This window comes from Polaribacter sp. KT25b, from assembly GCF_900105145.1.
Taxonomy (GTDB): Bacteria; Bacteroidota; Bacteroidia; order Flavobacteriales; family Flavobacteriaceae; genus Polaribacter.
Genome location: NZ_LT629752.1, coordinates 1,957,402 through 2,188,087, shown reverse-complemented (window position 1 = coordinate 2,188,087; position 230,686 = coordinate 1,957,402). Strand labels below are relative to the sequence as shown.

Genomic DNA, 230,686 nt, shown 5'->3' with positions numbered 1-230,686 from the left:
CTACCTTTAAAGTATTTTAAAACAGGTTCGTAACCAATTGTATCTGTAACTCTTCTTTCTTCATCGATAATAATACCACCACCTTTATTAATTTTCTCTACAATAGTTTTAGTTTCTGTAAGTGCTAATTGTGCTGTATCAATAAATTTAATTAAACCAGCTTTGTCTTTAGTATATTTAGCGTTAACTTCATAATACTTAACTTCAGCATCTCTAATAATTTTTAAGTTATCTACAACAACAGAGAATTTTTCAACTTTGTCTTCATTAAAATTAATAGGTTCCATAATTCCATCATAAATTTTAATTCCTAAATATACTGCCAAAATCATCAGCAAAATAGAAGGAATCCATCTTAATTTTAATGGTAAATATTTAACTACAATAAAGGCAACAGCAACAGCAGCTACTAGAGCTCCTATAATCATTAGTAATAAATTCATTTTTAATTGTTTTTTTAATAGTCCTAACGCAAATCTACACTTTTTTTTTTATGATAAAAACTTTTCTTTGCAAAGAAATGTATCTTTGTTCATTTAATAAATATATGCACAAAATACCTACTGATTTTTATAAGGAATTATTGAAGAAATTTCCTTACACACCAACGCTTAAACAAGGGCAATTATTAAATTTATTAAGCATTTTTATTTTTAACGAAGAAAAAGATGCTTTGTTCTTATTAAAAGGATATGCTGGTACTGGTAAAACAACCATAATAAGTACTTTTGTAAATACACTTAGTAGCGTTGGTAAAAAAGCTGTTTTATTAGCACCAACGGGTAGGGCAGCAAAAGTAATTTCGCTTTACTCTAAAAGACCAGCGTTTACAATTCATAAAAAAATATATTTTCCTAAAAAGCAGTCAAACGGATCTGTAGATTTTGTTTTACAACCAAATAAGCATAAAAATACTGTTTTTATTGTTGATGAAGCTTCGATGATTCCTGATGGTAGGCAAAATCAAAAATTGTTTGAATCTAGTTCTTTGTTAGATGATTTAATTTCTTATGTGTATGCAGGTACAAATTGTAAAATAATTTTTATTGGTGATACAGCACAACTTCCGCCAGTAAAATTAAATGTTAGTCCGGCATTAGAACCATATACTTTAACGTACGATTATCATAAAAGTGTAACAGAAATTGAGTTGGATGAAGTTATGCGTCAACATGAAAATTCTGGAATATTAGCAAATGCAACACATTTAAGATTATTGTTGCAAAATGAAGGAAATAATTTTCAGTTTGATATTGATTTTCCAGACATTAAAAGATTAATTGATGGTTACGATATTGAAGATGCACTTGTTACAGCTTATGATTCTGATGGAGTAGAAGATACCGCTTTTATTGTGCGTTCTAACAAAAGAGCAAATGAATACAACCAACAAATACGAATGAAAATTCGCGGACAAGAAAATGAAATTTCTGCAGGTGATTTTGTAATGATTGTAAAAAATAATTATTATTGGTTAGAAGAAAAATCAGCAGCAGATTTTATTGCCAATGGTGATATTTGCCAAGTTTTAAAAATATTTTCTATTAAAGAATTATATGGTTTTAATTTTGCTGAAGTAGAATTAAAAATGATTGATTATCCAGAAATGCAACCCTTTGAAACCGTATTGTTATTAGATACTTTAACAAGCGAAAGTCCGTCTTTAACGTATGAAGAATCTAACAAATTATATCAAGCTGTAAAAGAAGATTACGCACATGAAAAATCGAAATATAAACAGTTTTTAGCCATTAAAAAGAACAAATACTTTAATTCTTTACAAGTAAAGTTTTCTTATGCAATGACGTGTCATAAATCTCAAGGAGGACAATGGAAAACTGTTTTTATAGAACAACCTTATTTACCAGATGGAGTTTCTAAAGAATATTTTAGATGGTTGTATACTGCAATAACGAGAGCGCAAGAAAAATTGTATTTAATTGGCTTTAAAGATGATTTTTTTATTAATTAATGCATTAAATAATTAACAGAAATTGTGCCGTAAATATTTCCATTATTATATCTTAATTCTTTTGATTTATTAGTACTGTAATGAAATGCATAACAAAAATTAAACTTGTTTGCAGTAAACTTAAAACCAGCTTCTAAATTAAAAACGAAAGGCACTACTTCTTTAGTTACTAAGCTAGACTTGTTTAAGAAGCTACCTTGTAAAGTAGCATCATAAAAAGCATATCTAACCATAGGTTTTATATAAAAAAAAGATTCAATTTCTCTTTTAAAGTTTGTGTTTTCATTATTTAAATTCGTTTTAAACGCAATAGAATTTATCATTTTAGCTAATGGTTTAAAACCAATTCTAGCAAAAAAGCCTGAAGAAATATTTGTATAAACGGTTCCTAATTTGGCGGAGTTTATCCAAGAAACATCATAATAATTTGATGCATCTTTGACTAAAAATTGAGAATATTCTGTGTTAAAATTTAATCCGAAGGCATTTTTTATTTGATATTGCCATCCGGTTGCTTTTCTAAAACCGTAAAGATTATGTATAAAATCTTGTAATTCTTTACCAAAAGCATTTGGTCCAATTATACCAATTTGTAAGCTGGTATTAAAAATTTTAGCATTTTTATAAACACGATTTACGCCAAAACTACCAAATAAATAACTAGCAAAAGGTCTGTCATGGTCATTTATACTTTGCACAATAGCTTTATATGGGCTAAACATTTCGTGACCAATTTGCCATTCTAAAATTCTTTTTTCCTGATTTTCTTTTTTTGTTTTAGAGAGGTATCTGTAACTTAAAAAGATTCCGTTTGTGTAATACCTATCTTTTCTAGTAGAAACATATAAATCGTTTTCTGTAATGAAACTAAATTCTTTAGAGAGTTTTTCTTGAGAAAAAATACAGAAAGAAAAAATGATAAAACAAAAAGAAAGTAAGTATTTCATAGTAAACAAATATAAAATATCTAATTTAAAAGAGTAAATTTTTTATAGATTTTTGAAAAAAAGGTTTTATTTTAGGACTTTTAAATTAAATATATGAATACAAAAAAATCCCTAAGTATAGAGGAGTTTGAGAGCATAAAAAATAATGATGATTTATTATATCTTTTAAATGAAAAGAATATTTCATATACCAAAATAGTAAATACACTTTCTTACAATAGTGAGTTAAGATTATTACAAATCGAATTGGTGAAATTGCAGAATTATATTGCCAAAAAAAGAAAAGAGTTGCCATTATTTTTGAAGGTAGAGATGCTGCAGGGAAAGGTGGTAATATTCGTAGATTTATGGAGCATTTAAACCCAAGATCTAGTAGATTAGTTGCTTTAAATAAACCTACAGATGTAGAAAAAGGGCAATGGTATTTTCAAAGATATATTAAAGAATTACCAAACCCTGGTGAAATTGTTTTTTTTGATAGAAGCTGGTATAACAGAGCGGTTGTAGAACCTGTGATGGGTTTTTGTACAGCAAATCAATATAAACAATTTTTAGTACAAGTTCCTGAGTTTGAACACATGATGTATGAAGACGGAGTTGTAATTATAAAGTTTTGGTTATCAATTACTAAAGAAGAGCAACAAACACGTTTTGAGGCTCGAAAAGAAAATCCTTTAAAGAGATGGAAATTTAGCCCAGTTGATAAACAAGGTCAAATTTTGTGGGATAAATACACACATTATAAATCAGAAATGTTTTCTAAAACGCATACTGCTTACAGTCCTTGGATGATTATTAAAACCAATGATAAAAAAGTAGCAAGATTAGAAGCTATGAGACATGTATTATCTCATTTTGATTATGAAGGAAAAGAGGATGCTGGTACTGTTTTAAATCCAGATCCAAATGTTGCAATGCGCTATTATCGTTCTAATACGCTACAAATAGATTAAAATATTATGGATATAAAATTAACACAATCAGACATAAAAAAGCTAAATTCTAAAAAAGGATATATGGCTTTGCTATCTAAAGAGCCTTTTAATATTGTTAAAGCTCTTAGATATATAGATTATCAGAAAAAATTAGAGAAATTGCAAACCGAGTTAATTAGAATGCAAACTTGGGCAATTAATAATAATGAACGTATAATTGTTGTTTTTCAAGGAAGAGATGCGGCAGGTAAAGGAGGCGCAATTAGAAGAGTTACAGAACGTATTAATCCACGTCATATGCGAATTATTGCATTGCCAAAACCATCCGAAGATGAGCAATCTCAATGGTATTTTCAACGATATGTAGAGCAGTTTCCTAAAGCAGGAGAAATGGTTTTTTTTGATAGAAGTTGGTATAATAGAGCCGTTGTAGAACCTGTAAATGGTTTTTGTACACCAGAAGAATATGATATTTTTATGAATCAAGTAAACGATTTTGAAAGGATGATTTTAGAATCTGGAATACACTTGGTTAAAATTTATATGTCTATTTCTAAAAAAGAACAAGCAAAACGTTTTGAAGACATTAAAAATGATCCTTTAAAACAATGGAAAATGACTAAATTAGACGAAAAAGCACAACTTTTATGGGATCAATACACAGAGTATAAAAATGCAATGTTTGCTAAAACAAACACTAAAATATCTCCTTGGAAAATAATTCGTGCTAATAGAAAAACGGAAGCAAGGGTTAATGTTATTAATCATATATTAAAGAGCATACCGTATGATAAAAAATTAGAAATCTAAGTTTTTACAACAACTCTTTTTTATTTAATTATCAAATCTTCTTTTATTTGTTATGTTAAAGAAACACTATAAAGTATTATTTTTTTTCTTATTAATTACCCATTTTTTGGTTGCACAAACGCCACCTATTGCAAAAGTAGATTATGACACGGCAGAAATTAATACAACTTTAAGTGTTGATGCACCTGGTGTTTTAGCAAATGATACAGATATAGATGTAGATGATATTTTAACTGTTATAACATTTAATGTAAATGGATCTTCCTTTTTAGCAGGTGAAACTGCTAGTTTTTCACAAGGTAGTATTGTAATAAATGCAGACGGGAGTTATACTTTTATTCCCACATTAAATTATACTGGAGATAATGTTCCTACAATTTCTTACACTATTTCTGATGGTACTTTTACAAGTGTTGCCAGTTTATTTTTAACTGTAGAACAAATAGATAATTTATTAGAAATTTCAGGTTTTGGTAGTTGTAATCAAGGCTTTACTGTAAGTGGCGAATATAAAGTAAAGTATAGTTTAACATTTAAAAATATAAGTACTTCAAGAAATTCTCATCCTACAAGCTCTATAAAAAATATAGATTTTATTAATGATTTAGAAGCAGTTTTTGGCAATACTTGTGTAACTGCAGTAAGTGAACTTAATATTGCTACCAATAATAATTCTAGAGTATATGATTATGTTAATAGCACTTATTATCCTTTAGAATTTGGTAATACAGCAATAAATTCTAGTTTTTTAGACAGAACATCAAACTCTGTTTTTAATAATAGTGCAATAAATGATTTAACCTTACATCCTGGCCAAAGTGTTAATGTAAGTTTTTGCGTTAATATTAAACCAGATTGTAACGGCAGACCAAATCCAACTCCTTCTGGTTCTGGTATCGATTTTAATAATGTTGTAAATATTACTTCTGATAGAGGAAGTGATACAGAATCTCTTTTACTTACAGATTTTCATACTACAGAAGCCGTTGTTACTGCAGGTTTATACATACCAGAGTTTTATACACCAAGATTTTTAAATGATGTTCCTCCAGGAGTTATAAATTCTGATGGAACATACGATTATTCTAATACAGTAATTATTACAAATGAAGGAACAACTACCGCTAATAATGTAAATTTTAATATGGGGTTGGGAGCTTTTTTTGCTAATGGAATTTCTTTTAAAGAAATAAAAATCACAAAAGTATCAGGAGGGTCTTCTGTAACTATTAATAATCTTTATGATGGTAATACAGAAAGCTCTTTGTTAATGGCTGGCAGTTCTCTTGCAGCTGGAGAAAAAGTAATATTGAGCATATTTTATATTATAAAACCTATTTATTCAGGTAATTACAGTTATTTTTATCAACTACAGAATTCTCAAACACAAGGAAGTCTTGACGGTCTTGATGAAACTATTTCAAGCATTAAAAACAGGCATTCTTATGTTACATGGTCAGACGGTTTAGGAAATCATTTAGATCGATATTATGAAGCAAGTTCTCCTACTGAAAGTGTTTCGTCAGAATTGCAATGTGCGTGTACAACTTCAAGTATGCGATTTATATTTACTTCTTCATCTAGCACAGATAAAATAATTACATCTGTTAATAAAGCTCCAAACGATATTTTAGAACATGAAGAAGTTACATTTCAAATAAAAATTGAAAATACGAGCGAGTCTGTACAATTAGAAAAATTACAATTAGAAGATGATTTAAACAGTATTTGTGGTGGCAATATTGTCTCTGTAAGCAAACCTTTTATTCAAAATTCTACAGCAACTACAAATCCTACATTAAATTTAAATTTTGATGGTACTTCGGATGCTAATATTTTTGATGGAACATCAGGATTGTTAAAAATAAATGAAACAATTACTGTAGAGTTTACTGTTCTTTATGCTGAATCATGTATTGGCTTGAATTCTGCCGTTTTTACATCAAGAGATCCGTTAAATAATTCTACAGTTTCATCAAAATCAGTAAATGTAAATGCTTCAACAGATACAGATAATGACGGAATTGTAAACACAGATGATCTTGACGATGATAATGATACAATTTTAGATATTGATGAATATAATGGATTAAATCCTTTGGCTGATGACGATTTAGATTTTATACCAAATTATAGAGATACAGATTATGACGCTGATGCAAATGGAGACGGAATTGTAGATGTTTTTGATTTTGATAGCGATGGCATTCCTAATCATTTTGATTTAGATAGCGATAATGATGGAATTTTAGATATTGTTGAAGCCAATAATGCGTCTAAAGACAGCAATAATAATGGTAAAACTAATAATGCTGTTGGGGCAAATGGTTTTGATAATACGCTTGAAACGAATGATTCTGTAAATGCTTCAAGTACATATTCAATTCCAAATACAGATTTAACAGGAAACCCTAATTTTACAGATATTGATGCAGATGGAGATGGAATTGTAGACAATATTGAAGCACAATTAACCGATAGTTATAAAACATTAAATGGTATTTTTTCATCAGAAGGTATTGATACAGCATTTCCAAACGGAATAAATCCAATAGATACAGACAACGATACTATTTTTGATTATGTTGATATTAATTCTGATAATGATATTCGGGATGATATTATTGAAGGTTGGGATATAGATAGCGACGGAATTGCAGAAAAAGTAGCCTCAAATTTAGACGCAGATAATGATGGCCTTGATGATGCTTTTGATACAAATAGAAGTATAGTCAATCCAACAAATGGGCAAGTTCCTACAGATTTTCCAAACGCAGATAATACTGATAATCCAGAAAGAGATTGGAGAGAGATTTTAGCAATTATTGTTCTTATAGATGATATTACTGCAACCGAAGGAGAAGATTTTGTGTTTACAATTAAGTTGGTTACAAAAAATGATAATAGTATTTTAATTGAAAGCGCTTCACCAATTGTTATTAATTTTTCTACCATAAACGGATCAGATACAACAAATGTATATGATGTAGCTACTTCTCCTTTTGATTATAATGGTTTTACAAATTCTTTTTTCACGGTTCCTCCTTTAACAAATACAATTCAGTTTACAGTAAATTCTTTAGATGATAATATTTATGAATTAGTCGAATTATTTTCATTAAACGGATCAATAACATCAAACAATACCATAAATAATTCTATAAAAGGAATTGGTACTCTTTTAGATAATGATGTAGCACCTTCAATTACTATGAATAATTCTAGAGAAGAAGAAGGTATAGATTTAGTACATACAATTACAATTTCTCATCCTTGTTCTACACCAATTTTAATAGAAGTTAACTCGGGTGATATTCTTGCAATAAGTCCAGAAGATTATACTTCATTTTTAGAAAATTTAGAGATTGAAGGAACAATTGATCCAAATAATGCTAACACTCAGGTTTCATTTAATATATCAACTAACATAGATAATTTAAACGAATTAGATGAAGAAACCTTAAATGTAACAGGTATCGTTACATCAACAAATATAGGCGCACAAGATTTAAATAAATCGGGTGTAATTTTAGATATTGATCCAGATCCGTTAGTTGATATAGAAAACGTAACCGTTGTTGAAGGTGAAACTTTAGTATTTACAATTAGACTTTTGAATGAAAATTTAAAACCTATGCAAAATTATAGAGCAATAAATTTTATTTTAGAAACAATAGATGATACTACTTTTGCAAATGATGATTACAAATCAATATCAATATTTACTAATATACCTGCTTTAACATCTTCTATAACTCAAACTGTAGAAACCATAAACGACGTATTAAACGAAGATACAGAAACATTGTTTTTACAGGCAACAACAAACCTGTCTAATGTGTCTAATACTTTTATTCCAACAGGAACAGGTTTTATAAAAGATGATGATTATCCAAATTTATTTTCACCAAATTCTGATGGTAAAAGCGATTTTTTTAAAATTTCTGGTATTGAAGAGTATCCAAATTTTAAACTGATAATAGTAGATCGTTGGGGAAATGAAGTGTATAATTATAGCAATAATGGAAAAGTAAATCCTATTTGGTGGAATGGTTATCGAAATGGAAAACCAGTGCCTGCAGGTGTTTATTTTTATACCTTAGATTTTAATGACGGAGTTACAAAACCAATTAGAAATTTTATAGAATTAATTAGATGATAAGAACTAAAAATCAAATTATCTTTAAAATAAAAAATAGTAAAAAGTATTGGTTAAAAGCTAGTACAGCTTTATTAATTGGTTTTTTAAGTTTGCAAATGAATGCACAGCAATTACCAAATTACACGCAATATTTATACAATATGCAAATTATAAATCCTGCATACGTTGGTGCAAGAGCAGATTTAAGTATGTCTTTATTATCTCGTGAGCAATGGGTAGGTTTAAAAGGTGCTCCAATTACTAGAACTTTTTCTATAAACGGAAGAACAAGTAATGGTTTAGGTTTTGGTACTACAGTTGTAAACGATAAAATAGGTTTATCAGAAAGTACAAATGTAAATATAGATGCTTCTTACACAATTATAACTTCTCAATTTGGTAGAGTATCATTTGGTTTAAAAGGAGGAATGACTTTTTTTAATAACAATTTAGCAAACGGAATTACACCAGATAATGATGTTTATGCTTCAACATCAGGTAATTATCCTAATGTTGGCTTTGGTGCTTTCTTTTTTAATAAAAAGTTTTATGTTGGTTTATCTGTACCTTATATTTTAGAATCTCCACAATTTTATATAGAAGAAAATGTAGATAAAACTAGTTTAACATCAAATGCAAACTACTTTTTTTCAACCGGAGCTTTATTTAAATTAACAGAAAATGTAATGTTTAAACCATCAACAATGGTAAGATATGCATCTAATTTACCAGTTTCAATAGATATTAACTCTAATTTTTTATATAAAGAAATTATAGAAGCTGGTTTGTCTTATCGTCATGAAAATTCTATGAGTGCCTTATTTGCCTTAATTATAAAAAAGAAATATAGAATAGGTTATGCCTATGATCATAAATTTTCTATACTTGGCGGTAATTTAAGTTCTCATGAAATAATCTTCCATTTAGATTTAGATTTAAGAAGAAATTATAGATGGTTACTTCATAATAAATGCTACTTTTAAGAAACTCTTTTAAAGTAGTTTTTTAACTTCAAAAAAAATAAAATAAATTTCACCAGCAATTTGTTTGCTAGTTTCTAGGTATATTTTTTCTTGAGCAGTAGTTCCGTCTGCATATTTTGGATCTACAAAAGGCAAGTGAAATCTGTGACTTGCAGATGGTATAAACGGGCAATTTACATCTGCATTATTACATGTTGTAATTGCCATGTAAGGTTCTTTATTTATAGGATTACTATAAAATTTAGAAAAACCTAAAATATATTTTTTAGTGCCATTAAATGAAATTTGATACGTAGGATTTTGATGCGAAAAATTTTCTAATTGAAAATCAAAACCTGCTTTTTGTAAGGTTTTTACAGTATTTCTGTAGAAAGCTGTAACTTCTGTTCCACCAGAAAAAGCATTGATGTTTAGTTCAAAATAATTAGCAGCATAAAAACTCCAAACTTGGCCTAATTGACTTCTTCTTGAATTATGAGTGCAAATAAAGTTAAGATTAACCTCTTTGTTTTCAGTGTATTCTTTTGCAATTGCTTTAGAAATTTTAAGTAAAAGTGTTTTTCTTTCATCAGAAATAATTGCTTTGTTGTAAGCGTTTTCAAAGAAGTTTTCTAAAGAAAAAGTAGAAGTCTTAAGCATATAGTTATTTTTTTTGCAAGTTAAGTAATTAAAGTACTTTTGTAAATTAAAATAAAGTTAAGAATGCGTTTAGAAATTGGTAATAAAGTTGCTGTTTTAGATGATGTTTTAAAAGGAATTGTTACTAATATTAATGGTAATATTATTTCTGTTGAAACAACAGATGGAATGATTTTTAATTTTTCTGAATCAGAATTGGTTAAAATAGGAAAAGAGCAGCACGAATTAACCAAATTTTCTGATATTAATAATGAGCTTTTAAAAGAGAAAATGGCTTCTAATAAACCTAAAAAAAGCTTCTTTATAAAAGAGAAAAATGAAGTTATTTTAGAAGTAGATTTACATATAAATCAATTAGTAAAATCTGTAAAAGGTTTAGATAATTACGATATGTTAAATCTGCAATTAGATACAGCAAAAAGAAAAGTTGAGTTTGCAATTAATAAAAGAATTTCTAAAATTGTCTTTATTCACGGAGTAGGAGAAGGGGTTTTAAAATCTGAATTGCATTATTTGCTTAATAAATATCCTGTAAAATATTACGATGCTTCGTACAAAAAATATGGTTTAGGAGCTACTGAAGTTTATGTTTATCAAAATGTTATAGAGTAATTAAAAGTTTATAAATCAAGAATCAAGAATCAAGAAAAACTTATGTTTTCTATTTACCTATGTGGTAGTTTTTTTGATTTAAATTTTAGGAAATAGATAATAGGAAACTAATCATCAGAATTAAATATTTTTTTACCAGTATCAGTGAAAATCTTTAAAATCTGTGTCAAAAATATATTTTTTACTTACTTCTTATAACTCAAATTTTTACTGATAAAAGCTTATTTTTGCACTATGAAAGCTATTTATTTAGACAATGCCGCAACTACAAAAATTGATGCTGAGGTTTTAAATTTGATGTATATTTCTATGCAAGAAAATTTTGGAAATCCGTCTTCTACACATCAATTTGGTAGAAAAGCAAAATCAGCAGTAGAAACTGCGAGAAAGAATATTGCTAAACATTTTAATGTAACGGCTCCAGAAATTATTTTTACAGCCGGCGGAACAGAAGCAGATAATCTAATACTAAATAATGCAGTTTTAAATTTAGGAGTTCAAAGAATTATTACTTCCAAAATAGAACATCACGCAGTTTTACATACGTGTAAATTTTTAGAAAAATCTAAAAATATAACCTTAGATTATGTAAATGTTGATGAATTTGGAAGTATAGACTTACTTCATCTAGAAGTGTTATTAGCAGACAGTGAAGCTAAAACTTTAGTGAGTTTAATGTATATAAATAATGAAATTGGTAATATTTTGCCTTTGGATGAAATTGCTGTTTTATGTAAAAAATACAACGCACTTTTTCATTCTGATACAGTTCAGGCAATAGGTCATTATAATTTAGATTTACAAGAGAATTCGATTGATTTTATTGCAGCAAGTGCCCATAAATTTCATGGACCAAAAGGAGTTGGTTTTGCTTTTTTTAAAAAAGGATTTGGAGTTTTGCCAATGTTTTATGGTGGAGATCAAGAAAGAGGAGCAAGATCTAGCACAGAAAATGTACATTCTATTTTAGGAATGGATAAAGCTCTAACGATTGCAATTGATAATCTCTATGCTGATAAAGAATATATAGAAAAACTAAAATTATATTTTATTACGGAATTGCAAAAAATATCTAAAAGCATACAGTTTAACGGACTTTCATCAGACTTTAAAAAAAGTAGTTATACTATTTTAAACGTACGTTTTCCTGTTAAGAATGACATGTTATTGTTTAGTTTAGATATGGCAGGAATTGCAGTTTCTGGAGGTTCTGCTTGCCAAAGCGGCAGCAATAAAGGTTCTCATGTGTTGGCAGAAATATTAAAAGATGAAGAAGCAGATAAAACTTCTGTACGTTTTTCATTCTCTAAATACACCACGAAAGAAGAAATTGATACTACTATTATAAAAATAAAAGAGCTACTGTAAAGTAGCTCTTTTAAAATATAATAAAAACTAAAAATTTTTTAGAATCCTGTTCCTGGAGCTTCAGGAGCAACAGAAGAAGCTTGTGCTTTTTGTGGACTTAAAATCATATACGTACCTAGTGCTGTTAAAGCTGCATATTTACTGTAGTTTCCTATTTTTTTAATAGCATCTTTACGTGTAATATCTTGATTTTTATCTTGTGTGTTTTCTATATTTTTTTTCATGATGTGTCTTAATTTAAAATTATTCTAATACTATTTTCTTGTTTAATTTACCAGTTTCGGTTGTTAATTGTACAAAATAAACACCTGTAGCTAATTGAGGTAAAGAAATTTCTTTTGCACCATTAGTTTTAAATGAAGAATTCATCATTTGTTTTCCAAGCATATTAAATATTTTAACATTTGCATTTCCTTCTTGTAAACCAACGATTTTTAAAGTAGAAGCATCAGCAGTATAAATACTAATGTTTTCTATAGCTATATTAGTAACATTTAAAGTTGATTTTGAAGAAGTATGTAAATAGAATCTTCCTATTCCGTTTAAAGCTTCTTCTAAGGTAACTTTATATTCGCTATTTGCTTCATCTAAACGAGTAAAAGTATTTGCATTTCTATCTTCTAAAAATACTTTTATTCCAGTAGGTAAATTTAAAGCTTCAGCAGAAAAAGTGATTTCAGTATTTAATGCTGCTTTTACTCCAACAGGTATTACCAAAGATTCTAAATCTGTGTTAGGTAAAGCTTGTCTTGCAAATGCAATACCTTTATTGTTTTCAATTAAATGAGTGTAAATTCTTAAATCGGAATCAACACCATCAAACATACCAATATCAAAACCTGCATCTAAACTTGTAGATTTACCACCTAAATAATTAATTTTTGTTCTTTTAGTACTTTTACCATTAGAAAGTAATAAATTAATTGAAGTATCAGTATTTTTATAAAAAGTACCTGTTGTATGACTTTGCATAGCTTCTGTAATATTTGCTGCACCATCAACTTTAGATTTAATAAAAAAGGCTTGTCCTGGTTGAATAAAACCAGTTGTTAATTCATTGTAAGCGCCAGTTCCACCTTCGGTAGGATTCCAAACATATATAGCATCAAATCCATCAGCAATAAAATCATTAGTTGTTGAATTTTCAGTAATAAAAGTTGCAATATTTAAATTAGAAGGATATGGATTTCCTATTAAATTCCAATCGTTTGTATTTGTTGAAATTGCAGGAGTTATTGTTCCATTAGGAAAAGTTCCTGTAAAAGCATAAGTACCAGAACTTGTTCTTTTTAAAGAATATCCTACACCAGAATCAAAAGTTGAACTTGCCCCATCTTGCATATATACCCAAGGACCAGTTGTTCCATCTGGTGTTCCATTTTGATATGTAGAAATTCCTCTATTTGTACCGTTTCCGTCAGCAACTATATTGTCATTAGCCCAAGTATCTCCGTAGACTTGACCAACAACAGGAGAAGAAATCAAATGCCAATTATCATCTGTAACATTTACGTTGTATGAAATGTCTCCTGTTGAAGTTCCATTAACTATTAAAGTTGCACCATTTTCTAAAATAATAGCATTTGAACTATTATTTTCTAAGTTACCAGAAATAGTAAGAGACTTCCCTGCCTTAACAGTAACGGTTGCATTGTTATATAAAACTAATTGAGGAATTGTTAAATCTGTATTTACCTGAAGAGTAGCATTATTATTTACTTGTATGTTACCTGCCATATCCGCATTTATTTCTAAATCACCACTATTAACATTAGTAGCTCCTGTAAATGTATTTTCACCATTAAAAATAACTTTACTATTACCTTTGAGTGATAATCCTCCTGTTCCTGAAAGAACTCCATTAAATGTTAGTGTTTTAGAATTATCTCCATATACATCAATATAATTTGCCGTTAATTCTATGTTTCCACCGAAAGTTAAATCCCCATTAACAGGATTTAATTCTGTAGGATTATTACCTAATTTTATAGGAAAGTTAAGTGTATGTATAGCTACAGAGTTATTTTCAATTTTTGGAACATTACCACCATAATCATAAAAAGTATTTTCTGTAGTACCACCAATTGTTCTAGATGTTGTAGCAGTAGCTTCAAAAAATATTTGATAACGATTTGTAGCTACTAAATCATTAGTCATAGTGGTTTCATGATTGTTGTTAAATCTTAAAATATCTGCACCACTTGGTGTTGAAGCTGATCCATTCCACCAATTGGTAGATTCTTCCCAATTACCTGAAATTGCTTCACCTCTCCAATAATAAGTAGTTTGTGATAGGCTAATTCCTGTGAAACTTAGGAAACAAATTAACATTAAAAAATAATTTTTTTTCATTTTTTTCATTTTTGGATTAATTAATAATTAATTTTTTGGTACTTATTTTGTTATCATTTTCTTTAATCCTAACAAAATAAATTCCCGTATTTAAATCAGTTACTGAAAACGTATTGTTTTTAATTACGCTTTTAGCAAACTGTTTTACTTGTTTTCCTGTAATATCAAACACTTTTACATCTAATGCTTCTTTTGATAAATAAAAAGCTGTAGAGGTAGGGTTTGGGTACATTTGTAAAGTATTGTTTTCTAGAGTTATATCATCAGAAGAAAGTGTTGCAGGGCTATTTGCATACATTTTAAATTCTCCAGGAGCTAAAGAAATATTAGCTGTTGTACTTGTTACATTTATTGTAGCATTGTCTTCTAATAAACTGTACCAAGTACCTGTTTGTTGAAAAAACGGAGAAATACTTTGTGTAGTTACTCCAAAATTTCCAATAATCACAATGTTTTGAATATCTGTTGCAGAAGGGTTTGTTAAATGAATTTTCTTTAACCCGTTTGTATTGGCAACATCTAAAGTAAAATCTGAAGTTTGAAAAATATCATATTTCAATTTTAGCTTAATTAGTTTAGCCCAAGTATTGTATAGATCTTTTCTTGCTTGGATGTCAAAATATTCCCATTTAATAGGTTTATTACCAGTTCTTCCATTTTCATCTATAGAAATATCATATCCTAATTCGCCAAATTGCCAAATCATTTTTGGTCCTGGAACAGTAAAGTAAAAAGCACCTGCTAATTCTTCTCTATCTAAAGCTGTAGTTAGAGTTTTTATATTATAACTTCCGCTAGAATTTCCGAATTGCAGGTTTTTATACATTAAACGTTCTTCATCATGGCTTTCCATATAGCTCACATTTGCTGGTACAGTCCAACCTCTGTTTAAATAAGAAATCCAAGAAAAATCAGAACTAGCACCAAAGCCCATTGTAGCTTGATTGTATGTACTATTATGATTACCCCAAACCATAATTCCTTTTCCTTCATCCAATCTATAGTTTACCCATTGAGTTTCTTCATCATTTGTACCTAAATGTTCGAAAATGATATAAAAGTTTGGATCTATTTCCCACTGATCGTCAGCATATCCTTTTAAAACATCAACTCTATCTTGTTGATATGCATTTGTACAGGCATCGCTACCAGTACAGTTTTGTGTAAATCCTTTTGTTAAATCCCATCTAAAACCATCAATTTTATATTCATCAATCCAATATTGAGAAACTCTTTTTACGTAATCTTTTGTAGCTTGTTTAGAGTGATTAAAATCGTTAAAAACACTGTAAGAATGCCTAGCAATTGGGTTGAAAAAAGGGCTATCTGTACTAGCTTGTCCTCCATAACCACCGTTGTCTGTATTCCACATTCTATAATAAGGATTTTGTCCGCTTGCGTGATTAAAAGCTACATCAATAATAACAGCCATTCCTCTTCTGTGACATTCATCAATAAATTGTTTAAAAGAAGTAGCATTACCATAATATTTATCTAAAGCCATATGAAAAGAAGGGTTGTATCCCCAAGATTCATTGCCATCAAACTCCATTACAGGCATAAACTCTATAGCGTTTATTCCTAAATCTTGTAAATAATCTAATCTAGCTTTCACTGCGTCATAGCTGTGTAAAGCATCAAAATCTCTAATTAAAATTTCATAAATAACCAAATCTGTTTTTGCTGGTTTTTGAAAGTTTGTTGTTTGCCAAGTATATTCTGTGTCACCAGTTCTTAATAATGTTACTGCGTGATTTGTTTTTCCTGATGGATAACTTGGTAAATTAGGATAAGTAGTTGCGTCTATATATTGATCATTATACTCATTTAAAATTATTGTAGAATAAGGATCTGCAACTCTTAAATCTGCATCAATCATGTATTGGTAAGTATAATCTGTTTGAGCAGTTAAGCCTGTAAGTTCTATCCAAAAGCGATCATTAGAGCTATCTTTTTTAAGTAAATAGCTGTCGTCTAATTCCCAGTTATTAAAGTTTCCAATTAAATGAACAAACTCTTTTGTTGGGGCATAAAAAACTAAAGTAGCTTTTGTTGGGTCTGATGAATTTAAGTTAATTCCGTCTTTCATACCAGAAGGAACAGCAGCTTCTGTAACAGTTGGTTTTACTACTGCTTGAAAAGTTGAGCTTTTTGTTTCTCCGTTATTTGTAGCCTCTAAAAGATAAGTTGTATTTTCTGTAACGGTAGGAGAGTAGCTGTAAGTTAATCCAGAATTTTGATTTACGATTGCGCCATTTGCTTTTAAAACAAAACTAGATGTTAATGAAGCGGTAGCATTTATTGATAAACTTTCTCCTGAATTTAAAACTGTTATTGCTGATGAAGGTGAGTTTAATGTTAATTGGAATGAACCCACATTAAAAATAAAATCACTACAACCATTGTCTTTCATTTCTTGAGTACCGGTTGCATTTCTAAAAACAATTCCCATTTTAGTAACACTAGTAGCTTCTGCATCTGTTAAACTAAAATATGTTTTTGGTACAAAGGTTATTTCCCAACGATTATTAGAAGTATTTAGTGTCATTTCTCCAACACCATCATCTAATCCCCAATTTCCAACAACACTTATGTCAAAAGCATTTGTATCTGAACCAACGCCAGAATGCATATACACTTTTGTGGGATTACTTAGTCCGTTACAATCTGTAGCCGTACTATTAGCATCTAAACTTATTGTAATAGATGCACTTATATCAAAAGGGTTTGGAGTAATTGTAACTTGGCTAAAACCAATTGAAGTTATAAATAGAATAAATAAAAAAGTAATTTTTTTCATGAATATAAAATTTTAAAGACAAAGGCTACTTTTAAAAGTAGCCTTTGAAAAGGTTATACAAAATTTAGTTTATTGTATATGTTGGGTTATCAGGATTTGAAAAATCTAAAACAAAAGAATATGTTCCAGCAGTTGCTGGTATGTTTGCTCCTCCGTCTTCTAAAGTTCCATCTACACCATCATCACCATAGCTTAAAGTCCAAGCTTCATTTGATCTAAATTTATACTCACCATCTAAAAGTGTAACATTATTTAAAACCCAAATATCATCATTTGGTTGAGACCAATCTCTAGTAAATAAAGCATCTGGAGTTGCTCCCCAATCATTGTATGCAGAACCTACAAGTCCCCAAATATGATCAATAGGCTCTAAAGAATAAGATAAATCATTTAAATTTACTGTAATAATATATCTACCAGCCGTTGTTGCAATGTTACCACCTGCTGTGTCTAAAAAGCCATCAGCACCAGCTCCATAAGCTGTTCCCCAGTCATTATTCATTCTTAGTTTCATTTCTCCATCTAGTAACTTAACGATACCTCTAAACTGATCTGAATAAGAATCATAAGTAAGCGCGAAATCTGGAGTTACTCCCCAATCATTATATGCAGAACCCACAATACCTAAAGTAAATTCTTCTATTTTGTAAGTATTTGTATTTAGGTTCATTGTTATTTTATAAGAACCTGCACTTACAGCAATATTACTTCCACCAGTATCTAAAGTACCGTCTGCTCCATTATCTCCAAAATCGTTGGTCCATTCATTGTTTTCTCTAAATTTTATTTCACCATCAGTTAAAGTAACATAAGCAACTAAAATACCTGCAGTACTAGTTGTAAAGAATGGTAAGTCTGGAGTTGCACCCCAATCATTTGCTGCAGAACCAACAACTCCCCAGGTAGTAGATAAATCTAAAATACTAGAATATGGAGTTATGTTTACAGTTTTTGAGCTAGAATTAATTAACAATTTACCACCAACAATACCTTGTAATTTTATCATTAAATCTGAAGGCATATCTGCCTCTGCACCTAAACCAAGCGCAATTGAATTTAATTGTAAAGTTTTAAAAGATTTTTCTAAATTGTCTCCAACATCAATTGTTACAGCATTACTAAAATCTCCTGTAGCTAAATCTATAAGTAATTTGTAAGTTGGTGCAGCATCAAACCCAAAGTCTGGTTCTGCCCAATTTGTATTTAAAGCTATTTCATCTTGATTTTCTTCTAAAAGTACAATAGGTGTAGTTTCTAGAATTATAAGCTCTGTTGTAGCTTCTACATCTGAGTTTACTATTACTCTGTCACTAATATCCTCACAACTGGTAAAACCAATTGCTACAATAATTAGAGCGAATAATGAATTTATTATTTTTTTCATGTCTTTATTTATTAGTATCCAGGATTTTGAATTAAATTAGGATTGGTTGTTATAATGTTATTAGGTAAAGGAAATAAGTTTCTATAACTTTGAACACCAACTCCATCTTTAGAGTCTCCTTTAAAAGGCCATAAATAAGTGTCTGATGTAAAATAATTATATCTTATTAAATCTGTTCTTCTTTGACCTTCCCAATATAATTCACGAGATCTTTCGTTTAAAATAAACTCTAAAGTTAAGTCTCCGCTAGTTATATTTCCAGCTGTACTTCCGTAAGATCTTTCTCTTAATTCATTAATTTTTGTAACAGCTAAACCTAAATCTCCACCGCCTCCTCTAAGAGATGCTTCTGCATAGTTTAAATAAATTTCTGCTAATCTAATTAAAGGTAAATCGGTATCAACAAAATCACCTGCTGTATCAGATCCTTGATTACCACTAGAATCAATATTTTTAAATTTAGTAACTGCATATCCGTTTTCGAAAGTAGGTATTTCTTCAATCTCTAAAGTTTGACCATCTTTATGAAACATACCTCTTTTATCTCCAGTATAAGGAGACATAGTGTAAGTAAATGTGTTTAAATCTAAAGTAATAAAGTAAGTACCATTAGAAGGAACAGCAATATTTGATCCACCTGCTTCTAAAGTTCCATCACTATTGTCATCACCATAATTATTACCCCAATCTTCATTAAATCTAAATTTTATTTCACTTCCATTAAGATCTGCATATAATGCATATGTATTTGTACCGGTTTGATACATTTCCATATCTGGACCATTCCATCCATTTACAGTTGCATCTCCTACTAATCCCCAATCAGAAACAGTTCCTAAGCTGTTGTTAAGAGCAGTAACATCTACATTAAATTTATTTACTAAATTTTTTGTAGTTCTTAAGCCTGCCCAGCCACCGTTTACACCAAAATCTGTAGGATTCATATTTCCACCAATAGCAGCATGTACTAAAAATGTAGAACCACCATAAGTTTGAGATCTAAGACCATCAAAATTTAGTGCAAAAATAAATTCACTTTGTGCTCCATTTGTATTATTATCTGCTAAAAATAATTCATCATATGCACTACCGTTTCCGTTAGCATCAATCATATTTATTGAGTAGCTAGATGTCATTACATTATTAGAAAATGTTACCGCATCATTATATCTAGCAGTTCCTGTATAAACTTCTGCATTTAAATATAGTTTAGATAATAATGCCCATGCAGCAACTTTATCTACTCTACCATATTCATTAGCACCACTAGCTTTAAGTTGATCTTGAATTTCTAATAATTCAGTTTCAATAAAGTTAAACAACTCTTTTCTAGTTGCTTGAGTTGGTAAATCTGTTGTAACAGAAGTAACTAAAGGAACACTACCATATAAATCCATTAAGTTGTAATAGGTAAATGCTCTTAAAAAACGAGCTTCTGCAATATAGCTAGCAACTTCTGTATCTGTTAAAGCTGATGCGTTGTCTATAAATGAATTACAGAAAGATACTTCTTGTGCTAATCTATAGTACATAGCTTCAGAAAAATCATTATTTCCAGACCAATATAAACCATGTAAATCTGGTAAACCTGCATCTCCCCAACCAACAACTGCATGGTCTGTTGTTAATTCATTTAAGTTAAATAACATTCTTGAATATTGTGAAAAACCTTCATCAATATCTTCTGGGTCTAAGTCTGGATTACCTGAAGGACCTTGTTGGCCTGTTAGAGCTAAACTTGCATATAACTTAGCTAATGCACTTTGAGCATCTGTAGCGTTAGCAAACACATCTTCTTCTGTAAAACTATCTGGATCAATCGGAGATTGATTTAAGTCTTCGTGACATGATATAACTCCTAAAGAGAATAACATGATTACAATTAAATATTTAAATTTCTGTTGCATTATTTTTTATTTAAAAGTTAACGTTTACACCTAAAACAAATGATCTAGGTCTTGGGTAAAAATTATTATCGATACCTAAACTGATTTCTGGATCTAAACCATCATAATCAGTTATTATTAAAACATTTTGTAAAGATCCATAGAAACGAAACGTTGTATTTTCTAATTGATCTAAAGTATAGCCAATTGATATATTGTCTATTTTAAAGAAAGAAGCATCTTGAACAAAGTGATCACTTAAAGCAGTATCATTGCTAATTACGGTAAAACCACTATTGTAGTAATCTGCATGAAGGTTAGATAAAATATTGTTATTTGTTGCATTCTGTAAAATACCTTTACTAGCAGCAATATCATTATACATATAGTTACCAAAACTAGCTCTTGTTTGTATTGATAAATCCCAATTTTTATAATTAAGATTGGTGTTAAAACCCATTAATACATCTGCAAAAGGATCATTGTCAATGTATTTATCATCATCATTAATGATATTATCAGAATTTCTATCAACAAAAACGCCTTCTAAAGGTTTTCCATTTGCATCATATACTTGTTGATAAACTAAAAAACTATTTGCTGTTTCACCTTCTCTATGAACTTGTACTTGGCCTCCAACACCTGTAGATATACCTCCTTGTGGCTGATCTGTAGATAGTTTGGTGATTTCGTTGTCATTTAATGAGATATTATAATTTAAAGACCATTCAAAATTTTCGGTTCTTATAGGAGTAGCATTAATCATAAACTCTAATCCTCTATTTTCCATGTCACCAATATTTGCTCTAATTCTATTTCCAAAATTTGTAAATGGATCTACAATAGAGCTAGCAATAAGGTCGTTTGTTTCTTTAACATATGCATTTACAGAACCAGAAATTTTTCTGTCTAAAAAAGCAAAGTCTACACCAATATTTAATGTTCTACCTACTTCCCATCGTAAATTTTCATTGATTTCTTCTGGTCTGTATGTTTGATAATATTGATTACCAAATTGATAACTAGCTGTATCTGTACTACCAGTATATCTCGTTAAAAATAGGTAGTCTTCTAAACCATTAATATTTCCAGTTTCTCCATAACCAACACGTAATTTTAATTCGTTAAAGAAAGAATCTTGCATAAAGTCTTCTTTGTGAATGCTCCAAGCGGCTGCAAATGAAGGGAAAAGTCCCCAACGATCATCAGGATTTAATTTAGAAGAAGCATCTGCTCTTAAAGTTGCAGTTAAATAGTATTTACCATTATAATCGTAATTTGCTCTTCCAAAATAAGATAATAATACATTTTTAGATTTATCAATAAATTCATAAGTGTTTCCATCTTCTTGTGCTTCGCTATCGTAACTGTAGTTATCGTATTCAAACGATTGATAAGCATGACCACCAACAACAGTTAAATTATGAGCCTCATTAAATGTTTTCTGATATGTTAAATAAGCATCAAAAACTTTATTGTCTGAGTTTTGGATATAACTCGTTAGTGAACCATTAAATCCAGTTTCTGTTTTAGGAATTAAGCTAGATGTTACAGTTCTACCATGACTATTAGAAGTGTCATAACCTAAGTTAACCGTAGCAGTAAAATCTTCGAAACCATGTATTTTATAATCAAATTTTGCATTTCCTACAAAACGTCTAATTTCTGCAGTATCATCTATTAAGTTTAATAAAGCTACAGGATTTGTTGGTGCCAAACTGTTTTGGTTTCCATTTATATCTAACCAAGCAAAATAACCACCATATTTAGAGGTTGCATCATACACATTTTGTGTTGGATCAAAACTTACTGCACTTCCGATAGCACCTCTGTTAGCAAATTTATTTTCTGTATACATCCCTTTTGCATTTAATTCAATTTTTAAATGCTTATCAAATAAAGTTGGCGATAAGTTAATAGAACCAGTTGTACGTGCTAAATTATCACCTTTTAAAATACCTTCATGTTCAGAATATCCTAAAGAAGCTCTCATAGGCATTCCGTAAAGATTACCTATTGCACTAAAATTATGATCTTGACCAATTGCAGTAGTGTAAATTTCATCTTGCCAATCTGTATCAGAATTACCTAATAATGCAATTTGTGAAGTACTACCTATATCATTTATTAAGCTTGTAAATTGATTAGCAGATAAAACATCAACTTTATCCCTTAAAGTATACACAGTAGTCTGTGAGCTAATATTAAACTTAAACTCTTTATCTTTACCTTTTTTAGTGGTAATTAAAACAACTCCATTTGCAGCTCTAGATCCATAAATAGCAGTAGAAGAAGCGTCTTTTAAAACTACAAATGTTTCTATATCATTTGGGTTTATAAAGTTTAATGGGTTTCTTGAACCTGCAACTCCTCCATTATCTAATGGAATTCCATCTATAACATATAATGGTTGGCTTGTTAAGGATAAAGATCCTGTACCACGAATATTAATAGATTGCCCTTCTCCAGGAGCACCAGAACCAGCAATTACACTTACACCCGCTACTTTACCACTAATAAGTGATTGTGCAGATACAATAGGTCCTTTATTAAAGTCTTTACTGGTTAGTAAATCTGTAGTACCAGTTAAATCTTCTTTTCTAACACTACCATAACCAACAACAACTATTTCATCTAATTGCTCTAAAGATTCTTCAAGTTCAACAGTTAAGTTAAAATTAGAACCAATAACAATTTCTTTATCTGAATAACCCAGATATTTAAAAACTAGAATATCACCAGTTTTTACCTTTTCAATAATAAACATACCGTCAAAGTCTGTTTGAGAGCCTCTAACCGTACCTTTTACTACTACACTAACCCCAGGTAAAGCTGTACCTGTCGATTTTTCTTTTACAACACCTTTTACTGTTTGTTGTGCAAACATTGTAAACGATGTACTTAAAAGAAGTCCAATTAACAATAATTTAATTTTTTTCATGTATAATTTGTTAAATAATAACTGTAAATTTGATTTTCTTAACAATAAACTTACATTCCACTTAGTAAAGATAGAATATAAACCTGATAATATAGAATATAAAAAGTCACGAAATCGGTTTCGTGTTAACAACTTTATTTAAGAAAATATCATTAAATTAGTAAAAATTAACACCTAAAATTATCTTTTTACAAAAAATGAAGCAAAAAATTACTATAAAAACAATAGCAAAAGAATTAGGTGTATCTACATCCACAGTATCAAAAGCATTAAAAGACAGTCATGAAATAAGTAAAGAAACTAAAGAAAAAATACAAGCTTATGCAGATCTTTTTAACTATAAACCCAACAATTTAGCATTACAATTAAGAACTCAAAAAACAAAAGTAATAGGTGTTATCTTGCCAAAAATAGTGCATCATTTTTTCTCAACTGTTATTATGGGTATAGAGGAAGGTGCTGTAGAAAAAGGGTATCATATTATGGTTTGTTTCTCTAATGAATCATACAAAAAAGAAGTAGAAACGTTAAAGGTTTTGTCGAATGGGAGTGTTGATGGTTTAATTGTTTCAATAGCAAATGAAACCCTGCAAAATAAAGACTTTAAACATTTTTTAGATCTAGTAGGTGAAGAAATTCCTTTAGTGCTGTTTGATAGGGTAGTAGATGAAATTTTATGTGATAAAGTTGTGGTAGATGATGTTGGTGCAGGCTATAAAGCTACCACACATTTGTTAGAAAATGGTAGAAAAAAAATTGCTTTAATAACAACACCTAACCATGTTAATGTAGGTGCATTAAGAAGACAAGGTTATGAAAAGGCTCTTATAGAGAATTATATTAAAACTGATGAAAATTTAATTATAGAGGTTGATGAGCAGAAAGATATTTTAAAGCAAATAGAAGAAGTGTTTAAACAAGATATAGATGGTGTGTTTGGAGTGAATGAGATTTATGCTGCAAAAGCAATGAGAATTGCTAAAAGGAAAGGTTTAAAAGTGCCAGAAGATCTATCTGTTATTGGGTTTACAGATGGTCAAATTTCTAGATATTCATCTCCTTCTATTTCTACTGTAGCACAACATGGTTTTACAATGGGTAAACAAGCAGTTGGATTATTAATTGAAAGAATTGAAAACGAATCTGATGCTTATAGCCCTAAAAAAATTGTTATTTCTAGTGACTTAAAAATTCGAGAATCTACGAAACCGTCGTCGTAAATATTTTAGTTACTTTTTATCAATTTATAAGAAAAAACATATATTTGTTGTCATATTAAGGTTTATCAATAAATTACATTCCACAAAATTTATTAATTGATAAGTCTAAAAACTTATCGCAATATTCAATTTTTATAATATTCGATAATGGAAAAGCGTAAATTAAGCTTCTGGCAAATCTGGAATATGAGTTTTGGATTTCTAGGAATACAAATGGGCTTTGCCCTTCAAAATGCAAACGCAAGTAGAATCTTACAAATATTTGGGGCAGATGTTCATGAACTTTCTTGGTTCTGGATTATAGCACCTTTAATGGGGTTAATTGTTCAACCAATAATCGGGCATTACAGCGATAAAACTTGGGGGAAATTTGGAAGAAGAAAACCTTACTTTTTAGTTGGAGCAATTTTAGCTTCTATCGGATTAATTTTAATGCCACAGGCAGATATGTTTATTGCATTTTTACCAGCTCTATGGGTTGGTGCAGGAATGTTAATGATTATGGATGCCTCTTTTAATATTGCTATGGAGCCTTTTAGAGCGCTTGTTGGCGATAATTTAAGAACAGATCAAAGAACTTTAGGATTTAGTGTACAAACTGCATTAATTGGTTTTGGAGCCGTAGTTGGTTCTTGGTTGCCATATGCACTTACAAATTGGTTTGGCGTTTCTAACGAAACTTCATCTGGTGTTGTACCTCAAAATCTTATTTGGTCTTTTGTAATTGGTGCTGTAATTTTAATTATTTCGATTTTAGTTACCATTTTTACAACTAAGGAGTATTCACCAGAAGAATTGGCAAGTTTTGATAAAGATTCAGATACAATTTCTACAAACGAAGAAGAAAACTCTAGTTTGATGGATATTTTTGATGATTTCAAAAAAATGCCAACAACAATGCGTCAATTAAGTTGGGTGCAGTTCTTTTCTTGGTTTGGTCTTTTTGGGATGTGGGTTTTTGCTACACCTGCAATAGCGCAACACATTTATGGGTTGCCTTTTACAGATAGTAGCAGTAAAACCTATCAAAATGCAGGAGATTGGGTTGGTATCCTTTTTGGTATCTACAATTTAGTCTCAGCACTTTATGCATTCGCATTACCATATATCGCTAAGAAAATAGGAAGAAAAAGAACGCATTCTGTTTCCTTAATTATTGGTGGTTTAGGTCTTTTATCAATTTACATTATGCCAAACGAAAACTGGTTAATCCTTTCTATGATTGGTGTAGGTATTGCTTGGGCAAGTATTTTAGCTATGCCTTATGCAATTTTAGCAGGTTCTATATCCGCTAAAAAAATGGGAGTTTATATGGGGATTTTTAATTTCTTTATTGTAATTCCTCAAATTATTAACGCCTTAATTGGTGGTCCATTAGTAAAATACGCTTATAACAATCAGGCAATCTTTGCATTACTTATTAGCGGTATTAGTTTCTTAATCGCAGCAGCGTTAGTCTACAAAGTAAAAGATGTAGATGATGTAATAAAAACAAATTAGATGAAAAAAGGATTTATTTTTGATTTGGATGGTGTAATCGTAGACACCGCCAAATATCATTATTTAGCTTGGAAAAAATTAGCTAACCAATTAGGTTTCGAATTTACAGAAGAACAAAACGAACTCTTTAAAGGAGTTAGTAGAAAACGTTGTTTAGAAATTTTATTAGAAATTGGAAAAAGAGAAGCAACACAAGAAGAGTTTGATAAATGGATGATTGACAAAAATGTCGATTATTTAGAATTTATAAAAAATATGGATGCATCAGAAATACTACCTGATGTACCAAAAGTATTACAGTTTTTAAAAGAAAATAACATACCAATTGCTTTAGGATCTGCAAGTAAAAATGCAAAACCTATTTTAGAAAAAGTTGGTTTGTTACCTTATTTTGATGCAATTGTAGATGGTAATCATGTTACAAAGGCAAAGCCAGATCCAGAAGTATTTTTATTAGCCGCAAAACAATTAGGTGTTCATGCAGATGATTGTGTGGTATTTGAGGATGCAGTTGCTGGTGTACAAGCAGCCAATGCTGCTAAAATGATAAGTATTGGTATTGGTGACAAAAATGTACTTACAGAAGCGCAATTTAATTTTAATGATTTCACAGAAATCAGTACCAATTTTATTAAAGATTTAATAGAAAAATAAAATGAATCAAGTTTATATACAACCAAATGAGTGGTCGATTCTTGAAGAAGGATTCGATGCAGAAATGGTAAAATCTTCAGAAAGTTTATTTAGCATTGGTAATGGTGCTATGGGACAAAGAGCAAATTTTGAAGAAGAATATACAGGTCCAACCTTTCAAGGAAGTTACATTGATGGTGTTTATTATCCTGATAAAACACGTGTTGGATGGTGGAAAAACGGTTATCCAGAGTATTTTGCAAAAGTTTTAAATGCTCCAAATTGGATAGGAATTAACGTTTTAGTAAACGATGAGAAACTAGATTTACATACGTGTAAAGAAGTTTTAAATTTTAAAAGAGAACTAAACATGCAAGAAGGTTGGTTGTCTAGAAGTTTTGAGGCCGTTTTACAAAACGACATCAAAATTAAAGTAGATACCAAACGTTTTTTAAGTTTAGAATTCGATGAAATAGGCGCAATTAATTACAGTATTACGCCTTTAAGTAACGATGTTAGTATAACCTATATTCCTTACTTAGATGCTGGTATTACCAATGAAGATACCAATTGGGATGATCAATTTTGGGATGTTTTAGGAGTTTCTCAAGACAATCATCAGTCTTTTATAGAGGCGAGAACCATGAAGACACATTTTTATACATGTACTTTTATGGAATCTAAATTATTTATTGATAATAATGAGGTAACTACAAATTGTGTTAATGAGCAATCAAGCAATTTTACGGCTAATAAATATCAACAAGAAATTAAGAAAGATCAAACATATACTATCCATAAATTTGGTGGTTATGTTGTAGATCGAAATCACGATAAAGACGAATTAGTTGCTGCAGCAAAAACGGCTTTAGATAAAGCTGTAGGTTTAGGTTTTGATGCTTTGTTAGTAATTCAAAAAGAAGCTTGGGCTAAAATATGGAGCATGTCAGACATCACCATAGAAGGAGATGTAGAAGCACAACAAGGTATCCGTTTTAATATTTTTCAATTAAATCAAACCTATTTAGGTACAGATGCTTCTTTAAACATCGGTCCCAAAGGATTTACTGGAGAAAAATACGGAGGAAGCACCTACTGGGATACAGAAGCATATTGTATTCCTTTTTATATGGCAACCAAAGATCAATCTGTAGCAAGAACTTTGTTAGAGTACAGATATAATCATTTAGAAAAAGCGATCGAAAATGCAGAAAAACTTGGTTTTAAAAACGGAGCTGCATTGTATCCAATGGTTACTATGAATGGTGAAGAATGCCATAACGAATGGGAAATCACTTTCGAAGAAATCCATAGAAATGGTGCTATTGCTTTTGCAATTTATAATTACCATCGTTTTACAGAAGATTATTCTTACATTCCAGAAAAAGGTTTAGAAGTTTTAATTGGTATTGCACGTTTTTGGCATCAAAGAGTCAACTTTTCTACAGATAAAGATAAGTTTGTAATGTTAGGTGTAACAGGGCCAAATGAATATGAGAATAACATCAACAATAATTTCTACACAAATTACATTGCAAAATGGTGTATAGAATATGCCTTAGAGAATATTGATATTGTTAAAAACGATCATATTTCTGATTTTATCAGAATTAAAGAAAAAGTAAATATTACTGATGAAGAATTGGCTTCTTGGAAAAATGTTGCTGATAATATGTATTTCCCTTTTTCTGAAAAACACAATGTATACTTACAACAAGATGGTTTCTTAGACAAAGAATTAATTACTGTTGCAGATTTAGATCAGAGCCAAAGACCAATTAACCAGAAATGGAGTTGGGATAGAATTTTACGTTCTCCTTACATAAAGCAAGCAGATACTTTGCAAGGTTTTTATATGTTCGAAGATCATTTTTCTACAGAAGAATTAGAGCGTCATTTCGATTTTTACGAGCCATTTACAGTGCACGAAAGTTCACTTTCGCCTTGTGTACACAGTATTCAGGCAGCAAAATTAGATAGAATGGAGCAAGCGTATACTTTCTATTTAAGAACGTCTCGTTTAGATTTAGATGATTACAATCACGAAGTAGAAGAAGGTTTACATATTACATCTATGGCTGGTACTTGGATGAGTATTGTAGAAGGTTTTGGAGGAATGAGAGTTGTAGATAATTCACTTTCTTTTTCGCCAAAAATTCCTAAAGGATGGGATTCTTACTCGTTTAAAGTAAACTTTAGACAACAAGTAATTACGGTTAATGTTAGCCAAAATGGAACTCAATTTGAATTAGAAGGAACCAAAGAAATTAACATTTTAGTAAACGGAGAACAAGTAACAGTATCTCCTAAATAAATATATTTAAAAGAAATTATGAAACATTTCAGAAACATTTTTTTAGTCTTATCAGTAATCATTTTTATTTCCTGTAACAATACAGAAACCAAAAAAGATGTTTCTGAAGTTTCAGTTTCTAACACTTTTTTAGAAAGAGTAGAACCTCTTCACTGGTGGGTAAATATGAAAAATACTTCACTCCAGTTATTAGTAAAAGAAGAAAATATTGGGCAATCTAAACCATCAATTTCTTACCCAGGAGTTACTATTAAAAAAGTAAACCAAGCAAAAAGCAATAATTATTTATTTCTTGATTTAGATATTGATGCAACTACAAAATCAGGAAAATTTGACATCACTTTTACTTTTGATGATCAAACCACAAAAAAACACACTTACGAGTTAAAACAAAGACAAAAAACTGCAGATGAATATGAAGGTTTTAACAGTACAGATGCTATTTATTTAATTACTCCAGATCGTTTTACAAATGCTGATGATAGCAATGACATCAACCAAAACTTAAACGAAACTACTATTGATAGAACTAATGGGTACAAACGTCATGGAGGCGATTTACAAGGAATTATCAAAGGAATAGATTACATTTCAGATTTAGGTTTTACAACAGTTTGGCCAACTCCTGTTTTAGAAAATAATATGTACCAGGGTTCGTATCATGGTTATGCAATTACAGATTATTATAAAGTAGATCCTCGTTTTGGAAATTTATCTGACTATAAAAATTTAGCTGATAAATTAAGAGAAAAAGGAATGAAATTAATTATGGATCAGGTTGCAAATCATTGTGGTTTAGAACACTGGTGGATGAAGGATTTACCTTTTGAAGATTGGGTAAATCATCAAAAAAATTACGAAGAGAATATTAAAAATTGGAACAACGAAACCAATATCAATTCAAATCATAGAAGAACAACAAATCAAGATTTATACGCGTCAGAAAGCGATAGAAAAGGAAATAATGAAGGTTGGTTTGTATCTACAATGCCAGATTTAAATCAAAGAAATCCCTTTATGGCGAATTACATAATTCAGAATTCAATTTGGTGGATAGAAACTTTAGGTTTAGGCGGAATTAGACAAGACACTTATCCTTATCCAGACAAAGATTTTATGGCAAATTGGGCAGGTGCTATTATGGAAGAATATCCAAATTTTTCAATTGTTGGTGAAGAATGGAGTTACAATCCTTTATTAGTAGGTTACTGGCAAAAAGGTGCTAAAAACAAAGATGGATATCAATCTAATTTAAAATCTACAATGGATTTCCCAATGCAAAAAGCAATTATTGAGGGAATTAACGAAGAAGAATCTTGGGATAAAGGTTTGGTAAAGTTATACGAAGGTTTAGCAAATGATTTCCATTATGCTACTCCAGAAGATATTATGATTTTCCTTGATAATCATGATGAAAATAGAATGTTTACAGCTTTAGAAGAAGATGTTGTTAAAGCAAAAATGGCGTTGGGTTATATGTTAATGTTACCTAGAATTCCGCAAATTTATTACGGAACAGAAATTTTAATGAATGATACTGCAAATCCTGGAGACCATGGATTGATTAGAACAGATTTTCCTGGTGGATTTAAAGGCGATAAAATAAATGCTTTTACGGGTTTAGGTTTAACTGATGATCAAAAATCGATGCAAAATTTTGTAAGTAAAGTTTTAAATTATCGTAAAAATAGTAAGGCAATTCAAGAAGGAAAAACAATTCATTTTGCACCATTTATGAATACATATTTCTTATTCAGAACTAAAAATGATGAAACTGTAGTGCATATCATCAACAAAAATGAAAAACCAATTACTATTGATTTAAAACGTTATAAAGAAGTTGGTTTAGAAGGTAAAACTTTAAAAAATATAATTACAGGTGAAGCGTTTTTATGGAAAGATGCTATTCAACTATCAGAAAAAGGAAGCGTAATTTTAACGACAAAATTTTAATTAAATTTTCAGTATTGTCAGTTCGAGTGATTTCGATTTTTCTTCGAAATTGTATCGAGAACAGTTTTAAAAATTAATAATTATGAAATATCTATCAATATTATTTTCAATTGTGTTGTTATTTTCTTGCAAACAAGCTAAGCAAGAAAAGGTAAAAGAAGAAATTCAAAAACCAAAAATTACTGCTGTAGTTTTAGATTCGGTCAATTTATTTGCTGGAAAATTAATTAGAATAGATTCTTTTCCAACTAAATACATAACTCCAAGACCAGTAGATGTTTGGTTGCCAGAAGGCTATTCATCAGAAAAAAAATATGCTGTTTTATATATGCACGATGGTCAAATGTTGTTTGATGAAACTACCACTTGGAACAAACAAGAATGGAAAATTGATGAGGTGGCTTCAAAATTAATGAAAGACGGAGTAACCAAAGATTTTATTGTAGTTGGTATTCATAATATTCCTGCAATTAGATGGTTAGATTTATATCCCGAAAAAGCAATGAATTTTTTAACTAAAGAAGAGGTTGAAAGAGTAAAAAGTTTTTCGAATAATGATGTAACTTCAGAAGATTTAACAGGTGACGAATATCTAAAATTTTTAGTCGAAGATTTAAAACCATACATAGACAAAACCTATTCAGTTTACACCAATAAAGAAAACACGTTTGTGGCAGGATCTTCTATGGGCGGTTTAATGTCTATGTATGCCATTTCTCAATATCCAGACGTTTTTGAAGGTGCTGCTTGTATTTCTACACATTGGGTTGGCGCGCAACCAGTAGAAAATAATCCATTACCAAAATCGATATTTACCTATTTAGAACAGAATGTTCCTGATGCAAAAACGCATAAAATCTATTTTGATTATGGTAACAAAACTTTAGATCAATATTATCCGGAATATGCACCAAAAGTGGATTCTATTTTCTTAAATAATGATTATTCTGAAGCAAATTTCAAAAACTTATTTTTTGAAGGAACAGATCATTCAGAAATTTCTTGGCAAAATAGAATTGATATTCCGTTAACTTTTTTGTTGAAAAAATAATTAGGAAAAACGAGCATTCAAAAGTTTTTTAAACCTTTAAGATATAAACTATAACAATTTGTCAGTTAGAATGATTCCGATTTTTCATCAGAATTTTATCTAAAACTTATATAATAACTAAATATGAAGAATTTTAAAATAATTTTTTTCCTACTTTTTATAACACAAATTTCTTTTGCTCAAAATTCAAATAGAATTTTTAAAGATGTAAAGCAAACCGAAAACGGATTAGAAATTAATGTAAATGATGGTAAATACCTTTTAAAATTTTATTCTGATAAAATTGTTGAAACTTCATTTATTCCAAAAGGAGAAGAGTTTTTAAATAGTTCTCACGCAGTTGTTTTAGAGGCTGAAAAAGTTGAAATGATTTCTGTTATTTCAAAAAAAGAAAGTGTTTTTTCTACGAATGGAATTTCAGTCCATATCACTCACAAACCTTTTCAAATAACGTATCAATTTAAAGGGGAAATTGTAACATCAGAAAAACAAGGGTATTACAAATCCAAACACATTCCTTTAGATTTGGTAAAAGGAAATATTGAATATGATAAAACTGAAAAAATCGAATTCAATTTAACCAATGATGAGGTTTTATATGGAACAGGAGCAAGAGCTTTAGGAATGAATAGAAGAGGTTACAGATTGCCTTTGTACAATAGAGCACATTATGGATATGAAACGAAATCTGAGTTGATGAATTTTACAATTCCGTTAGTAATTTCATCAAAAAAATATATGATTCATTTTGATAATGCTCCAATTGGATATTTAGATTTAGACAGTAAAAAAGACAATTCGTTAACTTACGAAACGATTTCTGGACGTAAAACCTATCAAGTTATCGTTGGTGATTCTTGGCAAGATTTAATTGAAAATTATACCAATTTAACAGGGAAACAACCTTTGCCTCCAAGATGGACTTTAGGTAATTTTTCAAGTAGATTTGGATATCATTCTCAACAAGAAACAGAAGCAACCATTGATAAGTTTCAAGAAGAAAATATACCTGTTGATGCGATTATCTTAGACTTGTATTGGTTTGGAAAAACAGTACAAGGAACTATGGGTAATTTAGAAGTAGACAAAGATTCTTTCCCAGATATGAAAGGGATGATTTCTAGATTAAAAGACAAAGGAGTTAAAACCATTTTAATTACAGAACCATTTATTCTATCAAATTCTAAAAAATGGAAGGAAGCAGCAGAAAAGCAAGTTTTAGCAACAGATTCTGTAAATAATCCTGCCAAATACGATTTCTATTTTGGAAATACTGGAATTGTAAATATATACAAAAAAGAAGGTAAAAATTGGTTTTGGAACATTTATAAAGAAATTTTAAATTTTGGTGCAAAAGGACTTTGGGGAGATTTAGGAGAACCAGAAGTATTGCCTTCTTGGGTGAATTTTAGTGATAAAAAAGCAGATGAAATTCATAATTTGTATGGTCATGATTGGGCACGATTAATTTTTGAAGGTTATCAAAAAGAATATCCAACTGAAAGACCTTTTATTTTAATGCGTGCAGGAGCTGCTGGTTCGCAACGATTTGGAATGATTCCTTGGTCTGGAGATGTAAACAGAACTTGGGGTGGTTTGCAGTCTCAACCAGAAATTGCCTTACAAATGGGTATGCAAGGTTTGGGATATATGCACTCAGATTTAGGCGGATTTGCAGGCGCAAATTTAGATGATAATTTATATGTACGTTGGTTGCAATATGGTGTTTTTCAACCAATTTTTAGGCCTCACGCACAAGAAGATGTGGCAAGTGAACCCGTTTTTAGAAGTGATTATGCTAAAAAATATGCAAAAAAAGCCATAGAGTTGCGTTATAAAATGTTGCCTTACAATTACAATTTGGCTTTTGAAAACAATCAAAAAGGAATGCCATTAATGCGTCCTATTTTCTTTGAAGAAGATGATGCTAATTTGATGACAAATTCAACAACTTATTTATGGGGAAAAGATTTTTTAATTACACCAATTTTAAAAGAAGCTGTAAAAACAAAAGAAATTTACTTTCCAAAAAATGCAAATTGGTTTAATTTTTATTACAATGAAGAAAAAATTGAAGGTGGTCAGATAAAAACGGTTAAAGTTAAAGAAAAAGCAATTCCAACTTATGTAAGAGGAGGTTCTTTTATTTTGATGAGTGAGTTAGTAGAATCTACAGATAATTATAAAGCAGATCAATTAGAATTACATTATTATTTAGATAAAAAAGAAAATTCTGAAAGAACTTATTATAATGATGATGGGGTAACAGCAAATGCTTTTGAAAAAGATAAATTTGAAATTTTAGAATTTGAAGCAGAATTCGAAAAAAGATATTTAGAGATTGATTTTGAAGCAGAATTTGGTAAAAATTGGAAAGTTTCAGAAAAAGAAATCAAACTAATTATTCATAACATTAAATACAATCCTAAAAAGATAAAAGTTGATGGTAAAAGAGTTCGAATTTCATCTAAAGAAAATACACTTACAATTCCGTTAAAATGGAATCCCAAAAAAGAATTAAAAATTAAAATATCATTAAAATAAATATCAATTATGAAGAAAATACACCCTTATTCGTTAGCTGTAATTTTATCAATCATAATTGGTTGTACATCAGAAAAAGTATCAGAAAAGAAAATGAAAAATCCTAGTGTAAAGAAAAAAGCAGTTGTTTATCAGGTTTTTACGCGTTTGTTTGGGAATACAAATACCACAAATAAACCTTGGGGAACTATTGAAGAAAATGGCGTTGGTAAGTTTAACGATTTTACAGACAAAGCCTTATCAGAAATTAAAGATTTAGGGGTAACACACATTTGGTATACAGGTGTTCCTCATCATGATGTAATTCGTGATTATACAGAATTTGGGATTTCTAATGATGATCCAGATGTGGTAAAAGGTAGAGCAGGAAGTCCTTATGCTGTTAAAGATTATTACAATGTAAATCCGGATTTGGCTGTAAATGTAGAAAACAGATTAGAAGAATTTGAGGCCTTAATAGCACGTTCTCATAAAAATGGATTGAAAGTAATTATTGATATTGTACCAAATCACGTTGCTAGAAATTATAAAAGTGTTTCTAATCCAGAAGGCGTTGTAGATTTTGGTGCAGACGATGATACATCTGTGGTTTATGATGTTGATAATAACTTTTATTACAATCCGAATAAAGAATTTCAAGTTCCAGATTTTTTAAATAATTACAAACCTTTGGGTGGAGAGAATCATCCTTTGTCTGATGGAATGTTTGATGAAAACCCATCAAAATGGACAGGAAATGGGTCTCGTTCAGTTAAACCAAATTTTTACGATTGGTACGAAACTGTAAAAGTAAATTACGGAATTTCACCAGAAGGAAAAAAAGATTTTGCTGAGTTACCACAAAGTTTTGAAAATGAAGATTACAAAAAACATTTTGAATTTTGGCAAGATAAAAAAATACCAGATTCTTGGATTAAATTTAGAGATATTGCATTGTATTGGTTAGATAAAGGAGTAGATGGTTTTCGTTTTGATATGGCAGAAATGGTGCCTGTTGAGTTTTGGAGTTTTATGAATTCTTCCATCAAAATGAAAAATTCGGATGCGTTTTTATTGGCAGAAGTTTATCAACCACATTTGTACAGAGATTATATCAAAAAAGGAAAAATGGATTATTTATACGACAAAGTTCAGTTGTATGATACCATAAAAAACATAATGCAAGGTCGTGGTTCTACAGATAATATTGCTAAAATTCAAGATGATTTAAAAGATATTGAACACAATATGTTGCATTTCTTAGAAAATCACGATGAACAAAGAATTGCAAGTCCAGAATTTGCAGGTAATGCTTTAAAAGGTAAACCAGCAATGGTAGTTTCTACAACCATTTCTACTGCACCTACAATGGTTTATTTTGGACAAGAATTTGGAGAAGATGGTTCTGAAAATGCAGGGTTTGGAACGCCTTCAAGAACTTCAATTTTTGATTATATTGGCGTACCAACTTTGCAAAGATGGGTAAACAATAAGCAATTTGATGGTGGCCAATCTACCAAAGAAGAATTGGCTTTAAGAGATTTTTACAAGCGTTTATTAAACTTTACAATTCAGAGTGATGCTTTAATGGGCGAGTATGAAGATATTCATCATCATAACAGATACAACACAGAGTGGTACAATGATAAAGTTGTTTCTTTTGTACGTTATAAAGGTGGTGAAAAATTGATTATCGTTGCTAATTTTAATGCAGAAAACACCTACGGATTTGAGTTAGGTTTACCACAAAACATCATTGAAAAATGGAATTTAAAAGAGGGTGAATATCAGTTAGAAGATCAATTGTATCAAACATATACATCAACCTTAAAAGTAAAAAATAATAAGGCTACAGTTAGAGTAGATGTAAAACCATTGCATTCTTTTATTTTAAAGTTAAAAAATAATTAAAAAACATAATTATGAAAAATATCATCTTTATCATCAGTTTAATGGTTTTAATTAGTTGTCAAGAAAAATCGTCAACAAAAACTATTGTAAAAATGGAAACAAAAGAATTTGTTTGGGAAGCAGCCAACATCTATTTCTTGTTAACAGATCGTTTTAATAATGGTGATACCACTAACGATGTTAATTTTGGTAGAACTAAAGAAACTGGAAAATTACGTGGTTTTGAAGGTGGAGATCTTAAAGGAATTACACAAAAAATTAAAGAAGGGTATTTTACAGATTTAGGAATTAATGCCATTTGGATGACTCCAATTGTAGAACAAATTCACGGTTCTACAGACGAGGGTACAGGTAATTCTTATGGTTTTCATGGTTATTGGACAAAAGATTGGACTAAAATTGATCCGAATTTTGGAACCAAAGAAGATTTAAAAGAATTGGTAGCTGTTGCACACAAAAACGGAATTCGTATTTTGTTAGATGCTGTAATTAATCATACAGGTCCTGTAACTGATAAAGATCCTGTTTGGCCAAGTGATTGGGTAAGAACTGGTCCACAATGTGCCTATAACAATTACGAAAATACCATTACATGTACGTTGGTAAAAAACTTACCAGATATTAAAACTGAAAGTAATGAAAATGTTGCATTGCCACCTCAATTAATTGAAAAATGGAAAGCTGAAGGTAGATATGAGCAAGAATTTAAAGAATTAGATGATTTTTTTGCAAGAACTGGGCACCCTAGAGCACCACGTTTTTACATAATGAAATGGTTAACAGATTATATTACAGAATTCGGAATTGATGGTTATAGAGTTGATACTGTAAAACATACAGAAGAGTTTGTTTGGCAAGAGTTTAAACAAGAATGCGATTTTGCATTTGCAGAGTACAAGAAAAATAATGCTGAAAAAGTAGTTGATAACGATGATTTTTATTTAGTTGGTGAAGTTTATAATTATGCTATTTCTCACGGAAAAGCTTTTGATTTTGGTAATAAAACAGTCAATTATTTTGATAAAGCGTTTAATAGTTTAATCAATTTTGAAATAAAATGGAATGCAAAACAAATGGCTGAAGAAGCTGTTTTTGAAAAATACGATAGCATTTTGCAAAATGATTTAAAAGGCTATGGAGTTTTAAATTATATGACTTCTCACGATGATGGTCAACCTTTTGATAAAGAAAGAAAAATGCCATTCAAAACAGCCACAATGTTGTTTTTAACACCAGGAACTGCGCAAGTTTATTATGGTGATGAATCTGCAAGACCTTTAATTATTGAAGGCACTGTTGGTGATGCAACTTTGCGTTCTTTTATGAATTGGGATGCCATTAATACTGATGTAGAAACTCAAAAAATAATGAAACACTGGCAAAAATTAGGTCAGTTTAGAGTAAATCATACAGCAGTTGGTGCAGGAAAACATCAGTTAATTTCTGATGAAAATGGATTGGTTTTTTCTAGAATTCGAAATGCTGATAAAATTGTTGCAGGTATTAATTTATCAAAAGGGAAAAAGGAAATAGATGTAGCCTCAGTTTTTGAAAATGGAGCTGTTTTAAATGACTTTTATTCGAATCAAGAAGTAAATGTTGTTGATGGAAAAGTAACTGTAAATTCTGAGTTTGATATTGTTTTATTAGAATTGAAATAATTATGAAGAATTGTATTTATAGCTTTTTACTGCTTTTTGTAATCACTTTTGTTTCTTGTGATGTTCCTTCTTCAGAGATTGCATCACCAGATCAAAACATTGCAGTAAAATTTCATTTATCAGAAAAAGGCGAGTTTTTTTATACCATAAATTATAAAGAAAAGAATGTGATTGATACTTCTTATGTTGGTTTTGAGTTTACAAATACAGCTCCTTTACACAAAGGATTTATTGCACAAGTTAAAAAACCAAAAGAAGTTGATGAAATTTGGGAAATGCCTTGGGGAGAGCAACTAAATGTAGAAAATCATTACAATGAAGTTAGCATTGCTTTGCAAGAAAAAACCGATTTAAAGCGAAAACTGAATATTGTTTTTCGTGTTCATAATGATGGAGTTGGTTTTCGATATGAATTTCCTGAACAAGATAATTTAAAAGAAGTTTTAATATCCGAAGAAAATACCGAATTCAATTTAACAGAAGATTACAAAACTTTCTGGATTCCTGGTGATTGGGATATTTATGAACATTTGTATAGTACTACAAAATTATCAGAAATTGATACTAGAAATTATAAAGTAAATTCAGCTTTAGCACAAACTAATATTCCAGAAAATGCAGTAAATACACCTGTAACTTTGGTAGGTAAAAATGGAATTCATTTAAGTTTTCACGAAGCTGCTTTGGTAGATTATTCTGGTATGACTTTAAAAGTTGATACAGATAAACTAAGCTTTAAAAGTAGTTTAGTTGGTTCTAATAATACTGACTATAAAGTAAAAAGAACTTTGCCTTTTAAAACTCCTTGGAGAACGATTCAAATTACAGATAATGCTCCAGATTTAATTGCATCTAAGTTGATCCTAAACTTGAACGAACCCAATAAATTAGGTGATGTTTCTTGGTTTACACCAATGAAATATACAGGTGTTTGGTGGGAAATGCATTTGGGTAAATCTTCTTGGGATTATGGAATGGAAATGGTTGATGGAAAATGGACAGACACAGGAAAGTCGCACGGAAAACACGGAGCAACTACAGAAAATGTAAAACGATTTATCGATTTTTCTGCAAAAAATAATATTGGTGGTGTTTTAGTAGAAGGTTGGAATACAGGTTGGGAACGTTGGATTGGTTTTGATGATAGAGAAGGAGTTTTCGATTTTGTAACTCCTTATCCCGATTACAATTTAGAAGAAGTTACTGCGTATGCAAAAGAAAAAGGTGTAGAAATTATTATGCATCACGAAACTTCTGCAGCTACAGAAACCTATGAAAAACAACAAGATGCTGCTTATGCTTTAATGCAGAAATACGGAATGCACGCAGTAAAATCTGGTTATGTGGGTAAAATTTTGCCAAAAGGGGAGTTTCATCATGGTCAATATATGGTAAATCAATATAATAATGCAGCTATCAAAGCAGCAAAATATCAGGTGGCTGTAAATGCTCATGAACCTATTAAAGCTACTGGTTTACGAAGAACATATCCTAATATCATTTCTAGAGAAGGTTTACGAGGGCAAGAGTTTAATGCTTGGTCTCCAGATGGAGGAAATCCTCCAGAACATTTATCAATTGTTGCTTTTACAAGAATGTTGGCTGGTCCAATAGATTTTACACCAGGAATATTTAATATCAAATTTGATGAATATAAAAAAGACAATCAAGTAAATACAACTTTGGCGCATCAATTGGCTTTGTATGTGGTTATTTACAGTCCTGTGCAAATGGCTGCAGATTTGGTAGAACATTATGAGGCAAACCCAAAACCTTTAGAGTTTATTAAAGATGTTGGTGTAGATTGGTCTGAAACCAAGGTTTTAAATGGCGAAGTTGGTGATTATGTTACCATTGCTAGAAAAGAACGTAAAACTAATAATTGGTTTTTAGGAAGTATTACTGATGAAAATGCAAGAGATTTAGAAGTTGATTTTAGTTTTTTGGATGATAATACAACTTATGAAGCAAAAGTTTATAAAGATGGAAAATCAGCACATTTTAACGAGAATCCTTTAGATATTGAATTTGAAACTTTAAGGATAACGAAGAAATCTAAATTAAAAGTACATTTAGCTGAAGGTGGTGGTTTAGCTATTAGTGTTAAAAAGAAATGGAATAATTGATACTTTAAATAATCAATAAATTTGAAAATACACTTTACGTAAGAACTAGAAAAATTATATAAAGATGAATTTAAAACAAAAAAGTTGAATTCAAAAAAAAAGTAAATACAGCATAAAACTTTTTCTTTTGATGAGGTTTTAATCAATTCTTTTTTAATATTAAAAAATCCCAAGTTTTAGCTTGGGATTTTCAATTAATTTAAATTTTTATAATAATAATTATCTTTTTATGGAGCCAGAAGTATTTCCTTCCATTAAGCTAACTACATCTTCCATAGAAACCATATTTACATCTCCAGGAACTGTGTGTTTAAGAGCGCAAGCAGCAGCTGCGAAATTTAAAGCTTGAACATCATTATCATAATGTAATAAGCCATAAATTAAACCAGAAGCAAAAGCATCACCTGTTCCAACTCGATCAATAACATGTGTAATATCTAATGTTTCGGTTTTAATATACTTTTTTCCGTTCCACATTTTACCTAATATTTGCTGATGAGAAGCACTTATAGATGTTCTGTTTTTACCTACAACTTTTTGTATTCTAGGAAATTTTTCCATTAATTCTTTTGCTGAAACTTTAAATTTCCCACCTAACTTTCCTAAGCCAAACATTTCATAAATACCTCGTGTGCTGCTAATTACAATATCGCAATTTTCAACTAATTGAGGCATAACTTCTTGCATAGTTTTTCCATATTTCCACATATTGTTTCTAGAATTTATATCACCAGAAACTTTTATACCCATTTTATTAGCTGTTTTAATGGCTTCTAAACAACACATTGCTGCTCCATCAGAAATGGCAGGTGTAATCCCTGTCCAATGAAACCAATCTGCTCCTGTAAGAACTTTTTCCCAATTAACCATTGAAGGTTTTATTAAAGAAAATGCTGAACCTTCTCTTTCATAAATTACTTCGCTAGACCTGTATGAAGCGCCTTTTTCTAAAAAATATTTACCTAGCATATTATCTCCATAAACAATATGTTCTGTGCTTAACCAATGTTTACGTAAAAATTGAGTTGCTGCTTTACCAAGAGCATTGTCTGGAAATCGTGTAAAATGTGCTGCTTTCATACCAAGATAGCCACAAGAAATTGCTACATTGGCTTCACCACCACCATAAACGAGTTCGAAAGAAGTTGCTTGTGAAAACATAGAATATCCAGGAGGCGATAAACGCATCATAACTTCACCAAATGTTACTAATTTTTTAGGCATATTTTTATTTTATAGAGTTATATGTTTAAATATTTTAAAACTATAAACATAGATAGCTAAGTTATCTTTTTTTAAGTTTAGAAACAAATTAAATTATTTCCTGTTTAAAAAATCAGTATATGTGTTTTGCGTAATTGCTTTTCCTAAAGAATCTAATTTTTTAGTGTTTGTTCCTGTTTCTAAGATTGGTTTTTTACTTGTGTAGTCATATAGAAAAAGACCATTCTTTGTAAGTGTTCCAAATCCTTTGTTAAACGTATAATGAGCAAATTGATCATCCGAAGAATTAAAAATATTTTTGCTAAAAATAAAGTCTTTGTTGTCTGCTTTTAATAAATCTAACAACGTAAAAGGAAAATCTACTTGACTAGCAATTGTATTAATTTCTTTGATATTTTTATTTACAGCACCGCCTAACCACAACATAGGAATTTTAAATTTTTTAGGGGAAGAATATGGTCCTTCGTGTTTTGGAGATGCGTGTCCATGATCTGCCATAATTACAATTAATGTATTTTTATACCAATCTTGTTGCTTTGCAAAGGCAATAAAATCGCCAATTACTTGATCTGTATAATGGTGCGCACTTCTAAACTTATTATCTTCTGTATCATTACCAAAAACATATTTGCCTTTTATTTCATAAGGTTCATGACTCGTTAGCGTAAGTGCAATTTTAAAAAAAGGTTCTTTTTGTTTGGTTGATAAATCTTTTGCAAAACGTTTCATAAAAACATCGTCGTAAGCTCCCCATTTAGAATTCCAGTCTTTTTTGTCAAACTCACTTCCATCAATAAAATCTGTAATTCCTGCGTTTCGTAAATAAGTATTCATATTCCCAAAATTTAAATCACCACCATAATAAAATGAAGTTTTGTAACCTAAATCTATCATTTTATGTGGTAACATTGGTAAACTTCTTGTTTTATTTGGCATACGCATAATTCTTTTAACTGGCATCGGATAATAACCGCTTAAAATAGCAGGAATTCCTTTGTCTGTTCTGTCTCCGTTTGCATAAAAATTGGTAAATAAAAGACCTTCTTTAGACAGTTTGTTTAAATTAGGCGTTACCGTTGGTTCACCTTCTAAAGAACCTACAACTTTTGCAGTTAGACTTTCCCAAAGAATTAAAATAACATTAGGTCTCGAAGTATTTAAAATTGAATCTGTATCGGCAAGTAAAAGTTTGTTTTTTGCTTTGTTAATGATTTTTATAGCCGTTTCATCATCAAAATATTTGTAAGGATTTTTACCATTAGTTTCATGAGTTAGTGTGTTAAAAAAGTTCCAAATAAAATTAACAGATGCATGATTTGCATACATGTTATCAGAAAAATAAACATTACTCTGATTTACTGGTATTGTTTGAAAACCACCTCTTACGGGAATTATTAAAGCGGCTGTAATCAATAAAAATACTGGGATTTCTAACCAACTTCCAAAATTGAGTTTTTCATTATTTTTCTGATGTATTTTGTTGTAAATTTTTATAAAAACATATGTAATAATACACCAAGCTAAGACTCCTAAAACCAACTGCAGTGTAGACGCTGATGAAATCATTAATTGTGGTGTATTAAGATAAGGTAACAGCGAAGTATCTAAGCGAACTCCCCAAGCTTGATACAAACCAGCGTCAATCATTAGCATTAAATTGATAAAAATAAGTACAGTAATTGTATAATATTTTATAAATTTTATAATGATTTTTGGGTTGATAAAAGTTGAAAAAATAATCAGTAAAAAAGGAATAAAAGAAAGATAAGCAGAAAATGAAATATCTAATTGTATGCCATATAAAAATGTTTTTAGAATGGTATTCGTATCAAGTTCTTGTGTTTTATCAAAATAATATGCAAGAAAAAATATACGAGCAAAAATGAAATAGACAATCCAAAAGAGAAAGTAATAAACGTTAAATAATAATCTGTTTTTAAAATATTTCACTGAATTAAAATCTTTTTGATAGTTTATATTTGATTCAATTTTTAACAAAATTATTTGTGATAAAAGCTAAATATGTTTATTCTGTAACTTTTAAACGTGCTTTTGCAGTTACAGAAACATCGGCATAATTATTATTTAAATATTTTAAATATCCAGAAATAGCAATCATTGCGGCGTTATCTGTTGTATATTCAAATTTAGGAACATAAGTTGTCCAACCAAAATGTTTTTCTGCCAATTGTAATCTTTTTCTTATTTCTGAATTTGCAGAAACTCCGCCCGCAATTGCAATTTGTTTAATGTCAGTTAAATTTACCGCTTTTTTTAATTTGTCCATCAAAATTTCTGCGATTGTAAATTGAATTGACGCACAAATATCATTTAAGTTTTCTTGAATAAAGTTTGGGTTTATTCTTACTTGTTTCTGAATAAAATATAAAATTCCTGTTTTTAATCCGCTAAAACTAAACTCTAAATCGCCTACTTTTGGTTTGGTAAATTTAAACGCTTTTTCATTTCCTAATTGTGCATATTTATCAATTAAAGGACCACCAGGATAGGGTAAACCTAAAATTTTAGCAGATTTATCATAAGCTTCACCAACTGCATCATCAATAGTTTCGCCTAAAATTTCCATATCAAAATAATTAGAAACTTTTACAATTTGTGTATGCCCGCCACTTATGGTTAAACAAATAAAAGGAAATGTTGGATTTTTACTTTTGTCATCATCAATAAAATGTGCTAAAATATGTGCTTGCATGTGGTTTACATCAATTAACGGAATTTGTAAACCCAACGCCAACGATTTTGCAAAAGAAGTGCCAACCAATAAAGAACCCATTAAACCAGGACCTTTTGTAAATGCTATTGCAGATAATTGTTTTTTAGTAATGTTTGCTTGTTCTAAAGCTTGTTGCACAACTGGTACAATATTTTGTTGATGGGCTCTCGATGCTAATTCTGGCACAACTCCGCCATATTTAGAGTGTACCTCTTGGTTTGCTACAACGTTACTTAATACTTTTGCATTGCAAATAACAGAAGCGCTTGTATCATCACAAGAAGATTCAATTCCTAAAATATAAACAGGTTTATTCATTAAAAGAAAGTTAAATTTTAGCAAAATTAAGGATAATTTTAAGGATGCCTTATTTTTTTAAGAATAGATATTTAATTCTTTGCTAAATTTGCACGTTCTTTGTAATGAATGGCAACATTTTTGATTAAAATTAACAAGGCTTTATAGCAACTTTAAATACAAATACCATCAAAAAAGTAGGAAAAAAAATAGTAAAATGGTTTGGGTACTTTGTGCTCTTTTTACTGTTGATAAGTATGTTGCTTTCTATACCTGCTTTGCAAACTAAATTAGGTAGTTATGTAACAAATACAATTAACGAAGATTTTGGTACGAACTTAAGTATTGAAAAAGTCGATTTTTCTCTTTTAGGAAGTGTAAAATTAAAAGGCGTTCAAATTAGAGATCATCATAAAGACACTTTAATTTTTGCTAAAAATGTAACTACATCAATTTTAAATGCTAAAAGAATTTTAGATAATGAGGTTAATTTAAAAAATGTTTCTTTAGATGGTGTAGATTTTATTATGAAAACCTACAAAGGAGAAGAAAGTGATAATATGTCTATTTTTATTGATGCTTTTGATAGCGGTAAACCATCAGATTCTCTAAATCCGTTTATTTTAAGAACATCTAATGTATATGTAAATGATTTAAATTTTACATTAATTAATGCCAATAATTTAGATTCTATAAGTTATGCCGTTAAAAATGTTGGTGGAAATCTACAAAAATTATCTATAGTTGGTCCAGATTTTTCATCAAATATTAGAGGTTTATATTTTGTTGATAAAAATGGTTTAGAAGTAAGTAATTTAACAACAGATTTTTCTTATTCTAGAACTGCAATGCATTTTAGAAAAACTACTTTAGAAACTAAAAATACAAGTATTAAAGCTGATATTGATTTTAATTACGATCGAAAAGATTTAGTAAACTTTAATGATAAGGTAAAAATTAAAGCAAAATTTAATGAAAGTAAAGTTGCAATTCAAGATGTTAAGAATTTTTATAATGAATTAAGCGGAAATGACATTCTAGATTTTAGTGGAAATTTTGATGGAACTATTAATATTTTTGACTTAAAAAATTTAAAACTTTACTCTAGAGAAGGTATAAAAGTTATAGGAGATTTAACTTTTGTAAATACTGTAAGTCAAGAAAGAGGTTTTGTTTTTGAAGGAAATTTAAAGAATTTAACAGCTACATATCAGGAGTTAAAAAATATTTTGCCAAACGTTTTAGGAAATAATTTACCTTCAGAATTTCATAAATTGGGCGAGTTTGCTTTAAAGGGGTATGTTAGGGTAACTCCAGATCAAATACAGGCAGAAATTGACGTTAATTCTCAAATAGGTTCTGCAATTTCCGATTTGCAAATTACCAATATTGATAATATAGATTATGCTGGTTATGAGGGGGTAATTCAGTTAAATGAATTTAATATTGGTACTTTTTTTAATGATCCTTTATTTGGTACAGTTTCTTTAAAAGGTAAAGTAAAAGGTAGTGGCTTTAAGTTAGATAATATTAATACTGCTTTTAATGGTTCTGTTTCTAAAATTGAATTTAAGGGATATCCGTATAAAAATATAGTAGCCAATGGGCAATATCAAAATAATAAATTTGATGGTGATATTACGATATCTGATGAAAATTTTAAAATGAATTTTAATGGTTTGGCAGATTTGTCATCCGAAGTTAGAAAGTTTGATTTTAAGACAAATATTGCCTATTTAAATTTAAAAAAAACCAACCTATTTGTAAGAGATAGTATCGCTTTATTAAAAGGAATTATAGAGCTTGATATTGAAGGAAATACTTTTGATGATATTGTTGGAGAAGCAATTTTTAAAGATGTTTTTTATACCAATCAAAAACAAGAATTTCGTTTCGAAGAGTTTAAAGTTTTATCTTCTGTAAAAGATAGTATTAAAAGAATTGATGTAGAATCTAAAGATATTGCAAATGGTTATTTAACAGGTAAATTTATTTTTTCTGAAGTTTCTAAAGTTGCCCAAAATGCGTTGGGTAGTATTTACACCAATTACAAACCTTATAAAGTAACGCCTAATCAGTTTTTAGATTTCAATTTTACTGTTTATAATCAAATTGTAAATGTGTTCTTTCCAGAAATTTCTATTGATGATAATACCAAAATTAAAGGGAAAATAGAGTCTACTAAAAATTTATTAAAACTTACGCTTTCATCACTAAGAATTGATGCGTATGGTAACGAATTAAAAGATATTTTATTGCGTACAGATAACCAAAATCCGTTATACAATTCTCATATTACAGCATCCGAAGTTAATACTAAATATTACAATATTTCCAAGTTAAACTTATTGAATTTAACTCAAAATGATACACTTTTTTTTAAATCAGAATTTAATGGAGGTGTTAATAAAAATGAAAATTTTAATTTAGATTTTTACTATACTATAAATGAAGCATCAAAATCTGTACTTGGTTTCGAAAAATCAACTTTTGTTTTTAAAGATACAGCTTGGGATATTAACCCTAATGAAACCAATACAGATAAAATTACCTTCGATTTAAAAAATGATGAATTTAATTTTAGTCAGTTTGAATTGGTTTCTGGATCTCAAAAAATTAACTTTAATGGAAATTTAAGTGGAGATTCTGAAAAAGTTTTATTAGCTGATTTTACAAAAGTTAAATTACAAAGTTTTATGCCAGAAATAGATAGTTTATCTCTAAAAGGTAGAGTTTCTGGTAATTTAGATTTTGTGCAAAAAGGGAATGTATATAGCCCAGAAGCCGTACTTGTTATTAAAGATTTTCAAGTTAATAAGTTTAAACAAGGAGATTTAGCCATAAATATTAAAGGAGATAATTCTTACAAAAAATACAATGTAGATTTATCAATTGATAATGAAAAAGTAAAAAGTATTGCAGCAATTGGTTCTGTAGATTTTTCTAATTTAAGACCAATTATAGATCTAGAGGTCTTTTTAGAAGATTATGTTTTAGATGCTTTTAGTCCTTTAGGGCAAGATGTAATATCATCTTTAAGAGGTAGTATTTCTGGTAATTTTTATTTATCTGGCTTTTTAGGAAATCCAGATATGGACGGAACTTTATACCTTAAAAATGCAGGTTTAAGAATTCCTTATTTAAATGTTGATTATGATTTTGAAGGTGAATCAACCATTTCATTATTGCAACAATCATTTATTTTGGATGATATTAAGTTGTTAGATACAAAATATAAAACCAGAGGAAAATTATTAGGTAATATTTCTCATCAAAATTTTGATAAATGGTTTTTAGATTTAGAAATAGATACCAGAAATTTGGTAGTTTTAGACACTAAAAATACAGAAGAAGCTGTTTATTATGGAACTGCTTTTATGGATGGAAATGCAATTATTTATGGTTTAACAGATCAACTTACAATTGAAGTAAATGCAAAAACGAAAGCAGGAACTAAATTTGTTGTTCCGTTAAAAGACATTGTAACAGTAGATAATTTTAAGTTAATTCATTTTAAATCTGATGAAACAAAGTTAGAAGATAGGCAAAGAAAATTAGCGCAAGAAGCTATTAAAGGATTGTCTTTAAATATCGATATTGAAGTTACAAAAGATGCCGAAGCACAAGTTGTTATTGATGAAACTTCTGGAAGTCAATTAACAGGAAGAGGTGCTGGAAATCTTCAAATTAGAATTAATACTCGAGGTAAATTTGATATGTTTGGAGATTATACTATTGATAATGGTGTGTATGATTTTAAATACGGAGGTTTTATTAGTAAGCCTTTTTTAATTCAAAAAGGAGGTACAGTTTCTTGGAGCGGAAGCCCTTATGATGCAAATTTAGATGTTACTGCTATTTATAAAGCAAAAGCAAATCCTGCAGTTTTATTAGAAAATTTTAGTTCTAGTAGAAAAGAAGAAATAGATTTAGTAACTAGAATTACAGGAGGATTATTTAGTTCTAAGCAAGAATTAGACATTCAATTAACAAATGTAGATCCAACAATTGCAAGTGAGTTAGAGTTTGTTTTAAACGATAATAATATTAATGAAAAAACAACACAATTTATCTCTTTATTAGCATTTGGTACATTTAGAAACCCTGATAAAGCAAATTTTGATGTAAATAACACACTTACAAATACAGCTACAAGTGCAATTTCGGCAGCTTTTTCTAGTTTATTAAACAGTCCCGATAGTAAGTTTCAATTAGGTGTAGATTATCAACAAGGAGATAGTGGTAATGATATAGAAGCGTTAAATATAGATAATCAAGTAGATTTATCTGTAAGTACACAAGTAAGTGATAGGGTAATTATTAACGGTAAAGTTGGTGTTCCTGTTGGTACACAATCAGAATCTAGTGTTATTGGCGAAGTAAAAGTAGAAATTTTATTAAATAAACAAGGTAATTTAAGAGGTACTATTTTTAATCGTCAAAACGAAATTCAATATTCTACAGAAGAAGAAGGCTATACACAAGGAGTAGGATTGTCGTATCAAGTAAATTTTAATACATTGTCAAATTTATTTTCAAGATCACGTTTAAATAAAAAATTAAAAAAAGAAAGTAAAAAGATAATAAAAAAAGATACTTTAAAAATAAAAAAGACTGAATTTATTAACTTTGAAGGGAATTAATGAATTGAAATTTAGATATTATTTTTTAAAATTTAAAGAAGTGAAAAACCGAAAACGTTTTCAAGAAAAAGAGTTAATTTTCCTTTTAAAAATAAGGGTTTTACTCTAAAACGATTTCGTAATTATTTTATTTTAAACCATTAAAAAGCAGTAAATTTGTATCATTAAAATATGGAAAAAATCAAAAAAATAGGAGTAATGACTTCGGGAGGAGATTCTCCAGGAATGAACGCCGCAATTAGGGCTGTAGTAAGAACTTGTGCTTTTAACAAAATTGAATGTGCAGGTATTTATAGAGGTTATGAAGGTATGATCGAAGGTGATTTTATTGAACTAGATGCGCGTAGTGTAAAAGGAATTATTAATAAAGGTGGAACTTTTTTAAAGTCTGCAAGGTCTAAGGGTTTTAGAACTAAAGAAGGAAGACAAACTGCATACGATCAATTAAAAAAAGCAAACATAGATGCTTTAGTAGTTATTGGTGGAGATGGTAGTTTTACAGGAGCTTTACTTTTTAATCAAGAATTTGGTTTCCCTGTTATGGGAATTCCAGGAACTATAGATAATGATATCGCTGGTACATCTCATACTTTAGGTTATGATACAGCTTTAAATAACGCAGTAGAAGTAATTGATAAAATTAGAGATACTGCATCATCACACAATAGATTGTTTTTTATTGAAGTAATGGGTAGAGATGTTGGTCATATTGCTTTAAACGTTGGTATTGGTGCAGGAGCAGAAGAAATTTTAATTCCTGAAGAAGATTTAGGTTTAGAGCGTTTGTTAGAGTCTCTAAATAGAAGTAAGCAAACGGGTAAATCTTCTAGTATCGTAATTGTTGCTGAAGGAGATAAAACAGGTAAAAATGTCTTTGAATTAAAAGACTACGTAAATGAGCATTTACCAGAATATGATGTTCGAGTTTCTGTTCTTGGTCACATGCAAAGAGGTGGTTCACCTTCTTGTTTTGATAGAGTTTTAGCAAGTAGAATGGGTGTGAAAGCAGTAGAAAGTTTATTAAAAGGAAAATCTAATTTAATGGTAGGTTTAATAAGCGATAGAATTACTGTAACGCCTTTAGAAAGAGCTATAAAAGGACAATCAAAAATCAATAAAGAATTAATAAGAGTTTCAGACATAATGTCTATATAATAAAAAAAATTAAATTAAATTAAGATGATAAAAATAGGAATTAACGGATTTGGTAGAATTGGAAGATTAGCATTCAGATCTACAGTAAATAGAAAAGATGTACAAGTAGTAGGAATTAATGATTTATTAGATGTAGATTATTTAGCTTACATGTTAAAATATGATTCTGTTCACGGAGCATTTGATGGTACTGTTGATGTAAAAGATGGTAAATTAGTTGTAAACGGAAACGAAATTAGAATTACAGCAGAAAGAAACCCAGCAGATTTAAAATGGGATGAAATTGGAGCTGAATATGTAATTGAATCTACAGGATTTTTCTTAACAGAAGAAACTGCAGGAAAACACTTAGAAGCAGGAGCTAAAAAAGTAGTATTATCTGCACCTTCTAAAGATCATACACCAATGTTTGTAATGGGTGTTAACAATACAGAATTAAAAGCAGATCAAAAGATTTTTTCTAATGCATCTTGTACTACTAACTGTTTATCTCCTATTGCAAAAGTATTAAACGATAACTGGGGAATCTCAGAAGGTTTAATGACAACTGTACACGCTGCAACTGCAACTCAAAAAACTGTTGATGGTCCTTCTATGAAAGACTGGAGAGGTGGACGTTCTGCAATTGGTAACGTAATTCCTTCTTCTACAGGTGCTGCAAAAGCAGTAGGAAAAGTAATTCCTGCATTAAACGGTAAATTAACTGGTATGGCTTTTAGAGTTCCTACTATGGATGTTTCTGTTGTAGATTTAACTGTTAAGTTAGAAAAACCAGCTACATACGCAGAAATTTGTGCTGCAATGAAAGCTGCATCAGAAAGCGATACAATGAAAGGTGTTTTAGGATATACTGAAGATATGGTAGTTTCTCAAGACTTTGTTGGTGATACTCGTACTTCTATCTTTGATGCTAAAGCTGGTATCGCATTAAACGATAACTTTGTAAAAGTTGTTTCTTGGTATGATAACGAAATGGGTTATTCAACTAAAATTGTTGACTTAATCGAATATGCTGCTTCTTTATAGTACGTATTTTTTTATATAAATATAAACCTGAAAGTTTAATTACTTTCAGGTTTTTTTAGTTATTTTTATAAAAATTAAATTTAGATTATGGAAATAGCTATAATTGCACATGATGGAATGAAAGCAGAAATGGTTCAGTTTTTAAATGAAAATAAAGAAGCTTTACTTCAAAAAAAGATAACACTAGTTTCTACAGGAACTACAGGTTCAAAAGCAGAAAAAGCAGGTTTTAAAGTAACTAAATTTTTATCTGGTCCAATTGGTGGTGATGCGCAAATTGCGGCTAGAGTTGCAGAAGGTAAATGTAATATGGTTTTATTTTTTAGAGATCCTCATGCTAAACATCCTCACGAACCAGATATTATTATGTTGCTTAGAATTTGTGATGTACACAATGTTCCTTTAGCAACTAATCCTGCAACTGCAAATTTATTGATAAAAGCTATTTAACAGCAATCATACTAATTTCTACATTCACAAATTTTGGAAGATTTGCAACTTCTACAGTTTCTCTTGCAGGTGCAGTTTCTTCATTAAAGTAACTACCGTACACTTTATTTATTTCAGTAAACTGATTCATATTAGAAATAAAAATAGATGTTTTTATAACATTTTCGAAAGTCATGTCTGCAGCAGCTAAAACTTCTTTCATGTTATTCATTACTTGCGTAGTTTCTGCTTGAATAGATTCTAAAACAAGTTCACCAGTTTCTGGATTAATCGCAATTTGACCAGAAGTATATAAAGTATTTCCGCTTAAAATTGCTTGATTATAGGGACCAATAGGAGCAGGTGCTTTCGTAGTTGTTATTATTTTTTTCATTATTATTTAAGTTTCAAAGTTTTAAAAATTAAATTATTTTCATTTTTGCTAACAGCTAAAAAAGAGTTCTATCTGGTGGCTTATTTTTATCCCATTTTAAATCTGATAAAGTTGAAGATTTTACACCAATAAAGAAAGTGTAAGATGAAACAGAACCAAAAGGAACCCAGTTAAAATTAAATTGCCAGCTATCTAAATCTCTAGTGAAATTAAATCTTGAAAATGAAAATGCTCCATTTTTTACATCATAACCAGAAGAATAACCAACTTTCCATTTTGGAGATAATTCTAAATTTCCGCTAAAACCTAAAGTATGTATTCCAATACTTCCTGGATCAACTCCATTATTTGAGTAATTGGCAGAATAAACTAAATTAATTGACCAAGGAATGGTTGATTGATATAATTCGGTTTTTGAAGTTTTATTTTGCTGACTATTTTCTCTTCTCCCTTGCGGATTTGTTGGATCAATATTTGCACCCATTGTATCTGTTGGGTTATTTGCTCCATTTCCGTTTTTATTGTCATTTGGATTGTCTTTTTCGTTTTTACTAAGATCTTTACTAGAAATAGAGTAGTTTGCTGTTAGGTTTGCATTTGTTAACCTAAAAATATTAGGATTAAATTTATCTATTCTTACACCATCATCATTAACTTGATAAGGATCTAAAGAACCATTAAAATTCAAAGCTAATTTATCTTTAAATAAACGTGTTCCGGCAGAAAAACTTACTGTAGACCAACGTAAACTATCCGCAGCAATATTATAAGATGAACTAAAATTTAAATTATTTAAGAGCGTAATTTTTTCATCTTCTTCATCACTATCAGGGTCTTTAGGCGCAACTTTAGCCTCCAAAACATTATTTAAGGAAATACCAATAGAATTACTTAATCCAGATGAAGGAGCACCATAAATACCTTGATCAAAAACCGTATATTCTAATAAATCTGTTGCAAGTGCACTTTGCTGAACTTCTTTAATATATTTATCTTTAAAATCTGGTCTGTAAGAATAAGATATCGAAGGTCTAAATGTATGTCTTATTGCCTTTAATCTTCCTTTTGTAAAATTAAAAGTTCCATAAATATTGGTAGATAAACTTACTCCCATATTATACTCTCTATAGGTTTTAAAACCTCTTAAAGTATCTGTTACAACAACATTATCGGTAACATCATATTCTTTATTTATATAATCAAACTGCCAAGTTTCTTCATAATTTGCACTTGGTGATAATGTAAAGTATTTAAATGCTTTAATGTTTGTATTTGTGCTTGTTTTATGCTGCATTCCCGCTCGGGCAGTTTCAAACATTTTACTCGTAAAAAACTCATCATCTGTAGTATTAATTAAATATTGACCTAACATATTGTAATTAAAACCTAATTTTTGAATTGGTGTCTTTTTAATTCCATCTTTACCTGCAAACGGATACAGTCTGTTCATATTTAATGACACAGAAGGTAAAGTCATTGTAATACTTTCTGTATTTGTGTTTTGTTGATGAGAAGCTGTAATGGCCATGTTAAATGGTGTGTCAACAAAAGTTTTACTGTAATTTATAGAAGAATTAAACGTGTTATTTTGTGATTGTGAAACATTATATTGATTTAAAGATTCTTTAAAGAAACTACTACTACCTAAGTTTACAGAGGCTGTAAATCTTGAATTAGGACTTGCTTTTGCATCTTGATTATGAGACCATCTAATATTAAAATTATTAGCCTTACTGTAATCATCAAAACCTCTAATTCCGGTTATAATATTTTCATAATTAAAACTAAAAGTCCCATTAAATCTGTAACGTTTTTTATAGTTTGATGTAACTCTAGCACCCCAAGTTCCGTTAGAATATACATCACCTAAAACAGTTAAATCTGCATAATCGCTCATGGCAAAATAATATCCACCATTTTGAAAACCAATTCCTCTATCACTACTTCCTGTATCAAAAGAAGGAATTAAAAAACCAGAAACACTAGTTTCTGTCATAGGGAAATAAGCAAAAGGTAAAAACAAAGGTGTTGGTACATCTGCTAAAACCAAGTTACTTACACCAACAATAATTTTTTTACCAGGAACTAATTTTGCTTTATCAGTAGCAATATAATAATCTGGTACTTTTTTATCCGAAGTAGTAAAACGTATATTTCTAATGTAAACTGTTGAGTCATTTACACGTTTTGTTTTTTCACCATAAGTAAACATTTCTCCTTGTTTGGTTTTTAAACCATAAATAAGTGCACGCTTAGTTTTAAAATTATAAATCATAGAATCTTGTTCTGATTCTTCATTACCTTGTTTAAAAACTGGCCTTTGAACATAGCCTGTGCTATCTTTAATTCCTTTCGCAAAAAGCGTGTTTTTTTTGTAATCGATAACTATAATTCCGGCTTTTAAATCAATATCAGTATAAGTTATATTTGCCTCATTATATAATGTTACCGTTTTTTCTTTTGCATTTTGAATTGTATAATCTTTTGCAATATGAGTTATCATATCTTCTATAGTTTCTTTAGGTTTTAAAGAATCCATAGAAATAGTATCTATATTTTTTAAAAGTAAGCTATCTTTTTTTACATTAAATAAAGAATCTTTCTTCTTAAATATTGATGTATCCTTTTTTATTAAAGGAACTTCTGTTTTTTTGGATGTCTTAATATCTTGCGCAAAGCTTATCTTTATAAAAAAGAAGCTGCAAAATAAAAGAATGTATGATAGGTTTGTTTGCAATGCTATAAATAGTATTTTTGTATGGAGGTAAAAGTATGGCTCAATATTTGGAACACCAAATTAAAGTTGCCAAAATTAGTTAAATTTTATTGATGATTATTCTACAAATGCACAAATTTAATATCCTATTGAAAAAGCTATTTTATGTTATATTTTTTATAACATTTTTGAGCACTTCATCAACGATAGTTTTTGCTCAAAAAAACTATACAATCGTTTTAGATGCTGGACATGGAGGTAAAGATCCCGGAAATTTAGGACGAAAAGGTAGTGGTTATAAAGAGAAAAATATAGCTTTAAATGTAGCTTTACTCGTTGGTAAAGAACTGCAAAAACAAAAAGATATAAAAGTTATTTTTACCAGAAATAAAGATGTTTTTATAGATCTTTGGAAAAGAGGAGACATTGCAAACACTGCAAAAGCAGATTTATTTGTGTCAATTCATTGCGATTCTCATACATCTAATGCTTATGGAGCAGGAACTTTTGTTTTGGGTTTAAGAGGAAATAAAAAAAACTTAGAAATAGCAAAAAGAGAAAATGCAGTTATTCTTTTAGAAGATAATTATAAAGAAAAATATGCAGGTTTTGATCCAAACTCAGCAGAATCTGTAATTGGTTTATCACTTTTACAAGAAGAAAACTTAGATAAGAGTTTAGAAATAGCAAGTATAATTCAAAAAAACTTTACTAGTAAATTAAAAAGATTAGATAGAAAAGTAAAACAAGATAATTTTCAGGTTTTAAGAGAAACGATTATGCCAAGTGTTTTAGTTGAGTTAGGTTTTTTAACAAATAAAAAAGAAGGTAGATTTTTAAATTCTAGTTCAGGTCAAAAACAAATGGCAAAGTCTATTGCAGAGGCTATAGAAAGTTATGTAGATCATTTAAAACTAAACACGGTTACAGCATCTGTAAATGAAATTAAAACTGATGTTACATCTAAAAATGATATCGAATTTAAAGTTCAAATTGCATCTGGTAGAAATTTAATTTCTACAAAATCTTACAATTTTAAAGGATTAAGAGAAGTGCAAAGGGTAGAAGTTGGTAATTATTATAAATATTATTACGGTATTACATCTCAATATAAAGAAGTTTTAAAGTCTTTAAAGACTGCAAAACAAAAAGGTTATACTTCTGCATTTGTCGTTGCCTTTAAAAATGGAGAAAAAATCTCAGTTAAAGAAGCTAATAAAATGGAGTAGTTTTGATAGCTTCAACCAAAAATTATCAGTAATTTTGTTGTTAAATTTCTATTTATGTCTAAAGAATTAAAAACAGGTATTGTTCTAATTATAGTTATAATCGCATTTATTTGGGGCTATAATTTTTTGAAAGGACAAGACCTTTTTCAACCTAATAATAGATATTATAAGGTAGAGTATAATAATATTGGCGGTTTAACAAAGGCCAGTTTAGTTACCTTAAACGGATTAAAAGTTGGTAAAGTTGATGAAATTAATTTGAATGAAAGTCCAGAGAAAAGAGGACATTTAATCGTTCAATTTTCTATGCATAATGATTTTAAGTTCTCTAAAAATAGCGTTGTAAAAATCTATTCTCCAAACCCTTTATCTGGTTCTAATTTGGCAATAATACCAAGTTATACTGGTGAAGACGCAGTTTCTGGAGATTTTTTAAAAGGAGAAATAGAATCTAGTTTATTTACGTCAATTGGTGAGAGGTTAGATCCAATTCAATCAAAATTAGAAAAAGTAATTGTAAGTGCAGACACACTTTTTCATAGAGTAAATAATGTTTTAGATAAAAAAACGTCAGAAAGTCTTAGAAATTCTGTGCAAGAATTAGAACTTACTATTGTAGATTTTAGAACAACATTAGGTTCTGTAAATTCTCTAATGAATGAAAGTTCTGCAGATTTTAAAGAAACTTTAAAAAATACAAAATCAATTACAGCAAACTTATCTAAAGTAACAGACACTTTAGCCAATTCTAATATTGGAGAAATAATGAAGAAAGCAGAAATGACTTTAAGTTCTGTAAATTCTTTGTTAGATGGTATGGATAAAGGAAAAGGTACTTTTGGAAAATTAGTAAATGATGAAACTTTATATAATAATTTAGCAACAATGTCTAAAGAATTAGAAGAATTGTTGAAAGAAATGAAGTTGAACCCTAAAAGATTTGTACACTTTTCTTTATTCGGGAAAAAAGCAAAACCTTATAACGAAGAAAATAATAAAGTTAACAAAACAACTCAATAAAAGTTGTTTTAAAATACAATTTAGATATTATGGAATACTTACCAAACCTGTTTTTTGCACTGGCATTAATTGCCGGAATTGGTTTTTTTGTGATAAACATTCGCAAATTATCTAGAAATATCAATTTAGGAAAAGATATAGATAGATCAGATAAAAAACCAGAACGGTTAAAGAATATGATGAAGATTGCTCTTGGGCAATCTAAAATGGTAAGAAGACCACTTTCTGGATTTTTACATATTATAGTTTATGTAGGTTTTATTATCATAAATATAGAAGTTTTAGAAATTATTATTGATGGTTTATTCGGTACTCATAGAATTTTTCAAGGAGTTTTAGGAGATAGTTTCTACGGATTTTTAATTGGCTTTTTCGAGGTTTTAGCAGCCTTAGTCTTTATAGCTGTTGTTATTTTTTGGTTACGAAGAAATGTAGCACAAATCAAGCGTTTTTTAAGTAAAGAAATGAAAGGTTGGCCTAAAAAAGATGGAAATTATATTCTGTATTTCGAAATGGTTTTAATGTCTTTATTTTTGGTGATGAATGCTACAGATTCAGCATTTCAAACAGCAGGAATTGGAAATACAATCAGTCAATTTATTGCACCTTTTTTTGATGGATTTTCTCCAGATGCACTTCATACAATAGAAAGAACTTGTTGGTGGATTCATATTTTAGGAATCTTAGTTTTCTTAAACTATTTATATTATTCAAAACATTTACATATTTTATTAGCATTTCCTAATACTTATTTTGCAAATTTAAATCCGAAGGGGCAATTTACAAATTTAGAATCTGTTACTAACGAAGTTAAATTAATGATGGATCCAGATGCAGATCCTTATGCAACACCAGAAGAAGGAACAGAAGAAGCAGTGCCAGAAAAATTTGGTGCAAGTGATGTTACCGATTTAAATTGGGTTCAATTATTAAACGCATACACATGTACAGAATGTGGTAGATGTACATCTGCTTGTCCTGCAAATCTTACAGGAAAAGAATTATCACCAAGAAAAATCATGATGGATACTCGTGATCGTTTAGAAGAAGTTGGTAGAAATATGGATGCTAACAAAGGTGTTTTTGTTGATGACGGAAAGCAATTATTAAACGATTATATTTCTCCAGAAGAACTTTGGGCGTGTACAAGTTGTAATGCTTGTGTAGAAGAATGTCCTGTAAATATTGATCCTTTATCTATAATTATAGATATGAGAAGATATTTAGTGATGGAAGAAAGTGCAGCTCCACAAGAATTAAATATGATGATGACAAATATCGAAAACAATGGCGCTCCTTGGCAATACAATCAACAAGATAGGTTGAATTGGGCAAATGAAGAGTAAAATTAGGTTATAGTTTTCAGGAGCAGTTGTCAGTTATGTTTTAGAAAAAGTAGCTAAATATTGTCACTTCGAGTGAATTTTTGAGGAACGAGTAAATTTGTATCGAGAAGTTTTAACAATTAAACGTTTCAACGAATAAACAATTTTTTAATTAACAATTATCAATTACGAGTTAATTTAATTCATAATTTATAATTCAAAATTTGTAATTTATGATAGTACCAACAATGGCAGACATGATGGCGCAAGGAAAACAACCAGAAGTGTTGTTTTGGGTTGGCGCAGCAGGAAGTTATGACGATAGAGCAAAAAAAATATCAAGAGCATTTGTTAAAATATTACATCAAGCAAATGTAGATTTTGCAGTTTTAGGAACAGAAGAATCATCTACAGGCGATGCTGCAAAAAGAGCTGGAAATGAGTTTTTATTTCAGATGCAAGCAATGATGAATATTGAAGTTTTGAATGGTTATGAAGTAAAGAAAATTGTTACTTGCGATCCTCATTCTTTTAATACTTTAAAAAATGAATATCCAGGTTTAGGAGGTAAATATGAAGTATTTCATCACACACAATTTATTCAAAATTTAATATCAGAAGGTCGTTTAAAAATTGATGACACTACTTTAAAAGGTAAAAGAGTTACATTTCATGATCCTTGTTATTTAGGAAGAGGAAATGATGTGTATGAATCTCCAAGAGATTTAATTAAAAGGTTAGGTGTAAATTTATCAGAAATGAAACGCCATAAATCTACCGCTTTATGTTGTGGAGCAGGAGGTGCACAAATGTTTAAAGATGCAGAAAAAGGGGATAAAGAAATTAATGTTTTAAGAACAGAAGATGCTTTAGAAACTAAACCTCAAATTATTGCTACAGGTTGTCCTTATTGCAATACAATGATGACAGACGGAATTAAATTTAAAGAAAAAGAAACTGAAGTTGTTGTAAAAGATATAGCAGAATTAATTGCAGAAGCTAATAATTTATAAGTTATGAAATATTTTTATACTTTTATTTTTGGATTTCTTTTTTTAATTTCTTGCGGAAAAAATGAAATTAAAAAAGAAACATTTAAAACCGAAGATCCTATTGTTTTAGATACTATTAAAGAAACTGTACTTGAGGTTGAAGAGATTAAAAAGGTTCCTGAGATTTATTTTACTGTTCAAATAGCTGCATTAAAAAATAATGATATTGTTTTAAAAAATATAGAGAATATTCAAACTTTTGAAGAAGATAATTTAACAAAATATAGATTAGGGCAATTTGAAACTTACGAAGAAGCAAGGAATTTTAGAGCATCAATTTTAAATAGATATGATGATGCTTTTGTACAAGCTTTAAAAAATGGTGTTCCAATAAGTATTAAAGAAGCATTAAAATAATTAATCTTACATGTTTGAAAACGAAACAGTTTCTAACTATCCAAGTATTTCAGAAATAATTTTTAAATCAATTGATTTAAAATATTTAAAAGTTATTTTATTAAATGTGTTGTTGCTTTTTACGGCCATTTTAATAGGGTTATTTTCTGCGGATTATTTTAATCTTTTTGAAGAAATTAATAGTTATGTTTATCTTTTTTATATCGCTTTTGTTGTTGTTTTTATTCTTGTAAATCTATTTATGTTTGTAGGATTCAAAAAAAGAAAATATGCAGTTAGAGAAAAAGATATTTCTTATAAGAGTGGCATTTTCTTACGGAAATTAACAACGGTTCCGTTTTCTAGAATTCAACACATAGAAGTTGATGAAGGTCTGTTTTCTAGATTTTTTAAATTAGCTTCTTTAAGTGTTTTTACAGCAGGAGACAGTAGTGACGACTTGGTAATTAAAGGAATTAGCAAACAAACAGCATTAGAAATTAAGGAATTTATCAGCACAAAAATTAATGAATAATTCTTTTGATTTTTCTAACTTTTCAAGACAATCTTCGAAAGGGATTTTAGTTATATATCTCAACTTAATTTACAAAGTTATTAGAGTAACTTGGATTTTATTATTTTTTGTTGTCAAAGATTTTAATAAGATATCTAGCATTAAACTTACCTATATTTATTTAAGTATTGCAGGAGTTTTAATTTTTTTACTGATAAGAGCTTATTTAATTTATAAAAATTTTCAATTTAAAACAGAAAATGATCATTTTATATTAAAACAAGGAATTTTAAAAAAAACAAATACTTCCATTCCTTTTTATAGAATTCAAAATATCAATTTTAAACAGAATATTATTCAACAAATTATTGGTGTATTTGAAGTAAGTATAGAAACTGCAGGTTCTAAAGATACCGAAATTGCTATTAAAGCGCTGCCATTATCAAAAGCAGAAGCTTTAAAAGAAATTGTTTCAAAGAGTTCTAATTTTGATACAAAAACAAGTATTGATACTGATAAAAAGCCACTTGTAAAAATTGGAATAAAAGAACTTTTTAAAGTAAGTCTTACAGAAAACCATCTTCAAAATTTAATGCTGTTTTTAGCGCTTATTATTGGTTTTTTTCAGCAAATAGAGCAAGTTGTTGATAGTCTAGGAAGAACAGAAGCGTTAGATGGTTTTATTTCAGAAAGTACAGATGCGCTTTCTACAAGTTTTTTTCTGATAACTATTTTGTTGTTTTTATTAACTGTAATAGCTTTGATGAGTTCTTTTGTTAAAATATTTTTGGTACATTTTAATTTAACGGCTTATTTAAAAGAAGATGCTTTTGAAATTAATCAAGGTTTGTTTACAAAAAAATCAATTGTATTAAAAAAACAAAAAGTTCAAAATATTACAATTTCTACAAATCCTTTAAAACGATTAATAGGCATTTCTTTTATCACTTTTAAACAAGCGGTAAGTGGAGAATTAAATAAGAAAAAAGAGAAATTAATTAGAATTGTAGGTTGCAAAAAAGAGCAAATTGAAATTATAAAAACAAGTTTATTTGATGTAACTGAACTTGAAAATGGAGAAAAAAAATATCCAGATAAATATTATAAACGTAGAATATTCTTATTTACTTTTCTGTTTGCAATCATTTTATATGTTGGTTTATATCTAGTTTTTTTGAAAGTAGAAATTTTATATTCAGCAATTTTAGTATTTCCTTTACTTACATTTTTGGTACTCAAAAAAGTAAAGAAACGTTTTTATAAAATTACAGATTCGATGTTATTAGTTGGTAGCGGATTATTAGAAACACACTTAACATATTTAGAAATTTTTAAGGTTCAGAATATAAAAATGAAACAAAATATTTTTCAAAAAAGAAGCAACGTTGCAGATATTATGCTGCAAACCGCTTCTGGAAAAATTAATATTCCGTGTATTCGTTTCGAGGATGCAATTAAAATTTATAATCATACTTTATATAAAGTAGAAACTAGCAAGACTTCATGGATGTAAAAAGTTTTATAAAAGCAGCACGTTTACGAACATTGCCTTTATCAATATCAGGAATTATTGTTGGAAGTTATTTAGGTAATAATGATTTACTACTAACTGAAATTTTTGTAAGACCTCCAATTTGGTTTACTCCAATTTTCTGGCTAGCAATTCTAACCACAATTGGTTTTCAAGTATTATCTAATTTTGCAAACGATTATGGAGACGGAATAAAAGGTTCTGATAAAAATAGAACAGGAGAAGCAAGAATGGTTTCATCAGGTGCAATTACACCAAAACAAATGAAATCTGCAATGATAATTACTACAATTATCACTTTAATTATTGCTTTACTATTGATTTATGTTGCTTTTGGGAGTGACAATTTTGGGTATTCTATCTTGTTTTTAGGATTAGGAATCGCCTCAATTGCAGCTGCAATTAAATATACAGTTGGTAATTCAGCTTATGGTTACAGTGGTTTTGGCGATGTTTTTGTTTTTATTTTCTTCGGATTATTAAGTGTTGTAGGAAGTTATTTTTTGTACACAAAAAACATCAATTTTAAAATATTTTTACCTGCAATTTCTATCGGATTGTTAAGTACAGCGGTTTTAAATTTAAATAATTTAAGAGATCAACTAGAAGATAAAAAGAATAATAAGAATACTTTAGTTGTTAAATTAGGAAATGAAAAAGCGAAAAAATATCATTATTTTTTAATTTTTACTGCATTAATTACTGCATTAGTTTATGTCTTTTTAGATTTTGAATCGGTATATCAACTTATTTTTTTAGTAGCTTTTATTCCGTTAATTAAAAATGTAAAAACAGTAGCTCAAAATAATATTCCTGCTGAATTGGATAGTGAACTTAAAAAAGTAGCATTAAGTACTTTTTTGTTCGCAATTCTTTTTGGAATAGGACAAATTTTTTAAATATCATTTATGAAAACAATAAAAATAATTTTAGGAATCATCACAACTATTGTTGTTATTTTCTTAGCAACTGGTTTATTAGTTAAGGAAACCAATTATTCAACTCAGGTTAGTATAAATAAACCTGTAGAAGAAGTTTTTGAAGCTTTTAGTACATCAGAAAATATTAAAAATTGGATTCCAGAAATAAAATCTTTTGAGGTGATTAACGAAAATATTGGAAAAACTGGAAGCAGTTATAAGATCATTATTGAAAATCAAGGTCAAGAAATTGTAATGACGCAAAAAGTAATTGCCTATGTTAAAAATGAAAAAGTAACCTTGTTTTTCGATGCTGAAAATATGTTAAAACGAGACGATTATATTTTTGAAGAAAAAAACGGAATTACAACAATTACATCAAACTCTAGTTGCCAAAGTGAATCGTATTTAATGGCTTGTATGTTTCCTTATTTTAAAGGAACTTTTAAAGAACAAGACCAAACATATTTAAATAATTTTAAAGCATTTGTAGAAAAATAATAACTCCTGATTTTGATAAAAGCAACCTACAAAAAATACATTCTTAATTTTAAAAATCCAAGTGGAACTTCTCGTGGAATTTTAAAAACAAAAGAAACGTGGTTTATTATTTTAGAAAAAAATGGTAAAAAAGGAATTGGAGAAACGGGTTTGTTTAGAGGGTTAAGTATTGATGATGTTTCAAATTATGAAGAAAAACTAATTTGGGTTTGTGCTAATATAAATCTTGGTTTAGAAAAATTAGTATCAGTAGTTGTAGAATTTCCTTCAATTCAATTCGGATTAGAACAAGCTTTTTTATCACTAAAAAGTAAATCTGAATTTGAGTTATTTCCATCAAAATTTACAAAAGGAAAAGAAGCTATTGCTATAAATGGTTTAATTTGGATGGGAGCGCAGCAATTCATGAAAAATCAAATCAAAGAAAAACTAAAAATGGGTTTTTCTTGTATCAAAATGAAAATTGGAGCCATTGATTTTGATGCAGAAATTGAGTTGTTAAAATCCATCAGAAAAGAATTTTCATCCAAAGAAATTGAATTAAGAGTTGATGCAAATGGCGCTTTTAATCCAAAAAATGCTTTAGAAAAATTACAGCGATTATCAGCATTAGAAATTCATTCAATAGAACAACCTATCAAACAAGGTCAAGTGCAAGAAATGGCAGAATTATGTGCAAAAACACCTTTGCCAATTGCGTTGGATGAAGAATTAATTGGTGTTTTTACATCCGAAGAAAAACAGGAATTATTAGCAACCATAAAACCACAATTTATTATTTTAAAACCAAGTTTGATTGGCGGTTTTGGTGGTAGTAAAGAATGGATTAATTTTGCAGCACAAAATAAGTGCGATTGGTGGATAACTTCTGCGTTAGAAAGTAATATTGGGCTAAATGCAATTGCACAATTCACCTATACTTTACAAAGTAATTTGCCTCAAGGTTTAGGAACTGGAGGTTTGTTTACAAACAATTTTGAAAGTCCTTTAGAGGTTAAAAACGGAACATTAACATACAATCCAACATTAAATTGGAATTTTAATTTAACTTAATTCTGAGTTCAAAATCAGATTCACAGAAAATAAAAATGAATTATATACAACAAGCTTTTAAAGGAAATAACGAATGGTATCATTGGGTACTTACTATTATTTTAGTTTTTATAGGATGGCAAGTTTTAGGCGCAATTCCGTTAACACTTGTAGCTTATTTTCATTCTGCAGATTTGGCAGAATTTGCTGCTGCTGGCGCAGATAATTTTATGACTTTGGACATTAACAAAAATTTATTTTTGTTTTTAATGCTTTTTATGTTTGCAGTTGGTCTTGTTTTTTTAATTATTGGCGTTAAATATATTCATAAAAGAACAATAACATCTTTAGTTACAAGTAGAAAAAAAATTGATTGGAAACGTTTTTGGTTTGCCTTTTTAATTTGGGGAACATTGGTAGTTGTTTTTACCATTTTAGGTATTTTATTAACTCCAGAACATTACACTTTTAACTTTAATGCAAAACCATTTTTCATTTTAGTCGCAATTTCAGTTGTATTTATTCCCTTACAAACAAGTTTAGAAGAGTTGCTATTTAGAGGATATTTTATGCAAGGATTGGGCGTTTTAGCAAAAAACAGGTGGGTTCCTTTATTAATAACTTCTGTTTGTTTTGGTTTGTTACATGGCGCAAATCCTGAGGTTCAAAAATTAGGAATGATTACAATGGTATTTTATATTGGAACTGGTTTTTTCTATGGAATTACTACTTTAATGGACGAAGGAACAGAATTAGCTTTAGGTTTGCATGCAGTAAATAATATGCTTGCAGCTTTTTTAGTAACAACAGATTGGATGGTTTTTCAAACTGATGCGCTTTTTATAGATTCGTCAGAACCTTCTGTAACTTGGGAGATGTTTATCCCCGTTTTTGTTTTATATCCTTTAATTTTATGGCTGTTTTCTAAAAAATATGGTTGGAATAATTGGTTAGAAAAATTGACAGGGAAAATTGTAAAACCAGTAAATTTAAAAGAAAACTATAGAGTTTTAGATGAACTTGGAACAGAATAAATTTCATAAAGATTTTAAATTAAATGGATTTTCATTTACTTCTGTAGATGAAATTTTAATGTATACAAAATCTTTTTCTGATGAAATTTATTCATTTTTAGAAAGTTGGTTTTCTGTAGATGATAGAATTACAGTGCAAACTTCTGGCTCTACAGGAAGACCAAAACCTATTTTATTAAAAAAAGAATTTGTTATAAATTCTGCAATTGCAACAGGTAACTATTTTGATTTACAAAAGAATACAACTGCTTTATTATGTTTGCCTACAGCTTATATTGCTGGTAAATTAATGTTGATTAGAGCTATTACTCTGGGCTGGCATTTAGATGTTGTAGCACCTAATTCTTATCCTTTAGAAAAGGTTGATAAAGAATATGACTTTTCTGCAATGGTGCCTTTGCAATTAGAAAATTCAATTGCTAAAATTTCTAAAATAAAGAAATTAATTGTTGGTGGCGGGGTTGTTTCTAAAGAATTAGAGCGTAAGATTCAAAATGTTTCTACAGCAGTTTTTGCAACTTACGGAATGACAGAAACGATTACACATATTGCTGTTAAAAAATTGAATAACATTGATTTAATTCCTGATTTTTATCAAACGTTACCAAATGTTACAATTTATAAAGATGAAAGAAATTGTTTGGTAATTGATGCTCCAAAAGTTTCTGAAGAACTCATTTTTACAAATGATGTTGTGCAATTAATTTCTGATACTCAGTTTGAATGGTTAGGTCGTTTTGATAATGTTATAAATTCTGGCGGAATTAAATTACATCCAGAGAAAATAGAGGAGAAGCTATCAGAAATAATTATAAACCGTTTTTTTGTAACAGGAATTGCTGATGAAAAATTAGGAGAAAAATTGGTTTTGATTGTTGAGTTAGAAAATTCTAAAATTTTTAATTATCAAAGTTTTTTATCAGAAGAAATAAAAAAAACAGCATCACTTTCAAAATTTGAAATTCCGAAAGAAATTTATTTTATTGCTAATTTTTTAGAAACTGAAACAAAAAAAATCCAACGTAAAAAAACATTGGATTTAATCGCAGGGCGATAAATAAGGATTTAATTCGGCTAAGCTTCTTTTAAATGCAAAATATTTATTTCAGAAATATACCTGGTGCCCTTGTGGCGATGCTTTTTTTAATTAAAATAATAAGATTTAAAGTTTTATTTAAACATTAATTCTAAAGTTAATTCATCTATAAAACCATCGGCTAAAAGATTATTTTTTTCTTCAAAATTTTTAATAGCTTCTAAGGTTTCTGTTCTATAAACACCATCTATTTTAATATTGCTGCCAAGATCATTTAATCGTTTTTGAACTTCAAAAATAATAGCGTTTTTTTCGCCTTTATATAAATTTACTTTTGGATCAAATAAGTTTTTTATAATTTTAAAATTCACTTCTTTTTTATAAGAAGCTAAATCAATTCCGTTTTCTTCAATAAATTTTATTTCATTATTAGAAAGCCCTTTTTCTTTTAATTGTAAAGAATTTTCAAGAATCATTTCGTAATAATTAACTTTTGCTAATTTTTTTGCATAAGTATTTACTGCATTTTTAGTTGCATCATCATCATCTTCTGGCGTTCTAACATCAATATTATTTGCAGACCATTGCAACATTGTAAAGCTATCTAAATTTTCTACAGCTTCATAATATCTTAAAACAAGATCTTGATTATGATAAGAAATATCAAGTTTTTTATCGGTTTTGTAATTAATTTGAGGAGAATTATATCTTTTGTATTGATTATATTTTCCATAACCAATTAAGCCAGCTATAATTATAAGAATAAAAATTATAAGTTGTTTCATATTAAGTTGGGGTTCATTGTTTAAACAAATGTAGTAAAAGTTTACAAACTGATGTTTAATAACGGTAACTAACTAAATAATAAACTTCTATTAATTAACTAGAAACCTTGTGCAATTTTTTCTAGTTCTTTATCGTCTAAAATGGTAATATCTTTACCAACAAAACCAATAATTTTTTTCTTTTTTAATTCTGATAATAGACGAATTGCAGATTCGGTTGCAGTACCAATTATATTTGCAATATCTTCTCTAGAAAGTTGAATATTTATTGCGCCTTTACTATTGGTACTAAATTTTTTTTGCAAAAGTAAAAGCGTATCTGCTAAACGTTGTTTTACACTTTTTTGAGCCATTCCTACCACTAAATTATCGGCATTTTTTAAAGAATTTGCCATTGTTTTTAAAAGGTCTAGCGTAAAATTAGGATTATTTTCAAGATCTCTAATAATTTCTTCTTTAGGTATAAAACAAACAGACATATCGCTTAGCGCAATTGCTGTTAAATTAGATGTTTGATCAGAAATTAAACTTCTTTCACCAAGTATATTTCCTTTTTGTATTAAATTTATAATTTGATTTCTGCCGTTATCACTCATTTTAGAAACTTTACAGACACCATCTTTTATACAAAAAATACCGTTTAAATGATCGCCTTCCTTAAAAATAACGTCACCTTTTTTTATATTTTTAGAACTTTTACAAGCAGTAATTCTAATTAATTCGTCTTTGGTTAGTTCTTTTAAAGAATTAAATTTGCGTACAATACATTGTTCACATTTACTCATTATTTGAAAGTGTTTTACAAGACAAATATATTGAAAAAACTGATAAATATCATATTTTAAAATCGATTCTTATTGGAAATTTGTATAGGCAAAAGAGTAAATATGAAAACTACACATTGTTATCATTGTGGGGATTCTTGTGATGATACCATTATTAAAGTAGGAGATAAATCTTTCTGCTGCAATGGCTGTAAAACAGTTTATGAAATTTTCTCTGAAAATGATTTAACTTGTTATTATGATTTTCAGGATAATCCAGGTGCAATTCCAACAGAAATTATTGGTAAGTATGATTTTCTTGATAACAAAGAAATTATAGAAAAACTGTTAGATTTTAATGACGGAAATACTCAAATAGCGACCTTTTATATTCCTCATATTCATTGTAGTTCTTGTATTTGGGTTTTAGAAAATCTACATAAATTAAACGCCAAAATTAATACATCGCAAGTAGATTTTCCTAATAAAAAAGTTCGAATTACATTTAATGCAGAAACGATTTCACTTAAAGAAATTGTACTGTTGTTAAGTTCAATAGGTTACGAACCTTATATTAGTTTAGAAGATTATGAAACGGGTAAAAAGAAGGTAGATAGAAGTTTAATTTATAAACTTGGTATTGCCGGTTTTGCCTTTGGTAATGTAATGTTTTTGTCGTTTCCAGAATATTTTGAAGTATCAGAATTTTGGTTAGAACAATATAAATTTATCTTTAGATGGTTAATGTTTTTCTTCTCATTGCCTGTTGTTTTTTACGCAGGAAATGATTATTTTATTTCGGCTTATAAAGGTTTACGTTCTAGAATTTTAAATATTGATGTGCCAATTGCACTCGGTATTTCTGTGCTTTTTATAAGAAGTACAGTTGAGATTATTTTTGATTTAGGAACCGGTTTTTTTGATAGTTTAACAGGTTTGGTTTTTTTCTTACTTTTAGGAAGATTTTTTCAGCAAAAAACATACAATTTTTTGTCTTTTGAACGAGATTATAAATCGTATTTTCCAATTGCTGTAACTCGAATTACTTCTAATCAGAAAGAAGAAAATATACAAATTTATGATGTTGAAAAAGGAGATAGATTATTAATAAGAAATCAAGAATTAATACCTGTTGATGGAATTCTTATTAACGGAAACGCACAAATAGATTACAGTTTTGTTACTGGTGAAGCTGTGCCAGTTGCTAAAAAATCTGGCGATAAATTATTTGCAGGAGGAAAACAACTTTCTGGAGTAATAGAAATGGAAGTTTTAGCCTCTGTTTCTCAAAGTTATTTAACCCAACTTTGGAGTAATGATGTTTTTGCAAAAGACAAATCATCATCTTTTAAAACATTAACAGATAAAATTAGTAAAAACTTTACCATATTTGTGTTGTCTGTAGCTTTTTTATCAACCGCATATTGGTTATATTTCGATTCATCAAAAGCATTAAATGTTTTTACAGCGGTATTAATAATTGCTTGTCCTTGTGCAATTGCATTAGCAGCTCCTTTTGCTTTAGGAAATCTGTTAAGAATTTTTGGTAAGAAAAAATTCTATTTAAAAAATGCAACAGTTATAGAGCAATTAGCGAGCATAAATTCAATTATTTTTGATAAAACTGGTACGTTAACAACTAATAAAGAAAACACAGTTTCTTATGTTGGTAAAACTTTAAATAAACAAGAAAAAAGGATTTTAAAAAGTTCTTTAAGAGCATCAAATCATCCTTTAAGTAGAAGTTTATATAACACATTTCCAGAATTAGAAACGTTAACAGTTTCTAATTATAACGAAATTATTGGAAAAGGAATTGAGGTAGATTATAAAGGCGAAAAATTAAAATTAGGTTCTGCTACATTTGTTAAAAAAGATGAAGATATATTTTCTTTTGATACTTCTGTGCATGTAAGCTTTAATGATGATTATAAAGGTAAATTTATCTTTAAAAATTCTTACAGAAAAGGAGTGAGTTCGCTTTTTAATTCGTTAAAAAACGAGTATGATTTGGCAATAGTTTCTGGAGATAACGAAGGAGAAAAAGAATTTTTACAAGAAAACTTACCAAAAGAAACTAAATTAATTTTTAATCAAAAGCCAGAAGATAAATTAGAAGTTGTAGCTAGTTTTCAGAAAGAAAATAAAAAAGTTGCCATGATTGGCGATGGTTTAAATGATGCTGGAGCGCTGGCAAAAAGTGATGTTGGTATTTCCTTATCAGAAGATATTAATGTGTTTTCTCCTGCATGTGATGCTATTTTAGATGCTTCTCAATTTAATAAAATTGATGATTTTTTAAAAGCATCAAAAAAAGGAATTAAAGTAATAAAGCAAAGTTTTTTACTTTCGCTTTGTTATAATATAATTGGTTTGTATTTTGCAGTAAAAGGAGATTTAATGCCAGTAATTGCAGCAATATTAATGCCTTTAAGTTCAATAAGTATTGTGATTTTTACAACAATTTTAACCAATTTAATCGGAAAAAAAATAAAATAATTATGAGTGTACACATCGGAGCAAAAAAAGGAGAAATAGCAGAAACGGTTTTATTACCTGGAGATCCTATGAGAGCAAAATGGATTGCTGATACTTTTCTAAAAGATATTTTTCAATATAATGATGTACGCGGAATGTATGGTTTTACTGGTACTTATAAAGGTAAAAGAATTTCTGTACAAGGAACTGGAATGGGAATTCCGTCTACGCTAATTTATGCTCATGAGCTTATAAATGATTACGGCGTAAAAAACTTAATAAGAGTTGGCTCTGCAGGTTCTTATCAAAAAGAAGTTAAAATTAGAGATATTGTTTTAGCAATGGCAGCTTCAACAAATTCTGGATTAAATACCATTCGTTTTAATGGAGCAGATTATGCGCCAACTGCTAGTTTTAAATTATTTCAAAAAGCAATTGAAGTAGCAAAAGAAAAAAATATTGAGGTAAAAGCTGGAGGTATTTTAAGTTCTGATGAGTTTTATGCAGATGATTTTGACAGTTACAAAAAATGGGCAGATTATGGAGTTTTATGTGTAGAAATGGAAACTTCTGGTTTATATACTGTTGCCGCTAAACACAATGTAAACGCATTGTCGATTTTAACAATTTCTGATAGTTTGGTTACCAAAGAAAGAACCACATCCGAAGAAAGAGAACAAACATTTAAAGAAATGATAGAAATTGCTTTAGAATTGAGTTAGTTTGATAAAAAATAACTACAAATTCACGAATTAGAGTTTTTAAATTGTAAGGGGTATTTAACTAATAAAATATTTCCTTAAAATTTGTGTAATTCTTTTTTAAGTATAAGTTTTATTATTTGTGAATTCTTGGCAAGGTTCAAGTTTAGTTTTCAATAATAAAATACAATTGTAACAAAAATACATGAAATCATTAGTACAAAAATATAATATTCCAGGGCCAAGATATACGAGTTATCCAACGGTACCTTTTTGGGATAATGAAACTTTTACCAAAGAAAAATGGATTGAAACATTTAAACAATCATTTATAGAAAGTAATAGTAAAGAAGGTATAAGTTTATATATTCATTTGCCTTTTTGTGAGAGTTTATGCACGTTTTGCGCGTGTCATAAACACATTACAAAACGTCACGAAGTTGAAGAAGATTATATAGAAACTGTTTTAAAAGAATGGAAATTATATATTAATTTGGTTGATGAAAAACCAATTGTAAAAGAGTTGCATTTAGGAGGAGGAACACCAACTTTTTTTTCTAAAGAAAATTTAAAATATTTAATTGATGGATTGTTTGAGAATGCAATAAAACATCCAGAATCAGAATTTAGTTTTGAAGGTCATCCAAGTAATACCACAAAAGAGCAATTACAAACTTTGTTTGATGTTGGTTTTACAAGAGTTAGTTTTGGGGTACAAGACTATAATGAAAAAGTTCAGCAAGCAATTCATAGAATTCAACCTTTTGAAGAAGTTAAAAACGTTACAAATTGGGCTAGAGAAATTGGTTATACATCAGTAAGTCACGATTTAATTTTTGGTTTACCATTTCAAACCAAAGAGAACGTTTTATATACCATCAAAAAAACAAAAGAATTACAACCAGACAGAATTTCTTTTTACAGTTATGCTCATGTTCCTTGGGTAAAAGGTGTAGGGCAGAGAGGTTTTAATGAAAAAGATTTACCAAAAAATGAAGAAAAAAGAGAGCTTTACGAAATAGGAAAAGAACTTTTTTTTGAATTGGGTTACGAAGAAATAGGTATGGATCATTTTGCTTTAAAAACAGACTCATTATATAAAGCAACAATTAGTAAAACTTTGCATAGAAATTTTATGGGTTATACATCTAATAAAACCCAATTAATGATTGGTTTAGGAATGTCTGCTATTTCTGATTCTTGGTACGGATTTGCACAAAATGTAAAAACTGTAAAAGAATATCAAAAGATTGTAAATTCAGGAGAAATCCCAGTTTTTAGAGGTCATATTTTATCAGAAGAAGATCAAATTATTAGAAAGCATATTTTAAATATTATGTGTAATTTTTCCACTTCGTGGGATGATAAATCTACTAAAATAAAAAATATTGAATCTCATTTAAGCTTGTTGCAAGAAATGCAAAATGATGGTTTGGTTATCATTAAAGAAAATTCATTGTCAGTTCCAGATTCAGCAAGAGCTTATGTAAGAAATATTTGTATGGCTTTTGATAAAAAATTACAAAAGAAACAGCCAGAAACAAAGTTGTTTTCTATGACAATTTAATAAATTTTAATTTTATGAAATTACAAGTTTTGTTTAACTTTTTTATCAGGTATAAAAAAGAATTATATTTTGTTGGTAGTTAAATATGTTTTTCTTACTTTTATCAATATTATTTTAACAACCATAAAATTCATCCCCCAATGAATAATACTTACCAAAACCCTAACGGTTATAGTGAATTCGAAGATTCTAGCGATTATAACGATTTAAGCAAATTAAGTGATTCAAAAATAAATTTTTTAGATATTTGCTCTATAGTGATACTTTTCATTAGCGCAGGTTTCTTATTAGAGTCAATTATTTTTTAAAAACATCAATTTTTTATAAAAATTTAAACTATGATGAATATCATATTTTAATTAATCAATCAAGATTACCTTTATATTGTAAATACTTTATATAAAGTTTTATTTAATAACCATAAAATTCATCCCCCATGAAAAATGTATACCAAACCCCAAGTAGTTATACTGAATTAGAAGATACTAACGATTATAACGATTTAAGTCAATTAACCGATTCAAAAATAAATTTTTTAGACATTTGTTCTATAGTAATCCTTTTTATTAGTGCTGGTTTCCTATTTGAGTCAATTATTTTTTAAGAAGTTATTTTTATAAAAAAATTAAAATATCATGGTTTTAAAATCATGATATTTTTTTTGTTTAATAATTAAAACATGATAAATGTCATGTTTTAATTATTCTATCAATATTATTTTTGTATTTTTAAAAAAATTATCAGGCAAGATATGAGCGTAATATACCTACTACTAACTATTAGTATACTAGTAGCCATCTTATTTTTTATCGCATTTATTTATTCAGTTAAGACTGGGCAATTTGACGATTCTTATACGCCATCTGTTCGTATGTTGTTTGATGATGAATTAATAAAAGATAAAAAAGAAAAACCAACTAAAGATTAAATATTAAATTATGGAAATGCAACAATTTTATTACGATAATAAGATCGTAAAGAAATTTATCTATGCTACATTATTCTGGGGAATAGTAGGGTTTACAGTGGGCTTAATGCTTGCTTTTATGTTTTTATTCCCGTATTATACAGAAGGAATATCATGGTTAAGTTTTGGTCGTTTAAGACCGTTACATACCAATGCAGTAATTTTTGCCTTTGTAGGTAATGCAATTTTTGCTGGGGTTTATTATTCGCTTCAGCGATTGTTAAAAGCAAGAATGGCGAGTAATTTTTTAAGTAATTTTAATTTTTGGGGTTGGCAATTAATTATTGTTGCAGCTGCGATTACCTTACCTTTGGGATATTCTTCTTCTAAAGAATATGCAGAGTTGGAATGGCCTATAGATATTGCTATCGCGTTGGTTTGGGTTGCTTTTGGTGTTAATATGATTTGGACAATCTTACAAAGAAGACAACGTCATTTATACGTAGCAATTTGGTTTTATTTAGCAACATTTGTAACGGTTGCAGTATTGCATATCTTTAATAGTTTAGAGTTGCCTGTTACTATGTTTAAATCGTATTCTGTATATGCAGGTGTACAAGATGCTTTAGTGCAATGGTGGTACGGGCATAATGCAGTTGCTTTTTTCTTAACAACTCCGTTTTTAGGTTTAATGTATTATTTTGTACCTAAAGCAGCAAACAGACCTGTTTACTCATATAGATTATCTATTGTTCACTTTTGGTCTTTAATATTTATCTATATCTGGGCAGGACCTCACCATTTATTATACTCAGCTTTGCCAGAATGGGCTCAAAATTTAGGAGTTGCATTTTCGATAATGTTATTAGCACCTTCTTGGGGAGGTATGATTAACGGTTTATTAACGTTAAGAGGAGCTTGGGATAAAGTAAGAACAGATCCTGTTTTAAAATTTATGGTAGTTGCAATTACTGGTTATGGTATGGCTACTTTTGAAGGACCAATGTTATCTTTAAAAAATGTAAATGCAATTGCACACTTTAGTGATTGGATTATAGCACACGTTCACGTAGGTGCGTTAGCTTGGAACGGATTCTTAACATTTGGTATGTTATATTGGATGATTCCAAAAATGTTTAAAACAAAATTATATTCAGTTGCCTTGGCAAATGTTCACTTTTGGATTGGTACCTTAGGTATTATCATGTATACATTACCAATGTATGTAGCAGGTTTTGTACAAGCTTCTATGTGGAAACAGTTTAACCCAGATGGTTCTTTAACTTATGGTAACTTTTTAGAAACAGTACATGAAATTATACCAATGTATTGGATGCGTGCTATTGGTGGAAGTTTATATATTCTTGGAGCTTTTGTGATGCTTTATAATGTAATTAGAACTATAAAAGCAGGAAGTAAAGTAGAAGATGAGTTAGCAGAAGCAGCTGCATTAACTAAAGTAAGTTCTTATAGAACAAAAGGAGAAGGATGGCATACTTGGTTAGAAAGAAAACCAATTAAATTAACTATTTATGCAACAATTGCTATTTTAATTGGTGGAGCTGTTCAAATTATACCAACATTATTAATAAAATCTAATATTCCTACTATTAGTAGTGTAAAACCATATACGCCATTAGAGTTAGAGGGAAGAGATATTTATATTAGAGAAGGTTGTGTAGGGTGTCACTCTCAAATGATTAGACCTTTTAGAAGTGAAGTAGAACGTTATGGAGAATATTCTAAAGCTGGTGAATACGTTTATGATCATCCATTTTTATGGGGGTCTAAACGAACAGGACCAGATTTACATAGGTTAGGAGCTAAATATTCAGATAGCTGGCATTTAAATCATATGTACGATCCACAAAGTACTTCTCCCGGTTCAATTATGCCTTCTTATAAATGGTTAATTACTGATGAACTTTATAAAGGAGATATAGAAAGTAAGATGAAAGCTATGGTTACTCTTGGAGTTCCTTATTCTGATGAAGAAATAGCAAATGCACAAGAGCATATGTTAGCACAAGGTACCAAAATTGAAGAAAACTTACATTCAGATCCAGATTTTGCAAAAAATTATGAAGCAGACAAAAAGTATGCTAAAGAAAATGGAGAAGAATTTATAGAAATGAAAAATAGAGAGATCGTAGCGGTTATAGCATATTTACAACGTTTAGGTACAGATATAAAAGTTAAAGACGAACAAAAAATTACTAAAAACTAACGCGATGTTAAAATTTATAAAAGGTCATATGGAGAGCATTACAGGTATAGAAATATATCCTTTAATATCGTTAATTATATTCTTTACTTTTTTTATGGTTTTATTTTGGTGGGTTTTTACAGCAAAAAAAGAATATATAAATACGGTAAGTAATTTGCCTTTAGATAACTAAAAAGAAAAAAAAATGAAAAAATATTTTCAATCTACAATATATATAATCTTTGTAATTGTAACGTTTTTAGCGCTTGCAAAGTCGTTTATGGTGTACGAAAACCCATTTGATATTTATGAGAATCCTTTAGTTTGGATAGCTTTAATTGGTTTTGTTTTAGTTGTTGTTTTAAAAGAAATGGTAAATATTATTGCTATTTCTAAGGCTACAGAGTTACAAAATGAAAAATTAGGTATTGTTCCTGAAGACAGTAATGCTTGGATAAAAAAACTTTTACAATCTTGGACTAAATCTAAAGATATAGATAGTGAAGAAGAAATAATTTTAGATCATAATTACGATGGTATTCAAGAGTTAGACAATACATTACCGCCGTGGTGGGTATATATGTTTTATGCATCAATTGTCTTTGCAGTTGTTTATTTGGTAAGATTTCATGTTTTAGATGGTGATAATCAAATTGTAGAGTATAATAAAGCAGTAGCAGAAGCAAAAGCATCATTAGATAAATATAAAGCTACTGCTACAGATTTAATAACAGCAGAAAGTGTTACTTTGTTAACGGATGCTAAAGATTTGGCCAGAGGTAAAGCAATTTTTAAATTAAACTGTGCTTCTTGTCATATAGCTGATGGAGGTGGTTCTATTGGACCAAATTTAACAGATGAATTCTGGATTTTAGGAGGAGGAATCAAAAATGTTTTTACTACAATTTCTAACGGAGGTAGAGATGGTAAAGGTATGATTGCTTGGAATAAGACTTTAAAAGCAGCAGACATGCAAAAAGTAGCTAGTTATGTGCTTTCATTACAAGGAACTACACCTGCTAACCCAAAAGCTCCTCAAGGTGATAAATGGGTTGCTGAATAATTAAATTTAGTAGAATAGATTAATTGTGTATTTATGGAAACTCCAAAAAACGAACAATTTAGAGATAGTATTGGTACCATTGATAAGTCTGGTAAACGTTCTTGGGTTTATCCAAAAAAACCAAGTGGTAAATTCTATAAATATAGATCGTATGTAAGTTACTTTTTATTAATTTTCTTACTATCTGCTCCATTTATAAAAGTTAATGGAAATCAGTTTTTACTTTTTAATGTTTTAGAACGTAAATTTAATATTTTCGGATTTCCGTTTTGGCCGCAAGATTTTCACTTATTGGTTATTTCCATGATCATAGGTGTTGTTTTTATAATTCTATTTACAGTTGTTTTTGGACGAATTTTCTGTGGCTGGATTTGTCCGCAAACTATTTTTCTGGAAATGGTTTTTAGAAAAATAGAATATTGGATTGATGGTGATAGAGGAAAACAAATTCGTCTAGACAAACAACCTTGGAACGCAGAAAAAATTAGAAAAAGACTTTTAAAATGGTTTATTTTCTTTGTAATCTCTTTTATAATTGCTAATGTTTTTTTAGCGTATCTAATTGGTGGAGATACTTTAATAAGCTATATCACAGGAAATCCTTTAGACAATATTAGTACTTTAATTTCTCTATTAATTTTTACAGGTGTTTTCTATTTTATTTTTGCTTGGTTTAGAGAGCAGGTATGTATTATTGCTTGTCCTTATGGAAGATTACAAGGTGTTTTGTTAGATAACAAAACTATAAATGTTGCATACGATTATAAACGAGGAGAAAGAGAAGAAGGTAGATCTAAATTTAAGAAAAATGAGGATAGAGAAGCTTTAGGAAAAGGAGATTGTATAGATTGCAAACAATGTGTTGTTGTTTGTCCTACTAATATAGATATAAGAAATGGTACACAGTTAGAATGTGTAAATTGTACAGCTTGTATAGATGAATGTGATCATATGATGGAAAGCGTAGGTTTACCAAAAGGTTTAATTAGATATGCAAGTGAAGATAATATTGCTAAAAAAGAACCATTTAAATTAAATGCAAGAGTTAAAGGTTATTCTGCTGTATTATTTATTTTAGTTGGTATTTTAATAGGAATGTTGTTTTTAAGAAATGATGTTGAAGCTACCATTTTAAGATTACCAGGACAATTATATCAGCATAAAGAAAATAATATAATTAGTAATGTTTATACTTACAAGGTAATTAATAAAACAACTAAAGATATAGATGATGTTAGTTATAAATTGCTTTCTCATAAAGGAACTATTAAATTAGTATCTAATCATGATTTTACTGTTCCTAAACAAGGATTAGCAGAAGGTACTTTATTTATCGAGTTAAATGCATCAGCATTAAAAAGTGATAAAGAGAAAATTGAAATTGGTGTTTACAGTGGCGATAAATTGATTGAAACAACAATAACCAACTTTTTAGGACCAAGAAGTTATAAATAATTTAGATTATGAAATTTAATTGGGGAACAGGAATTGTTATAGCAATTGTAGCTTTTATTGGCTTTATATTATTTTTTGTAGTCAAGATGAGTACAGACAATTCGTATAGTTATGATTTGGTAACAGAAAAATACTATCAACAAGAATTAGGTTTTCAAGATGAAATTAATGCCGAAAAAAACGCTTTAGAATTAAAAGAAAAAGTAACAATACAAAGATCAGAAGGAGGTTTAAAAATAGAATTTCCAGCAGATTTTTCTCCAAAAGAAATTAAAGGAAAAGTGTTCCTATATAGACCATCTAATAAACAATTAGATTTTGAAATACCTATTTCAATCTCTAAAACATATTTGCTCGTGCCTGAGAAACGTTTGTTAGATGGTCGCTGGAACATTAATATAGCCTTCAAATATAACAATAAAGAATATTTAATTAAAGAAGAAATACAATATTAATGTTTTTATCTGCAATTCTATTTGGTTTATTGGGTAGTTTCCATTGCATAGGTATGTGCGGCCCAATAGCTTTTATGTTGCCGGTAGATAGAGAAAAACCAGTAAAAAAATTCTTTCAAATATTAAGTTATCATTTAGGTAGATTGTTTACCTATAGCTTAATAGGTCTACTTTTTGGTTTTTTAGGCAAAGGTTTTTATTTCTTCGGATTTCAGCAACAATTATCTATAATTGTAGGAGTTAGTATGATTTTAGTTGTTCTATTTCCTAAAATTTTTCAAAAATTGAGTTTCTCTAAAAAGATTAGCAAAATTATTTTTAAAATTAAAAATAGTTTAGGTAATGAACTTAAAAAGAAAGGAAATGATACTTTTTTTACAATTGGTTTTTTAAATGGTTTTTTGCCTTGTGGCTTAGTTTACATGGCTATTTTTGGCGCTTTAGCTACTTCTAATGAATTTGCAGGTGCTTTATATATGTTTTTATTTGGTTTAGGAACAATACCTTTAATGACAGCAGTTGTGTATTTAGGTAGTTTTGCAAAAGGTAATCTTAGAAAAAATATTCAAAAAGCAATTCCTATTATGGTCATTTTTATTGGTTCACTTTTTATTTTAAGAGGTTTAGGTTTAGGAATTCCTTTTGTTTCTCCTTTAGAGCCAATCTTAAATACTGCAGGAGATACTGTAAATGGTTGTCATTAACAGTCCGTTTTCTTTAGTTTAAATTATTTCATCAGTATTAAATAGAATTTCAACTAAAAAAAAAGTGTTTTCATCTATCTGGATTATAAGTTTTTCTTATTTCCTTTATATTTGAATCAGTTTTTTTATTAGATTCAAATGTTGCAAAAAAAAGTAAAAATTTTATTAATTGAAAATGATGAAATGGAAATTTTTAAATTTAAAAGAGCACTCTCTTCTAAGTTTAGTGATTTCACTATTATTTTTGCTAATAATGGCAAAGAAGCACTTTCTATATTAGAAAATTGTTTTCCTGATATTATTTTGTTAGATTTGAATATGCCAGATATAAATGGTTTTGATTTTTTAACAAATGTTAAAAATCTTTCTCAAATAAAGCACATACCAATTATTGTTTTAACCACATCTAATAATATTAATGATATTAAAAAGTGTTATAAATTAGGTATTGCTGGCTATCTTTTAAAATCTTTAAATGATGAAGATTATCTAATAAAGATAAATAAAATAATGAAGTATTGGAGTGTTAATGATTTTATTCGAAAATAATGAAAGGTATAGTTTTTACAGAGTTTTTAGATTTAGTAGAAGATAAGTTTGGTATTGAAATGGTTGATGAAATTATACTTAATTCAACACTAGAATCAGAAGGAGTTTATACTTCTATTGGCACGTATAGTTTTTCTGAAATGCTTCAACTTCTTAAAAATCTAAGTGATAAATCAGGAATATCTATCGATAATTTATTATTAATTTATGGTGAACATTTTTTTAGTGTAATTGAAAGAAGTTATCCAGGTCTTTTAGATACTTATAAAGATCCTATGGAAATGTTATCTTCTATTGAAAACCATATTCATGTAGAAGTTAGAAAAATTTATCCCGATGCAGAATTGCCAACTTTTTTAATAGAAGAAAAGAGTGAGAAAAGGCTAATTATGAACTACAAATCTAGTAGAGCTATGCATCATTTTGGTTTGGGGTTAATGAATAAAACATTTGAATATTTTAACAGTACTGCTGAAATAATTATAGAAAAAATTAAAGAAGATGGAACGGAGGTTAGATTCATTGTAAATAAAAATTAATGAATCAAGACAAAATTGAAATTTTAGAAAGGGCTTTAGATCGACAAAAAAAAGCAAGAAAGCAGGCAGAAAAAATTCTTGAAGAAAAATCTCTTGCCTTATTTAATGCTTCACAAGAGTTAAATAAAGCAAATATTAAATTAGCTGCTCTTTTGGCCGAAAAAACATCGCAATTAAAAGGTGTTTTTGAAAACATTAATGATTCTTATGTTGTTATAGATTTAGAAGGCGAGGTTTTAAAAATGAATGATGTTGCAGAAAAATTCTTTGGATATAATACATCAGAAAAATTAAATGCAGCAAAACTCGTTTATAGCGAAGATTATCAATACGCAATTAATTCTTTTTCGATACTTATTGATAAAGGTTATTTTACTAATTATACAGCAAGAATAATAACAAAAAATAATGATATTAAATGGGTTAATATCAACGGAAGTATTATTTATGATAATTTAAAAAAACCTATTGCTGTACAAGGTATTATTAGAGATATTACTGCAGAAAGAGAGAAGAGATTAATTGTTGATATGATTAATAATATCATGAAATCTATTCTAGGTAAAGAAAATATTTATGAAATTGCGTGGGAAATTTCTAGCAGTATAGCTACTTATTTAGATACAAATGATTGTGTTATTTATCTTGTTAATGAAGCAACAAAAAGTTTAGAACAAATTACAGCTTATCATAGTAAAGCAATACCAAATAAACCAGTATTAAATAAAGTCGTTATTCCGTTTGGTAAAGGTATAGTTGGTAGTGTTGCACAAACAGGTATATCAGAAATTGTAGTAAATACTAATAATGATGAAAGATATATTTTAGACGGTGTAAGAAGATTATCAGAAATAACGGTTCCAATAATAAGCGAAGGTAAAGTTATAGCTGTAATAGATGCAGAACATAAAAAGGAAAACTTTTTTATTAAAGAACAATTAAATACTATAGAAAATATTGCTAGTTTAGTATCTCTTCAATTAAAAAGTGCAATTAATATTAGAGAAAGAAAGAAAACAGAATCTATAAACGCAGAGCTTTTAAACAAACTTAAAAAAAGTAATGAAGAGTTGCATGAATATGCGCATATAGTTTCTCATGATTTAAAATCTCCTTTAAGAAGTTTTGCAGCTTTAACTTCTTGGATAAAAACCGATAATATAGAAGCGTTTGATGAAGCAAGTCTTCAAAATTTTAAAGACATTGATATTACGCTAGAAACTATGGAGAATCTAATTACTGATATTTTACAATACTCGAGTTTAGAGGCAACTGTTTCTGAAGAAGAAATTGTAGATTTAGATTCTTTAGTTAAAAATTTAATACATGTTTTATATGTTCCTGATAGTATTTCTATAAATATTTTAAATACTTTACCTAAAGTAAAAGGAGATAAAACTAAATTTCAACAATTATTTCAGAATTTAATTGGTAATGCAATAAAGTTTAATAATAAAGAAAAAGGAATTATAAATATCGATGTAGAAGATCATAATTCTTTTTATAAATTTTCAATTAGTGATAATGGAATAGGTATTCAAAATAGACATTTTGAAAACATATTTAAAATATTTCAATCCTTAAAAAAAGAAAAAAATTCATCTGGAATAGGATTATCAATTGTTAAAAAAATTGTTGATATTTATAAAGGTGAAGTTTGGGTAGAATCAGAAATTGATAAAGGATCTACTTTTTATTTTACAATAAAAAAATAAAATTTATTACTTTATAATAAAAATGTTTAATTTTATTTAATTACTAATCTTAAAATTACTAATTTACAGCTTTAAAAAAACAATACATATTTTACAAAAATTGTTTCTATGAAGTGCATAATTGTTGATGATGAGAAAATGGCAAGAGTTATAATACAGACACTTGCAAATGAAATTAAAGATTTACATATTATTGAAGAATTTTCTAATGCTATACAAGCAATGAAATTTTTGAATGAAAATAAAGTCGATTTAATTTTTTTAGATATTCATATGCCAGATTTTAATGGCTTAGATTTTATTAAATCACTTAAAAACCCACCAAAAATAATCTTAACAACATCAGATTCTAAATTTGCTTTAGAAGCTTTTGAGTATGATTTTATTATAGATTATTTGTTAAAACCAATTGAATTATCTCGTTTTCAAAAAGCGATTAGCAAGGCAGAAAAAAAGAACATTCAGGTAGCTTCTCCGGTATCAAAAGTAAAAGATGTTTCTAACGATTTTTATGTTAATATAGACAGACGTTTAATTAAAATTGATTTACCAAGTATCTATTTGGTTGAAGCAAAAGGAGATTATATTCATATAAAAACAGACGATAAAAAATATGTTGTTCACTCAACATTAAAGAAAATAGAAGAAAAATTACCGGATTCTTTATTTTTAAAAATACATAGATCTTACATTATCAATATTAAAAAAATAATTGATATCGAAGATAATAGTGTCCTTATAAAAAAGGAAGTAATTCCTGTAAGCAGATCTAAAAGACCCGAACTTATGAAACGTTTAGATTTGCTTTAAATTTTCGTCTAAAGCAATAGTACTTTTTGTCTATAGATAAATTGCAAATAACGAAGGCACATTAAAATAACCCTGATAATTTTATATTTTCGTAGTATAAATACCTAAACGGATTACTAATAAATTTATATATATAGTTTATTTTTAGATTTAAGTAGTAGATAAGTGTTTTAGGTTATACTAACATATAAATTATTAGTTTAATGAATTCGGGAGTAATTATTGTTTTTTCAAATAACGAGAAAGAAATAAGTAATTTTAATACTGAATATTTATCGAATATTAATGCAAGTAAAATCTGTTTTGTAAACAATGCAAGTTCAGATAATACTTTAAACTTGTTAAAAGATATTCAATTTAAATCAGAAAAAAACATTTCTATTTTAGATATCAAACTTAATAAAGGTTTAAAAGCAGCCATAAAGTATGGTGCTAGATTATTATTAAGTGAATCTGAATTTGATTTTATAGTGTATTTAAAACCAAATATGTTAGATTCTTTACCATCACTTACAACATTTCTTAAAAATTTTCAAGAAAATAAACAAGACTATACTTCATTACCAACTAGGTCTAGTAGAAATGTTTTGTTTGATGTTTTTTCTATTCAAGAAATAATGAAAAAGAAATCTGTAGCTTAAATAAAAAAATACAAACTGGAATGTTTTGTCTTTCCAATTCTTCTAATAAAAAATATTGAATATTTTATAATATCAATTTTTTATCTTAAAATTCCTTTTTTGAAAATAATATTTTATTATGCTCTACTAAGATATAGATACAGTTAATTATATATCTTTATTGTTGTATTTATAAAATATTTTTTTTATCCAAAATTAGTACCTATATTTGGTAAACCAATTTGGTAAACCAATAATTTGTTTTTTTTGTTAGTATTTTCATACTCAAATAAAGATAAGGAGCTAGAGCCAGTTGTTATACAGAGACTAATACTTTTTCTAGTGTTATATATTAAAATTTATCTGTTTCACATTAATCAATTATTATAAATTATATGAAGAAATCGTTTCTAATTATCAGTTTAATTTTATTGTTCGTTTCTTGTAATGAGAAAGTTACAAGTAGTATTTTAGTAAGTAATGAATCTGAACTTAATGACGCAATTAAAAATGCAAAACCAGGTGATGATATTGTTTTAAAAAACGGAACATACAAAGACTTAGAAATTAAGTTTTATGGCGAAGGTACCGAAGAAAATCCAATAACTTTAAGTGCAGAAACAGCTGGAGAAGTTTTTATTGAAGGAGTATCAAACTTAGAAATTGGTGGAAAATATTTATCAGTAAAAGGGCTATTTTTTAGAAATGGATATACGCCAACAAAAAATGTAATTGCATTTAGAACTACAGAAGAAAAAGTTGCAAACTATTGTAGTGTAACGAATTGTGTAATTCTAGATTTTAATCAGCTTCAAAGAGACAAAGATGATCTTTGGGTACAATTATTTGGTACACATAATAAATTAGCCAATTGTTATATTGCTGGTAAAACAAATGGCGGACCAACAGTTAGAGTAGACTTAAAAGGAAACCAAAGTATAAGAAATTATCATCAAATTGTAAATAATCATTTTGGTCCAAGACCCAGAAAAGGTGGTGCAAGAGGAGAAACTATTCAATTGGGTAGTAGTTTTACTTCTATGTCGCCAAGTAATACAACGATTGCTAATAATTTATTTGAAGAATGTAACGGTGAGGTTGAAATTATTTCTAGTAAAACAAATTTTAATTTAATTAAAAATAATGTTTTTTATAAAAGTGAAGGTTCTGTTGTAACTCGTCATGGAAATTATGCTACAATCGATGGAAATTATTTTATTGGTGATGGTGTAAATAAACAATTTGGAGGAATTAGAATTGTAAACACTGGTCATTGGATTATTAATAATTATTTTTATAATATTATTGGAGAAAATTTTAGAAGCCCGTTAGCAGTTATGAACGGAATTCCGAAATCTCCATTAAATAGATATAATCAAGTTACAGATGTAGTAGTTGCTTATAATACGTATGTTAATTGTAAATCTCCTTGGCAATTTGGTGTTGGTACAAATATTGCTCAAGCAGCGGTTTTACCAAAATCAGAAATACGTTCTGCAAGAGCTTTAAGATCTGTTGTTGCCAATAATATAATTTATAATAAAGAAGGTGATAAAAACCCTATTATTGAACATGATAAAGCAGATGGAGTAAAGTTTAAAAATAATATTATAAATAATCAAAGTGTAGCATTTAGTAATCCAGAGAGAATTAAAGAAGCAAAATTTGAATTGACAAAAGTGAGTGATAATATTTATATTCCTAATTTAACAAGCGATTTTGATATTTATAACGGCTTTGGTTTTGATACAATAACAGAAGATCTTTTTGGTAATTCTAGAGCAAACTCAAATTCTATTGGTGCAACGATTAAAGGAGAGTTAAATGATCCTAAAATTTTAGATAAAACAAAATATGGTACAGATTGGTATTCAAATGTTGTGGAAGCAAGAGAACCTAAAATTTATACTGTAAAAAAAGCTTCAGAATTACAAGATAAAATTAATGCTGCAACAAATGGAGATATTATAGATTTAGGATTTGGTGTTTTTACGGTTGATGAATCTCTAGTAATAAATAAAACAATTACCATTCAAAGCTCAGGAGATGGAAAAGCACAAATTGTTTTTTCAGGGAAGGAAAATACACCTTTGTTTGAGTTAAATCCGAAAGGAAAATTAACAATTAAACAAGTAATTCTTGAAGGAAACAAGTCTAATTATGCATTTGCAAGTTTAAAAGAAAATATGTCTAATCACTTCGGATTGGCAGTTGAAGGTTGTGAAATAAGTAATTTTGATTATGTACTAAAAGCATATAAGCAAACATTTTCTGAAGAAGTAACTTTTGAAGGTACTTCAATTTCTAATTGTGAAAACGGAATAGAATTATCAGAAGAAACAAATGATAGAGGAGATTATAACACAGAATATTTAACGATTGAAAACTGTAATTTTAAAAACGTAAAACAAAATGTAATTGATTATTATAGAGGTGGTTATGATGAATCTACAATTGGTGGTAATTTATTAGTCTCTAATAGTATTTTTACAAATTGCGGAAGCGATGAAAAAAATAAAATGTTATTAAATCATAGAGGTATTGTAAATGTAAACATTACTAAAAATGTATTTAAAAACAATAAAGTTGATTATGTTTCTATACTTTGGGGAGCAAAAAACAATGTTGAATCTGAAAATACTTTAATTAATTCTGGAAAAATAAAAACAGAAGAAAATTTAGTAATGAAGTTAATGTATTAATAAAATTAAATATTTACAAAAAAAATCCTACAAGGCTTAAAAACTATGTAGGATTTTTTTTACAATATATATTAATCACTTTTTTAATATTAAAGTAGAATATTGTAATTATTTACAAGTGAGAAAAAGATTTTTTTGCAATCAGTTAGTTTTTTTAAGGATTTAAATATCAATTATTAAATAATTTAATAATATTTTGAGAATACCAAAAAAATATGTATTTTTGGAAAACCAGATTGGTTAACCAGTCTAAATCAACAAATATTAATAATATTTAAAACTTTAATTATGAAAAAAACATTACTTATTATTGCATTATTTTCTGCATTTTTGGGATATTCTCAAACATTCGATAATATTCCTACAGGTTCAGGTTATTATATTAATAAACTTATTCCTAGTCCATCAGGTTCAGATTTAACGAACGAGTACATAGAAATTAGAGGTGCAGCTAATGCAGTTGTCCCTTCAGATTTATATCTTATTTCTATTGAAGGAGATGGAAATAGTTCAAGTAGAGGAAAAGTTAGTGAGGCTATTCAATTAGGAGATGGTACATTAACTTTTGGGGCTAATGGTATGTTAGTTGTAATAACTAATTATACAGATACAGATGATAATTCTCTTACAGAAAGCCCTTATAAAAGTGTTATTTCTTCAGACGCAACTGTTATAGAAATAGCTTTGACTGGTACTGATGTAACTAGTAGTAGTTCTTCTGCTGTTGTAACAAAGACGCCAGATATTGGTTATGATGGAAATTTAATTGATGCAACTGCAACTTATATGTTGATTTCTGCGCCTTCAAATCCTAAAGGGGTAAGAATTGATGGTAGTTCTAATTCTGATGATGCAAATGGAGTTATAAATGATACTGGAGATCATACTTCTTGGGTGCTTTATGATTCTGTAGGTTATGGAGATGATGATGATGTTGATGCTTCAGAAAATGGAGAGTTTTTATATGGTCAAATTGTATATGTACAAGATAATGCTTCATTTTCTTCAAAACATTTTATTACAACGAGCGCAACAATTGTAGACTTTGCTACAACTTCAGATGCAAACTATATTTTAAGACAAGGTACTAAAACAGGTTTTACAGCAGATGATTGGATTGTTTCTGCAAATGGAAGTGATTCTAGTGTGCCAAATTGGGTGTTTAGCACTTCTAGTTCAAAAGTGTATCCAGATGAGTTTTTAGGTTGGGAAGGTATTAAAGATGTGTATGGGTTATTAAATCCTACAGCAGCAAGCCTTTCTGTTAACGATGTTTTTTCTTCAAAAATTAGTGTTTACCCTAATCCTGCTACTAGTTTTGTGAAAATTTCAACAAGTGAAAAAATTACAGGTGTAGAAATGTATAATTTAATAGGTAAAAAAGTGTTAAATGTTTCTTCTTTAAGTAACGAAGGGGTAGATGTTTCTAATTTATCTAAAGGAGTTTATGTTTTAAAAGTTACGAGTAATAACCTTGTGGGTACAAGAAAAGTTATTATTGAGTAAGTAAAGCTCCTCAATCAATAGAATATATTACTAAAATTATCCAGAAATACTTGGTTGTTTTAGTAATATGTTTTTTCTGATAATTTAATTTATGAAATAAATATATCCATGAAAATTTTTTATAGACTTTTTTTAATGATTTTAATTTTTGTTTCTTGTTCTGATAAACAAGATAAAGAGACTGAAATAGTATCAGAAACAAAGCATCCAAATTTAATTTTAACAAATAAAAGTGTTGCAGAAATTAAATTACAATTAGGTACAATTCCTGTTTTTGATGAAACTTTAAAATTAGCAAAAGAAGCAGTTGATTTAGAAATTGAAAAAGGAATTGATGTTCCAATTCCTAAAGATATGGCGGGTGGTTATACACATACTCAACATAAATTAAATTATGCAACAATGCAAAAAGCTGGAGTATTATTCCAGTTATTAGGCGACGAAAAATATGCAATCTATATAAGAGATATGTTGTTAACATATGCTAAAATGTTTCCAACATTACCTTTACATCCACAAACTAGAAGTTATTCTAGAGGTAAATTATTTTGGCAATGTTTAAACGATTCCAATTGGTTAGTTTTTACAAGTCAGGCATACGACTGCATTTATAGTTGGTTACCAAAAGAACAATCAGATTATTTAAATAAAACGTTATTTAGACCTTACGCAGATTTTTTATCCATAGAAACGCCACAATTTTTTAACAGAGTACATAATCACTCAACTTGGGGAAATGTAGCTGTTGGAATGATTGGTTTAGTAATGGATGATGAAGAACTTGTAAATAGGGCTTTGTATGGTTTAAAAAAAGAAAATTTAGATCTTAAAGCTAAAGATAATGATGGTGGTTTTATTTTTGATAAAGATGGTAAAGCTGGTTTTTTAGCTAATTTAGATTCTCCTTTTTCTCCTGATGGGTTTTATACAGAAGGGCCTTATTATCAGCGTTATGCAATGTATCCTTTTTTGATTTTTGCAGAAGCACTTCAGAATAAAAAACCAGAGTTAAAGATTTTTGAATATAAAAACGGAGTTTTAATAAAAGCAGTTGATGCATTATTGAACTTAACAGACGATAATGGCGAATTTTTTCCTTTAAATGATGGGCAAAAAGGGATGTCTCATTATACATCTTCTTTAGTTTCTGCAGTTGATATTGCTTTTTATTATGGATCTCAAAATCCAGAATTACTTTCTATTGCTCAGAAGCAAAATGAAGTTCAGTTAGATGCAAGTGGTTTAATGGTTGCAATTGGTTTAAAAGAAAATAAAGAAAAACCATTCATTAAAAAATCGATGGAATTAACAGATGGTTCTAAAGGTGATGAAGGTGGAATTGGTATTCTTAGATATCAAAAAGAAGATGAAAAGTTAGCTTTAGTATTAAAATATACTGGTCAGGGTTTAAGTCATGGTCATTATGATAAATTATCTTTTTCTTTCTATGAAAATGGCGATGAAGTTTTACAAGATTATGGTTTAGCACGTTTTGTAAATGTTGAGCAAAAAAATGGTGGTGGTTATTTAAAAGAAAACAAAACTTTTGCAAAACAAAGTATTGCACATAATACAATTGTACAAAACGAAACTTCACATTTTAATTATGATTTTGGAACAGGAAGTGCACATCATTCAGAAAAATATATTTTTGATGCTTCAAACCCTAATTTTCAAATTGTAAGTGCAAAAGAAGCAAACGCATATCCAGGAACAGAAATTCACAGAACAATGATAATGGTTGTAGATGAGAGTTTAGAAAAACCATTTGTTATTGATATCAATAAAATACAATCAAACAAAAACAATAATTACGATTTACCCTACTATTATTTCGGTCAAATTATTTCTACAAATTTTGATTATAATACACCAAAAACACTATCAATTTTAGGTAAAAAGAATGGTTATAATCATATTTGGAATGAAGGAAGTGGGATTGCAAATCAAGAAAGTATTCAGTTTACTTGGTTAGATAATAGAAGATTTTATACAATTACATCTGCTACTGATAAAAAAGATGAAATTATTTTTGCAAGAATTGGTGCAAATGATCCTGAGTTTAATTTACGAAAAGATCCATCAATAATTATCAGAAAAAAAGGTGTAAAAAATACAGTGTATGCGTCTATTATAGAATCTCATGGAACTTATGATCCTGTAAAAGAGGTTGCAAATAATGCATATAGCAATTTTTCTAAAATTGAAATTTTAAAAGATGATGCTAATTATACTGCAATTAAAATTCAATTTAAAGAAGGTAAAGAAAAAATATTAATACTATCAAATATCGATAATAGTATCGATAAAAAACATTCAGTAAGTATAAATAGTAAGGATTATACATTTACAGGTTCTTATTATTATAATTAAACAAATCATCTAAAAATAGAAAAAATGAAACGAGTAAGTGAAAAGTACGTTATAGCAAAAGATATTAAATGGGAAGAGCTTGGAGGAGGAGTATCAAGAAAGTTCTTAGGTTACGATAATCAAATTATGATGGTAAGCGTGAAATTTGAAGAAGGAGCATTAGGTGCACCACATCAACATTTTCACACACAAGCTACATATTGTGTTTCTGGAAAATTTGAATTTGAAATTGATGGAGTTAAGCAAATTGTAGAAGCAGGAGATGGCGTTTATATAGAACCTAATTTATTGCATAGTGCAGTTTGTTTAGAAGCTGGACAGCTAATTGATACATTTAGCCCGGTAAGAGAAGATTTCTTAACTGGTAATGGACCATCTTATTTTGGAGATAAGGAATAGGTAAAATCATCTAATTTTATAAGTGGTTAAAAACGTTTTATTGGGTAATAAGGATTACATTTTAAGTAATTTATAGAGTAACTTTTATAAAAAAATGAATTAATAAGCGTTTTTAACCCTATTACGAGAAGATTTTATGGAATAATTAACAAATTCTTTTTTTATTTAAATAAATAATCTATATTTGGTAAACCAAATTGGTAAACCAATTATATCGCTTTAAATGTAGTAGCAAGTAAACCTAAATTATATTTAAAGTTCTGTAAAAACCAAAAATTTACAATTAATAGAGGGTCAATTATATTTTTTAAAATAAAATAATATTATGAAATTAAAATTTAGGTTAACATTATTGTTTGTAATGTTAGTAAACATTTGCTTTTATGCGCAAGGAACAACGACCATAACTGGTGTTGTGTCTTCAAAAAGTGATAATACTCCTTTACCAGGAGTTACAATTAGAGTTTTGAATACTACAAGAGGGATTCAAACAGATTTTGATGGTATTTATAGCATAAAAGTATCTGTAGGAGAAGTTTTAGAATTTTCTTATTTAGGTTATGCTTCTAAAAAAGTTATAGTAGCAAATCAAAAAACTATTGATGTAGTATTAGAAGAAAGTGCTAGTCAACTAGATGAAATAGTTGTTATTGGTTATGGTACTCAAAAGAAGAGTCATTTAACTGGTGCTATTTCAAAAGTAAAAAATGATGATCTTGATCAAATTGCAGCCTCTAGGGTAGATGATGCTTTGGTTGGGCAAGTATCTGGTGTTAATATACAAGCTACAGATGGTGAAGCTGGTGCTGCACCAACTATCACAATTAGAGGTGTTGGTTCTATGGCAGGAGATTCTACTCCATTAATTGTTGTTGATGGTGTAATTGTAGATTCAGATTTTTTAGGATCTTTAAACATGAATGATGTAGATTCATTCGAAATATTAAAAGATGCTGCTTCTGCATCTATTTATGGATCAAAAGGATCTAATGGTATTATTATGATTACTATGAAATCTGGTTTAGAAGGTAAGACAAGAATTAACTACAGTACTTATACAGGTATAAAAACAGCTAGAAAAAGTGATGCTTATGGTTATACAACTCAAGGTTGGGCAAATCAACAAATGGCAACAAATGGCGAAGTTTCTATTTATACACAAGCACAATTGCAAACAGGTACAGATCGTTCTTGGCAAGATGTTTTCTTTGATGGAGGAACTATAACAAGTCACTCTTTATCTTTTAGAGGAGGTAGCGAAAGCACTAAATTTGCAGCTAGTTTAAATTATTCTGATGATGGAGGTGTATTATTAGGAGATAACTATACTAAACATGGTGTAAGGTTAAAAGTTGATAATAAAATAAACAAAAACTTTTCTATTGGAGCTAGTTTTAGTCCAACTATGACAAATCGTAAGAGATTTTCAGAATCTATTTACAATGTAGCAAGACACCAACCTTGGTTGCCAATTTATCATACAGAAGAAACTTTACAACATGTAGATTTTTCTAATGCAGCATTTGCAGATCTTCAAGTAGGTGATTATGCTAGACAAAGTCATTTTACAATATTTGATCTTGATGGCGATGGTTTAATAAATGATGAACTTAATAATATTGGAAATAGTAATAACTCTAACCCTTATGCTAGAGTTACTGAAAGAAATAGAGGAGATAAAAAATTCAAATTATTTGGTAGTGTATATGGTAAATACAAGATTATGGATGGTTTAAATTTCAAAACTACCATTTCTGGTTCTATACAAGATACTAAAAGAACAGATTATTTAGGTACATTGGCTAAAGAACAAGTTTCTGATGCTTATATGGTAGAAACTAGTCAAAAAGAACAATATTATATTTTTGATAATTTCTTAAGTTATAATAAAGAAATAGGTAAACATTCTTTAGGTGTTACACTTGGTAATTCAATTGAAACAAGAGATTATTTTTTCTCTACAATTAAAGGTATTGGTTATACTAATGATGTTGTGCAACAAATTACAAATGCAACAGAAATAATTTTAGATGATACAGATGGTTTTGAATGGCAAAAAAGAGGAGTTTCTTTTGTTTCAAGATTTAACTATGCATACAATGATAAATATTTAGTATCTCTTAGTATGCGTAGAGATGGTAGTTCTATCTTCGGATCAGATTATAAATATGGAAACTTTCCGGCAGCTTCTTTTGGTTGGAATATTGATAAAGAAGACTTCTTAAAGGATGCTAATTTTATATCAAAATTAAAAATTAGAGCAAGTTATGGTGTTACTGGTAATGATCGTTTAAATACAGGTAGTGTTAATCCAGATGCACAAGGTAGTAGCTCTGTTTTAAGTACAGGTGATATCTTAACAGATTATTACCCTCACTTATCATTGTTACAATCAACAACTTATGCTTATGCAGGTAGCGTAACAGCTGGTTTTTCTCCTTTAAATATTGCAAATCCAGATTTAAAATGGGAAAGATTAATAGAAATTAATCCTGGTATTGATTTCGGATTCTTTAATAATAGAATTTCTGGTTCTGTAGATTGGTATCAAAGAAATAGTGATCAATTATTACTTAATAACCCAATATCTGCTACTACTGGTTTTACTAGTGCATTAGTTAATTTAGGTAAAGTTAGAAATCAAGGTTTTGAATTTGAATTAAGAACTAAGAATATTAGAAAAGAAAACTTCTCTTGGAGGTCTACTTTTATTGCAACAACAAACAAAAATACGTTAGTTGATTTTGCTGATTCTGATGGACAAATAGTAGCAGACGGAACACCTTCTGTTCAGGCGGAATGGATTAACTCTGAAGGTCTACCAATATCATCTTATTATGGTTATGTAGTAGAAGAAGAAGTACCGGTAGAATATAGAGATAGACCATATAGACATGTTGGTGCTGAGTTTGGTCTAGTAAAAGTAAAAGATTTAAATGGTGATGGAGTTTTAGACGGGGAAGATAGAACTGTTTTAGGAAATCCTTACCCAGAATTAATTTGGAGTTTAACAAATGATTTTACTATTGGTAATGTAGATGTTTCTTTTATGTTTCAAGGATCTCATGGTGCAGAGGTAAGAAATCTTGGAGATCATTATTTATTTAGCCATAATAATAACCAAACTTTAAGTGACCTTGCCATAGCAGATGGTTATGATGGTACTTTTTTAGTGAACAAATACTTTACTAATTCTGTAGTACAAAATGCATCTTATATAGCATTAAGAAATGTTAATATAGGTTATAATTTACCAGAAGATGTAGTTGAAAAATTAGGAGTGTCTAAATTAAGAATTTATGCTACAGGTTCAAATTTATTATATATCACAGCAGATGATTATACAGGATGGAACCCTGAGGCTATAGATAAGTCTGGTCCAACAACTTATGGATTCCAAAAAGGTGGATCTCCAGTATATAGTACAATATCACTAGGATTAAATTTAGATCTTTAATAATTTAAATTAGTTAAAACATAATATTATGAAATTTAGAATATATATAGCGATAATGCTAATTGGAGGTTTAGTTACTTCTTGTAGCGATTTTTTAGAGCCAGACCCATCTTCTGCAATTACATCAGAAAACTATTATACAACTACTGCAGAATTACAAGCAGCTGTAATTGGTGCTTATGATGCAATACAGGGAATTAATAGTTATGATAAACTAGAAAATCATGGAATTCAATACGAATTTTATGTTACAGAAATGAGAAGTGGTAATACTTCTACTAAAATTCCTGATTCAGATGATGCTTCTGATGCTGGTCAATTTGAATCTTTTAATGTGCTAGCTACAAATGGTTTTGTAAAAAACTATTATAACAGTTATTTTCAGGTAATTTATAGAGCAAATGTTGTTTTAGAAAATTTAGGAAATGTAGAAGGTGATACTTCTGCAATAGAGGCAGAAGCTAAATTTATTAGAGCTTATGCGTACTTTAACTTGGTAAGATTATTTGGAGATTTACCATTTATAGATCGTGTTATTTCTCCGACAGAAAAAGAAATTCAATTTACAAGAGTAGATAAAAGTTTAATATACGATTTAATTGTTAGCGATTTAACAACTGCAATTAGTGGTTTAGATAATACTTATAAAACAAGAGGATCTAAAGCAGCAGCTCAAGGATTATTAGCAAAAGTATATCTTACTTTAGATACGCCGAATTATACAGAGGCACAATCTTTATGCGAAAGCATAATAAATAGTAATGAGTTTGACTTGGAACCTAGTTTTTATGATGTTTTTTATACAGAACTAAATGATGAAATTCTTTTTGCAGTTGGTTTTGAATCTGTTTCTGATAGTCAAAATTATTCAGCTCAATTTATGAACGCTGTTGGTCAATCTAGTGGTTTAAATTACGCAACTGATGATTTAGTTACGTCATTAAATGATTTTGGTGGTAATAGAACAGAATATTCTTTTAGAAAAGATCCTGTCCATTTAACTTCAGATAGATATCAATGTGCTAAATATTTTCCTGATGGAGATAATGGTGGATCTAATGGAGTTTTTACAGGAAATCCAGAATTAGCAGGTAATGATTGGGTTGTATTACGTTATTCAGACATTTTATTACTACATGTAGAAGCTATAATGGCTGGCTCGGAAGAAACTTCTTCTTCTTCTGCAATTACTTCTTTTCAAAAAGTAAGAGCAAGAGCTGGTATTACAGATGCAGTATCAAAAATTACTTTGGATGAATTATTGTTAGAAAGAAGAGTTGAATTAGCTTTCGAAAACCATAGATTATTCGATTTAATTCGTCTTGGTAAAGCAGAATCTGTATTATCTGCTTACTCAACTGCAAATGGTTATGGATATACTTCTACAGATTTATTATTACCTATTCCTCAAAATGAAATAAATTTAAGTGATGGTGTAATGAGTCAAAACCCTGGTTATAATTAATAGCAATAAATTAACTCAATAATATAAGACATGAAAAATAATATTAAATTTAAACGACGTGTTTCATTACACATTTTAAGTGCATTTGTACTTATAGGATTCATTTCTCTATCATCTTGTGTTGATGCTTTAGAATATGATTTAGCAGAAGCTGGATCTAAAGAAGATTTAAACCCTCCAGCAGCTAGCTTTAAAGAAACTGTAACATCAGATTATTTAACTTATACATTTGCTAACACTTCTTCTAGTGCTACAGATTATCTTTGGGATTTTGGTTATGATGGTGATGGTGATGGTGTTTCTGATTCATCTACAGAGTTAGATGCAGAGTATACATATCCTTATGAAGGATCATTTACAATATCTTTAACTGTATCTGATAAATTAGGTGCTACAGATACTTATTCTGTAGATATCGAAGTTGTAGAACCAGAAATTCCTGTTTCAATAACACCAGATATTATCAATGGAGATTTTACAGATAAGTTTGATGGATGGAAATTTGATAGCTTTTCAGGTGGAACAACAAGTCCGTTTAACTCTAGTTCAGATGGTAGTTGGTTAAACTACGACGGTACAGATAATGGATCTAAAACGGCTGGTGCAAAATGGACTAGCTCAACATCAACAGGTCCAGCTACATCTAAAACAAGATATGCATATCAAGCAATTACGGTTACACCAAACGTATTATATACAATAGAGTATGAGTATGCTATTAAAACAGACAATAGCGATAGAGATGGAGGAGATAGAGTAGTTGTAGAAATTTTAGATGGTCATTTCTCTACAGGAGCAGAAGGAGTTGCTAGTTCAGATGCAGGAGCTTTAGTACAATCAGTAGGTAACGTTGCAAATGGTAAAGGTAACTTTGAAACTAATAAGGTATCTTTTACTTCTAATGGATCAGGTTTAATATCTATACTTATTTATGCAATTACAAATGATGAATTGTATGTTGATAATGTTAAGGTTTATCCTTTAAACTAAGGTTTATTAATAAAATAAATTCATTGATAAAAATAAATTTAACACACATTATTTATTATTTAAAGTTCAAATAATGTGTGTTAAATTTTAATAGCTCAACTATTAAAATAAATTTTATCTTAGCTATATATAAAAAATATTTTCATGAAATTAGAGACACTTACAAAATCAGATAGTTCTAGCATTCAAAAAGACATTATTTCTAAGATTAGAGATTTAATTAACTTTAAAAATTTAGAACCTGGAGACAAATTACCATCAGAAAGAATGCTTTCTGATAAATTTGAAGTGTCAAGAAGTGCTGTTAGAGAAGCAATACAAAAATTAGAGTTTTATGGTTTATTAAAATCTATCCCGCAAAGCGGAACTTTTGTGGCAGATATTGGTATAGTTGCTTTAAATGGTATGATAGGAGATATTTTAAGGCTTGAAGTACCAGAGTTTAAAGCTTTAGTAGAAACGAGAATATTACTTGAATTAAAAACAGCTCGCTTAGCAGCTATTAGAAGAACAGATGAAGATTTAGTTCAAATTAAAGAAGCATTAGAAGCTTATAATACCAAAGTTTTAAATGGTGAAGATGCAGTTCAAGAAGATTTATTATTTCATTTAGCAATTGCTAAAGCTTGTGGTAATAGTACAATGAATACTTTTATGCTCATTATTACACCCGGAATTATTAACAATTTTAAAAAGCATCATGTTTGTGATGCAGGTTTATCTAAAAGAGGAATAGAAGATCATAAAGCTATTTACGATGCTATAAAAGATCAAAACCCTCAATTAGCAAAACAAAAAATGAAAGAACATTTTAAAGAACTCTATCAGTATTGTTATAATATTGAATAAAAAATAAATAAATTTTAAAGAATTATATTATTATAATTTATAAATAGACATCGAATAATTTTCATGTTCTTATCAATAAAAATAAATTATGAATAGAGTTTTTTGATTTTTTTTTAAATGCCAAAATTATTTACAAATAGTACTAAGTATTTAGTTTTTAGATTATTAAGTACTTTAATTTAACTAAAACAATGAAAGTAAAAGGATTAAGATGGTTTATTATTGGGTTAATATTTTTAGCTACGGTAATCAATTATATCGATAGAAGTGCATTAGCCATTATGTGGGGTAGTAGTGATCAACCCAACTCAATTTCTGGATCATTAGACCTAACCAAAAGTGACTACGGGTTAATATTAAATATTTTTATGGTGTTCTATGCACTTGGTCAATTATTTTCAGGTAAATTATTTGACAAAGTAGGAACAAGAATTGGTTATGTAATTAGTATTGGTGTTTGGGGATTATCTTCTTTCTTACATTCTACAGTTCAAGGAATTGTTGGTCTTACATTTTTTAGAAGTACTTTAGGTATATCCGAAGCTGGTAATTGGCCAGGAGGTGTTAAAAGTAATGCAGAATGGTTTCCTATTAAAGAACGAGCTATTGCACAAGGTCTATTTAATGCAGGTGCATCGATTGGATCTGTTATAGCTCCGCCGTTTATTGCAACATTATTTGTTGCTTTTGGTTGGAGAACCACTTTTATGGTAGTTGGTTCCTTTGGTTTACTTTGGATTATTCCATGGTTATTAATCAATAAAGCAGGACCAAAAAAACATCCTTGGATTACTCCAGAGGAGCAGAAATATATTTCAGAAGGTCAAAGTAAAGCAGATCAAAATGCTACTGCAGATACTAAAGGGAAAAGTTTAAAAGAAATTCTTTCTTACAAAGAATCTTGGGCTATTGTTGTAGGTCGTTTTTTCTTAGAACCAATATGGTGGTTGTTTGTAGGTTGGATGCCTTTATACTTAGCTGATGTTTATGGATTTAACGTAAAAGAAGTTGGTATGTTTGCTTGGGTACCTTATGTTGGTGCAGCTTTAGGAAGTATTGCTGGTGGATATGTTTCAGGACAAATAATTTCTAAAACAAATTCAATTGATAAAGGAAGAAAATTTACCATATTAATTGGTGGTGTTATAATGTTCTTAGGTTTAGTTGCCACAGTATTATTTGGTGATTCTCCAGAACGTTTTGTTGCAATTGTATTTTTTGTATTATTTGGTTTTCAATTTGCTATTGGAAACGTACAAACACTACCAAGTGATTTATTCAGTGGTAAATCAGTAGGTTCATTAGCAGGTTTAGCAGGTATGGTTGGTGTTTTCTCTGTAATTCTTATGAACTTTTTAGTTCCAATAATTCAAGACAAATTTTCTTACACACCAATATTTGTTGCAATTGCTGCATTTGTACCATTAGGTTTAGGAGCAATTTATTATTTCGCAAGAGAAATTAAATCAGTAGAAGAATAAAAATAATAATAATTATAACAATTAAATAAAGTCATGAGCAAATTAGAAAACAAAATAGCTGTAATTACAGGTGCTACAGGAGGAATAGGTTTTGCAGTAGCAAAAAGATTAGGAAAAGATGGTTATACTGTAATTTTAAACGGTATTGAAGATGAAGCAGGTGCTGAAAGAGTTAAAGAATTAACTGCAGAAGGTATTACTGCTGAGTATTATGGATTTGATGTTACTAAAGATGAAGAAGTAACAGCTAATATTACCAAAATTGGTGAAAAATATGGCAAAATTGATGTTTTAGTTAATAATGCAGGTGGTTTAGGTGGTAGATCTAGATTCGAAGAAATGACAACTGAGTTTTACAGGTTTGTGATGGCTTTAAATCTTGATTCAGCATTTTTTGCTTCAAGAGCAGCAATTCCTTTTTTAAAGAAAAGTGATAACGCATCAATTATAAACTATACATCAAATGCAGGATGGAATGCAGGTGGACCTGGTGCTGGTATTTATGGTACTTCAAAAGCTGGTGTTCATGCAATTACTAGAGCATTAGCAAAAGATTTAGCAGAATATGGTATTAGAGTAAATGCTGTATCTCCAGGTACAATAGATACTCCTTTTCATGCTCAAATTAAAGCAACTAAGCCAGAAGTTTTTGCTTCTTGGGCAAACAATATTATGTTAGGTAGATTAGGTCAACCAGAAGATGTAGCTGGTGTTGTATCTTTCTTAGCTAGTAAAGATGCTGCATTTATTACTGCAGAAACTATTCAAGTTGGTGGTGGTCAGGCATTAGGAATTTAAGATTCTAATTTTTACCATTAATTTTATTAAGTTAAAATAATATAAAACCAGTAAATTTAATTTTACTGGTTTTATCTTTTTTATGAATTTTATTTTAACTCTTTAATTTTTAGAGTTTAAAGTGATTATATTTACTTTATATAATTTAAATTTAATCTAAATAATTATTTGTGTAGTTTATTTTACAATGTATATTTGCAGTCAAAATAAATACTATTCATAATTAATCTAAATTAAGTTAACTATTAATGAAAAGGCTTTTAACTTTTGCAATTGCTATTGTTTCTACAATAAGTATTGCAGCACAAAACAATCAAAAAGATTCTATAAACAATCCTAAAAACCAAATAAATGGTGCACAGCGTATTTTAAATGGTAATATAAATACAAAAGGAGTTTCTGTTGGTGGTTATGGAGAATTGATTTACAATAAAGTTTCTGATAATAATGCTGTTTTAGATGTTAAAAGATTAGTCCTTTTTTTTGGATATAAATTTGATGAAAGAACACAATTTATTACAGAAGTTGAATTTGAACATGTAAATGAACTTTTTGTAGAGCAAGCATTTTTACAATATTCATTAAATGATAATGTAAATTTACGCGCAGGTTTAATGTTAATTCCTATGGGAATTGTAAATGAATACCATGAGCCAACAACCTTTAATGGTGTAGAAAGACCAAGTATGGATAATGCTATTGTACCTACTACTTGGCGAGAAATGGGAATTGGAGTTTCTGGAAGATATAATGAAGCTTCTTTACGTTATCAAGCCTATATTTTTAACGGTTTTAAATCAGTAGAATCTAATGAAGCAGGTACTATTACTGCAGGATTAATTGGCGGAAGAGCTGGTTTAAGAGGTGGAAAACAAAAAGGAATTCAATCTACATTTAACAACGCAAATTTTGCTACAAAAATTGATTATTATGGATTACCTGGATTGCGTTTAGGATTATCTGGTTATTTAGGTAGAACGCAATCTCCTGCTGACGTTGAAGATCTTTCTGGTGCAGATGTTGGTATTTCTATGATAGGATTAGATGCGCGTTATGCATACCAACGTTTTACCGCTAGAGGTCAGTTTGTACACGCAAGTTTATCAGATACTAATGCATATAATATAGCTACTGGTAGCGATTTAGGAAGTGCTTTACAAGGATATTATGTAGAAGCAGCTTACAATTTATTACCACAAACAAAGAGACAACAATTATTTGGTTTTGTTAGATATGAAGATTATGATACACATGCATCTGTGGAAGGTAACTTAACTAAAAATAATAGTTTTGACAGACATGAATGGACTTTTGGTTTAAGTTATCAAATTGCATCAGGAGCAGTTATTAAGGGAGATTATCAATTAAAAGACAATGCTGTAATTGGTGGTGCAACAATAAATCAATTAAATTTCGGAATCGGAGTTTGGTTCTAATATAAAAGTAAATAAGGAAAAGTAAATTTAATTTAGAATTTGCTTTTCTTTGTATTCATTCTAATTATTTTTCAAGATGATTTTAAAAAGATTTTTTTCTTTATCCATAATAGCCATAAGCTTTATGTTGGTTTCTTTTTCATTGCCGGATAAACTTTTAAAGAAAGTAAATAAGGAAATAAAAAGTGTTTTTGATATCAAAGATTTTCAATTAAAGCTAGTTAAAATTGAAGATTCTATAAATGATAAATTGCCTAAAAAAATTGGTAACGACAATCTATTTAAAATTGAAAGTAACTCAAAATTAATTGGTTATGCTTTTGTTGATAAATCGCCCAGTAAAACTGACGAATTTGATTATTTAATCTTGTTAGATAAGAATCTAATTATTGCTAAAACAAAAGTATTAGTTTACAGAGAAGATTATGGTGGTGAAATTGGAAGTAAACGTTGGTTAAACCAATTTACAGGAAAATCTTCTGCTGATAAATTAAAATATAGAAAAGATATTATTCCAATTTCTGGAGCAACAATTTCTGCACTTTCTATGACAAAAGCTGTAAATTCGTTCTTATTAGATTTAAATATCTTACATATTAATAAGGTTTTATAATGGTTTTAAAGGGACTTATTTTTCAATTTCCAAAAGAAATAAAACTACTTATTGTTGCTTTTGTTTGTACGTTAAGTATTGGTTTTTATAGCGGAATTTCTTTTGTAAGATCAACAACTAACGCAAATCCTACAGGAATTGAGCATCGCTATTTAGGAAATGAAGAAGATGAAAGTGCCACAAAAATGATGTTTAAGAAATCTGAAGGAGAAATTATGACAACAGTTCACAGTCATATTTTATCACTTTCAGTAATTTTCTTTATTATTTCTTTACTGCTATCAACAACAGATATTTCTCAGAAGTTGAAACTTTTTTTAATGATAGAACCTTTCTTTTCTCTTATTTTTACTTTTGGAGGAATTTACTTATTATGGAAAGATTTATACTTTATGAAGTATGTAATTATGATTTCTGGTTTCTTTATGACAGCAACATATACAGCATCAATTTTTATCATTTTAAAGCAAGCTTTAAAGAAAACTAATTAAGCTTTAAAACAGCTTTATAAATTGCATCAACATCTTTTATTTCTAGTAAATCTTTCTTCGGATTTATAAATTTTTGAGAAACTCGCCCGTTTAAAGAAACTCTAGAATCTACAAAAATAGCAACATCAGTAATGCCTTTCTTTGCATATTTATCCTTTAGAAATTGCGCATATTGCCAAATCATATCTGGCTGAAAACTCATTTGCTTTTCTTGAGTTGTTGTTAAATGGTTTTTAGGATACTCAACCCAACGTTTGCTCGTTTTTTTATCAAATACAGTAAATTCTGCAAATCCATTTTTTTCCATAATCATTACGTGCCAAGCAAAACGAAGCCCGTTTTCTGTCCATAAAACATTGTTTGTTAAAAGATGATATCTTAAAGGAAATAAAAATTGAAATGCAAAGAATGCAGCTAGAAAAGCAAGTACAATCTTATTCGTTTTAAAACTATTATTTTCTTTTTTATCTTCTTCTAAATTTATTTTTTTTCCTAAATAACCTAAAATTGTGTTCCATTCTTGATGTGTAATAAAAACCAAACTGCCAAAAATCATCAACCAAGGAAACATACCGATATTAAATAAAACGTATGTCAATACATGAAAAACAACCACAAAAATATACGCAATTGGTCTTGTTTTTCTGATAAAAAGTAAAAAAGGAATTGTTAAATCGTACAGCATTCCACTCCAACTAAATAGGTAAGGAGTTATATCATATTCAAATAACCAACCAATTAAAGGAACATCTGTTTTTGCTTTTAGCCAAATTTTTAAAGGTTGTGCATTTAGTAACCAATCAGATTTTATTTTAGCAATTCCGCCAAATAAATAAACAACGCACAGTTGCAGTTTAAAAATTAGAATCGTCCAATTATGTACATAATTTAATTTTAAATTTTTAAAGATTTTTGTTTCAACAGAATAGTTTTTGTTTGCAGGCACTAAAATCAATAAAAAAGCGACTAGAGAAACAAAATAATAGTGATTTAAATACCAAGATTTTTCTATCAATTCTAAATATGTAAAGGAGATAAAAAATAGTATTGTTGCAATTCTATACAAAAAACCTAACCCAATTAATAAGGCAGATAATGCACAAATAATTACAACAATATACATTTCATTTACATCAAGAGGTTGAATCCAATCAAAGAATTGATAGGTAAAATGAAACTCAGGATTTGTATAGCATTTTTCAATCCAACCATTAAATATAAAACGAAACATTGAGAAACACATTAAAAAACCAAATGCCATTCTAAAAATGGCAAGTGGTAATATGGATGTTTCTTTTAGTAGATAAGAAGTAATTTTTTTAATCCCCATCATTGTCATTTATGGTAACTGTTGTACCAATTGCGTTAGACATATCTACTTTAATAAGTACTAATAAATCTCTAAAAGCATCTTGTAAATTTTCTACGTTTTCAGGATTATTAATCAATTCTATAGTTAAAGGATTATGAATTGCATCAATTTTTGTTTGACAATTATTAAAAGCTTCAATAATGCTTAAATCCAAATCATCTCTTTCAATTAAACCCAAATAGTTGTCATATCCCCAATTGATTTCATTTTCTAAAAAATCGCCATTATAGCATCTTTTTAAAGCGTTTAAATGTTCTTGAATAATTACCAAAGATGTTATACTTCTCGAAGCTTCTAAATCATCAAGATTGATAATTCCACCAGTATTATTTCCTAAAGGATTTCCTAATTTACTAATAATTACTTCTTCAATTAAAGTAATCATTGCATTTGTTAATTGGTTTTGACTTCCGCTAATTCCGTTTTCTACAGATGAAATAAAGTCTGATTTATCATTTTCCCAAAGACTTAAAAGAGCATTCGCTTTTGTTTTTAAATTATTAGATAAAGACAATAAATAATCTAATCTTCTTTCAAAATTTAATTCAGTTGTAAAAGAATTTAAGATTTCTTGGTTTTCTTCGGATGAAAAAAGTAGATATTCTAAAGCAGAAATTCCTTTGGCAGAAGAACCTTTGGATGCAATAAAAGCTTCATTAATAGTTTCAGTTCCATTAATATGTTCATTGATAGTTTCTGAATTTGTTGGCCACCTATTAATTTCAAAATGGATAAAACTATTTTCTACAGCGCCTAAATTATACAATTCTAATTGTTTCCAAACTTTTAAAGTGGCAAGCCAACTTGCTTGAGTTTTCGTTAAATTTACTAAAGTAGGCGTCGTTTTAAATTCTTGAATACTTGTTTCTAACAAACTAGTTTGCTGAATAAATTCATTTGATAAAACTAATATCTCATTCTCATAAACATTTTCTAACTGTGCAGTTCTTGTATATTGAATTTGATATTCAGATTCTGTAATTCCGTCTGTATTACAACTGATAAAAATTAGCAACGAAGCTAGAATACTTAATGGAAGTATAAAAAAAAGTTTTTTTCTGATTTGAGATTTCATTATAGAGTTTTAATAAAGTCGATGATTTTTGTTCTTTCTTCTGATGTTAAATTGACGAATATATTTTTAGAATTTTCTGCTTCTCCACCATGCCATAAAATAGCTTCTTCAATAGTTCTTGCACGTCCATCATGTAATAAATTTGTGTGGCCATTTACAGTTTCAATTAAACCAATTCCCCATAATGGAGGCGTTCTCCATTCAGTTCCTGTTGCTTTAAAATCTGGCGTATTATCAGCCAAATCAACACCCATATCATGTAATAATAAATCTGTATAAGGTCTAATTGTTTGATTTTCTAACGCAGGAATTTCATGAGAACCCGTTGTCATTTTTGCAATATGACAAGAAGTACATTTACTATCAATAAATAATTTTTTTCCTTCTAAAATGTTTATTTCATCATAATCTCTTCGTCCAGGAACAGCAAGTGTGCTTGAATATAAAGTTACTTTACCAATATTTTCATCAGAAATTTCTGGAGATCCTCCATTAGCAAAACTAGAACAGTCAACTCCTTCAGGACAATTTTCATCAGGAAATAAAGTAGAAGTAATGCCTAAATCACCAGCAAAAGCAGCAGAAATTTGTTGTTTTATAGTTGGCTGATTTGCTTTCCATCCAAAACGTCCAATAGTTGTAGATTGTGTTTCTATGTTCCAAACATAATTTGGTCTTCCAGAAACTCCGTCATTATCAGTGTCAAATTCATCAGCAAAACTTAATAAAGTATTTTCTGTAACGGCTTCTAATAAGCCCAAACCAACCATTTGTTGTGCAACTCTTGGCGAAACTTGTAAGTTACTAGCTAAATTTCCATACGCTAAATCATTAATAATATATTCAGGATTTCTTAAAGTTACAGAAGTTCCATCAGAATAATTAACAATTTTATCTGAATATGAAATTGAAAAAGATGCTTCTGTAGTTGTATTTGTTACAGATTGATCTTGTAATTGACCTCCATAAATTGGATCTGGTTTATTGCCTCCATTTAAATCTGTACCAGGAATACTTAACCTTAATAATAAACCATGATTTAAATCTCCAATAGATTCAGGAGCTTTTCCTCTTCCGTCTTTAAAGTGACAAGTAGAACAAGCTCTCGCATTAAAAAATGGACCTAATCCATCTCTTGCAGTTGTAGATGCTGGCGCAGTTACCCAATTCTGATTAAATAAAGAGTTTCCTGTAAAGAAAAACAACGAATTATCTCCTACTAAATTAGGTGCTTGAAATCCAAATGCATTTACAGAAACATCAAAAATGGTAGTTTCTCCACCAGAAAAAGCTTCATTTTCTTCAGCAACTAAAGGAATATAAATTTCTTCATTATTAGAACAACTAATCATAATTAAGATTAGTAGTATTAAAAATGGTTTTGTTTTATTAGTCATAGTATGTAATACAAAAGTCAGAATTCCAATAAAAATTGAAATTCTGACAAAATAATTAAAAATTTTATAAATTAATCAGGTAATTGAGAAGAAATAGAAATTCCTAAAGCACTTCCACCTTCAACAAATTTATCACCCAAATCTTGTAAAGCATTTACAGAAGCTAATACAAATGGTCTTTCTGATGTATCAGAAATAGCAAAATCAAAAGGAGTAGCAGTAGCATCTATTGCATTTTCTGCAGCAACTAATTGTGCTGTAATTTCTGCTGCTAAAGTTGGGTTTGTTTCTGATATTAAATCCTCTAAAGAATCGCCAGAAATACTTCCATAAGAACCTCTATAAACATTTGCAATTCCTGCTAAGTTTAAACGAATATCTCTATGTGTATTATCAGAAAAACAAGAATGCTCATCTTCTTGATCTTGATTGTCATAAGCTACAAATATTCTTTCTCCACCTAATTCAGATTTTGATAAAGTAGCCAAAGCTGTTAAAATATTTTTGATAGCAGTATCTTCATCCAACGCTAAAAAAGTTGTTCTATAAGCACCACCAACTTGCCATTCAGTAATCATTAATTGTAAATGATCTATTAATAAATCTGCACAAGCTGCTAAATAATCTCTTCTTCTATCTTGATTATCAGCAGTTCCGCCATCAACAAAATCTGTATAAGGTCTTTGTCCTGCTAATTTTTCTGAAGGTACAGTTGTATCTTGTCCCCATAAAAGAAACTCAATTGCATGGTAACCAACACTAATATTTGTTTCGCTACCAACTTCATTTAAACTTTCTAAAGTTGCTTTATCTATTGTTGGATAATCAACAAGATTATTAATGATTCCTGAGTTTGCTTCTCCAACAACATAATCTACATAATTTTCATCCAAAGGCCAAGCATTTAATAAACCTTCAGGTCCATCAGTGTCATCAATTGGGCCACTTGCAAAACGAAACGCTTCTGTTTGTCCATAAGATTCTCTAGCATTTAACCAAGCATCTTTTGCTGCTGTAAAGTTTGCTTCTGTAGGTGTTGTAACAAAAACATTAATTGCTGTTTGTAAACTTTCTGCATCTGTTTTTGCGTCTGAATAATTTGCAAAAACAATTGTAGCATAGTTATCTAGAACAGAAGATTTTTCAATTGTAATTTCTGGTATTGGTTCACTTTCGCTTGTACAAGAAAGTATAGTTGTAATTCCAATTGCAAATATTAATTTGGATAATTTTAAATTCATTTTATTTAGATTGATTAAAAATAATATTGTTTTTCAATGGCAAATATATAAAGTATTATCACTTATGCAAATTTTATTTAGAACAAATAAAAATAAGGTACGTGACTTTATGAATATCATTTACGTATGAGGTAAAATTTAATCTTTAATTAATACTGAGATATAATAAGAGATAGAATTATTAGCATTTAATTCATTAATAAGTTGTAAATTTGCACGCAATTATACCTTAATTGCGACATGATAGCACACAACAACAAAATTTTAGGAGAAGGCTTAACATACGATGATGTATTATTAGTTCCAGCTTTTTCTAAAGTACTTCCAAGAGAAGTAAGTATTCAAACAAAATTTACTAGAAATATTACTATAAATGTACCCATCGTTTCTGCGGCTATGGATACAGTTACAGAATCTGCTTTAGCAATAGCGATAGCTAGAGAAGGTGGTATTGGAGTTTTACATAAAAATATGACTATTGAGCAGCAAGCTCAAGAAGTTAGAAAAGTAAAACGTGCAGAAAGCGGAATGATTTTAGATCCTGTTACTTTACCTTTAACTGCTGTAGTTTCTGATGCCAAACAAAACATGAGAGAACATGGTATTGGTGGAATCCCAATTGTTGATAAAGACGGAATTTTACAAGGAATTGTAACAAACAGAGATTTACGTTTTGAGCATAACAATGCCAGACCAATTGTAGAAGTAATGACAAGTGAAAATTTGGTTACTGCAGATGTTGGAACTTCTTTATCAGATGCAGAAAAAATTCTTCAGAATTATAAAATTGAAAAACTTTTAATTGTTGATAAAGACTACAAATTAAAAGGATTAATAACTTTTAGAGATATTACTAAAGTAACGCAAAAACCAATTGCTAACAAAGACACTTTTGGTAGATTAAGAGTTGCAGCAGCTTTAGGTGTAACTGGAGACGCTGTTGAAAGAGCAGAAGCATTAGTAAATGCAGGTGTAGATGCAGTTGTTGTAGATACAGCTCATGGCCATACAGAAGGTGTGGTAAATGTTTTAAAAGCAATTAAAGAAAAGTTCCCAAATTTAGATGTAGTTGTTGGTAATATAGCAACTCCCGAAGCTGCGCAATTTTTAGTTGCTGCTGGAGCAGATGCTATAAAAGTAGGTATTGGTCCAGGTTCTATTTGTACAACGAGAGTTGTTGCAGGTGTTGGATTTCCTCAGTTTTCTGCAGTTTTAGAAGTTGCAGAAGCTATAAAAGGTAGTGGAGTTCCTGTTATTGCAGATGGTGGAATTCGTTACACAGGTGATATTCCTAAAGCAATTGCTGCCGGTGCAGATACAGTAATGTTAGGTTCGTTATTGGCTGGTACAAAAGAATCGCCAGGAGAAACTATTATTTACGAAGGAAGAAAATTTAAATCTTACAGAGGAATGGGATCAATTGAAGCAATGAAAAAAGGCTCAAAAGATCGTTATTTTCAAGATGTAGAAGATGATATTAAAAAATTAGTTCCAGAAGGAATTGTTGGACGTGTACCTTATAAAGGAGAATTGTTTGAAAGCATTCATCAGTTTATTGGAGGTTTACGTGCAGGAATGGGATATTGTGGAGCAAAAGATATTGAAACACTTAAAGAAAATGGTAAATTTATTAGAATTACCGCAAGCGGAATTAATGAAAGTCATCCTCATGATGTAGCAATTACAAAAGAATCACCAAATTATAGTAGAAGGTAATTTTTTTTATAAAATATAAAACCAAGCAATTTTTGCTTGGTTTTTTTGTGCTTTTTTATCTAGCTTTTTTGAGTCAGATTTTCTTACATGTATTTTACTAAAAAGTGCTTTTTCTTGGATGATAAGTTTCTACAATTTCTTTTAAATAACTAGTATCTAAATGTACATAAACTTCTGTAGTTGTAATACTTTCATGACCTAACATAAGTTGAATTGCTCTTAAATCTGCGCCATTTTTTAATAAATGGGTTGCAAAAGAATGCCTTAAAGTATGCGGACTTATTTTTTTATTCAAGTTGATTTTAACAGCTAAATCTTTTAAAATAGTAAATATCATTTGTCGAGTTAAACCTTTGCCACGTCGGTTTAAAAACAAAGTATCTTCAAAACTTTTTGCTGGTTTTAGATGAATTCTAATTTCATTAATATAAATAGTAATATATTTTTGCGCATTGTAATGAATAGGTACAAAACGTTCTTTATTCCCTTTTCCTGTAACTTTTATAAAGCCTTCATTAAAAAATAAATCAGAAATTTTTAGGGTGATTAATTCGCTAACTCGCAAACCACAACTATATAAGGTTTCTAAAATGGTTCTATTTCTTTCTCCTTGCGGATGACTTAAATCAACAGCAGAAATAAGTTCGTTTATTTCTTCTTCGGATAAAGTATCTGGTAATTTTCTACCAATTTTTGGCGCTTCAATTAAATCTGTAGGATTTGTTTCTCTATAATCTTCAAAAACTAAATAATCAAAAAAACTTCGCAAACCAGAAATTATGCGTGCTTGGCTTCTTGGATTTACTTTCTTTGCAACTTCATAATTAAATTGTTGAATAGTATTATTATCAATAGAAATAGGAGTGAAGCTGATTTCATTTTCAGCCAAAAATAAAATTAGTTTATCTAAATCTCTTGTATAACTATCAATTGTGTTTTTAGATAAACCTCTTTCAATTTTTAAATACAACCGATAATCTCTAATTGCGTTTTGCCATTTCATAATATAAAGATATTAAAACTTAAGTATTCAATTGATAAAAATTAAGAATACAAGAAATTTTTATATCCAAAATTGTAAGAATTTCATTTGAGTTAACTTTTAAAGCAATTAAGTTAATGTAAAAAAGAGTACTCATTTACTTTTGTATAGAACTTAAAAACATAAAAAAAATGAAGAAATTATTATTAGCTGCTTTTGTAGCAATTATAGGTGTAAGTAGTATACATGCACAAGAAGGTGTTTTAAATGGAGGGTTAAACGTAGGAATACCTACAGGAGATACAAATGATTTTTATGGATTAACATTAGGCGCAGAATTAAATTATATGTTTCCTGTGGCAGAAGGTTTTACTTTAGGTCCATCTGTACAATATTCTCACTTTTTTGGGAAAGATCATGATTTTGGAGGTATAACTTTTGAAACTGAAGATGCATCTTTTTTACCAATTTCTGGTGCTGCAAGATTTAATGTTTCAGAGAAATTTGTGGTGGGTGCAAATGTTGGTTACGCAATAGGTTTAAGTAATGATTATGATGGTGGTTTTTATTATAGACCAGTGGTTGGTTATAAAGTTGGTGAAAGAACACAATTAAACATGTCATACTCAGGAATTTCAAATGAAGGTGTAGATCTTAATAGTGTTAATTTGGGGTTCATGTTTGGAATTTAAAATATAAATATTGATTATATTTACGAACGGAAGCAAAAAAGCTTCCGTTTTTTTGTTTAAAAAATGTATTTTTGAATCATGAAGTTAATTATAATAAACGGCCCAAATTTAAATTTATTAGGGAAAAGAGAGCCAGAAATATATGGTTCTAAAACCTTCGAAGAATTTTTTAAAGAACTTCAATTAAAATTTAAAGAGGTAGAATTACATTATTATCAATCGAATATTGAAGGCGAAATTATTGATAAATTACATGAAATTGGTTTTAATTATGATGGAGTTATCTTAAACGCTGGTGCATACACACATACTTCTGTGGCTATTGCTGATGCGATAAGTGGAATAACAACACCGGTTATAGAAGTGCATATTTCTAATGTGCATAAAAGAGAAACGTTTAGACATCATTCGTTTTTATCACCAGTTTGTAAAGGAGTAATTTTGGGTTTTGGGTTAAAAAGTTATGAATTAGCAATTCAGAGTTTTCTATAAATTTTACTTTCTAAGTTTTAAGTTAGTTTTGTCTGGTTCAGTGCAGTCGAAACCTATTTATAAATTTAAAAGCATTTTAATATCAGAACGCTCATAATGTGAATTTTCTTCGACAGGAATTTCTTTAAACCCTATTTTTTTATATAAATTAATTGCCGGAACTAATTTTCTGTGAGAGTATAAAGTGATGCTTTTCCATTGTTGATTTTTAGCAAATTCAATGCAGAAATTCATTAATTGTAAACCAATTTTTAAACCTTGATATTTTGGTAAAACTGCCATTTTACTCAATTCAAAAAAATTTTTTTGGTTGATAATCGAAACAACTCCTACAATTTCATTGTTATATTTTGCAAAGAAGATAAATCCTCCAGGATCTAAAACATATTTTTGTGGATTTCTTAAAACCTTTTCGTCATAAGGTTCTACATAAAAATATTTTTCTAACCATTCTACATTTAAACTATAAAAGTCATTAGCAAATTCTGGTTGATATGCTATAATTTCTAAGTTTTCTAATTCCATAATAAATAAGTTGCATTAAGGATTGACGTGAAAATCCTTTTTGTGAAGAATGAACAAAAAGATTGTAACAGAAAGCCCGACTTTTCTACACTAAAACTTTTTTGTTTTAGTGTAGAAAAGAATGCCCAAAATATTTTAAATTTTAGCATTGATAATTTTCATCATTTCGTTTTCTAGAACAATAGTTTTTTGATAGATGTCTTCTGCTTTTGCAATAATTTCTTCCGCAAATTTTCTGTCTTTTATGTCTTTTGCATTAATTCGTACATTAAAATAAGCTCCTGTAACAGCTGTTTTTGCACATAAAATACCAACACCAGCATCAGAAAGAGAATTTTGAATTCCGGTTTTCATCATTTCTAACATCACTTCAATGGAATTGTATGCAGTTTGCATCACTTTAAACGGAATTTCGGTTGCATATTTTGTAGCATCTTCAATGGCTTGTTTTCTTGCTTCAATTTCTTCAGGATTGGTTTTTGGCATTCTAAAACCGTCAATAATTTTGTTAAAAGCATTGGTATCTTCATCCACTAAAAACAACAATTCATTTTTATATTTTTGACCTTTTACTGCCCAATCAGAAAAATATTCCCATTTTTTGTCCCAACCTTGTTTATTTGCAGAAAGATTCGCAACCATTGTGCCTAAAGAAACGCCCAAAGTACCCACATAAGCAGCAATACTTCCACCTCCAGGAGCCATAGATTCTGATGCAGTTTCTTCTGCAAAATTTGTAATTGTTAAATCAATTAATTTTTTATCAGCATTAGAATTCATTACATATTCTATGATTCTTTCTTGCGGATGAAATGGTTTTAAATCGTCTAAACCTAGAGATTTTATAGCGATTTTAATCTTCTCACTTTCTGATATTCCTAAAGATCGCTCTTGTTTTTTTAGGTAAAAATCAGCAGTATCTAACATTGCTTGTAAAGGAACTAAACCAACTAATTCAGAGCCAGTTACTCGTAAACCCCGTTTAGTTGCAGCCAAATCTGTTTCATAAAAAGCTTCGTGCATCGAAGTGATCGTAATGTTGGTTAAATTGTACGAAATTTGAGCAATTCCGTATTCTTCTATAAACCAACCAATACCTTTTACGGCTTTTAATTTTCCTGGAATTCTTTCTGGATTTCCGTTTTTATCCAATACTTTTTTTCCGTTAACTAATTTTACTCTTCCGTTTTCACGAATATCAAAAGCAATGGCATTTGCTCTTCTTGTAGAAGTTGAGTTTAAGTTTATATTATATGCAATTAAAAAGTCACGTGCAGAAATTGCTGTAACTCCGGATGAAATTATTTGTTGATTATATGCTGATGGACCAAAATCTGGTTTCCAATTTGGCTTAGAAAGTTTTTCTTTTAAACCTTCATATTCTCCAGAACGAACGGTAGCAAGGTTTTTTCTTTCTGATGTAGTTGCTGCATTTTCATAATAATAACCAGAAATGCCTAATTCTTCACCAACTCTTTTACCTAATTGATGCGCATGTTTTGCAGTTTCTTCCATAGAAATATTTGCAATTGGCACTAAAGGACAAACATCTGTAGCTCCAAAACGAGGATGCTCACCTTTTTGTTTGCTCATATCAATAAGTTCTGATGCTTTTTTTATCAATCTAAAAGCAGCTTCAATTACATTTTTTGGCTCGCCAACAAAAGTAATTACAGTTCTATTTGTTGCTTTACCAGGATCTATATCTAATAATTTTACACCTTCAACCGTTTTTACAACGTTTGCAATTGCATTTATTTTATTGATGTCTTTACCTTCGCTAATATTAGGAACGCATTCTATAAGTTGTTTGTTCATAATTGATGAATTTAATTACCAAATGTAAAATATTTATCAAAAATAAACTTTACAAATTATCAATACAATAAAGTTTGTTACTTATTTTAAGGTTTTTGATAAAAATAAATATCTAAAAAACAATAAAACCAATAAAGGAATTACAGCAACAGGGAATAATTGTACTTCAAGAATCCAAAGAATAGGAATTGTAAATAGTAAAAAAGTCAAAAATATAAAGTAGTATTTGATCCTTTTTTGCTGATTTTCTTTGAGCATTATAAAAGCAATTATCAAGTTTGGAGCAAAAGCCCATAAAAAATTGAAATTATTGGGAGCTGTAGAATGATCTGTGAAAAACCAAAGAAAAATGATTAAAACACCTAAAATTCCGGTTGTAGAAAGGATGGTGAAATCTAACCATTTTGATATTTTCTTCTTTTTAAAATCAGAAAAAGTAATAAATAATCCAATTAAAGAAAAGATACTAAAAATTAAAAAAGGATTAAAAAATGAAATTTTAGGTTTTTGTTCTTCAAAATCTAATAGAATATCTTCTCTTTTTATTAGGTTTTCTGGCTGATTTCTAACAAATAATTTACTGTCTTTAAAAATAGTATACACATATTTAGGCAAATACATATATTGTTCAGAAGTAGCTTTTTGATCTAATTTGCTTCCTAAAGCTAAATTGATGCCAAAATTTCCCCAAGAATTCCAAGGAATTTCTTTGTTCATTAATTGTCTAAATGATAGATTTTTTTCTATATTTTCATCAATTAAAACCACTTTATCTCCTAAAATTGAAATTGTAATATCTTTTAATTTTGTGGCACAATTATTAAAATAGGGGTCATAATTATAATTTCTATTTTCTGGCAAAGCATTGTTTTCTAAATACATAAAAAACTTTTGTCTTTCTTGTGATGTTAAATTTAACACTTGTTGTTTTACCCAACGTTTATCTCTTTTATAACTTGCCAAAAAGTATTTAAAATCGTAGCTAGCAAGCATATAAATCATGTTTCCTTTCGTGAAATTTGAATAAAAATTTGGAGCATCAAAATCAAACATTCCATAATTATAAATTACATCTAATTGTAATACAGGATCTTTTATTCTGATAGCAGAATGGCCAAAAGCTTCATATAATTCTGATCCAGGACCTGCAGTAACAATACTAACTTCTGAATATACAGAAAGATTTACTTGAGAATTATAAGGTTTTATAAATGCAAAAAGGAAGAGTAGTAGTAAGTATTTTTTTTTCATAAATTAGTATCATCTAAAGAAACTATAATCAAAAGTAATTGAAAAAATATTTGAATATAAAGCGTTACCGACACTACCAATATTTGTTAAAGCATAATCAACTTGAACACCTCTGTAGTTAAAACCAACGCCAAAATTAGGTTGTGTAGAAAGCGATTTTGAGTTATCGTACTCTGTAATGTATTGAAAATTACCAACACCTAAACGTAAATAAACTAATTGATCATAATCTAATTGAAAACCAATTGCAGGATCTATACTACCAACTTCTGATGAGAAAATATCATTTGTTTGCTCAAAACGAATATTTAAATCGGCTTCTGTTTGAAGATTAAATAAACGCCCAATTCTAAAATCTTTGGCAACACCTAATTGTATTTTTGGTTTTGTAATTTCTGTAGTTTCTGGCAATTCTTGGTTTTGACCCGGAATTGCATCTTTAATTTTATTGAATTCATCTTCATTAATAATCCAACTATTATAAGTTGTTGTTATATCTCTTGCCATCAATCCAAATTTCCAATTATTTCTTTCAAACTGTAGGCCGGCATCAAACCCAAACCCCCAAGAAGTAGCAAATTCGCCAATAATTCTTCGAACAATTTTTGCATTTACTCCTATTTTAACATCCTTAAAAATTAAATTTCTAGCATAAGCAAAGTTAAAAGCATAATCAGCAGCAGAAAACAAACTAATTCTATTAAAATCGATGTTTCCTTCGCTATCAATTAATTCTGTAGTGTTTAAAATATCATCAACCCCAAAACGAATAACTGAAATACCAATGGCACTAATTTTATCAATTGGCATTGCAAAAGCGGCATGATTGTAATTAGAGATGCCTGCAAAATAAGAGGCATACATTAAAGAACCTTGATAATCCTTAATACCAACTAAACCCGCTGGATTCCAGTAAATTGCATTTACATTATTAGTTGTTGCAACCACAGCTTTACTCATTCCTAAAGCAGCAGCATCCACACCAATATTTAAAAATTCGTTTGAATAATTTCTAAAGGATTGCGCCTTTAAAAAAAGCGGAAAGGCAACTAAAAAAAGTACTATTTTGTATTTCACAAATATTTAAAATTATGGATAACAAATATCTAAAAACCTACTAAAATAACTGTTGTTTTTACTAGATATTGTTTATAAAATATCTAATTGAATATTTTCTTTTATAAAACGCTCAATTCTAAACTCTAACCATTTATTTTCATTTGGTTTAAAAGAAGTCATAAAACCACAATGACCACCATATTTTGTTTCTTCAAAAAAGAAAAAATTTGAGTTTTCTGCTTCTTCATAAGGGTAACAATCTCTTGATAAGAAACTATCGTCTTTTGCATTAATAAGCAAAGTTGGCTTTTTTATATTTGAAAGATATTGTTTAGAACTTGCTTTTTCCCAATAATCTTCTGGATTTTTAAAACCAAAAACAGGTACAGTATATAAATGTTCTAGATGTTTAAATTTTGTAGCTTTAGAGAGTTTATCTTGATCTAATTTGTATTCTGGAAATTTATAAGATTTTTCTAATATTTTGTTTTTCATTGTTTTAAAAAACATCTCCATATACAACTTGTTTTTAAATTTATCCATTTCAATTTCTGCCGATCCAATATCTATTGGAACTGAAACTGCAATTGCACCTTTAATTATTGGCGAAATATTTTCACCTTTTTCACCAATATATTTTAACGTTAAATTGCCTCCTAAACTAAAACCAGCAATTATAATATTTTTATACTTGTAATTTTCTAATAAATAATTTACTACAAAATCTACATCTTCTGTTTTTCCACTGTGATATGTAGAAAGGAGTAAATTATCCTCTCCACTGCAACCTCTTAAATTAAAACAAACGGTATCTATGCCTTTATTTTTTAAATGATTGACGTTCGAAGCCATATATTTAGAATTAGAACTACCTTCTAAACCATGAATTAATACAACTATTGTTTTAGAACCAACAAAAGTAAAATCTAAATCAAAAAAATCATGATCCCAAGTTGAAACCCTTTTTCTAGTGTAGGTTGCTTTATCTTTCATGAAAAGTGGCCTGAAAGTAGTGTTAAAATAACCGTTTCTAAAAGGAATTGTAGGTAGAAAATCTGAAGAAAAAACTGGCATAGGTTTTTATTTTATACAAATATGACAAAAAAATAACTATTTAGAAAATTAGCTAATTTTGAATGCTTATTTTAGCGGTTGAAAAATTATTTTATATGGCAGTAGGGGAGAAAATTCCAAATTACATAACTTTAGGAAATTTATTTTCTGGAACAGTTGCAGCAATTTTTGCTGTTGAAGGAGATTTTAAAACGGCAGGAATCTTTGTACTTGTAGGAATTATTTTTGATTTTTTTGATGGTTTTGTTGCACGATTATTAAATGTTTCTGGAGAGCTAGGAAAACAATTAGATTCCTTAGCAGACATGGTTACAAGCGGTGTTGTGCCGGGTATTATTATGTTTAAATTAATACAAAATAATTTAATTGCAGATAATCTTTTTGAAGAAAAAACAGCACAAATATTAGATGTACAGTTAATAGGTTTAATATTAACATTAGCAGCTTGTTATAGGTTGGCGCGTTTTAATTTAGATACACGACAAACAGAATCTTTTATTGGGTTACCTACACCTGCTATGTGTTTATTTGTAGTTTCTTTACCGTTAATACAAATGGAAACTGACATAGAATTTGTTAAAGATTTGATAAGTAATAATTACTTTTTAATTGCTTTAACTTGGTTTTTAAGTTTTTTAATGAATGTAGAAATGCATTTGTTTTCTTTAAAATTCAAAGACTATTCTTTTAAAAATAATTATGTTAAATACGCATTTCTTTTAGCATCTGTTTTGTTAATGTTTACTTTAAATTTTCTTGCTGTCCCATTAATTATTATATTGTACATTATTTTATCAGTAGTAAAAAAAAGATTTTTGTAAATTATAATACAAATGAAATCAGCTAAAATCCCCCATAATGAAAAAGAAAGGTTAGCAGTTTTAAAAGAATATTCAATTTTAGACACTTTACCAGAAGAAGAATATGATGCTATAACCAAAATAGCTTCTGGTATTTGTAATACGCAAATAGCACTAGTATCTATAGTTGATAAAGATAGACAATGGTTTAAATCTGCTCATGGTGTAAATGCAACAGAAACTCCAAGAGATATTGCTTTTTGCGCCCACAGTATTTTAAATCCAGATGAATTATTTATAATTAATGACGCTACAAAAGATGATCGTTTTTTTGATAATCCTTTAACGATAAATGAACCTAATGTTGTTTTTTACGCTGGTGCTCCTTTAAATAGTACAGAAGGCTATCCTTTAGGAACTTTATGTGTTATTGATAATAAGCCAAAAGTACTTACAGAAAATCAAAAAGAATCTTTAGTATTACTTTCAAAACAAGTAGTAAGACTTCTAGAATTAAGAAAAAAGAATAAAGAACTTGAAGCCTCTAATTTAAAAGTAAAAAAATTAAATGAGCAATTAAATAATTTTGCTTTTAGATTAACGCACGATTTAAAATCGCCAATTAATGGCGTTCATTTTTTGTTAAATGTTTTAAAAGAAGATCATTTAGCACTTTTTAAAAATACAGAAGCAGAAGAACATTTAAGTTTAATTTCTGATAGAATTCTTTACATAGATGATTTAATAAACGAGATTTTAAATTACTCTAAAGTAACTAGCGAAAATATTATTTACGAAAACTTTAATATTAAAATACTTTTAGATACAATTATAAATAATATTGATTTTGAAAATAAAATTACTTTAGAAGCTAATAATTTAGATTTAGAAATTTTTAGTTCTAAAATAGGACTTTTACAAGTTTTTCAAAATTTGATATCTAATTCTAGAAAATTCTGTGATGAAGAAAAATCTATAATTTCAGTAAATTTTAAAGAAGATGCTGATAAGTATTATTTTACTTACGAGGATAATGGCCCAGGAATTGAAGAAAAATATTGGGATAAAGTATTTGCATTATTTGAAACTTTAGGAAGTTCAAAAAATACAAATAATACAGGAATTGGTTTAGCCACTGTAAAAGCTATTATTAAAAGATTAGGAGGTAAAATTAATTTAAAGAAAAGAGCAGATGAGAAAAAAGGAGTTTGTTTCTATTTTTATATTTATAAGAAAAAAACGAATTAAAACTTTAGTTAGTTTAACACAATGTTTAAATCGATAAGAACTTTTATTGGAGCAAAAAATTTTGAAACATCAAAAAACTTTTATAAAGATGTAGGTTTTATAGAAACTATTTTATCAGATAATTTATCTTATTTTAAGATTGATGAAAAATTAGGTTTTTATCTACAAAAAGCTTTTGTAAAAGATTGGATAGATAATTCTATGCTGTTTCTAGAAGTGGAAGATCTAGAATCTTATTTTAATATAATTAAAGAAAAAAATCTTATAGAAAAATATACAAAAGTTAAATTATCTAAAATTGTATATAATGATTGGGGAAAAGAATTCTTTTTGCATGATCCATCTGGAATTCTTTGGCATTTTGGTAATTTTAAGGAGTAAAAAATTTCTTCTTTTTTAGCTCAAAGTCTTTTCCTAAATATACTTTACGAACCATTTCATCTGCAGCTAATTCCTCTGGAGTTCCTTCTTTTAAGATACTTCCATTATACATTAAATAAGTTTTATCTGTAATAGCTAAAGTTGCTTGTACATCATGATCTGTAATTAAAATACCTATATTTTTGTTTTTTAATTGAGCAACAATACTTTGTATATCTTCTACAGCAATAGGGTCTACACCGGCAAAAGGTTCATCTAATAAAATAAAATTAGGGTTTGAAGCTAAACAACGCGCAATTTCTGTTCTACGTCTTTCTCCACCAGAAAGTAAATCTCCTCTATTTTTACGAACATGACCAATATTAAACTCTTCGATTAAAGATTCTAATTCTATTTTTTGTTCTTTTTTAGATAAATTAGTGAATTGTAAAACAGACAAAATATTTTCTTCTACAGATAGTTTTCGAAAAACAGAAGCCTCTTGAGCTAAATAACCAATACCTTTTTGTGCACGTTTGTACATGGCATCATTAGTTATATCTTCATCATTTAAAAAAATACGTCCAAAATTTGGTTTAATCATACCAACAATCATATAAAAAGAAGTTGTTTTACCTGCCCCATTAGGACCTAAAAGACCAATAATTTCGCCTTGTTTAACTTCTAAAGAAATGTCTTGTACAACTTTTCTACTCCCGTAAATTTTTTCAATTTTTTCTGCTCTTAAAATCATATATTATAAATATGTGTAATTGTAGATTGTGTAAAAGTAATAAATTATGTTTTTTTAAATCTTAATAGATTCATAACATTTATTATTTTACTAATTACTCATTTTCTAACGCTTCCCAATACTCAACTGCTCTTCTTAAATGAGGTATAACAATTGTACCACCAACTAAGGTAGCTATAGACATTGTTTCCATCATTTCTGCTTTTGTTACGCCGTTTTTGTGTGCAGTTTCTAAATGATATGCTATACAATCATCACATCTTAAAACTGCGGATGCCACTAAGCCTAACAATTCTTTTGTTTTTACTGGCAAATGCCCTTCTGAAAAAGCATTTGTATCTAAATTAAAAATTCGTTTAACTATTTTATTATCAGAAGCTAAAATTTTATCGTTCATTTTTTGACGATACTCATTAAACTCTTGGACTTTAGTTGGCATTTTTTTGCTGGTTTTTGATAACTCTTCTTGAAACTTTAATGCTTATTTCGTATAAAATAAGAATTGGTATTGCTACAATAACTTGACTAGCAACATCTGGTGGTGTTATAATTGCCGCTGCAATTAAAACAATTACTAGCGCATGTTTTCTGTATTTTTTTAAAAATTCTGGTGTAATTAATCCAATTTTGGTTAAAAAATAAATTAGAACGGGTAATTCAAATAAAATTGAAACTCCAAGTAACATATTGGTAATTAATCCTATATGAGATTCTAAAGTGAAGCTATTTACAATGGCATCAGAAATTTGATAATTATATAAAAATTGTACAGATATTGGTGCAATTACATAAAAACTAAATACGACTCCTATAAAGAATAAGAAAGATGCAATAAAAATAAATCCTCTAGATTTATTTATTTCACTTTTTGTTAATCCGGGTGAAACAAAACGCCAAAATTCCCATAAAATATAAGGGAAAGAAGCTATAAACCCTAAAATTAAAGAAGACCAAATGGAGTTCATTAATTGTGATGTTACTTCGATACTTTGTAATTTTTTATCAGCAAAATTAATATGACAGAATTCACTATCCATTCCAAAAAAGTTAAAAAAATCGCAAAATAATTGATATGTTATAAAATCTGGTTGTATGTGAGCTAGTAAAAAGTTGTTGTAAACTTCTTCTGCAAAAATAAAAAAGACAATTGCTAAAATAAATATTGCTGAAACGCCTCTTACTAAATGCCATCTTAATTCTTCTAAGTGCCCTAAAAAGGACATTTCTTTTTGTGTTTCTGCCATTAGAAAATTCCTTCTTTAATTAAATCATGTAAATGTACAACACCTACATAGTTATTATTATCATCTTTTACTAAAATTTGAGTAATACTATTATTTTCTAAAGCATCTAAAGCTTCAATTGCCATTGCATCTTTATGAATAGATTTTGGGTTTTTACCCATAATATCTTTGGCTTTAAAATTACTTATTTCTGTTGTTTTACTTAACATTCGTCTAATATCTCCATCAGTAATAATACCAACAATTTTATCATCTTTTAAAACAGCTGTTACTCCTAAACGTTTTTCAGAAATTTCTATAATTACTTTAGCTATTGAATCATTTTCTAAAACTTTAGGTAGTTCATTATTTGTTGTTAAATCAGAAACTTTCAAGTATAAACGTTTTCCTAAAGCACCACCTGGATGATATTTTGCAAAATCTTTACTTGTAAAACCTTTTAATTCTAATAAACAAACAGCAAGAGCATCACCCATAACTAATTGTGCAGTTGTACTAGTTGTTGGTGCTAAATTGTTAGGGCAAGCTTCTTTTTCTACAAAAGTATTTAAAGGAAAATCTGCATTTTTTCCTAAAAAGGAATCAGTATTTCCTGTGATTGCAATTATTTTATTTCCATAATTCTTTATTAACGGAACTAAAACTTTTATTTCTGGAGTATTTCCACTTTTAGAAATGCAAATAACTACATCGTCTTTTAAAACGTTTCCTAAATCTCCATGAATAGCATCTGCAGCATGCATAAAAACAGCTGGAGTTCCTGTTGAGTTAAAGGTTGCAACAATTTTTGTGGCAATATTTGCGCTTTTGCCAATACCTGTTACAATTACTCTTCCTTTAGATTTATAGATATATTTAACAGCATTTTCAAATGCAGAATCTATAAAATTTGCTAAATTAGCAATAGCTTTGCTTTCTGCTAAAATTGTTTTTTTGGCATTGGCAATAATGTTAGGTTTATCTTTCAAGCTTTATGTTTTTATCAGAATAAAAAAAAGTTATATCTTTATATAAAGAAAACGAGCAAATTTACTACAAAAAAAAGTTTCTTGAAACTATATAGTAATCGGTTTTGGTTTCTTTATTTATAATTGAAAATTAATATATATGGATTTACATAGCCCTCTTAAAAAGTTTTTTGGATTTAATAAGTTTAAAGGACTGCAAGAGCAAGTTATTAAAAGTATCGTAAATAACGAAAACACTTTTGTAATAATGCCAACAGGTGGTGGTAAGTCACTTTGCTATCAACTACCAGCTTTAATGGCAGAAGGAACAGCTATTGTTGTTTCTCCTTTAATTGCATTGATGAAAAATCAAGTAGATGCAATTAGAGGTATTTCTGAGCATAATGGAGTTGCTCATGTTTTAAATTCTTCTTTAAATAAAACTGAAGTTGCTCAAGTAAAAGAAGATATTACTAACGGAATTACAAAACTCTTGTATGTTGCGCCAGAATCTTTAATTAAAGAAGAATATGTTGCTTTTTTAAGAAATCAAAAAATTTCTTTTGTAGCTATTGATGAGGCTCATTGTATATCAGAATGGGGTCATGATTTTAGACCAGAATATAGAAATTTAAAACACATAATTAAAGCTATTGATAGCGTTCCGGTAATTTGTTTGACAGCAACTGCTACAGAAAAAGTACAAGAAGATATTTTAAAAACTTTAGGTATTACAGATGCAAATAGATTTAAAGCTTCTTTTAATAGAGCAAATTTGTTTTATGAAGTTAGACCAAAAACGAAAGAAGTTGAAAAAGATATTATTCGTTTTGTAAAACAAAGAGAAGGGAAATCTGGAATTATTTATTGTTTAAGTAGAAAAAAAGTTGAGGAAGTTGCTCAAATTTTACAAGTAAATGGTATAAAGGCAGTTCCTTATCATGCAGGTTTAGATGCTAAAACAAGAGTAAAACATCAAGATATGTTTTTGATGGAAGACTGTGATGTTGTTGTTGCAACGATTGCTTTTGGAATGGGAATTGATAAACCAGATGTTCGTTTTGTAATTCATCATGATATTCCGAAAAGTTTAGAAAGTTATTATCAAGAAACAGGTAGAGCAGGTAGAGATGATGGTGAAGGATATTGTTTGGCTTTTTACGCGTATAAAGACATCGAAAAGTTAGAAAAATTTATGTCTAGTAAACCAGTTGCAGAACAAGAAATTGGTCATGCATTATTACAAGAAGTGGTTGGTTATGCAGAAACTTCTATGAATAGGCGTAAATATTTATTGCATTATTTTGGAGAAGAATTTGATGATGTTAATGGAGAAGGAGCAGATATGGATGATAATTCTAGAAATCCGAAGAAAAAACATGAAGCAAAAGAAGATGTTGTTAAATTACTATCTGTAGTAAAAAATACATTACAACAATATAAATCTAAAGAAGTTGTAAACACGTTAATTGGTAAAGAAAATGCATTATTAACTTCTCATAAAACACATTTACAACCTTTTTTTGGTATTGGTAAAGATAAATCTGCCGCTTATTGGATGGCGCTTTTAAGACAAATATTGGTTGTAAATTTTATTAAAAAAGAAATTGAGCAATACGGAGTTATAAAGTTAAATAAAGTAGGAGAAGATTATTTAGAAAATCCAACTTCATTTATGATGACAGAAGATCATTCGTATACAGAAACTGGAGATAATTTAATTATTACTAATTCAAAATCTTCTGGAGGAGCTGCTGATGAAAAACTTATAAAGTTACTAAAAGATTTACGAAAAAGAGTTGCATCTAAACAAGGTGTGCCTCCTTTTGCTGTTTTTCAAGATCCATCTTTAGATGATATGGCTTTAAAATACCCAATGAGTTTAGAAGAACTCTCTAAAGTGCATGGTGTTGGAGAAGGAAAATCTAGAAAGTTTGGTAAAGAATTTGTAAAATTAATTACAACTTATGTTGATGAAAATGATATTTTAAGACCAGATGATTTAATTGTAAAAAGTACTGGTGTTAATTCTGGATTAAAATTATACATTATTCAAAATACAGATAGAAAATTACCATTAGAAGATATTGCTAAGTCAAAAGGTTTAGAAATGAATGAATTAATTAAGGAAATGGAAGTAATTATTTTTTCTGGAACTAAATTAAATATAGATTATGCTTTAGATGATTTATTAGATGAAGATCAGCAAGAAGAAATTCATGATTATTTTATGGAAGCTAGTACAGATAAAATTCAGGTAGCTTTAGATGAATTTGATGGTGATTATGATGAAGAAGAATTGCGTTTAATGAGAATTAAATTTATAAATGAAGTAGCGAATTAGAATTTATATTTTTTATCGATAGCATATTTAACTAGCTCACTACCAGATTTTAGGTCTAGTTTTCGAATCATATTTTTTCTATGTGTATCAACTGTACTTTTTGCTATAAATAATATTTCAGCAATATTTTTAGAAGTATTTCCGTTTGCAATTAAGGTTAAGATTTCTTTTTCTCTATTTGATAAAACAATTTTATCTGTTTTACCAATGGTTACGTTGTCATCAATGTAATTATTCATAAAATTAAAAGCCACATTTGGGTCAAAAAAAGTTTCACCATTTGCTACAGTTTGAATTGCTTTTGAAAGCATTTTAATTCCTGAATTTTTTAAAATATAACCTGTTGCGCCAGCATCTAACATTTGTTTTATTGCATCTGGCTGATCAAACATTGTCATGGCTAAAACATAAATATAGGGATGTTTTTTTTTGATAATTTTGGTAGCTTCAATACCATCCACTCTTGGCATTCTAATATCTGTAAGTACTAATTTTGGTTTTTTTAAATCAACTAATTTTACAAGATCTTCTCCATTATTTGCAGTTGCGATAAAGCTAATTTCATCACTATATTCAAAAAAAGATTGTACACCATCAATTAACATTTGATGATCTTCTGCCATAATGATTGTGATCATAGTTTTATGTTTTTATAAAAATAAGGTTTTTAAGTAATTAAAAAATCACTATAAATAGGGATTTTAAGAAATAGGAATGTTAATGATTATAGAACTACCTTTTCCTAGTGTAGAATCTATTTCAAAAGTACCCTCTAAATGTGCTACTCTGGTTTCTATAGAATTTATTCCCATACCTTTTTTTAAATTACCTTTTTTAAAATTAAAACCTTTTCCATCATCTTCAATAATAATATTTAGATTTTTATCATATAAAGAAATATTAATGGTTGCGTTTTTTGCTTCTGCATGTTTTATAATATTTGTTATTAGTTCTTGTATAATTCTAAAAACTGTAATTTCTAAACTATTTTTTAAACGTTTGTTTAATCCAAAATCTATAACATCTATCTTAATATTATCTGCAGATGAAATTTTATCAGCCATTAATTTTATAGCAACTAATAAACCTTGATTTGCAATTACTCCTGAGTTTTTTGCATGTGCAATACTTCTAACTTTTATATAAGCTTCATCAATTAAATTTTCTGTTTTATTAAATAATATTTCTGGATCTATTAAATTCTTTTCACAATTAATTTTCAATTTTTCAAAATGTAATTTTAAAGTAGCTAAAACAGAACCTAAATTATCATGTAAATCTTCTGCAATTTGTTTACGTTCTTTTTCTTGACCATCTACCATTGCATTTATGGTCGTAATTTCTTGTTCTTTTAAAAGTGTTAGATTTTTTTGAGTCTCTAATTCTTTTTGTTGCTCAGCAACTTTTCTTTTTTTGTTTGAGTTTTTAAATATTAAAACAGTAATAATACTACTTAGAAAAATAAATAAGAGAGAAGCGATTAAAAAATTATTGGTTTTCTCTTTTTCTATTTTAAGTTGAAGATTTTCTTTTTCTTTTTTTTCTGATTGGTATTTAATTTCTATTTCTTCAACTTTTTCTATTAAAGATTGATTTTTTACAACATTATTTAAAGAATCATACTTTTCTAAAAAGCGTAATGATTCTTTATAGTTTTTAAGTTTTTTATTATTTTCAGATAAATCTTTGTAAAGTTTAATTTCAAGCTCTGGAAACGGATCTAGTTTAATGTATTTTAGAGAAGTTTGGAGCTCTTTATTTTCTTGGTTTAAATTATTTTTTCTTGAGGCAATAAGAGATAGGTCGTAATGGATAAAAGCTAGGTTCCTTTTTGATGTATATTCGTTAATAGCTTTTTGGTTATAATAAAAAGCAGAATCTACATTATTAAAATATTTTAAATAAATAGAACCTATATTTTGTAGTGTTGTGTTTCTTGAAATATTTCTTTGTTTATAATTTAAGGATTTTTTAAAATTTTCAAGTGAATTTTTGGGATTATTGTTTTTATCATAATAAACACCTAGACTATTGTAAGCACTGCTTATCTTGTATTCATTACCAGTTTTTTTAGCTATCTCTAAGTAATCGTTTAAATATTTTAATTCTTTACTTGTGTTATTTGATAAGCGATAAATCGTGGCTAAACCTTGATATATGTTTGCTAATTCTGAAGAGTATTTTATTTTATCTTTTTCAAAAAATGAAAGTGATTTTGTAAAATAAATTGTTGCTGAATCAATTTTGTTCTCTGCTTTAAATAAGTATCCTTTAGAGGTAAAATATTGGTTTAAATTTTCATAATTAAGTTTGTCCTTATATTTCTCAATTCTATTTAAAACGATATAACAGTTGTCGTAATTTTTTTTTAAATAATGATAATAAAAATCATTGATATCTATTATTAAGTATTTATCATTTTTATTAAATTTTTTTTTATTATTATTTAAAAAAGATTTTATTTTACTAAAATTTCTTTGTCTTATATGTTTTGATATTGAATCATATAAATTTTTATTTTCTGGTAAAACTTGAGAAAAAATAGCTTTACCAGAAAATAATAATAAAAATAGTAAAATATTATATTTCATTAATCTTACTTTTCTTCCTCTTCTATAGGGTATTCGCCTAAACTAATTGATGTTGGAGCAAATGGAGGATATTCTTCATAAGGATCGGTTATTGTAGTAGTACCTTTAATTATTAATAAATTTTCAGTTAAACTTTCTGCTTTTAATTTATTATTGTTTTGGAGTAAGACAGTAATTTTATCAATTGAATCTTCTTTAGTAATAAGATCTTTACAAGTTTCACTAACATTAAAAACTATATGTGACATTGTATTTTTATCATTACCATTATTATTTAAAGCATTTATATCTATAATTATACTTAAAATATTATCCTTAAACTCACACTTGATATTTGAAATTTTTTTACTTCCTGCTGATAAATATTCTATTGAAATATAAGAGTTGCCATTTTTTATATTATCTAAAAGTTGAACTCTAGGAGAATATAATCTATAAAGAATTTCTTGTTCTTCAGGTTCAGAAGGCCTATTTAGATATGTTCTTTTTCCTATCTTATTATGTATACAAGCATATTCTTTAGGATCTAAATTTTTAAAATTAGTTTTTTTCATTTTTTTTTATTTTTAAGTTAGTTGGTTAGTAATATCTCAAATATCCAAAAAAGATATAAGTATACATATACCTACAAGTAGGTATATTTTCAACTATAAATATAAGAAAAAACTATAAAGTAAAGATAGTAAGTAAAATACCTAAAAGGATAGCTGTAAATTTTTGCAAATTAAATTTATGATTTTCTGAACTTTCAAAAAGAATAATTGTAGAAATATGTAGGAAAACACCAATAATTAAAGCAGTAATTTCTGATCCATAAGTTGTGAAAAACGGAATTTTATCACCAACTAAAACACCTAAAGGACTCATTAATCCGAAGAAAAACAGAAAACCAAAAACTGTTTTTTTTGTATATTTTGTGTTGATTAAAAATGTAGTTAATACAATGGCAATTGGTATTTTATGCACAACAATTGCCCATAATAAATTACTATCAGAATTATGAATTGGCAATCCTTCAGAAAAAGCATGCAAACATAAACTTACAAAAAGTAAGGCTGGAAACTTTTTCCCATCAGTGTGAATATGAATGTGACCATGTTCTGCACCCTTAGAAAATGACTCTAAAACCGATTGTAAAAGAATACCAATTAATATAAAAATACCTATTGATTTATGATTAGAATTTATAGTGTAAACTTCTGGTAATAAATGTAAAACTGTTACAGATAACAGGTAAGCACCACTAAAAGCTAATAGTAAACGTACAATTTTATTACTTGGTTTTATTATAAAAACCAACAAAGAACCTATTAAAACTGATAAAACTAATAAGATATAATTCACTTTGCAACTAATATTAATCTATTTGATGTTTGTGCATTAAAATTAGATAAATTATAATCACCAAAAATAGCAGTGATTGTAAAACCAACTTTTTCAAAATATTTTTTCATTTTCTCAATATCCAAATACTTTACTCTTTCTATGTATTTATGATTTTCTTCATCTGCAAAAAAAGAAATATTTTTTATGATAAAATTATTTTTAATTTCTCTTGTAATATTAAAAGTAATATCGTCTACAATTTTAGTTTCTTTTGTAACTAGTGTGTTTTTTACAAATGTTGCATTTAAAAAATCGAACACAAAAACACCATCTTTTTTCAATCCGTTTTTAATATTTTGTAAAATTAAAATATCTTCATCATCATCTTCAAAATAACCAAAACTTGTAAATAAATTAAAGACTGCATTGTATCTATTTTTAAAGGGTTTACGCATATCATGAACACTAAAATTTAAAGTATCATTTTCAAATTGTTTAGCATATTCAATACTGTTTTCAGATAAATCTCCACCAGTAACTTTGTATCCTAAAGAATTTAAAAAAACCGAATGTCGTCCTTTACCACAAGGTAAATCTAAAATATGAGTTATTTTTGGCAATGCTAAAAAAGTAGTTATATTTTTCATAAATAACTGTGCTTCCTTATAATTTCTTTCCTTATATAACACATGATAATAAGGTGTGTTAAACCAATCTGTAAACCAATCTTTTTTTTTCATCTCTATAAAATTGCAATAACTAGGTGTTTAATAAAATAATTATATTGATTGATATTGGTTTTTTTTTGTAAAATACTCATTGTGAAATTTAAGTCTGTAAAAGTAACTAAAACTTACGTTTTTCTAAACTTGTTTTTAGTTTACTTTTATTGTTACATTATTGTAAAATTAATTCGTTGCTAAATTGTTCTTTTAATTCATTGTTTCAGTGTATTTTTGCAGTCAATTTTACAAGTATGAATAAAGATTTTAAAATGGTGGCAACCACCATGTTTGGTTTAGAAAGCATTTTAGCAGAAGAGTTAAAAAATTTAGGTGCAAAAGACGTTCAAGAATCAATAAGAAGCGTTTCTTTTAAGGGCGATGAAGGTTTTATGTATAAAGCAAATATTGCTTTAAGAACTGCAATTCGTATTTTAAAACCAATAAAAGTTACTAAAATTTACGATGAAGAAGATTTATACGACACTGTAAAAAAGATAAAATGGGAAAAATATTTAGATATCGATGGCACTTTTGCAATTGGTGCTGTTTCTAATTCTAAAAATTTACCAAATCATTCTCATTACATTGCTTTAAAATCTAAAGATGCAATTGCAGATTATTTTAGAGATAATTTTGGGAAAAGACCAGATGTAGATCTAGATTATCCAGATTTAAAAATTCACATTCATATTAACAAAGATCTTCTAACCATTTCTTTAGATTCTTCGGGCGATTCTTTGCACAAACGTGGTTATAGAACGGCAACTAATATTGCGCCAATTAATGAAGTTTTAGCAGCAGGAATGATTTTACTTTCTGGTTATAGAGGCGATGAAAACTTTATAGATCCAATGTGTGGTTCTGGTACAATTTTAATAGAAGCAGCAATGATTGCCAATAATATTCCTGCTAATATTAATAGAAAACGTTTTGGTTTTGAAAGCTGGAAAGATTATGATGAGGATTTATATTTTACAATTCAAGACTCTTTATTAAAGAAAATTAGAAGTTCTCATTTTAAAATTATGGGCTTTGATAAAGCGCCTTCTGCAATTGTTAAAGCAAATGCAAATATAAAAGAAGCAAATTTAGATGAGTTTATTGGCGTGCATCATGTTAACTTTTTTAACTCTACAAAAGAGGTTTTTGGTAAAACAACAATTTTATTTAATCCGCCTTATGGTGAGCGTTTAAATGTTGATACTCAAGAGTTTTATAAAAAAATTGGTGATACTTTAAAACATAATTATCCAGATTCTACAGCCTGGTTTATTACTTCAGATATACCAGCTTTAAAACATGTTGGTTTACGAACGTCAAAAAGAATCGATTTACGAAATGGAGATTTAGATTGTAAGTTTGTAAGATACGATTTATATGAAGGTTCACGTAAATTTAAAAAGAACAATAATAATTTCTGTTCTAAAGAAGAGTAGTTTTTTTTGAAGCTTTTTCCTGCTTGGAATTTATATTGAGCGAAGTCGAAATGCTATATCTTTTATAAATAAGATTTCTGTTAGCATAGAATTCTTATTTATAAAAAGGATGCCGTTTCAATCACGGCTAAGCTTTTTTACAGGCTTTATTAATTGTTTAAAACGAATTTTTTTTTGTGAAATTGCCCAATTTTAAGGTAAAAAAAAATGAAGTTAAGAATCAATTTTAAATTTTCTTAACTTCACTTATTTCAATAATAATTTTATGCTTTTAATACAGCTTCAATCCATTCTTTAGGATTTTCTAACATTGGGTAATGTCCACATTTTTCAATCCAATGAATGTTGTTACCATCAAATTTTTCGGTTAGAGGTTCAAGTTTTTCAACAGTATTAATGACATCTTTTCTTCCTAAAACTAATTTTAAAGGAACTTTATTTTCTTTTAATGCAGCAATCCATCTATTCCAAAAAATATTGCGTTCTCTTACATAATTATCTGCAAAATTAATTACGTCTCTACCTTTATTTAGTTCTAATTGATACCACATTTCTCTTAGTTCTTCATCGGCTATTTTACTATCATCACAGAAAACTCCTTTAATTGTTTTTTTATAAATACCAAAAGAAGCTACCATTGCTATAAGTTTTTTAGCAACTTGTTGCTTTAAACTTTTATGATAATCTAAAAAATACGAGTGGTATATTGGCATGTTACTATTGCAAAATATATAATTTTCTATTGGTGTGTTTATTAGAGAATAATTTTGTCTAGCTATAATTTCTTGCGCAATTTCTGTTCCGTAATCATGTGCAAATATTGTAATATTGGTTAAATCCAATAATCTACATAATTCTAAAACATAATCTGTTTGATCTATAATTGTAAAATATTGTTTGTCTAATTTTTCAGAAAATCCAAATCCTATAAAATCGAGTAAAACAACTCTATAATGTTTACTTAATTCTGGTAAAACTTTATAATAATCATAAGAAGAAGTAAGGTAACCATGCAGAATTACCAAGGTTTTTTTATGAGTTCCAATATCAATAGTAAAAATTTCTTTATCAAAAACAGGTATTAAATTTCCTTTTTTTTCCCATTCACTAGAAGTCATAACTATGGCATTGTCATTTAGAGAATCCATAATTATTAAATTTTAGATTTATTAATATTAAAAACTAAATTCAACCAATTTGTTGGGTTTTCTAATATAGAAAAGTGTCTTTCATTTTCAATCCACTCTAAATTCTCATTAATATTTTCTGTTGCTAAAACAATAGCAATCTCTTTAATGGCAACTGGATCACTTTTTTCCCATACAATTTTTATCGGAATTTCAGATTCTTTTAAAGCTTCTGTCCATCTATGCCAAAATGTGTAACGCTCATTAATAAAATTACTTAAAAGATGAATTTCATTTTTACCTTCAGAAGTATCTAATTGATCCCAAACTTTATTAATATCGTAGTTTGTATGAATTTCTGGATTTAAATTTTTGTTTTTAAATTTATCTTTAATTTTTTTAAAACCATAGTTTGTAAGTCTTGCAATATATCTACCTAACTTTTTGTCTTTAAGTAGTTTGTCCATGTTTCTTAAATGCAAATACTCAAGTCTCATGCTACTATTACATAAAAGTATACGTTTTATTTTTAACGGAATAAGGTTATGATTTTTTCTGGCTAAAATTTCTTTTGCAACAGAAGCACCATAATCATGTGCTAAAATAGTAACTTCTTTTAAGCCCATTTTATGCCATAATTGCAAAGCAAAATCTGCTTGATCTATTAAAGAATAGGTGTAAGACTTAGGTTTGTCAGAAAAACCAAAACCTAAATGATCATGAATAATAACTCTATAATGCTTACTTAATTCTGGTAAAATTCTTGAGTAATCGAAAGAAGAAGTTGGGTAACCATGTAAGATTACAATGGTTTGTAGAGATGAACCTTCATCGACAACAAATATTTTTTTATCTGCAATTGTATAAAATTTTCCTCTGCTTTTCCAGTTATCTGCAGTCATAATTTTTGGGGGGTTAATTATTAGCTTTTTTATGTTTTTTTAAATTAAGTGAAAGGTACAAATTAATAATTAATCTCAAATCTTTAAATGTTAAAACTTTAAAAGAATAATAATTTATGGGTTAAACTATTTTTAATAAAGATTTTTAAGTCTTCTATAGCATCTATATTTGAAGTAGAATTTATTCTATTTTGTATATTTTCTTTAAATCCGATTAAATTTTTATCAGCAATTTAAAGAATGTAAAGAGTAATTTCAGTCTCTAATTTGTTCTCTTTAAAGTTATCCAAAGTTTCGATTATTTACGCATAATTATCTTTAGTAGTTAAACTTACAATTTTAACTAAAGTGTTTTTCACAAGATATACGTTTTTAAAAGTTAAATAATAGTCTATAAGTTCTTTTATTTGTTCCATTTGTTTATAATTTCTAATTACAATGTAGTGAATTTTATGTAGTTTTGGCTTATAGTATTTTGGACGAATATCAGTTTGAAAGATTTTGGTTTTTTCTATTGGGTTTATCCCGAAAACTTTTTAAAAGACGACTATTCATTACAATTCTACTTATTTAAATCGTAAAACTACTCGAAGTGACTATGCACTTTATAGACGTAATATTACCAATTCCTATTCAGAAAACATTTACGTATTCTGTAACTGAAGACGAGTTTAATTTTCTGCAAAAAGGAATGCGAGTTGCTGTTTCTTTTGGGAAAACTAAAATGTATACAGGTTTGGTTTTTAACATCCATCAAACTGCACCAGTTTTATACGAAGCCAAAGAAATACATCAAATTTTAGATGAAAAACCAATTGTAAATGAGCTTCAATTAAAACATTGGCAATGGATTGCTAATTATTATATGTGTTCTTTGGGCGATGTTTATAGAGCATCTTTACCATCTGCTTTTTTATTAGAAAGTGAAACTATTATTTATAAAAATGAAGCTTTTTTAGAGGAATCTATTTTAGCTGATGAAGAGTTTTTAATTTTTGAAGCATTACAACATCAATCGCAATTAACAATACATCAAGTTGCAGATATTTTAGGCAAGAAAAAAGTAATGCCAATTGTAAATGAATTGATAAAAAAATCTGCTATATATATTAAGGAAGAGATTTACGAACAATACAAACCCAAATTAGTAAAATATATTCGCTTAAATGCAAATTATTTTGATGATGATTCTCTAGGAAAATTATTAGAAGAATTATCAAGAGCAAAAAAACAACGAGAAGCTGTATTAACTTTTTTTCAATTATCAACAAGTAAAAAGCCAATTAAGGCAAAAGATTTAGAAACAAAAGCACAGGTTTCTCAATCAATTTTAAAGTCTTTGGTTGATAAAAATATCTTTGAGTTTTATCACATTCAAACAGACAGAATTCAGTTTAAAGGCGATACAAATGATTTAAAAGTGTTGAATGAACATCAGCAAAAAGCACTTGTAGAAATTAAAGAAACATTCAAAGAAAAAGATGTTACATTGTTACACGGAATTACAAGTTCTGGAAAAACAGAAGTCTATACAAAACTGATTCAAGACATTTTAGATGAAGGCAAACAAGTGCTATTTTTATTGCCAGAAATTGCTTTAACAACACAAATTATTACACGTTTACAATTTTATTTTGGAGATCAAATTTCTGTTTTTCATTCTAAATATTCTATGAACGAAAGGGTAGAAGTGTGGAATAATGTATCAGAAAATAAAACAAAAGCCCAAATTATTTTAGGCGCAAGATCATCTATCTTTTTACCTTTTTCTAATTTAGGTTTAATTGTTGTTGATGAAGAACATGAAACTTCTTACAAACAATTTGAACCTTCACCTAGATATAATGCGCGAGATTCTGCCATTGTTTTAGCAAAAATTCATCGAGCAAAATTATTATTAGGTTCTGCAACGCCATCTTTAGAAAGTTACTTTAATGCACAACAAAAAAAATATGGTTTTGTAGAATTAAACAGACGTCATGGAAATGTTCAATTACCTAAAATTGAATTAATTGACGTAAAAGAAAAGCATCGGAAAAAAGAAATGAATGGTCATTTTTCTGATAGATTACTAAAGTTAATTCAAGAAGCTTTAGATTTAAAAGAACAAGTAATTTTATTTCAAAATAGACGTGGTTTTTCGCCAGTTGTAGAATGTAAAACATGCGGAGTTTCTCCTCAATGTCCTAATTGCGATGTTACACTTACGTTTCATAAGTTTAGAAACGAATTGCGCTGTCATTATTGCAATTATCAAAGAGCAATGCCAAATAGTTGTGGTGCTTGTGGAAGCAATACTTTAGATACAAAAGGTTTTGGAACAGAGCAAATTGAGTTGGAATTGAAAGAGCTTTTTCCTGATTTTAAAATAGGAAGAATGGATTTAGACACGACTCGTGGAAAATTTGGCTATCAGAAAATAATTGGTGCTTTCGAAGCCAGAGAAATTGATGTTTTAGTTGGTACGCAAATGTTATCAAAAGGATTAGATTTTGAGAATGTTTCGTTAGTTGGTATTATAAATGCAGATTCTATGTTAAATTTCCCAGATTTTAGAGCGCACGAACGTGCTTATGATATGATGGTACAGGTTTCTGGAAGAGCAGGAAGAAGCAAAAAACAAGGAAATGTTGCTATACAAACCTACAATCCTTATCATCAAATATTACAGCAAGTTTCTACGACAAATTATACAGAAATGTATAAAGAACAGTTGCAAGAGCGTTGGCAATATAAGTATCCGCCTTATTATCGATTGATAAAAATTACACTAAAACACAAAGATTATAACAAAGTTGACAGCGGTGTAAATTGGCTTTTTAAATCGTTACACAATTCGTTTGGCGAAAATGTTTTAGGTCCTACAGCACCAGCCGTTTCAAGAATTAGAAATCAGTATATCAAGAATATTGTGATTAAGATTCCGCCAAAACAAAGTTTAGTAAATACAAAAAATCACGTTTCTAAAATTAGAAATTCGTTTGAAGCTGTAAAAGATTTTAGACCAATTCGCTTTATTATAGATGTAGATGCTTATTAAAAAAGTTTACAGTAATCAGTTTCAATTTGCAGTTAGAATTTGATTTTGATTGCAGAATTGAACAAAAACTAAAATATAGTATGAGATTCAAAAAAGAATACGATTTAATTTGTGTTGGTGGCGGAATTATGAGCGCAACTTTAGCGTTAATAACAAAATTGCTAAAACCAGAAATGAATATTTTAATTGTAGAGCGTTTAAAAAATGTTGCTCAAGAAAGTTCTGCAGCTTGGAATAACGCAGGAACTGGTCATTCTGCTTTGTGCGAATTAAATTATTGTCCGGAAGAAAACGGAAAAGTTTCCATCAAAAAAGCAATTGATATTTGTACTCAATATGAAACTTCTAAGCAGTTTTGGTCTTATTTAACAGAAAAAGGATTGATTGAAAATCCGAATGAATTTATAAGTACAGTAAAACATCATAGTTGGGTTTTAGGAAAAGAAAATGCAGATTATTTAGAAGAACGTTTTAAAACTTTAAAAGAGCATTTTATGTTCGATTCTATTGAGTTTACAAGAGAAATCGACAAAATGAAAGAATGGTTTCCTTTAATTGCAAATGATAGAACTGAAGACGAAATTATGGCGGCTTCTAGAATTGATAGAGGCACAGAAATGAATTACGGTTCGTTAACAGAAAAGTTATTTCATATTTTAAAAACCAAATTTAACACGCCAGTTCATTGTAATATGGAAGTGTTAGATATTGATCCTGATACAGATTTAGATTGGACTGTAGAAATTAAGAATTTAAAAACAAAAAAAGTACATCAATTAGATGCAGAACATGTTTTTATTGGAGCAGGAGGAGGAAGTTTGTTGTTATTACAGAAAGTAGAAATTGATGAAAAAGAAGGTTATGGAGGTTTTCCTGTAAGTGGCGAATGGTTGGTTTGTACAAATGAAGATATTATAAAACAGCACGATGCAAAAGTATATAGTAAAGCAGGTCTTGGCGATCCACCAATGTCTACACCGCATTTAGACACGCGTTATATTGATGGAAAACGTCAATTAATGTTTGGTCCTTTTGCAGGATTTAGTCCGAAGTTTTTAAAAGAAGGTTCTAATTTAGATTTGTTTAAATCTATTCAGTTTGATAATATTCCATCAATGTTAGGTGCATTTTGGCATAATTTACCTTTAACCAAGTATCTGGTAGAACAAGTTATGATGAGTAAAGAAGATAGAATGGATTCTTTACGCAAGTTTGTTAAAAATGCTAATTCTGATGATTGGGAAGTTGTAAAAGCAGGTCAACGAGTACAAATTATTAAAAAGGATGAATTTGAAGGAGGAAAACTACAATTTGGTACAGAAGTAATTTCTAGCAAAGACGGAAGTATTACTTGTTTATTAGGCGCTTCTCCAGGAGCTTCTACAGCAACATCCATAATGTTAGAAGTTATTGAAAAAGCATTTCCAGAATTGATAAATTCTAAAAAAGGAAAACAACTTTTAAAAGAAATTGTACCTTTTTATAAATCAAAAGTTACAAAAGAATTATTTGATAAAGAGTTGGAGAAGAGTAAGATTTCTTTGGGACTTTAATTTATAGTTTTTATATCACTAACGTCAATGGATTCTTTAATTGAACCATCACTATTACAAAAGATAATCATTCCTTGTTCCCAATTATTAATTATTGGTTTATTAATTTTATAGTTATCTTCTGATAAATCATTTAAAATGGTTTTAATCATTGATTTATAAACAATTATTCTGTTAATTATAGTTTTCTTGTCATCTTGAGTAAATACAAAAACAGGATTGTGTTTACTTTCAACGCAATCACCAACACAAGCAAAATGTATAATTTCACAATCTAAGAAATCTTGATTTCCTTTTAGTTTCATAGAATTATTTATTTCTTCAAAATATCCTTTGGGAAAAACTGGTGATTTTTTTAATCCAGTATATGAATTATCCCATAGTCTTTTAATGATTCTAAATTTACTAAATCTTGAAATTGTATGATTATTTAAAAAGAATGTTGGCAATAAATATTCGCTAAATATTCTTTTTTGAACTTCTCTTGGAAACTCATATTTACAAGTGTAATCAAATACTAAGGATTCCAAAAAATAATCATAAAATTCTTTTGTTTTTAATGGATTTTCGATAAATATTTGTTCTGTTTTTTTTGCTTTTAAAGAAGTAAATTTTTTTTGCTGCTTTACTTTTTTTAATAATTCTTTAGGTTTAATCAAACTTAAATTACTAAAATATTTTTTGGCTTCATCATTAATAAATATAAAGGCTTCGTTATATTTTTTAGGACTTTTTAATTCTAATGGAAGTATTATTTTCGGATATGGAATTGTTATACCTAAAGCTTCCATTATTGTAAATGGCGTAAGGGAATAAATTATATTTTCAACAGGAATATTTTTAATTATTCTATGATTTTTAATATCAGAATTAAAATTTTCAAATACTATTTCATTTCCATATTTTACAATTTCTCTATAAATATTATTATCAAGTAGAAAGCTATAATTCATAATTATAAAGATACCAACAAAATCTAATCAATTTAAAAAAATCAAAAACTTTTTTACTCCAAGCAACCTTTTTAAAACTTCTGTAGTCTATATATTTGTAAGGCAATAAAAATAGAAACGAGAGGCTTGAAAATTATATCATTACATAACAACCAAACATCGCTTATTAAAAAAGCAATAGCCAATAACAGAGAAGCTCAACAGCAATTGTTTGAGAAACATTCTCCTAAAATGTTGGGTGTTTGCAGACAATATGTAAAAGATTTGCATCATGCAGAAGATTTGCTTTTACAAGGGTTTTTAAAAGTTTTTACCAACTTACATAAGTTTAAAAACGAAGGTAGTTTTGAAGGTTGGATTCGAAGAATTATGGTAAATACCTGTCTTTCTTATCTCCGCAAAAAAAACTTGGTAGATTTATCTGATGAAGACTATGTTTTTAATGATGCAGCAACAGAAAGTTTAGAAAATACTTCTGTAGAAGACATTCAAAAACTGATTGATAAATTGCCAGACGGTTACAAAATGGTGTTTAATTTATTCGCCATTGAAGGTTATAAACATTCGGAAATTGCAGAACAATTAGGCATTTCTGAAAGTACATCAAAATCGCAATTATTTAAAGCACGTAAATTATTGCAAGAGAATTATTACAAAATGAATAAAACGATTAATGGAGACAAATAATATAGATAAAAATATAAAAGAAAAGTTCGAAAATAGAACTTTTGAACCCTCTGCTTCTGCTTGGGAACGTTTATCTACACAATTAGATGAGCAACCTAAACAAAAGAAAAAAGGTTGGTTTTTTTATATTGGCGTAGCAGCAAGTATTTTACTTTTAATTAGTGTTGTGTTTTTTAATAAAAATGTAGAAACAAAACCATCAGAAATTATTGTTGATAATCCTATTGATACAACAATTATTGATAACAAAATAAATAAAATTATAAATGTAATTCCTGTTGAAAAAGCACTTGTAAAGGTTGATGAAATAGAAGAGGATCAAAAAATAAATAAAGATGTTATTGCAAAATCATATAAAGAAATGCATCCGAAGAAAAAGAATATAATTGCTAAAACAGATGATCAAATTTCAATTACTAATGTTGATGAAAATCCATCAGAAAAAAGTGCATCAGCAATAAAAAAAGTAGACTTACAGCAAAACCCAAATAGCAGAATTAAAATAAATAGTGAAGATTTATTGTATGCTGTAACACACACACCAGAAGAAGTAAAAACCTATTATGCCAAGTATAATTTAAATAGAGATGATGTTTTAAAAACGATTAAAAGTGAGCTCAAAAAATCGAATATTAAAGTAAATCCAGAAACTATTTTGGCAGAAGTGGAACGTACAATTGACGATGAAGATTTTCAGAATAATTTTATGAAATCATTAAAGAATAAAATATCAGATATTGCCACGGTAATTGCAAGTAGAAATAATTAAAAAACAAGTGTCATTGCGAGTTTACGAAGTAATCTTTTATATGGATTAGCAGATTATATCGTCGAAAACTCTTCGTAATGACGAATTCAAACTCAAAATTTTAAAATCAATAAAAATGAAAAGAATACTATTAATTTTAGTGTTGTTATGTACAACTATGGCACAATCTCAAGAAAAAACATTTGAGAAAGAAGTAATTAAAATATCAAAAAGAATAGAAATTATAACCAATCAGCAAAAGGATTCTTTAAAATCTAAAATAATTGATATTGATAAAAAGCTAGAAAAAGGAGAAATAACTAAAGTTACCTCAGAAACTTTAAAACAAGAGGTAGCGGCGTATCATGCAAGAAGAATAGAAATATTGGTTGGCGAACAAGAACGTTTGCTACAGCTTTTAGTGCAGGATAAAACTAACGGAAAAATCGCAACATCAGAAGAAAATGAAACAATTACAGGTGAGGATGATGACAATACTTTTTCTATTGGTAATAAAATTTTTAAACTAAATATTACGGAAGGTGACTTAGAGGAAAGAAATAATAAAAGAAAAGAAAGATGGAAAGAAAAAAATAAAAAACAAAGAAGTACAACAACTCAGTTTGTGTTTGCAATGGGTGTAAATAATGTTTTAAATAATGATAAATTTTCTTCTTTAAATGACTCTGAGTATAAATTTTGGCAATCGCATTTTTATGAGTTAGGTTGGACCTGGAAAACTCGTTTAACCAGAGAGCCTTCTCAGTTGTATTTTAAATATGGTTTTTCTTTTCTTTGGAATAATTTACGATTAGAAGATAATAGAATTCATGTTAAAAACGGCGATGTAACAGAAATTGAAACGTATGAAAATAAATTATCAGATAGCAGATTAAGACATGTACAAATGAATTTCCCGATGCATTTAGAATGGGATTTATCAAAAAATAAAATCTATGATGATGGTCGTGTTAGAGATAGAACAAATAATGCTGTTCGTTTAGGAGTTGGTGGTTTTTTTGGTTTTAAATTAGGAACAAGACAGTATTTAGAATATAACGATGCTAATGGAGTAGAAGTAGAAGAGGTTCAATTTGATAATTTTAATATGAATACCGTAAATTATGGATTAAGTGCATATTTAGGATATAAATCTACCAGTTTTTATGTAAAATATGATTTGAATCCGCTGTTTAAAAATACAAAAACAAGAAATATTTCTTTAGGGCTTCGTTTAGATTTGAATTAAAACGTTAAAGAATATATTGTTGAGGTCAATATATTATGTTAATTATTAAATATTTGATAATAAATATCAATAGAAATTTTTATAAAGTCATTTTTAATCTAAAAAAAATAGTGCATCAGTAAAAATAACAAATCTTTGTTTTTTTGTTAAATTACAAACAAAAACGGTGTAGATTTACTTGCTTAAATATTCAAATTAAGCAAAATGAAAATTGGAATTCCCAAAGAAATTAAAAACAATGAAAGCAGAGTTGGTATGACTCCTGCAGGAGTTTTTGAACTTACTAAAAAAAATCATACTGTTTTTGTACAAGCTACTGCAGGAGAAGGAAGTGGTTTTTTTGATAAACATTATCAAGAAGTTGGTGCAATAATTTTACCTACAATTGAAGACATCTACAGTCAAAGCGATATGATTGTAAAAGTTAAAGAACCAATTGCAGAAGAATATCCGTTAATTAAAGAAAACCAAATTGTTTTTACGTATTTTCATTTTGCATCAAGTGAACCGCTTACAAAAGCAATGATTCAAAGTAAGTCTATTTGTATTGCTTACGAAACTGTAGAAGATAATGAAGGAACTTTGCCTTTATTAACACCAATGTCTGAAGTAGCAGGTAGAATGGCAGTGCAACAAGGAGCAAAATATTTAGAAAAACCAATTAAAGGACGTGGAATATTATTAGGTGGAGTTCCAGGAGTCGCACCAGGAAAAGTGTTAGTTCTAGGCGCTGGAGTTGTAGGAGTTCAAGCGGCAAAAATGGCTGCAGGTTTAGGAGCTCATGTTACTATTATGGATATTAATATGAAACGGTTACGTTATGTAAATGATGTTTTACCAAACCATGTTATCACTGCTTTTTCTAGTGAATATAGTATTAGGCAGCTTATAAAAACTCACGATTTAATTATTGGTGGAGTTTTAGTAAAAGGAGGTAAAGCACCAAAATTAATAACTAGAGACATGTTAAAAGAGATGAGACCTGGTACTGTTGTTGTTGATGTTGCTGTAGATCAAGGTGGATGTTTTGAAACTACAAAAGCTACTACACACGAGCATCCAACGTATATTATAGATGATGTTGTGCATTATTGTGTAGCAAATATGCCAGGAGCAGTACCTTATACTTCTACAATTGCTTTAACAAATGTTACACTTTCATACATTTTAAAAATAGCTAATTTAGGTTGGGAAAAAGCTTGTGAATTTGATAAAAGTTTATCAAAAGGATTAAACATTGTAAAAGGTGAAATTGTTTACAAAGAATTAGAAGGTATTTTTGATTAAAATAAAATCTGTATAACAAATTAAAGATAGTTTTTATTGTCAACTTGAGTGAAATTGGAATTTAAAATTGTTCCGATTTCACTCATAAGACAATAAGTTTATTTATTTTTTTCTTCCCATTCTTTTCTTAAATCTGTTGATAAAATACTTGTTCCGTCGTGTTTCCAGCCAGGAGGTTTTATTAAATATTTAAATTTATTAAAGATAGATGTTTTTGAATTAAAAAAATCTGTAAGCATATTATACCATTCAATAAAAGCAATTTTTAGAGGATTATAAGTATTAATATTTGATACTAAACCATAAACAGGTTTTTCAATTTCGGGTTCAAAAGTACCAAAAAGTTTATCCCAAATAATAAAAATTCCTGCATGATTTCTATCTAAATATTGAGGGTTTGTAGCATGATGAACCCTGTGATGACTTGGTGTGTTAAAAATAGCTTCAAACCATTTTGGCATTTTTTTTATTAATTCTGTATGAATCCAATATTGATAAATTAAACTAATAGACATTTGTGCCATTACCATTATTGGATGAAAGCCTACTAAAATTAAAGGAATCCAAAAGATAAAAGTATAAAAACCACCAGACCAAGTTTGCCTTAAAGCAGTACTTAAATTATATTTTTTTGATGAGTGATGCACCACATGACTTGCCCAAAACAATCTACTTTCATGGCTAATTCTATGAAACCAATAATACATAAAATCTTCTGCAAAAAGAAGTATAACCCAAGTCCATAATGTAACAGAAATAGTAAAAAACCTATATTTATAAAGAAATAAAAAGGCAGTTAAAACAATTGCTTTTGTAATTATTCCTAGTAAAACATTTCCAAACCCCATTAAAAGGGAAGTGCTAGCATCCTTAAAATCGTAATCTTCTAATTTTACTTTTATGGTTAAAATTACTTCAATAATTACCGTTAAAGCAAAAAAGGGAATTGCGTAATGAATTAAATTTGGTATATCAGGTATTTGCATATCAGTGTTTTAAAAGGTTTTATTTAGTGCAAAAATGTTGTAATTTTAATGTAAAAAAGATTCTTTTATATGTAAAAAAGTTAGTATATTTGCAGCCTTAAAAATAAACAATAAATATTTAATTTATGAATCATTACGAAACTGTTTTCATTTTGAATCCCGTTTTATCTGATACTCAGATAAAGGAGACAGTACAAAAATTCGAAGATTATTTAGTTTCTAAAGGAGCTGAAATGATCTCAAAAGAAGATTGGGGCTTAAAGAAATTAGCGTACCCAATTCAAAAGAAAAAAAGTGGTTTTTATCACTTACTAGAGTACAAAGTTGCTGGAGAAGAAATCTCTGCATTTGAGTTAGAATTTAGAAGAGATGATAGCGTTATGCGTTACCTTTCTGTTAAATTAGACAAACATGCTGCAGCTTGGGCTAAAGTTAGAACAGAACGTGTTAAATCTACTAAAAAATAAGAAATGGCATCAATAGAACAACAAGCAAAAGGTGGTAAATCTGCTGACGTTAGATATTTAACGCCATTAGATATAGATACTAAAAAAGAAGCAAAATACTGTAGATTTAAAAAGAAAGATATCAAGTATATCGATTATAAAGATGCAGATTTCTTAATGTATTTAGTAAACGAACAAGGTAAAATTTTACCAAGACGTTTAACAGGAACTTCATTAAAATATCAACGTAAAGTTGCGCAAGCAATTAAAAGAGCGCGTCATTTAGCGTTAATGCCTTACGTTGGAGATATGTTAAAATAATAAAGAAGTAGAGACATGGAATTGATATTAAGACAAGACGTAGAAAATTTAGGATTTACTGATGATATCGTAGTCGTTAAAAACGGATATGCTAGAAATTTTTTAATCCCTACAGGAAAAGCAGTTTTAGCGACTTCATCTGCAAAGAAAGTATTAGCAGAGAATTTAAAACAACGTGCTTATAAAGAAGCTAAATTAATTGAAGACGCTAATGCAATAGCAGAAACAATTAAAGGATATGAAATTAAAATTGCATCTAAAGTTGGTTCAGGAGACAAATTATTTGGTTCTGTAAATAACATCGATTTAGCTGCAGCTCTTGTAAAAGCAGGAACAGAATTAGACAAGAAATTTATAAAAGTTGTTGGTGGTTCTGTAAAAAGATTAGGTAAATATGAAGCTTCTGTAAGATTACACAGAGCAGTAGTTACTGATATTACTTTTGAAGTAGTTTCTGAGTAGTATTACTTTAAATAATTTACAAAAAGCTCGTTAGAAATAACGAGCTTTTTTATTTTAGTGAAAGATTTAATTTTAAAATCACAAAATAATTATTAAAATTAGAAAGTTTAATTATTTTTTTTAATATGAAATATAGACAACTTACCAAAGAGCAATTTGAAAGTTTAAATGAAGAGTTTGCTCGTTTTTTAGCTACTCAAAGTATAGATGTAAAAGAATGGAATCAAATTAAAAAAGAGAAACCAACTGTAGCAGATGATGAAATGAATGTGTTTTCTGATGTTGTTTGGGATGATGTTTTATCTAAAACAAACTATGTAGAACATTTTTCTAAAACTTCGGCAAATTTATTTAAATGTGAAGCTAAAGAAATGCATAGAATAGCAATAAAAATTAATACGGATATTAATTTATTAGAACAAGCTGGTTTTGAGTGGTTATTGAAAAATCCTTTAGATAGTTCTGTAGAAATATTTAAAGGGTCTAAAGCATATAATTTAGAAAGAAATTTAGAAATTTTTGATTTAATTGAAAAAGGAAGTAATATTTCTAAAGGAGAAATTTTTGAATATTTTAATGGCTTAATAAGCTAAATTTATCTCTTCAAAATTATATTTTTTATAAAAACATTCAAATCTTTTTTTTAAGTAAAAAATACAGTTCATCGACAGTAATCTGCATTTTAACCCCACAATAATACCTGTTATCATTCTTTAGCAAAATTTGTTTTTCTTTAAACTTATTTTGTAATACCAAAATTGTTTAAAAAAATAAATGGGATGGAGAAAAGTTTAAAGATTTTATTGGTTGAAGATAATTTGATTGAAATAATGAAAATGAAAAGAACTCTTTCGTTATTAAAATTAAATCACATAATGTATGAAGCTAAAAATGGCGAAGAAGCATTAAATTTCTTAGACAATAGATCTAATATTCCAGATATAATTTTATTAGATTTAAATATGCCTAAAATAAATGGTATAGAATTTCTTAGAATTTTAAAAGCTAATGATGATTTAAAACATATTCCTACCATAATTTTAACCACTTCTAGCAATCAAAAAGATTTACTTGAATGTTATAGAACTGGTATGTCTGGCTATATTTTAAAACCATTAAAATATGAAGATTACGTTAAGAAAATTGAAATAGTTTTATCTTATTGGAGCGTTAATGAATTGATTAAATCTTAAAATGAAAGGAATTGTATTTACTGAATTTTTAGATTTGGTTGAAGATAAATTTGGGTTAGAAATGGTTGATACAATTATTTCTCAATCAAATTTAACTTCAGAAGGCATTTATACAACTATTGGTACTTACAGTTTTTCCGAAATGCTTAGTTTACTTAAAAATTTAAGTATTAACACAAAAATTTCAATCGATAATTTATTATTAGTTTATGGAGAACATTTTTTTGCAGTATTAAAAAACAGTTATCCAGATATTATTGAATCTTATAAAGAACCTATAGATATGATTTCATCTATAGAAAATCATATTCACATAGAAGTTAGAAAAATTTACCCAGACGCAGATTTACCAACATTTATTGTTGAAGAAAAGAATGTAAATTCGTTAACTTTAATCTATAAATCTAGTAGAGCAATGCACTATTTTGGTTTAGGTTTAATGAATAAAACATTTGAACATTTTAATTCTGAAGCCATTATAAAATTAGAAAAAATAAAAGAAGTTGGTACAGAGGTAAGATTTAACATCCAAAAAAAAGCAATTTAAAACTTACTAAATATTACTTTAATAATTGTTAAATTTTGTAAATTTAGCAATTAAGAAGAAATATAATATAGATATTATAATTTAAAGAGTCCCCTTAAGAGAATAAATAAATGAAAACAGTACAACTAAAAAAAAGGGGGACAAATAAATTTAAATATTTAAGTAAACAATGTACTCTAAAAAAACCATTAGTTTTGGTTTTTGGTAATAGATACATGCTGCAAGAAAAAAATATTTATAATGAAATTAGAGATATTTTTGAAGATGGTGAAATTATTTTTGGATCAACTTCTGGAGACATAACATCAGAATCTGTAGATGATGAAAGTATTACTATTACTGCAATAGAATTTGAAAGAAGTTCATTTATAATTAAAACAGCAAATGTTTTAAATTCTAATGTAGAAATAAATAGTTTTAAATCTGGTAAAGAACTAATAGAGCAATTGCCAAAAGAAGGTTTAAAATATGTTTTTGTTGTTTCTGATGGAAGTTTTACTAACGGTAGTCAACTTACTAAAGGGATGAATGCTGCAACAGACGATAACTTAATAATTACAGGTGCTTTATGTGGTGATGCTGCAAGGTTTGAAACCACTTTATGTTCATATAACGAAAACCCAAAAGAAGGAAAAATAGTAGCAATTGGTTTTTATGGAGAAACACTAGAAGTTTCATTTGCTACAAAAGGAGGTTGGATTCCTTTTGGGCCAGAAAGAATAGTTACAAAATCTAAGGATAATATATTATTTGAATTAGATGGAAAACCTGCTTTAGATTTATATAAAACTTATTTAGGAGAAAAATCTAAAGAATTACCGGGAGCAGCTTTATTATATCCTATGAAAGTTAAATCTAAGCATGAAAAAAAATCTATTGTAAGAACTATTTTAAACATTAATGAAGAAGAAAATTCTATGATTTTGGCTGGTGATATTTTTGAGAATTCTAAAGTTCAATTAATGATGACTAATGTAGATAGTATTGTAAATGCTGCAGAATTAGGAGCAGCACAAGCATTAGAATTGAGAAAAAGTAAACCAGAATTAGCAATTTTAATAAGCTGTATTGGTAGAAAATTAGTTTTAGATCAAAGAGTAGAAGAAGAGATAGAAGAAGTAATGGAAGTAGTTGGTAAAGACACTACAATTTCCGGTTTTTATTCTTATGGAGAAATTGCTCCTTTTAATGGAGAAATGAACTGTCATTTACACAATCAAACAATGGCAATTACGCTAATAAGTGAATAATGAATCCACTTTTAAAAAGACAAATAAGAAAATATTTACCTAAAAATTTGCAATCTAATAAAGATATGCAAGATTTTTTAGATGCAATAAATAAATCTTATAATACATCAGGTGAGCAGTTTACGATGCTTCAAAGAGCAGCTTCTATTAGTTCTGAAGAACTTTTTAATTCTAATAAACAATTAAGAGAAGAATCAGAATCACAAAAAGAAATTATAGAAAAACTTAATAGTGTAATTAATACTTTAAAGTTTTATAACTTAAAAGGTGATAATAATTTAGAAGGACAAGATTCTTTAGAATTAGTAGATTTTATTGAAATTCAAACTAAAGAAATTATAGAAATAAACAAACTAAAAGATAAACTTGTACTAGATTTAGAGCGTCAAAATCAAGAATTAAATGAATATGCTCATATGGTTTCTCATGATTTAAAATCGCCATTACAAAGTATAGATGCATTAACAGTTTGGATTAAGGATGATTTTTCTGATGTTTTAGGTGAGTCTGGTAGTGAAGTTGTAGATTTAATTAGAGAAAATGTAGAAAAAATGGACACCTTAATTCAAGGTATTTTAGAATATTCTACAATTGGTAAAACAAAAATGGCTCTTTATGATATCGATTTAAATCTTTTAATAGAAGATGTTTTAGTTACTATAGATAACCCTAATGATGTTGATGTTTTAGTAACTAGTGATTTACCCAGAATAAAAGGAGATCAACATAGATTAGAGTTGCTTTTTTATAATTTAATTAATAATGCTGTAAAATTTAATGATAAAAAGAGTAAAGGTTTTGTAGAGATTAGATTTGAAGACAAAAATAAATATTGGCAATTTTCTATAACAGATAATGGAAAAGGGATTGAACAAAAGTATTTTGATAAAATTTTTATTGCTTTTCAAAAATTAGAAAATGATTATAAATCTACTGGAATTGGTTTATCAATTGTAAAGAAAATCATAGAAACATATCAAGGAGAAATTTGGTTAAAATCTATACCTAATATAGAAACGACCTTTTATTTTACAATAAAAAAATAAATATGGAAAAACCTAATTTAATCTACATAGATAAACTAGCAAGAGGAGACGAATCTATTAAGAAAACCTTAATAGATGTTATAAAAAGTGAGTTTCCCGGAGAGAAAGAAGAGTACTACCAAAGTCTTAAAAATAAAGATTTTAGAAAAATTGAAGATAATGTTCATAGAATTAAACATAAATTTAGTATTTTAGGTCTTGAAAAGAGTTACAAAATGGCTAATGAGTTTGAACATAATCTTCGTGAACAAGTTTTAAATTTAAAAGAAGAGAAAGATTTTGATAAAATTTTAATAGCAATTTCAAAATATTTGAAAACTATTTAACCCCCATGAACTGTATTATTATTGATGATGAACAAATGGCAAGAGTTATTGTTAGAACTCTATGCAATGAAATAAAGTCATTAGATATTTTAGAAGAATTTACAAATGCAATCGAAGCTATTAAATTCTTGAATGAAAATGATGTAGATTTAATTTTTTTAGATATTCATATGCCTAATTTTAGTGGTTTAGATTTTATAAAAACACTAAAAGATCCACCAAAAATAATCTTTACTACTTCAGATCCTAAATTTGCTATTGAAGCTTTCGAATACGATTTTATTGTAGACTATTTGTTAAAACCAATAGAGTTTCCACGTTTTGAAAAAGCTGTAAAAAAAGCAGAAAAACTTCAACTTAGGCAAACCCAAATTAGCAATACAAAAGAAGTATCTCCTAAAAATGATTTTTATGTAAATATAGACAGAAGGTTAATTAAAATTGATTTGTCAACCATCTATTTAATTGAAGCTAAGGGAGATTACATAAATATTAAAACAGAAGAAAAAAATTATGTAGTACATTCTACATTAAAAAAAATTGAAGAAAAATTGCCAGATACTTTGTTTCTAAAAGTACATCGTTCTTATATTATAAATGTTAAAAAAATAATAGATATTGAAGACAATAGTGTACTAATTAAAAAAGACGTTGTTCCTGTTAGTCGTTCAAATAGACCTGAATTGATGAAACGTTTAGATTTATTATAATTTTTATCGAAATTAATTGAGCATCTCATCGAACGATAAGTTGTTTGTGTCGAAAATTTAATTTTAAATTTTTAATTGATATTATTTTTACGATATATATAATTATATTATGCGTAAAATGTTAATAATACTTGTTTCTGTTGTAATTACAATTTTGAATATAAATTCTTATGGTGATTTAGACGCTTCTATTATTGAAAAGGCAAAAATTAATAAGTTAGAAAAAAAGGAAAAAGATGTTTTAAAAAAATCTATTAATTGGGGTTTTGGTTCAACTCTTTTTAAATTAATACATTTTGCTGAAATAATGTTTATATCAGAAGTAAGTAGAAAAAAGATATCACATTAAAAACTATTCTTTAATTAATATTTTTTTTAATTTATCTGTTCCTAAGCTAGCTAAATCTGTAATAATTGTAAGTTTATTAAAATTATTTTTAGAAACTGAAGGTTTTGGGTCAATAAAATATATAGGAGTATTTAATTTTACATAATTTATTAAACTTGCCGCTGGATATACTTGCATAGATGTACCAATAATTACTAAAATATCAGCTTTTTCAGTAATTTCAATTGCTTTTTCTAGCATTGGTACCATTTCTCCGAACCAAACAATATGTGGCCTTAATTGGCTTTTTTTGATGCATAAATCTCCTAGAAATAAATCCTTTTTCCAATCTAAAATTATAGATTCATCAACAGAACTTCTAACCTTTAAAAGTTCTCCATGTAAATGAGTAACTTTTGTACTACCAGCTCGTTCATGCAAGTCATCTACATTTTGAGTAATAATTTCTACATCAAAATCATTTTCTAAATCAACTAAATTATAATGTGCTTTATTTGGTTGCACTTCTAATAATTGATTTCTACGTGCATTGTAAAAATCTAAAACTAATTTTGGATTTGCTTTAAAACCTTCTGGAGTTGCAACTTCCATAACATCATGCCCTTCCCATAAACCATCAGCATCTCTAAAAGTTTCTATTCCGCTTTCTGCGGATATTCCTGCGCCCGTTAAAACAACTAATTTTTTCATCAATTTTAATATATTAAATTCTTTGCATGAAGGTAAAAATAATAATTATATGTTTGTAACTATGATTGATAAAAAATTATTAATTTACTTAGAAAGTTATTTAACTGATAAAAGAAAAGCACTTTTTAAAAAAGTTATATCAGAAAGAACACAACATTTTACAGTTGTTTTAGAAGATATTTCTCAGCCACATAATGCAAGTGCTGTATTAAGAACTTGTGATATTTTTGGTGTTCAAGAATTACATACTGTAGAAAATAAATATATTAATAGAGTTTCTAAATATGTTGCAAAAGGTTCTCAAAAATGGATTACCACTAAACGTTATAAATCGGATGGAAATAATACAAAAGTTTGTTTTGATAATTTAAGAAATCAAGGATACCAAATTATAGCAACTTCTCCTCATGATAATTCGTGTTTTTTACAAGATTTTGACATTAGTAAAAAAACAGCTTTTGTCTTTGGAGAAGAAACAGAAGGTGTTTCTGATTTTACAAAAGAAAACGCAGACGGATTTTTGAAAATCCCGATGGTTGGTTTTACAGAAAGTTTAAATATTTCTGTAGCTGCGGCTATAATTTTGCAAGATGTAACAACAAAACTCAGAAATTCTAATCTTGATTGGCAATTATCAGAAGAAGAAAAAGAAATTCTATATCTTAATTGGATAAAAGAATCTATTAAAAACGTTGATAAAATTGAAGAAAATTATCTAAATAATAATGTGTAGTTTTAAAGTGTAAAACTATAATTTTACGTTAAATAGACTTTAAAATGATTTAAAAATGAAGAACTCGAAAGTAGATGAATATATTTCTAAAAAGGAAAATTGGCGTAAAGAATTAGAATTATTACGTTCTGTTTTTTCTGATTTACCTGTTGATGAAACTATAAAATGGGGCGCACCAACCTATGTTTTTAACAATAAAAATATAGTTGGTTTAGCAGCTTTTAAAGAATATTGTGGTTTATGGTTTTTTCAGGGAGCTTTGTTAAATGACAAACACAAAGTTTTTATAAATGCACAAGAAGGCAAGACGAAAGCCATGTTGCAATGGCGATTTTATAATTTAGAAGAAATAAATGCAGCATTAATTAAAACTTATGTTTTAGAAGCTATAGAAAATATAAAATTGGGAAAAGAAATTAAAGTTGATAGGTCTAAAAAAGAAATTATTATTCCAGATGAATTAAATAATAAATTTTCAGAAAAAGAGGAGTTAAAATCAAAATTTGAAAATTTTACTAATAGTAAGCAAAGAGAGTTTTGCGAGTATATTTCATCAGCAAAAAGAGAAAATACTAAACAAACTAGATTAAAAAAAATTATTCCATTAATATTAAATGGAACTGGTTTATATGATAAATATAAGAATTGTTAATCCTTTAGTTAGATCAAACAAAATAAAAGTGTATAATTTAATCTATAATTATTTTTTCTATAGTTGCAGTAGAATCACATCTAGAAATATATAAACTTACGTATTCTAATTCTCTGCTACCTGTAATATAATATTCTGCACAAGGTTTTTGTCTTGGTTTACTTTTACCAAAATCAACATCGCCATTTAATAAAATAGTAGAAATTTTAATTGAATCAATATAAGAATTTAGCATGACTTGTTTTGCGTCATCAGAAAAAAGTCTTTTTTTTATTCTGATAGTTTTTAAAGTTCTTGCATCCATTCCATAATCAAAAGTTGCTTTTTTCTTTTGCCAAAAAAAGTAAACTCCTATAGAACTAATTGAAACTCCTATTAAAAAATATCCTATTCTTTTAAGTAATTGCATTATTTATTTTTGAATTGCAAAAGTAATTCTTTTATAGAAAAAAGAGACTTATAAAATTAACAAATTAATATCTCTAAAAGGAAGGTCAAACCAATCTGCAACAGTTTTATTTGTTAAAATTCCGTGATAGAAATACATGCCATTTCTTAAGCTTTTGTCGTAAATAGCTGCGTTTTCAAAACCACCTTCTTCGGCTATATTTAATAAATAAGGTGTAAAAATATTGCTAATAGATAGAGTTGCTGTTCTAGCATAACGCGCAGGAATATTAGGTACACAATAATGTATTACACCATGTTTTACAAAAGTAGGTGTGCTGTGTGTTGTTACATTAGATGTTTCAAAACAACCACCACGATCGATACTTACATCAACAATAATTGCACCTTCTTTCATTTGTTCAATCATGGTTTCTGTAGCAATAATTGGCGATCTATTTTTACCTCTTATTGCGCCAATAGCAACATCGCATCTCATTAATGCTTTGGTAATTGATTTTGGTTGTACTGTAGAAGTATAAATAGGCGCGTTTAAACTATGCTGTAATTTACGAAGTTTGGTAATAGAATTATCAAAAACTTTTACTCTTGCTCCTAATCCTAAAGCTGTTCTAGCAGCATATTCACCTACGGTTCCTGCACCAAATATAACAACACTAGATGGTGGAACTCCACAAATATTACCAAATAATAAACCATTTCCTTTGTTAACTCCGCTCATCAATTCACCTGCAATTAATACAGAAGCGGTACCTGCAATTTCACTTAAAGATTTAACAATTGGGTAAGTTTCATGTTCGTCTTTTATAAAATCGAACGCTACAGCTGTAATTCTTTTTTTTGCTAAAAGTTCAAAATATTTTTTTGTTTGTGTTTTTAACTGAAGTGAAGAAATTAAAATTGTTTGTGGGTTTAAATATTCTATTTCATCTTCTGTTGGTGGCGCAACTTTTAATACAATATTTGCATTTAAAAGCTTCTTCTACATCGTAAGTTATTTTAGCACCAGCATCAGAATATTCTTTGTCTGTATAGTTTGCGCCATCTCCTGCACCAGTTTCTATTACAACTCTATGACCGTGAGAAATTAAAGCTGTAACTGCATCTGGAGTTAAACATACTCGTTTTTCTCCTAAATAAGTTTCTTTGGGTAACCCTATAAAAAGTTCTCCTTTTTGTCTTTTAATTTCTAACATTTCTTCTTGCGGAAGTAATTCTTCTTTACTAAAAGGAGAAAATTGACTCATAGTTTGGTTATTTTAGTTGAATGTTGCGTCCTCCATCTTCTAAAATTGACAGATGAATTTCTACAGCTTCTAAAGGTAATAAATTTTCTATATTTTCTGGCCATTCAATTAAACACCAGTCGTTATTGTAAAGATACTCTTCAATTCCCATATCTAAAGCTTCTTCTTCATCTGTAATTCTATAAAAATCAAAATGAAAAACTTTGTCTTTTTTTGATGTCTGATATTCATTTACCAGCGAAAAAGTAGGAGAAGATATGGTATCTAAAACGCCAAGTTGTTTACAAATTTCTTTAATAAGTGTTGTTTTACCAACTCCCATTTGTCCGTAAAACAAAAGGGTTTTGTTTTTTGCTGATGCAATAATTTCTTTTGCAATTTCTTTTAAGTTTTCTAAAGAATAGTTTTTATTCATATTGGTGCAAAAATAGTTGAGAAAATTTATTTATAGTATACATGTGAACCTAATAATAAAAATAATAAAATGTTTTTTAAAAAGAGTACCAGTGTTTTTTTTATTTAATGATTTTTTTTTATGGTTTCTTATTTTAAATAAGTATTTTAAAAGGATATTTTTATATGCTAGTATTTATTATTCTTTTATTATTTTATGATAGATTAATTGTTTATTATCTAAAATTATTTTCATTAAATATATAGATTTAGGAAGGTTTTCTATTCTCAATTCAACTTTATGTGAATTATTATCTACAGAAATTATTTTTTTTCCTTGTAAATTATAAAGAGTTAGTTGAATTATATTTGTTCTATTATTCTCTATAACTACTAAGTTTTCTATAGGATTAGGGTAGATAGAAGTATTAAAATTTGTATTATTTAACTTTAAAGTTGTTTGAGGAATTGCATTCCAATTAGCAGCTAAACTATTATCATCATTTAAATTATTCAAAATTAAGAAAAAACCATCTCCATCTGCTTCCTTTTTCCAAGGATTATCATCTGTGTAAGTTACTTCATCAATAACACTACCATACGCATCTGTAAGTAATAATTGTTGACTCTTGTTAGATAAGTTTCTTGTATATTCACCAAAAGCAGGAAAACCATAATTATTTTCAAAAACTTCAATATTATTAGCTAAATATATTTTTTGACCAGAATCAATATACTTATTATCAGGAAACTGATAACTTATACCTAATGCTCTAAAATAAAAACCTGTCAGATTTACTTTAATATTACTATTATTTACAATAGCAATAAATTCTAGATCATTATCATCAGTATCGTCAATTGCCTTCGGATGATAATTTATTTCTGAGATTACTAAGTTAGGAAGTTCAGGGAAACTACAATCGGTAATATTTCCTAAATTTTCGTTTAACCAAATATATCTTTTTTGAAGCCATAACTTAAGATTGCTAATTTCTAATTCATAACCAGAAAGGGTTCCCCAACGTTGGTTCTCTCTATTTTTTGCTTCAGATAGTAGAGCTACTAAACTATTTATTTTTTCTTCAATTTTAATATATTCTAAAGGTTCTCCAATTTTAATTAATCCATTCCATCGTTTACGTAAGTAACAATTAAAAGTTGGATTGTCAAACAAGTCTTTCCAAAAATCTGGACCTATATTATTGCCATTATCAAATTGCCAAATATCTGTTCCACTTCTATTATCATTACCAAAGCTAAAATTGAAATCCCAAATTGGACCAGCTCTTAATTTTCCAGCACGATCTTTATGAAAAAAAGTACTAAATTTATAAGCATCAACATTAGAAGTTAATTCATTAAGTATTATAAAATCAATGAAAGAAGGTAAGTCAATTAAAGAAGGATATCCATCTTTAATTAATCCATTTTGATTTGCAGTAGTTGTAGATAAATCATCAAAAATAGATTTTATATAAGCACTTTGTTTAAAAGTTATATCAGTTGGTTCAGGATTACCGAAAATGAAATCTACTTTTTTATTTAATCTATTTATATATTGCCATGCAATTGAATCATCTCCTGTAGTTTTATCTGTTTTTATAAAGTAACCGCCTGTTATTGAGGGGATACTATTGTCAATAGTATCCAATTCTACAATATTAATACGATCAGAATCGATTTTTATTTTTTCTGCAACAATATACAATCCTTTATATTCATCATTTATAATTACTTCACAATATTTTCCACGAGAAGCATAATTACCCATTTCTCTGGCTAATTCATAAGTAATAAAATCTCTTAATAAAGTTTTGTCGTAAGCCAAAGAATTTAAAACCCAATCATTTTCTTTAGGTAATCCTAAAATTTTTACATTGTTATTAGAACCATCTTCTTTACGTGTTTCAATACTATAAGGTTTTTTAGGTAAAGATTGAGACGTTGAACCTCTAAATTCAATACCGATTTTACCATTATAATTGATAAAATCTGGATTGTTTTGATCGTCAAGGTAATTACGACTATTGTCTGGCCTATATATGATTTTCATTGTTGCCATTACCTTTTCCTTATCTATTATTGGTATTGGATTATTTGTATTTGGATCTTTGTCGGTGGTAATAATTATGATAGGTAAGTTGCTAGATATAAATTCTTGAGACCACGTTATTGATACATAAAATAATAAAATAATAGATATATTAGATTTTGGCATTTTTATACTTTATTGTTTTAAACAATATATAACAATTATGAATAATTTTTGTCTTTTTATAGTAAGGATTATATTCCTTGGTAAAAAATATTTATTGTGTTGTTTTAATTCTTAGACTTAATGATATAGAATATTATAAAACTAAGCATACAGTCTTCTATAACTTGACCAAAACCAATATTATGAATAATTAAAAACCTGTAATTTTTTACTGAAGACAATTCTATATATGGGTAATTGCACTATCTAAATTTCAACAGACAATATTTTTCAGGAAGATAATCATTTGGATTTTTTAGAATTTATTTTAACATTGCTATTTAATCTCCAAATTTTAGGATAGAGATTATAGTTGATTTTCATATTTAAACAAACTTCCATTTGTAAATTAATATCCAAATTTCTATACGCCCTAATAATTATATCTGTACAAACTCCTTTACCTTTTAGCAGGTCTCCATCTGGATAATCAATAGAAAAATATCTAGGGTTGTATATTACGTTATTTTTATTAATTTAATTGAAGCTATAGATGATAGCCTTATCTTCTATAATTTGTAAGAGACTAAAATTGATAATTAATAAAAAAGTGAAAATTATAACTTAATTGTTCATTTAAATACACCAAAGGGACACAATTAAAAAAAATAGTTTTGATAGTTTTTTTAATTCTAAATACTATCAGTTTTTAACTACTTTGGGCTATAAAGGCACACGGAATAATTACTTCTTCTAAAAATACGCTGTTTTGCGGATTTATATATTCGATTGCTTGTTCTGTTGGTGGCGTAACTTTTAATACTATTTTGCATTTATAAGCCTCTTTTACATCATAAGAAATTTCTGCCCCCGTTTCTATTACAATTCTATGACCATGAGAAGTTAAAGCTGTAACAGCATCTGGAGTTAAACAAACTCTTTTTTCGCCTAAATAACTTTCTTTAGGTAAGCCTATAAATAGTTCTCCTTTTGTCTTTTAATTTTTAACATTTCTTCTTGCGGAAGTAATTCTTCTTTACTGAAAGGAGAAAATTGGCTCATAGTTTGGTTATTTTAGTTGAATGTTGCGTTCTCCATCATCTAAAAGTGAAAGATGAATTTCTGAAGCATCTAAAGGTAATAAATTTTCTATATTTTCTGGACATTCAATTAAACACCAGTCGTTATTGTAAAGATACTCTTCAATTTCCATATCTAAAGCTTCTTCTTCATCTGTAATTCTATAAAAATCAAAATGAAAAACTTTGTCTTTTTTTGATGTCTGATATTCATTTACCAGCGAAAAAGTAGGAGAAGAAATGGAATTTAAAACGCCAAGTTGTTTACAAATTTCTTTAATAAGTGTTGTTTTACCAACTCCCATTTGTCCGTAAAACAAAAGGTTTTTTTTACTGATGAAATAATTTCTGATGCAACTTCAGATAAATTTTCTAAAGAATAGTTATTGTTCTTAATGCAAAAATAGTAAACAAAAGTTTTTTTTAGAAAATTTGATTTCGAAATTTAATTAATAACATTTTAACGTTATAAATTTTATCAAAAAACATATAATGTATAGTAAAAAAAATCATTTTAATAAAAATTAATCATTTTAATAAAAATACCTAATTGTAGGTATTTCAGAACTTTATGGTAAAATCTATTTTTGAATTTATTAATATAAAAAAATAAATTATGAAAACTAAAATTTCAATATTTTCTTTATTACTATTGTTTGGATTTAATTTTTCTGCACAAGAAACAGAAAGGTTTAATTGGGTTATAAATAATGCATCAAGTACCTCTATTTCAAAGAGCAAAAGTATCACAGAGGATACGAATAAAGATATTATTTCATTTGGGTCCTTTAAATCAGATGTTGATATAGATCCTTCTTCTAATGAATTAAAATTTATATCAAAAGGAGAAAGTGATATCTATCTTCAAAAACTAGATAGTAATGGAAATTTAATTTGGGGGAAATCTTTTGGAGGCTTAGGAAGTGATATACCTTATAGTGTAAAAACAGACAGTAATAACAATATTTATATTGTTGGTTATTTCTCTTCTACTGTCGATTTTGATTCTTCCAACGAAATATATAATTTAACTTCCAATGGAGATAAAGATATTTTTGTAGTAAAGGTTGATAGTGAAGGTAACTTTATTTGGGCTAAATCTTTTGGAGGATTAGGTTTTGATGCAGCTAGTGCTCTAAAAATAGATTCGAATGATAACTTATATATAAGTGGATGGTTTGAAGAAATAGTTGTTTTTGATAATAATGATTTAAATGGAACAGCAACCTCATTAGCAAGCAGTAGGAATGGGTTTTTATTAAAGCTTAATAAAAATGGCGGCTATATATATTCTAAAACATTTGGTAGCCTAAACTTTTCTACCATTAGTGCAATAGATCTGCATGAAAATAATATATATTTGGTTAGCACATTCAACAAAGATTTAGATGCTGATCCTTCAAATAATACAGTCACTTTAGATGCAGGTGATTCTCTTAATGGGGCTATCATAAAATTAGATATTGACGGGAACTTTATTTGGGCTGAATCTATAGGTGGAAATGAAGGATATGATCAGGCTGTAAATGTGAAAGTTGATTCAGATGAAAATATTATTATTACTGGTACAATAGATTCTAGTACTGATTTTGATTTTTCGTCAAATCAGTTTAATTTAGGCTCCAGTGCAGGATATCCTGACGCCTTTATGCTTAAAATAGATAAAGATGCTAATTTTTTATGGGCTAAAACTTTTAGTGCAACATCAGCTATATTTCATTTATCTGTGGACCTAGATAAAGATGATAATATTTATAGTATAGGTTACTTTTATGGTTCAGCTACTTTTGAATCTCAAAATTTTCCAGATAGAGGTGCAGGTGAAACTACTTTTATAAAAAAAATAGATAAAGAAGGAAATATAGTTTGGATTGAAAACTATAAAGCTGATAATACAGCAACTAGAGGTGAAGATATTTTAATAAGTAGTGATAATAAAAAAATACTAAGTACAGGTTCTTTTGCAGGTTCTGTTGATTTTGATAGTTCTAGTAATCAAGAAATAATAACTTCAGGTTCTTCTCTTAATAATAATGGGTTTCTATTGAGTTTATTAATAGAAAGTAACGAAGAAGATAATGTAGACAATAAAGATGAATTTATCACCAAATGGAAAACAACTGCTGCAAACGAATCTATTACAATACCAACAACTGGTACTGGATATAATTATACTGTAGATTGGGGGGATGGTACTATTGAAAATAATTTTACAGGAGATGCAACTCATACATATACAGTTGCTGGAGATTATGAAGTAAGTATTATTGGCGATTTTCCAAGGATTTATTTTTATTATAATAATCAAAATCAAGATAAGATAATAGATATTGTACAATGGGGATCAAATGAATGGTCTTCTATGGAATTAGCATTTTTTGATTGTACGAATTTAAATATTTCAGCTACTGATTCTCCAAATTTATCTAACGCAACTAATTTATATGGAATGTTTCAAGGGTGTTCAACTTTTAATGCCAATATAAATCATTGGGATGTTAGTAGTATAGAAAATATGCCTCGTATGTTTTATCAAACAGTATCTTTTGATAAACCATTAAATAATTGGGATGTTAGTAATGTTACAAATATTTCAAGTATGTTTAGTGGATCTAATTTCAATCAACCATTAGATAATTGGAATGTTGGAAAGGTAATCTTAATGAATCGTGTTTTTGCCAACAACATTGTTTTCAACCAAAATATAAATAATTGGAATGTAAACACTGTAGTTAATATGATAAGTCTCTTTGAGAAAGCAGAATCTTTTAATCAACCGTTAGATCTATGGGAGATAAATAATGTAACTAATATGAATGCTATGTTTGATAACTCAGGAATGTCTGTTATTAATTATGACAAAACTCTTAAAGGTTGGAGTGCATTATCTTCTTTAAAACCTAATATTAATTTAGGCGCATTTAATATAAATTATTGTAACTCAGAAACAGAACGAACAAAATTAATAAATGATTACAATTGGACATTTGTAAGCGATAGTAAAGACTGTTCTACCATAGATTCTCCAGTTAGTATTAATGGCATGTGGAATGATCCAGCAAATTGGGCGAGTGGTGTTGTACCCACATCAACAGACAATGTAGTGATTCCAACTGGTACCACTTTACAAATTAGTGATGATATTTCAGAAATTAATTCCTTAGAAAATGAAGGGACTATTGTTATAAACCCAACATATTCTCTAAAATCTAATAGTAATATGGTTAACAATGGTACTATAATTATGAATTCTGATAACGATGATAGTTCTGTATTATTTGTTGTCGGTACTTCTACAGGAGAGGTTAAATATTCGCGTGGTGGTCTAAAAGCGAATTTATGGAGTTTGGTTACGCCACCTGTATCTGGGCAAAAAATAAAAGAATTTGCCACTAATATAGATAATGATATCCGTAAAAATGAAACTGTTAGTCCAATAAGATATGCTATTTCGTATTATGATGATAAAGAGCCATCAGGAAGTAAATGGAAATATTTTACAGAAAGTATAGATTCAGAAGAGACCTTTACTGCTGGAGAAAGTTATGGTTTGTCAAGAGCTACAGATGGTTCTGTAACTTTTACAGGTACATTAACTACCAATAATAGTGTTATGACCTTAAAACCTGGTGAATGGAATGCCATTGGAAATCCTTTTACAACCTATTATCCTGCAAATAAAAATGGTGCAAGCAGCTTTATAAATGATAATTATGATATTCTAGATGATGAATTTAAAGGTTTATATATTTGGGATAGTGCACAAAATAAATATGTTGTTGTTAGTGAGGTAGATATTCAAAATCGTTCAATTACACCGGGGCAAGGATTTTTTATAAAAGTAAAGGCAGGTGAGAATACAATTGAATTTAAGGAGGCAAAACGTAGTTTAAAACCAACAACAGGAGATAATACGTTTAGTAAAGAAGTACATAAGTATATAAAATTATTAGCCAATAATGGTTCTTATACCGTAACAACAGATGTTAAGTTTTTAAGCAATGCTACAAAAGGTTTTGACGTTGGCTTAGATATAGGGAACTTTAGTGCTTCTTCATTTGATTTATATACTCATTTAGTTGATGAAAGTACTACGAACAATTATACAATTCAATCACTTCCGTTAGAAAATAAAGAAGAAGTTATAATTCCAATAAGTGTATTATCTAATAAGTCAGAAGTTTATCTTTCATCGCTTCATGAAAACTTACCAGAAAATATAATTTTACTACTTGAAGACAGAGAAAATGATGCTTTTACAGATATCACGAATAAAGAAAATGATTATAAAATATCTTTTAACGATCAACAAAACATTCAAAAAACACTTTACTTACATATTTCTTATTCTAGCGCATTAAGTGTAGTTGATTCAGCCATTGATAAAATTCAAATCTACTCGGCAAATAAAAATTTATATGTAAAGGGTTTAATGGATAGTGCAGACTTAGAAATGTATAATGTTTTAGGTCAAAGTGTTTTTAAATTAAACTTAACTAAAGATCAAGAGATTAATTTACCAATGAATTTAAAAGAAGGTGTTTATACCATAAAATTAAGTTCAGAAAATAATATAGTTACCAAAAAGATTGTAATTAAATAAAAATAATATGGAAAATAAGAAAGATATCTCAAGAAAAGAAGCAATAAAGAAAATAGGTAATTACAGTAAATATGCAGCTTTAACAGCAATCGGAACATACTTAATTTTAAGTCCTAAAAAAGCACAAGCTTCTAGTGCTACAACGGGCCTCGATGGTTTAGGTGGAAATTGGTAAAAATAAATTGCAGTTTAAAAATCCAAAAATAATATCCTTTTTATGAACCTCACAGATTTTTACAAACTGTGAGGTTTTATTTTTTACCATTAATGTTTAACAAATTAAAACTCTAAAAAGCATATTCTTTTTGATTACATATAATTGACTAAAGAGTACCTTTTCTAAATGAAAAAGTAATTAACGGATTGACTTTTACTAATCGTTAAAAACTACTTCGGGCTATAAACTGCACACGGAATAATTACTTCTTCTAAAGAAACACCACCATGTTGATAGGTGTTTTTGTAATATTTTACAAAGTGATTAAAGTTATTTGGGTACGCAAAAAACAAATCTTCTTTGGCAAAAATAAACGGACTATTCATAGCTATAGTCGGTAAAAAAATGTCTTTAGGATTCCTTACAGCATACACATCTTTTTCTTCGTAGCTTAAACTTCTACCTGTTTTATAACGCAAATTAGAACTAATGTTTTTATCGCCAATTACTTTCGTAGGATTTTTACAGTTAATCGTTCCATGATCTGTTGTAATAATCAATTTCTGACCTAAATTCTGTGCTTTTTGAATAATTTCGAACAAAGGAGAATTCTTAAACCAACTTAAGGTTAAACTTCTATAGGCTTTATCATCGCCAGCCAATTCTTTAATTACTTCCATTTCTGTTTTAGAATGCGAAAGCATATCCACAAAATTATAAACAACTGTTGTTAGGTCGTTTTGTTTGGTTCCATTAAAATTATCGGCCAATTCTTTTCCACTTTTTAACGAAGTAATTTTATAATATTCGTGTTTAATATTTAAACTTAATCTTTTTATTTGTGCTGATAAAAACTCATCTTCATACATATTCATTCCACCTTCATCAGTATCATTTTTCCAAAAATTTGGATGACGTTTTTCCATTTCTGATGGCATTAAACCAGAAAAAATAGCATTTCTAGCATATTGAGTTGCTGTTGGCAGAATAGAAAAATAAGAATATTCCTCGTCTTTTTTGTAATGATTATTAATTAATGGCTCTAAAATTCTGTATTGATCGTAACGTAAATTATCAATAACAACCCATAAAACTCCTTGGTCTTTACTAAGTTCAGGTACCACATAATCTTTAAATAAAGTATGTGAAAAAGTAGGTTTATCGTTTGATGTTAAAAAATCTTCATAATTCTTTTTGATGAATTTAAAAAACTGATTATTAGCTTCTTGTTTCTGACTTTCTAAAATACCCAACATTCCAGGATCGCTAATGTTTTCTAATTCTAGCTCCCAGTGAATTAGTTTTTTGTACAAATCTATCCATTCTTCGTAAGAATTTACCATGGCCAAATCCATAGAAATTTTTCTAAATTCTTGTTGATAATTAGAGGTTGTTTTTTCTGAAACCAAACGAGAATGATCTAAATTTTTCTTTAAGGTTAATAAAATCTGACTTGGGTTTACAGGTTTAATTAAATAATCTGCAATTTTAGAACCAATTGCTTCTTCCATAATATATTCCTCTTCACTTTTAGTAATCATAACTACAGGTAAATTTGCCTGTTTTTGTTTAATTTCTGCAAGTGTATCTAAACCGGTTAAACCAGGCATGTTTTCATCTAAAAAAACAATATCAAAATTATTTTCGCCAACTAAATCTATAGCATCAGCACCATTTGTACAAGTAGTAACTTTATAATTTTTAAGTTCAAGAAAAAGAATGTGAGGTTTTAATAATTCAATTTCATCATCAACCCATAAAATTTGTATGCTGCTCATATTTCGTTTTTAATTTGTGAGGTTAAAAATAGGGTTTTGTTCTATTTTTTGAAGCTTTAAAATGATAAAATATTGCCAATTTTGGTTTTATAATAAATTTAGATATTAATTTTATAAAATCCAAAATCAAAAATTTGCAAATTCGTAGCATTAAGTCGTATTTTGCATTAGATTGATAAAACATTTCTTTTGAAAAAAAAAACAGCCAACAAATTAAAGATTTTAAATGATCCTATTTACGGTTTTATACAAATTCCAAATTCGTTAATTTTTGATATTATAGAACATCCATATTTTCAGCGATTAAGGCGAATTGCACAAATGGGATTTTCTAATTTGGTGTATCCAGGCGCAAATCATACAAGATTTCATCATGCTTTAGGTTGTATTCATTTAATGCAAAAAGCTGTACGAGTTTTACGTTTTAAGCAAATTGAAATATCCGAAGAAGAAGAAAACGGCTTGTGTATGGCAATTTTGTTGCACGATATTGGTCATGGTGCATTTTCTCATGCGCTTGAACATAGTATTGTTAGCGGAATTTCGCATGAAGAAATTTCTTTAAAATTTATGAAAAAATTAAATGAAGAATTTGATGGAAAATTAAGTTTAGCAATAGAAATTTTTGAAGGTAAATATCATCGTAAATTTTTATATCAGTTAATTTCTAGTCAGTTAGATATTGATCGTTTAGATTACTTAAAACGAGATAGTTTTTATACAGGAGTTACAGAAGGTAATATTTCATCAGATCGGTTAATTGTTATGATGAATGTTAAAAATGAAGAGTTAGTAATTGAACAAAAAGGAATTTATTCTGTAGAAAAGTTTTTGATTGCTAGAAGATTAATGTATTGGCAAGTGTATTTGCATAAAACAGGTTTGGTTGCAGAAAACATGTTGGTTAATGTTTTAAAAAGAGCCAAAGAATTAGCAGATAAAGGAGAAGTGTTGTTTGCAAGTTCTGCGTTAAAATACTTTTTGTACAATAAAATAAATCAAGATAATTTTACTGATGAAACTTTAGAAATGTTTTCTAAATTAGATGATTATGATGTTTTATCAGCCATTAAAGAATGGACAAACCATGATGATAAAATACTGTCTTTATTATCTAAAATGATTGTTGATAGAAAGTTATTAAGAATTGAATTAAAAATGGATGTTTTTAGTGAAGAAGTAATAAACAAAAAGAGAAGAAAATTTTCTAAGAGATTAGGTTTATCCGAAGTAGAAATTAATTATTTTGTTTTTTCACAAGAAATCAGAAATCAAGCGTATAATACAGAAAAACCTATTTTAATTTTAAATAAAAGGGGTAAATTGAAAGATATTGCTAAAGCTTCAGATCAATTAAACATACAAGCATTAACAAAACCTGTTGTAAAACACTTTATTTGTTATCCAAAGTAAAATGATATTAGACAGATAGCTTTAATTTTTATACTTTTGCATTTAATGAAATTTACAGCACAACAAATAGCAGATATTTTAGAAGGTGAAGTAGTTGGGAATCCTGATGAAGAAGTTTCTAAATTATCTAAAATCGAAGAAGGGGAGAAAGGTTCTTTAACTTTTTTATCTAACCCAAAGTATCATCCATTTTTATATACAACAGATGCTTCTATTGCTATCGTAAATAAAAATATTACGTTAGAAAAAGAGATTTCTACAACACTTATAAAAGTAGAAAATGCATATAAATCTTTTTCTAAATTATTAGAATTTTATAACGAAGTAAAGAATAATAAATTAGGTAGAGAAAACCCTCATTTTATTTCTGATTCCGCAAAAATTGGTAAAAATGAATATATTGGAGCTTTTGCATATATAGGAGAAAATGTTAGTATTGGCGACAATGTTAAAATTTACCCTAATTGTTATATTGGCGATAATACAATTATTGGTAATAATTGTGTTCTTTTTGCTGGTGTTAAAATTTATTCTGAAACTCAAATAGGAAACCATTGTAAAATACATTCTGGTTGTATAATTGGTTCTGACGGATTTGGTTTTGCGCCAAATGAAGCAGGAGAATATAAAGCAATACCACAAATAGGAAATGTAATTATCGAAGATTATGTAGATATTGGATCTGCTTCTACAATAGATAGAGCCACTTTAGGATCTACTATTATAAGACAGGGTGTAAAATTAGACAATCAAATACAAATTGCACATAATGTAGAAGTTGGTAAAAATACAGTAATTGCTGCTCAAACAGGAATTGCAGGATCAACAAAAATTGGAGAAAATTGTATGATTGGTGGTCAAGTTGGTTTTGCAGGTCATTTAACAATTGGTAATAATGTAAAGATTCAAGGACAATCTGGTATTGCCAAAAACTTAAAAGATGGCGATAAAGTACAAGGAACACCAGCAATGAATTATTCAGATTATAGTAAATCGTACGTTTATTTTAGAAATTTACCAAAGATTGCAACAGCAATTAATAAGATGGAAAAAGAATTAAATACTCAAAATCAATAAAGCATGAGTAATAAACAGAAAACAATAAAATCGGAAATTACTTTATCGGGTGTAGGTTTACATACAGGTAATACAGTATCAATGACATTAAAACCTGCTCCTGTAAAAAATGGATTTACATTTGTTAGAGTAGATTTAGAAGGTTCTCCTATAATTGAGGCAAAAGCAGAATATGTTGTAAATACTCAAAGAGGAACAAATCTTGAAAAAAATGGCGTTCAGATTCAAACATCAGAACATGTTTTAGCTGCAGCAGTTGGTTTAGATATTGATAATTTAATTATAGAAATTAATGCATCAGAACCACCAATTATGGATGGTTCGTCTAAGTATTTTGTAGAAGCTTTAGAAAAAGCAGGTATAGAAGAACAAGATGCAGATATTGAAGAATATATTGTAAAAGAAATAATTTCTTATAAAGATGAAGTTACCGGAAGTGAAATTATTTTAATGCCTTCGGATGAATATCAAGTAACTACAATGGTAGATTTTGGTACTAAAATTTTAGGTACTCAAAATGCTACTTTAGATAAAATTTCTGACTTTAAAAAGGAAATTGCAGATGCTAGAACTTTCAGTTTTTTACATGAAATTGAAATGTTATTAGAACACGATTTAATTAAAGGTGGAGATTTAAATAATGCAATTGTATATGTTGATAAAGAATTATCAGAAAATACAATGTTAAAATTAAAAAAGGCTTTTAAGAAAGATAATATTGCAGTAAAACCAAATGGAATTTTAGACAATCTAACTTTACATTGGGCAAATGAAGCTGCTCGTCATAAATTATTAGATGTAATTGGCGATTTAGCTTTAGTTGGTACAAGAATTAGAGGTAAAGTAATTGCAAATAAACCGGGTCATTTAATAAATACACAATTTGCTAAAAAGTTAGCTAAAATTATTAAAACCGAAAAGAGAAATTACGTTCCTACATACGATTTAAATTTACCACCTTTATTAGATATTCATCAAATTATGGATATTCTTCCTCATAGACCTCCTTTTTTATTGGTTGATAGAGTTATAGAGCTTTCAGACAGACATGTTGTTGGTATGAAAAACGTAACTATGAACGAAGGATTTTTTGTAGGTCATTTTCCAGGTTCTCCTGTAATGCCTGGCGTTTTAATTGTTGAAGCAATGGCCCAATGTGGTGGAATTTTAGTTTTAAGTACAGTTCCTGATCCAGAAAATTATTTAACATATTTCATGAAAATGAACAATGTTAAATTTAAACAAAAAGTTTTACCGGGAGATACTGTAATTTTTAAAGCAGATTTAATTACACCAATAAGAAGAGGTATTTGTCATATGCAGGCGTATGCGTATGCAAATGGCAAGTTAGTTGCAGAAGCTGAATTAATGGCTCAAATTTCAAAAATTAAATAACTATGAATCAACCACTTGCTTACGTTCATCCACAAGCTAAAATTGCAAGAAATGTTGTAATTGAACCTTTTACAACAATACATAATAATGTAATAATTGGTTCTGGAACTTGGATTGGATCTAATGTAACAATAATGGAAGGGGCAAGAATTGGTAAAAATTGTAGAATTTTTCCCGGTTCTGTAATTTCTGCAATTCCGCAAGATTTAAAATTTGATGACGAAGAAACTACTGTAGAAATTGGTGATAATGTTACAATTCGTGAATGTGTAACAATCAATAGAGGTACAAAAGATAGAATGAAAACGGTAGTTGGTGATAATTGTTTAATAATGGCATATTGTCATATTGCACACGATTGCTTAGTTGGTAATAATTGTATTTTCTCTAACAATACTACTTTAGCAGGTCATGTAACAATTGGCGATAATGTTGTTTTAGCAGGTATGGTTGCTGTTCATCAATTTGCATCTGTAGGTAAACATGCATTTGTAACAGGTGGTTCTTTGGTTAGAAAAGATGTACCACCTTATGTAAAAGCCGCAAGAGAACCTTTGTCTTATGTTGGTATTAACTCTGTTGGATTAAGAAGAAGAGGTTATACGACAGAAAAAATAAGAGAAATTCAAAATATTTACAGAATATTATTCCAAAAAAATTACAATTACACACAAGGAATAGATATTATAGAAGCAGAAATGGAAGCAACTCCAGAACGCGATGAAATTATTCAATTTATAAAAGATTCTCATCGAGGAATCATGAAAGGATATTTCAACGTAAATTAATAAAGTTTATTAATAAGATAGTTAACTAAGAATAATAATAGCTTTTCGCTTAAAGCATACTGCTAAAAAAGAAAAGCCTTAAAAAATAAAAATGGCATCAACATCAGATATTAGAAACGGATTATGTATTAGATATAATAACGATATTTATAAAATTATTGAATTTTTACACGTAAAACCAGGTAAAGGTCCTGCATTTGTAAGAACAAAATTAAAAAGTGTTACAAATGGTAAAGTTGTAGATAATACATTTCCTGCAGGAAGAAAAATTGATGACGTAAGAGTAGAAACACATAAATTTCAGTTTTTATATCATGATGGTGAGTTTTATCACTTTATGAATGAAGCAGATTATACTCAAATTCGTTTATTAGAAGCAGCTTTAGATAATCCTGGATTAATGAAAGAAGGAGAAATTGTTACCATCATTATCAACTCTGAAGATAATATGCCACTTTCTGTAGAAATGCCTCAAAGTGTAATTTTAGAAGTTACACACACAGAGCCAGGTGTTAAAGGTAATACTGCAACAAATGCAACAAAACCTGCAACTGTAGAAACAGGAGCAAGTGTAAATGTACCTTTATTTATTAATGAAGGTGATAAAATTAAAGTAGAGACTACAAAAGGTACGTATCAAGAAAGAATTAAAGAATAATTTTTACCGATAAAAAGGATTATTGAATACTTAATTGTAAAATTAAATTGAATTTCTCAAGAACACAAACATTAGAAGAAATAGCTCAAATTATAAATTGTGAGTTTATTGGTGATGCATCATTTGCTATAAAAGGGATTAACGAAATTCATGTTGTAGAAAAAGGCGACATCGTTTTTGTAGATCATCCTAAATATTATGATAAAGCATTAAATTCTGCTGCAACAATTATTTTAATCAATAAAAAAGTAGATTGTCCAGAAGGCAAAGCTTTATTAATTTCTGATGATCCATTTCGTGATTTTAATAAAATAACAAAACACTTTAATCCTTTTATTGCATCCAAAGTAAGTATTTCTGAAAGTGCTATTATTGGTGAGGGAACAGTTATTCAGCCAAATGTTTTTGTTGGTAATAATGTTTCAATAGGAAAAAATTGTGTAATTCATCCAAATGTTACTATTTATGATGAAACAATTATTGGTAATAATGTAACCATACATGCAAATACAGTTTTAGGTGCTGATGCTTTTTATTACAAAAAAAGGCCAGAAGGTTATGATAAATTAATTTCTGGAGGAAGAGTTGTACTTGAAGATAATGTAGATTTAGGTGCTTCTTGTACAATTGATAAAGGTGTTAGTGGTGATACAACCATAAAAAAAGGAACAAAAATAGACAATCAAGTTCATGTTGGCCATGATACTGTTATTGGCGAAAAATGCTTAATTGCTTCACAAACAGGAATTGCAGGTTGTGTAATTATTGAAGACGAAGTTACTATTTGGGGACAAGTTGGTACAAATAGCGGAATTACAATTGGTAAAGGTGCAATTATTTTAGGACAAACAGGTGTAACAAAATCTGTAGTAGGAGGTAAGTCTTATTTTGGAACGCCAATAGAAGAATCAAGAGAAAAGCTAAAACAATTAGCGGGTCTAAAAAGATTGTTAAAAGAAAAATAAATAATAGATTAGTTTTTTATAAAGTAAACAAAGAACTATTTTTGTAAAACAAAATTAAAATAACAAACCATGAGTGTTTTAGTAAATAAGGAATCAAAAATTATTGTACAAGGTTTTACTGGTAGTGAAGGTACTTTTCACGCTGGTCAAATGATTGACTATGGAACCAATGTTGTTGGTGGTGTAACTCCAGGTAAAGGAGGTCAAGAACACTTAGGTAAGCCAGTTTTTAATACTGTTGCTGATGCTGTTGAAAAAGTAGGAGCAGACACTTCAATTATTTTTGTACCACCAGCTTTTGCTGCGGATGCAATTATGGAAGCTGCAGATGCAGGAATCAAAGTAATTATTTGTATTACTGAAGGAATTCCTACTGCAGACATGGTAAAAGTAAAAGCATATATTGCAAATAAAGATACAAGATTAGTTGGTCCTAACTGTCCAGGAGTTATTACTCCAGATGAAGCTAAAGTTGGTATTATGCCAGGTTTTATCTTCAAAAAAGGAAGAGTTGGTATCGTTTCTAAATCAGGAACTTTAACGTATGAAGCTGCAGATCAGGTTGTGAAACAAGGATTTGGAATTACAACAGCAATTGGTATTGGTGGAGATCCAATTATTGGAACAACTACTAAAGAAGCTGTTGAGTTATTAATGAATGATCCAGAAACTGAAGCAATTGTGATGATTGGTGAAATTGGTGGAAATTTAGAAGCAGAAGCTGCACAATGGATTAAAGCTGATGGAAATAGAAAACCAGTTGTTGGTTTTATCGCTGGTCAAACTGCACCTGCAGGAAGAACAATGGGACACGCAGGAGCTATTGTTGGTGGAGCAGATGATACAGCACAAGCAAAAATGAAAATTTTAGCAGAAAACGGAATTCACGTTGTAAGCTCGCCAGCTAAAATTGGAGAAATGGTTGCAAAAGTTTTAAAATAATCTTTTCTTAATAGAGAATGATATATAAATTCCCGTGAAAACGGGAATTTCTTTTTTATATTTGATAATTAACTAAACAATAAAATATGAAATTACTAGAAAATAAATCAGCAATAATAACGGGTGCAACTAGAGGAATTGGACGTGGAATTGCAGTTGAATTTGCAAAACAAGGTGCAAATGTTGCTTTTACGTATAGTTCTTCTGTAGATGCTGCAAATGCGTTAGAAGAAGAATTAAAGTCTTACGGAGTTTCTGCTAAAGGATATCAATCTAACGCAGCAAATTTTGATGCAGCTCAAGAATTAGCCAAAGAAGTTTTAAAAGAATTTGGTGCAATTGATATTTTAGTAAATAATGCCGGAATTACAAAAGATAATTTGTTAATGCGTATTTCTGAAGATGATTTTGATAAAGTAATTGAAGTAAATTTAAAATCGGTTTTTAATTTAACGAAAGCAGTTATTCGTCCTATGATGAAACAAAGAGCAGGTTCTATTATAAATATGAGTTCTGTTGTTGGTTTAAAAGGAAATGCTGGTCAAACAAATTATGCAGCTTCTAAAGCTGGTATTGTTGGGTTTTCTAAATCTGTAGCTTTAGAGTTAGGTTCTAGAAACATTAGAAGTAACGTAATTGCTCCTGGATTTATTGAAACAGAAATGACAGATAAATTAGACGAAGCAACTGTGCAAAGTTGGCGAGATGGAATTCCTTTAAAAAGAGGAGGAACACCAGAAGATATTGCAAATGCCTGTGTGTTTTTAGCTTCAGATATGAGCTCTTATATTACAGGACAAACACTTTCTGTTGATGGAGGAATGTTAACCTAGAATTGAAAGAATAAAATAATAGGAAACCTGCAACATTTAACGTTGCAGGTTTTTTGTTTTTAGATAGTTCTTTATATCTTTATGTTAAAATAAAATCATTGCAAATAGCCACAATTTTATACACCATTTTAGCGCTGTTATTGAGTCTATCAATAGCATTTTTTCAATATTATTACAAAGTAAAAAACAAACCAAAAGTTACAAATTTGCTCTTTGTTTTAAAAACATTAAGTTTGTTTTTGTTGATTTTATTGCTGATAAATCCTACAATTGAAAATACAGTAATAGAAAATGAAAAACCAATTTTAGCTGTTTTGGCTGATAATTCTAAATCTGTTCCGTTTTTTAAAGAAGATAAAAATGTAAAAGGCATTATCGCTACCATTAAGAATAACAATGATTTAAAAAATAAGTTTTCTGTAAAGCAATTCACTTTTGGTAAGGATTTGCAAGTTTTAGATAGTTTTTCTTTTTCTGAAAATGAAACCAATATTGAAGCCGCAATTACAGGAATTGATGAATTGTATAAAGAAAAAATTGCCCCGATAATTTTAATTACAGATGGTAACCAAACAATTGGTTCTGATTATGAGTTTTTAAATACAAAACAGCCAATTTATCCAATTGTAATTGGTGATACAACAAAATATGTTGATGTAAAAATTACACAGTTAAACGTAAATAAATACAGTTATATTAAAAATAAATTTCCTGTTGAGGTTATTTTAAATTACGAAGGCAATGAAAATGTAACAACTCAATTTTCAATTTTTAATGAAGGAAAAACAGTTTTTAGAAAAGATGTTACTTTTTCTTCGGATAAAAAATCAGCAACAATTACAGCAAATTTAACTTCAACAAAAGAAGGATTGCAATATTACACAGCTTCCATCAGAAAAATAAATAACGAGAAAAATACAAAAAATAATAGTAAAAATTTTTCTGTAGAAGTAATTGATGAGCAGACAAAAGTATTGATTTTAACTTCAGTTTTACATCCAGATATTGGTGCTTTAAAAAAATCTATTGAAAGTAATAAACAACGTACTGTAGATGTTTTTTTGATTGATAAATTTAAGAATAATTTATATGATTACCAGTTAGTTATTTTATATCAATTAAATAATAAGTTTAATCATTTTATTTCTGATTTAAAACAGAATAATAGTAATTATTTATTGATTTCTGGTTCAAATACAGACTGGAATTTCATCAATAAACAACAACTAGGTTTTACCAAAAATGCTATCAATCAAACAGAAAATTATGGCGCAATTTACAATGATGGTTTTTTAACTTTTTTACAAGAAGATATTGGTTTTTCTAATTTTCCACCATTAAAAGACAAGTTTGGAGAAGTTGTTATTTCTAAAGAACATCAAACTTTATTGTATCAGAATATAAACGGAGTTGTAACAAAACAATCTTTATTGGCAACTTTTGATATCAATAATCAAAAATCAGCAGTTTTGTTTGGTGAAGGAATTTGGAAATGGAGAGCAGCTAGTTTTTTAAACACAAATTCTTTTGAAGAGTTTGATAAATTTACAGGAAGTTTAGTGCAGTTTTTAGCATCGAATAAAAAAAGAAATCGATTAGAAATTAATGCAGAAAGTTTATACCCAGCAAATTCAACAATAAATATATCAGCATTTTATACAGATAAAAATTATCAATTTGATGCAAGAGCAGCTTTAGAAATTTCAATTACAAATACAGAAACAAAAGAAGTTTCAAAAATTCCTTTTTCATTAATTCATAATTCTTATCAGGTAGAAATAGAGAATCTTACTTCCGGAGATTATACGTATAAAGTGGAAGTTTTAAATCAGAAAATAAATAAATACGGTCGTTTTAAAATAACTGATTATCAAATTGAAGAACAATTTACAAATGCCAACGTAAATAAGTTGCAACAATTAGCAACAAAAACTGGAGGAAAGCTGTTTTACAAAAACCAAGTTGATGATTTATCGAAAGAACTTTTAACAAACGAGTCTTTTTATACGGTTCAAAAATCATCTGTAAAACAGCAGAATTTAATTGATTGGAAATGGTTTTTAGGTATTGTAATTTGTTTGTTATCAATAGAATGGTTTATCAGAAAATATCATGGAAAAATTTAATAAATAAGAAAAAAAGTATATGAGATTTCACACAAGAAAATGGGTAAAACCAGAAGATTTAAACCCAAATGGAACTTTATTTGGTGGTAAATTATTGCAATTTATTGATGAAGAAGTAGCAATTTATGCAATTATTCAGTTAGAGACAGCAAGAACCGTTACTAAATACATGTCGGAAATTGATTTTAAAAGTTCTGCAAAACAAGGAGATATTATAGAAATTGGTATCGATGTTGTAAAATTTGGTAGAACTTCTATTACTTTAACATGTAATGTTAGAAATAAATTAACTAGAAAAACAATTATTGATGTTGATAGAATTGTTATGGTTTCTTTGGATGAAAATGGACACCCAAAAGAACACGGTAAAACAGAGATTGAATTTGTAAAGGATAGATTAAATGAAGATTAAGAATTGCATCTTTTAATTTATAAAAATGTCTATTTAAAAAAACAATATGGGATATCATCATCATCATCATGAAAATTCATCAACAGAAAATATAAAAATTGCTTTTTTTCTAAATTTATTCTTTACTATAATTGAGTTTATTGGCGGAATTTATACTAACAGTTTAGCAATAACTTCTGATGCAATTCATGATTTAGGAGATAGTTTAAGTTTAGGAATGGCATGGTATTTTCAAAAAATATCAAACAAAAAAGCAACAAAAAATTATTCTTATGGTTACAAAAGGTTTTCACTTTTAGGAGCTATTATTAATTCTATTATCTTACTTGTTGGTTCTGTTATTATTATTTTTAATGCAATTCCTAGAATTATAAATCCAGAAGAATCAGACGCAAAAGGAATGATGTGGTTTGCTATTTTAGGAATTATAGTAAACGGAGCAGCAGTTTTAAAACTTCAAAAAGGAACATCAATTAATGAACGAGTGGTTTCTTTACATATGCTAGAAGACGTTTTAGGTTGGGTTTCGGTATTAATTGCAAGTATAGTAATGCAATTTTGGAATGTGCCAATATTAGATCCAATTTTATCTTTATTAATTGCTTTATATATTTTATCTAATGTTTTTAATAATGGGCAAGAAAGTATCAGAATTATTTTACAAGGAACTCCAATCGCTATTTCTGTTGATAAAATAAAAACTAAAATTCTTGAAAATAAAGAAGTAAAAAGTATTCATGATTGTCATTTATGGACAATGGATGGTGAATATAATATTTTAACAGTTCATCTTTTAATGTTTGATAAAAGCATTTCTTGGCAAAAAGCAGATGAAGTTAAAAAAGAAATTAGAAAAGTTTTACATGATGATTTTTATTTAGAGCATATTACTTTAGAAATGGATGTTTCTGAAGATTGTGAATATATAGATTGTGTTTAAAGAACTTATATTGTAAATTTGATAAAATTTAAAAATATATAGAATGGCAAATAATCAAATGGAACTTAAATTCCCAAAAGGTGGAATATTCATTGTTGTAGTAATCGTGGCAGTAATAATTTTATTTTCAAAATCTACAATAACTATTGGTCCTGGAGAAGGAGGAGTTATTTTTGAATCTTTAGGAAATGGTGTAAATACAGAAAAAACGTATAGTGAAGGATTTCATATTGTGGCTCCTTGGAACAGAATGATCGTAAGAAAAGTTCGTCAGCAATCTATTTCTGATGAAATGAATGTACTTTCCGTAAACGGATTAGAAGTTAAAGTAAACGGTACTATTTGGTACGAACCAGAGTTTAAAAACTTAGGATTACTAATAAAAACTAAAGGAGAAGATTATGAACGTGAATTATTAGATCCTGCTATTAATGCAGCAGCAAGAAGTGTTGTTGGTCGTTATACACCAGAACAATTATATTCTAGTAAAAGAGATGTAATTGAACAAGAAATTTTAGATGAAATTAAAATAGTTTTAAAAGATCAATATTTGTTAGTTACACGTGTTTTGGTTGAAGATGTTAAGTTGCCAACTACAATTAGAACAGCAATTGAAACGAAGTTAAAACAAGAGCAAGAATCTTTAGAATATGAATTTAGAATAGCAAAAGCAGAAAAAGAGGCTAAAAGACAAAAAATTGATGCAGAAGGTAAAGCTGTAGCAAATAAAATTTTAAGTGAATCTTTAACAGATAAAATTTTACAAGAAAAAGGTATTGGAGCTACTTTAGAACTTTCTAAATCTACAAATAGTAAAGTAATTATTATTGGTTCTGGTAAATCTGGAATGCCAATTATTTTAGGTAATCAATAAGAGTTTAAAACTTTTTATACATTTAAAATCCGGCTTTTTGCTGGATTTTTTTTGATTATATATATTAACCATATTAATGTATAATTATAAATATGTTAAGTTTGATAAAATCTATTTAAAACAAAGTGATTAAAGATTTTAGAACTTTTTTTTCAAATTAATGTGTAACAATAAAGCAGTAAATTATAGGGTTTTTAAAAAGTTAGAAACAAATATTTCTAGTTAGAATTAAATGTAATAAGAGCTTTTGTCTTTTATGGAACAATTAATGAGTTTAAATAATAATTCTAATTTCTTAAAGTTATGTTAAAGCCTATCAAAATTTGTAACTTATAAAGTAAAATAGCGTCTTATTATTAAATAAAAACTCTTTTATGAGATTTTAGATTAGTTAGTTTTTAATAGTTGATTAGAGCCAAAAGTATTCCTTTTGGCTCTTTTCATTTTAAAAAGGTTTAGTTTTTTACAGGAAGTTTATTACGTTCTATTTTACCTTTTTTAAGAGCTTTATGATTTTCATAACAATCTAAAACTGCTTCTATCATTTGTAAATCAGAAGCTTTTTTAATAAAATATTCAGAGTAATTACAATCAGTAATTAAATCTGTTAATTCTTGTCTATCCATTTCTAGATATTCCATTATAACCTCTCTATCAAAATTACCCGCTAACATTTTACGTAAATCGTCTTCTTTTTTTAATTTTTGAAGCTTTTTAAGTTGTTTAGGTTTTTTTCCGAAAAGGCTGTATAGAAAATCTACAGGTTGAAATAACGCTGCGATAGGAGAGGAGTAGTTTCTACTTTGTGGTTTACCAACTTCATAAGTTTGTGGCAATCCATTAATATGTATTCTTGTAAATTTGTCTTTTGGTACCATTTTTACATCAACTTCTAAGACACCAATTAATTGTGTAGATTTAATAATTACCTCTTTAATTTCTTCAGGTTTTTCATGAAGTGCAATTTCTAATTCATTACCTTTTAGTAAATCATTAGTAATTTTTAGTTTTATTGATGAAAATCCAAGATAAGAAACAAGAATTGTGTCATTTGCTTTTGCGGATAATTTAAAAAAACCTTTATCATCTGTAATTGTACCAAGAACAGCATTTAAATTTAAAACGTGAGCCGCACTTAAAGCACGTTTAGTTTCGGCGTGTATAATTTGGCCTTTTAAAATAGTAAGTGTACTGTCTTTTTGAGAGAACGCGCTTAAACTTATAAATAAGCACAAAATTATTAGATTTCTTTGCATAACTGCAAAATTAAGTATAAAAGTGTATAGAAAGGTTAATATTTTGTGAAGAAGTAAAAATAATTATAAAAAAAGTGCGCACGAGAAGATTCGAACTTCCACATCCTTGCGAATACCACCCCCTCAAGGTGGCGCGTCTACCAATTCCGCCACGTGCGCTTTAAATAAAACTAAAAAAGTTAAGCAATTACTGCTTAACTTTTTTGTAGTGACCAGGCTGGGGCTCGAACCCAGGACCATCTCCTTAAAAGGGAGATGCTCTACCAACTGAGCTACCGGGTCTTTTTTTTAATTGAGGTGCAAATATACTACCTATCATTTGAATTTGAAGCATAAAAATGAAAAAATTTTATCGATATTTGCTAAAAATAAAAAAAGTGAAAATTATTTTATTAGGATATATGGCATCTGGAAAATCAAGTATTGGTAAAATGCTTTCTAAAAATTTGTCTTTGAGTTTTATAGACTTAGATGATTATATTATAGACCAAGAAAAAATGTCTATTTCAGAAATTTTTAAAGAAAAGGGAGAAATCTATTTTAGATTGATTGAGAACAGATATTTAAAGCAAATACTGTCAAAAAAGGAAGATTTTATACTTTCTTTGGGTGGAGGAACTCCGTGTTATGCGAATAATATGGAAGAAATTAATAAAAACGATACAATGTCTATCTATTTACAAGGTAATGTACCTACAATGGTAAAAAGGTTGATAAAAAAGAAAAGTAAAAGACCTTTAATAGCTTCTTTAGATGATGATCAAATTCCAGAATTTGTTGCTAAGCATCTTTTTGAAAGACGCTTCTTCTATGAGCAAGCTAAAAAAATTATAAAAATTGATGATAAATCAAAAAAGAAAGTAGCTAAAGAATTAGTAGAATTTTTAAATTAAATACACATTTATTTCTTTATCTGTAAAATCGATATGAACATGTTCTTTAATAGAAGTTGATAAAGAAACACCTTTAAAATCTGCTTTTACAGGGTATTTTTTATGATTTCTGTTAACTAATACTGCCGTTTTAAACCTTTTTAAAGGAACTTCTAAAAAGTGTTTTACACCATAGATTAAAGTTGTACCAGAGTTTAAAACATCATCTACTAAAACTAAAGATTTATTTTTATAATCAGCAACAGTTAATGTTGTAGTAATTGGAGCTAAAGGCTTTTTTTTATTAATTTTTACTAAGCAAATTGTTACTTTTAAAGAGGAAATTTCTTTAAGAATTTCTACTAGCTTTTCAGCAAAAAGATATCCATTACCAACTATACCAGCAATAATAACTTCTTTTTCATTACTATTACTTTCATAGATTTGATAAGCAATTCTTTTAATTTTCTGATTAACTTTTAAAGTATTTAAAATAATATTTTTTTCTGTTGTCATAAGTTTTCTTCAGTATCTTCTTGATATCCTTCAATATCTCTTCTATCTTTTTTAGTAGGTCTTCCCGTGCCTTTTTTACGGTAATAATCCTTAGAGTATTTTAAGAGTTCTGTTTTCTCAAATTCTTCTTTCGGAGTTACATCTTTTTTATAAAGATCAACTATTTTTGCACCAACTCTACTTTCTGGTAAATCTAAAACTTTTATTTGATAATTTATTTGATTTTTTCTTACTAAAATCAATTCGTTACCAAATACTTCTTTAGAGGGTTTTATACTCTTATTTTCGATCTTAACTTGTCCTTTTTTACAAGCTGCTGTTGCTATGCTTCTTGTCTTAAAAACTCGAATGCACCATAAATATTTATCAATTCTCATAAAAAAAGTTAAAAAATAACGTTTGTCTTTTTACAAAGGTATAAAAATGGTAAATTGCGCCCACAAATTTTAAGGATAAATGACAAAAATAAAAAACATTTTAGCATTAATAATTTTGGCAACTATTGTGTATGCTTGTGATGAGTCTTCTTCAGTCTATGTAGATAATTTTGATTATGAAGGACAGGCTTTGATAGACAGTGATACTTTAGTGAAGTTTTTAAGTAATCATTATTATGATGTAACTGAAGATGAAGTAAAATTATTAGTTTCAGGTAAAACTGCTCTTATTGAAGATGAAAATTTAGAGCAGTATGATGTTGTAGATAATGAGATAGATTATACTTTTTATTATTACACCAATAGAGTAGGTAGTCCAACTGTAGAAAAAGGTTATCCTACAGTAATGGATTCTGTTTTAGTTAAATATGAAGGAAAAAGAATTGTTAATACAGATAGTATTAGTGCTTCTTTTGATAAAAATAATGGTCTTTGGCTTACGCTAAATAGTGTAATTAGAGGTTGGACTTATGGAATTCCAAAATTTAAAGGTGGAGATAATATCACAGATAATGGCCCTATTACTTATGAAAATGGTGGGAAGGGAATTTTGTTTCTTCCTTCTGGTTTAGCTTATGGGCCATCTGGAACTACTAGTATTTTAGGTAGTGAGTGCTTAATGTTTAAAATAGAGTTATACGATTTTATAAAAGATACAGATCACGATAACGATGGTGTTGCATCATTTTTTGAAGATCCAGACGGAGATGGTGATCCAAGAAATGATGATACAGATTTAGATGGTTCTCCAAATTATGCTGATGCAGATGATGATGGTGATGGTATTTTAACAATTAATGAAGATGCTAATTCTGATGGAAATCCAGCAAATGATTTTAGCGATCCTGATAATTCTACTTTAGCAGATTATTTAAACTCTTTAATTAAAGTAAGTAATTAGTTTTTGTAATTTAATTAGATAAAAAAAAGCTCTTGAGAAATCAAGAGCTTTTTTAGTTTTATAAAATATAACTTTTAAAGTTTTATAGATACGCCAAAAATAATTTGATTAGTCCTATTATCAATATTAACATTAGTATTACTGTCTACAAAGTTAGCTTCGGTATTAGATAGTCCTCTTTCCCAACGAACATCAATACCTAAACTTCCAAACTCTACTCCAAAACCCATTTGTAATCCAACAGAAAATTTGTCAAAATCATCGGTAGAAAGAGTAGAAAATTTAAATTCATCTTCTAAAATATATTGAAAAGATGGACCAATAAAAATATTTCCAAAACCTAAAACTTTTTTCCCTAATAATACAGGAACATCTAATTTCTTAAAGTCATAATCTGTTGATAAACTTTTGTATAAGTATTCGCTTTTTATTTGTGTGTAAACAATTTCTGGTCTTAAATATAAACCTATAATAGGTAATTTTCCTCTAAACCAAATTCCGGCATGATATCCAGATTTAGATTCTGCTCCGTCTATTATATCGTTACCAGCCGTAGAAAAAGTTGCATCACCATTATTGTTATAGTTTACACCACCTTTAATACCAAAATCTATTTGTGCGTTTGTAGTTTCGCTTATTGCAAAAGTCAAAAACATTATTAAAATTATTTTTTTCATCTTTTTCTTTTTTAAATTAATAATTAAATTGATTTCTTAAACTAAAACGTTATTATTTTCGAGATATTACTTTTTTAACAGCTTTTACAACTGCAGCAGCATCTAAACCATATTTTGCCATTAATTGTTCTGGAGTTCCAGATTCTCCAAAAGTATCATTAGTTGCAACAAATTCTTGAGGAGTTGGATTGTTTAAAGCCAATGTTCTTGCAACACTTTCGCCTAAACCACCTAATTTATTATGCTCTTCTGCAGTAACAATACATCCTGTTTTAGCAATAGATTTTAAGATAATTTCTTCATCTAAAGGCTTAATAGTATGAATATTTATAACATCAACAGAAATTCCTTCTGCTTCTAATTGTTCTGCAGCTTGTAAAGATTCCCAAACTAAATGACCTGTTGCAACAATAGTAACATCTGTTCCTTCTGTTAATTGAATTCCTTTACCAATTACAAATTCTTCATCAGTTGGCATAAATACAGGCACTTTTGGACGCCCAAAACGTAAATAAACAGGACCGTCAAAATCTGCAATTGCAATCGTTGCTGCTTTGGTTTGATTATAATCACAAGGATTAATAACTGTCATTCCAGGTAACATTTTCATCAAACCAATATCTTCTAATATTTGATGTGTTGCTCCATCTTCACCTAAAGTTACACCTGCGTGAGAAGCACAAATTTTTACGTTTTTACCAGAATAAGCAACCGATTGGCGAATTTGATCGTAAACACGCCCAGTAGAAAAATTTGCAAATGTTCCTGTAAAAGGAATTTTACCTCCAATTGTTAAACCAGCAGCAATACCAATCATATTTGCTTCTGCTATTCCTATTTGGAAAAATCTTTCTGGATTTTCTTTTATAAATTGATCCATTTTTAAAGAACCAATTAAATCTGCACATAAAGCAACTACGTTTGGATTTGTTCTTCCTAATTCCGTTAAACCATCACCAAAGCCAGAACGAGTATCTTTTTTTTCTGTGTACGTGTATTTTTTCATTATAATATATGTTGTGTTGTAAAAATTTTGGGTAAAAATAAACTTTTATTTCTCTTTAAAGAAATGAAAAGCGAGAATAGAAAAAAGACTTTTTAACAGAATGTGAGAAAGTCTAAATAAAAAGGGTAAAATAAGTGCAAGATTTAAGTTTTTAAAAGCGAATTATTCGTACAAATAATAAAAATTTTAATTTTTTGATATCTACAACTTCATTAATTCTTCGTACAGTTTGTGCACAGGCAAACCAACAACATTAAAATAACTTCCTTCTATATTTGAAATTGCAATAAAACCAATCCATTCTTGAATTCCATACGCTCCAGCTTTGTCTAAAGGACTATAATTTTTGATGTAATAATTAATCTCTTCATCAGAAATTTCTTTGAAAGTAACAAAAGTAGTATCATTTATAATTTTCTGAAAATGCTTGTTTTTTATACTTATCGAAGTAATTACTTCATGTTTTTTGCCAGATAAAGCTCTTAACATATTAAAAGCATCTTGTGTGTCTTTTGGTTTTCCTAAAGCTTTATTTTCTAGCCAAACAATGGTATCCGAAGTAATTAAGATGTCATTTTCTGATAAATTTGTAAATGCTTTTGATTTTAAATCAGCTAAATAATCTGTAATTTCACTTCCTTTTAATTTATGCGGATAAATTTCATCAACTTCTTTTAATTGAATATCAAAATCAATATCTAAATCTTTAAAAAATTGCTGCCTTCTAGGAGATCCTGAAGCTAAAATAATATGATAATTTTTAAGTTTTTCTTTTAACATCAGAAATAATTATCCGTTAAAATTTTTCTTAATTCTAGATAAATCACGTTTGTTGTCTCTATCTTTTATCACTTCGCGTTTATCGTGTGTTTGTTTTCCTTTTGCTAAAGCAATTTCTAATTTGGCTAAACCTCTGTCATTTAGAAATAAACGTAAAGGAACAATCGTGTTACCTTTAGCTTCCACATCTTTTTTAAGACTTCTTAACTCGCGTTTATTCATTAAAAGTCTACGCTCGCTTTTGGGCTTGTGGTTAAAGTGATGCCCAAACATATATTCTTGAATGTACATATTTACGATAAACAATTCTCCACGATCGTTAAACTCACAAAAGCTTTCTGTGATTCTTGCCTGACTTAATCTTATAGACTTAATTTCTGTTCCTGTTAACTGAATTCCAGCAACATATTTGTCTAGAATTTCATATTCGAAACGCGCTTTTTTATTCTGTATGTTTATTTTTTTCTGAACAGTCATTGACTGGTTTTAATTTAAATGATTTTTAACAAAGATACATTTTTACTTTGGCCAAAGAAATGTAATTTTGAAATCTATTTTCGACTACAAGAAACAAAACTCAATGAGATATTTATTTATACTTTTATTTACGTTACTAAGTGCTGTTCATTCATCAGAAAAAAAACTAACAGCGCAACAAATTATTGATAAAACAATTACAGCTTCTGGTGCTGATAAAATTGCAAATTCTCAAATAAGATTTAAGTTTAGAGATAAAAATTATGCAGCTGTTAGAAGAAATGGAAATTTTAAATTGTTTAGAACTTATAAAAATAAATTTTCTGAAATAGAGGAAGATCTTGTTTCAAATAATGGATATTCAAAGTTTTTAAACGGACATAAATTACCTGAATTAGAAAATTCTAAAGCAAAAAGTAATGAAAATGCTGTAAATTCTGTTCATTATTTTTCTGTTTTACCTTACGGATTAAATGATGAAGCTGTTCGAAAAAAATTATTACCATCTGCAACTATAAAAGGTAAAGAATATTATAAAATAGAAGTTACATTTTCTGAAAATGGCGGAGGAGAAGATTTTGAAGATGTATTTATTTATTGGATTGGTAAAAAGGATTTTTTAATTGATTATTTAGCGTATGCTTATCATACAAATGGCGGAGGAAAACGTTTTAGAGTTTTAAAAGAACAATGTAGTATAAACGGAATTCGTTTTGTAGATTATCATAATTATAAGCCAGAAAATACTTCAATTGCATTAATTGATACTGATAAAGCTTTTGAAAATAATCAGCTTAAAAAAATATCTGAAATTGTTTTAGAAGATATTGAAGTTAAAATTTTAGAGTAAAATTAAAAGTTCAAGTTAGTTTAATTAAATATGAACTTGAACTTTTAGTAATTGTTAATTAACTTTTTCTATTTTACTAGTTTTTCCGTTCTTATTAATGGTGATAATAAATAAGCTAGAATTGTCATTATCATCAATGTCTTTATATTTTTTTTGGTCTAAAATTTTGTTTACAAAAGCAGGTGTTGTATTACTATGACCAACAACTAATGTTGTTTTTCCTGATGTATTTTTCTGAAATATAGAATCATACATATTACTTGGATTATAATTTATAATGGCTAATTTTTTACTGTCTGCAGTTGGTTTTGCTGTTTGTTGTGTTCTATTATAATTTGTAGAATAAACAGCATCTAAATCAATATTTTGAAAGTATTTTGCCCATTTTTCTGCTCTTTCTAAACCTTCTGGATTTAAATTAGGGTCTTTATTACTAGCATCAGTTCTATCTTTTTCGGCATGTCTAATCAAAAAATAAGTGGTTGTGGCAGTATCTGTTTCTTCTTTTTTGGAGTTTGAATTACAAGAAATTAATACAACAAATAATACTAAAAGATATTTTTTCATGATAAAGATATTTTAGCGAATATACTAAAAAAGTAAAAGCGGTATTTTTTCAAACACCACTTTTACCAACGAACCAAACTTTATTTTAGTTTTTAATTTTCAACAAATTCAGATTGATTTCTAAATACTAGTTGATCATCAAAAGCGTCTAATAAAATTATACTATCTGTCGTTACTTTACCTGATAAAATTTCTTTAGAAAGTTGATTTAAAACTTCTTTTTGAATAACTCTTTTTACAGGTCTTGCTCCAAATTCTGGCTGATAACCTTTTTTAGCTAAATATGTAATTGCTTCATCTGTAGCATCTAAAGTAATATCTTGTTTGCCAATCATTTTCTTTAACTGTTCAATTTGTAATCTTACAATTTCAAAAATATCATTTTTACTTAAAGGTGTAAACATAATAACATCATCTATTCTGTTTAAGAATTCTGGTCTTACAGATTGTTTTAATAATGCTAAAACCTCAATTTTTGCTAATTCTGTAACAGATTCTAAATCTGCTTTTGGATCGCTAAATTTCTCTTGAATTATTTGGCTTCCAATATTTGAAGTCATTATAATAATTGTGTTTTTAAAATCTGCAATTCTACCTTTATTATCCGTTAATCTACCTTCATCTAAAACTTGCAAAAGAATATTAAATGTATCTGGATGTGCTTTTTCAATTTCATCTAAAAGTACCACAGAATAAGGTCTTCTTCTAACAGCTTCTGTTAATTGCCCACCTTCATCATAACCAACATATCCTGGAGGCGCACCAATTAATCTACTTACAGAATGTTTTTCTTGATATTCGCTCATATCAATTCTAGTCATGGCGTTTTCATCATCAAAAAGATATTCTGCTAAAGCTTTTGCTAACTCAGTTTTACCAACTCCTGTTGTTCCTAAAAATAAGAAACTTCCAACAGGTTTATTAGGGTTTTGCAAACCAGCTCTTGATCGTCTAACAGCATCAGAAACTGCAATAATTGCTTCTCCTTGACCAACAACTCTTTTATGTAGTTGAGACTCTAGTCTTAGTAATTTTTCACGATCTGATTGAATCATTTTTGTAACCGGAATTCCAGTCCATTTTGCAACAACTTCTGCAATATCTTCGTAGGTTACTTCTTCTTTTATTAATGATTTTTCAGATTGATTTTCGTGTAAAACTTTTTGAAAACCTTCTAAATCTTCTTGCGCTTTTTGAATTTTACCATATCTAATTTCTGCAACTTTACCATAATCTCCTTCACGTTCTGCTTTTTCGGCTTCAATTTTATAATCTTCAATGGCTGCTTTTGCATTCTGAATATTATCTACAATATCTTTTTCAGATTTCCATTTTGCATTCATTTCGTTACGTTCTTCTTTTAGATTTGCTAAATCAGATCGTAAAGATTTTAATTTCGTTTCATCTTTTTCTCGTTTTATGGCTTCAATTTCGATTTCTAATTGCATTATTTTTCTATCTAAAACATCTAATTCTTCTGGTTTAGAGTTTATTTCCATACGCAGTTTAGCCATCGCTTCATCCATTAAATCAATTGCTTTATCTGGCAAAAATCGATTGGTAATATAACGTTGAGATAATTCTACAGCACCAATAATTGCTTCATCTTTTATACGAACTTTATGGTGTGTTTCATATTTTTCTTTAATTCCTCTTAAAATAGAAATAGCACTTTCTGTGTCTGGTTCGTTCACAATTACTTTTTGAAAACGTCTTTCTAAAGCTTTGTCTTTTTCAAAATATTTTTGATATTCATCCAAGGTAGTTGCACCAATTGCACGCAATTCTCCACGAGCTAAAGCAGGTTTTAAAATATTTGCTGCATCCATTGCACCTTGACCGCCACCAGCACCAACTAAGGTGTGAATTTCATCAATAAAAAGTACAATATCACCATCAGAATTTGTTACCTCTTTTATAACTGCTTTTAGTCGTTCTTCAAATTCACCTTTATATTTTGCGCCAGCAATTAACGCACCCATATCCAAAGAAAAAATTAATTTATTTTTCAAGTTTTCTGGTACATCACCATCTACAATTCTGTGCGCTAATCCTTCTGCAATTGCTGTTTTACCTGTTCCAGGTTCACCAACTAAAATTGGGTTATTTTTTGTTCTTCTTGATAAAATTTGTAATAATCTTCTAATTTCTTCATCTCTACCAATTACAGGATCTAGTTTACCTTCTTCTGCTAACTGATTTAAATTTTTTGCATATTTATTTAAAGAATTGTACGTTTCTTCTTGGCTTTGAGACGTTACATTTTCGCCTTTTCTAAGTTCTTCAATTGCAGCTTTTAAGTGTTTTTCTGTTACTCCTTGATCTTTTAAAACTTGAGCAATATTACTTTTCGATTTAAAAATTGCTAAAATTAAATGCTCGATTGAAACATAATCATCTTTCATTTTTTTAGCAATAACAGCGGCTTCTGTTAATGTTTTACTAGCTTCTCTAGAAAGCATTAATTCTGCACCAGAAACTTTAGGTAAACTTTCTAATTGTTTATCTAAAATCTGTGCTACAACATCAATATTGATGTTTAATTTCTTTAATAAAAAAGGTAAAACATTTTCATCAACTTGTGTTAAAGCTTTAAAAAGATGTTCGTTTTCTATTTGATTATGACCAAAACCTTGCGCAATTTGTTGCGCCATTTGTATGGTTTCTTGCGATTTTGTTGTATAGTTGTTAAAGTTCATATTCTGTTTTTTTTCATTATTAAATCAATTTTAATACCATGCATATTTTTATTTTAAAATAAGACAATTTGTCTTTAAATATCTTTGTTTTACTGCCTTTTTGACTGATGAAAGTTTATTATATTTACATCGACAAAGAATAAAAAACATAGAATGAGTATATTTAATAAAATCTTTGGAGAATCATCTTCTTCAGAATCATCTTCTAAATCAAATTTAAAAATAAATTGGATACCTTTAAATGATGTAAGTCAGTTAAAAGAAATTAAAGAAGAATCTAAAACTACATCAGTTTTTATATTTAAACATTCAACTCGTTGCGGAATTAGCAGTATGGTTATTAAGCGATTTGAAAAATTATTTACAGAAGAACATGAGCATTTAAAAGTATATTATCTTGATTTATTAAATTATAGAAATATATCTGATGAAGTAGGTTATACTTTTCAAGTTATGCATCAATCACCACAATTATTAGTCATAAAAAATGAAATTTCTGTCTTTGATGCTTCCCATTATGATATAACGAATATTAATTTAGCAAGATTTATTTAGTATAATTGTGATAAACCTATTATAAGTCTTATTTTTGTATTTTTAAATTTAGATTCCTTTGGCAGAAATAAGTACTTCAAAAAAAATTATAGGTAAAGAGTTATACGGATATCAACAAGATGCGCTTGAAGAAATTTTTCAACGATTTAAAGACGCGCCTCAAGATTATCATCTTTTATATCAATTACCTACAGGAGGTGGAAAAACCGTGATTTTTTCTGAAATTGTTAGACGTTATATAAAAACTTATAAGAAGAAAGTTTTAGTTTTAACTCATAGAATTGAGTTAAGTAAACAAACTTCTAAAATGTTAAATGAATTTGGTGTTAAAAACAAAATCATTAATTCAACTGCAATTTTAGACGATCAAGATAATTTTAATTGTTTTGTAGCCATGGTTGAAACTTTGAAAAATAGGTTAAATGATGATAAAGTTGATATTTCTGATGTAGGTTTAGTAATTGTTGATGAGGCGCATTATAATTCATTTACAAAAATATTTAAGTTTTTTGATGAATCTTTTATCCTTGGTGTTACTGCAACTCCTTTAAGTTCAAACACTAAGTTGCCAATGTATGAGAATTATCAAGAGCTATTTGTTGGCGAATCTATACAGCATTTAATTGATAATGAATACTTGGCAAGTGCAAATATGTACTCTTATAATGTAGGTTTAACTTCGTTAGAAGTAGGTGCAAATGGAGATTATACTGTAAAATCTTCTGAAGATTTATATACAAATACAGACATGCTTTCTAAATTAGTTTCGGCTTATGAAGAAACAGCAAAAGGAAAGAAAACATTAATTTTTAATAATGGTATAAATACATCTATTCAGGTTTTTCATGCATTTAAAAAAGCAGGATATCCTATTGCACATTTAGATAATACAAATACCAAAAAAGAAAGAGAATTTATTTTAAAATGGTTTCATAAAACACCAAATGCTATTCTTACTTCTGTAAGTATTTTAACAACTGGATTCGATGAACCAAGTATTGAAGCAATTATTTTAAATAGGGCTACAAAATCATTAACCCTATATTACCAAATGATAGGACGTGGTTCTCGAATATACGGAGATAAAAATACTTTTGAAGTTGTAGATTTAGGAAATAATTTTCACAGATTTGGAGCTTGGGGAGCAGATTTAGACTGGCAAAAAATGTTTAGAGCTCCAGATTACTATTTAGATGCTATTCTTTCTGACGAAGATATAGAAAGTACTTTTAGATACGAATTACCAGCAGATGTTAAAAAAGAGTTTGCAAAATCTACAGACACTTATTTTGATATGAAAAAAGTGTATATTGATACTATTAAAGCTGGTGAATCATCTAAAAGAGTTTTAGAAAAATCTATAGAGCATCATGCAATTATGTGTATTGAAAATAGTGAAGATGTTTTTGATGCTTTAATTTTAGCTAAAATGCTAGGAGAGGAGATCGATGATAGAATTAATAGATATGCAAAATGTATTTCTAAAAGCACACATAATTTTGTAACTTGGTTAAAAGATGATTATAGAAAGAAATTAAACGCTTTTTTAAGATCTAATTTTGATGAAATTTTTGAAGAAATATACGGTTACCCTCCTGAAGACTAGTGTTTATAAGGAAAATTAAATGTTGAAAAAAAAATATTTTTTTATTTTTGTATTAAAAAATAATTTACATTTACGCTCTTTGTAATGAGCAAAATCATAGGTTTTCCTTATTTCGGATGTAACTGTTTTTTGGAGAAAGATAGTTGCATAGCATTTTGGAAATGTAACGAAAAAATTGTGTTATCTCCACCTTCTTTTTTACCTCATTTGCAGCTTTTCTCAAAGTTGCATGTAGTTTATTTGCAAATATTACAGTGATAAAACTTTATTATTAAGATATAGTTTCTTTACTAAAACTTCTTTATAAGTTTTAGTAAAGATGGTTTTTTCATTAATCAAATAAACAAATAAATAGAGTGAATACTAAATACATAGATTTAATACAACAAACTTTCTACTTTCCACAAGAAGAATTTAAAACAGAAAACAATAAATTATTCTGGCATGGAATTAATTTAATGGAATTAACTGCTAAATATGGCGCTCCATTAAAATTTACATATTTGCCTAAAATATCAGAAAATATTAATAAGGCAAAAGGTTGGTTTCAAAAAAGTATGGATAAACATAATTATAAAGGAAAATACTTTTATAGTTATTGTACAAAAAGCTCACACTTTAAGCACATTTTAAATGAAGCTTTAAAAAATGATATTCATATAGAAACTTCATCTGCTTTTGACATTGATATTGTAAATAATCTTAAAAAAGAAGGTAAAATAAAAGATAGTACATATGTAATATGTAACGGATTTAAAAGAGATCAATACATTAAAAATATTGGAGGTTTAATCAATTCTGGTCATAAAAATTGTATACCTATTATAGATAATTACGAAGAAATTGATTTATTACTATTAGAAACGAAAGAAAAATTTAATGTTGGTATCAGAATCGCATCCGAAGAAGAACCAAAATTTGAATTTTATACATCTAGATTAGGTATTGGTTACAAAAATATTGTATCTTTTTATGAGCGTGAAATTGCTGATAATGAACAAGTAGATTTAAAAATGTTACATTTTTTTATCAATACAGGTATAAAAGATAACGCCTATTATTGGAACGAATTAATGAAATGTTTAAATGTTTATATCAACCTTAAAAAAGTGTGTCCTACTTTAGATAGTTTAAATATTGGTGGTGGTTTTCCTATTAAAAATTCTTTAGGTTTTGATTATGACTATCAATATATGATAGATGAAATTATCAATCAAATTAAACAAGCTTGTGATGAAGCAGAAGTAGAAGTTCCGCATATTTTTACAGAATTTGGAAGTTTTACAGTTGGCGAATCTGGAGCGGCAATTTATGAAGTTTTATATCAGAAAAAACAAAATGATAGAGAACGTTGGAACATGATAAACTCTTCTTTTATAACAACTTTACCAGATTCTTGGGCAATTAACAAGCGTTTTGTAATGTTGCCAATTAATAAATGGAATCATAAATATGAACGTGTTTTATTAGGCGGTTTAACATGTGATAGTGATGATTATTACAATTCAGAACAACATATTAATGGTATTTATTTACCAGTTTATGAAAAAGATAAACCTCTTTATATTGGTTTTTTTAATACCGGAGCTTATCAAGAATCTGTAGGTGGTTTCGGCGGATTACAGCATTGCTTAATTCCGCATCCAAAACATCTAATAATAGATAGAGACGAAAACGGAAACTTAATAACTAAAATATTTAAAGAGCAACAAAAAAGTAGTGAACTACTTTCTATTCTTGGTTATTAAGAAATTATTAACAAAAAAATAAATTTAAAAACAAAACAAAAAAACAGTATTTTTAACTTAAAATTTAAAATGAATACATCTAAAAATTATGCAGGAATTTCACCAGAGTATGGAGACCTAGCAACGTCTAAAATTGTAATAATTCCTGTTCCTTATGACGGAACAAGTACTTGGCAAAAAGGTGCGGACAAAGGTCCAGAAGCATTTTTAGATGCCTCGGATAATATGGAATTGTATGATATAGAAACAGATTCTGAAGTATACAAAGAAGGTATATTTTTAGCAGAAACTGTTACAGAAAATTCTTCGCCAGAAGCAATGGTAGATGCCGTTCATAAAATTACTAAAAAGTATATAAACAAAAATAAATTTGTAGCTCTTTTTGGAGGTGAACACTCAATTTCTATTGGAACTGTTAGAGCGTTTAACGAATGTTTTAATAATTTAACAGTATTACAAATTGATGCTCATGCAGATTTAAGAAAAGAATATTTAGGTTCTAAATATAATCATGCTTGTGCTATGTTTGAAGCAAACCAAAATACTAATTTAGTACAAGTTGGTATTAGAAGTATGGATATATCAGAAAAAAGAGTAATGAATACTGATAAAGTATTTTTTGCACATGATATGGTTGTTAATGAAGATTGGATGGATGATGTTGTAGATCAATTAACCAATAATGTTTTTATTACTTTTGATTTAGATGCAATAGATCCTTCACTATTACCTGCTACTGGAACTCCAGAACCAGGAGGTTTATTTTATTATGAAACATTAGAATTTTTAAAGAGAGTTTTTGCTGAAAAAAATGTTGTAGGTTTTGATATGGTAGAATTATGCCCTAATGAAGATGATAAATCTTCAGATTTTGTTGCAGCTAAACTTTTTTACAAAATGTTAAGTTATAAGTTTGCATCTAAAGATGACACTTATGATAATGGTGATGATATAGATGATAGTAATAACCCTTTTGGTAAATTATCAAAATTTAAAAATGATGAAGATGACTACTAATCAAAAACCGATTACAAATTTTATTGAAAAATATTTTCTTCATTTTAATGCAGCAGCTTTAGTTGATGCAGCAAAAGGATATGAAGATCAACTTAAGAAAGGTTCTAAAATGTTAGTGTCTTTAGCTGGTGCAATGAGTACAGCAGAGTTAGGTAAGATTTTTGCAGAATTTATTCGTAAAGATAAAGTACAAATAATTTCTTGTACAGGAGCTAATTTAGAAGAAGATGTAATGAATTTGGTTGCACATTCTCATTATAAACGAGTGCCAAATTATAGAGATTTAACGCCTCAAGATGAGTGGGATTTATTAGAAAAAGGTTTAAACAGAGTTACAGATACCTGTATTCCAGAAGAAGAAGCTTTTAGAAGAATTCAAGAACATATTGTTAAAATATGGAAAGATGCCGAAGCTAAAGGAGAACGTTATTTACCACATGAATACATGTATAAATTATTGTTGTCTGGAGTTTTAGAACAGTATTATGAAATAGATCTTAAAGATTCTTGGATGTATGCAGCTGCAGAAAAAAATCTACCTATTATTTGTCCAGGTTGGGAAGATTCTACAATGGGTAATATTTTTGCATCTTATGTAATGAAAGGAGAATTAAAAGCTTCTACAATGAAATCTGGAATTGAATATATGACTTTCTTAGCAGATTGGTATACAGATAATTCTAAAGACGGCATAGGTTTCTTTCAAATAGGAGGAGGGATTGCAGGTGATTTTCCTATTTGTGTAGTGCCAATGTTATATCAAGATATGGAAAGAACAGATACACCTTTTTGGAGCTATTTCTGTCAGATTTCTGATTCTACAACAAGTTATGGTTCTTATTCTGGTGCTGTGCCAAATGAAAAAATTACTTGGGGTAAATTAGATATAAATACACCAAAATTTATTATAGAAAGTGATGCAACAATTGTTGCGCCTCTTATATTTGCTTATTTATTAGAAATGTAATTATTATGAAAAGAGTTATTGTTGAATATGCTAAATTAACAACGGATATTTTAGACATGTTAATTGAAAAATATCCTGATGGATATGATTATAGTGACGTTATTTCCTTTAAAAATGCTAAAGGAGAAACAGTAAAAGCTATAGAAGTTAGAACTGAAGAAACTATTTATTTAGTAAAAATTAGTGATCGTTTAGAACAAACTATGGAAGATTATGCAGAAGATGAAGATTCTTTTGACGACACTGATGATCTAGATTTAGATGATTTAGAAGATGATGATGACAAATAGATTATAAATAAAATTAAAAAAGCTCCGAATTTTCGGAGCTTTTTTAATGCAATAAAGGTTTAAAAGTTTATTTCTTTTTTAATTCAAAAATATCTTTTCTTCTATCATTTAAGTTTCTAACACTACCAAATTTATTTAAATCTTTTAGCATATCTAAATCAACATCAGCAATTAAAATCATTTCTGTATTTGTAGTTGCTTCAGCTTTAATTCCGTTTGCAGGAAAAGAAAAATCACAAGGAGTAAAAACCATAGATTGTGCATATTGAATGTCCATATTATTTACTTTCGGTAAATTACCAACACTACCAGCAATGGCAACATAACATTCATTTTCTATAGCTCTTGCTTGTGCACAATGGCGTACTCTAGAATATCCTGTTTGTGTATCCGTTAAAAAAGGCACAAATAAAATATCCATTCCTTCATCTGCTAATAATCTACTTAATTCTGGAAACTCTGAATCATAACAAATTAAAACACCAATTTTTCCACAATCAGTATCAAAAGTTTTTAATTGATTTCCACCTTGCATTCCCCAAACTTTGGCTTCATCTGGTGTAACATGTAATTTTTCGTAACGTTCTTTTGTTCCATCTCTTTTACAGATATAACCAACATTGTACAACAATTCATCTTTAATTTCTGGCATACTACCAGTTATAATATTAATATTATAACTAATTGCCAATTCAGAAAATTTCTGAACAATTTTTGGAGTATATTTTGCTAATTCTCTAATCGCTTGCGATTCTGGTAGATGATTATAATCAGCCATTAAAGGTGCATTAAAGAATTCTGGAAATAATGCAAAATCTGCACGATAAGCAGAAACAGAATCCACAAAAAACTCTGCTTGTTCCATTAATTCCTCCAAATCTTTGTATAAACGCATTTGCCATTGAATTAAACCTAACCGAACTACTGTTTTTTTAGTAGCAGCTTTCTTCGATTTTTTCTGATAATAAATATTATCCCATTCTAATAAAACAGCAAATTCTCCAGAATTACCATCACCTTCTAAATATCCTTTTAAAATTTTAGATGGATGAAAATCATTTGAAATTTGAAAGTTTAAAACCGGGTCATGAATTTCTTTACGTTTTACTTTTTCTATATATTCTTTTGGTGATAAAGTTGCGGCGTATTTATGATAATTAGGAATTCTACCTCCAAATGCAATTCCTCTTAAATTTAGTTTTTCGGCTAATTCTTTTCTATAATCATACAACCTTCTACCAAGACGTAATCCTCTATATTCTTTTTTGATAAACACATCAATTCCGTATAAAACATCACCATCAGAATCATGCGTATTAAATGTAAAATTTCCTGTGATGTCTTCATATGTATGATCATCATCAAATTTGTCATAATCTAAAATAATAGAAAGCGCACAACCAGCTAAATCTCCATTTATTTTTATAACTACTTGTCCTTCAGGAAATTTATCAATCAGTGATTTAATTTGATTTTCTCTCCAATAAGAATCTGGCATACTTGCATATACCTGTATCATCGCTTCTTTTAACTCTTTATAATCATCTAAGGTTAAATAATGAAGCTCTATATTTTCAATATTTTTTATCATTTTCATCTTTTAATTGGTTTTTAATAGTAACCAATAATTAATAACAAAATTATATAAAAAAAACCTTGCATAAGATGCAAGGTTTAAAAATAAAATAAAATATTTTTTGATTTATTTAGCTGGTAAAATTGTACCAACACATTCACCAAAACCAATACGTACTTTGCTGTTTTTACAATAAGCACGCATAATTACAGTGTCATTATCGTTGATAAATTTACGCGTTGAACCATCTTTTAATTTTATAGGATTTTCTCCTTTCCAAGTAAGTTCTAACATAGAACCATAACTGTCTTTTGTTGGTCCAGAAATAGTTCCAGAACCCATTATGTCTCCAGATTCAACAGGACAACCATTAACTGTATGATGTGCTAATTGTTGTGCCATTGTCCAATACATATATTTAAAATTAGATTTTGAAACGACGGTTTCTACACCATTTTCTGGTTTAATTCCTACTTGTAAATGAATATCGTAACTTCCTTTTCCTTTTTGTTTTAAATAAGGTAAAGGTTCATAAACTTGTTTTGGGCTTTCTACTCTAAAAGGTTCTAAAGCGTCTAAAGTTACAATCCAAGGAGAAATTGTTGAAGCAAAGTTTTTACCTAAAAAGGGACCTAAAGGTACATATTCCCAAGCTTGGATATCTCTTGCAGACCAATCATTAAATTGTACCAATCCAAAAATATATTCTTCTGTTTCTTCGATAGGAATTCTATCTCCCAGAACATTTGCATCCGTAGTAATAAAAGCCATTTCTAACTCAAAATCTAGTAATTTTGTTGGGCCAAATTCAGGAACATTAGAACCTTCTAAAGGTTTTGTTTGTCCGTAAGGTCTTCTTATTTTTGTTCCAGAAGGCACAATAGAAGAGCTTCTTCCATGATAACCTACAGGAACATGTAACCAATTTGGTAACAATGCATTTTCTGGATCTCTAAATAACGAACCTACATTTGTAGCATGTTCTTTGCTTGAGTAAAAATCTGTATAATCACCAACAGCAACAGGTAATAGCATTTCTACTTCATCCATTCTAAAGATTATTTTCTCTTTATGAACGGCATTATCGCGTAAGCTTCCGTTTTTTACATCAAAAATTTCTGCTATTCTGTTTCTTACTAATCTCCATGTTTTACGCCCATCAGCAATAAAATCATTTAAATTGTCTTGTAAAAAAATATCATCAGTTAAAGGGATACCTTCAAAATATCCTAATTGATGAAAAGCACCTAAATCTATAGCAAAATCGCCAATTCTACTACCAATGGTAATAATATCGTCTCTAGTAATAAAAACACCAAAAGGAATATTTTGAATAGGAAAATCTGAATCTTCCTTTACTTTTAGCCAAGATTTTCTATTAGGATTATTTGCTGTTATAATCATTATTGTAATTTTTTTAATTTCATCAAACCTACATAATTTTTTATCATTTTAAAACAAAATAAACATGAAAAATATATTTTTAACAAGACTTTATTTAAAAATCATAATTATTTTTAAAAGATACAAATAATTAATAAAACTTCTTCTTATAAGGATTGTTTTTTGTTACTTTTGAAGCTTCTATTAAAAAACTAAAAATGCAATTAGATAATCAAATTTTTGACCTTATCGAAGAGGAAAAGGAAAGACAGTTAAACGGGTTAGAGTTAATAGCTTCAGAAAACTTTGTTAGCGACCAAGTAATGAGAGCGCAAGGTTCTATTTTAACTAATAAATATGCCGAAGGATATCCAGGAAAAAGATATTATGGAGGCTGTGAAGTTGTAGATGTTATAGAGCAAATTGCAATTGATAGAGCTAAAGAATTGTTTGGCGCAGCATATGTAAATGTTCAGCCACATTCTGGTTCTCAGGCAAATACAGCTGTTTATGCTGCTTGTTTAAAACCTGGAGACACTGTTTTAGGTTTCGATTTATCTCATGGAGGACATTTAACGCATGGTTCTCCTGTAAATTTTTCTGGTAAATTATACAATCCAGTTTTTTATGGTGTAGATAAAGAAACAGGACGAATTGATTATAATCATTTAGAGCAACAAGCTAAAGAACACAAACCAAAGTTAATTATTGCTGGTGCATCTGCATATTCTAGAGATATAGATTTTGAGAAATTTAGAGAAATTGCTGACTCTGTTGGTGCTATTTTAATGGCAGATATTTCTCATCCTGCAGGTTTAATTGCAAAAGGAATTTTAAATGATCCTTTACCTCATTGTCATATTGTTACTACTACAACTCATAAAACTTTGCGTGGGCCAAGAGGAGGAATGATTATGATTGGTAAAGATTTTGAAAATCCTTTTGGTGAAACTTTAAAAAGTGGTAAACCTAAAATGATGTCAACTCTAATAAATTCTGCTGTTTTTCCAGGAAATCAAGGTGGACCTTTAGAGCATGTTATTGCAGCAAAAGCAATTGCTTTTGGTGAAGCTTTAACAGATGAGTTTTTAGAATATCAAATTCAAGTAAAAGAAAATGCTGCTGCAATGGCTAAAGAATTTGTTGCCAGAGGATATAATATTATTTCTGGCGGAACAGATAATCACTGTATGTTAATTGATTTACGTAATAAAAATATTTCTGGAAAAGATGCCGAAATTGCGCTTGGAAAAGCAGATATTACTGTAAATAAAAACATGGTTCCTTTTGATGATAAATCTCCATTTATAACTTCTGGAATTCGTATTGGAACTGCTGCAATTACAACACGTGGTTTAAAAGTAGAAGATATGGTTGCTGTTGTTAATTTTATTGATGAAGCAATTATAAATGCTGCAAATGAAATTGCTTTAGAGAATATTGCGGAAAGAGTTGCAGAAATGATGAGCACAAGAAGATTATTTGTAATGTAAAAATATATTATTGATACTATACTTATTAAAATAAATTAAGAAGTATTAATACATTAAATTATAAAACCAGTGAATTTATGTTCACTGGTTTTTTTTGTTTGATGAATCTCTAATAATTAATTCGGCATTTAAAATTATTTTATTTAACGATTGTTTAAATGAACTCTTTTTTGCGTGTACTAAAAATGCTTCTGCCGCTTTTTTTCCAATGATTTCACTATGTTGATTAATACTTGAAATACTAGGTGTTAGCAATGCTGTAAAAGGTTCATTTCCAAAGCCAACCAAAGCAATTTCATCGGGTATTTTAACATTATTTTCTAGCAAAACCTGTTGTGCGCCTAAAGCAGCATAATCTCCTGCAACATAAACTGCATCTGGTCTATTTTTAAGAGCTAATAATTGCTCCATTTTGTCTCTACCATCTTCAATAGTTAAACTACTTTCTATTAATAATTCATCATCCAGAGGTAAATTAAATTTATTTAAAGCATCAACATAACCTTTAATTCGATTATTAAAAATTCTAGTTCGTTTATAACCACCAATATGTGCTATTCTTTTACAACCTTGCTCTACAAGATGTTCTACAATTAAATGGCTGCTATTATAATCATCAATTCCAATATAATCTACATTTAAATCGTTTTCACCTCTATCAAACAAAATTAAAGGAATTTCATTTGATTTTACTTTTTCAAAATGCTCTAAATTCGTAGTTTCATTTGCCATAGAAGCTATAATACCATCAACTTGTGTAAATAATAAAGTATCTATGCTATCACATTCTTTTTTAAAAGATTCTTTAGATTGTGTAATAATAATATTATATCCTTCTTTATTTAAAACTTGTTCTATATTTTCTATTACTGATGAAAAAAAGTTACTGTTCGTTTTGGGTACAATTACACCCACTAAATTACTTTTTCCACTTCGTAAAGCACTTGCCAAATGATTTGGTTGATAATTTAAGTTTTTAGCAACTTGTTTTACTGCTTTTTTAGTTTTATCACTGATTCTAGGATCATTGTGTAAAGCTTTAGAAACTGCTGCTGCAGATATGTTTAAAACATTAGCAATATCTTTTATAGTAGTTTTCTTTTTATTTATCAAAATTTTTATATCTTTGCTTAAACGTTTAAACAAAGATAACTTGTTTTAAGCTTATAATCAAAACAAATCGTAAAACATAGGTTTTGATTTTATTTTAAGTTTCTGCTTAAACGTTTAACTAATTAACTTAACCTAATAAAAATATAAGAAAATGAGTAGAGTTGTAACATTTGGAGAAATCATGTTAAGATTAGCTCCTGAAGGATTTTTAAGATTTTCACAAGCAAATAGTTTTGATGTTGTATATGGTGGTGGAGAATCTAATGTAGCAGTTTCTTTAGCTAATTATGGTATTTCAACAGATTTCGTAACACGTTTACCAAAAAATGATATTGGTGAGTGTGCAATGATGGAAATGCGTAAAAGAGGTGTTAATGTAGATAAAATTGTTTGGGGTGGTGAACGTTTAGGTATTTATTTTTTAGAAACTGGTGCAGTATCTAGAGGATCTAAAGTGGTTTATGATAGAGCACATTCTGCAATGTCTACAATCCAGCCAGGAATGATTGATTGGGATGAAGTATTTAAAGGAGTAGAATGGTTTCATTGGACAGGGATTACGCCTGCAATTTCTCAAAGTTCTGCAGATGTTTGTTTAGAAGCTGTACAAGCTGCTAGCAGATTAGGAGTTACAATTTCTACAGATTTAAATTACAGAGCTAAACTTTGGAATTATGGTGGAGATCGTGAAGCTATAATGACAGAATTAACTTCTTACTGTGATGTTATTTTAGGTAATGAAGAAGATGCTGAAATGCACTTTGGAATTAAACCTACTGGAGCAGCAGTGCAAACAGCTGGACATGATGTAAAAGCAGAAGCATTTTTAAATGTTTGTCAACAAATGATGGAGAAATTTCCAAGAGCTAAAAAGGTAATTACTACTTTAAGAGGTTCTATATCTGCTTCTCATAACACTTGGGCAGGAGTTTTATATGATGGAACAAAAATGTTAGAAACTCGTCAATACCAAATTACAGACATCGTAGATAGAGTAGGTGGTGGAGATTCATTTATGGGAGGTTTAATCTACGGATTATTAACATACCCAGATAACGATCAAAACGCTTTAGATTTTGCTGTTGCAGCTTCTTGTTTAAAACACACTATTAAAGGTGATGCTAACTTAGCAACTGTTGCCGAAGTTAATAAATTAATGGGTGGTGATGCATCTGGTAGAGTTGCTAGATAATTAGCGAAAATTATAAGTTAATTGTATGATGAACAAGGTAATGCGCTATTTTTTTAGCGTTTTATCTTGTAGGTTTAGCAGAATCTAGTAATTTTAAGTAAACTCTAAAATCCTAAATAATTTATGAAAAAATCTATTGCAATTATGTGTGGTGGCGGTCCCGCTCCAGGTATAAATACTGTAATTAGTACTTTAGCTAAAACTTTTTTAAAAGATGGTTATGAAGTTATTGGTGTACATCATGGTTATAAAGGATTACTTTCTAATGATCCGTCTTTAGTTTTTTTTAATTTTCATCGTGCAGATCGTATTTTTAGTCTTGGTGGTTCTACTTTAATTATGAGTAGATTTAAACCAAAAGACAGCGATTTTAAAGCCGATTTTTTTAAAAAATACAATGTAAATTTATTAGTAACTATTGGTGGTGATGATACTGCTTCTACTGCTAATAGATTAACTAAATATGTAAACAGTCAGGATTTAGATGTAAAACATGTGCATGTTCCTAAAACAATCGACAACGATTTACCATTACCAGATAGAAACCCAACTTTTGGATTTCATACAGCAAAGGATGAAGGAGTTCGTATTGGTAACACCGTTTACGAGGATGCAAGAACTAGTGAAAACTGGTTTGTCGTTGCTGCCATGGGACGTTCTGCAGGACATTTAGCTTTTGGAATTGCATCCGCTTGTCACTACCAAATGATGATTATTCCTGAAATGTTTAATAAAACAAAAATTACTTTCGAAAAAATCATTAATATGATTGTTTCATCAATTGTTAAATGCAAAATTCAAGGTATAGAATACGGAGTAGCTTTGGTTAGCGAAGGTGTTTTTCACTTCATGGAAGAAGATGAAATCATTAATTCTGGTATTAACTTTACGTATGATGATCACGGACATCCTGAGTTAGGAAATGTAAGTAAATCTCATATATTTAATTATTTATTACAAGTTAAATTAAAAGAACTTGGTTTAGATATTAAATCTAGACCGGTAGAATTGGGGTATGAATTAAGATGTTGTAAACCAATTGCGTTTGATTTAACATTATGTACTTTATTAGGTATTGGAGTAAAAAAATTATTTGATCAAGGAGTTTCTGGTTGTATTGTAAGTGCAAATTCACGTGGAGATATTATGCCATTATATTTAAAAGATTTTGAAGATAATGAAGGTAAAATTCCACCAAGATTAGTAAATATAAATTCAGATATGGCACAGTTATTTATCAACAACCTTTTTTATATAAAAGAAAAGGATTACGAAGATTCAAAAAAATACTTACCAAATCCGGAAGCATACGATTTCAAAAAAATATTAAACTGGGAATAAATTTAACTAAAAAAATATAAAATATAATGGCACAATTTACAAGATTAGAAGTAGCACAAGTAATGAAAGATACAGGAATGGTTCCTTTATTTTATCATAAAGATTTAGAAATAAGTAAAAAAGTAATCACTGCATGTTATAATGGTGGTGCAAGACTTTTAGAATTTACAGCTCGTGGAGATTTTGCTCACGAAGTTTTTGGAGAATTAGTAAAATATGTTACTAAAGAATTACCAGAAATGGTAATGGGTGTTGGTTCTGTTACAGATGCAGCTGCAGCTTCTAGATTTATGTCTTTAGGTGCAAACTTTATTGTAACTCCGGTTTTACGTGAAGATATTGCAATTGTTTGTAATAGAAGAAAAGTTTTATGGTCTCCTGGTTGTGGAACTCTTACAGAAATTGCAAGAGCAGAAGAATTAGGATGCGAAATTGTAAAATTATTTCCTGGTGATATTTATGGTCCTCAATTTGTAAAAGGTATAAAAGGCCCACAACCTTGGACTAGCATTATGCCAACTGGTGGTGTATCTCCAACTAAAGAAAATTTAGAAGGTTGGTTTGGTGCAGGTGTAACTTGTGTTGGAATGGGATCTCAATTAATGGCAAAAGACGCTAATGGTAACTTTGATTATGCTAAAATTGAAAGCTTAACTAAAGGTGCTATTGAAATTATAAAAGGATTAAAAAAATAGTTTTGTGAGGTTGATTAGTTTATAAAACGAACAAAAGCCCGAAGTTCATTGTGACTTCGGGTTTTTTATTTAAATTTATTTTTTTATGAAACAAAACAAAGCAATTTTTTATATGATATTTAGTGTGATGGCATTTTCGCTAATGAATGCTGTTGTAAAATATTTAAATGTTTTTAATGTGTATCAAATTGTATTTTTTAGATCTATTGGTACTTTAGCATTTACGATCCCGTTAATCATAAAATATAAAATTCCAGTATTAGGTACTCATAAAAAATTATTAGCTCTTAGGGGAATTGCAGGTGTAATTTCTTTAACATGTTTTTTTCAATCTTTAAATTATCTTGCTATTGGCACAGCAGTTTCTTTAAGATATACTTCACCAATTTTTGGAGCTATTTTTGCGTTAATTTTCTTAAAAGAAAAAATTAAATTGATGCAATGGTTCCTTTTTATTATTGCCTTTGTTGGTGTTTTAATTATTAAAGGATTTGGTGTTGAAGTAAATTCAATAGGACTTTTATTTGTTTTTTGCTCGGCGATTTCTTTAGGTTTCATTTTTATAATTATTCGTAAAATTGGTGATAAAGAAAATCCGTTAGTAATTATAAATTATTTTATGGTAATGGCTTTTGTTTTTGGTGGAATTATGTCAATCAATCATTGGAGAAATCCTACATTAAATGAGTGGTTACTTTTATTAAGTTTAGGTGTTTTTGGTTATGTTGGGCAATTATATATGACAAAAGCTTTACAACTACACGAAACGAATGTGATAGCACCTTTAAAGTATTTAGAAGTTATTTTTATGATTATAATTGGTGCTTCTTGGTTTGGTGAAAAATATAACCTTTGGACTTTACTCGGTATATTTTTAATTTTATTAGGTTTAATTTATAACATATATTTAAAAAGAAAAAAAGATAAGGCTGCCTAAAAAGACAGCCTTAAATAATATATATATTACTTAAATTTTGAGTTGATAAGTAGTTATTTATCTGAAAAGATTAAACCAATTGTTTCTATTTTATTATTCTCTTTTAATAAATCTGATTTTTTACTTGGGATAAAATTATTTTTATCATCCCATTTTGGATTTTTATATAGTATGTTTTTTTCTTCAGCATTTTTCTTTGCAATAATTTTACCACACGAATAGACCAAACAATTTTCTATAATACTTCCTTTATCAGATAGTTTAATAGGATTTATAATATTATAACTGTTTTCAAAAACCGAGTTCTTAATAATTACAGATGGTATAGATTTTACTTTAATTACATACCCTTTTTCTGAATTACTAACTCTACTAAAAATAGAATTAGTAATATGTAAACTACCATTTTGTTCTAGTAATAATGGATCTACTTTCGTATAATTAATAGCAAATTCTTCTATATCTTTAAATATAGAATTATGAATAATAATGGTTTTAGCATTGTATTTAAAATTCTCTTTTTCGTAAGATAAATTTAAACCTCTATAGCTGTTTAAAAAAGACGAGTTTTTAATACTAATTGTATCAGCTAAAGTACCGTTGTAAGCTTTGTAAATACTTCCTCCATTTTTATTTGTAAAGTTTTTAAAAGTACAACCATCAATAAATAATTTATATAAACCTCCTTGTTCTTTATCAGGAGAAACAATAGCATATTTTACTTGTGTATCATTGCTACCATCAAAAGTGATGTTTTTTAAATTTAAAGTAGCATTTTCTTCAACTCTAAAAAAGTAGGTTAATTCTTTTTCTAAATTATCACTAACTTTTAAAACCGTTTCCTTTGTTCCTTTTATGGTAATGTTACTTTTAATTTTTTGAGTTTTATCAAAATAGTATAGACCATCTTTTAATTGAAGAGTTGTTAAAGGAGTTGCTTTTTTTAATGCTTTAGCTAGTGTTTCAACTCCAGGTTCTACTTCAATAGTTACTGCTTTGACTATTACTTTTGGAGTTTCAATTATTGGATTCCAATAAGGACCCGTTTTTACCTTTAACGCTTTAGGTAATTTAGCATTATCTAAATTGAATGCACCTACAACAAAAGGATTTTTTTCTGATTCAGTAATATCTACTTTAGGACTTTTATCATTTTTAAAATTTGATATTAAAAATTGATTTTTAGAAGAAGGCATTGGTAAAGATTGTAATAAATTCCAATCAATGGTTTGTTTAGTAAACTGATTTTCATCTACATCTACACTAGAATCTACAATATTATTTTTTAAAGTAATTCCGCTAATATCATCAGAAGAATTTAAAATTTTAATTCCGTTAGTATTCGTAATTAAATTGTTTGCAAAAATAGTATTAGTAGGAGGTAAGCTTCTTTCATCATCTTTACCAGCCGCAAATTCTATCGACCCACAATTAATTAACGTATTGTTTTGAATGTTTACATTTTTAACCTGTCTGTACCTGTTTAAAGGTGAGTTTGGTACGCCGTTCATAACAACAATTGGACCTCTAAAATTATTACCAGTTAAACCAATCATTAAATTATTTCTAATAATATGACCTTGGTTTATAATTCTAATTCCGCCAGTATTTGATACATTATTACCAATAAAAATGTTGTTTTCTACTAATGCATTGTCACCATGTCTTAAAGTTAAAGCACCTTTACTTTCTATAAATAAATTATCTCTAAAAATATTATCTCCAGATTTGTTAGAGATAATTTCTATTTCACCATCACAATTTTTAAAAGTATTATTTTCTACAATTGTTTTAGATGATTTCATAGAATTTTCACTTGTACCAATTCTAATAGTTTCTCCACCATTTTTACCAAGATCTGGTCTTGGTCCAAAGAAATTATGATCTATTGAATGATTATTTTCAATATGTTCTTCGCCTTTTAGCCAAACAACTACAGTTGTTCCATCATTGGTTTTACCTGTAAAATTGTTATGATCTACTCTATTATTTTTTCCCCATAAATCTACCCAATGAGAATTTACACTTGCATCTTCTGGATTGTAATATGAAATTGTGTTGTGGGTAAATCTACAGTTATTAGCAAATTGAGTGTCATTTTTTTTAAAATTAACTATCGATTTTTCTGTCGGATTTCCTTCTTTAAACCAAAAACCAGAAACAATAATATAAGTACCATAAATATCTATGCTTGAGTTTCCGCTTAGAATTACTTTACCGGCAGTTTCTGCTTGTATAGTAATTGGTTTCTCTTTTGTTCCATTGCCAAAAGCATCTAATTTTGCGTCTTTCCAAATACCATTTTTAAGTATTATTTTAGTGCCAGGAATAGCTTTTTTTATTGCAGCTTTATATTCTGATATATTGCTAACTAAAACTTTATTATCTTGAGAAAAAATAGATAATTGAGATAGAATTATTAAAGAAAGGAGTATTTTTTTTAGTATCATTTTGATCGAATTTATTTTGGATTACCAAATTGGTTAACCAATTTATGGTTTCCAAATATAATATTTTTGAAATTAATAAATTGATATTTCAGTATTTTTTTTGATTAAAAAGGTTGGAAAAAAAATAAAATTATCACTTTAATAAGTAAAGTGATAATTTATTTAATTTGAATTGAACTATGAGTTGTAATAAAGGATAAAATATGCAAAAGAGCATAGAGCGAGTATAAGACTAATGTTAAAGTTTTAAATAGTATCAGAAGAAATTAAGGTAGTAAAACGAACTAATTTTATAATATTAAAAACGTTTACCAATTCCGATACCAATAGACCAAGTATCAAAATTATTTGCTCGATGATCGTATAAAACTGTTGGTGAAACATCCCAATTATTACCAAATTCAATTTCGTATTCTAGACCAGTTCTTACAATAAATAGATTTTCATTTTTTTCAAATTCTACACCAGCACCAAAAACAAAAACCCATTCTTTATGAAATTTCCAAAGAGCGTCAAAAGTTAATACTACAGGAAATTCTTTTTCAATAAAAATTTCTTCTTCTTTTTCTATTTCAAAAGTTTCTAGCTCTAAATCATTATGAAATCCAAATCCAAATTTTTCATTTATCCAGTATTCTATATCTAAACCTATAGACGGAACAATAACTGTTTTATCACCATCATTTGTAGCCATAGGAATATAAGTATGACTTAATACAGGACTAATTCTAAAATGTTTAAAATTTTCTTTTTCATGCTCATGTTCTTGTGAAAATGCGATGAAATTTATTGATAAGAATACAATTAAAAGGATACTTTTTTTCAAAATAAATTTATTTTTAAATTTTAAGGAGCAAATTTAAGTAGTTCGTTTTTTTTGAAACATGATAAATGTTAGTTTTTTATTAAATATAAACTCTAAAATAATTAGTTTAATTTTTAATTTAAAAGTGGATTTTTATCAGTTATTCTAAAGCAATTTTCTGATCCTAAATATGTAGGATTTCCTAATTCTTCAGACCAAAAACCCTCTAAAATATTTTTGTTAATGCATTTATAAACCACAACTCCTTTGTATGTTTTATTTTCAAAACCTTTGTAGTTAAAGTTAATAACTAGAATGTTGTTTTTAAAAAAGCCAGAACCAAATTGATGTTGCGTTTTGTTGATAACCCATTTTGCAATAACCCTTTCATTTTTATCTAAAGTTAAAGAAAGAGTTCCTTTATAGGTATTTTCATCAGCATCTTGATTGCTACCAATTATAGAGAAATTACCTATTAAATCTTGAGTTGTCATTTTTTTTAAATAATTTATGAGAACAAAAGTAGATTTATTTAATGATTTCCAAAAAGAAATCTACAGCATAAGTTTTTTATGTTTTGTCTTTTATTTTTCATTTAATTTAACACAACCGGAGCCGTAACTCTAGCTAAAACGTGTTCTTCTCTTTCTAAAACTGTAACTTTTTCGCCAATTTTGTTAAGGAAGCAGTAGTTTCTAAACTAATATAGCCACCACCGATTATAACCACTTTTTTTCTTCGGATGTTTCAATGGCGTTTTTAATTGCAATGTCATCGCTTGCAGGTCTCTTAGTAAATTAGTTTGCAGCAGTTATTCCATCAATTGGAAGAATAAAAGGTCTTGCCTCCGATGTAATTGCCAGTTTATCATACTTTTGAATGGTATCATTTTTAATAGAAATTGTTTTTTCTTTTCTATTTATTGATAAAAACTTTATGCCTAATTTTAAAGTAATATTTTAATTCTGATTATTTTAAAATGGTTTTAAAAGGTTGCTATTTAAATCACCATCAATAATATAAGATTTTGAAAAAGATGGTCTATAATAAGGTGTATTTGGGGCAGAATCAAATAATATAATCTTTCCTTGCCAACCTTGTTTTCTTAAATTGAAAGCAAAATTAACTCCTGTATGACTTGCGCCAATAACTACAAGTACGATCCCATTAAAATGATTATATACACAAAACCATTGCAACTATTGAAAAGTAAATGGTAAAAGAATAGTTTAGCTTGTAAAGGGTTGATATGTATGTTTTTAATGATTGTTTGAATTATGAAAAAATCACTTTATAAATTATAATTTACAAAGTGATTTCTATTTTAAAACTAAAATATAAAAAGGTAAGAACCTAATATGCTAAAACAAACCAATTTCCTTAAAGTATGTTTTTAGAATGTTTTAAAAGGATTATATTTTTTTGTTTTAAAAAGTATAAATTGTTGAAAATAAAATAATTACTTCCCGATACAAAAATTCCCAAAAATATGACCCAAAATATCTTTATCAACATCATAATCTCCGGTAATTGCACCTAAATGGCGTAAACATTCACGAATATCAATAGAAAATAAATCAGTACCAATTTCTAAATCAATGCCTTCTTGAACAGAAGTAATGGCAATTAAAGCATTGTTTAAAGCTTCAAAATGACGCGAATTAGTTACAATAGTTTCATTATTACTTAAAGCACCAATATTAACCAAAGAAGTTAATTCGTTTTTAAGTTCATCAATACCCGTTTTATTTTTAGCGGATAGTAAAATTAAATTTTCAATTTCTGATTGTAAAATAGAAGAATCATGACAAGATAAAGTATCTATTTTGTTTGCAATTACTAATAAACGTTTGTTAGGAAAACGTGTTTTGATGGTTTCAATTTCTTCTAAAAATTCTTCTCTTGCATAAGCATATTTATTAGAATCTATCAGAAAAATAATCAATTGAGCATTGTCTGCTTTTTCGTATGCTTTTTTAATTCCGATACTTTCTACAACGTCTTCGGTTTCTCTAATTCCAGCAGTGTCAATAAATCGAAAAGCAACCCCATCAATAATCATTTCATCTTCAATAGCATCACGTGTTGTACCCGCTATGTCAGAAACAATGGCTTTTTCTTCGTTTAAAAGTGTGTTTAAAAGAGTGGATTTTCCAACATTAGGTTCGCCAATAATGGCAACCGGAATTCCGTTTTTCATGGCATTTCCAAAAGAAAAAGAATCAATTAAACGTTTAAGAATAAACGTAATTTTAGAAACCAATTCTTTAAACTTTGTTCTGTCTGCAAACTCAACATCTTCACCAGAAAAATCTAATTCTAATTCAATTAAAGCAGCAAAATCTAATAATTGTGAACGTAATTCTTTTAATTCATTGGTAATTCCTCCACGCATTTGCTGAATTGCCATTTGATGACTTGCAGCAGAATTAGAAGCAATTACGTCTGCAACTGCTTCCGCTTGCGATAAATCCATTTTACCATTTAAAAAAGCACGCATGGTAAACTCACCATTATCTGCCATTCTACAACCATTTTGCAAAAATAATTGTATAATTTCTTGCTGAATAAAGCTTGATCCATGACACGAAATTTCAACAACATTTTCTCCTGTATAAGATTTAGGATTTTTAAAAACAGACACTAAAACTTCATCCACAATAAGACCTTTATTTATAATGTGTCCTAAATGAATTGTGTGTGATTTTTGATTTTTTAAAGACTTTTCTTTTTTTATAGATTTAAAAAAAGCATCTACAATATCAATAGCTTTGTCGCCCGAGAGTCTAATCACAGAAATTGCGCCAACTCCAGAAGGTGTGGCCAATGCAATAATAGTATCGTTTTTAATCATACTGCAAAAATACATAACATTTTTACAGAAATTAAAAAAAGCCTAATGCAAATTGCATTAAGCTTATTTTTATATTAAAAATTAGATGTTTAATTATTTATTAATGTTAAGATTTTGATTTGGTAAAAACTCTAAAGTTCTCATTGGGAAAGGAATAGTAATACTCTCTTTATCAAAAGCTTGTTTAATTTTTATAATAGCATCACTTTTTGCTTTTAATTTCTCGAGTGCATTTTTAGAATCTACCCAAAATCTGCATAAAAAATTAATAGAACTATCGCCAAATTCGGTGTAATAAAATTCAACATTTTTTTCTAATTTATCTTGGTTAAAATTACTTGTAATAATTTTTTTTGTTAATGTTTCTACTTTTTCTAAATCGGCATCATAAGTAACACCACAAGTAATTGAAATTCTCATTTTTGTAGTTAATGAGTAATTTTTAAAAGGGTTTTCTAAAATTGTTTTATTTGGTATAATTACCGTGTTATTATCTGCTTCTCTAATTACAAAGTAATTTAAGTTAATGTCTATTACTTCGCCAGAAAAACCATTTGTTTCTACCCAATTACCAATATTTAAATTTTCTCTAAAAGATAAAACAACTCCAGAAATGGTGTTAGACAAAGTGCCTTGTAAAGCCAAACCAATTACAATACCAGAAACCCCAGCTGCAGAAATTATAGCTTTTAAAGTATCGTCAAATTTTAAAACGGTCATTGCTATATATAAACCAGTTAAAAAGATAAATGCAGAAGCAACTCTAGAAACTAAATTTCGTACAGATTCTTGTTTAATTCTTTTGCCAAGATTTTTGGTAATAAATGTGTTTATAGCTCTTGAAGCATAATATGCAATAAATATAACCACAAGTGCTATAGCAATATTTGGTATGTTTTTTATAAAAAGTTCTTTCCAGGTTTCTAGTTTGTCAATAATTTTATCCATGTTTAGTTTTAAAATTTAATAATAGTTTTTTAATAAAAAAAGGCTAGTTATTATTTAACAAAACTATTATCTAACACTTCATTAGTGTTTTTAGACCAAGCATTTAACATCCAAGAAGATTTTTCTAACTCTCTAATATAAGCACCAATTAAATCAATAGTTCCTTCATCTTTGGCTTCATTTGCATTTTCAATTACTATAGATAATTGCTTTAAAATTATTTTTTGATCTTTTTTTAATATATCTACCATTTCTATATCTGATAATAAAGGACTCGATTCTACAAGGTTAGAAGCTTCAATATAATCAGATAATTTACTAATTGGATGATATTTTAGCGTTACAATTCTTTCTGCAATTTCATCAATTTTAATTTTTGTGTCATTATACATATCTTCAAATTGATTGTGTAATTCAAAAAAGTTTTTTCCTAAAACATTCCAATGAAAATTTCTTAATTTTTGGTAATACACTTGGTAATCTGCTAAAAGCACATTTAATTCTGTTACAATCGGTAGCATTTTGTCTTTGTCAATATTTAAATAATTCATGTTTTATTTGTTTTTAAGTTCATTACAAAACTACAATCAATATAAAGTTTGTCTTTGCTCAAATAGAATACATTTTAACTCAAATACTTTTTCTAACAGAATATTTTTTAAATTTGTTTTTGTAACAAAGCAAGTTAATTTGCGTCTAATAAGTACACAATTAAAGATAAAAATGAAAGAAGACAAACAGTTATTGGTAATTACACATTTAAGTCAATTATTAGATTTCGTTACCGGAATTGGCGGTTTTATAGTTCCGTTAGTTTTATGGTTAACAAAAAAGGATGAAATTTTTGGAATGGACGAACATGGAAAAGCAATTTTAAACTTTAGAATTTCTATGTTTATTTACCTTTTAATTTGTATTCCTCTAGTTTTTTTACTTGGATTAGGAATTTTAGGTTTTATCGCAATCGGAATTTTCTATCTCATTTTTCCAATAATAAACGCTATAAAAGTCAGTAATAACGAAGCGCCAAATTATCCTTTTTCTATAAAATTTTTAAAATAAAAAGAAGAAGTACACAATTATTTAAATTAAAAATCGCCTTTTATTGGGCGATTTTTTTTTGTAATAATTTTATTGATAAAAGAATAATATTCAGAATTTGGGCGTTACCTAAAGGTCAGGCTTTACGCACTCGCTTTTTTTCTTGAAAAAGAAAAAAGAGCTCAAACAATTACTTCAATCCTTAACGCGAGTTTATCTATAAGCCAAAAGCTTTAATTAACTAAATTGCTTGATTAATAAAGTCTTCATATTCGTAAAAAAAGAGTTCAAACTTCGGCATTATATCAACATAAAACTCATAACAATTACGCCAAGTATTTTTATTATGAATACTAAATTTATCATCCAAAGGCACATAGATACGTTTAACAATTTTACCACTTTCTAATTCGTAAGCATCATTAAAAATAACATTAGGAATCTCTGTTTCTAACAAAACCTTTAAAGAAATCATTTGATCGTAAAGCAGTTCACTAGCAATTTCATCTGGATGTTCTATATCTAAACAAACCATTGCTTTCTTTTTATCAGCAACAAATTTAAAAGAAAAGCCTTTTATTTTGGTGTTATACAATAACCATTTTCTTGGAAAAGATTTTCCAAAACTTGTCCAGAATTCTTTACGTAATTTTACAGCTTCTTCTTTACTAAACATATTTTAAATTAGTTAAACAGTATTTCAATAGAAATTAATAAACATCCAAACCAATAAAAATATTGCGTATATTTAATAATGTTTAATTCATTATCAACAGCAAATTTTACAGGTTGTTTATTAATATTCTTTGAATTATACTTTTTATGAAAACCAGTAACTTTTTTAATCAAAGTTGTAACAATAAATTTATTCCATAGATAAACAAAAAATACAATTAGTAATACTTCTCCAATTTTGGCTAAAAAATCCATATTTAAATCTAAGAGTTCTATTTTCTTCCCTTTGGGAAGATTAAGATGGGCTTATTTATCCGTGAATTTTAGCAACATTTCCACGTTCACGCATCATTTGTGCTTCAAAATTTAAAAGAGCATTCCATTTTTTATCAACTATTTCTCTATCTTGATATTGACGCGCAAATTGTAGAAAAGTAGTATAATGGTTAGCTTCAGAAACCATTAAATTGTTATAGAATTTAGACAATTCTTCATCTTCCATGTTTTCAGAAAAGACTTTAAAACGCTCGCAACTTCTTGCTTCAATTAAAGCAGCAACTAATAAACGCTGAATTAAAGCATCTGTTCTGTCTTTTGTTTTATTAAAGAATTTTTGTAAACGAATAGCATAATCATTTTTTTGCTCACGTCCTAAAACCATTCCGCGTTTTACCATTAATAAATGCACCATTTTAAAATGTTGCATTTCTTCAATAGCAATGTTGCTCATTTCTTTTACAAGTTCTGTTTCTTCAGAATAATTAATAATTATAGATACTGCGTTTGAAGCTGCTTTTTGTTCTAAAAAAGCATGATCTGTAAGTATTTGTTGTAAATTATCTTTGGCAATTTCTGCCCAAGAAGTTTCTGTTTCAAATTGTAGTCCTAACATATTAATTATATTATTTTTTGTAATCCCATACCAAAATATGCCAAGGCTTTAATTTCTTTAACACTTGCTAAACGTTCGTTACCAAATATTAAAATTCCTTTTTCTGTGGCAGAAATATGATATTGTTTGTTACTTTCAAAAAACAAAATTAATTCATCTGTAAAAAATGCTCTAATTTTTTCTTCATTTTTTCCAGCTAAATAAAAACGTTTGCTAAAATCTGGATGATTTTTTATGTCGATATCTTTATAACCAGCAAATTCCATTATATATTCAAAAATACCCTCTCTATCTAATGTGAAATTTGGCACAGGTTCAACAGGATGAATATGTAACATTGTAGTTTTAATTACTTGTTTTGCAATCATTTCTCCTTCTGTAAAATGAACATCAAAAATAGTACTGTCTCCGTTAGAAAGAACGTTAGAAACTTTATCTATATTACGTGTTTTAAAATAACCAAAAGTGGGTAATTCTTCCATTTCTTGTTTAGAAAAAGCGGAATATTGCCAACGCATTGAATCACTAATTAATTGAATATTTTTTTGTCTTTTTGTAAAAAAAACTTCTTTAGGGATTACTTGTTTAGGTAACGATTTACGCAGCGCAAAAGGATGAGAGCTTCTAGATTTAGAATCATCTAAACCAATTACCTCAAAATGCCCACCTTTTCTGTTAAAAGATGCAATATAATTACTCATGTTTTCCATAACAGAATGGTCTACAAAATCACAAAAAGAAAAGTCGATAATTGCTTCTTCATATTCTGGAATTTGATCTAACTTCTTTTTAAGTTTTGTATAATTTAAAAAACTAGAAAAATTTTGTACACTAACATAATATTTTTCATCTTCTTTAAACATTAAAACATTTGGTTTTAAAACGTTTTTTATAAATAGAAATATATTTTTATTAATGATAACATGAATAATAAAAGTGATTAGAATACCAACAATTATACCTGTAATTAAGCTTGTTAATATAGTTGTAAATAAAGTTACAAGAAAAATAATTAATTGCTCAGAACCAATACTAAATACTTTTTTAATATTATCTGGTGAAGCTAATTTATAACCTGTAAAGACTAAAATTGCAGCTAAAGCTGGTAATGGAATTTTGCGTAATTCTGAAGCAAATAATAAAATAAAAGCAACTAAAAATGTAGCATGAAAAAAGTTTGCAGACCTATTTGTACCCTCATTATTCACATTTACAGAACTTCTTGCAATTACTGCAACTACATTTAATCCGCCTAAAAAACCACTAATAACAGTTGCCAAACCCAACGCACGAATATCTTTATTTACGTTAGATCTTCTTTTTAATGGATCTAATTTATCAACAGCTTTAATACTTAATAAACTTTCAATACTTGCAATTAAAGTAATAGAAATTACAGCATTTATAAAATTTGCGTGGAAGACTTTACCAAAATCAGGAAAAGCAAAATTTGATAAAATATCATTTGGCAAGCCAATTAATAAACTTTTATCAATAGGATAAGGAGAAGTTGAAACCAAATCATAATAATAATACATACCAACTGTTAAAACTACAATCCACATTGGCGCAGGAATTAACTGAAAATATCGATTTCTTATTTTACCATAAAAAATCATAATTAGTAAACTTCCAATTCCTACTAATCCAGCAAAAAACATACTAGAATTATCGGTTTTTATCAAGTTTATAATTCCTTCAGGAATCTGAATTAAAAGTTCTACAATACTACCTTTGGCATCTAAATTACCAAACATTACATGTATTTGTTTTGCAAAAATTCCAATTCCTATAGCGGCTAACATTCCTTGTATTGCAGAAGCAGGAAAAAAGTCTCCTAAAGATCCCATTCTTAAAAAACCAAGAAAAATCATAATAATTCCAGAGATAACAATCGCTGCTAACGTATATAAAAAACCTTGATGCATATCGCCTTCGCCCAAAGTAGTAATTGCGGCTAAAACAACTACAACCAAACCATTTCCTGGTCCTGTAATTGTAACGTAAGATCCGCCAAATATAGAAGTAACAATTCCACCAACAATGGCAGCAATAATTCCAGAAATAGGAGGTGCTCCAGAAGCTAAAGCCAAGCCTAAACCTAATGGAAGTGCAATTAATGAAACAACAAAACCAGAAAATATATTTTTTGGAATATCATTTAAAAATAATTTAAAAGTATTTTTTTTCGGCATTTATTTAACTATTAAAAGATCTGTTGGTAATTGAGATAAAATATACTCAAGATCATGTGGAAAAATTCTATCAAGAAGACCTAGTTTATTTGGTGCGTTCATCACTAATAAATCGGCTCTTTTTACTTTTGCATAATGCCCAATAGAATAACCTCTTTTACCGAAAATACTTTGAGTTTTTATAGTAATATCATTACAATTAATATCTTTTAAAATTGTTTTTACCCGCTGATCTTCTCTAGTTTTTAAGCGCTCTTTAGTAATTGTTGCTTTTCGTAGTGTTTTATCGTCGCTTACTTTTACTTGTAATTCATTTTGGCTAACTTCTTCTACAATAGTTATTTTAGCACATTGTAGACTTTTAGCAAAAAAGAAGGCGGTTTTTATTGTTTCTTCTGTTCTTTCGTCTTTTAAACCATTTACCACAATATGATTACATGGAATTCTTTTTAAAGAAGGTTTAATTAATAGTAAAACAGAACAAGGTGCTTTTCTAGTAATTTTTCTAGCAATAGATCCAACATAGTATTTTAAGAGATTCTCTTTTTGGAGTGCGCCTAAAATAAGCAAGTTTATGTTTTCTAAAGCACAAGTTTCTAAAATAACATCTACCGGATTACCTTCTTTCCAAATAGTTTTGAAAGTATTATTTAAAGGTTCTGCTTCTGATAAAAGTGCTTTTAAGTCCGTTTTTTTTTGGTCAGATTTTGTTCCTACATGCACTCCAACTAACTCAGCATCAAACATGTTTGCGAGTCTTACTGCTTCGAATATATTAGGTTTTAAGTTTGGAGAAAAGGCAATACCAATTAGAATTTTATGAATATTTTGCAAAAAAGAGGTTTATAGATTAACTTATAGGCACAATATAGTAAACTTTATAAGAATGAAAAAAACTATAGTTTTATTTTTATGATAACTAAACATTCTTAAATTTACAATTAAAAGTATTATTAGCCGATGTTAGAACTTGCAGGAATTATCATTTTAGGAATTTTAGCTCAATGGGTTGCTTGGAAATTTAAAATTCCAGCAATTTTACCCTTAATTTTAATTGGTTTATTAGTTGGACCGATTGCTGCAGAATTTCTTAGTGAAGATGGTACAAAATGGATTGAACCAATTTGGAACGGAGAAAAAGGACTTTTTCCTGGTGATGGTTTGTATTATTTTGTTTCACTCGCAATAAGTGTTATTCTTTTTGAAGGAGGTTTAACTTTAAAAAGAGATGAAATAAAGAATGTAGGTCCGGTAATAACTAAATTAATTACCTTAGGATCTGCAATTACTTTTTTTGGAGCAGGAATTGTTGCTCATTATATTTTTGAATTAGGTTGGGAATTGTCTTTTCTTTTTGCAGGATTAATCATTGTTACTGGACCAACTGTAATTACGCCAATTTTAAGAAATATTCCCTTAAAAAGAGATGTTTCAACTGTTTTAAAATGGGAAGGTATTTTAATAGATCCAATTGGTGCTCTGGTTGCTGTATTAGTTTTTGAGTTTATTAGTGTTGGTGGCGATGGCGGATTTACAAAAACAGCACTTATTGAATTTGGAAAAATTTTATTATTTGGTACCACTTTTGGGTTTACTTTTGCGCATGCTTTGGCATATGCTATTAACAAAAAATTAATTCCTCACTATTTATTAAATGTTGCGTCTCTTTCTACGGTATTGTTGGTATTTGTAGAGTCAGAAGTTTTTGCACATGAATCTGGTCTTTTAGCTGTTGTAGTTATGGGAATGGTTTTAGGGAACGGAAAGCTAAATAACATTAAAGAACTGCTTTATTTTAAAGAATCATTAAGTATTCTATTAATTTCAATTCTATTTATTTTACTGGCTGCAAATATTAATATTAATGATTTAATGTTGCTTTATACCTGGAAAACTGCTGCTTTATTTGCAATTGTAGTTTTTGTAATTAGACCTTTAGCAGTTTTTATGAGTACCATAAATTCTAACTTAAAATTTAATGAAAAACTATTTATTAGTTGGGTTGGACCAAGAGGAATTGTAGCAGCAGGTATTGCTTCTTTATTTGGAAGTAAATTATTAAAAGCTGGAGTAGAAGGTGCAGAATATATTACTCCTTTAGTATTTATGATTGTTTTAGGAACTGTGCTTTTAAATGCAACAACAGCAAGGTTATTTGCTAAATTAATTGGTGTATTTCTAAAAATTTCTAACGGAATTTTAATTGTTGGCGCTTCGAAACCATCAAGATTGATTGCTAAATTTTTAACAGATAAAGGTAAAAGAGTTGTACTAATAGATTCTAATAAAAAGTTTATAGAACAGGCTTTAAACGATGGTTTAGAAGCAATTAATAAAAATATTTATGATGATAACTTAACTGATAATATTGAGTTAAATGATGTTGGATATTTAATTGCTTTAACAGGTAATGATTCTGTAAATAATCATGTTTTAAGTAGTTTTTCTAAAGATTTTGGTGAACATGGTACGTATAAAATTGCTTCTTCTATGGAAGCTCAAAAAGCTACATTAGAACAAAGAGGTAGTTTTTTTACGCCAAATGACGATTTTATTAATTTAAGTGAAGCTTATAGAGAAAACCCTCATATTAATGAAATTAAAATTTCTACAGAAGACGAATATTCTAAAATCTTAGATCTTTTGGCTTTAGAAGAAAAATCTATTCCTCTATTTATTCAAAAAGATAAAGGTTTGTATTTAATTGCAGAATTTGAAAAAATGGAAGAATCTAAAGAGAAATGTGTATTATACTATTTAGGTAAAAAATTAATTTTTCAAGAAAAATAAGTAGATTCTATTTTTTTAGCATCTTTTATTATTTCTGATGGATATTTATACAATTCTAAAATTTTTATAGCATTTCTAGTTTTTAATTTCCCTTTTTTAATTTTATGATCAAAAAAGAGTTCATTATTTTCTATTTGTTCACTAAAATGAAATAAATTGTAGTCATCTTTTTGTAATAACTCTGTTAATTCAATATCATGAGTAGACACAAAAACGGTGTGTTGTTTTTTATTTAAATAGGATAAAATTGATTTTCCACCAGAAATTCTTTCTACAGTATTTGTGCCTTTAAAAATTTCATCTAACACAAATAAACAAGGATTATTGTCATCAGCAGCATTAATTAACTCTTTAACATTAAGTACTTCTTGTAAATAATAACTTGTGTCGTCTAGTAAGTCATCAGTAATTCTTATAGATGAAAATACTTTATAATAAGGTGCAGAATATACATCAGCAAAACAAATATGTAGAGTTTGTGCCAAAATACTATTTACAGCAATGGTTCTTATAAAAGTTGTTTTTCCAGACATATTAGATCCTGTAAGTAACATACTTTTATTAGATAAATTTAAATTATTAGAAATACAATTTTCTATTAATGGATGATAAATTTCTTTTACATTTAACTCATTAGTTTCATTAAAAGTTGGTGTACATATTTTTAAATTACTAGCTTTTAAAGAAGCTGTAGAAATAGCAGCATCTATTTTGCCAATAAATAGAAACAGTTTTTCTATATTTTTTCTTTCTCTAGTAATAGCTTCTAAAAAACTATAAAACATTAAATATTCTACATTAAATAATATCTTTATCATTTCGGCAGCAAACCAAAAAAAGAACAAATACTCATCGGAAACATTTTTTTCGAAAGCTATAAATTCTGTTTTTAATTGAATTGATTTTATTTTATCAATAAACGAAATGTCTTTAAAATGAGCAACAATTTTGTTGCTTTTAACTAATTTCTGACTCACTTTTAAAGCCTTCGACAACTCATTTACACCATTTAAATAATACGCAACACTATGTTTGTTTTTGTAATGAAAAAAAAGATTTGCAGAAAAAACAGGAACTAATAAAAGGCTAAATATAGGGTAGAAAAACAACAAAATAATAGAAGAAATTGCTGTAATAGTTAAACCTTTAACAAGCCATAAATGTTTAGGTTTATCTAATTGTTTGTCGTTTATTAGCTCTTCAAAATAATATGAATTATTGTTATTTAATTTTGATATTTCTAATTGACAAGAAATACTTAATTCTTTGTCTTTTAAAAAAGTAGTTGTTAGTTTATTAAACTCTAATAAATCACTAATTGATCCAATTGTTCTTAGTTTAAAGTACAAATATTGCTGACCAATTTTAGAAGAAGTTCTATCTATAAATTTAAAAACGGCATCAATATCAAAATCAATATTATTTTTTTCTGATAAAATATGATATGCTTTGTTTTTATGAGAATTGTTGTTAAAATATTTACCAATTACAAAGAAATTATAATATTCTTTTTTCGTTTTATTTCCCCAATTTTCAAATAACTGTTTTCTATATTTTTTTAGTTTTTTCTTTTTTAAGTAGTTATTTATCAGGAATATTACTACTAGAATAAATAGGACTCCTAAAATGTAATTCATAATTTCAATTTAAAAAAAGAGTGATTATTTATTTGTAGTATAAATCTTAAAAAAGTTACATATCTAGCTCAAAAGTTTGACGTAATTTTTCTAACAAAGGATTCTTTTCTTTCAGTTTATTAAACTTTTCTAAAGGTGTATAAGCAAACTTTTTCTCAACACTTTCATTAAGTTTTACTAAGATTGAAATTCCGTAATTATTCGTTTTTTCGCGTAAGAAATTTAACAATTTTGGTCTCCCTTTTTTAAATTGATCTTGCATCAACTTATTAGGTACAGTAAATGTAATTTTAAAATTTTCTTTAAGTTTAGGTATATCTGTGGCTACAATAGAAGCCATACTATTTTCACCTTTTTTCTGAAGTAATTTAACATAATCAATCCAAAATTGTTGCAATTCTTTTTCTGTAAAAGGATCTTTTGGATGATTGTCGAAATTTTCTTCAATAGTAGATTTTTTTTCTTCTTTTTTCTGATGAATACTTTTTAAGGAAAGTGAAGAAGTACGTTTACTTACAGATTTTAAAAAAGATTTTTTAACCTCAGTTTTTGGTTGTTCAACTTTTTTAGTTTGAAGAACTGGTGTTTTTTTAACTGGTTTAGCAATTTCTTTTACCGCAGGAGAAAGTGCTTGAAAAAATGTTGCAGGAATTATGTAGTTAGCTGGTTTTTTTTTTTCTCCATCAAAAGTGATAGAGGCAATTTGCATTAAAGTTAATTCCACCAGCAATCGCTGATTTTTACTAGCTCTATAGTTTAAATCGCAATCATTTGCTTTGTTAATAGATTGCATTAAAAAAGGAATACTAGCTTTGGTAGCTTGCTCTAAATATTTCTTTTTGGCAGCATCACCAACTTCTAATAAATCAATAGTAACTTTATCTTTTGCAACTAATAAATCTCTAAAATGACTTGCCAATCCGTTTATAAAATGATGACCTTCAAAACCTTTACCTAAAATAGTATTGAAAGCATTTAATACATCAGGAATTTTGTTTGTCAACATTAAATCTGTCATATTAAAATAAGAATCATAATCTAAAACATTTAGATTTTCTGTAACAGCTTCACGCGTTAAATTCTTGCCAGAAAAACTTACAACTCTATCAAAAATTGATAAAGCATCACGCATTGCGCCATCTGCTTTTTGAGCAATAATGTGTAAAGCATCATCTTCTGCAGTAATATTTTCTTTTTCGCAAATTACTTTTAGATAGTTTTTAGCATCTAAAACGCCAATTCTTTTAAAATCAAAAATTTGACAACGAGATAAAATGGTAGGAATTATTTTATGCTTTTCTGTCGTTGCTAAAATAAAAATAGCATGTGCAGGTGGTTCTTCTAAAGTCTTTAAAAAAGCATTAAAGGCAGATTGAGAAAGCATGTGAACCTCATCAATAATATAAACTTTATATTTTCCTGTTTGTGGCGGAATACGAACTTGATCTGTTAAACTTCTAATATCATCTACAGAATTGTTAGAAGCAGCATCCAATTCAAAAATATTAAAAGCAAAATCTTCATCTTCGGCAATTTCTAAACCTTGTTGATTTATTTTTTTTGCTAAAATTCTGGCACAAGAAGTTTTACCAACTCCTCTAGGCCCCGTAAATAAAAGAGCTTGCGCTAAATGATTATTTTTTATAGCATTGTCTAACGTGTTTGTAATGGCTTGTTGCCCAACTACATCCTCGAAATTTTGAGGGCGATATTTACGCGCAGAAACTATAAAATGCTCCATTTCTTTTTTTAAAAGGTTAAGTAACAAAAGTAAGTATCTATGTTTTGTTTTACAACTTGGTTTCTTAACAAAATGCTAAAGTTGTAAACAAATTGTATGAAGTTTTAAAATGATACGACTAATATTGTAATTCGGGTTTCGTTTCGAGTTAAAAGTTCGGAAATTTGCATTAGGAGTTTTTTAATTCTTGGTGCAAATTTTATTAAATATATAAAATAAGAATATGAAAATTATAAAATCAGTTTTTGCAATTAGTGCTGTATTACTTTTAATTTCTTGCTTGGGTTTTTCTAAGAAAGAAACAATTTCTACGTCAACTTATATTCCTTCTGATAAAATAAAGGTTGCTTATTTTGCAAGTGGATGTTTTTGGTGTGTAGAAGCTATTTTTGAGAGTGTAGTAGGAGTAGAGGAAGCAGTTTCTGGTTATGCTGGCGGATTTACTAAAAATCCAACGTATCAAACAATCGGAACAGGTAAAACGGGTCATGCAGAAACGGTTGCGGTATATTATAACCCTAAAAAAGTAAGTTTTGAAACGCTGGTTACTGTCTTTTTTGGTTCTCATGATCCAACAACCGTAAACGGTCAAAAACCAGATTATGGAACACAATATAGATCTATTGCATTTTATGAAACTAATGATGAAAAAGCAATTATAGAAAAAGCAATTTCTAAATTAAATAAAGAAGTTTATCATGGAAAAATTGCTACAGAAGTTACTAAAATTTCTGCCTTTTATGAAGCAGAGGAATATCATCAAAATTTTGAAAAACGAAATCCAAATCAAGGTTATGTAAAAGCTGTTTCTATACCAAGATTAAATAGATTTAAAAAGAAGTTTCCAGAGTTGCTGAAGAAAGAATAAAAGATTTTTTTATTGATTTAAATGTTAGATATTAATTTGTTTAATAAATTCTAACACTTTTAAGATGGTTTTATTAGGATCGTTTTTACGTCAATTTACAAATAATTTTATTTCTTCATTTAAATCTAAAAAGCGAACATTTTCAGAGTTTACATACTTAAAAGAAGATAGCAATATAGAAATTCCTATTTCTTAGAAACCAGATTCAAAGCCTTGTATTTGATCAAAGTATTTAATTAAAATGTTCCATTTTTTTACACACAAAAAAACCTCACATTTGTGAGGTTTAAATTTATTTTTTTAAAAAATTATTCTTGTACTTCTGGTTCTGGTGCTTTAACTCCTAATTTATCCATTACTAATTGTGTAATGTCAAATTTATCATCAATAAATGCAAATTGATTTCCTGTAGTTGTTAAAATTTGTGTGTAATTATTTTCTTTTGCAATAAAACTTATAGCGTCGTTTAACTTTTTGTACAAAGGACGCATTAATTCGTTTTGTTTTAATTGCATTAATTTGTTACCATTATCTTGATATTTTTGAAGGTCTTGTTCCATTAATGTAATTTCTTTAACCAATGTTTTTTTCATTAATTCGCCATATTCAGCTTCATTTTTTCTAAAATCATCAACTTTATCTTGGTATTCTTTTGCTTTAATTGCAAAAGAAGAATCTAGTTTTGCACCATATTCTTGTGTTTTTTCCACAACAATTTTGCCTTCTGGCATAATACTTATAATATAATCGCTATTTATTGTACCAACTTTTGTTTGTGCTATAGATAATGTACTTATAAAAGCGATAAAAAGAACTGTAATTTTAGATTTCATAATTTATGTTTAGGATAGCAAAGATAAAAAAGTAGCTGAATTACAAAAATTTAGAAGAATTAAATAGCGTTAATTTTATCAGAAATTTTGTTAATTATGTCGTTGATATTTGTTTGATAATCAAACCACAAAGTATCTTCGTCTTTTTTAAACCAAGTAAGTTGCCTTTTAGCAAAACGTCTTGTATTTTTTTTGATTTCAGAAACAGCAAATTCTTGTGTAAATTCTCCTTCAAAAAAAGAAAATAATTCTCTATAACCAACAGTTTGTAAGGCATTTAAGTTTTTGTTTACATAAAGGTTTTTAGCTTCTTCTAATAAACCATTTGCTAACATAATATCTACTCTTAGGTTTATTCGGTTGTAAATAATTTCTCTATTTGCATTTAATCCTATTTTAATAGAAGTAAAGTTTCTTGGAGTTTTTGGTTTATTTTTAAAAGTAGAATAGGGTATTTTTGCTCCAATACAAATTTCTAAAGCTCTCATAATTCTATGAGGATTATCAATTGCAATTGAATTATAAGTTTCTAAATCTAATTCTTTTAATTTTTCTTGAAGTGTTTCTATTCCTTTTTCATGCAATTGCTTTGTTAATTCTTCCCGTATTTTAGGATCAACTTCAGGAAAATAATCCAATCCTTTTAAAACTGCATCTACATATAATCCGCTTCCTCCAACCATAATTTGCACTGAATTTTTTTGAAACAATTCATCCAATTTAGAAAGTGCATCTCTTTCAAAAGAACCTACATTATAATCCTCAAAAATACTTCTGTTTTGTATAAAATGATGCGTTGCTGCAGCTAATTCATCAGTTTCTGGAACAGCTGTGCCAATGGTCATTTCTTTGTAAAACTGTCTTGAATCGCAAGAAATAATATCAGCATTAAAATAATTTGCTAATTTTATACTTAATGCAGTTTTGCCAATTGCTGTAGGACCAACAATGGTAATTAGATAATTATTAGAAGTCATTTAATTTAATTTACTACCACAATTATAACAAAATTCTGCTCCATCTTTATGGCTTTCTGCACCACAACTTGGGCATGCTTTTGTATTTGTATTTACTTTATTATCGGGTGTTTTAGGCATTTCTGATATTACTATTCCTGTAGGAATTGCAATAATTCCATATCCTAAAATCATAACAATACTTGCTAACAATTGGCCAAAAGGAGTTTGTGGCGCAATATCTCCATAACCTACAGTTGTTAGTGTAACAATTGCCCAATAAACACTTCTAGGAATACTTGTAAAACCATTTTCTGCACCTTCTACCATATACATTATTGTACCCAAAATAATACATAAAATAACTACAAAGTATAAAAACACAGATATTTTAACTCTACTAGCTTTTAAAGCAATTAATAGTCTATTTGATGCACCAATATATCTTGTTACTTTTAAAATTCTAAAGATTCTTAATAAACGTAAAGCTCTTAAAGCGGCAAGATGATGTGAGCCAATTAAGAAAAATGAAAGATATTTTGGCAGTGTAGAAAGCAAGTCTATAATACCGTAAAAGCTAAAAATATATTTTAAAGGTTTTTTTATGGTGATGATTCTTAAAATATATTCAATAGAAAAAAGAATAGTAATAATCCATTCGAAAATGTTTAGAAAGAGATGATATTCTTTATCAAAACTTTCTACACTTTCTAGCATTACTAACAGAATACTAGCAATAATTGCAATTAATAAAATTACATCAAAAAGTTTACCTTCTTTAGTATCTGCTTCATAAATAATTTCATGAAGTTTTTCTTTCCAATTAGATTTTGTGCTAGATTTTTCCAACTTTAGTTTTAAATTCTATTACAATACTACAATTATTTACTGGATTTGAAAAAAGTTTACTTCAATTTTCTCTTTATTCATAGGGATTTCAGAAAAATAAATAAAAATTTTCACTTTTTTTAAAACCGTACTTCAATTCTTCTCGTAAGTATATGTGAGATTCAATTAATTAATAACTTAAAACTCACAAAATGAAAAAAAGTAAAATTTTAACGGGAACCATTTTTTTAGCGATTATTGGTTTAATTACAATTGCAGCAGATCATATTGATGCTCCTGCAACAAGTGGAACAAATGCAGATATTTCTGATTTCTATGCTTTTGAAGCAGAAAACACAAATAATTTGGTATTTGTAGCAAATGTGCAAGGTTTATTAAGTCCTACAGCAACAGCAAATGCATCTTTTGATGAAAATGTTTTAGTAGAATTTAATATTGATACAAATGATGACAAAGTAGAAGACTTGGTTATTCAGGCAATTCCTAAAGATGGGAAAATGTATTTCTTTGGGCCATTTTCTCCTTCATCAACAGGATTAAATAGTACAATTAATGAAATGGCAACCAAAAATGAAGTAGCAATTTCTGGGTATGGAGCATCAGCAATTATTGAAAACAACAACGAAATGAAGTTTTTTGCTGGGCCAAGAGATGACCCTTTCTTTATGGATTTTGCTCAATATGGTGCAATTATTGGCGGAACAGCTTCTGGTTTTAACAATCCTGGTGCAGATACTTTTGCAGGAACAAATGTACTTTCTATAGTTGTAGAAGTTCCTAAAAGTCTAATTGGTGGTTCTGGTACCATAAATACTTGGGTAGAATCAAAAGTAAAACAATAATTAATTTATCAACTTAAAAAACAATATCATGAAAATTTATAAAATAAAATATTTAGCAATTGCATTTTTATCACTTATCGTAGTAAGCTGTAATAACAATGACGACGATGGAATGATCGAAATAACTTCTGATTTTTCAGGAACTTTTGTTCAAAAAGATCAAATGGGAAGACCAGCGGTTAACACTGTTTTTGTATCGTCTGCAAGTAAAGATGACTTTAATGTTACTATTCCTTCAGAACAAGGAGCAATGTTTCAATCAATGTTCGAAACTAATTTAACAGGTTTAAGTCCTGCGTATTCAAATGCGGATGATAAAAATGCACTTGGTTTAGATGCAGCAACTTTTACAGGTTTATTAGCTACGGATGTTTTAAATGTTTCTTTAGATGGTACAACTACTTTTTATGATGGAACAAACGTTTTAACAGGAAGAGCTTTGGCAGATGATGTAATTACGGTTGAATTATTACTAATTTTTGGTGGAGAAGATTTTACTGAAAATGCTGCTTTTTCTGATGATCATGTAGATGCAAATGACAAACCATTTTTAACTTCTTTTCCTTACTTAGCAGCTGCTTGGTAATAGAATAAAAAAACATTATTCAAGATTCTGACGCATAAATACCCCCCAAAAAGTGCGTCAGACTTATTAAAACAAATTAAACTAAGAACAATAAAATTGGCGAATTATTTCCTATTAAAAATTCGCGAATTTATTTAAATAACTTAAAACTACACATCATGAAATATATCCAACTAATTTTAGTGATTGTCGTTTTTTCTTTCGCAACGAGTTGCAATAAAAACGAAACCAAACAAATAACAAACACAAAAGATTATCAAGCTTATTTACAAGTTGATGAAAATTCATCACTAGAAACCGTAAATGAAGAATTAAGTTTTTGGAACAATAAGTTAGAAAAAACGCCTAATCAATATCCTTATTATTTAAAACTAGCTTCTGCAAATTCACAAATTTTTCAATTAACAGGAGATATCAATCAATTAAAGGAAGCAGAAAAAAACTTATTTTCTGCAAACAAAAAAACAAATTTTAATAACGCAGGTTATTTAAGAAGTTTGGCAAAAAACTACATTTCTCAACATCGTTTTAAAGAAGCTTTAGAATTGCTTACAAAAGCAGAATATAATGGAGAGAGCTTACAACAAACTCGTTATATGTTAGTTGATGTTTATTTAGAACTTGGAAACTTAGAGAAAGTAGAAAAATATTTATCAAAAATAAAAAACTTTAAAGATTTTGATTATTTGATTAGAGTATCAAAATACAATGATGATATTGGTAATTTAGATAAGGCTATTGAATATTTAGAAAGTGCTTTGAAGATTGCAAAAGCATCAAATAATCAAAGTTTATTACAGTGGAATTATACAAATTTAGCAGATTATTATGGTCATGCAGGTAGAATTCAAGATTCGTATACTGCATATTTAAAAGCATTAGCAATTAATAAAAATAATAGTTATGCAAAAAAAGGAATTGCTTGGATTGTATATTCTCATGAACGAAATCCAGAAGAAGCATTAAGAATTTTAGATGCAGTTACAAAAGAAAATGCTACTCCAGATTATCATTTATTAAAAGCAGAAATAGCTAGTTTTATGGGTGATTTTTCTAAAAAAGAAACGGAAACAAAACTGTATTTAGCAAAAGTTGTCGATACAAAATATGGTGCTATGTATGCAAAATATAATGTGCTATTATTTGCTGACGATAAAACAAGTACTACAAAAGCATTAGAAATTGCAAAACAAGAAGTTGCACAAAGACCAACAGCACAATCGTATGATTTATTGGCTTGGTGTTATTTCAAAAACGGAAATTCTAAAAAGGCAATTCAAGTTTCAGAAAAATATGTAATTGGTAAAACTTTTGAGCCTGAAGCATTATTACACTGTGCTTATATTTTAAAAGCAAATAATAAATTACTGGAAGCTAAAAAGTTAAAAGAAGAATTGTTAAAAAGTATATATGAGTTAGGTCCTTTAACAGAAAATGATGTACAAAATATTTAAATTCGCAAAAATTTTAAAATGATGAAACATAAATTAACGATACTAATTGTTTTTACTTTTTGCTTAAATTCTTTTGGACAAGAATTAAAAGGAAGAATTCTTAACTCTTTTAATGAACCTTTAGAGAATGTATATGTGGTAAATACAACTTCTAATTCTCATACACACACAAATGAAAACGGAAGTTTTACAATTGAAAATACAACCCTAAATAACTTTATTCAAGTTAGTATTTTAGGTTTTGAAAAAAAGACAATTCAAGTAAAAGAACAAGACATTAAAAATGATATTACAATAATTTTAAAAACTAAAATATTTCAATTAGAAGAATTGGTTTTGCGTAAAGAAATCAACGCTTTGCAAACTATTTCTAGAGTAGATTTACAACTAAATCCTGTAAATAACTCGCAAGAAATTTTAAGAAAAGTTCCCGGTTTATTTATTGGGCAACATGCTGGAGGTGGAAAAGCAGAACAGATTTTTTTAAGAGGTTTTGATATTGATCACGGAACAGATATTACACTTTCTGTTGACGGAATGCCAATAAATATGGTTTCGCATGCGCATGGTCAAGGATATTCTGATTTGCATTTTGTAATTCCAGAAACTATTCAAAAAATAGATTTTGGTAAAGGACCTTATTATGCAAATCAAGGTGATTTTAATACAGCAGGTTATGTAGATTTTTCAACAAAAACAAGCATCAACAAAAACCTAATTTCTGTTGGTTATGGAGATTTTAATTCGCTAAGAACTGTTGGAATGTTTAATCTTTTAGAAAATAGTAAAAAAGAGGATGCGTATGTTGCTGTAGAATATATAGAAACTGATGGGCCTTTTGAATCGCCACAAAATTTTAACCGATTAAATCTTTTTGCAAAATATAATACGTTTTTAAACGGAAAAGATAAATTGACTTTAACAGCTTCGCATCTTACTAGTTCTTGGGATGCTTCTGGACAAATACCAGAAAGAGAAGTTGAAAATGGAAATATTTCTCGTTTCGGAGCTATTGATGATACTGAAGGTGGATTTACGTCAAGAACAAATGTAAATGTTCAATTACATAAAACCTTGTCTGATGAATCTATTTTTAAAGCAAATATTTTTTATTCAAAATATGATTTCGAGTTGTTTTCTAACTTTACATTCTTTTTAGAAGATGCTGTAAATGGAGATCAAATAAGACAATTTGAAGATAGAGATATTTTTGGAATGAATGCAAAAATCATCAGTACTAAAAAGTATGGTTCTGTTGAAGCAAAATATACAAAAGGTTTTGGTTTACGTTACGATTTAGTTGCTGATAATCAATTGTCACATACTAAAAATAGAAATGAATTGTTAGACAGAATTCAATTTGGAGACGTTAAACAAACTAATTTATATGCATTTTTTAATTCAGAATTTGAAATTGGGAAATTTAAAATTTCACCAGCAGTTCGTGTAGATTATTTTAAATTTTTATACAATGATAATTTAAATACGTCTTATGAAACTTTGTCTAAAACTAAAGCAATTGTAAATCCGAAGTTAAACTTTTTGTACACACAAAATGATAATTTACAATGGTTTTTAAAATCAGGAATTGGTTTTCATTCTAATGATGCAAGAGTTGTTTTACAACAAAATGCAGATAAAATTTTACCAAGAGCTTATGGAGCAGATTTTGGAAATATTTGGAAACCAACTAAAAATTTGGTTTTAAATACTGCAGCTTGGTATTTATTATCCGAAGAAGAATTTGTGTATGTTGGTGATGCAGGAATCGTAGAACCTTCTGGAAAATCTGAACGTTTTGGATTAGATTTAGGAATCCGTTATCAATTAACCGATCATATTTATTTTGATACAGATGCAACTATTACAAAAGCAAGAAGTTTAGAAAATATATCTGGCGAAGATTACATTCCTTTAGCGCCTAATTTTACAATGGCTGGTGGTTTGTCATTTTCAAATTTGGGTAATTTTTCTGGCGGTTTTCGTTACAGATATTTAGCTGATAGAGCAGCGAATGAAGACAACTCTATAATTGCAGAAGGTTATTTTGTAAGTGATTTAAACATTAATTATAATATAAATAAAGACCTAACTTTAGGTGTTGCATTCGAAAATATATTTGATGTCGATTGGAATGAAACTCAATTTGCAACAGAAAGCAGATTGCAAAATGAAACTGATTCTGTAGAAGAAATTCATTTTACACCTGGAACTCCATTTTTTGCAAAAGCAACTATAAGTTATGAGTTTTAAAGAAAAATAGTAATAGTTTTTTTTTAGTTGGATTAAATGCCTGTTATTTTAATATAGCAGGCATTTTTTTTAGGTAATAAATATTTAGACATAAAAGTTTGAAATGTATTTATTCGAATGGTTGTAGACAAAGAAAAAGATCTCTTTAAGTGTAAATATTTATCTCTGTTATATAATTTATTCTGGTATTGATAAATATCTTTTATGTTAATATCGTAAAAATAGATCTGCAAGTTTAAACTAAGGAGATTAAATTCTCTAATTAAAAATTAAGAAGAAACTGCTCCTAAAGTATACAATTGTTCTAAAGTAGGAGAGAGGCTTCCTCCTGTAGGTTCTAATGTAATACCAAATGCTTCAGATT

201 protein-coding genes, 2 tRNA genes and 3 pseudogenes (2 of these 206 running past the window's edge) are annotated in these 230,686 nt (G+C 28.3%); 125 read left to right on the top strand and 81 right to left on the bottom strand.

Translation table 11 applies throughout. The annotated features are described in order from the left end of the window. Positions 1 to 443: the 5' portion of a hypothetical protein gene (locus BLT70_RS09420; protein ID WP_091893843.1), read on the bottom strand. Its footprint begins 292 nt before the window's first position; only the first 443 of its 735 coding nucleotides appear in the window; it begins with the start codon at positions 441 to 443; its stop codon lies off the left edge, out of view. Between the two features lie 104 nt (positions 444 to 547). On the opposite strand from BLT70_RS09420, the gene BLT70_RS09415 reads away from it, so the two are divergent. After that, positions 548 to 1,972 (top strand): ATP-dependent RecD-like DNA helicase, encoded by a 1,425-nt coding sequence (locus BLT70_RS09415; protein WP_091893841.1) that lies wholly within the window; start codon positions 548 to 550, stop codon positions 1,970 to 1,972. Here BLT70_RS09415 and BLT70_RS09410 read toward each other — a convergent pair. Beyond that, positions 1,969 to 2,919, bottom strand: coding sequence for a lipid A deacylase LpxR family protein (locus tag BLT70_RS09410; RefSeq protein ID WP_091893839.1), 951 nt, complete (start codon positions 2,917 to 2,919; stop codon positions 1,969 to 1,971). The two genes, BLT70_RS09415 and BLT70_RS09410, sit on opposite strands and share 4 nt — an antisense overlap. A 93-nt stretch (positions 2,920 to 3,012) precedes the next feature. Between BLT70_RS09410 and ppk2 (BLT70_RS09405) the strand changes: the two are divergent. The 4 genes and pseudogenes from ppk2 (BLT70_RS09405) (at position 3,013) to BLT70_RS09390 (ending at position 9,788) form a co-directional block, all read left to right on the top strand. After that, positions 3,013 to 3,872: pseudogene (gene ppk2 / locus BLT70_RS09405) on the top strand (polyphosphate kinase 2). Positions 3,873 to 3,878: 6 nt separating this feature from the next. Then, positions 3,879 to 4,664, top strand: coding sequence for a polyphosphate kinase 2 (gene ppk2, locus BLT70_RS09400; RefSeq protein ID WP_091893837.1), 786 nt, complete (start codon positions 3,879 to 3,881; stop codon positions 4,662 to 4,664). Positions 4,665 to 4,716: 52 nt separating this feature from the next. Then, positions 4,717 to 8,823, top strand: a complete 4,107-nt coding sequence (locus tag BLT70_RS09395; protein ID WP_091893835.1) for a gliding motility-associated C-terminal domain-containing protein — start codon at positions 4,717 to 4,719, stop codon at positions 8,821 to 8,823. Beyond that, positions 8,820 to 9,788, top strand: a complete 969-nt coding sequence (locus BLT70_RS09390; protein ID WP_091893833.1) for a type IX secretion system membrane protein PorP/SprF — start codon at positions 8,820 to 8,822, stop codon at positions 9,786 to 9,788. Before BLT70_RS09395 ends, BLT70_RS09390 begins: the two co-directional genes overlap by 4 nt. Positions 9,789 to 9,797: 9 nt before the next feature. Here BLT70_RS09390 and BLT70_RS09385 read toward each other — a convergent pair whose 3' ends face one another. Beyond that, positions 9,798 to 10,427, bottom strand: a complete 630-nt coding sequence (locus BLT70_RS09385; RefSeq protein WP_091893831.1) for a hypothetical protein — start codon at positions 10,425 to 10,427, stop codon at positions 9,798 to 9,800. A 63-nt stretch (positions 10,428 to 10,490) separates the two neighbouring features. Here BLT70_RS09385 and BLT70_RS09380 point away from each other — a divergent pair, with 63 nt between their 5' ends. Continuing rightward, positions 10,491 to 11,039 (top strand): Smr/MutS family protein, encoded by a 549-nt coding sequence (locus tag BLT70_RS09380; RefSeq protein WP_091893829.1) that lies wholly within the window; start codon positions 10,491 to 10,493, stop codon positions 11,037 to 11,039. A gap of 234 nt (positions 11,040 to 11,273) precedes the next feature. Further along, positions 11,274 to 12,407 carry a cysteine desulfurase family protein gene (locus BLT70_RS09375; protein ID WP_091893827.1) on the top strand — a complete coding sequence of 378 codons (1,134 nt, stop codon included), beginning with the start codon at positions 11,274 to 11,276 and terminating at the stop codon, positions 12,405 to 12,407. A gap of 38 nt (positions 12,408 to 12,445) precedes the next feature. Here the strand turns inward: BLT70_RS09375 and BLT70_RS09370 are convergent, their stop codons facing one another. The 6 genes from BLT70_RS09370 to BLT70_RS09345 all read right to left on the bottom strand — a co-directional run bounded on the left by BLT70_RS09370 (position 12,446) and on the right by BLT70_RS09345 (position 23,770). Next, positions 12,446 to 12,631, bottom strand: coding sequence for a hypothetical protein (locus tag BLT70_RS09370; protein ID WP_091893825.1), 186 nt, complete (start codon positions 12,629 to 12,631; stop codon positions 12,446 to 12,448). Positions 12,632 to 12,650: 19 nt separating this feature from the next. Continuing rightward, positions 12,651 to 14,759, bottom strand: a complete 2,109-nt coding sequence (locus BLT70_RS09365; protein WP_172824405.1) for a T9SS type A sorting domain-containing protein — start codon at positions 14,757 to 14,759, stop codon at positions 12,651 to 12,653. Positions 14,760 to 14,775: 16 nt separating this feature from the next. Continuing rightward, positions 14,776 to 17,559 carry an alpha-amylase family glycosyl hydrolase gene (locus BLT70_RS09360; RefSeq protein ID WP_091893821.1) on the bottom strand — a complete coding sequence of 928 codons (2,784 nt, stop codon included), beginning with the start codon at positions 17,557 to 17,559 and terminating at the stop codon, positions 14,776 to 14,778. 64 nt (positions 17,560 to 17,623) lie between these two features. Further along, positions 17,624 to 18,943 (bottom strand): SusE domain-containing protein, encoded by a 1,320-nt coding sequence (locus BLT70_RS09355; RefSeq protein WP_091893819.1) that lies wholly within the window; start codon positions 18,941 to 18,943, stop codon positions 17,624 to 17,626. Positions 18,944 to 18,954: 11 nt separating this feature from the next. After that, positions 18,955 to 20,850 (bottom strand): RagB/SusD family nutrient uptake outer membrane protein, encoded by a 1,896-nt coding sequence (locus BLT70_RS09350; RefSeq protein ID WP_091893817.1) that lies wholly within the window; start codon positions 20,848 to 20,850, stop codon positions 18,955 to 18,957. A gap of 10 nt (positions 20,851 to 20,860) precedes the next feature. Beyond that, the gene (locus BLT70_RS09345) at positions 20,861 to 23,770 is read right to left on the bottom strand and encodes a SusC/RagA family TonB-linked outer membrane protein (protein WP_091893815.1); all 2,910 of its coding nucleotides are present in this window, start codon (positions 23,768 to 23,770) and stop codon (positions 20,861 to 20,863) included. 182 nt (positions 23,771 to 23,952) lie between these two features. Here BLT70_RS09345 and BLT70_RS09340 point away from each other — a divergent pair, with 182 nt between their 5' ends. The 10 genes from BLT70_RS09340 to BLT70_RS09295 all read left to right on the top strand — a co-directional run bounded on the left by BLT70_RS09340 (position 23,953) and on the right by BLT70_RS09295 (position 40,662). Further along, positions 23,953 to 24,990 (top strand): LacI family DNA-binding transcriptional regulator, encoded by a 1,038-nt coding sequence (locus tag BLT70_RS09340; RefSeq protein ID WP_302847810.1) that lies wholly within the window; start codon positions 23,953 to 23,955, stop codon positions 24,988 to 24,990. A gap of 147 nt (positions 24,991 to 25,137) precedes the next feature. Next, on the top strand, positions 25,138 to 26,490 hold the full coding sequence (locus tag BLT70_RS09335) for an MFS transporter (protein ID WP_091893810.1): 1,353 nt from the start codon (positions 25,138 to 25,140) through the stop codon (positions 26,488 to 26,490). After that, entirely contained in the window at positions 26,491 to 27,144 is a 654-nt protein-coding gene (gene pgmB, locus BLT70_RS09330) for a beta-phosphoglucomutase (RefSeq protein WP_091893808.1), read from the top strand. 1 nt (position 27,145) lies between these two features. Next, positions 27,146 to 29,437, top strand: coding sequence for a glycoside hydrolase family 65 protein (locus BLT70_RS09325; RefSeq protein ID WP_091893806.1), 2,292 nt, complete (start codon positions 27,146 to 27,148; stop codon positions 29,435 to 29,437). An 18-nt stretch (positions 29,438 to 29,455) separates the two neighbouring features. Beyond that, positions 29,456 to 31,390, top strand: coding sequence for a glycoside hydrolase family 13 protein (locus BLT70_RS09320; protein WP_091893804.1), 1,935 nt, complete (start codon positions 29,456 to 29,458; stop codon positions 31,388 to 31,390). A gap of 82 nt (positions 31,391 to 31,472) precedes the next feature. Then, a complete protein-coding gene (locus BLT70_RS09315) occupies positions 31,473 to 32,441 on the top strand; it encodes an alpha/beta hydrolase (protein WP_091893802.1) in 969 nt (322 codons plus the stop codon). Positions 32,442 to 32,564: 123 nt separating this feature from the next. After that, positions 32,565 to 34,985 (top strand): TIM-barrel domain-containing protein, encoded by a 2,421-nt coding sequence (locus BLT70_RS09310; RefSeq protein WP_091893800.1) that lies wholly within the window; start codon positions 32,565 to 32,567, stop codon positions 34,983 to 34,985. Positions 34,986 to 34,994: 9 nt separating this feature from the next. After that, the gene (locus BLT70_RS09305) at positions 34,995 to 36,875 is read left to right on the top strand and encodes an alpha-amylase family protein (protein WP_091893798.1); all 1,881 of its coding nucleotides are present in this window, start codon (positions 34,995 to 34,997) and stop codon (positions 36,873 to 36,875) included. An 11-nt stretch (positions 36,876 to 36,886) separates the two neighbouring features. Continuing rightward, positions 36,887 to 38,536: an alpha-amylase family glycosyl hydrolase gene (locus BLT70_RS09300; RefSeq protein ID WP_091893796.1), complete on the top strand. Its 1,650-nt coding sequence runs from the start codon at positions 36,887 to 36,889 to the stop codon at positions 38,534 to 38,536. A 2-nt stretch (positions 38,537 to 38,538) separates the two neighbouring features. Then, the gene (locus BLT70_RS09295) at positions 38,539 to 40,662 is read left to right on the top strand and encodes a glycoside hydrolase family 97 protein (protein ID WP_091893794.1); all 2,124 of its coding nucleotides are present in this window, start codon (positions 38,539 to 38,541) and stop codon (positions 40,660 to 40,662) included. Positions 40,663 to 40,881: 219 nt separating this feature from the next. On the opposite strand, the gene BLT70_RS09290 is transcribed toward BLT70_RS09295, so the two are convergent. The 3 genes from BLT70_RS09290 to tsaD all read right to left on the bottom strand — a co-directional run bounded on the left by BLT70_RS09290 (position 40,882) and on the right by tsaD (position 44,938). Beyond that, positions 40,882 to 41,886, bottom strand: coding sequence for a sugar kinase (locus BLT70_RS09290; protein WP_091893792.1), 1,005 nt, complete (start codon positions 41,884 to 41,886; stop codon positions 40,882 to 40,884). Between the two features lie 93 nt (positions 41,887 to 41,979). Continuing rightward, positions 41,980 to 43,836, bottom strand: coding sequence for an LTA synthase family protein (locus BLT70_RS09285; protein WP_172824404.1), 1,857 nt, complete (start codon positions 43,834 to 43,836; stop codon positions 41,980 to 41,982). A 76-nt stretch (positions 43,837 to 43,912) separates the two neighbouring features. Then, on the bottom strand, positions 43,913 to 44,938 hold the full coding sequence (gene tsaD, locus BLT70_RS09280) for a tRNA (adenosine(37)-N6)-threonylcarbamoyltransferase complex transferase subunit TsaD (RefSeq protein ID WP_091893790.1): 1,026 nt from the start codon (positions 44,936 to 44,938) through the stop codon (positions 43,913 to 43,915). Positions 44,939 to 45,174: 236 nt separating this feature from the next. On the opposite strand from tsaD, the gene BLT70_RS09275 reads away from it, so the two are divergent. From BLT70_RS09275 to BLT70_RS09260, 4 genes are all read left to right on the top strand, one after another. Continuing rightward, a complete protein-coding gene (locus tag BLT70_RS09275) occupies positions 45,175 to 49,560 on the top strand; it encodes a translocation/assembly module TamB domain-containing protein (RefSeq protein ID WP_091893788.1) in 4,386 nt (1,461 codons plus the stop codon). Positions 49,561 to 49,731: 171 nt separating this feature from the next. Then, positions 49,732 to 50,715, top strand: a complete 984-nt coding sequence (pfkA, locus tag BLT70_RS09270; protein WP_091893787.1) for a 6-phosphofructokinase — start codon at positions 49,732 to 49,734, stop codon at positions 50,713 to 50,715. 24 nt (positions 50,716 to 50,739) lie between these two features. Next, positions 50,740 to 51,741, top strand: coding sequence for a type I glyceraldehyde-3-phosphate dehydrogenase (gene gap, locus BLT70_RS09265; RefSeq protein ID WP_091893786.1), 1,002 nt, complete (start codon positions 50,740 to 50,742; stop codon positions 51,739 to 51,741). Between the two features lie 87 nt (positions 51,742 to 51,828). Then, a complete protein-coding gene (locus BLT70_RS09260; protein ID WP_091893784.1) occupies positions 51,829 to 52,191 on the top strand; it encodes a methylglyoxal synthase in 363 nt (120 codons plus the stop codon). On the opposite strand, the gene BLT70_RS09255 is transcribed toward BLT70_RS09260, so the two are convergent. Then, on the bottom strand, positions 52,184 to 52,564 hold the full coding sequence (locus BLT70_RS09255; protein WP_091893782.1) for a Rid family detoxifying hydrolase: 381 nt from the start codon (positions 52,562 to 52,564) through the stop codon (positions 52,184 to 52,186). The genes BLT70_RS09260 and BLT70_RS09255 overlap by 8 nt on opposite strands. Positions 52,565 to 52,619: 55 nt before the next feature. Then, positions 52,620 to 55,301, bottom strand: coding sequence for a putative LPS assembly protein LptD (locus BLT70_RS09250; protein WP_172824403.1), 2,682 nt, complete (start codon positions 55,299 to 55,301; stop codon positions 52,620 to 52,622). 92 nt (positions 55,302 to 55,393) lie between these two features. On the opposite strand from BLT70_RS09250, the gene BLT70_RS09245 reads away from it, so the two are divergent. The 12 genes from BLT70_RS09245 (at position 55,394) to BLT70_RS09190 (ending at position 66,831) form a co-directional block, all read left to right on the top strand. After that, positions 55,394 to 56,509: an N-acetylmuramoyl-L-alanine amidase gene (locus tag BLT70_RS09245; RefSeq protein ID WP_091893780.1), complete on the top strand. Its 1,116-nt coding sequence runs from the start codon at positions 55,394 to 55,396 to the stop codon at positions 56,507 to 56,509. A 54-nt stretch (positions 56,510 to 56,563) separates the two neighbouring features. Continuing rightward, the gene (locus BLT70_RS09240; RefSeq protein WP_091893778.1) at positions 56,564 to 57,529 is read left to right on the top strand and encodes an MlaD family protein; all 966 of its coding nucleotides are present in this window, start codon (positions 56,564 to 56,566) and stop codon (positions 57,527 to 57,529) included. 29 nt (positions 57,530 to 57,558) lie between these two features. After that, the gene (locus tag BLT70_RS09235) at positions 57,559 to 58,875 is read left to right on the top strand and encodes a (Fe-S)-binding protein (protein ID WP_091893776.1); all 1,317 of its coding nucleotides are present in this window, start codon (positions 57,559 to 57,561) and stop codon (positions 58,873 to 58,875) included. 212 nt (positions 58,876 to 59,087) lie between these two features. Next, on the top strand, positions 59,088 to 59,867 hold the full coding sequence (locus BLT70_RS09230; protein ID WP_091893774.1) for a (Fe-S)-binding protein: 780 nt from the start codon (positions 59,088 to 59,090) through the stop codon (positions 59,865 to 59,867). 3 nt (positions 59,868 to 59,870) lie between these two features. After that, a complete protein-coding gene (locus BLT70_RS09225; RefSeq protein ID WP_091893772.1) occupies positions 59,871 to 60,263 on the top strand; it encodes an SPOR domain-containing protein in 393 nt (130 codons plus the stop codon). 10 nt (positions 60,264 to 60,273) lie between these two features. Further along, the gene (locus tag BLT70_RS09220) at positions 60,274 to 60,777 is read left to right on the top strand and encodes a PH domain-containing protein (RefSeq protein ID WP_091893770.1); all 504 of its coding nucleotides are present in this window, start codon (positions 60,274 to 60,276) and stop codon (positions 60,775 to 60,777) included. Then, entirely contained in the window at positions 60,770 to 62,269 is a 1,500-nt protein-coding gene (locus tag BLT70_RS09215; RefSeq protein ID WP_091893768.1) for a PH domain-containing protein, read from the top strand. The genes BLT70_RS09220 and BLT70_RS09215 overlap by 8 nt, the downstream gene beginning before the upstream one ends. Then, on the top strand, positions 62,260 to 63,186 hold the full coding sequence (gene menA / locus BLT70_RS09210) for a 1,4-dihydroxy-2-naphthoate octaprenyltransferase (protein ID WP_091893767.1): 927 nt from the start codon (positions 62,260 to 62,262) through the stop codon (positions 63,184 to 63,186). Before BLT70_RS09215 ends, menA begins: the two co-directional genes overlap by 10 nt. Before the next feature lie 9 nt (positions 63,187 to 63,195). Beyond that, positions 63,196 to 63,708: an SRPBCC family protein gene (locus BLT70_RS09205; RefSeq protein ID WP_091893765.1), complete on the top strand. Its 513-nt coding sequence runs from the start codon at positions 63,196 to 63,198 to the stop codon at positions 63,706 to 63,708. Positions 63,709 to 63,720: 12 nt separating this feature from the next. After that, positions 63,721 to 64,761, top strand: a complete 1,041-nt coding sequence (locus BLT70_RS09200; RefSeq protein ID WP_091893763.1) for an o-succinylbenzoate synthase — start codon at positions 63,721 to 63,723, stop codon at positions 64,759 to 64,761. A 35-nt stretch (positions 64,762 to 64,796) separates the two neighbouring features. Continuing rightward, positions 64,797 to 65,774 (top strand): CPBP family intramembrane glutamic endopeptidase, encoded by a 978-nt coding sequence (locus BLT70_RS09195; protein ID WP_091893761.1) that lies wholly within the window; start codon positions 64,797 to 64,799, stop codon positions 65,772 to 65,774. Continuing rightward, positions 65,755 to 66,831 carry an AMP-binding protein gene (locus tag BLT70_RS09190; RefSeq protein WP_091893759.1) on the top strand — a complete coding sequence of 359 codons (1,077 nt, stop codon included), beginning with the start codon at positions 65,755 to 65,757 and terminating at the stop codon, positions 66,829 to 66,831. The genes BLT70_RS09195 and BLT70_RS09190 overlap by 20 nt, the downstream gene beginning before the upstream one ends. 113 nt (positions 66,832 to 66,944) lie before the next feature. Here BLT70_RS09190 and BLT70_RS09185 read toward each other — a convergent pair whose 3' ends face one another. Continuing rightward, positions 66,945 to 67,595 carry a peptidoglycan-binding protein gene (locus tag BLT70_RS09185; protein WP_091893758.1) on the bottom strand — a complete coding sequence of 217 codons (651 nt, stop codon included), beginning with the start codon at positions 67,593 to 67,595 and terminating at the stop codon, positions 66,945 to 66,947. 98 nt (positions 67,596 to 67,693) lie between these two features. Continuing rightward, complete coding sequence (locus BLT70_RS09180; RefSeq protein ID WP_091893756.1) at positions 67,694 to 68,380, bottom strand: Crp/Fnr family transcriptional regulator; 687 nt, start codon at positions 68,378 to 68,380, stop codon at positions 67,694 to 67,696. A 102-nt stretch (positions 68,381 to 68,482) separates the two neighbouring features. On the opposite strand from BLT70_RS09180, the gene BLT70_RS09175 reads away from it, so the two are divergent. From BLT70_RS09175 to BLT70_RS09040, 29 genes are all read left to right on the top strand, one after another. After that, positions 68,483 to 70,858, top strand: a complete 2,376-nt coding sequence (locus BLT70_RS09175) for a heavy metal translocating P-type ATPase metal-binding domain-containing protein (protein WP_091893754.1) — start codon at positions 68,483 to 68,485, stop codon at positions 70,856 to 70,858. Between the two features lie 2 nt (positions 70,859 to 70,860). Next, positions 70,861 to 71,559, top strand: a complete 699-nt coding sequence (gene deoD, locus BLT70_RS09170) for a purine-nucleoside phosphorylase (RefSeq protein WP_091893752.1) — start codon at positions 70,861 to 70,863, stop codon at positions 71,557 to 71,559. Positions 71,560 to 71,743: 184 nt separating this feature from the next. Further along, positions 71,744 to 73,105 carry an oxygen-independent coproporphyrinogen III oxidase gene (hemN, locus tag BLT70_RS09165; protein WP_091893750.1) on the top strand — a complete coding sequence of 454 codons (1,362 nt, stop codon included), beginning with the start codon at positions 71,744 to 71,746 and terminating at the stop codon, positions 73,103 to 73,105. A 436-nt stretch (positions 73,106 to 73,541) separates the two neighbouring features. Beyond that, positions 73,542 to 73,709, top strand: coding sequence for a hypothetical protein (locus BLT70_RS17140; protein WP_157691866.1), 168 nt, complete (start codon positions 73,542 to 73,544; stop codon positions 73,707 to 73,709). A 147-nt stretch (positions 73,710 to 73,856) separates the two neighbouring features. Then, a complete protein-coding gene (gene ccoS / locus BLT70_RS09160) occupies positions 73,857 to 74,033 on the top strand; it encodes a cbb3-type cytochrome oxidase assembly protein CcoS (RefSeq protein WP_091893749.1) in 177 nt (58 codons plus the stop codon). Between the two features lie 10 nt (positions 74,034 to 74,043). Next, on the top strand, positions 74,044 to 76,239 hold the full coding sequence (gene ccoN, locus BLT70_RS09155; protein WP_091893747.1) for a cytochrome-c oxidase, cbb3-type subunit I: 2,196 nt from the start codon (positions 74,044 to 74,046) through the stop codon (positions 76,237 to 76,239). 4 nt (positions 76,240 to 76,243) lie between these two features. Then, a complete protein-coding gene (locus BLT70_RS09150; RefSeq protein WP_091893745.1) occupies positions 76,244 to 76,411 on the top strand; it encodes a CcoQ/FixQ family Cbb3-type cytochrome c oxidase assembly chaperone in 168 nt (55 codons plus the stop codon). 12 nt (positions 76,412 to 76,423) lie between these two features. Next, positions 76,424 to 77,281: a cbb3-type cytochrome c oxidase N-terminal domain-containing protein gene (locus tag BLT70_RS09145; RefSeq protein WP_091893743.1), complete on the top strand. Its 858-nt coding sequence runs from the start codon at positions 76,424 to 76,426 to the stop codon at positions 77,279 to 77,281. Between the two features lie 33 nt (positions 77,282 to 77,314). Then, the gene (ccoG, locus tag BLT70_RS09140) at positions 77,315 to 78,736 is read left to right on the top strand and encodes a cytochrome c oxidase accessory protein CcoG (RefSeq protein WP_091893741.1); all 1,422 of its coding nucleotides are present in this window, start codon (positions 77,315 to 77,317) and stop codon (positions 78,734 to 78,736) included. Between the two features lie 8 nt (positions 78,737 to 78,744). Next, a complete protein-coding gene (locus BLT70_RS09135) occupies positions 78,745 to 79,191 on the top strand; it encodes a FixH family protein (RefSeq protein ID WP_091893739.1) in 447 nt (148 codons plus the stop codon). Beyond that, entirely contained in the window at positions 79,191 to 79,895 is a 705-nt protein-coding gene (locus tag BLT70_RS09130; RefSeq protein WP_091893737.1) for a sulfite exporter TauE/SafE family protein, read from the top strand. The genes BLT70_RS09135 and BLT70_RS09130 overlap by 1 nt, the downstream gene beginning before the upstream one ends. A gap of 138 nt (positions 79,896 to 80,033) precedes the next feature. Beyond that, positions 80,034 to 80,444: a response regulator gene (locus BLT70_RS09125; protein WP_091893735.1), complete on the top strand. Its 411-nt coding sequence runs from the start codon at positions 80,034 to 80,036 to the stop codon at positions 80,442 to 80,444. Beyond that, entirely contained in the window at positions 80,444 to 80,983 is a 540-nt protein-coding gene (locus tag BLT70_RS09120; RefSeq protein ID WP_091893734.1) for a heme NO-binding domain-containing protein, read from the top strand. The genes BLT70_RS09125 and BLT70_RS09120 overlap by 1 nt, the downstream gene beginning before the upstream one ends. Then, positions 80,983 to 82,698 (top strand): ATP-binding protein, encoded by a 1,716-nt coding sequence (locus BLT70_RS09115; RefSeq protein WP_091893732.1) that lies wholly within the window; start codon positions 80,983 to 80,985, stop codon positions 82,696 to 82,698. The genes BLT70_RS09120 and BLT70_RS09115 overlap by 1 nt, the downstream gene beginning before the upstream one ends. A 108-nt stretch (positions 82,699 to 82,806) precedes the next feature. Then, entirely contained in the window at positions 82,807 to 83,508 is a 702-nt protein-coding gene (locus tag BLT70_RS09110) for a LytTR family DNA-binding domain-containing protein (protein WP_091893730.1), read from the top strand. A 203-nt stretch (positions 83,509 to 83,711) separates the two neighbouring features. Continuing rightward, positions 83,712 to 84,149, top strand: coding sequence for a glycosyltransferase (locus BLT70_RS09105; protein WP_091893728.1), 438 nt, complete (start codon positions 83,712 to 83,714; stop codon positions 84,147 to 84,149). Between the two features lie 374 nt (positions 84,150 to 84,523). Next, entirely contained in the window at positions 84,524 to 86,830 is a 2,307-nt protein-coding gene (locus BLT70_RS09100; protein ID WP_091893726.1) for a chondroitinase-B domain-containing protein, read from the top strand. Positions 86,831 to 87,118: 288 nt separating this feature from the next. After that, positions 87,119 to 88,336, top strand: coding sequence for a T9SS type A sorting domain-containing protein (locus BLT70_RS09095; protein WP_091893724.1), 1,218 nt, complete (start codon positions 87,119 to 87,121; stop codon positions 88,334 to 88,336). 135 nt (positions 88,337 to 88,471) lie between these two features. Further along, the gene (locus BLT70_RS09090; protein ID WP_231962646.1) at positions 88,472 to 90,709 is read left to right on the top strand and encodes an alginate lyase family protein; all 2,238 of its coding nucleotides are present in this window, start codon (positions 88,472 to 88,474) and stop codon (positions 90,707 to 90,709) included. Between the two features lie 24 nt (positions 90,710 to 90,733). Next, the gene (locus BLT70_RS09085; RefSeq protein WP_091893720.1) at positions 90,734 to 91,108 is read left to right on the top strand and encodes a cupin domain-containing protein; all 375 of its coding nucleotides are present in this window, start codon (positions 90,734 to 90,736) and stop codon (positions 91,106 to 91,108) included. A 325-nt stretch (positions 91,109 to 91,433) separates the two neighbouring features. Further along, on the top strand, positions 91,434 to 94,565 hold the full coding sequence (locus tag BLT70_RS09080) for a TonB-dependent receptor (protein WP_091893718.1): 3,132 nt from the start codon (positions 91,434 to 91,436) through the stop codon (positions 94,563 to 94,565). A 28-nt stretch (positions 94,566 to 94,593) separates the two neighbouring features. Next, positions 94,594 to 96,030, top strand: coding sequence for a RagB/SusD family nutrient uptake outer membrane protein (locus tag BLT70_RS09075; RefSeq protein ID WP_091893716.1), 1,437 nt, complete (start codon positions 94,594 to 94,596; stop codon positions 96,028 to 96,030). A gap of 30 nt (positions 96,031 to 96,060) precedes the next feature. Further along, on the top strand, positions 96,061 to 97,020 hold the full coding sequence (locus BLT70_RS09070) for a PKD domain-containing protein (protein WP_091893714.1): 960 nt from the start codon (positions 96,061 to 96,063) through the stop codon (positions 97,018 to 97,020). Between the two features lie 144 nt (positions 97,021 to 97,164). Beyond that, positions 97,165 to 97,869, top strand: coding sequence for a FadR/GntR family transcriptional regulator (locus tag BLT70_RS09065; protein ID WP_091893712.1), 705 nt, complete (start codon positions 97,165 to 97,167; stop codon positions 97,867 to 97,869). A 191-nt stretch (positions 97,870 to 98,060) separates the two neighbouring features. Continuing rightward, a complete protein-coding gene (locus tag BLT70_RS09060; protein WP_091893710.1) occupies positions 98,061 to 99,350 on the top strand; it encodes an MFS transporter in 1,290 nt (429 codons plus the stop codon). A gap of 33 nt (positions 99,351 to 99,383) precedes the next feature. After that, positions 99,384 to 100,148: an SDR family NAD(P)-dependent oxidoreductase gene (locus BLT70_RS09055; protein WP_091893708.1), complete on the top strand. Its 765-nt coding sequence runs from the start codon at positions 99,384 to 99,386 to the stop codon at positions 100,146 to 100,148. 248 nt (positions 100,149 to 100,396) lie between these two features. Beyond that, positions 100,397 to 101,584 carry a porin gene (locus BLT70_RS09050; RefSeq protein WP_091893706.1) on the top strand — a complete coding sequence of 396 codons (1,188 nt, stop codon included), beginning with the start codon at positions 100,397 to 100,399 and terminating at the stop codon, positions 101,582 to 101,584. A 76-nt stretch (positions 101,585 to 101,660) separates the two neighbouring features. Further along, a complete protein-coding gene (locus BLT70_RS09045) occupies positions 101,661 to 102,197 on the top strand; it encodes an FMN-binding protein (RefSeq protein ID WP_091893704.1) in 537 nt (178 codons plus the stop codon). Further along, positions 102,197 to 102,688 (top strand): hypothetical protein, encoded by a 492-nt coding sequence (locus tag BLT70_RS09040; RefSeq protein WP_091893702.1) that lies wholly within the window; start codon positions 102,197 to 102,199, stop codon positions 102,686 to 102,688. The genes BLT70_RS09045 and BLT70_RS09040 overlap by 1 nt, the downstream gene beginning before the upstream one ends. Here BLT70_RS09040 and BLT70_RS09035 read toward each other — a convergent pair. The 4 genes from BLT70_RS09035 to BLT70_RS09020 all read right to left on the bottom strand — a co-directional run bounded on the left by BLT70_RS09035 (position 102,681) and on the right by BLT70_RS09020 (position 107,773). Further along, entirely contained in the window at positions 102,681 to 104,018 is a 1,338-nt protein-coding gene (locus tag BLT70_RS09035) for an HTTM domain-containing protein (RefSeq protein ID WP_157691865.1), read from the bottom strand. The genes BLT70_RS09040 and BLT70_RS09035 overlap by 8 nt on opposite strands. Further along, positions 104,008 to 105,135 (bottom strand): imelysin family protein, encoded by a 1,128-nt coding sequence (locus BLT70_RS09030; protein ID WP_091893698.1) that lies wholly within the window; start codon positions 105,133 to 105,135, stop codon positions 104,008 to 104,010. Before BLT70_RS09030 ends, BLT70_RS09035 begins: the two co-directional genes overlap by 11 nt. Then, the gene (locus BLT70_RS09025; protein WP_091893696.1) at positions 105,135 to 106,532 is read right to left on the bottom strand and encodes a di-heme oxidoredictase family protein; all 1,398 of its coding nucleotides are present in this window, start codon (positions 106,530 to 106,532) and stop codon (positions 105,135 to 105,137) included. Before BLT70_RS09025 ends, BLT70_RS09030 begins: the two co-directional genes overlap by 1 nt. A 71-nt stretch (positions 106,533 to 106,603) precedes the next feature. Beyond that, positions 106,604 to 107,773: an imelysin family protein gene (locus BLT70_RS09020; RefSeq protein WP_091893694.1), complete on the bottom strand. Its 1,170-nt coding sequence runs from the start codon at positions 107,771 to 107,773 to the stop codon at positions 106,604 to 106,606. Between the two features lie 240 nt (positions 107,774 to 108,013). On the opposite strand from BLT70_RS09020, the gene guaB reads away from it, so the two are divergent. Further along, on the top strand, positions 108,014 to 109,489 hold the full coding sequence (gene guaB, locus BLT70_RS09015) for an IMP dehydrogenase (RefSeq protein WP_091893692.1): 1,476 nt from the start codon (positions 108,014 to 108,016) through the stop codon (positions 109,487 to 109,489). A 97-nt stretch (positions 109,490 to 109,586) separates the two neighbouring features. On the opposite strand, the gene xerD is transcribed toward guaB, so the two are convergent. Next, on the bottom strand, positions 109,587 to 110,492 hold the full coding sequence (xerD, locus tag BLT70_RS09010) for a site-specific tyrosine recombinase XerD (protein ID WP_091893690.1): 906 nt from the start codon (positions 110,490 to 110,492) through the stop codon (positions 109,587 to 109,589). Positions 110,493 to 110,662: 170 nt separating this feature from the next. Between xerD and BLT70_RS09005 the strand changes: the two genes are divergently transcribed. Both BLT70_RS09005 and aroQ read left to right on the top strand, forming a co-directional pair. Beyond that, positions 110,663 to 111,163, top strand: a complete 501-nt coding sequence (locus BLT70_RS09005; protein ID WP_091893688.1) for a transporter — start codon at positions 110,663 to 110,665, stop codon at positions 111,161 to 111,163. A 78-nt stretch (positions 111,164 to 111,241) separates the two neighbouring features. Further along, positions 111,242 to 111,655 (top strand): type II 3-dehydroquinate dehydratase, encoded by a 414-nt coding sequence (gene aroQ, locus BLT70_RS09000; protein WP_091893686.1) that lies wholly within the window; start codon positions 111,242 to 111,244, stop codon positions 111,653 to 111,655. A gap of 57 nt (positions 111,656 to 111,712) precedes the next feature. On the opposite strand, the gene BLT70_RS08995 is transcribed toward aroQ, so the two are convergent. The 5 genes from BLT70_RS08995 to BLT70_RS08975 form a co-directional block, all read right to left on the bottom strand. After that, a complete protein-coding gene (locus tag BLT70_RS08995) occupies positions 111,713 to 112,180 on the bottom strand; it encodes a GNAT family N-acetyltransferase (protein WP_091893684.1) in 468 nt (155 codons plus the stop codon). 135 nt (positions 112,181 to 112,315) lie between these two features. After that, complete coding sequence (gene ftcD, locus BLT70_RS08990) at positions 112,316 to 113,998, bottom strand: glutamate formimidoyltransferase (protein WP_091893682.1); 1,683 nt, start codon at positions 113,996 to 113,998, stop codon at positions 112,316 to 112,318. 81 nt (positions 113,999 to 114,079) lie between these two features. Further along, positions 114,080 to 115,249 carry a DUF4105 domain-containing protein gene (locus tag BLT70_RS08985; RefSeq protein WP_091893680.1) on the bottom strand — a complete coding sequence of 390 codons (1,170 nt, stop codon included), beginning with the start codon at positions 115,247 to 115,249 and terminating at the stop codon, positions 114,080 to 114,082. Positions 115,250 to 115,258: 9 nt separating this feature from the next. Then, a complete protein-coding gene (locus BLT70_RS08980; RefSeq protein ID WP_091893678.1) occupies positions 115,259 to 116,326 on the bottom strand; it encodes a PorV/PorQ family protein in 1,068 nt (355 codons plus the stop codon). Positions 116,327 to 116,398: 72 nt separating this feature from the next. Continuing rightward, positions 116,399 to 117,382, bottom strand: a complete 984-nt coding sequence (locus BLT70_RS08975) for a YheT family hydrolase (protein ID WP_091893676.1) — start codon at positions 117,380 to 117,382, stop codon at positions 116,399 to 116,401. A 95-nt stretch (positions 117,383 to 117,477) separates the two neighbouring features. On the opposite strand from BLT70_RS08975, the gene BLT70_RS08970 reads away from it, so the two are divergent. The 3 genes from BLT70_RS08970 to BLT70_RS08960 are packed head-to-tail and all read left to right on the top strand — an operon-like array spanning position 117,478 to position 119,811. Next, on the top strand, positions 117,478 to 118,203 hold the full coding sequence (locus BLT70_RS08970; RefSeq protein ID WP_091897562.1) for a phosphatidylcholine/phosphatidylserine synthase: 726 nt from the start codon (positions 117,478 to 117,480) through the stop codon (positions 118,201 to 118,203). A 12-nt stretch (positions 118,204 to 118,215) separates the two neighbouring features. After that, entirely contained in the window at positions 118,216 to 119,430 is a 1,215-nt protein-coding gene (locus BLT70_RS08965; protein WP_091893674.1) for an ATP-binding protein, read from the top strand. Between the two features lie 21 nt (positions 119,431 to 119,451). Then, entirely contained in the window at positions 119,452 to 119,811 is a 360-nt protein-coding gene (locus tag BLT70_RS08960; protein WP_091893672.1) for a glyoxalase, read from the top strand. On the opposite strand, the gene lptB is transcribed toward BLT70_RS08960, so the two are convergent. The 4 genes from lptB to BLT70_RS08940 form a co-directional block, all read right to left on the bottom strand. Continuing rightward, positions 119,801 to 120,544: an LPS export ABC transporter ATP-binding protein gene (lptB, locus tag BLT70_RS08955; protein WP_091893670.1), complete on the bottom strand. Its 744-nt coding sequence runs from the start codon at positions 120,542 to 120,544 to the stop codon at positions 119,801 to 119,803. The two genes, BLT70_RS08960 and lptB, sit on opposite strands and share 11 nt — an antisense overlap. Positions 120,545 to 120,638: 94 nt before the next feature. Beyond that, entirely contained in the window at positions 120,639 to 120,983 is a 345-nt protein-coding gene (locus tag BLT70_RS08950) for a carboxymuconolactone decarboxylase family protein (protein WP_091893669.1), read from the bottom strand. Beyond that, positions 120,973 to 121,788: a twin-arginine translocase subunit TatC gene (gene tatC, locus BLT70_RS08945; protein WP_091893667.1), complete on the bottom strand. Its 816-nt coding sequence runs from the start codon at positions 121,786 to 121,788 to the stop codon at positions 120,973 to 120,975. The genes BLT70_RS08950 and tatC overlap by 11 nt, the downstream gene beginning before the upstream one ends. Next, entirely contained in the window at positions 121,788 to 122,756 is a 969-nt protein-coding gene (locus BLT70_RS08940; protein ID WP_091893665.1) for an SIS domain-containing protein, read from the bottom strand. The genes tatC and BLT70_RS08940 overlap by 1 nt, the downstream gene beginning before the upstream one ends. A 139-nt stretch (positions 122,757 to 122,895) precedes the next feature. Here BLT70_RS08940 and BLT70_RS08935 point away from each other — a divergent pair, with 139 nt between their 5' ends. Continuing rightward, the gene (locus BLT70_RS08935) at positions 122,896 to 125,079 is read left to right on the top strand and encodes an ATP-dependent DNA helicase RecQ (protein WP_091893663.1); all 2,184 of its coding nucleotides are present in this window, start codon (positions 122,896 to 122,898) and stop codon (positions 125,077 to 125,079) included. On the opposite strand, the gene BLT70_RS08930 is transcribed toward BLT70_RS08935, so the two are convergent. The 5 genes from BLT70_RS08930 to BLT70_RS08910 all read right to left on the bottom strand — a co-directional run bounded on the left by BLT70_RS08930 (position 125,076) and on the right by BLT70_RS08910 (position 129,736). Then, positions 125,076 to 125,717, bottom strand: coding sequence for a response regulator transcription factor (locus BLT70_RS08930; RefSeq protein ID WP_172824402.1), 642 nt, complete (start codon positions 125,715 to 125,717; stop codon positions 125,076 to 125,078). The two genes, BLT70_RS08935 and BLT70_RS08930, sit on opposite strands and share 4 nt — an antisense overlap. A gap of 63 nt (positions 125,718 to 125,780) precedes the next feature. Next, positions 125,781 to 127,670, bottom strand: a complete 1,890-nt coding sequence (locus tag BLT70_RS08925) for a tetratricopeptide repeat-containing sensor histidine kinase (RefSeq protein WP_091893660.1) — start codon at positions 127,668 to 127,670, stop codon at positions 125,781 to 125,783. Positions 127,671 to 127,675: 5 nt separating this feature from the next. After that, on the bottom strand, positions 127,676 to 128,224 hold the full coding sequence (locus tag BLT70_RS08920; protein WP_091893658.1) for a hypothetical protein: 549 nt from the start codon (positions 128,222 to 128,224) through the stop codon (positions 127,676 to 127,678). Positions 128,225 to 128,336: 112 nt separating this feature from the next. After that, the gene (locus BLT70_RS08915; RefSeq protein WP_091893656.1) at positions 128,337 to 129,014 is read right to left on the bottom strand and encodes a ZIP family metal transporter; all 678 of its coding nucleotides are present in this window, start codon (positions 129,012 to 129,014) and stop codon (positions 128,337 to 128,339) included. Continuing rightward, complete coding sequence (locus BLT70_RS08910; protein ID WP_091893654.1) at positions 129,011 to 129,736, bottom strand: class I SAM-dependent methyltransferase; 726 nt, start codon at positions 129,734 to 129,736, stop codon at positions 129,011 to 129,013. Before BLT70_RS08910 ends, BLT70_RS08915 begins: the two co-directional genes overlap by 4 nt. 236 nt (positions 129,737 to 129,972) lie before the next feature. Between BLT70_RS08910 and BLT70_RS08905 the strand changes: the two genes are divergently transcribed. Next, a complete protein-coding gene (locus tag BLT70_RS08905; RefSeq protein WP_091893652.1) occupies positions 129,973 to 131,157 on the top strand; it encodes a class I SAM-dependent RNA methyltransferase in 1,185 nt (394 codons plus the stop codon). A gap of 263 nt (positions 131,158 to 131,420) precedes the next feature. Here BLT70_RS08905 and BLT70_RS08900 read toward each other — a convergent pair whose 3' ends face one another. Continuing rightward, complete coding sequence (locus BLT70_RS08900; RefSeq protein WP_091893650.1) at positions 131,421 to 132,305, bottom strand: alpha/beta fold hydrolase; 885 nt, start codon at positions 132,303 to 132,305, stop codon at positions 131,421 to 131,423. A 5-nt stretch (positions 132,306 to 132,310) separates the two neighbouring features. After that, positions 132,311 to 133,186, bottom strand: coding sequence for an alpha/beta hydrolase (locus tag BLT70_RS08895; protein WP_091893648.1), 876 nt, complete (start codon positions 133,184 to 133,186; stop codon positions 132,311 to 132,313). 598 nt (positions 133,187 to 133,784) lie between these two features. On the opposite strand from BLT70_RS08895, the gene priA reads away from it, so the two are divergent. Both priA and mqo read left to right on the top strand, forming a co-directional pair. Continuing rightward, entirely contained in the window at positions 133,785 to 136,226 is a 2,442-nt protein-coding gene (priA, locus tag BLT70_RS08890) for a primosomal protein N' (protein ID WP_091893646.1), read from the top strand. An 80-nt stretch (positions 136,227 to 136,306) separates the two neighbouring features. Next, positions 136,307 to 137,779: a malate dehydrogenase (quinone) gene (gene mqo / locus BLT70_RS08885; protein ID WP_091893644.1), complete on the top strand. Its 1,473-nt coding sequence runs from the start codon at positions 136,307 to 136,309 to the stop codon at positions 137,777 to 137,779. On the opposite strand, the gene BLT70_RS08880 is transcribed toward mqo, so the two are convergent. Continuing rightward, entirely contained in the window at positions 137,776 to 138,732 is a 957-nt protein-coding gene (locus BLT70_RS08880; protein ID WP_091893642.1) for a hypothetical protein, read from the bottom strand. The genes mqo and BLT70_RS08880 overlap by 4 nt on opposite strands. Before the next feature lie 126 nt (positions 138,733 to 138,858). Here BLT70_RS08880 and BLT70_RS08875 point away from each other — a divergent pair, with 126 nt between their 5' ends. The 4 genes from BLT70_RS08875 (at position 138,859) to ald (ending at position 142,703) form a co-directional block, all read left to right on the top strand. Further along, positions 138,859 to 139,419 (top strand): RNA polymerase sigma factor, encoded by a 561-nt coding sequence (locus BLT70_RS08875; protein WP_091893640.1) that lies wholly within the window; start codon positions 138,859 to 138,861, stop codon positions 139,417 to 139,419. Beyond that, entirely contained in the window at positions 139,406 to 140,188 is a 783-nt protein-coding gene (locus BLT70_RS08870; protein WP_091893638.1) for a hypothetical protein, read from the top strand. Before BLT70_RS08875 ends, BLT70_RS08870 begins: the two co-directional genes overlap by 14 nt. Before the next feature lie 115 nt (positions 140,189 to 140,303). Then, positions 140,304 to 141,416, top strand: coding sequence for a hypothetical protein (locus tag BLT70_RS08865; RefSeq protein ID WP_091893635.1), 1,113 nt, complete (start codon positions 140,304 to 140,306; stop codon positions 141,414 to 141,416). A gap of 204 nt (positions 141,417 to 141,620) precedes the next feature. After that, a complete protein-coding gene (gene ald, locus BLT70_RS08860) occupies positions 141,621 to 142,703 on the top strand; it encodes an alanine dehydrogenase (RefSeq protein WP_091893633.1) in 1,083 nt (360 codons plus the stop codon). 98 nt (positions 142,704 to 142,801) lie between these two features. On the opposite strand, the gene BLT70_RS08855 is transcribed toward ald, so the two are convergent. After that, on the bottom strand, positions 142,802 to 143,689 hold the full coding sequence (locus BLT70_RS08855) for a sterol desaturase family protein (RefSeq protein WP_091893631.1): 888 nt from the start codon (positions 143,687 to 143,689) through the stop codon (positions 142,802 to 142,804). Between the two features lie 125 nt (positions 143,690 to 143,814). On the opposite strand from BLT70_RS08855, the gene rpsF reads away from it, so the two are divergent. From rpsF to BLT70_RS08800, 11 genes are all read left to right on the top strand, one after another. Next, positions 143,815 to 144,156: a 30S ribosomal protein S6 gene (rpsF, locus tag BLT70_RS08850; RefSeq protein ID WP_091893629.1), complete on the top strand. Its 342-nt coding sequence runs from the start codon at positions 143,815 to 143,817 to the stop codon at positions 144,154 to 144,156. A gap of 3 nt (positions 144,157 to 144,159) precedes the next feature. Further along, positions 144,160 to 144,456 (top strand): 30S ribosomal protein S18, encoded by a 297-nt coding sequence (gene rpsR / locus BLT70_RS08845; protein ID WP_091893627.1) that lies wholly within the window; start codon positions 144,160 to 144,162, stop codon positions 144,454 to 144,456. 15 nt (positions 144,457 to 144,471) lie between these two features. Further along, positions 144,472 to 144,918, top strand: coding sequence for a 50S ribosomal protein L9 (gene rplI, locus BLT70_RS08840; RefSeq protein WP_091893625.1), 447 nt, complete (start codon positions 144,472 to 144,474; stop codon positions 144,916 to 144,918). Positions 144,919 to 145,043: 125 nt separating this feature from the next. After that, positions 145,044 to 145,511, top strand: a complete 468-nt coding sequence (locus tag BLT70_RS08835; RefSeq protein ID WP_091893623.1) for a DUF6495 family protein — start codon at positions 145,044 to 145,046, stop codon at positions 145,509 to 145,511. 186 nt (positions 145,512 to 145,697) lie between these two features. After that, positions 145,698 to 146,111: a response regulator gene (locus BLT70_RS08830; RefSeq protein ID WP_091893621.1), complete on the top strand. Its 414-nt coding sequence runs from the start codon at positions 145,698 to 145,700 to the stop codon at positions 146,109 to 146,111. 1 nt (position 146,112) lies between these two features. Next, positions 146,113 to 146,658, top strand: coding sequence for a heme NO-binding domain-containing protein (locus tag BLT70_RS08825; protein ID WP_091893619.1), 546 nt, complete (start codon positions 146,113 to 146,115; stop codon positions 146,656 to 146,658). A 110-nt stretch (positions 146,659 to 146,768) separates the two neighbouring features. Then, positions 146,769 to 147,908, top strand: a complete 1,140-nt coding sequence (locus tag BLT70_RS08820; RefSeq protein ID WP_091893617.1) for an FIST signal transduction protein — start codon at positions 146,769 to 146,771, stop codon at positions 147,906 to 147,908. Continuing rightward, positions 147,908 to 148,954 carry an ATP-binding protein gene (locus BLT70_RS08815; protein ID WP_091893615.1) on the top strand — a complete coding sequence of 349 codons (1,047 nt, stop codon included), beginning with the start codon at positions 147,908 to 147,910 and terminating at the stop codon, positions 148,952 to 148,954. The genes BLT70_RS08820 and BLT70_RS08815 overlap by 1 nt, the downstream gene beginning before the upstream one ends. Before the next feature lie 2 nt (positions 148,955 to 148,956). Then, complete coding sequence (locus tag BLT70_RS08810; RefSeq protein ID WP_091893613.1) at positions 148,957 to 149,280, top strand: histidine kinase; 324 nt, start codon at positions 148,957 to 148,959, stop codon at positions 149,278 to 149,280. A 5-nt stretch (positions 149,281 to 149,285) separates the two neighbouring features. Further along, positions 149,286 to 149,990, top strand: coding sequence for a LytTR family DNA-binding domain-containing protein (locus BLT70_RS08805; protein WP_091893611.1), 705 nt, complete (start codon positions 149,286 to 149,288; stop codon positions 149,988 to 149,990). 118 nt (positions 149,991 to 150,108) lie between these two features. Then, complete coding sequence (locus BLT70_RS08800; protein ID WP_157691864.1) at positions 150,109 to 150,339, top strand: hypothetical protein; 231 nt, start codon at positions 150,109 to 150,111, stop codon at positions 150,337 to 150,339. 3 nt (positions 150,340 to 150,342) lie between these two features. Here the strand turns inward: BLT70_RS08800 and BLT70_RS08795 are convergent, their stop codons facing one another. After that, the gene (locus BLT70_RS08795) at positions 150,343 to 151,029 is read right to left on the bottom strand and encodes an NAD-dependent deacylase (RefSeq protein ID WP_091893607.1); all 687 of its coding nucleotides are present in this window, start codon (positions 151,027 to 151,029) and stop codon (positions 150,343 to 150,345) included. Between the two features lie 61 nt (positions 151,030 to 151,090). Here BLT70_RS08795 and BLT70_RS08790 point away from each other — a divergent pair, with 61 nt between their 5' ends. Together BLT70_RS08790 and BLT70_RS08785 are read left to right on the top strand one after the other, a co-directional pair. Next, positions 151,091 to 151,762 (top strand): RNA methyltransferase, encoded by a 672-nt coding sequence (locus tag BLT70_RS08790; RefSeq protein ID WP_091897559.1) that lies wholly within the window; start codon positions 151,091 to 151,093, stop codon positions 151,760 to 151,762. A gap of 55 nt (positions 151,763 to 151,817) precedes the next feature. Beyond that, entirely contained in the window at positions 151,818 to 152,414 is a 597-nt protein-coding gene (locus BLT70_RS08785; protein WP_091893606.1) for a YdeI family protein, read from the top strand. Positions 152,415 to 152,451: 37 nt separating this feature from the next. Here BLT70_RS08785 and BLT70_RS08780 read toward each other — a convergent pair whose 3' ends face one another. From BLT70_RS08780 to tsaE (BLT70_RS08750), 7 genes and pseudogenes are all read right to left on the bottom strand, one after another. Beyond that, on the bottom strand, positions 152,452 to 152,823 hold the full coding sequence (locus BLT70_RS08780) for a DUF4258 domain-containing protein (RefSeq protein ID WP_091893604.1): 372 nt from the start codon (positions 152,821 to 152,823) through the stop codon (positions 152,452 to 152,454). 48 nt (positions 152,824 to 152,871) lie between these two features. Then, a pseudogene (locus BLT70_RS08775) lies at positions 152,872 to 154,069 on the bottom strand (alanine dehydrogenase). 7 nt (positions 154,070 to 154,076) lie between these two features. Next, entirely contained in the window at positions 154,077 to 154,484 is a 408-nt protein-coding gene (gene tsaE / locus BLT70_RS08770; RefSeq protein WP_091893602.1) for a tRNA (adenosine(37)-N6)-threonylcarbamoyltransferase complex ATPase subunit type 1 TsaE, read from the bottom strand. 177 nt (positions 154,485 to 154,661) lie between these two features. Beyond that, positions 154,662 to 156,683: a CotH kinase family protein gene (locus BLT70_RS08765; protein ID WP_091893600.1), complete on the bottom strand. Its 2,022-nt coding sequence runs from the start codon at positions 156,681 to 156,683 to the stop codon at positions 154,662 to 154,664. Positions 156,684 to 156,965: 282 nt separating this feature from the next. Beyond that, positions 156,966 to 157,181: a DUF1287 domain-containing protein gene (locus BLT70_RS17590; RefSeq protein WP_368086353.1), complete on the bottom strand. Its 216-nt coding sequence runs from the start codon at positions 157,179 to 157,181 to the stop codon at positions 156,966 to 156,968. A 250-nt stretch (positions 157,182 to 157,431) separates the two neighbouring features. Beyond that, positions 157,432 to 157,724: pseudogene (locus tag BLT70_RS08755) on the bottom strand (alanine dehydrogenase); the annotation flags it as partial. 7 nt (positions 157,725 to 157,731) lie between these two features. After that, complete coding sequence (tsaE, locus tag BLT70_RS08750; RefSeq protein WP_368086335.1) at positions 157,732 to 158,061, bottom strand: tRNA (adenosine(37)-N6)-threonylcarbamoyltransferase complex ATPase subunit type 1 TsaE; 330 nt, start codon at positions 158,059 to 158,061, stop codon at positions 157,732 to 157,734. A 296-nt stretch (positions 158,062 to 158,357) separates the two neighbouring features. Between tsaE (BLT70_RS08750) and BLT70_RS08745 the strand changes: the two genes are divergently transcribed. Continuing rightward, positions 158,358 to 162,344 (top strand): BspA family leucine-rich repeat surface protein, encoded by a 3,987-nt coding sequence (locus BLT70_RS08745; protein ID WP_091893597.1) that lies wholly within the window; start codon positions 158,358 to 158,360, stop codon positions 162,342 to 162,344. Between the two features lie 7 nt (positions 162,345 to 162,351). Continuing rightward, positions 162,352 to 162,519 (top strand): hypothetical protein, encoded by a 168-nt coding sequence (locus BLT70_RS17235; protein WP_172824401.1) that lies wholly within the window; start codon positions 162,352 to 162,354, stop codon positions 162,517 to 162,519. A 212-nt stretch (positions 162,520 to 162,731) separates the two neighbouring features. Here the strand turns inward: BLT70_RS17235 and BLT70_RS08740 are convergent, their stop codons facing one another. Beyond that, positions 162,732 to 164,279 carry a bifunctional response regulator/alkaline phosphatase family protein gene (locus BLT70_RS08740; RefSeq protein WP_091893595.1) on the bottom strand — a complete coding sequence of 516 codons (1,548 nt, stop codon included), beginning with the start codon at positions 164,277 to 164,279 and terminating at the stop codon, positions 162,732 to 162,734. Positions 164,280 to 164,468: 189 nt separating this feature from the next. Between BLT70_RS08740 and BLT70_RS08735 the strand changes: the two genes are divergently transcribed. From BLT70_RS08735 to BLT70_RS08680, 12 genes are all read left to right on the top strand, one after another. Next, positions 164,469 to 165,692, top strand: a complete 1,224-nt coding sequence (locus BLT70_RS08735) for an HD domain-containing protein (RefSeq protein ID WP_091893593.1) — start codon at positions 164,469 to 164,471, stop codon at positions 165,690 to 165,692. Between the two features lie 45 nt (positions 165,693 to 165,737). After that, entirely contained in the window at positions 165,738 to 166,769 is a 1,032-nt protein-coding gene (lpxD, locus tag BLT70_RS08730) for a UDP-3-O-(3-hydroxymyristoyl)glucosamine N-acyltransferase (protein ID WP_091893591.1), read from the top strand. A 3-nt stretch (positions 166,770 to 166,772) separates the two neighbouring features. Then, positions 166,773 to 168,164, top strand: a complete 1,392-nt coding sequence (locus BLT70_RS08725) for a bifunctional UDP-3-O-[3-hydroxymyristoyl] N-acetylglucosamine deacetylase/3-hydroxyacyl-ACP dehydratase (protein WP_091893589.1) — start codon at positions 166,773 to 166,775, stop codon at positions 168,162 to 168,164. 2 nt (positions 168,165 to 168,166) lie between these two features. Further along, entirely contained in the window at positions 168,167 to 168,952 is a 786-nt protein-coding gene (lpxA, locus tag BLT70_RS08720; RefSeq protein WP_091893587.1) for an acyl-ACP--UDP-N-acetylglucosamine O-acyltransferase, read from the top strand. A 91-nt stretch (positions 168,953 to 169,043) separates the two neighbouring features. Continuing rightward, on the top strand, positions 169,044 to 169,610 hold the full coding sequence (gene efp / locus BLT70_RS08715) for an elongation factor P (RefSeq protein ID WP_091893585.1): 567 nt from the start codon (positions 169,044 to 169,046) through the stop codon (positions 169,608 to 169,610). A gap of 47 nt (positions 169,611 to 169,657) precedes the next feature. After that, positions 169,658 to 170,575, top strand: coding sequence for a UDP-3-O-(3-hydroxymyristoyl)glucosamine N-acyltransferase (locus tag BLT70_RS08710; protein WP_091893583.1), 918 nt, complete (start codon positions 169,658 to 169,660; stop codon positions 170,573 to 170,575). Positions 170,576 to 170,644: 69 nt separating this feature from the next. Beyond that, on the top strand, positions 170,645 to 171,517 hold the full coding sequence (gene sucD / locus BLT70_RS08705) for a succinate--CoA ligase subunit alpha (protein WP_091893581.1): 873 nt from the start codon (positions 170,645 to 170,647) through the stop codon (positions 171,515 to 171,517). Between the two features lie 86 nt (positions 171,518 to 171,603). Next, positions 171,604 to 172,350: a 3-oxoacyl-[acyl-carrier-protein] reductase gene (fabG, locus tag BLT70_RS08700; RefSeq protein WP_091893580.1), complete on the top strand. Its 747-nt coding sequence runs from the start codon at positions 171,604 to 171,606 to the stop codon at positions 172,348 to 172,350. A gap of 98 nt (positions 172,351 to 172,448) precedes the next feature. Continuing rightward, positions 172,449 to 174,476, top strand: coding sequence for a VWA domain-containing protein (locus BLT70_RS08695; RefSeq protein WP_231962643.1), 2,028 nt, complete (start codon positions 172,449 to 172,451; stop codon positions 174,474 to 174,476). Between the two features lie 19 nt (positions 174,477 to 174,495). Further along, positions 174,496 to 174,888, top strand: coding sequence for an acyl-CoA thioesterase (locus BLT70_RS08690; protein ID WP_091893578.1), 393 nt, complete (start codon positions 174,496 to 174,498; stop codon positions 174,886 to 174,888). A 46-nt stretch (positions 174,889 to 174,934) separates the two neighbouring features. Continuing rightward, the gene (locus tag BLT70_RS08685) at positions 174,935 to 175,828 is read left to right on the top strand and encodes a cation diffusion facilitator family transporter (protein WP_091893576.1); all 894 of its coding nucleotides are present in this window, start codon (positions 174,935 to 174,937) and stop codon (positions 175,826 to 175,828) included. A gap of 43 nt (positions 175,829 to 175,871) precedes the next feature. Continuing rightward, positions 175,872 to 176,702, top strand: coding sequence for a prohibitin family protein (locus BLT70_RS08680; protein ID WP_091893575.1), 831 nt, complete (start codon positions 175,872 to 175,874; stop codon positions 176,700 to 176,702). Positions 176,703 to 177,157: 455 nt separating this feature from the next. Here the strand turns inward: BLT70_RS08680 and BLT70_RS08675 are convergent, their stop codons facing one another. The 3 genes from BLT70_RS08675 to BLT70_RS08665 form a co-directional block, all read right to left on the bottom strand. Then, positions 177,158 to 177,958: a carboxypeptidase-like regulatory domain-containing protein gene (locus tag BLT70_RS08675; protein WP_091893573.1), complete on the bottom strand. Its 801-nt coding sequence runs from the start codon at positions 177,956 to 177,958 to the stop codon at positions 177,158 to 177,160. Positions 177,959 to 178,033: 75 nt separating this feature from the next. Continuing rightward, positions 178,034 to 178,117, bottom strand: a tRNA-Leu gene (locus BLT70_RS08670). A gap of 50 nt (positions 178,118 to 178,167) precedes the next feature. Beyond that, positions 178,168 to 178,240: transfer RNA gene (locus tag BLT70_RS08665), tRNA-Lys, on the bottom strand. Between the two features lie 95 nt (positions 178,241 to 178,335). Here BLT70_RS08665 and BLT70_RS08660 point away from each other — a divergent pair. Continuing rightward, positions 178,336 to 178,851: a shikimate kinase gene (locus BLT70_RS08660; protein ID WP_091897553.1), complete on the top strand. Its 516-nt coding sequence runs from the start codon at positions 178,336 to 178,338 to the stop codon at positions 178,849 to 178,851. On the opposite strand, the gene BLT70_RS08655 is transcribed toward BLT70_RS08660, so the two are convergent. Both BLT70_RS08655 and BLT70_RS08650 read right to left on the bottom strand, forming a co-directional pair. Continuing rightward, on the bottom strand, positions 178,843 to 179,346 hold the full coding sequence (locus tag BLT70_RS08655; protein WP_091893571.1) for a phosphoribosyltransferase family protein: 504 nt from the start codon (positions 179,344 to 179,346) through the stop codon (positions 178,843 to 178,845). The genes BLT70_RS08660 and BLT70_RS08655 overlap by 9 nt on opposite strands. Continuing rightward, positions 179,343 to 179,723, bottom strand: a complete 381-nt coding sequence (locus tag BLT70_RS08650) for an RNA-binding S4 domain-containing protein (RefSeq protein ID WP_091893569.1) — start codon at positions 179,721 to 179,723, stop codon at positions 179,343 to 179,345. The genes BLT70_RS08655 and BLT70_RS08650 overlap by 4 nt, the downstream gene beginning before the upstream one ends. Positions 179,724 to 179,802: 79 nt before the next feature. Here BLT70_RS08650 and BLT70_RS08645 point away from each other — a divergent pair, with 79 nt between their 5' ends. Continuing rightward, a complete protein-coding gene (locus BLT70_RS08645; RefSeq protein ID WP_091893567.1) occupies positions 179,803 to 180,684 on the top strand; it encodes an FKBP-type peptidyl-prolyl cis-trans isomerase in 882 nt (293 codons plus the stop codon). A gap of 74 nt (positions 180,685 to 180,758) precedes the next feature. On the opposite strand, the gene BLT70_RS08640 is transcribed toward BLT70_RS08645, so the two are convergent. From BLT70_RS08640 to smpB, 4 genes are all read right to left on the bottom strand, one after another. Then, positions 180,759 to 181,361 carry an outer membrane beta-barrel protein gene (locus BLT70_RS08640; RefSeq protein ID WP_091893565.1) on the bottom strand — a complete coding sequence of 201 codons (603 nt, stop codon included), beginning with the start codon at positions 181,359 to 181,361 and terminating at the stop codon, positions 180,759 to 180,761. A gap of 52 nt (positions 181,362 to 181,413) precedes the next feature. Continuing rightward, positions 181,414 to 182,367, bottom strand: a complete 954-nt coding sequence (locus BLT70_RS08635) for a transketolase family protein (RefSeq protein WP_091893563.1) — start codon at positions 182,365 to 182,367, stop codon at positions 181,414 to 181,416. Between the two features lie 201 nt (positions 182,368 to 182,568). Next, entirely contained in the window at positions 182,569 to 183,147 is a 579-nt protein-coding gene (locus BLT70_RS08630; protein ID WP_091893561.1) for a Maf-like protein, read from the bottom strand. Positions 183,148 to 183,156: 9 nt separating this feature from the next. Beyond that, positions 183,157 to 183,624 carry an SsrA-binding protein SmpB gene (smpB, locus tag BLT70_RS08625; RefSeq protein WP_091893559.1) on the bottom strand — a complete coding sequence of 156 codons (468 nt, stop codon included), beginning with the start codon at positions 183,622 to 183,624 and terminating at the stop codon, positions 183,157 to 183,159. A gap of 103 nt (positions 183,625 to 183,727) precedes the next feature. On the opposite strand from smpB, the gene BLT70_RS08620 reads away from it, so the two are divergent. Further along, complete coding sequence (locus BLT70_RS08620) at positions 183,728 to 184,474, top strand: DUF6503 family protein (RefSeq protein WP_091893557.1); 747 nt, start codon at positions 183,728 to 183,730, stop codon at positions 184,472 to 184,474. Between the two features lie 54 nt (positions 184,475 to 184,528). Here BLT70_RS08620 and BLT70_RS08615 read toward each other — a convergent pair whose 3' ends face one another. Both BLT70_RS08615 and clpB read right to left on the bottom strand, forming a co-directional pair. After that, complete coding sequence (locus tag BLT70_RS08615; RefSeq protein ID WP_091893556.1) at positions 184,529 to 185,041, bottom strand: histidine phosphatase family protein; 513 nt, start codon at positions 185,039 to 185,041, stop codon at positions 184,529 to 184,531. Positions 185,042 to 185,133: 92 nt separating this feature from the next. Then, positions 185,134 to 187,740 (bottom strand): ATP-dependent chaperone ClpB, encoded by a 2,607-nt coding sequence (gene clpB / locus BLT70_RS08610; RefSeq protein WP_091893554.1) that lies wholly within the window; start codon positions 187,738 to 187,740, stop codon positions 185,134 to 185,136. Positions 187,741 to 187,893: 153 nt separating this feature from the next. Between clpB and ytxJ the strand changes: the two genes are divergently transcribed. The 6 genes from ytxJ to BLT70_RS08580 all read left to right on the top strand — a co-directional run bounded on the left by ytxJ (position 187,894) and on the right by BLT70_RS08580 (position 193,923). After that, positions 187,894 to 188,295 (top strand): bacillithiol system redox-active protein YtxJ, encoded by a 402-nt coding sequence (gene ytxJ, locus BLT70_RS08605; protein ID WP_091893552.1) that lies wholly within the window; start codon positions 187,894 to 187,896, stop codon positions 188,293 to 188,295. A 58-nt stretch (positions 188,296 to 188,353) separates the two neighbouring features. Then, positions 188,354 to 189,901, top strand: coding sequence for a DEAD/DEAH box helicase (locus BLT70_RS08600; RefSeq protein WP_091893550.1), 1,548 nt, complete (start codon positions 188,354 to 188,356; stop codon positions 189,899 to 189,901). Positions 189,902 to 190,257: 356 nt separating this feature from the next. Beyond that, positions 190,258 to 191,649: an arginine decarboxylase gene (locus tag BLT70_RS08595; RefSeq protein WP_091893548.1), complete on the top strand. Its 1,392-nt coding sequence runs from the start codon at positions 190,258 to 190,260 to the stop codon at positions 191,647 to 191,649. Positions 191,650 to 191,718: 69 nt separating this feature from the next. Then, positions 191,719 to 192,666 (top strand): agmatinase, encoded by a 948-nt coding sequence (speB, locus tag BLT70_RS08590; protein ID WP_091893546.1) that lies wholly within the window; start codon positions 191,719 to 191,721, stop codon positions 192,664 to 192,666. Then, positions 192,656 to 193,633, top strand: a complete 978-nt coding sequence (locus tag BLT70_RS08585; RefSeq protein WP_091893544.1) for a deoxyhypusine synthase family protein — start codon at positions 192,656 to 192,658, stop codon at positions 193,631 to 193,633. The genes speB and BLT70_RS08585 overlap by 11 nt, the downstream gene beginning before the upstream one ends. Before the next feature lie 5 nt (positions 193,634 to 193,638). Then, positions 193,639 to 193,923 (top strand): hypothetical protein, encoded by a 285-nt coding sequence (locus BLT70_RS08580; protein ID WP_091893542.1) that lies wholly within the window; start codon positions 193,639 to 193,641, stop codon positions 193,921 to 193,923. Positions 193,924 to 193,990: 67 nt separating this feature from the next. On the opposite strand, the gene BLT70_RS08575 is transcribed toward BLT70_RS08580, so the two are convergent. Together BLT70_RS08575 and fahA are read right to left on the bottom strand one after the other, a co-directional pair. Continuing rightward, entirely contained in the window at positions 193,991 to 195,514 is a 1,524-nt protein-coding gene (locus BLT70_RS08575; RefSeq protein WP_091897550.1) for a carbon-nitrogen hydrolase family protein, read from the bottom strand. Positions 195,515 to 195,625: 111 nt separating this feature from the next. Beyond that, a complete protein-coding gene (gene fahA, locus BLT70_RS08570) occupies positions 195,626 to 196,903 on the bottom strand; it encodes a fumarylacetoacetase (protein WP_091893540.1) in 1,278 nt (425 codons plus the stop codon). Between the two features lie 197 nt (positions 196,904 to 197,100). Here fahA and glyA point away from each other — a divergent pair, with 197 nt between their 5' ends. After that, on the top strand, positions 197,101 to 198,375 hold the full coding sequence (gene glyA / locus BLT70_RS08565; protein ID WP_091897547.1) for a serine hydroxymethyltransferase: 1,275 nt from the start codon (positions 197,101 to 197,103) through the stop codon (positions 198,373 to 198,375). Between the two features lie 81 nt (positions 198,376 to 198,456). Here glyA and BLT70_RS08560 read toward each other — a convergent pair whose 3' ends face one another. After that, the gene (locus BLT70_RS08560) at positions 198,457 to 199,488 is read right to left on the bottom strand and encodes a LacI family DNA-binding transcriptional regulator (RefSeq protein ID WP_231962641.1); all 1,032 of its coding nucleotides are present in this window, start codon (positions 199,486 to 199,488) and stop codon (positions 198,457 to 198,459) included. A 151-nt stretch (positions 199,489 to 199,639) separates the two neighbouring features. Between BLT70_RS08560 and BLT70_RS08555 the strand changes: the two genes are divergently transcribed. From BLT70_RS08555 to BLT70_RS08540, 4 genes are all read left to right on the top strand, one after another. Then, the gene (locus BLT70_RS08555; RefSeq protein WP_091893538.1) at positions 199,640 to 200,680 is read left to right on the top strand and encodes a sugar kinase; all 1,041 of its coding nucleotides are present in this window, start codon (positions 199,640 to 199,642) and stop codon (positions 200,678 to 200,680) included. A gap of 123 nt (positions 200,681 to 200,803) precedes the next feature. Continuing rightward, entirely contained in the window at positions 200,804 to 202,021 is a 1,218-nt protein-coding gene (locus BLT70_RS08550; RefSeq protein ID WP_091893536.1) for a 6-phosphofructokinase, read from the top strand. Positions 202,022 to 202,047: 26 nt separating this feature from the next. Beyond that, on the top strand, positions 202,048 to 202,716 hold the full coding sequence (locus BLT70_RS08545) for a bifunctional 4-hydroxy-2-oxoglutarate aldolase/2-dehydro-3-deoxy-phosphogluconate aldolase (protein WP_091893534.1): 669 nt from the start codon (positions 202,048 to 202,050) through the stop codon (positions 202,714 to 202,716). Positions 202,717 to 202,801: 85 nt separating this feature from the next. After that, positions 202,802 to 203,653: a DMT family transporter gene (locus BLT70_RS08540; RefSeq protein WP_231962639.1), complete on the top strand. Its 852-nt coding sequence runs from the start codon at positions 202,802 to 202,804 to the stop codon at positions 203,651 to 203,653. 53 nt (positions 203,654 to 203,706) lie between these two features. On the opposite strand, the gene BLT70_RS08535 is transcribed toward BLT70_RS08540, so the two are convergent. The 8 genes from BLT70_RS08535 to BLT70_RS08505 all read right to left on the bottom strand — a co-directional run bounded on the left by BLT70_RS08535 (position 203,707) and on the right by BLT70_RS08505 (position 211,261). After that, the gene (locus BLT70_RS08535) at positions 203,707 to 206,103 is read right to left on the bottom strand and encodes a chondroitinase-B domain-containing protein (RefSeq protein ID WP_091893532.1); all 2,397 of its coding nucleotides are present in this window, start codon (positions 206,101 to 206,103) and stop codon (positions 203,707 to 203,709) included. 298 nt (positions 206,104 to 206,401) lie between these two features. After that, complete coding sequence (locus BLT70_RS08530) at positions 206,402 to 206,929, bottom strand: hypothetical protein (protein WP_091893530.1); 528 nt, start codon at positions 206,927 to 206,929, stop codon at positions 206,402 to 206,404. A gap of 113 nt (positions 206,930 to 207,042) precedes the next feature. Continuing rightward, positions 207,043 to 207,402, bottom strand: a complete 360-nt coding sequence (locus tag BLT70_RS08525; protein ID WP_091893528.1) for a hypothetical protein — start codon at positions 207,400 to 207,402, stop codon at positions 207,043 to 207,045. A gap of 154 nt (positions 207,403 to 207,556) precedes the next feature. Then, positions 207,557 to 207,637: an NAD-binding protein gene (locus tag BLT70_RS17585; protein WP_368086352.1), complete on the bottom strand. Its 81-nt coding sequence runs from the start codon at positions 207,635 to 207,637 to the stop codon at positions 207,557 to 207,559. Between the two features lie 245 nt (positions 207,638 to 207,882). Continuing rightward, positions 207,883 to 208,107, bottom strand: coding sequence for a hypothetical protein (locus BLT70_RS08520; protein ID WP_091893526.1), 225 nt, complete (start codon positions 208,105 to 208,107; stop codon positions 207,883 to 207,885). A gap of 260 nt (positions 208,108 to 208,367) precedes the next feature. After that, the gene (mnmE, locus tag BLT70_RS08515; protein ID WP_091893524.1) at positions 208,368 to 209,762 is read right to left on the bottom strand and encodes a tRNA uridine-5-carboxymethylaminomethyl(34) synthesis GTPase MnmE; all 1,395 of its coding nucleotides are present in this window, start codon (positions 209,760 to 209,762) and stop codon (positions 208,368 to 208,370) included. Positions 209,763 to 209,855: 93 nt separating this feature from the next. Continuing rightward, positions 209,856 to 210,710: a mechanosensitive ion channel family protein gene (locus BLT70_RS08510; RefSeq protein WP_091893522.1), complete on the bottom strand. Its 855-nt coding sequence runs from the start codon at positions 210,708 to 210,710 to the stop codon at positions 209,856 to 209,858. 50 nt (positions 210,711 to 210,760) lie between these two features. Then, a complete protein-coding gene (locus tag BLT70_RS08505; protein ID WP_091893520.1) occupies positions 210,761 to 211,261 on the bottom strand; it encodes a Dps family protein in 501 nt (166 codons plus the stop codon). Positions 211,262 to 211,433: 172 nt separating this feature from the next. Here BLT70_RS08505 and BLT70_RS08500 point away from each other — a divergent pair, with 172 nt between their 5' ends. After that, on the top strand, positions 211,434 to 211,772 hold the full coding sequence (locus tag BLT70_RS08500; RefSeq protein ID WP_091897538.1) for a DUF4870 domain-containing protein: 339 nt from the start codon (positions 211,434 to 211,436) through the stop codon (positions 211,770 to 211,772). Positions 211,773 to 211,992: 220 nt separating this feature from the next. Here the strand turns inward: BLT70_RS08500 and BLT70_RS08495 are convergent, their stop codons facing one another. From BLT70_RS08495 to BLT70_RS08475, 5 genes are read right to left on the bottom strand one after another with little or no spacing between them, the layout of a single operon-like run. After that, positions 211,993 to 212,427: a DUF4268 domain-containing protein gene (locus tag BLT70_RS08495; RefSeq protein ID WP_091893518.1), complete on the bottom strand. Its 435-nt coding sequence runs from the start codon at positions 212,425 to 212,427 to the stop codon at positions 211,993 to 211,995. An 8-nt stretch (positions 212,428 to 212,435) separates the two neighbouring features. Next, positions 212,436 to 212,681, bottom strand: a complete 246-nt coding sequence (locus BLT70_RS08490; protein WP_091893516.1) for a hypothetical protein — start codon at positions 212,679 to 212,681, stop codon at positions 212,436 to 212,438. A 55-nt stretch (positions 212,682 to 212,736) separates the two neighbouring features. Further along, positions 212,737 to 213,318 carry a tRNA-(ms[2]io[6]A)-hydroxylase gene (locus BLT70_RS08485; protein WP_091893514.1) on the bottom strand — a complete coding sequence of 194 codons (582 nt, stop codon included), beginning with the start codon at positions 213,316 to 213,318 and terminating at the stop codon, positions 212,737 to 212,739. Between the two features lie 5 nt (positions 213,319 to 213,323). Next, positions 213,324 to 215,513, bottom strand: a complete 2,190-nt coding sequence (locus BLT70_RS08480; RefSeq protein WP_091893512.1) for a SulP family inorganic anion transporter — start codon at positions 215,511 to 215,513, stop codon at positions 213,324 to 213,326. After that, positions 215,514 to 216,347: a universal stress protein gene (locus tag BLT70_RS08475; protein WP_231962847.1), complete on the bottom strand. Its 834-nt coding sequence runs from the start codon at positions 216,345 to 216,347 to the stop codon at positions 215,514 to 215,516. It abuts the gene before it with no gap. 126 nt (positions 216,348 to 216,473) lie between these two features. On the opposite strand from BLT70_RS08475, the gene BLT70_RS08470 reads away from it, so the two are divergent. Beyond that, positions 216,474 to 218,303, top strand: coding sequence for a sodium:proton antiporter (locus tag BLT70_RS08470; RefSeq protein ID WP_091893510.1), 1,830 nt, complete (start codon positions 216,474 to 216,476; stop codon positions 218,301 to 218,303). Here BLT70_RS08470 and BLT70_RS08465 read toward each other — a convergent pair. Both BLT70_RS08465 and dnaX read right to left on the bottom strand, forming a co-directional pair. Further along, positions 218,291 to 219,940, bottom strand: coding sequence for a DNA mismatch repair protein MutS (locus BLT70_RS08465; RefSeq protein ID WP_091893508.1), 1,650 nt, complete (start codon positions 219,938 to 219,940; stop codon positions 218,291 to 218,293). The two genes, BLT70_RS08470 and BLT70_RS08465, sit on opposite strands and share 13 nt — an antisense overlap. 55 nt (positions 219,941 to 219,995) lie before the next feature. Continuing rightward, complete coding sequence (gene dnaX / locus BLT70_RS08460) at positions 219,996 to 221,681, bottom strand: DNA polymerase III subunit gamma/tau (RefSeq protein ID WP_091893506.1); 1,686 nt, start codon at positions 221,679 to 221,681, stop codon at positions 219,996 to 219,998. A gap of 223 nt (positions 221,682 to 221,904) precedes the next feature. Between dnaX and msrA the strand changes: the two genes are divergently transcribed. Both msrA and BLT70_RS17515 read left to right on the top strand, forming a co-directional pair. Beyond that, positions 221,905 to 222,549, top strand: a complete 645-nt coding sequence (gene msrA, locus BLT70_RS08455) for a peptide-methionine (S)-S-oxide reductase MsrA (protein ID WP_091893504.1) — start codon at positions 221,905 to 221,907, stop codon at positions 222,547 to 222,549. 64 nt (positions 222,550 to 222,613) lie between these two features. Continuing rightward, a complete protein-coding gene (locus BLT70_RS17515) occupies positions 222,614 to 222,745 on the top strand; it encodes a hypothetical protein (RefSeq protein WP_302847809.1) in 132 nt (43 codons plus the stop codon). A gap of 112 nt (positions 222,746 to 222,857) precedes the next feature. Here the strand turns inward: BLT70_RS17515 and BLT70_RS08450 are convergent, their stop codons facing one another. From BLT70_RS08450 to BLT70_RS08440, 3 genes are read right to left on the bottom strand one after another with little or no spacing between them, the layout of a single operon-like run. Then, complete coding sequence (locus BLT70_RS08450; protein WP_091893502.1) at positions 222,858 to 223,382, bottom strand: OmpH family outer membrane protein; 525 nt, start codon at positions 223,380 to 223,382, stop codon at positions 222,858 to 222,860. A gap of 59 nt (positions 223,383 to 223,441) precedes the next feature. Then, the gene (miaA, locus tag BLT70_RS08445; protein WP_091893500.1) at positions 223,442 to 224,359 is read right to left on the bottom strand and encodes a tRNA (adenosine(37)-N6)-dimethylallyltransferase MiaA; all 918 of its coding nucleotides are present in this window, start codon (positions 224,357 to 224,359) and stop codon (positions 223,442 to 223,444) included. Continuing rightward, the gene (locus tag BLT70_RS08440; protein WP_091893498.1) at positions 224,360 to 225,187 is read right to left on the bottom strand and encodes an ion transporter; all 828 of its coding nucleotides are present in this window, start codon (positions 225,185 to 225,187) and stop codon (positions 224,360 to 224,362) included. 191 nt (positions 225,188 to 225,378) lie between these two features. Between BLT70_RS08440 and BLT70_RS17470 the strand changes: the two genes are divergently transcribed. From BLT70_RS17470 to BLT70_RS08420, 4 genes are all read left to right on the top strand, one after another. After that, the gene (locus tag BLT70_RS17470; RefSeq protein ID WP_091893496.1) at positions 225,379 to 226,029 is read left to right on the top strand and encodes a DUF4331 family protein; all 651 of its coding nucleotides are present in this window, start codon (positions 225,379 to 225,381) and stop codon (positions 226,027 to 226,029) included. Between the two features lie 28 nt (positions 226,030 to 226,057). Further along, positions 226,058 to 226,615 carry a DUF4331 family protein gene (locus tag BLT70_RS08430; RefSeq protein WP_091893494.1) on the top strand — a complete coding sequence of 186 codons (558 nt, stop codon included), beginning with the start codon at positions 226,058 to 226,060 and terminating at the stop codon, positions 226,613 to 226,615. Between the two features lie 158 nt (positions 226,616 to 226,773). Further along, positions 226,774 to 228,069, top strand: a complete 1,296-nt coding sequence (locus tag BLT70_RS08425; protein WP_091893491.1) for a hypothetical protein — start codon at positions 226,774 to 226,776, stop codon at positions 228,067 to 228,069. 21 nt (positions 228,070 to 228,090) lie between these two features. Continuing rightward, entirely contained in the window at positions 228,091 to 230,322 is a 2,232-nt protein-coding gene (locus BLT70_RS08420; RefSeq protein ID WP_091893489.1) for a TonB-dependent receptor, read from the top strand. Between the two features lie 269 nt (positions 230,323 to 230,591). Here the strand turns inward: BLT70_RS08420 and BLT70_RS08415 are convergent, their stop codons facing one another. Continuing rightward, positions 230,592 to 230,686, bottom strand: partial view of an anti-sigma factor gene (locus tag BLT70_RS08415; RefSeq protein WP_091893487.1) — the end only. The gene runs 688 nt beyond the window's last position; only the last 95 of its 783 coding nucleotides appear in the window; the start codon falls outside the window, past its right edge — the gene reads right to left on this strand; its stop codon occupies positions 230,592 to 230,594.

Bases quoted from the DNA above. Each gene is read 5' to 3' on its own strand.
- BLT70_RS09415 (WP_091893841.1), top strand. From the start codon at position 548: ATGCACAAAATACCTACTGATTTTTATAAGGAATTATTGAAGAAATTT.
- BLT70_RS09410 (WP_091893839.1), bottom strand. From the start codon at position 2,919: ATGAAATACTTACTTTCTTTTTGTTTTATCATTTTTTCTTTCTGTATT.
- ppk2 (WP_091893837.1), top strand. From the start codon at position 3,879: ATGGATATAAAATTAACACAATCAGACATAAAAAAGCTAAATTCTAAA.
- BLT70_RS09395 (WP_091893835.1), top strand. From the start codon at position 4,717: ATGTTAAAGAAACACTATAAAGTATTATTTTTTTTCTTATTAATTACC.
- BLT70_RS09390 (WP_091893833.1), top strand. From the start codon at position 8,820: ATGATAAGAACTAAAAATCAAATTATCTTTAAAATAAAAAATAGTAAA.
- BLT70_RS09385 (WP_091893831.1), bottom strand. From the start codon at position 10,427: ATGCTTAAGACTTCTACTTTTTCTTTAGAAAACTTCTTTGAAAACGCT.
- BLT70_RS09380 (WP_091893829.1), top strand. From the start codon at position 10,491: ATGCGTTTAGAAATTGGTAATAAAGTTGCTGTTTTAGATGATGTTTTA.
- BLT70_RS09375 (WP_091893827.1), top strand. From the start codon at position 11,274: ATGAAAGCTATTTATTTAGACAATGCCGCAACTACAAAAATTGATGCT.
- BLT70_RS09370 (WP_091893825.1), bottom strand. From the start codon at position 12,631: ATGAAAAAAAATATAGAAAACACACAAGATAAAAATCAAGATATTACA.
- BLT70_RS09365 (WP_172824405.1), bottom strand. From the start codon at position 14,759: ATGAAAAAAAATTATTTTTTAATGTTAATTTGTTTCCTAAGTTTCACA.
- BLT70_RS09360 (WP_091893821.1), bottom strand. From the start codon at position 17,559: ATGAAAAAAATTACTTTTTTATTTATTCTATTTATAACTTCAATTGGT.
- BLT70_RS09355 (WP_091893819.1), bottom strand. From the start codon at position 18,943: ATGAAAAAAATAATAAATTCATTATTCGCTCTAATTATTGTAGCAATT.
- BLT70_RS09350 (WP_091893817.1), bottom strand. From the start codon at position 20,850: ATGCAACAGAAATTTAAATATTTAATTGTAATCATGTTATTCTCTTTA.
- BLT70_RS09345 (WP_091893815.1), bottom strand. From the start codon at position 23,770: ATGAAAAAAATTAAATTATTGTTAATTGGACTTCTTTTAAGTACATCG.
- BLT70_RS09335 (WP_091893810.1), top strand. From the start codon at position 25,138: ATGGAAAAGCGTAAATTAAGCTTCTGGCAAATCTGGAATATGAGTTTT.
- pgmB (WP_091893808.1), top strand. From the start codon at position 26,491: ATGAAAAAAGGATTTATTTTTGATTTGGATGGTGTAATCGTAGACACC.
- BLT70_RS09325 (WP_091893806.1), top strand. From the start codon at position 27,146: ATGAATCAAGTTTATATACAACCAAATGAGTGGTCGATTCTTGAAGAA.
- BLT70_RS09320 (WP_091893804.1), top strand. From the start codon at position 29,456: ATGAAACATTTCAGAAACATTTTTTTAGTCTTATCAGTAATCATTTTT.
- BLT70_RS09315 (WP_091893802.1), top strand. From the start codon at position 31,473: ATGAAATATCTATCAATATTATTTTCAATTGTGTTGTTATTTTCTTGC.
- BLT70_RS09310 (WP_091893800.1), top strand. From the start codon at position 32,565: ATGAAGAATTTTAAAATAATTTTTTTCCTACTTTTTATAACACAAATT.
- BLT70_RS09305 (WP_091893798.1), top strand. From the start codon at position 34,995: ATGAAGAAAATACACCCTTATTCGTTAGCTGTAATTTTATCAATCATA.
- BLT70_RS09300 (WP_091893796.1), top strand. From the start codon at position 36,887: ATGAAAAATATCATCTTTATCATCAGTTTAATGGTTTTAATTAGTTGT.
- BLT70_RS09295 (WP_091893794.1), top strand. From the start codon at position 38,539: ATGAAGAATTGTATTTATAGCTTTTTACTGCTTTTTGTAATCACTTTT.
- BLT70_RS09290 (WP_091893792.1), bottom strand. From the start codon at position 41,886: ATGCCTAAAAAATTAGTAACATTTGGTGAAGTTATGATGCGTTTATCG.
- tsaD (WP_091893790.1), bottom strand. From the start codon at position 44,938: ATGAATAAACCTGTTTATATTTTAGGAATTGAATCTTCTTGTGATGAT.
- BLT70_RS09275 (WP_091893788.1), top strand. From the start codon at position 45,175: ATGTTGCTTTCTATACCTGCTTTGCAAACTAAATTAGGTAGTTATGTA.
- pfkA (WP_091893787.1), top strand. From the start codon at position 49,732: ATGGAAAAAATCAAAAAAATAGGAGTAATGACTTCGGGAGGAGATTCT.
- gap (WP_091893786.1), top strand. From the start codon at position 50,740: ATGATAAAAATAGGAATTAACGGATTTGGTAGAATTGGAAGATTAGCA.
- BLT70_RS09260 (WP_091893784.1), top strand. From the start codon at position 51,829: ATGGAAATAGCTATAATTGCACATGATGGAATGAAAGCAGAAATGGTT.
- BLT70_RS09255 (WP_091893782.1), bottom strand. From the start codon at position 52,564: ATGAAAAAAATAATAACAACTACGAAAGCACCTGCTCCTATTGGTCCC.
- BLT70_RS09245 (WP_091893780.1), top strand. From the start codon at position 55,394: ATGATTATTCTACAAATGCACAAATTTAATATCCTATTGAAAAAGCTA.
- BLT70_RS09240 (WP_091893778.1), top strand. From the start codon at position 56,564: ATGTCTAAAGAATTAAAAACAGGTATTGTTCTAATTATAGTTATAATC.
- BLT70_RS09235 (WP_091893776.1), top strand. From the start codon at position 57,559: ATGGAATACTTACCAAACCTGTTTTTTGCACTGGCATTAATTGCCGGA.
- BLT70_RS09230 (WP_091893774.1), top strand. From the start codon at position 59,088: ATGATAGTACCAACAATGGCAGACATGATGGCGCAAGGAAAACAACCA.
- BLT70_RS09225 (WP_091893772.1), top strand. From the start codon at position 59,871: ATGAAATATTTTTATACTTTTATTTTTGGATTTCTTTTTTTAATTTCT.
- BLT70_RS09220 (WP_091893770.1), top strand. From the start codon at position 60,274: ATGTTTGAAAACGAAACAGTTTCTAACTATCCAAGTATTTCAGAAATA.
- BLT70_RS09215 (WP_091893768.1), top strand. From the start codon at position 60,770: ATGAATAATTCTTTTGATTTTTCTAACTTTTCAAGACAATCTTCGAAA.
- menA (WP_091893767.1), top strand. From the start codon at position 62,260: ATGGATGTAAAAAGTTTTATAAAAGCAGCACGTTTACGAACATTGCCT.
- BLT70_RS09205 (WP_091893765.1), top strand. From the start codon at position 63,196: ATGAAAACAATAAAAATAATTTTAGGAATCATCACAACTATTGTTGTT.
- BLT70_RS09195 (WP_091893761.1), top strand. From the start codon at position 64,797: ATGAATTATATACAACAAGCTTTTAAAGGAAATAACGAATGGTATCAT.
- BLT70_RS09190 (WP_091893759.1), top strand. From the start codon at position 65,755: ATGAACTTGGAACAGAATAAATTTCATAAAGATTTTAAATTAAATGGA.
- BLT70_RS09185 (WP_091893758.1), bottom strand. From the start codon at position 67,595: ATGAAACAACTTATAATTTTTATTCTTATAATTATAGCTGGCTTAATT.
- BLT70_RS09180 (WP_091893756.1), bottom strand. From the start codon at position 68,380: ATGAGTAAATGTGAACAATGTATTGTACGCAAATTTAATTCTTTAAAA.
- BLT70_RS09175 (WP_091893754.1), top strand. From the start codon at position 68,483: ATGAAAACTACACATTGTTATCATTGTGGGGATTCTTGTGATGATACC.
- deoD (WP_091893752.1), top strand. From the start codon at position 70,861: ATGAGTGTACACATCGGAGCAAAAAAAGGAGAAATAGCAGAAACGGTT.
- hemN (WP_091893750.1), top strand. From the start codon at position 71,744: ATGAAATCATTAGTACAAAAATATAATATTCCAGGGCCAAGATATACG.
- BLT70_RS17140 (WP_157691866.1), top strand. From the start codon at position 73,542: ATGAAAAATGTATACCAAACCCCAAGTAGTTATACTGAATTAGAAGAT.
- ccoS (WP_091893749.1), top strand. From the start codon at position 73,857: ATGAGCGTAATATACCTACTACTAACTATTAGTATACTAGTAGCCATC.
- ccoN (WP_091893747.1), top strand. From the start codon at position 74,044: ATGGAAATGCAACAATTTTATTACGATAATAAGATCGTAAAGAAATTT.
- BLT70_RS09150 (WP_091893745.1), top strand. From the start codon at position 76,244: ATGTTAAAATTTATAAAAGGTCATATGGAGAGCATTACAGGTATAGAA.
- BLT70_RS09145 (WP_091893743.1), top strand. From the start codon at position 76,424: ATGAAAAAATATTTTCAATCTACAATATATATAATCTTTGTAATTGTA.
- ccoG (WP_091893741.1), top strand. From the start codon at position 77,315: ATGGAAACTCCAAAAAACGAACAATTTAGAGATAGTATTGGTACCATT.
- BLT70_RS09135 (WP_091893739.1), top strand. From the start codon at position 78,745: ATGAAATTTAATTGGGGAACAGGAATTGTTATAGCAATTGTAGCTTTT.
- BLT70_RS09130 (WP_091893737.1), top strand. From the start codon at position 79,191: ATGTTTTTATCTGCAATTCTATTTGGTTTATTGGGTAGTTTCCATTGC.
- BLT70_RS09125 (WP_091893735.1), top strand. From the start codon at position 80,034: ATGTTGCAAAAAAAAGTAAAAATTTTATTAATTGAAAATGATGAAATG.
- BLT70_RS09120 (WP_091893734.1), top strand. From the start codon at position 80,444: ATGAAAGGTATAGTTTTTACAGAGTTTTTAGATTTAGTAGAAGATAAG.
- BLT70_RS09115 (WP_091893732.1), top strand. From the start codon at position 80,983: ATGAATCAAGACAAAATTGAAATTTTAGAAAGGGCTTTAGATCGACAA.
- BLT70_RS09110 (WP_091893730.1), top strand. From the start codon at position 82,807: ATGAAGTGCATAATTGTTGATGATGAGAAAATGGCAAGAGTTATAATA.
- BLT70_RS09105 (WP_091893728.1), top strand. From the start codon at position 83,712: ATGAATTCGGGAGTAATTATTGTTTTTTCAAATAACGAGAAAGAAATA.
- BLT70_RS09100 (WP_091893726.1), top strand. From the start codon at position 84,524: ATGAAGAAATCGTTTCTAATTATCAGTTTAATTTTATTGTTCGTTTCT.
- BLT70_RS09095 (WP_091893724.1), top strand. From the start codon at position 87,119: ATGAAAAAAACATTACTTATTATTGCATTATTTTCTGCATTTTTGGGA.
- BLT70_RS09090 (WP_231962646.1), top strand. From the start codon at position 88,472: ATGATTTTAATTTTTGTTTCTTGTTCTGATAAACAAGATAAAGAGACT.
- BLT70_RS09085 (WP_091893720.1), top strand. From the start codon at position 90,734: ATGAAACGAGTAAGTGAAAAGTACGTTATAGCAAAAGATATTAAATGG.
- BLT70_RS09080 (WP_091893718.1), top strand. From the start codon at position 91,434: ATGAAATTAAAATTTAGGTTAACATTATTGTTTGTAATGTTAGTAAAC.
- BLT70_RS09075 (WP_091893716.1), top strand. From the start codon at position 94,594: ATGAAATTTAGAATATATATAGCGATAATGCTAATTGGAGGTTTAGTT.
- BLT70_RS09070 (WP_091893714.1), top strand. From the start codon at position 96,061: ATGAAAAATAATATTAAATTTAAACGACGTGTTTCATTACACATTTTA.
- BLT70_RS09065 (WP_091893712.1), top strand. From the start codon at position 97,165: ATGAAATTAGAGACACTTACAAAATCAGATAGTTCTAGCATTCAAAAA.
- BLT70_RS09060 (WP_091893710.1), top strand. From the start codon at position 98,061: ATGAAAGTAAAAGGATTAAGATGGTTTATTATTGGGTTAATATTTTTA.
- BLT70_RS09055 (WP_091893708.1), top strand. From the start codon at position 99,384: ATGAGCAAATTAGAAAACAAAATAGCTGTAATTACAGGTGCTACAGGA.
- BLT70_RS09050 (WP_091893706.1), top strand. From the start codon at position 100,397: ATGAAAAGGCTTTTAACTTTTGCAATTGCTATTGTTTCTACAATAAGT.
- BLT70_RS09045 (WP_091893704.1), top strand. From the start codon at position 101,661: ATGATTTTAAAAAGATTTTTTTCTTTATCCATAATAGCCATAAGCTTT.
- BLT70_RS09040 (WP_091893702.1), top strand. From the start codon at position 102,197: ATGGTTTTAAAGGGACTTATTTTTCAATTTCCAAAAGAAATAAAACTA.
- BLT70_RS09035 (WP_157691865.1), bottom strand. From the start codon at position 104,018: ATGGGGATTAAAAAAATTACTTCTTATCTACTAAAAGAAACATCCATA.
- BLT70_RS09030 (WP_091893698.1), bottom strand. From the start codon at position 105,135: ATGAAATCTCAAATCAGAAAAAAACTTTTTTTTATACTTCCATTAAGT.
- BLT70_RS09025 (WP_091893696.1), bottom strand. From the start codon at position 106,532: ATGACTAATAAAACAAAACCATTTTTAATACTACTAATCTTAATTATG.
- BLT70_RS09020 (WP_091893694.1), bottom strand. From the start codon at position 107,773: ATGAATTTAAAATTATCCAAATTAATATTTGCAATTGGAATTACAACT.
- guaB (WP_091893692.1), top strand. From the start codon at position 108,014: ATGATAGCACACAACAACAAAATTTTAGGAGAAGGCTTAACATACGAT.
- xerD (WP_091893690.1), bottom strand. From the start codon at position 110,492: ATGAAATGGCAAAACGCAATTAGAGATTATCGGTTGTATTTAAAAATT.
- BLT70_RS09005 (WP_091893688.1), top strand. From the start codon at position 110,663: ATGAAGAAATTATTATTAGCTGCTTTTGTAGCAATTATAGGTGTAAGT.
- aroQ (WP_091893686.1), top strand. From the start codon at position 111,242: ATGAAGTTAATTATAATAAACGGCCCAAATTTAAATTTATTAGGGAAA.
- BLT70_RS08995 (WP_091893684.1), bottom strand. From the start codon at position 112,180: ATGGAATTAGAAAACTTAGAAATTATAGCATATCAACCAGAATTTGCT.
- ftcD (WP_091893682.1), bottom strand. From the start codon at position 113,998: ATGAACAAACAACTTATAGAATGCGTTCCTAATATTAGCGAAGGTAAA.
- BLT70_RS08985 (WP_091893680.1), bottom strand. From the start codon at position 115,249: ATGAAAAAAAAATACTTACTACTACTCTTCCTTTTTGCATTTATAAAA.
- BLT70_RS08975 (WP_091893676.1), bottom strand. From the start codon at position 117,382: ATGCCAGTTTTTTCTTCAGATTTTCTACCTACAATTCCTTTTAGAAAC.
- BLT70_RS08970 (WP_091897562.1), top strand. From the start codon at position 117,478: ATGGCAGTAGGGGAGAAAATTCCAAATTACATAACTTTAGGAAATTTA.
- BLT70_RS08965 (WP_091893674.1), top strand. From the start codon at position 118,216: ATGAAATCAGCTAAAATCCCCCATAATGAAAAAGAAAGGTTAGCAGTT.
- BLT70_RS08960 (WP_091893672.1), top strand. From the start codon at position 119,452: ATGTTTAAATCGATAAGAACTTTTATTGGAGCAAAAAATTTTGAAACA.
- lptB (WP_091893670.1), bottom strand. From the start codon at position 120,544: ATGATTTTAAGAGCAGAAAAAATTGAAAAAATTTACGGGAGTAGAAAA.
- BLT70_RS08950 (WP_091893669.1), bottom strand. From the start codon at position 120,983: ATGCCAACTAAAGTCCAAGAGTTTAATGAGTATCGTCAAAAAATGAAC.
- tatC (WP_091893667.1), bottom strand. From the start codon at position 121,788: ATGGCAGAAACACAAAAAGAAATGTCCTTTTTAGGGCACTTAGAAGAA.
- BLT70_RS08935 (WP_091893663.1), top strand. From the start codon at position 122,896: ATGGATTTACATAGCCCTCTTAAAAAGTTTTTTGGATTTAATAAGTTT.
- BLT70_RS08930 (WP_172824402.1), bottom strand. From the start codon at position 125,717: ATGATCACAATCATTATGGCAGAAGATCATCAAATGTTAATTGATGGT.
- BLT70_RS08925 (WP_091893660.1), bottom strand. From the start codon at position 127,670: ATGAAATATAATATTTTACTATTTTTATTATTATTTTCTGGTAAAGCT.
- BLT70_RS08920 (WP_091893658.1), bottom strand. From the start codon at position 128,224: ATGAAAAAAACTAATTTTAAAAATTTAGATCCTAAAGAATATGCTTGT.
- BLT70_RS08910 (WP_091893654.1), bottom strand. From the start codon at position 129,736: ATGAAAAAAAAAGATTGGTTTACAGATTGGTTTAACACACCTTATTAT.
- BLT70_RS08905 (WP_091893652.1), top strand. From the start codon at position 129,973: ATGAATAAAGATTTTAAAATGGTGGCAACCACCATGTTTGGTTTAGAA.
- BLT70_RS08900 (WP_091893650.1), bottom strand. From the start codon at position 132,305: ATGGATTCTCTAAATGACAATGCCATAGTTATGACTTCTAGTGAATGG.
- BLT70_RS08895 (WP_091893648.1), bottom strand. From the start codon at position 133,186: ATGACTGCAGATAACTGGAAAAGCAGAGGAAAATTTTATACAATTGCA.
- priA (WP_091893646.1), top strand. From the start codon at position 133,785: ATGCACTTTATAGACGTAATATTACCAATTCCTATTCAGAAAACATTT.
- mqo (WP_091893644.1), top strand. From the start codon at position 136,307: ATGAGATTCAAAAAAGAATACGATTTAATTTGTGTTGGTGGCGGAATT.
- BLT70_RS08880 (WP_091893642.1), bottom strand. From the start codon at position 138,732: ATGAATTATAGCTTTCTACTTGATAATAATATTTATAGAGAAATTGTA.
- BLT70_RS08870 (WP_091893638.1), top strand. From the start codon at position 139,406: ATGGAGACAAATAATATAGATAAAAATATAAAAGAAAAGTTCGAAAAT.
- BLT70_RS08865 (WP_091893635.1), top strand. From the start codon at position 140,304: ATGAAAAGAATACTATTAATTTTAGTGTTGTTATGTACAACTATGGCA.
- ald (WP_091893633.1), top strand. From the start codon at position 141,621: ATGAAAATTGGAATTCCCAAAGAAATTAAAAACAATGAAAGCAGAGTT.
- BLT70_RS08855 (WP_091893631.1), bottom strand. From the start codon at position 143,689: ATGCAAATACCTGATATACCAAATTTAATTCATTACGCAATTCCCTTT.
- rpsF (WP_091893629.1), top strand. From the start codon at position 143,815: ATGAATCATTACGAAACTGTTTTCATTTTGAATCCCGTTTTATCTGAT.
- rpsR (WP_091893627.1), top strand. From the start codon at position 144,160: ATGGCATCAATAGAACAACAAGCAAAAGGTGGTAAATCTGCTGACGTT.
- rplI (WP_091893625.1), top strand. From the start codon at position 144,472: ATGGAATTGATATTAAGACAAGACGTAGAAAATTTAGGATTTACTGAT.
- BLT70_RS08835 (WP_091893623.1), top strand. From the start codon at position 145,044: ATGAAATATAGACAACTTACCAAAGAGCAATTTGAAAGTTTAAATGAA.
- BLT70_RS08830 (WP_091893621.1), top strand. From the start codon at position 145,698: ATGGAGAAAAGTTTAAAGATTTTATTGGTTGAAGATAATTTGATTGAA.
- BLT70_RS08825 (WP_091893619.1), top strand. From the start codon at position 146,113: ATGAAAGGAATTGTATTTACTGAATTTTTAGATTTGGTTGAAGATAAA.
- BLT70_RS08820 (WP_091893617.1), top strand. From the start codon at position 146,769: ATGAAAACAGTACAACTAAAAAAAAGGGGGACAAATAAATTTAAATAT.
- BLT70_RS08815 (WP_091893615.1), top strand. From the start codon at position 147,908: ATGAATCCACTTTTAAAAAGACAAATAAGAAAATATTTACCTAAAAAT.
- BLT70_RS08810 (WP_091893613.1), top strand. From the start codon at position 148,957: ATGGAAAAACCTAATTTAATCTACATAGATAAACTAGCAAGAGGAGAC.
- BLT70_RS08805 (WP_091893611.1), top strand. From the start codon at position 149,286: ATGAACTGTATTATTATTGATGATGAACAAATGGCAAGAGTTATTGTT.
- BLT70_RS08800 (WP_157691864.1), top strand. From the start codon at position 150,109: ATGTTAATAATACTTGTTTCTGTTGTAATTACAATTTTGAATATAAAT.
- BLT70_RS08795 (WP_091893607.1), bottom strand. From the start codon at position 151,029: ATGAAAAAATTAGTTGTTTTAACGGGCGCAGGAATATCCGCAGAAAGC.
- BLT70_RS08790 (WP_091897559.1), top strand. From the start codon at position 151,091: ATGATTGATAAAAAATTATTAATTTACTTAGAAAGTTATTTAACTGAT.
- BLT70_RS08785 (WP_091893606.1), top strand. From the start codon at position 151,818: ATGAAGAACTCGAAAGTAGATGAATATATTTCTAAAAAGGAAAATTGG.
- BLT70_RS08780 (WP_091893604.1), bottom strand. From the start codon at position 152,823: ATGCAATTACTTAAAAGAATAGGATATTTTTTAATAGGAGTTTCAATT.
- tsaE (WP_091893602.1), bottom strand. From the start codon at position 154,484: ATGAATAAAAACTATTCTTTAGAAAACTTAAAAGAAATTGCAAAAGAA.
- BLT70_RS08765 (WP_091893600.1), bottom strand. From the start codon at position 156,683: ATGCCAAAATCTAATATATCTATTATTTTATTATTTTATGTATCAATA.
- BLT70_RS08745 (WP_091893597.1), top strand. From the start codon at position 158,358: ATGAAAACTAAAATTTCAATATTTTCTTTATTACTATTGTTTGGATTT.
- BLT70_RS17235 (WP_172824401.1), top strand. From the start codon at position 162,352: ATGGAAAATAAGAAAGATATCTCAAGAAAAGAAGCAATAAAGAAAATA.
- BLT70_RS08740 (WP_091893595.1), bottom strand. From the start codon at position 164,279: ATGAGCAGCATACAAATTTTATGGGTTGATGATGAAATTGAATTATTA.
- lpxD (WP_091893591.1), top strand. From the start codon at position 165,738: ATGAAATTTACAGCACAACAAATAGCAGATATTTTAGAAGGTGAAGTA.
- BLT70_RS08725 (WP_091893589.1), top strand. From the start codon at position 166,773: ATGAGTAATAAACAGAAAACAATAAAATCGGAAATTACTTTATCGGGT.
- lpxA (WP_091893587.1), top strand. From the start codon at position 168,167: ATGAATCAACCACTTGCTTACGTTCATCCACAAGCTAAAATTGCAAGA.
- efp (WP_091893585.1), top strand. From the start codon at position 169,044: ATGGCATCAACATCAGATATTAGAAACGGATTATGTATTAGATATAAT.
- sucD (WP_091893581.1), top strand. From the start codon at position 170,645: ATGAGTGTTTTAGTAAATAAGGAATCAAAAATTATTGTACAAGGTTTT.
- fabG (WP_091893580.1), top strand. From the start codon at position 171,604: ATGAAATTACTAGAAAATAAATCAGCAATAATAACGGGTGCAACTAGA.
- BLT70_RS08690 (WP_091893578.1), top strand. From the start codon at position 174,496: ATGAGATTTCACACAAGAAAATGGGTAAAACCAGAAGATTTAAACCCA.
- BLT70_RS08685 (WP_091893576.1), top strand. From the start codon at position 174,935: ATGGGATATCATCATCATCATCATGAAAATTCATCAACAGAAAATATA.
- BLT70_RS08680 (WP_091893575.1), top strand. From the start codon at position 175,872: ATGGCAAATAATCAAATGGAACTTAAATTCCCAAAAGGTGGAATATTC.
- BLT70_RS08675 (WP_091893573.1), bottom strand. From the start codon at position 177,958: ATGCAAAGAAATCTAATAATTTTGTGCTTATTTATAAGTTTAAGCGCG.
- BLT70_RS08655 (WP_091893571.1), bottom strand. From the start codon at position 179,346: ATGACAACAGAAAAAAATATTATTTTAAATACTTTAAAAGTTAATCAG.
- BLT70_RS08650 (WP_091893569.1), bottom strand. From the start codon at position 179,723: ATGAGAATTGATAAATATTTATGGTGCATTCGAGTTTTTAAGACAAGA.
- BLT70_RS08645 (WP_091893567.1), top strand. From the start codon at position 179,803: ATGACAAAAATAAAAAACATTTTAGCATTAATAATTTTGGCAACTATT.
- BLT70_RS08640 (WP_091893565.1), bottom strand. From the start codon at position 181,361: ATGAAAAAAATAATTTTAATAATGTTTTTGACTTTTGCAATAAGCGAA.
- BLT70_RS08635 (WP_091893563.1), bottom strand. From the start codon at position 182,367: ATGAAAAAATACACGTACACAGAAAAAAAAGATACTCGTTCTGGCTTT.
- BLT70_RS08630 (WP_091893561.1), bottom strand. From the start codon at position 183,147: ATGTTAAAAGAAAAACTTAAAAATTATCATATTATTTTAGCTTCAGGA.
- smpB (WP_091893559.1), bottom strand. From the start codon at position 183,624: ATGACTGTTCAGAAAAAAATAAACATACAGAATAAAAAAGCGCGTTTC.
- BLT70_RS08620 (WP_091893557.1), top strand. From the start codon at position 183,728: ATGAGATATTTATTTATACTTTTATTTACGTTACTAAGTGCTGTTCAT.
- BLT70_RS08615 (WP_091893556.1), bottom strand. From the start codon at position 185,041: ATGAAAAAATATCTTTTAGTATTATTTGTTGTATTAATTTCTTGTAAT.
- clpB (WP_091893554.1), bottom strand. From the start codon at position 187,740: ATGAACTTTAACAACTATACAACAAAATCGCAAGAAACCATACAAATG.
- ytxJ (WP_091893552.1), top strand. From the start codon at position 187,894: ATGAGTATATTTAATAAAATCTTTGGAGAATCATCTTCTTCAGAATCA.
- speB (WP_091893546.1), top strand. From the start codon at position 191,719: ATGAATACATCTAAAAATTATGCAGGAATTTCACCAGAGTATGGAGAC.
- BLT70_RS08585 (WP_091893544.1), top strand. From the start codon at position 192,656: ATGACTACTAATCAAAAACCGATTACAAATTTTATTGAAAAATATTTT.
- BLT70_RS08580 (WP_091893542.1), top strand. From the start codon at position 193,639: ATGAAAAGAGTTATTGTTGAATATGCTAAATTAACAACGGATATTTTA.
- BLT70_RS08575 (WP_091897550.1), bottom strand. From the start codon at position 195,514: ATGATAAAAAATATTGAAAATATAGAGCTTCATTATTTAACCTTAGAT.
- fahA (WP_091893540.1), bottom strand. From the start codon at position 196,903: ATGATTATAACAGCAAATAATCCTAATAGAAAATCTTGGCTAAAAGTA.
- glyA (WP_091897547.1), top strand. From the start codon at position 197,101: ATGCAATTAGATAATCAAATTTTTGACCTTATCGAAGAGGAAAAGGAA.
- BLT70_RS08555 (WP_091893538.1), top strand. From the start codon at position 199,640: ATGAGTAGAGTTGTAACATTTGGAGAAATCATGTTAAGATTAGCTCCT.
- BLT70_RS08550 (WP_091893536.1), top strand. From the start codon at position 200,804: ATGAAAAAATCTATTGCAATTATGTGTGGTGGCGGTCCCGCTCCAGGT.
- BLT70_RS08545 (WP_091893534.1), top strand. From the start codon at position 202,048: ATGGCACAATTTACAAGATTAGAAGTAGCACAAGTAATGAAAGATACA.
- BLT70_RS08540 (WP_231962639.1), top strand. From the start codon at position 202,802: ATGAAACAAAACAAAGCAATTTTTTATATGATATTTAGTGTGATGGCA.
- BLT70_RS08535 (WP_091893532.1), bottom strand. From the start codon at position 206,103: ATGATACTAAAAAAAATACTCCTTTCTTTAATAATTCTATCTCAATTA.
- BLT70_RS08525 (WP_091893528.1), bottom strand. From the start codon at position 207,402: ATGACAACTCAAGATTTAATAGGTAATTTCTCTATAATTGGTAGCAAT.
- mnmE (WP_091893524.1), bottom strand. From the start codon at position 209,762: ATGATTAAAAACGATACTATTATTGCATTGGCCACACCTTCTGGAGTT.
- BLT70_RS08510 (WP_091893522.1), bottom strand. From the start codon at position 210,710: ATGGATAAAATTATTGACAAACTAGAAACCTGGAAAGAACTTTTTATA.
- BLT70_RS08505 (WP_091893520.1), bottom strand. From the start codon at position 211,261: ATGAATTATTTAAATATTGACAAAGACAAAATGCTACCGATTGTAACA.
- BLT70_RS08500 (WP_091897538.1), top strand. From the start codon at position 211,434: ATGAAAGAAGACAAACAGTTATTGGTAATTACACATTTAAGTCAATTA.
- BLT70_RS08495 (WP_091893518.1), bottom strand. From the start codon at position 212,427: ATGTTTAGTAAAGAAGAAGCTGTAAAATTACGTAAAGAATTCTGGACA.
- BLT70_RS08490 (WP_091893516.1), bottom strand. From the start codon at position 212,681: ATGGATTTTTTAGCCAAAATTGGAGAAGTATTACTAATTGTATTTTTT.
- BLT70_RS08485 (WP_091893514.1), bottom strand. From the start codon at position 213,318: ATGTTAGGACTACAATTTGAAACAGAAACTTCTTGGGCAGAAATTGCC.
- BLT70_RS08480 (WP_091893512.1), bottom strand. From the start codon at position 215,513: ATGCCGAAAAAAAATACTTTTAAATTATTTTTAAATGATATTCCAAAA.
- BLT70_RS08470 (WP_091893510.1), top strand. From the start codon at position 216,474: ATGTTAGAACTTGCAGGAATTATCATTTTAGGAATTTTAGCTCAATGG.
- BLT70_RS08465 (WP_091893508.1), bottom strand. From the start codon at position 219,940: ATGAATTACATTTTAGGAGTCCTATTTATTCTAGTAGTAATATTCCTG.
- dnaX (WP_091893506.1), bottom strand. From the start codon at position 221,681: ATGGAGCATTTTATAGTTTCTGCGCGTAAATATCGCCCTCAAAATTTC.
- msrA (WP_091893504.1), top strand. From the start codon at position 221,905: ATGAAAATTATAAAATCAGTTTTTGCAATTAGTGCTGTATTACTTTTA.
- BLT70_RS17515 (WP_302847809.1), top strand. From the start codon at position 222,614: ATGGTTTTATTAGGATCGTTTTTACGTCAATTTACAAATAATTTTATT.
- BLT70_RS08450 (WP_091893502.1), bottom strand. From the start codon at position 223,382: ATGAAATCTAAAATTACAGTTCTTTTTATCGCTTTTATAAGTACATTA.
- miaA (WP_091893500.1), bottom strand. From the start codon at position 224,359: ATGACTTCTAATAATTATCTAATTACCATTGTTGGTCCTACAGCAATT.
- BLT70_RS17470 (WP_091893496.1), top strand. From the start codon at position 225,379: ATGAAAAAAAGTAAAATTTTAACGGGAACCATTTTTTTAGCGATTATT.
- BLT70_RS08430 (WP_091893494.1), top strand. From the start codon at position 226,058: ATGAAAATTTATAAAATAAAATATTTAGCAATTGCATTTTTATCACTT.
- BLT70_RS08425 (WP_091893491.1), top strand. From the start codon at position 226,774: ATGAAATATATCCAACTAATTTTAGTGATTGTCGTTTTTTCTTTCGCA.
- BLT70_RS08420 (WP_091893489.1), top strand. From the start codon at position 228,091: ATGAAACATAAATTAACGATACTAATTGTTTTTACTTTTTGCTTAAAT.